The organism is Streptomyces sp. TRM68367 (assembly GCF_014495685.1).
GTDB lineage: Bacteria > Actinomycetota > Actinomycetes > Streptomycetales > Streptomycetaceae > Streptomyces.
On the sequence record NZ_JACTVI010000004.1, the window covers coordinates 1 to 228093 of the forward strand.

Annotated in this window: 198 protein-coding genes, 1 tRNA gene, 21 pseudogenes and 1 riboswitch (1 of these 221 only partly in view); of the genes and pseudogenes, 87 read left to right on the plus strand and 133 right to left on the minus strand. The window is 71.9% G+C overall.

Features of this window, described 5'->3' with window-relative positions:
• The first annotated feature begins 111 nt into the window (after window positions 1-111).
• The gene (locus tag H8R17_RS04045) at window positions 112-330 is read left to right on the plus strand and encodes a hypothetical protein (protein ID WP_187821731.1); all 219 of its coding nucleotides are present in this window, start codon (window positions 112-114) and stop codon (window positions 328-330) included.
• A 94-nt stretch (window positions 331-424) separates the two neighbouring features.
• Here the strand turns inward: H8R17_RS04045 and H8R17_RS04050 are convergent, their stop codons facing one another.
• The 11 genes from H8R17_RS04050 to H8R17_RS04100 all read right to left on the minus strand — a co-directional run bounded on the left by H8R17_RS04050 (window position 425) and on the right by H8R17_RS04100 (window position 10921).
• The gene (locus H8R17_RS04050) at window positions 425-811 is read right to left on the minus strand and encodes an IS3 family transposase (protein ID WP_187821732.1); all 387 of its coding nucleotides are present in this window, start codon (window positions 809-811) and stop codon (window positions 425-427) included.
• Window positions 808-1524: a gamma-glutamyl-gamma-aminobutyrate hydrolase family protein gene (locus H8R17_RS04055; protein WP_316959304.1), complete on the minus strand. Its 717-nt coding sequence runs from the start codon at window positions 1522-1524 to the stop codon at window positions 808-810. The genes H8R17_RS04050 and H8R17_RS04055 overlap by 4 nt, the downstream gene beginning before the upstream one ends.
• Window positions 1521-3005 carry an aldehyde dehydrogenase gene (locus H8R17_RS04060; RefSeq protein ID WP_187821733.1) on the minus strand — a complete coding sequence of 495 codons (1485 nt, stop codon included), beginning with the start codon at window positions 3003-3005 and terminating at the stop codon, window positions 1521-1523. Before H8R17_RS04060 ends, H8R17_RS04055 begins: the two co-directional genes overlap by 4 nt.
• A 69-nt stretch (window positions 3006-3074) precedes the next feature.
• A complete protein-coding gene (locus H8R17_RS04065) occupies window positions 3075-4532 on the minus strand; it encodes an APC family permease (RefSeq protein WP_187821734.1) in 1458 nt (485 codons plus the stop codon).
• A gap of 151 nt (window positions 4533-4683) precedes the next feature.
• On the minus strand, window positions 4684-5301 hold the full coding sequence (locus H8R17_RS04070; protein ID WP_187821735.1) for a TetR/AcrR family transcriptional regulator: 618 nt from the start codon (window positions 5299-5301) through the stop codon (window positions 4684-4686).
• Window positions 5302-5349: 48 nt separating this feature from the next.
• Entirely contained in the window at window positions 5350-6195 is an 846-nt protein-coding gene (locus H8R17_RS04075) for a fumarylacetoacetate hydrolase family protein (protein WP_187821736.1), read from the minus strand.
• On the minus strand, window positions 6188-7120 hold the full coding sequence (locus H8R17_RS04080) for a 3,4-dihydroxyphenylacetate 2,3-dioxygenase (RefSeq protein ID WP_187821737.1): 933 nt from the start codon (window positions 7118-7120) through the stop codon (window positions 6188-6190). The genes H8R17_RS04075 and H8R17_RS04080 overlap by 8 nt, the downstream gene beginning before the upstream one ends.
• Window positions 7113-8573, minus strand: a complete 1461-nt coding sequence (locus tag H8R17_RS04085) for an aldehyde dehydrogenase (RefSeq protein ID WP_187821738.1) — start codon at window positions 8571-8573, stop codon at window positions 7113-7115. Before H8R17_RS04085 ends, H8R17_RS04080 begins: the two co-directional genes overlap by 8 nt.
• 124 nt (window positions 8574-8697) lie before the next feature.
• Entirely contained in the window at window positions 8698-9510 is an 813-nt protein-coding gene (locus H8R17_RS04090) for an acetoacetate decarboxylase family protein (protein WP_187821739.1), read from the minus strand.
• A gap of 11 nt (window positions 9511-9521) precedes the next feature.
• Entirely contained in the window at window positions 9522-10730 is a 1209-nt protein-coding gene (locus tag H8R17_RS04095; protein ID WP_187821740.1) for an FAD-dependent oxidoreductase, read from the minus strand.
• Between the two features lie 2 nt (window positions 10731-10732).
• Window positions 10733-10921 carry a ferredoxin gene (locus H8R17_RS04100; RefSeq protein WP_187821741.1) on the minus strand — a complete coding sequence of 63 codons (189 nt, stop codon included), beginning with the start codon at window positions 10919-10921 and terminating at the stop codon, window positions 10733-10735.
• Between the two features lie 169 nt (window positions 10922-11090).
• Between H8R17_RS04100 and H8R17_RS04105 the strand changes: the two genes are divergently transcribed.
• Both H8R17_RS04105 and H8R17_RS04110 read left to right on the plus strand, forming a co-directional pair.
• Window positions 11091-12464, plus strand: coding sequence for a glutamine synthetase family protein (locus H8R17_RS04105; RefSeq protein WP_187821742.1), 1374 nt, complete (start codon window positions 11091-11093; stop codon window positions 12462-12464).
• Between the two features lie 16 nt (window positions 12465-12480).
• The gene (locus tag H8R17_RS04110) at window positions 12481-13767 is read left to right on the plus strand and encodes a cytochrome P450 (protein ID WP_187821743.1); all 1287 of its coding nucleotides are present in this window, start codon (window positions 12481-12483) and stop codon (window positions 13765-13767) included.
• A gap of 113 nt (window positions 13768-13880) precedes the next feature.
• On the opposite strand, the pseudogene H8R17_RS04115 reads toward H8R17_RS04110, so the two are convergent.
• Together H8R17_RS04115 and H8R17_RS04120 are read right to left on the minus strand one after the other, a co-directional pair.
• A pseudogene (locus H8R17_RS04115) lies at window positions 13881-14886 on the minus strand (Rieske 2Fe-2S domain-containing protein).
• A gap of 49 nt (window positions 14887-14935) precedes the next feature.
• Entirely contained in the window at window positions 14936-15745 is an 810-nt protein-coding gene (locus tag H8R17_RS04120) for an alpha/beta fold hydrolase (RefSeq protein ID WP_187821935.1), read from the minus strand.
• A 215-nt stretch (window positions 15746-15960) separates the two neighbouring features.
• Here H8R17_RS04120 and H8R17_RS04125 point away from each other — a divergent pair, with 215 nt between their 5' ends.
• Window positions 15961-16398 (plus strand): Fur family transcriptional regulator, encoded by a 438-nt coding sequence (locus tag H8R17_RS04125; protein WP_187821744.1) that lies wholly within the window; start codon window positions 15961-15963, stop codon window positions 16396-16398.
• Between the two features lie 32 nt (window positions 16399-16430).
• Window positions 16431-18653, plus strand: a complete 2223-nt coding sequence (gene katG / locus H8R17_RS04130) for a catalase/peroxidase HPI (protein WP_187821745.1) — start codon at window positions 16431-16433, stop codon at window positions 18651-18653.
• Window positions 18654-18775: 122 nt separating this feature from the next.
• Here katG and H8R17_RS04135 read toward each other — a convergent pair.
• From H8R17_RS04135 to H8R17_RS04155, 5 genes and pseudogenes are all read right to left on the minus strand, one after another.
• Window positions 18776-19313 (minus strand): annotated as a pseudogene (locus tag H8R17_RS04135) (glycosyltransferase family 2 protein); the annotation flags it as partial.
• 73 nt (window positions 19314-19386) lie between these two features.
• Window positions 19387-20406 carry a glycosyltransferase gene (locus H8R17_RS04140; RefSeq protein ID WP_187821746.1) on the minus strand — a complete coding sequence of 340 codons (1020 nt, stop codon included), beginning with the start codon at window positions 20404-20406 and terminating at the stop codon, window positions 19387-19389.
• The gene (locus tag H8R17_RS04145) at window positions 20403-20882 is read right to left on the minus strand and encodes a carbamoyltransferase C-terminal domain-containing protein (RefSeq protein ID WP_399476235.1); all 480 of its coding nucleotides are present in this window, start codon (window positions 20880-20882) and stop codon (window positions 20403-20405) included. Before H8R17_RS04145 ends, H8R17_RS04140 begins: the two co-directional genes overlap by 4 nt.
• 65 nt (window positions 20883-20947) lie before the next feature.
• Complete coding sequence (locus H8R17_RS04150) at window positions 20948-21343, minus strand: SseB family protein (RefSeq protein WP_187821747.1); 396 nt, start codon at window positions 21341-21343, stop codon at window positions 20948-20950.
• Between the two features lie 155 nt (window positions 21344-21498).
• Window positions 21499-21762 carry a GlsB/YeaQ/YmgE family stress response membrane protein gene (locus H8R17_RS04155; RefSeq protein ID WP_187821748.1) on the minus strand — a complete coding sequence of 88 codons (264 nt, stop codon included), beginning with the start codon at window positions 21760-21762 and terminating at the stop codon, window positions 21499-21501.
• Between the two features lie 352 nt (window positions 21763-22114).
• Between H8R17_RS04155 and H8R17_RS04160 the strand changes: the two genes are divergently transcribed.
• On the plus strand, window positions 22115-23827 hold the full coding sequence (locus tag H8R17_RS04160; protein ID WP_187821749.1) for a SpoIIE family protein phosphatase: 1713 nt from the start codon (window positions 22115-22117) through the stop codon (window positions 23825-23827).
• Between the two features lie 229 nt (window positions 23828-24056).
• Complete coding sequence (locus H8R17_RS04165; protein WP_262505011.1) at window positions 24057-24719, plus strand: EamA family transporter; 663 nt, start codon at window positions 24057-24059, stop codon at window positions 24717-24719.
• A 62-nt stretch (window positions 24720-24781) separates the two neighbouring features.
• Here H8R17_RS04165 and H8R17_RS04170 read toward each other — a convergent pair whose 3' ends face one another.
• Both H8R17_RS04170 and H8R17_RS04175 read right to left on the minus strand, forming a co-directional pair.
• Window positions 24782-25783: a sigma-70 family RNA polymerase sigma factor gene (locus H8R17_RS04170; protein ID WP_187821750.1), complete on the minus strand. Its 1002-nt coding sequence runs from the start codon at window positions 25781-25783 to the stop codon at window positions 24782-24784.
• Between the two features lie 102 nt (window positions 25784-25885).
• Window positions 25886-26272, minus strand: coding sequence for a DUF2267 domain-containing protein (locus H8R17_RS04175; protein ID WP_187821751.1), 387 nt, complete (start codon window positions 26270-26272; stop codon window positions 25886-25888).
• Window positions 26273-26426: 154 nt separating this feature from the next.
• Between H8R17_RS04175 and H8R17_RS04180 the strand changes: the two genes are divergently transcribed.
• Both H8R17_RS04180 and H8R17_RS04185 read left to right on the plus strand, forming a co-directional pair.
• Window positions 26427-26987, plus strand: coding sequence for a hemerythrin domain-containing protein (locus H8R17_RS04180; RefSeq protein ID WP_187821752.1), 561 nt, complete (start codon window positions 26427-26429; stop codon window positions 26985-26987).
• Between the two features lie 96 nt (window positions 26988-27083).
• The gene (locus H8R17_RS04185) at window positions 27084-27509 is read left to right on the plus strand and encodes a hypothetical protein (protein ID WP_262505012.1); all 426 of its coding nucleotides are present in this window, start codon (window positions 27084-27086) and stop codon (window positions 27507-27509) included.
• A gap of 192 nt (window positions 27510-27701) precedes the next feature.
• Here H8R17_RS04185 and H8R17_RS04190 read toward each other — a convergent pair whose 3' ends face one another.
• The 10 genes from H8R17_RS04190 to H8R17_RS04235 form a co-directional block, all read right to left on the minus strand.
• Complete coding sequence (locus H8R17_RS04190; protein ID WP_187821754.1) at window positions 27702-28742, minus strand: acyl-CoA dehydrogenase family protein; 1041 nt, start codon at window positions 28740-28742, stop codon at window positions 27702-27704.
• The gene (locus H8R17_RS04195; RefSeq protein WP_187821755.1) at window positions 28742-29911 is read right to left on the minus strand and encodes an acyl-CoA dehydrogenase family protein; all 1170 of its coding nucleotides are present in this window, start codon (window positions 29909-29911) and stop codon (window positions 28742-28744) included. Before H8R17_RS04195 ends, H8R17_RS04190 begins: the two co-directional genes overlap by 1 nt.
• A gap of 16 nt (window positions 29912-29927) precedes the next feature.
• A complete protein-coding gene (locus H8R17_RS04200; protein WP_187821756.1) occupies window positions 29928-30098 on the minus strand; it encodes a hypothetical protein in 171 nt (56 codons plus the stop codon).
• 380 nt (window positions 30099-30478) lie between these two features.
• Entirely contained in the window at window positions 30479-31081 is a 603-nt protein-coding gene (locus H8R17_RS04205) for an ATP/GTP-binding protein (protein ID WP_187821757.1), read from the minus strand.
• Window positions 31062-31436 (minus strand): DUF742 domain-containing protein, encoded by a 375-nt coding sequence (locus tag H8R17_RS04210; RefSeq protein WP_187821758.1) that lies wholly within the window; start codon window positions 31434-31436, stop codon window positions 31062-31064. Before H8R17_RS04210 ends, H8R17_RS04205 begins: the two co-directional genes overlap by 20 nt.
• A complete protein-coding gene (locus H8R17_RS04215) occupies window positions 31429-31860 on the minus strand; it encodes a roadblock/LC7 domain-containing protein (RefSeq protein ID WP_187821759.1) in 432 nt (143 codons plus the stop codon). The genes H8R17_RS04210 and H8R17_RS04215 overlap by 8 nt, the downstream gene beginning before the upstream one ends.
• Before the next feature lie 14 nt (window positions 31861-31874).
• Window positions 31875-34541, minus strand: a complete 2667-nt coding sequence (locus H8R17_RS04220) for an ATP-binding protein (protein WP_187821760.1) — start codon at window positions 34539-34541, stop codon at window positions 31875-31877.
• A 238-nt stretch (window positions 34542-34779) separates the two neighbouring features.
• Window positions 34780-35964, minus strand: a complete 1185-nt coding sequence (locus H8R17_RS04225; RefSeq protein ID WP_187821761.1) for an NAD(P)/FAD-dependent oxidoreductase — start codon at window positions 35962-35964, stop codon at window positions 34780-34782.
• 53 nt (window positions 35965-36017) lie between these two features.
• Window positions 36018-37562, minus strand: a complete 1545-nt coding sequence (locus H8R17_RS04230; RefSeq protein WP_187821762.1) for an amino acid adenylation domain-containing protein — start codon at window positions 37560-37562, stop codon at window positions 36018-36020.
• Window positions 37559-39496: a type I polyketide synthase gene (locus tag H8R17_RS04235; protein ID WP_187821763.1), complete on the minus strand. Its 1938-nt coding sequence runs from the start codon at window positions 39494-39496 to the stop codon at window positions 37559-37561. The genes H8R17_RS04230 and H8R17_RS04235 overlap by 4 nt, the downstream gene beginning before the upstream one ends.
• A gap of 624 nt (window positions 39497-40120) precedes the next feature.
• On the opposite strand from H8R17_RS04235, the gene H8R17_RS04240 reads away from it, so the two are divergent.
• Both H8R17_RS04240 and H8R17_RS04245 read left to right on the plus strand, forming a co-directional pair.
• Window positions 40121-41134 (plus strand): GAF domain-containing protein, encoded by a 1014-nt coding sequence (locus H8R17_RS04240; RefSeq protein ID WP_187821764.1) that lies wholly within the window; start codon window positions 40121-40123, stop codon window positions 41132-41134.
• Between the two features lie 376 nt (window positions 41135-41510).
• Window positions 41511-42320 (plus strand): tetratricopeptide repeat protein, encoded by an 810-nt coding sequence (locus H8R17_RS04245; protein WP_187821765.1) that lies wholly within the window; start codon window positions 41511-41513, stop codon window positions 42318-42320.
• Between the two features lie 383 nt (window positions 42321-42703).
• Here H8R17_RS04245 and H8R17_RS04250 read toward each other — a convergent pair.
• Window positions 42704-42780, minus strand: a tRNA-Pro gene (locus H8R17_RS04250).
• Window positions 42781-42941: 161 nt separating this feature from the next.
• On the opposite strand from H8R17_RS04250, the gene H8R17_RS04255 reads away from it, so the two are divergent.
• Window positions 42942-43649 (plus strand): transketolase, encoded by a 708-nt coding sequence (locus H8R17_RS04255; RefSeq protein WP_187821766.1) that lies wholly within the window; start codon window positions 42942-42944, stop codon window positions 43647-43649.
• A gap of 53 nt (window positions 43650-43702) precedes the next feature.
• A pseudogene (locus H8R17_RS46330) lies at window positions 43703-43824 on the plus strand (transketolase); the annotation flags it as partial.
• A 138-nt stretch (window positions 43825-43962) separates the two neighbouring features.
• On the opposite strand, the gene H8R17_RS04260 reads toward H8R17_RS46330, so the two are convergent.
• The 15 genes from H8R17_RS04260 to H8R17_RS04330 all read right to left on the minus strand — a co-directional run bounded on the left by H8R17_RS04260 (window position 43963) and on the right by H8R17_RS04330 (window position 59313).
• On the minus strand, window positions 43963-44322 hold the full coding sequence (locus H8R17_RS04260; RefSeq protein ID WP_187821767.1) for an MmcQ/YjbR family DNA-binding protein: 360 nt from the start codon (window positions 44320-44322) through the stop codon (window positions 43963-43965).
• Window positions 44323-44352: 30 nt separating this feature from the next.
• On the minus strand, window positions 44353-44886 hold the full coding sequence (locus H8R17_RS04265; RefSeq protein ID WP_187821768.1) for a GNAT family N-acetyltransferase: 534 nt from the start codon (window positions 44884-44886) through the stop codon (window positions 44353-44355).
• Window positions 44883-45461 carry a helix-turn-helix domain-containing protein gene (locus tag H8R17_RS04270; RefSeq protein WP_187821769.1) on the minus strand — a complete coding sequence of 193 codons (579 nt, stop codon included), beginning with the start codon at window positions 45459-45461 and terminating at the stop codon, window positions 44883-44885. The genes H8R17_RS04265 and H8R17_RS04270 overlap by 4 nt, the downstream gene beginning before the upstream one ends.
• A gap of 58 nt (window positions 45462-45519) precedes the next feature.
• Complete coding sequence (locus H8R17_RS04275; RefSeq protein WP_187821770.1) at window positions 45520-46422, minus strand: LysR family transcriptional regulator; 903 nt, start codon at window positions 46420-46422, stop codon at window positions 45520-45522.
• Between the two features lie 29 nt (window positions 46423-46451).
• Window positions 46452-47645 (minus strand): glycine C-acetyltransferase, encoded by a 1194-nt coding sequence (locus H8R17_RS04280; RefSeq protein WP_187821937.1) that lies wholly within the window; start codon window positions 47643-47645, stop codon window positions 46452-46454.
• Between the two features lie 73 nt (window positions 47646-47718).
• Window positions 47719-48747 (minus strand): L-threonine 3-dehydrogenase, encoded by a 1029-nt coding sequence (tdh, locus tag H8R17_RS04285; RefSeq protein WP_187821771.1) that lies wholly within the window; start codon window positions 48745-48747, stop codon window positions 47719-47721.
• Between the two features lie 164 nt (window positions 48748-48911).
• Window positions 48912-49481 carry a GAF domain-containing protein gene (locus tag H8R17_RS04290; RefSeq protein ID WP_187821772.1) on the minus strand — a complete coding sequence of 190 codons (570 nt, stop codon included), beginning with the start codon at window positions 49479-49481 and terminating at the stop codon, window positions 48912-48914.
• A gap of 58 nt (window positions 49482-49539) precedes the next feature.
• Window positions 49540-50157, minus strand: a complete 618-nt coding sequence (locus H8R17_RS04295) for an ATP/GTP-binding protein (RefSeq protein ID WP_187821773.1) — start codon at window positions 50155-50157, stop codon at window positions 49540-49542.
• Window positions 50135-50506 (minus strand): DUF742 domain-containing protein, encoded by a 372-nt coding sequence (locus tag H8R17_RS04300; protein ID WP_187821938.1) that lies wholly within the window; start codon window positions 50504-50506, stop codon window positions 50135-50137. Before H8R17_RS04300 ends, H8R17_RS04295 begins: the two co-directional genes overlap by 23 nt.
• A gap of 2 nt (window positions 50507-50508) precedes the next feature.
• Window positions 50509-50940 (minus strand): roadblock/LC7 domain-containing protein, encoded by a 432-nt coding sequence (locus H8R17_RS04305; RefSeq protein ID WP_187821774.1) that lies wholly within the window; start codon window positions 50938-50940, stop codon window positions 50509-50511.
• 68 nt (window positions 50941-51008) lie between these two features.
• The gene (locus tag H8R17_RS04310; protein WP_187821775.1) at window positions 51009-53306 is read right to left on the minus strand and encodes an ATP-binding protein; all 2298 of its coding nucleotides are present in this window, start codon (window positions 53304-53306) and stop codon (window positions 51009-51011) included.
• Between the two features lie 482 nt (window positions 53307-53788).
• Window positions 53789-55054, minus strand: a complete 1266-nt coding sequence (locus tag H8R17_RS04315) for an MBL fold metallo-hydrolase (protein WP_187821776.1) — start codon at window positions 55052-55054, stop codon at window positions 53789-53791.
• A 99-nt stretch (window positions 55055-55153) separates the two neighbouring features.
• On the minus strand, window positions 55154-56683 hold the full coding sequence (locus H8R17_RS04320) for an aldehyde dehydrogenase family protein (RefSeq protein ID WP_187821777.1): 1530 nt from the start codon (window positions 56681-56683) through the stop codon (window positions 55154-55156).
• Between the two features lie 46 nt (window positions 56684-56729).
• A complete protein-coding gene (locus H8R17_RS04325) occupies window positions 56730-58115 on the minus strand; it encodes a VOC family protein (protein ID WP_187821778.1) in 1386 nt (461 codons plus the stop codon).
• Between the two features lie 28 nt (window positions 58116-58143).
• Window positions 58144-59313: an FAD-binding oxidoreductase gene (locus H8R17_RS04330; protein ID WP_187821779.1), complete on the minus strand. Its 1170-nt coding sequence runs from the start codon at window positions 59311-59313 to the stop codon at window positions 58144-58146.
• A gap of 168 nt (window positions 59314-59481) precedes the next feature.
• Between H8R17_RS04330 and H8R17_RS04335 the strand changes: the two genes are divergently transcribed.
• Window positions 59482-60408, plus strand: a complete 927-nt coding sequence (locus H8R17_RS04335) for a LysR family transcriptional regulator (RefSeq protein ID WP_187821780.1) — start codon at window positions 59482-59484, stop codon at window positions 60406-60408.
• A gap of 263 nt (window positions 60409-60671) precedes the next feature.
• Here H8R17_RS04335 and H8R17_RS04340 read toward each other — a convergent pair whose 3' ends face one another.
• A complete protein-coding gene (locus tag H8R17_RS04340; protein WP_187821781.1) occupies window positions 60672-61580 on the minus strand; it encodes a LysR family transcriptional regulator in 909 nt (302 codons plus the stop codon).
• 235 nt (window positions 61581-61815) lie between these two features.
• Here H8R17_RS04340 and H8R17_RS04345 point away from each other — a divergent pair, with 235 nt between their 5' ends.
• Window positions 61816-64758: an FAD-binding and (Fe-S)-binding domain-containing protein gene (locus tag H8R17_RS04345; protein WP_187821782.1), complete on the plus strand. Its 2943-nt coding sequence runs from the start codon at window positions 61816-61818 to the stop codon at window positions 64756-64758.
• Window positions 64755-66044: a Glu/Leu/Phe/Val dehydrogenase gene (locus H8R17_RS04350; RefSeq protein WP_187821783.1), complete on the plus strand. Its 1290-nt coding sequence runs from the start codon at window positions 64755-64757 to the stop codon at window positions 66042-66044. The genes H8R17_RS04345 and H8R17_RS04350 overlap by 4 nt, the downstream gene beginning before the upstream one ends.
• A gap of 220 nt (window positions 66045-66264) precedes the next feature.
• On the opposite strand, the gene H8R17_RS04355 is transcribed toward H8R17_RS04350, so the two are convergent.
• The 4 genes from H8R17_RS04355 to H8R17_RS04370 all read right to left on the minus strand — a co-directional run bounded on the left by H8R17_RS04355 (window position 66265) and on the right by H8R17_RS04370 (window position 71500).
• Window positions 66265-67050 (minus strand): SGNH/GDSL hydrolase family protein, encoded by a 786-nt coding sequence (locus tag H8R17_RS04355; protein ID WP_187821939.1) that lies wholly within the window; start codon window positions 67048-67050, stop codon window positions 66265-66267.
• A gap of 145 nt (window positions 67051-67195) precedes the next feature.
• Complete coding sequence (locus H8R17_RS04360) at window positions 67196-67909, minus strand: DUF6250 domain-containing protein (protein ID WP_187821784.1); 714 nt, start codon at window positions 67907-67909, stop codon at window positions 67196-67198.
• 156 nt (window positions 67910-68065) lie between these two features.
• Complete coding sequence (locus H8R17_RS04365) at window positions 68066-68956, minus strand: LysM peptidoglycan-binding domain-containing M23 family metallopeptidase (RefSeq protein ID WP_187821785.1); 891 nt, start codon at window positions 68954-68956, stop codon at window positions 68066-68068.
• 4 nt (window positions 68957-68960) lie between these two features.
• A riboswitch (cyclic di-AMP (ydaO/yuaA leader) is annotated at window positions 68961-69132 on the minus strand.
• 298 nt (window positions 69133-69430) lie between these two features.
• The gene (locus H8R17_RS04370; protein WP_187821786.1) at window positions 69431-71500 is read right to left on the minus strand and encodes an alpha-galactosidase; all 2070 of its coding nucleotides are present in this window, start codon (window positions 71498-71500) and stop codon (window positions 69431-69433) included.
• A gap of 169 nt (window positions 71501-71669) precedes the next feature.
• Between H8R17_RS04370 and H8R17_RS04375 the strand changes: the two genes are divergently transcribed.
• Window positions 71670-72464 (plus strand): tyrosine-protein phosphatase, encoded by a 795-nt coding sequence (locus H8R17_RS04375; RefSeq protein ID WP_187821787.1) that lies wholly within the window; start codon window positions 71670-71672, stop codon window positions 72462-72464.
• Window positions 72465-72566: 102 nt separating this feature from the next.
• Here the strand turns inward: H8R17_RS04375 and H8R17_RS04380 are convergent, their stop codons facing one another.
• From H8R17_RS04380 to H8R17_RS04465, 19 genes are all read right to left on the minus strand, one after another.
• Window positions 72567-72743: a hypothetical protein gene (locus H8R17_RS04380; protein WP_187821788.1), complete on the minus strand. Its 177-nt coding sequence runs from the start codon at window positions 72741-72743 to the stop codon at window positions 72567-72569.
• Window positions 72744-72804: 61 nt separating this feature from the next.
• Window positions 72805-74220 carry an aspartate aminotransferase family protein gene (locus H8R17_RS04385; RefSeq protein ID WP_187821789.1) on the minus strand — a complete coding sequence of 472 codons (1416 nt, stop codon included), beginning with the start codon at window positions 74218-74220 and terminating at the stop codon, window positions 72805-72807.
• A complete protein-coding gene (gene dxs, locus H8R17_RS04390; RefSeq protein ID WP_316959305.1) occupies window positions 74217-76187 on the minus strand; it encodes a 1-deoxy-D-xylulose-5-phosphate synthase in 1971 nt (656 codons plus the stop codon). Before dxs ends, H8R17_RS04385 begins: the two co-directional genes overlap by 4 nt.
• A gap of 30 nt (window positions 76188-76217) precedes the next feature.
• Window positions 76218-77381 carry a flavodoxin-dependent (E)-4-hydroxy-3-methylbut-2-enyl-diphosphate synthase gene (gene ispG / locus H8R17_RS04395; protein WP_187821790.1) on the minus strand — a complete coding sequence of 388 codons (1164 nt, stop codon included), beginning with the start codon at window positions 77379-77381 and terminating at the stop codon, window positions 76218-76220.
• 4 nt (window positions 77382-77385) lie between these two features.
• Window positions 77386-78408 carry an adenosyl-hopene transferase HpnH gene (gene hpnH, locus H8R17_RS04400; RefSeq protein WP_187821791.1) on the minus strand — a complete coding sequence of 341 codons (1023 nt, stop codon included), beginning with the start codon at window positions 78406-78408 and terminating at the stop codon, window positions 77386-77388.
• A gap of 5 nt (window positions 78409-78413) precedes the next feature.
• The gene (locus H8R17_RS04405; RefSeq protein ID WP_399476251.1) at window positions 78414-79217 is read right to left on the minus strand and encodes a 1-hydroxy-2-methyl-2-butenyl 4-diphosphate reductase; all 804 of its coding nucleotides are present in this window, start codon (window positions 79215-79217) and stop codon (window positions 78414-78416) included.
• Window positions 79217-81316 (minus strand): squalene--hopene cyclase, encoded by a 2100-nt coding sequence (gene shc / locus H8R17_RS04410; RefSeq protein WP_262505013.1) that lies wholly within the window; start codon window positions 81314-81316, stop codon window positions 79217-79219. The genes H8R17_RS04405 and shc overlap by 1 nt, the downstream gene beginning before the upstream one ends.
• A 121-nt stretch (window positions 81317-81437) precedes the next feature.
• Window positions 81438-82598, minus strand: a complete 1161-nt coding sequence (locus H8R17_RS04415; RefSeq protein ID WP_187821792.1) for a polyprenyl synthetase family protein — start codon at window positions 82596-82598, stop codon at window positions 81438-81440.
• A complete protein-coding gene (gene hpnE / locus H8R17_RS04420) occupies window positions 82595-83989 on the minus strand; it encodes a hydroxysqualene dehydroxylase HpnE (RefSeq protein WP_187821793.1) in 1395 nt (464 codons plus the stop codon). Before hpnE ends, H8R17_RS04415 begins: the two co-directional genes overlap by 4 nt.
• Window positions 83986-84126 carry a DUF6380 family protein gene (locus H8R17_RS45570; protein ID WP_223124629.1) on the minus strand — a complete coding sequence of 47 codons (141 nt, stop codon included), beginning with the start codon at window positions 84124-84126 and terminating at the stop codon, window positions 83986-83988. Before H8R17_RS45570 ends, hpnE begins: the two co-directional genes overlap by 4 nt.
• A complete protein-coding gene (hpnD, locus tag H8R17_RS04425; RefSeq protein ID WP_187821794.1) occupies window positions 84126-85076 on the minus strand; it encodes a presqualene diphosphate synthase HpnD in 951 nt (316 codons plus the stop codon). The genes H8R17_RS45570 and hpnD overlap by 1 nt, the downstream gene beginning before the upstream one ends.
• Window positions 85073-85981, minus strand: a complete 909-nt coding sequence (gene hpnC, locus H8R17_RS04430; RefSeq protein ID WP_187821795.1) for a squalene synthase HpnC — start codon at window positions 85979-85981, stop codon at window positions 85073-85075. Before hpnC ends, hpnD begins: the two co-directional genes overlap by 4 nt.
• A gap of 360 nt (window positions 85982-86341) precedes the next feature.
• Window positions 86342-87130 (minus strand): ABC transporter ATP-binding protein, encoded by a 789-nt coding sequence (locus H8R17_RS04435; protein ID WP_187821796.1) that lies wholly within the window; start codon window positions 87128-87130, stop codon window positions 86342-86344.
• Complete coding sequence (locus tag H8R17_RS04440; protein ID WP_187821797.1) at window positions 87123-88052, minus strand: ABC transporter permease; 930 nt, start codon at window positions 88050-88052, stop codon at window positions 87123-87125. Before H8R17_RS04440 ends, H8R17_RS04435 begins: the two co-directional genes overlap by 8 nt.
• A 93-nt stretch (window positions 88053-88145) precedes the next feature.
• The gene (locus H8R17_RS04445) at window positions 88146-88991 is read right to left on the minus strand and encodes a glycosyltransferase (RefSeq protein WP_223124651.1); all 846 of its coding nucleotides are present in this window, start codon (window positions 88989-88991) and stop codon (window positions 88146-88148) included.
• A 35-nt stretch (window positions 88992-89026) separates the two neighbouring features.
• Entirely contained in the window at window positions 89027-89806 is a 780-nt protein-coding gene (locus H8R17_RS04450; protein WP_187821799.1) for a CDP-alcohol phosphatidyltransferase family protein, read from the minus strand.
• Window positions 89784-90845, minus strand: coding sequence for an iron-containing alcohol dehydrogenase family protein (locus H8R17_RS04455; RefSeq protein ID WP_187821800.1), 1062 nt, complete (start codon window positions 90843-90845; stop codon window positions 89784-89786). The genes H8R17_RS04450 and H8R17_RS04455 overlap by 23 nt, the downstream gene beginning before the upstream one ends.
• The gene (locus H8R17_RS04460) at window positions 90833-91594 is read right to left on the minus strand and encodes a sugar phosphate nucleotidyltransferase (protein ID WP_187821801.1); all 762 of its coding nucleotides are present in this window, start codon (window positions 91592-91594) and stop codon (window positions 90833-90835) included. The genes H8R17_RS04455 and H8R17_RS04460 overlap by 13 nt, the downstream gene beginning before the upstream one ends.
• Window positions 91591-93408 carry a DUF5941 domain-containing protein gene (locus H8R17_RS04465; protein WP_187821802.1) on the minus strand — a complete coding sequence of 606 codons (1818 nt, stop codon included), beginning with the start codon at window positions 93406-93408 and terminating at the stop codon, window positions 91591-91593. The genes H8R17_RS04460 and H8R17_RS04465 overlap by 4 nt, the downstream gene beginning before the upstream one ends.
• Before the next feature lie 693 nt (window positions 93409-94101).
• Here H8R17_RS04465 and H8R17_RS04470 point away from each other — a divergent pair.
• Complete coding sequence (locus tag H8R17_RS04470) at window positions 94102-95034, plus strand: cation diffusion facilitator family transporter (protein ID WP_187821803.1); 933 nt, start codon at window positions 94102-94104, stop codon at window positions 95032-95034.
• Between the two features lie 340 nt (window positions 95035-95374).
• Window positions 95375-95968 (plus strand): isopentenyl-diphosphate Delta-isomerase, encoded by a 594-nt coding sequence (gene idi / locus H8R17_RS04475; protein WP_187821804.1) that lies wholly within the window; start codon window positions 95375-95377, stop codon window positions 95966-95968.
• A gap of 12 nt (window positions 95969-95980) precedes the next feature.
• On the opposite strand, the gene H8R17_RS04480 is transcribed toward idi, so the two are convergent.
• Window positions 95981-96490, minus strand: a complete 510-nt coding sequence (locus H8R17_RS04480) for an ATP-binding protein (RefSeq protein ID WP_187821940.1) — start codon at window positions 96488-96490, stop codon at window positions 95981-95983.
• A 291-nt stretch (window positions 96491-96781) separates the two neighbouring features.
• Here H8R17_RS04480 and H8R17_RS04485 point away from each other — a divergent pair, with 291 nt between their 5' ends.
• Window positions 96782-97537 (plus strand): enoyl-CoA hydratase/isomerase family protein, encoded by a 756-nt coding sequence (locus H8R17_RS04485; protein WP_187821805.1) that lies wholly within the window; start codon window positions 96782-96784, stop codon window positions 97535-97537.
• Here the strand turns inward: H8R17_RS04485 and H8R17_RS04490 are convergent.
• Both H8R17_RS04490 and H8R17_RS04495 read right to left on the minus strand, forming a co-directional pair.
• Window positions 97524-98159, minus strand: a complete 636-nt coding sequence (locus H8R17_RS04490) for a DJ-1/PfpI family protein (protein WP_187821806.1) — start codon at window positions 98157-98159, stop codon at window positions 97524-97526. The two genes, H8R17_RS04485 and H8R17_RS04490, sit on opposite strands and share 14 nt — an antisense overlap.
• 48 nt (window positions 98160-98207) lie before the next feature.
• Window positions 98208-99167 (minus strand): GlxA family transcriptional regulator, encoded by a 960-nt coding sequence (locus H8R17_RS04495; protein WP_187821807.1) that lies wholly within the window; start codon window positions 99165-99167, stop codon window positions 98208-98210.
• A 113-nt stretch (window positions 99168-99280) separates the two neighbouring features.
• Here H8R17_RS04495 and H8R17_RS04500 point away from each other — a divergent pair, with 113 nt between their 5' ends.
• The 4 genes from H8R17_RS04500 to H8R17_RS04515 all read left to right on the plus strand — a co-directional run bounded on the left by H8R17_RS04500 (window position 99281) and on the right by H8R17_RS04515 (window position 103462).
• Entirely contained in the window at window positions 99281-100150 is an 870-nt protein-coding gene (locus H8R17_RS04500) for an SCO6745 family protein (protein ID WP_187821808.1), read from the plus strand.
• A gap of 89 nt (window positions 100151-100239) precedes the next feature.
• A complete protein-coding gene (locus H8R17_RS04505) occupies window positions 100240-100377 on the plus strand; it encodes an LPFR motif small protein (RefSeq protein ID WP_187821809.1) in 138 nt (45 codons plus the stop codon).
• Between the two features lie 96 nt (window positions 100378-100473).
• Window positions 100474-102837 carry a Tex family protein gene (locus H8R17_RS04510; protein WP_187821810.1) on the plus strand — a complete coding sequence of 788 codons (2364 nt, stop codon included), beginning with the start codon at window positions 100474-100476 and terminating at the stop codon, window positions 102835-102837.
• Between the two features lie 67 nt (window positions 102838-102904).
• The gene (locus H8R17_RS04515; RefSeq protein ID WP_187821811.1) at window positions 102905-103462 is read left to right on the plus strand and encodes a putative glycolipid-binding domain-containing protein; all 558 of its coding nucleotides are present in this window, start codon (window positions 102905-102907) and stop codon (window positions 103460-103462) included.
• Here the strand turns inward: H8R17_RS04515 and H8R17_RS04520 are convergent.
• Complete coding sequence (locus H8R17_RS04520) at window positions 103459-105099, minus strand: ABC-F family ATP-binding cassette domain-containing protein (RefSeq protein ID WP_187821812.1); 1641 nt, start codon at window positions 105097-105099, stop codon at window positions 103459-103461. The two genes, H8R17_RS04515 and H8R17_RS04520, sit on opposite strands and share 4 nt — an antisense overlap.
• A gap of 196 nt (window positions 105100-105295) precedes the next feature.
• Between H8R17_RS04520 and H8R17_RS04525 the strand changes: the two genes are divergently transcribed.
• The 3 genes from H8R17_RS04525 (at window position 105296) to H8R17_RS04535 (ending at window position 110326) form a co-directional block, all read left to right on the plus strand.
• Window positions 105296-107254: a Xaa-Pro dipeptidyl-peptidase gene (locus H8R17_RS04525; protein ID WP_187821813.1), complete on the plus strand. Its 1959-nt coding sequence runs from the start codon at window positions 105296-105298 to the stop codon at window positions 107252-107254.
• Entirely contained in the window at window positions 107254-108519 is a 1266-nt protein-coding gene (locus H8R17_RS04530) for a M14 family metallocarboxypeptidase (protein ID WP_399476290.1), read from the plus strand. The genes H8R17_RS04525 and H8R17_RS04530 overlap by 1 nt, the downstream gene beginning before the upstream one ends.
• A gap of 82 nt (window positions 108520-108601) precedes the next feature.
• The gene (locus H8R17_RS04535; protein WP_187821815.1) at window positions 108602-110326 is read left to right on the plus strand and encodes a BCCT family transporter; all 1725 of its coding nucleotides are present in this window, start codon (window positions 108602-108604) and stop codon (window positions 110324-110326) included.
• A gap of 27 nt (window positions 110327-110353) precedes the next feature.
• Here H8R17_RS04535 and H8R17_RS04540 read toward each other — a convergent pair.
• Window positions 110354-111079, minus strand: a pseudogene (locus H8R17_RS04540) (FAD-dependent oxidoreductase); the annotation flags it as partial.
• Window positions 111080-111234: 155 nt separating this feature from the next.
• Here H8R17_RS04540 and H8R17_RS04545 point away from each other — a divergent pair.
• Window positions 111235-112428, plus strand: a complete 1194-nt coding sequence (locus H8R17_RS04545) for a glycosyltransferase family 87 protein (protein ID WP_316959306.1) — start codon at window positions 111235-111237, stop codon at window positions 112426-112428.
• Window positions 112429-112453: 25 nt separating this feature from the next.
• Here H8R17_RS04545 and H8R17_RS04550 read toward each other — a convergent pair whose 3' ends face one another.
• A complete protein-coding gene (locus tag H8R17_RS04550; protein ID WP_187821816.1) occupies window positions 112454-112933 on the minus strand; it encodes a hypothetical protein in 480 nt (159 codons plus the stop codon).
• 28 nt (window positions 112934-112961) lie between these two features.
• Window positions 112962-113171: a hypothetical protein gene (locus tag H8R17_RS04555; protein WP_187821817.1), complete on the minus strand. Its 210-nt coding sequence runs from the start codon at window positions 113169-113171 to the stop codon at window positions 112962-112964.
• Between the two features lie 184 nt (window positions 113172-113355).
• On the opposite strand from H8R17_RS04555, the gene H8R17_RS04560 reads away from it, so the two are divergent.
• Entirely contained in the window at window positions 113356-114060 is a 705-nt protein-coding gene (locus H8R17_RS04560; RefSeq protein WP_187821818.1) for a MerR family transcriptional regulator, read from the plus strand.
• Here H8R17_RS04560 and H8R17_RS04565 read toward each other — a convergent pair.
• The 4 genes from H8R17_RS04565 to H8R17_RS04580 all read right to left on the minus strand — a co-directional run bounded on the left by H8R17_RS04565 (window position 114046) and on the right by H8R17_RS04580 (window position 119176).
• Window positions 114046-116247: a 3-hydroxyacyl-CoA dehydrogenase NAD-binding domain-containing protein gene (locus H8R17_RS04565; protein ID WP_187821819.1), complete on the minus strand. Its 2202-nt coding sequence runs from the start codon at window positions 116245-116247 to the stop codon at window positions 114046-114048. The genes H8R17_RS04560 and H8R17_RS04565 overlap by 15 nt on opposite strands.
• Before the next feature lie 41 nt (window positions 116248-116288).
• Window positions 116289-117503: an acetyl-CoA C-acetyltransferase gene (locus tag H8R17_RS04570; protein ID WP_187821820.1), complete on the minus strand. Its 1215-nt coding sequence runs from the start codon at window positions 117501-117503 to the stop codon at window positions 116289-116291.
• An 11-nt stretch (window positions 117504-117514) separates the two neighbouring features.
• A complete protein-coding gene (locus H8R17_RS04575) occupies window positions 117515-118681 on the minus strand; it encodes a CaiB/BaiF CoA-transferase family protein (protein WP_187821821.1) in 1167 nt (388 codons plus the stop codon).
• Between the two features lie 114 nt (window positions 118682-118795).
• Window positions 118796-119176 carry an MmcQ/YjbR family DNA-binding protein gene (locus H8R17_RS04580; protein ID WP_187821822.1) on the minus strand — a complete coding sequence of 127 codons (381 nt, stop codon included), beginning with the start codon at window positions 119174-119176 and terminating at the stop codon, window positions 118796-118798.
• Between the two features lie 102 nt (window positions 119177-119278).
• Between H8R17_RS04580 and H8R17_RS04585 the strand changes: the two genes are divergently transcribed.
• Entirely contained in the window at window positions 119279-120457 is a 1179-nt protein-coding gene (locus H8R17_RS04585) for a trans-acting enoyl reductase family protein (RefSeq protein ID WP_187821823.1), read from the plus strand.
• 20 nt (window positions 120458-120477) lie between these two features.
• Here H8R17_RS04585 and mmpA read toward each other — a convergent pair whose 3' ends face one another.
• Window positions 120478-120624 carry a morphogenic membrane protein MmpA gene (mmpA, locus tag H8R17_RS04590; RefSeq protein ID WP_187821824.1) on the minus strand — a complete coding sequence of 49 codons (147 nt, stop codon included), beginning with the start codon at window positions 120622-120624 and terminating at the stop codon, window positions 120478-120480.
• Between the two features lie 188 nt (window positions 120625-120812).
• On the opposite strand from mmpA, the gene H8R17_RS04595 reads away from it, so the two are divergent.
• Window positions 120813-121007, plus strand: coding sequence for a hypothetical protein (locus H8R17_RS04595; RefSeq protein ID WP_187821825.1), 195 nt, complete (start codon window positions 120813-120815; stop codon window positions 121005-121007).
• Here the strand turns inward: H8R17_RS04595 and H8R17_RS04600 are convergent.
• On the minus strand, window positions 120995-121690 hold the full coding sequence (locus tag H8R17_RS04600) for an endonuclease V (protein WP_187821826.1): 696 nt from the start codon (window positions 121688-121690) through the stop codon (window positions 120995-120997). The two genes, H8R17_RS04595 and H8R17_RS04600, sit on opposite strands and share 13 nt — an antisense overlap.
• Window positions 121691-121752: 62 nt before the next feature.
• Here H8R17_RS04600 and H8R17_RS04605 point away from each other — a divergent pair, with 62 nt between their 5' ends.
• Entirely contained in the window at window positions 121753-122049 is a 297-nt protein-coding gene (locus H8R17_RS04605; protein WP_187821827.1) for a YciI family protein, read from the plus strand.
• Window positions 122050-122058: 9 nt separating this feature from the next.
• On the opposite strand, the gene H8R17_RS04610 is transcribed toward H8R17_RS04605, so the two are convergent.
• Window positions 122059-122382 carry a plasmid stabilization protein gene (locus H8R17_RS04610; RefSeq protein WP_187821828.1) on the minus strand — a complete coding sequence of 108 codons (324 nt, stop codon included), beginning with the start codon at window positions 122380-122382 and terminating at the stop codon, window positions 122059-122061.
• A gap of 81 nt (window positions 122383-122463) precedes the next feature.
• Window positions 122464-122760, minus strand: a pseudogene (locus H8R17_RS49075) (oxidoreductase); the annotation flags it as partial.
• A 251-nt stretch (window positions 122761-123011) separates the two neighbouring features.
• Here H8R17_RS49075 and H8R17_RS04615 point away from each other — a divergent pair.
• The 5 genes and pseudogenes from H8R17_RS04615 to H8R17_RS04635 all read left to right on the plus strand — a co-directional run bounded on the left by H8R17_RS04615 (window position 123012) and on the right by H8R17_RS04635 (window position 128502).
• On the plus strand, window positions 123012-123428 hold the full coding sequence (locus tag H8R17_RS04615) for an SsgA family sporulation/cell division regulator (RefSeq protein ID WP_187821829.1): 417 nt from the start codon (window positions 123012-123014) through the stop codon (window positions 123426-123428).
• A gap of 387 nt (window positions 123429-123815) precedes the next feature.
• Complete coding sequence (locus tag H8R17_RS04620; RefSeq protein WP_187821830.1) at window positions 123816-125417, plus strand: ABC-F family ATP-binding cassette domain-containing protein; 1602 nt, start codon at window positions 123816-123818, stop codon at window positions 125415-125417.
• A pseudogene (locus tag H8R17_RS04625) lies at window positions 125390-126438 on the plus strand (excinuclease ABC subunit UvrA); the annotation flags it as partial. The gene H8R17_RS04620 and the pseudogene H8R17_RS04625, both read left to right, overlap by 28 nt.
• 106 nt (window positions 126439-126544) lie before the next feature.
• Window positions 126545-127321, plus strand: coding sequence for a dimethylargininase (ddaH, locus tag H8R17_RS04630; RefSeq protein WP_187821831.1), 777 nt, complete (start codon window positions 126545-126547; stop codon window positions 127319-127321).
• Between the two features lie 206 nt (window positions 127322-127527).
• Complete coding sequence (locus tag H8R17_RS04635) at window positions 127528-128502, plus strand: acyl-ACP desaturase (RefSeq protein ID WP_187821832.1); 975 nt, start codon at window positions 127528-127530, stop codon at window positions 128500-128502.
• Window positions 128503-128576: 74 nt separating this feature from the next.
• Here H8R17_RS04635 and H8R17_RS04640 read toward each other — a convergent pair whose 3' ends face one another.
• Window positions 128577-128822, minus strand: coding sequence for a WhiB family transcriptional regulator (locus H8R17_RS04640; protein WP_187821833.1), 246 nt, complete (start codon window positions 128820-128822; stop codon window positions 128577-128579).
• 242 nt (window positions 128823-129064) lie between these two features.
• Between H8R17_RS04640 and H8R17_RS04645 the strand changes: the two are divergent.
• Window positions 129065-129297, plus strand: a pseudogene (locus tag H8R17_RS04645) (VOC family protein); the annotation flags it as partial.
• 203 nt (window positions 129298-129500) lie between these two features.
• Here H8R17_RS04645 and H8R17_RS04650 read toward each other — a convergent pair.
• The 3 genes and pseudogenes from H8R17_RS04650 to ligD all read right to left on the minus strand — a co-directional run bounded on the left by H8R17_RS04650 (window position 129501) and on the right by ligD (window position 132047).
• Window positions 129501-130538, minus strand: a complete 1038-nt coding sequence (locus H8R17_RS04650; protein ID WP_187821834.1) for a LacI family DNA-binding transcriptional regulator — start codon at window positions 130536-130538, stop codon at window positions 129501-129503.
• A 158-nt stretch (window positions 130539-130696) separates the two neighbouring features.
• Window positions 130697-130963: pseudogene (locus tag H8R17_RS46340) on the minus strand (hypothetical protein); the annotation flags it as partial.
• 58 nt (window positions 130964-131021) lie between these two features.
• Window positions 131022-132047, minus strand: coding sequence for a non-homologous end-joining DNA ligase (ligD, locus tag H8R17_RS04660; protein WP_187821836.1), 1026 nt, complete (start codon window positions 132045-132047; stop codon window positions 131022-131024).
• Window positions 132048-132133: 86 nt separating this feature from the next.
• Between ligD and H8R17_RS04665 the strand changes: the two genes are divergently transcribed.
• Window positions 132134-133198 (plus strand): ATP-dependent DNA ligase, encoded by a 1065-nt coding sequence (locus tag H8R17_RS04665; protein ID WP_187821837.1) that lies wholly within the window; start codon window positions 132134-132136, stop codon window positions 133196-133198.
• A 14-nt stretch (window positions 133199-133212) separates the two neighbouring features.
• Here the strand turns inward: H8R17_RS04665 and H8R17_RS04670 are convergent, their stop codons facing one another.
• A complete protein-coding gene (locus H8R17_RS04670) occupies window positions 133213-134403 on the minus strand; it encodes a zinc-dependent alcohol dehydrogenase (protein ID WP_187821838.1) in 1191 nt (396 codons plus the stop codon).
• A gap of 195 nt (window positions 134404-134598) precedes the next feature.
• On the opposite strand from H8R17_RS04670, the gene H8R17_RS04675 reads away from it, so the two are divergent.
• Complete coding sequence (locus H8R17_RS04675; RefSeq protein ID WP_187821942.1) at window positions 134599-135585, plus strand: DUF3048 domain-containing protein; 987 nt, start codon at window positions 134599-134601, stop codon at window positions 135583-135585.
• A gap of 10 nt (window positions 135586-135595) precedes the next feature.
• On the opposite strand, the gene H8R17_RS04680 is transcribed toward H8R17_RS04675, so the two are convergent.
• Entirely contained in the window at window positions 135596-136057 is a 462-nt protein-coding gene (locus H8R17_RS04680; RefSeq protein ID WP_187821839.1) for a MarR family winged helix-turn-helix transcriptional regulator, read from the minus strand.
• Window positions 136058-136280: 223 nt separating this feature from the next.
• Here H8R17_RS04680 and H8R17_RS04685 point away from each other — a divergent pair, with 223 nt between their 5' ends.
• The 8 genes from H8R17_RS04685 (at window position 136281) to H8R17_RS04720 (ending at window position 143577) form a co-directional block, all read left to right on the plus strand.
• On the plus strand, window positions 136281-137036 hold the full coding sequence (locus H8R17_RS04685) for a CoA transferase subunit A (RefSeq protein WP_187821840.1): 756 nt from the start codon (window positions 136281-136283) through the stop codon (window positions 137034-137036).
• Window positions 137036-137683: a CoA transferase subunit B gene (locus tag H8R17_RS04690; RefSeq protein ID WP_187821841.1), complete on the plus strand. Its 648-nt coding sequence runs from the start codon at window positions 137036-137038 to the stop codon at window positions 137681-137683. Before H8R17_RS04685 ends, H8R17_RS04690 begins: the two co-directional genes overlap by 1 nt.
• Window positions 137680-138882, plus strand: coding sequence for a thiolase family protein (locus H8R17_RS04695; RefSeq protein ID WP_187821842.1), 1203 nt, complete (start codon window positions 137680-137682; stop codon window positions 138880-138882). Before H8R17_RS04690 ends, H8R17_RS04695 begins: the two co-directional genes overlap by 4 nt.
• A gap of 19 nt (window positions 138883-138901) precedes the next feature.
• The gene (gene pcaH / locus H8R17_RS04700; protein WP_187821843.1) at window positions 138902-139675 is read left to right on the plus strand and encodes a protocatechuate 3,4-dioxygenase subunit beta; all 774 of its coding nucleotides are present in this window, start codon (window positions 138902-138904) and stop codon (window positions 139673-139675) included.
• Between the two features lie 6 nt (window positions 139676-139681).
• Window positions 139682-140287, plus strand: coding sequence for a protocatechuate 3,4-dioxygenase subunit alpha (gene pcaG / locus H8R17_RS04705; RefSeq protein ID WP_187821844.1), 606 nt, complete (start codon window positions 139682-139684; stop codon window positions 140285-140287).
• Window positions 140284-141600, plus strand: a complete 1317-nt coding sequence (pcaB, locus tag H8R17_RS04710) for a 3-carboxy-cis,cis-muconate cycloisomerase (RefSeq protein ID WP_187821845.1) — start codon at window positions 140284-140286, stop codon at window positions 141598-141600. Before pcaG ends, pcaB begins: the two co-directional genes overlap by 4 nt.
• Window positions 141597-142715, plus strand: coding sequence for a 3-oxoadipate enol-lactonase (pcaD, locus tag H8R17_RS04715; RefSeq protein WP_187821846.1), 1119 nt, complete (start codon window positions 141597-141599; stop codon window positions 142713-142715). Before pcaB ends, pcaD begins: the two co-directional genes overlap by 4 nt.
• Before the next feature lie 70 nt (window positions 142716-142785).
• A complete protein-coding gene (locus H8R17_RS04720) occupies window positions 142786-143577 on the plus strand; it encodes an SDR family NAD(P)-dependent oxidoreductase (protein ID WP_187821847.1) in 792 nt (263 codons plus the stop codon).
• Between the two features lie 17 nt (window positions 143578-143594).
• Here the strand turns inward: H8R17_RS04720 and H8R17_RS04725 are convergent, their stop codons facing one another.
• The gene (locus tag H8R17_RS04725; RefSeq protein ID WP_187821848.1) at window positions 143595-146291 is read right to left on the minus strand and encodes an AAA family ATPase; all 2697 of its coding nucleotides are present in this window, start codon (window positions 146289-146291) and stop codon (window positions 143595-143597) included.
• 374 nt (window positions 146292-146665) lie between these two features.
• Between H8R17_RS04725 and H8R17_RS04730 the strand changes: the two are divergent.
• Both H8R17_RS04730 and H8R17_RS04735 read left to right on the plus strand, forming a co-directional pair.
• Window positions 146666-146782: pseudogene (locus H8R17_RS04730) on the plus strand (DUF2510 domain-containing protein); the annotation flags it as partial.
• Between the two features lie 339 nt (window positions 146783-147121).
• A pseudogene (locus tag H8R17_RS04735) lies at window positions 147122-148120 on the plus strand (hypothetical protein); the annotation flags it as partial.
• 115 nt (window positions 148121-148235) lie between these two features.
• Here H8R17_RS04735 and H8R17_RS04740 read toward each other — a convergent pair.
• On the minus strand, window positions 148236-148850 hold the full coding sequence (locus H8R17_RS04740) for a TetR/AcrR family transcriptional regulator (protein WP_187821849.1): 615 nt from the start codon (window positions 148848-148850) through the stop codon (window positions 148236-148238).
• 176 nt (window positions 148851-149026) lie between these two features.
• Between H8R17_RS04740 and H8R17_RS46345 the strand changes: the two genes are divergently transcribed.
• Together H8R17_RS46345 and H8R17_RS04750 are read left to right on the plus strand one after the other, a co-directional pair.
• Entirely contained in the window at window positions 149027-149605 is a 579-nt protein-coding gene (locus H8R17_RS46345) for an inositol phosphorylceramide synthase (protein WP_262505019.1), read from the plus strand.
• A complete protein-coding gene (locus tag H8R17_RS04750) occupies window positions 149602-150582 on the plus strand; it encodes a hypothetical protein (RefSeq protein ID WP_187821850.1) in 981 nt (326 codons plus the stop codon). The genes H8R17_RS46345 and H8R17_RS04750 overlap by 4 nt, the downstream gene beginning before the upstream one ends.
• A 29-nt stretch (window positions 150583-150611) precedes the next feature.
• Here H8R17_RS04750 and H8R17_RS04755 read toward each other — a convergent pair whose 3' ends face one another.
• Entirely contained in the window at window positions 150612-152666 is a 2055-nt protein-coding gene (locus H8R17_RS04755; RefSeq protein ID WP_187821851.1) for a phosphocholine-specific phospholipase C, read from the minus strand.
• 154 nt (window positions 152667-152820) lie between these two features.
• Here H8R17_RS04755 and H8R17_RS04760 point away from each other — a divergent pair, with 154 nt between their 5' ends.
• From H8R17_RS04760 to H8R17_RS04775, 4 genes are all read left to right on the plus strand, one after another.
• The gene (locus tag H8R17_RS04760) at window positions 152821-154116 is read left to right on the plus strand and encodes an MFS transporter (protein WP_187821852.1); all 1296 of its coding nucleotides are present in this window, start codon (window positions 152821-152823) and stop codon (window positions 154114-154116) included.
• 209 nt (window positions 154117-154325) lie between these two features.
• On the plus strand, window positions 154326-155396 hold the full coding sequence (locus tag H8R17_RS04765) for an aromatic ring-hydroxylating dioxygenase subunit alpha (RefSeq protein ID WP_187821853.1): 1071 nt from the start codon (window positions 154326-154328) through the stop codon (window positions 155394-155396).
• The gene (locus H8R17_RS04770) at window positions 155393-155587 is read left to right on the plus strand and encodes a hypothetical protein (RefSeq protein ID WP_223124679.1); all 195 of its coding nucleotides are present in this window, start codon (window positions 155393-155395) and stop codon (window positions 155585-155587) included. The genes H8R17_RS04765 and H8R17_RS04770 overlap by 4 nt, the downstream gene beginning before the upstream one ends.
• Window positions 155584-156522: a PDR/VanB family oxidoreductase gene (locus H8R17_RS04775; RefSeq protein WP_187821854.1), complete on the plus strand. Its 939-nt coding sequence runs from the start codon at window positions 155584-155586 to the stop codon at window positions 156520-156522. Before H8R17_RS04770 ends, H8R17_RS04775 begins: the two co-directional genes overlap by 4 nt.
• Here H8R17_RS04775 and H8R17_RS04780 read toward each other — a convergent pair.
• Window positions 156473-156829 (minus strand): annotated as a pseudogene (locus H8R17_RS04780) (IclR family transcriptional regulator C-terminal domain-containing protein); the annotation flags it as partial. The gene H8R17_RS04775 and the pseudogene H8R17_RS04780 overlap by 50 nt on opposite strands.
• A 261-nt stretch (window positions 156830-157090) precedes the next feature.
• Here H8R17_RS04780 and H8R17_RS04785 point away from each other — a divergent pair.
• Window positions 157091-157330 (plus strand): annotated as a pseudogene (locus H8R17_RS04785) (ABC transporter ATP-binding protein); the annotation flags it as partial.
• Here the strand turns inward: H8R17_RS04785 and H8R17_RS04790 are convergent.
• The 7 genes from H8R17_RS04790 to H8R17_RS04820 all read right to left on the minus strand — a co-directional run bounded on the left by H8R17_RS04790 (window position 157327) and on the right by H8R17_RS04820 (window position 163449).
• On the minus strand, window positions 157327-157995 hold the full coding sequence (locus tag H8R17_RS04790; protein WP_187821855.1) for a GntR family transcriptional regulator: 669 nt from the start codon (window positions 157993-157995) through the stop codon (window positions 157327-157329). The pseudogene H8R17_RS04785 and the gene H8R17_RS04790 overlap by 4 nt on opposite strands.
• Entirely contained in the window at window positions 157992-158993 is a 1002-nt protein-coding gene (locus H8R17_RS04795) for a proline racemase family protein (protein ID WP_187821856.1), read from the minus strand. The genes H8R17_RS04790 and H8R17_RS04795 overlap by 4 nt, the downstream gene beginning before the upstream one ends.
• A 14-nt stretch (window positions 158994-159007) precedes the next feature.
• Window positions 159008-159898, minus strand: a complete 891-nt coding sequence (locus H8R17_RS04800) for a dihydrodipicolinate synthase family protein (protein ID WP_187821857.1) — start codon at window positions 159896-159898, stop codon at window positions 159008-159010.
• The gene (locus tag H8R17_RS04805) at window positions 159895-161259 is read right to left on the minus strand and encodes an NAD(P)/FAD-dependent oxidoreductase (protein WP_187821858.1); all 1365 of its coding nucleotides are present in this window, start codon (window positions 161257-161259) and stop codon (window positions 159895-159897) included. Before H8R17_RS04805 ends, H8R17_RS04800 begins: the two co-directional genes overlap by 4 nt.
• Window positions 161249-161548, minus strand: a complete 300-nt coding sequence (locus H8R17_RS04810; protein WP_187821859.1) for a (2Fe-2S)-binding protein — start codon at window positions 161546-161548, stop codon at window positions 161249-161251. The genes H8R17_RS04805 and H8R17_RS04810 overlap by 11 nt, the downstream gene beginning before the upstream one ends.
• Window positions 161545-162738: an FAD-binding oxidoreductase gene (locus tag H8R17_RS04815; protein WP_187821860.1), complete on the minus strand. Its 1194-nt coding sequence runs from the start codon at window positions 162736-162738 to the stop codon at window positions 161545-161547. The genes H8R17_RS04810 and H8R17_RS04815 overlap by 4 nt, the downstream gene beginning before the upstream one ends.
• A gap of 63 nt (window positions 162739-162801) precedes the next feature.
• Window positions 162802-163449, minus strand: coding sequence for a hypothetical protein (locus H8R17_RS04820; protein WP_187821861.1), 648 nt, complete (start codon window positions 163447-163449; stop codon window positions 162802-162804).
• Between the two features lie 237 nt (window positions 163450-163686).
• Here H8R17_RS04820 and H8R17_RS04825 point away from each other — a divergent pair, with 237 nt between their 5' ends.
• Together H8R17_RS04825 and H8R17_RS04830 are read left to right on the plus strand one after the other, a co-directional pair.
• Window positions 163687-164343, plus strand: a complete 657-nt coding sequence (locus tag H8R17_RS04825; protein ID WP_187821862.1) for a helix-turn-helix transcriptional regulator — start codon at window positions 163687-163689, stop codon at window positions 164341-164343.
• A gap of 33 nt (window positions 164344-164376) precedes the next feature.
• Window positions 164377-164912: pseudogene (locus H8R17_RS04830) on the plus strand (toxin-antitoxin system, toxin component).
• Here H8R17_RS04830 and H8R17_RS46350 read toward each other — a convergent pair.
• Window positions 164869-165030: pseudogene (locus H8R17_RS46350) on the minus strand (alpha/beta fold hydrolase); the annotation flags it as partial. The pseudogenes H8R17_RS04830 and H8R17_RS46350 sit on opposite strands and share 44 nt — an antisense overlap.
• Window positions 165031-165350: 320 nt before the next feature.
• Between H8R17_RS46350 and H8R17_RS04840 the strand changes: the two are divergent.
• Complete coding sequence (locus tag H8R17_RS04840; RefSeq protein ID WP_187821863.1) at window positions 165351-165581, plus strand: hypothetical protein; 231 nt, start codon at window positions 165351-165353, stop codon at window positions 165579-165581.
• A 58-nt stretch (window positions 165582-165639) separates the two neighbouring features.
• Here H8R17_RS04840 and H8R17_RS04845 read toward each other — a convergent pair whose 3' ends face one another.
• Both H8R17_RS04845 and H8R17_RS04850 read right to left on the minus strand, forming a co-directional pair.
• A complete protein-coding gene (locus tag H8R17_RS04845; protein WP_187821864.1) occupies window positions 165640-166317 on the minus strand; it encodes a 4'-phosphopantetheinyl transferase superfamily protein in 678 nt (225 codons plus the stop codon).
• Window positions 166314-167192 carry a metallophosphoesterase gene (locus tag H8R17_RS04850; RefSeq protein WP_187821865.1) on the minus strand — a complete coding sequence of 293 codons (879 nt, stop codon included), beginning with the start codon at window positions 167190-167192 and terminating at the stop codon, window positions 166314-166316. The genes H8R17_RS04845 and H8R17_RS04850 overlap by 4 nt, the downstream gene beginning before the upstream one ends.
• A 325-nt stretch (window positions 167193-167517) precedes the next feature.
• Here H8R17_RS04850 and H8R17_RS04855 point away from each other — a divergent pair, with 325 nt between their 5' ends.
• Entirely contained in the window at window positions 167518-168648 is a 1131-nt protein-coding gene (locus tag H8R17_RS04855; RefSeq protein ID WP_187821866.1) for an ATP-grasp domain-containing protein, read from the plus strand.
• 46 nt (window positions 168649-168694) lie between these two features.
• Here the strand turns inward: H8R17_RS04855 and H8R17_RS04860 are convergent, their stop codons facing one another.
• From H8R17_RS04860 to H8R17_RS04880, 5 genes are all read right to left on the minus strand, one after another.
• The gene (locus H8R17_RS04860; protein ID WP_316959307.1) at window positions 168695-169567 is read right to left on the minus strand and encodes a sulfotransferase; all 873 of its coding nucleotides are present in this window, start codon (window positions 169565-169567) and stop codon (window positions 168695-168697) included.
• Between the two features lie 169 nt (window positions 169568-169736).
• Window positions 169737-170987, minus strand: a complete 1251-nt coding sequence (locus H8R17_RS04865) for an alpha-L-fucosidase (RefSeq protein WP_187821867.1) — start codon at window positions 170985-170987, stop codon at window positions 169737-169739.
• Window positions 170988-170990: 3 nt separating this feature from the next.
• Window positions 170991-174038: a glycoside hydrolase family 38 C-terminal domain-containing protein gene (locus tag H8R17_RS04870; RefSeq protein WP_187821868.1), complete on the minus strand. Its 3048-nt coding sequence runs from the start codon at window positions 174036-174038 to the stop codon at window positions 170991-170993.
• Between the two features lie 58 nt (window positions 174039-174096).
• Window positions 174097-175437 carry a 6-phospho-beta-glucosidase gene (locus H8R17_RS04875; protein ID WP_187821869.1) on the minus strand — a complete coding sequence of 447 codons (1341 nt, stop codon included), beginning with the start codon at window positions 175435-175437 and terminating at the stop codon, window positions 174097-174099.
• Entirely contained in the window at window positions 175434-176198 is a 765-nt protein-coding gene (locus tag H8R17_RS04880; protein ID WP_187821946.1) for a DeoR/GlpR family DNA-binding transcription regulator, read from the minus strand. Before H8R17_RS04880 ends, H8R17_RS04875 begins: the two co-directional genes overlap by 4 nt.
• Window positions 176199-176353: 155 nt before the next feature.
• Between H8R17_RS04880 and H8R17_RS04885 the strand changes: the two genes are divergently transcribed.
• From H8R17_RS04885 to H8R17_RS04915, 7 genes and pseudogenes are all read left to right on the plus strand, one after another.
• The gene (locus tag H8R17_RS04885; RefSeq protein WP_187821870.1) at window positions 176354-177370 is read left to right on the plus strand and encodes a carbohydrate kinase family protein; all 1017 of its coding nucleotides are present in this window, start codon (window positions 176354-176356) and stop codon (window positions 177368-177370) included.
• Window positions 177371-177530: 160 nt separating this feature from the next.
• Window positions 177531-178808, plus strand: a complete 1278-nt coding sequence (locus H8R17_RS04890; protein WP_187821871.1) for an ABC transporter substrate-binding protein — start codon at window positions 177531-177533, stop codon at window positions 178806-178808.
• Between the two features lie 124 nt (window positions 178809-178932).
• Entirely contained in the window at window positions 178933-179817 is an 885-nt protein-coding gene (locus H8R17_RS04895; RefSeq protein ID WP_187821947.1) for a carbohydrate ABC transporter permease, read from the plus strand.
• Window positions 179814-180662, plus strand: a complete 849-nt coding sequence (locus H8R17_RS04900; RefSeq protein ID WP_187821872.1) for a carbohydrate ABC transporter permease — start codon at window positions 179814-179816, stop codon at window positions 180660-180662. The genes H8R17_RS04895 and H8R17_RS04900 overlap by 4 nt, the downstream gene beginning before the upstream one ends.
• A 193-nt stretch (window positions 180663-180855) precedes the next feature.
• A pseudogene (locus H8R17_RS04905) lies at window positions 180856-181324 on the plus strand (alkaline phosphatase family protein).
• Entirely contained in the window at window positions 181321-184269 is a 2949-nt protein-coding gene (locus H8R17_RS04910; protein WP_187821873.1) for a glycoside hydrolase family 2 TIM barrel-domain containing protein, read from the plus strand. Before H8R17_RS04905 ends, H8R17_RS04910 begins: the two are co-directional and overlap by 4 nt.
• A gap of 41 nt (window positions 184270-184310) precedes the next feature.
• Window positions 184311-184731 (plus strand): annotated as a pseudogene (locus H8R17_RS04915) (PaaX family transcriptional regulator C-terminal domain-containing protein); the annotation flags it as partial.
• 6 nt (window positions 184732-184737) lie between these two features.
• Here H8R17_RS04915 and H8R17_RS04920 read toward each other — a convergent pair.
• Genes H8R17_RS04920 through H8R17_RS04935 form a run of 4 tightly spaced genes read right to left on the minus strand, consistent with a single transcriptional unit; the run spans window position 184738 to window position 188529 of the window.
• The gene (locus H8R17_RS04920; RefSeq protein ID WP_187821874.1) at window positions 184738-185193 is read right to left on the minus strand and encodes a MaoC family dehydratase; all 456 of its coding nucleotides are present in this window, start codon (window positions 185191-185193) and stop codon (window positions 184738-184740) included.
• A gap of 10 nt (window positions 185194-185203) precedes the next feature.
• Window positions 185204-186712 carry a long-chain fatty acid--CoA ligase gene (locus H8R17_RS04925; RefSeq protein ID WP_187821875.1) on the minus strand — a complete coding sequence of 503 codons (1509 nt, stop codon included), beginning with the start codon at window positions 186710-186712 and terminating at the stop codon, window positions 185204-185206.
• A gap of 12 nt (window positions 186713-186724) precedes the next feature.
• Window positions 186725-187600: an amidohydrolase family protein gene (locus tag H8R17_RS04930; RefSeq protein ID WP_187821876.1), complete on the minus strand. Its 876-nt coding sequence runs from the start codon at window positions 187598-187600 to the stop codon at window positions 186725-186727.
• 11 nt (window positions 187601-187611) lie between these two features.
• Entirely contained in the window at window positions 187612-188529 is a 918-nt protein-coding gene (locus tag H8R17_RS04935) for an SDR family oxidoreductase (RefSeq protein WP_316959308.1), read from the minus strand.
• Window positions 188530-188738: 209 nt separating this feature from the next.
• On the opposite strand from H8R17_RS04935, the gene H8R17_RS04940 reads away from it, so the two are divergent.
• The 7 genes and pseudogenes from H8R17_RS04940 (at window position 188739) to H8R17_RS04965 (ending at window position 195454) form a co-directional block, all read left to right on the plus strand.
• Window positions 188739-189164 carry a MarR family winged helix-turn-helix transcriptional regulator gene (locus H8R17_RS04940; RefSeq protein ID WP_187821877.1) on the plus strand — a complete coding sequence of 142 codons (426 nt, stop codon included), beginning with the start codon at window positions 188739-188741 and terminating at the stop codon, window positions 189162-189164.
• A gap of 115 nt (window positions 189165-189279) precedes the next feature.
• Window positions 189280-189773, plus strand: a pseudogene (locus H8R17_RS46355) (hypothetical protein); the annotation flags it as partial.
• A gap of 41 nt (window positions 189774-189814) precedes the next feature.
• Window positions 189815-190615, plus strand: a complete 801-nt coding sequence (locus H8R17_RS04945) for an IclR family transcriptional regulator (protein ID WP_187821878.1) — start codon at window positions 189815-189817, stop codon at window positions 190613-190615.
• 182 nt (window positions 190616-190797) lie between these two features.
• The gene (locus H8R17_RS04950) at window positions 190798-191151 is read left to right on the plus strand and encodes a hypothetical protein (RefSeq protein WP_187821879.1); all 354 of its coding nucleotides are present in this window, start codon (window positions 190798-190800) and stop codon (window positions 191149-191151) included.
• A gap of 855 nt (window positions 191152-192006) precedes the next feature.
• A pseudogene (locus H8R17_RS04955) lies at window positions 192007-192966 on the plus strand (glycoside hydrolase family 16 protein); the annotation flags it as partial.
• A 233-nt stretch (window positions 192967-193199) separates the two neighbouring features.
• Window positions 193200-194597: a glycoside hydrolase family 16 protein gene (locus H8R17_RS04960; RefSeq protein ID WP_187821881.1), complete on the plus strand. Its 1398-nt coding sequence runs from the start codon at window positions 193200-193202 to the stop codon at window positions 194595-194597.
• A 119-nt stretch (window positions 194598-194716) separates the two neighbouring features.
• Complete coding sequence (locus H8R17_RS04965) at window positions 194717-195454, plus strand: cyclopropane-fatty-acyl-phospholipid synthase family protein (protein WP_187821882.1); 738 nt, start codon at window positions 194717-194719, stop codon at window positions 195452-195454.
• A gap of 48 nt (window positions 195455-195502) precedes the next feature.
• Here H8R17_RS04965 and H8R17_RS04970 read toward each other — a convergent pair whose 3' ends face one another.
• Window positions 195503-197764: a glycosyltransferase family 39 protein gene (locus H8R17_RS04970; RefSeq protein WP_187821883.1), complete on the minus strand. Its 2262-nt coding sequence runs from the start codon at window positions 197762-197764 to the stop codon at window positions 195503-195505.
• A 120-nt stretch (window positions 197765-197884) separates the two neighbouring features.
• Complete coding sequence (locus H8R17_RS04975; protein ID WP_187821884.1) at window positions 197885-198790, minus strand: AraC family transcriptional regulator; 906 nt, start codon at window positions 198788-198790, stop codon at window positions 197885-197887.
• A gap of 156 nt (window positions 198791-198946) precedes the next feature.
• On the opposite strand from H8R17_RS04975, the gene tkt reads away from it, so the two are divergent.
• The 8 genes from tkt to H8R17_RS05015 all read left to right on the plus strand — a co-directional run bounded on the left by tkt (window position 198947) and on the right by H8R17_RS05015 (window position 208834).
• A complete protein-coding gene (gene tkt, locus H8R17_RS04980; RefSeq protein WP_187821885.1) occupies window positions 198947-201022 on the plus strand; it encodes a transketolase in 2076 nt (691 codons plus the stop codon).
• A 19-nt stretch (window positions 201023-201041) separates the two neighbouring features.
• Complete coding sequence (gene tal / locus H8R17_RS04985; RefSeq protein WP_187821886.1) at window positions 201042-202250, plus strand: transaldolase; 1209 nt, start codon at window positions 201042-201044, stop codon at window positions 202248-202250.
• On the plus strand, window positions 202247-203809 hold the full coding sequence (gene zwf, locus H8R17_RS04990) for a glucose-6-phosphate dehydrogenase (RefSeq protein WP_187821887.1): 1563 nt from the start codon (window positions 202247-202249) through the stop codon (window positions 203807-203809). Before tal ends, zwf begins: the two co-directional genes overlap by 4 nt.
• Window positions 203806-204753: a glucose-6-phosphate dehydrogenase assembly protein OpcA gene (gene opcA / locus H8R17_RS04995; protein WP_187821888.1), complete on the plus strand. Its 948-nt coding sequence runs from the start codon at window positions 203806-203808 to the stop codon at window positions 204751-204753. The genes zwf and opcA overlap by 4 nt, the downstream gene beginning before the upstream one ends.
• The gene (gene pgi, locus H8R17_RS05000) at window positions 204746-206410 is read left to right on the plus strand and encodes a glucose-6-phosphate isomerase (protein ID WP_187821889.1); all 1665 of its coding nucleotides are present in this window, start codon (window positions 204746-204748) and stop codon (window positions 206408-206410) included. Before opcA ends, pgi begins: the two co-directional genes overlap by 8 nt.
• A gap of 1 nt (window position 206411) precedes the next feature.
• The gene (gnd, locus tag H8R17_RS05005; RefSeq protein WP_187821890.1) at window positions 206412-207293 is read left to right on the plus strand and encodes a phosphogluconate dehydrogenase (NAD(+)-dependent, decarboxylating); all 882 of its coding nucleotides are present in this window, start codon (window positions 206412-206414) and stop codon (window positions 207291-207293) included.
• 6 nt (window positions 207294-207299) lie between these two features.
• The gene (locus H8R17_RS05010; RefSeq protein ID WP_187821891.1) at window positions 207300-207887 is read left to right on the plus strand and encodes a histidine phosphatase family protein; all 588 of its coding nucleotides are present in this window, start codon (window positions 207300-207302) and stop codon (window positions 207885-207887) included.
• A gap of 167 nt (window positions 207888-208054) precedes the next feature.
• Window positions 208055-208834: a hypothetical protein gene (locus H8R17_RS05015; RefSeq protein WP_187821892.1), complete on the plus strand. Its 780-nt coding sequence runs from the start codon at window positions 208055-208057 to the stop codon at window positions 208832-208834.
• Here the strand turns inward: H8R17_RS05015 and H8R17_RS46360 are convergent.
• Window positions 208794-209117, minus strand: a pseudogene (locus H8R17_RS46360) (sugar phosphate isomerase/epimerase and 4-hydroxyphenylpyruvate domain-containing protein); the annotation flags it as partial. The gene H8R17_RS05015 and the pseudogene H8R17_RS46360 sit on opposite strands and share 41 nt — an antisense overlap.
• Window positions 209113-209221: pseudogene (locus H8R17_RS05020) on the minus strand (shikimate dehydrogenase); the annotation flags it as partial. The pseudogenes H8R17_RS46360 and H8R17_RS05020, both read right to left, overlap by 5 nt.
• Window positions 209222-209323: 102 nt before the next feature.
• Here H8R17_RS05020 and H8R17_RS05025 point away from each other — a divergent pair.
• Complete coding sequence (locus H8R17_RS05025; protein ID WP_187821893.1) at window positions 209324-209989, plus strand: TetR family transcriptional regulator; 666 nt, start codon at window positions 209324-209326, stop codon at window positions 209987-209989.
• Between the two features lie 258 nt (window positions 209990-210247).
• On the opposite strand, the gene H8R17_RS05030 is transcribed toward H8R17_RS05025, so the two are convergent.
• Window positions 210248-210685 (minus strand): PPOX class F420-dependent oxidoreductase, encoded by a 438-nt coding sequence (locus H8R17_RS05030; RefSeq protein WP_187821894.1) that lies wholly within the window; start codon window positions 210683-210685, stop codon window positions 210248-210250.
• Between the two features lie 136 nt (window positions 210686-210821).
• Here H8R17_RS05030 and H8R17_RS05035 point away from each other — a divergent pair, with 136 nt between their 5' ends.
• A complete protein-coding gene (locus tag H8R17_RS05035) occupies window positions 210822-212054 on the plus strand; it encodes a serine hydrolase (RefSeq protein ID WP_187821895.1) in 1233 nt (410 codons plus the stop codon).
• Between the two features lie 61 nt (window positions 212055-212115).
• Here the strand turns inward: H8R17_RS05035 and ribA are convergent, their stop codons facing one another.
• Window positions 212116-212775, minus strand: a complete 660-nt coding sequence (gene ribA, locus H8R17_RS05040) for a GTP cyclohydrolase II (protein WP_187821896.1) — start codon at window positions 212773-212775, stop codon at window positions 212116-212118.
• Window positions 212776-212817: 42 nt separating this feature from the next.
• Here ribA and H8R17_RS05045 point away from each other — a divergent pair.
• Window positions 212818-213564, plus strand: a pseudogene (locus H8R17_RS05045) (creatininase family protein); the annotation flags it as partial.
• Here H8R17_RS05045 and H8R17_RS46365 read toward each other — a convergent pair.
• From H8R17_RS46365 to H8R17_RS05085, 9 genes are all read right to left on the minus strand, one after another.
• A complete protein-coding gene (locus H8R17_RS46365; protein ID WP_262505020.1) occupies window positions 213450-214886 on the minus strand; it encodes a lysylphosphatidylglycerol synthase domain-containing protein in 1437 nt (478 codons plus the stop codon). The pseudogene H8R17_RS05045 and the gene H8R17_RS46365 overlap by 115 nt on opposite strands.
• Window positions 214883-215881, minus strand: a complete 999-nt coding sequence (locus tag H8R17_RS05050) for a trans-aconitate methyltransferase (RefSeq protein ID WP_399476292.1) — start codon at window positions 215879-215881, stop codon at window positions 214883-214885. Before H8R17_RS05050 ends, H8R17_RS46365 begins: the two co-directional genes overlap by 4 nt.
• Window positions 215882-215955: 74 nt before the next feature.
• A complete protein-coding gene (locus H8R17_RS05055; protein ID WP_187821899.1) occupies window positions 215956-217167 on the minus strand; it encodes a glycosyltransferase family 4 protein in 1212 nt (403 codons plus the stop codon).
• Entirely contained in the window at window positions 217164-217562 is a 399-nt protein-coding gene (locus H8R17_RS05060; protein WP_187821900.1) for a 6-carboxytetrahydropterin synthase, read from the minus strand. The genes H8R17_RS05055 and H8R17_RS05060 overlap by 4 nt, the downstream gene beginning before the upstream one ends.
• 137 nt (window positions 217563-217699) lie before the next feature.
• The gene (locus H8R17_RS05065; protein WP_223124637.1) at window positions 217700-217960 is read right to left on the minus strand and encodes a hypothetical protein; all 261 of its coding nucleotides are present in this window, start codon (window positions 217958-217960) and stop codon (window positions 217700-217702) included.
• A gap of 274 nt (window positions 217961-218234) precedes the next feature.
• Window positions 218235-220421: a SpoIIE family protein phosphatase gene (locus H8R17_RS05070; protein WP_316959310.1), complete on the minus strand. Its 2187-nt coding sequence runs from the start codon at window positions 220419-220421 to the stop codon at window positions 218235-218237.
• Between the two features lie 346 nt (window positions 220422-220767).
• Window positions 220768-220920 carry a hypothetical protein gene (locus H8R17_RS05075; protein ID WP_187821901.1) on the minus strand — a complete coding sequence of 51 codons (153 nt, stop codon included), beginning with the start codon at window positions 220918-220920 and terminating at the stop codon, window positions 220768-220770.
• 223 nt (window positions 220921-221143) lie between these two features.
• Window positions 221144-221281 (minus strand): hypothetical protein, encoded by a 138-nt coding sequence (locus H8R17_RS05080; protein ID WP_187821902.1) that lies wholly within the window; start codon window positions 221279-221281, stop codon window positions 221144-221146.
• A gap of 89 nt (window positions 221282-221370) precedes the next feature.
• Window positions 221371-222354 carry a zinc-binding alcohol dehydrogenase gene (locus tag H8R17_RS05085; RefSeq protein ID WP_187821903.1) on the minus strand — a complete coding sequence of 328 codons (984 nt, stop codon included), beginning with the start codon at window positions 222352-222354 and terminating at the stop codon, window positions 221371-221373.
• 108 nt (window positions 222355-222462) lie between these two features.
• Between H8R17_RS05085 and H8R17_RS05090 the strand changes: the two genes are divergently transcribed.
• The gene (locus H8R17_RS05090; RefSeq protein WP_187821904.1) at window positions 222463-223221 is read left to right on the plus strand and encodes a CDP-alcohol phosphatidyltransferase family protein; all 759 of its coding nucleotides are present in this window, start codon (window positions 222463-222465) and stop codon (window positions 223219-223221) included.
• A gap of 352 nt (window positions 223222-223573) precedes the next feature.
• On the opposite strand, the gene H8R17_RS05095 is transcribed toward H8R17_RS05090, so the two are convergent.
• The 4 genes in view from H8R17_RS05095 to H8R17_RS05110 are tightly spaced (at most 3 nt apart) and all read right to left on the minus strand, a layout consistent with a single transcriptional unit that may run on beyond the window.
• On the minus strand, window positions 223574-224803 hold the full coding sequence (locus tag H8R17_RS05095) for an MFS transporter (protein WP_187821905.1): 1230 nt from the start codon (window positions 224801-224803) through the stop codon (window positions 223574-223576).
• Window positions 224800-226575: an ABC transporter permease subunit gene (locus H8R17_RS05100; protein ID WP_187821906.1), complete on the minus strand. Its 1776-nt coding sequence runs from the start codon at window positions 226573-226575 to the stop codon at window positions 224800-224802. The genes H8R17_RS05095 and H8R17_RS05100 overlap by 4 nt, the downstream gene beginning before the upstream one ends.
• A gap of 3 nt (window positions 226576-226578) precedes the next feature.
• On the minus strand, window positions 226579-228075 hold the full coding sequence (locus H8R17_RS05105; RefSeq protein WP_187821907.1) for an ABC transporter substrate-binding protein: 1497 nt from the start codon (window positions 228073-228075) through the stop codon (window positions 226579-226581).
• 3 nt (window positions 228076-228078) lie between these two features.
• A protein-coding gene (locus H8R17_RS05110; RefSeq protein ID WP_187821908.1) for a GNAT family N-acetyltransferase crosses the window boundary here: on the minus strand, window positions 228079-228093 show its final stretch. The gene runs 522 nt beyond the window's last position; the window shows 15 of its 537 coding nt (coding positions 523-537); its start codon lies beyond the right edge, outside the window; it ends in the stop codon at window positions 228079-228081.

Below are 228093 nucleotides of genomic sequence, written 5' to 3' on the forward strand. Positions count from 1 at the left end.
TCCATCTCCTCAGGTGTCACGCCCGAAAGAAGATCACACCCTACCCACGCACGAACAACCGGGGTACCTAACAAAGCCCTACTAGTGGAATGCGCGTGGCGGTGGGACTGGATGGTGCCGGTTCTGGCCGAGCAGCAGTTGCTCGCCGGAAAGGCGGAAACAGAAGCCTGGCGCACGGCTTCGGGGCCTGAGGCCCGGGCCGCGCTGCCGGACTTCTACGCCGACTGCCGGAAACTCGGCGAGCTGGGCCTCACCGGCTTGGCAAGGTTGGATCCGGACGTCGTCGGTACCGAGGAATCCTTCTGGGCCGGGGCCGTCCTGGATCTCTGATCCTGTTCGGATGCCAAACGGAGGCCCGGCAGGTTCCCGAACCTGCCGGGCCTTGTACTACTGAAGTGTCCCCGTGATCTTGGACACTCAATGTCTACGCCGCGAGGGCGTGCTGCTGCCGCTGCCTGGTCTCGGCTGGGGTGAGGTAGCCGAAGACCTTGTGCTTGCGCAGGCGGCGGCGGTAGTAGAAGGTCTCGATGAAGTTGAAGACCTCGGCGCGGGCGGTGGCCCGGTCGGGCCAGAGGCGGGTGCCGATCTCGTCTTTGAGTAGCGCCCAGAAGCTTTCTGCGGCAGCGCCCGCCCGTGTCAGCGAGCGCCGCTTGCGGCGGGTGACACCGCGGATGTCGCGGTCCCGCATCACTCGGGCGATGCGCTTGCGGTTCACACGCCGCCCCAGACGCCGCAGTTCGGCGTGGATCCCCGGGACGCCGTAGGTCCTGCAGGAGGCGATGTGCAGCACAATGTGGACGACAATCCTCAACTGTCCAGTGTCACACGCCTGTTGATTGCGGCCTGCTGCACGAGGGCGTTGAACAGGCCCTGCTGAGCGGGATCTCCGTGCGCGGTGTCCTCGGGGTGCCACTGGACGGCGGTGAACCAGGCCCGGTGCCCGGTGAGTTCGAGGCCTTCCACGGTGCCGTCGGCGGCCCGTGCGGTGACCGCGAGTCCGGTGCCGAGCCGGTCCACCCGCTGGTGGTGGTAGCAGGAGACCTCGGCCTTCCCGGTGCCTACGGCCCCTTCGAGCAGGGTGCCGCGCTCGACGGTCACCGGGTGGACGACGTGCCGGTGGTCGCGTTCCGGGCCGCCCATGTCCTGTTCGAGGGTGCCGCCGAGGGCGACGTTGACGACCTGGAGGCCGCGGCAGACCGCCAGCAGCGGCAGGCCCAACTCCAGTGCGTACCGGGCGACTTCGAGGTCGAAGGTGTCCTGGAGATCGTCCACGTCGTAGACGGTGGAGTGGGTGCCCGGGGCGCCGTAGCGGTGCGGGGCGAGGTCGCCGCCGCCGGGGAGGAGGACGCCGTCGAAGCGGGCGAGGCGGGCCGCGACGTCTCCGGCTGCGGGGTGCATGCCCGCCGGTTCGCCGCCCGCGCGCCAGACAGCCTCGATCAGGCCGCGGGCGTTGACCTCGGCGGCGTACCGGAGCGCGGACGTGGTCGCCGAGAAGCGGGCCGGGACGGCGACGAGCGGTCTCACAGCTGGATCCAGGTGGTCTTGAGCTCGGTGTACTTCTCCAGCGCGTGCACGGACTTGTCGCGCCCGTTGCCGGACTGCTTCCAGCCGCCGAAGGGGACGGTGAGGTCGCCCTCCTCGTAGCAGTTGACCCAGACGGTGCCGGCCTTGAGCGCGCGGGAGACCTGGTGTGCGGTGGACAGGTCGGAGGTCCACAGTCCGGCGGCGAGGCCGTACTCGGTCGCGTTGGCGAGCCGGACCGCCTCGTCGAGGTCGTCGAAGGTGAGCACGGACAGGACGGGGCCGAAGATCTCCTCGCGGGCCAGGCGCATGCCGGAGCGGACCCGGTCGAAGACGGTGGGTTCCAGGAAGGTGCCGCCGGACCCGGCGAGGGCGCGGTCGCCGCCGGTGCGCAGCCGGGCGCCTTCGCCGGTGCCGGCGCGGATATGGTCCAGGACGCGGTCCAGGTGGCTCTCGCCGACCAGAGCGCCCATCTCGGTGGCCGGGTCGAGCGGGTCGCCGACGCGCAGGTCGCGGGCCCGCCGTACGACGGCGTCGGTGACCTGGTCGGCGACGGAGGAGTGCACGAGCAGCCGGGAGGGGGCGGTGCACATCTCGCCCTGGTTGAAGAAGATGCCCCAGGCCGCGGTGGCGGCGGCCTGCTCCAGGTCGGGGGCGTCGGGCAGGACGATGTTCGGTGACTTGCCGCCGAGTTCGAGCCAGACACGCTTGAGGTTGGAGTCGGCGGCGTAGTGCAGGAAGTGGCGGCCTACGGCGGTGGAGCCGGTGAAGGCGAGGACGTCGACGTCGGGGTGGCGGCCGAGCGCCCGCCCGGCCACGGGTCCGTTGCCGTTGACGACGTTGAGCACACCGGGCGGCAGTCCGGCCTCGGTGGTGAGGCGGCCGAGCAGCAGGGCGGACAGCGGGGAGTTCTCGGACGGTTTCAGTACGACCGTGCAGCCGGCCGCCAGCGCGGGGGCCACTTTCCAGCCGGCCAGTGTCAGCGGGAAGTTCCAGGGGACGACCGCGCCGACGACTCCGGCCGGTTCCCGGGTGACCAGAGCGAGGGAGCCGGCTGCGGTGTGCGGGGACTCGTCGGTGAGCTTGTCGGCCAGTTGCCCGTACCAGCGGAAGGTGTTGATCGCGGCGCGCAGTTCGATGTCGTACGCGTCCGCGATCGGCTTGCCCATCTCCAGGGTGACCGTCAGCGCAAGCTCCTCGCGGCGCTCCTGAAGGAGGTCGGCCAGGCGCAGCAGGACCCGGCCGCGCTCGGCGGGCGCGAGCCGTGGCCACGGCCCGGTGTCGAAGGCCCGCCGGGCGGCGGCCACGGCGGCGTCCACCTCGGCGGGGCCTGCGTCGGCGACGTGGGCGATCACCCGGCCGTCACGGGGCGAGACGACCGGGAAGCTCGCTCCCGCGCCCGGTTCGTCGGTGCCGTCGATGTGGTGGGCGCCGGAGAGGTCGAGGGCCTTGGCGCGGCGCAGCCATTCCTCGTGTTCCAGCATGACGGGAGGGCCTCCATTTGATCTCAAACAATACGGGCGGTCGACTGCCCCGTGAGGGCCGGGCGTGTGTCAGCTCTCCCCCGCCGCCCTGCCGCGGGTCAGCCGGGCCGCCCCGACACCGAGGAGCAGGACCGCCGGGACGGTGAGCTGGAGCAAGAGGGCGGTGGCCGGGTCGCCGCCGATGAGCGTGGTGAAGTTCTCGACGATCAGCCAGATGGCGCCGGCGATACCGAGTGCGCCCAGCACCGGGGCGATCAGCGTGTTCCAGAGCCGGGTGTCGGCGCGCGAGCGGCGGAAGAAGACGATCACGGACACCGAGGTGAGGAGGTACAGGAGCATCATCCCGAGCACCGCGACGCCGCTGAACCAGGAGAACAGCGTCAGCACCGGGTCCTTGCCCAGCACCGCGAACGGCATGACCAGCAGGATCGCGAGCACGGTCTGCGCGACTCCGGCCGCCCAGGGCGACCTGCGCCCGTTGAGCGCGGTCAGGCGGCGCGGCAGCAGCCCGTCGCGGCCGAGCGAGAACAGGTAGCGGTTGGCGGAGTTGTGGAACGCCAGGATGCCGGCGAACAGGGAGGTGGCCAGCAGGACGGGCAGTACGTCACCGGTCCAGGCGCCGAGCCGGTCGACGACGGGCCCGAAGACGAAGGCCGCGCCGTCCCCGCCCTTCAGGGCCCGGCCGGCGTCGGCCGTGGCGTGGGACGCGCCGTGCGCGGAGACGAGCATCCAGCTGGTGAAGGCGAAGAAGCCGGTGACCACGGCGACCGCCAGGTAGGTGGCCCGGGGCACGGTCCGGCGCGGCTCGCGGGCCTCCTCGCCGTAGATGGCGGTGGCCTCGAAGCCGAGCATCGACGCGACGGCGAACATCAGGGCGACCCCCGGAGCACCCTGGAGCGCCGCGCCGGGCGAGAAGCTGCCGCCGAAGCCGAGGCCCTCGGGCCCGCCGCCGGCGAAGAAGGTCGCCAGGGCGAAGGCGATCAGAATGCCGAACTCCGCGAGCACGAACACGGCCAGCACCCGGGCGCCCATCTCGATGCCGGCCGCCCCGAGGATCTGCACGACGACCATGGTGGCCAGCGCCCAGACCCACCAGGCGATGTGCACGCCGGTGTGCTGGGCGACCAGGCCGCTCACCGTCGCGCCGTACAGCCCGTACATGGCGGCCTGAACGGTGCAGTACGCGAACAGCGCGACGCCCGCGCTGCCGGTGCCCGCCGGGCGGCCCAGCCCTTTGCCGATGTAGGTGTAGAAGGCGCCGGCGTCCACCACATGGCGCCCCATGGCGACGAAGCCGACGGAGAACAGCAGGACGACCGCGCCCGCCGCGAGGTACGCGGCGGGAACACCGGGCCCGTTGCCGATGGAGACGGCGACGGGCACGGCACCGGCGATACCGGTCAGCGGCGCCTGTGCGGACAGGACGAAGAAGAGGATGCCCAGGACGCCGAGGGAGTCGGGCTTGAGCCCGCCGGCCTGGGAGGAATCTTGTGCGGTCCGTGGGGCGACCGCCGTCTGGCTGTCCACTCGAAATCACCTGCCGGGGACGGGAAGGGCGGGGAGAAGAGGGCCGGATAGGGGACGGATGGTCATCGTTTCGGCCCAAACGATTCGCCTCATAGTGGTCCGGAAACTATCCGTTTGACAAGAGGTCCGTGGACCCGGACTTCTTCTGGATCTACGACGTGTGCGGCCGGTCCCCGCCCTGCCGGGCGCGCTCGGTCAGCAGGGTGCGCAGCTCGTCCAGGGCGGCCTCGGTGACGTCCGGTTCCCCCAGGACCAGCTGGTGCAGGACGAGCCCCTCCAGCGACGCGAAGACGAGCCGGGTCAGGGCGGGGCTCGTGCCGTCCGGCAGGATGCGGTCCAGTTCCCTGCCCGTGGCCGCGAAGTACTCCTCGTACAGCGTGCGGATCTGCGGCAGCAGCTCGGGCCTGCGCCGGGATTCGAGCATCAGCTCGTACTGGAAGCTCTGCAGCGCCGGGACACCGGTGACCATGTCCGCAAGGCCCGCCGCGAAGTCCTCGACCTTGCCCGTGCCCGGCTCCAGCGCGCTGGTGCTCGTGCTGGTGCGGACCGCGTGGGCCAGCGCCGCCTCGATCAGCGCGTCGCGCGAGCCGAAGTGGTGCACGACCAGACCGTGGGTGACGCCGGCCTCCTCCGCGACGGCACGGTAGGTGAGCTTGCGCAGCCCGCCGCGGGCCACCACGCGCACGGCCGCGTCGAGCAGCGCCGTACGGCCGGTGCCGTAGTGCACCCGCTTGCGGGCCCGGGCGGCGGGCGTCTCGGCGTCGCTCATGGGCGCGACCCTACCCGCACGTCGGACACCGCCCGGCCCGTGCCGCCGTCAGCGCCGGGGCGGGCGGATGCCGCGGAACTCCCAGTCGCCGCCGAGCGCGGTGGACAGCACCTCCTCGGACTCGGTGGGCTGGGCGCCCACGTCGGCGCGGACCGCGGTCGGCCCGGTGACGATGTGGTTGGTGAGCCGCCCGAGGCCCTCGACCTCCACCTCGACGACGTCCCCCGGCTGGACGGGCCGGGAGTTGGCCGGGGTGCCGGACAGCAGCACGTCCCCGGGGTACAGGGTGATCGTGCGGGCGATGTCGGCGACGAGGTAGTGCATGTCCCACTTCATCTCGTCGGTCGACCCGTCCTGTACGACGGTGCCGTTGACGTACGTCCGCAGCCGCCTGCCGCGGAAGTCCCAGTCGGTGACCAGGCCGGGGCCGAGCGGGCACAGGGTGTCGGAGCCCTTCACCCGGAGCATGGAGCCGGCGTCGGTGTCGCGGAAGTCGTGCAGGCCGTAGTCGTTGGCGACGGTGTAGCCCGCGATGTACTCCCCCGCCTCGGCCGGGGAGACGTTGCGGGCGGTCTTCCCGATGACGATGGCGACCTCGCCCTCGTAGTTGAGCCACTTGCAGCCCTCGGGGCGGACGATCGCGCCCTTGTGGGCGTTGAGCGCGGAGGTCGGCTTGTGGAAGTAGGTGGGCGTGTCGGGCAGCCCGATCTGGAACTCGTCCACCCGGCTGCGGTGGTTGAGATGGACGGCGATCACCTTGGAGGGGACGACCGGCGGCAGATGGTGGGCGTCGTCGGCCTTGACGCGGCGGCCGTCCCCGGCGACGAGTTCGGCGCCGTCGACGGTGACCTGGACGGCGGCGCCGTCGAGGAGGATGCGGCGGTACTCAGGCATGGGCGGGCTCCTGTGCGGTGGTGGTACGGGACGCGGTCCAGCCGCCGGCCGGGCGGTCGAACCAGAGGTGGGCCTGGCCGGTGCCGACGGAGTTCTCGTACGCGCCGTACTGGCGGGCTCTGGCCGTGCAGGCCCGCTCGCCGAGGGCGCCGGCCAGCATCAGGTAGTGGAAGAACTTCGCCTCGGGCCTGAACTTCCAGAACTCGTCCATGGTGTCGAGGACCTTGTCGTGGCGGCCCTCCTTGAACCAGGCGATGCGCTCCTCGTCGGCGGCCCGCGCCTCGGGCGTGAAGATGTGCACCGGGTCGCTGGCCTCGTGGTCGCGCAGCTCCCGCAGCGGCCAGAAGGTGTGCGACAGCGCACCGGAGGCGATCAGCAGCACACGCCGGCCGGGGGTGGCGGCGATACCGTCGGCCAGCGCCCGCCCGAGCCGCAGGTGGTCCTCCATGTCCCCGGTCTGGCAGACGCCGATGCTCACCCACCGCTTGTCGGGCAGGCCCTCGCCGAGGTGCTTCCAGAGGTTGATGGTGGCGTAGTAGATCGGCAGGTAGTCGTCGTCGATCGCGGTGATCCAGGTGCCGTGCTTGTCCGCGAACTTCTCGATGCTGCGGGCGAGTTCGGGGTCGCCGGGGAAGTCGTACGGCATCCGGCACATGCCGCGCGGCAGCTCCTCGGAGGTGAACAGGCCGGCGCGCCGCTGCTGGGCGGTGACGACGAACTCGACGGTGGTGGCCCAGTGCGAGTCCAGGACGACGACGGTGTCGTAATCGTGGGCGGCATCACGCTCGAACACATCCGTGCGCAGCTCGCGGAGCCCGGTGACGAGGGTGATCTCCTTGCCTTCGTTGAGTTCGCGGCGTTCGGACTCGGGCAGCACGATGGTGGGGACGTGGGCGAGGAGCCCGGCACCGACGATCTCACCCATGGTGCGTCCATCCCTTCGGGGCGGTGACGGTGTTCTTCAGGTCGCAGTAGAAGTCGAAGCTCCAGGTGCCGCCCTCGCGGCCGACGCCGGAGAGGCGGGAGCCGCCGAAGGGTGCCTGGAGGTCGCGTACGAAGAAGCAGTTGACCCAGACGGTCCCGGCGACGAGCTGTGCGGTGACGCGTTCGGCCCGCCCGGGATCACCGGTGACGAGGGTGGCGGCGAGGCCGAACCGGGTGTCGTTGGCAAGGCGTACGGCCTCGTCCTCGTCGCCGAAGGTCTGCAGGGTCAGCACCGGACCGAACACCTCCTCCTGCACGATCTCCGCGTCCTGGGCGACATCGGTGAGGAGCGTCGGCGCGTAGTACAGCCCGTCCTTGCGGTGCCCGCCGATCACCGGCCGCGCCCCCGCCGCCAGCGCCCGCTGCACGAAGCCGTCGATCTTCTCCACCTGCCGGGGGTGGACGTTCGGCCCGATGTCGGTGGCCTCGTCGCGCGGGTCGCCCTGCGAGAGCCGGGTCGCCTTGTCGACAAACCGTCGCGTGAACTCCTCGGCGACGGACTCCTCGACGAGCAGCCGCGTGCCCGCCAGACACACCTGCCCGGCGTTGTCGTACTGCTCCACCGCGAGGTCCACGGCGAGATCCAGGTCGGCGTCGGTGAACACCAACAGCGGTGATTTGCCGCCGAGTTCGAGACTGAGCGGAGTGAGGTTACCGGCGGCCGACGCGGCGATGCGCTTGGCCGTGGGGACCGACCCGGTGAAGCTGATCCGGCGCACGTCCGGGTGTGCGGTGAGGGCGTCGCCGATCTCGGCGCCGTAGCCCTGGACGACATTGAGGACCCCCGCCGGAAGCCCTGCCGCGGCGGCGATGTCGGCCAGCAGCGAGGCGGTCAGCGGCGACCACTCGGCCGGCTTGAGCACCACGGTGTTCCCGGCGGCGAGCGCCGGGGCGACCTTCCAGGTGGCCAGCATCAGCGGGGCGTTCCACGGGGTGATCAGCACGCAGGGTCCCGCCGGGTCCCAGCTGACATGGTTGCGGTGACCCCGGGTCTCGAAGTCCTCGTGGTCCAGCGCCAGCAGCCAGTCGGCGAAGAACCGGAGGTTGTGCGCGACCCTCGGCATCACACCGCGCCGGTGCGAACGCAACAGGGCCCCGTTGTCCATGGTCTCGACGATCGCCAGCTCTTCGAGCCGCTCCTCCACGCCGTCGGCGATGGCATGCAGAATCCGGGCCCGCTCTTTCCGCGAGGTAGCAGCCCACCCGGGAAACGCTTCCCGAGCAGCGCCAACGGCGGCTTCGGCCTCGCCGGGCCCACCACGGGCGATCTCCCCGAGCACGCTTCCGTCAATCGGCGAGAGGTCGGTAAAGGTTTCGGCAGAGGCGACACGCGCGCCCCCAATCCATTGCCGAGTGTCGATCGATACACCGGCCACAGTGATCTTGTCAGGCATGAGAAGGGCTCCTTTGAACGAGGGGAAGTGAACGCGCCCCAAAGGGGCGCGGGGCTGTGCTCGATACGCGGCTCCGCCGAGTGGGCGCGACAAGCCACAACAAACCCGCAGCCGACCACGAACCTCACCCGGCAGACGCCCCCGACGTCCCGCTCTCCAACAGCCGCCCCCCATCCCACACAACCCCGACTTGCCGGTAGTACGCAGCGATCGGCTCCCGAATCTCCAACCGGCCCAATTCCTCCGTAGGCGCCTCGAACAACTCCAACTCCGCGTCCCCGCACCACGCCTGCCCCGCCTCGAACGAAGCGGCGCCCGACTCGATCAGCTCATCCAACGCCACTCCCCCGCCCTTCTCGATGGACGGCAACCAGCGATGGTGCGCCATGGGATGCCCATTGACGAACCCGCTGGTCTGCGACGGCCCGCGCAGGGTGACAACCACCTGCGCGAGACGCCGGTCCGCGGCGGCGAGCGTCGCCCCGAACCGCGCCCCCGCCTCGATCCGCGGAGCGGGCCCGTACGGATGCGGCCGCGTCTGATGAATGGACCCGAGCTTCTTCGGATACCCCTGGTGCAGCCCCCGGGCGATCGCGAAGTCCTTGTCGACCCAGATGTAGACACACCGGGAGTACGTCCGCCCCTGATACCGGCAGCGAACGACCGCGAAGGCCTCCTTGTACTGCGCCCGCACCGGATCGAGCAACTCCTCCCCCGACGCCGAGCAGGACTGCCAGTCGGCCCAGATCAACGCCACCGCACCGGGATCCTCCTCGGCCAATTCCAGCGGCTCCGGCAACAGTTCCCGCACCCGCGAGGGATCCGTGCGGTACTCGACGGTCAGCAGATCACCCGAGTACCGCCACGGCGGCGCCGGGATCAGCGACGACGCACCACTGGCCGTCTTGGGATGAAAGTAACCACGGACACTGGCCACTTGGGGACTCCTTACACGGTGAGGGCAGGCTGCTTCATGAGCTCGGCGCGGTAACCGGCGGCCCGCGCGACCACGGCCGGACCGCCGAGCGCGACGACACCGACCAGCTGGCCGCCGGCGTGGTAGCCGGCCAGCACGTCACCGTCCGGGTAGCCGTCCATGACCCGGACGTCGGCGAGCCCCAGACCGGGCGCGCCGAAGGACTGGAGCCGGAAGTCGTGCTGGTCGCTCCAGAAGGTGGGCAACGGGGCAAACGGCGCCAACTCCGGCCCCGCACCGGCGAGGTGGCCGACGAGCACCTTCGCGGCGTGCTTGGCGGTGTCGGCCGGGATGGACCAGTGCTCGACGCGGCGGGGCACACCGTCGTAGCGGGCGTTGGGAAAGCGCGCCACGTCCCCGACCGCGACCACGTCCGGGCGGCCGCCGGCCCGCAGCTGTTCGTCGGTGCGGACACCGTCGGTCAGGTCGAGGCCGTTGCCGTCCAGCCACTCGGTGTTGGCGACCGAGCCGACCGACTCCACGACCACGTCGGCGGCCAGCACCCGGCCGTCGTCGAGCACGACGCCGGTGACGTGGTCCCCGCCCTCGAACCCGGCGACGCCCGTGCCGAGCGCGAAGCGCACCCCGCGCTGCTCGTGCCGCCTGAGCAGGGCGCTCCCGAGCAGCTCACCGAGCGGGCCGGCCAGGGGCAGCGGCAGCGGGTCGACGACGGTGACCTCAGCGACGCCGAGCGCCACGGCCGTCGCGGCGACCTCGCAGCCGATGAACCCGGCGCCGACCACGACGACCCGCGCCCCGGGCCGGGTCAGCGCGCCGCGCAGGGCCTGCGCGTCGTCGAGGGTGCGGACCGTGTGGCGGCCGGCGAGCGGGCCGGGGCAGCGCAGCCGGCGGGGCCGCATGCCGGTGGCGACGACCAGACCGTCGTACGGCAGCGCCGAGCCGTCGTCGAGTTCGACGGTCCGCTCCGCGAGCCGGGCGGCGGCGACCCTCGTACCGAGCCGCCACTCGACGTCGGCGACGCTCGCGCGGCGGCGCAGCGCCAGCGACTCGAAGGGGGCCTTGCCGGCCAGGACCTCCTTGGAGAGCGGGGGCCGGTTGTACGGCATGTGCGGCTCGTCGCCGATCACGGTGATCGCGCCGGTCCAGCCGGCCGCACGCAGCTGCTCGGCGGCGCGCAGGCCGGCCATGGAGGCGCCGGCCACGACGATGCGGGCGCCCACGCTCAGTCCTCGATCCGGATGGCCTGGAGCGGGCAGACGTCCGCGGCCTCCTCGACCTCGTCGCGCAGCGCGTCGTCCGGGGCGGAGTCGTGGACCAGGTGGCCGTCGCCACCCATCCGGAAGACGTCGGGGGCCGCGAAGACGCACTGGCCGTGGTCCTGGCACCTGTTCATGTCGACGACGACCCTCATGGCCGGTCCTCCCTGACTCGTTTGGCTTCAAACAAGATAGGGAGGCGCTCACCCCTGGTCAATGCTTGTCCAGATGGATAATTTCCTGGAACCCACCCCTTGCGGGCAGCAGAACCCACCCATACCGTTTGGCACCAAATAATTTCGTCCAGCGCCCGAGGAGACTTCGGTGAGCGCATCCCCCGTACCCGGCCTGCGGCATCACCTGGAGCGGCTTGCCGCCGACGGCGTCGACGTGGTCCGGGTGACCTATCCCGATCTCATCGGCACCGACCGTGCCCGCGACGTGCTGCTGGACCACCTGCCCGCGGCCTGCGAGCACGGCCTGGCCTTCTGCCGCGCCGTCTACCACACCAGCCCGCAGGGCGACGTCGTCCCCGTCTCCGGCGGCCTCGACGCCGGTCTGCCCGACATCACCGTGCGCCCGGACCTCGACACGCTCGCCGTCCTGCCGTGGGAGTCCGGCGTCGCCACCTGCCTCGGTGACGTCACCGACCCGGCGACCGGGCTGCCCGCGCCCGAGTCGCCCCGCGATCTGCTGCGCGCAGTCCTCGACCGGTGTGCCGGGCACGGGCTGCGCCCGGTGGTCGGCCCCGAGCTGGAGTACTACCTGTGTGACGCCGATCCGGCCGGTCCCACCGGCTGGCGCCGTTACGCGCCGGCCCCCGGTGTCGTCTACACGGCGGGCCTGCGCGCCGACGGCGACAACCACCTGCTGCGCACCCTGCGCCTGCTGCGGGACATGAACATCGGCGTGATCAGCGGCAACCACGAGTTCGACGGCGGCCAGTTCGAGATCAACCTCTCCCACTCCGGCGCGCTGTCGGCCGCCGACCGGGCCTTCCGCTTCAAGGCGTCGGTCAAGGAGCTGGCCCGCCGGGAGGGCAGGCTCGCCACGTTCATGGCCAAGCCGTTCAACGACGCCGGCGGCTCCGGCTTCCACCTGCACCTGTCCTGCGACACCGCCGCAGGCGAGGGCGGCGACGGAGGCGGCAATGCCTTCGACGACCCGTCGGCCCCGTACGGCCTGTCCGCCACCGCCCGGCACGCCGTGGCCGGAGTCCTCGCGCACGCGCCCGCCCTGGCCGCGCTGGCCAACCCGACGGTCAACTCGTACAAGCGGTTCGGGCCGGACACCCTCGCCCCCTGGCTGATCGACTGGGGCCTGGACAACCGAAGCGCCATGGTCCGCGTCCCGCCCGAGCGCGGGTCCGGTGCCCGCCTCGAACTGCGCCTGGGCGACGCCAGCGCCAACCCGTACCTGCTGATCGCCGGCACGATCGCCGCGGCCCTGCTGGGCATCCTGGCCGGCGAGGAGCCGCCCGCCCCGCTGGAGGGCTACGGCTACGACACCGCGCGGGCGGCCGTGCTGCCGACGACGCTGGCCGCAGCCCTGGACGCGCTGGAGGCGGACACCGCCCTGACAGACGCGCTCGGCAAGGACTTCACCTCCTCCTACCTCTCCTACAAGCGCGACGAGGTCGAACGCTTCGGGCGGCACGTCACCGACTGGGAGTTCACCGAGTACGCCTACCACCTGTGACGACTGGGAGCCACCGATGACGACCGAGACCCCGGCTGCCGCCGTGCACGAACCGATGCCCCTGGCGGACGTCGACCTCACCGACCTGGACCACTTCACCGACGGGGTCACGCCCTGGCGGATGTTCCACACGCTGCGCCACGAGGACCCCGTGCACTGGCAGCCGGAGCCGGCGCCCAACTCCGGTTTCTGGGCGCTGACCCGGCACGCGGACATCGCCCGCGTCGACCGTGACCCGGAGACGTTCACCTCCACGAGGTTCGTCAACCTCGAAGAGGTCGACGACGACCAGATCAAGAAACGCGCCTCGATCCTGGAGCTGGACGGAGTCCGTCACCGCGCCCTGCGCAGCCTGCTGCAGCGGCAGTTCGGCGCTAGCGTGATCAACAGCTACGCCGACTTCCTGCGCGGCCTGACCGCGACGACCCTGGACGCGGCCCTGGCCAAGGGCACGTTCGACTTCGTCCAGGAGGTCTCGGCGGACTTCCCGATCAACGTCCTGGCCCGGCTGCTGGACGTGCCGCCAGAGGACAACCGGCAGCTCATCGACTGGGGCAACCGGATCATCGGCCACACCGACCCCGACTACGCGGACGTGCTGCTGCACAGCGAGGAGAGCGAGCAGTACCGCGACCTGCCGTTCCGCTCCCCCGCCTCACTCGAAGTCTTCGCCTACGGCCGGGAGCTGGCGCGGCAGCGGCGCGGCGGCGACGGCACCGACCTGGTGTCCCGGCTGGTCAACACCACCCCGCGCGACGGCGTCCCGCTCTCCCCGCAGGACTTCGACAACTACTTCCTCCTGCTGGTCGTGGCCGGCAACGAGACCACCCGGCACACCATCACCCACTCCATGCTGGCCCTCATCGAGCACCCCGAGCAGCTGGCCCGCCTGCGGGAGGATCCCTCGCTCATCCCCACGGCCGTGGAGGAGTTCCTGCGCTGGGCCTCCCCCGTCTACCACTTCCGGCGCACCGCCACCCGGGACGTCGAACTCGGCGGCAAGCACATCAGGGAGGGCGACAAGGTCGTCATGTGGTTCGCGTCCGGCAACCGCGACGAGGAGGTCTTCGGCAGCCCGTACGACTTCGACGTCGCCCGCGCCGGCAACGACCACGTCACCTTCGGCAAGGGCAGCCCTCACCTGTGCCTGGGTAACCTGCTCGCCCGCACCGAGATCCGCATCATGTTCGAGGAGCTGATCCCGCGCCTGGCCGGCATCCGCCTCGCCGGTGACGTGCCCCGCGTCCGCTCCAACTTCGTCAACGGCATCAAGAAGCTGCCCGTGGAGGTCACCCTCGCCTGAGCCCAGCACGTCCTTGCGCGCGGCCGGCCACGCCTCGCCCGATGCCACCCGGGGCAGGTCTCCCTCCTCGGTCGTCCCGGCTCTTTCCACTGTCGTCGTGCCGGTCCTGCTCCTCATGCTTCTGCGTTCGCGCCTGCGTGGCCAGGCGTGACGGTCAGCCGGAGGCGGTCGGCCGCTCCGCTTCCGGACCCGGAGTGTGCGGTGTGGCCGCCGGGCTGCCCCGCCGCCGGGGTCTCGGGCGGATAGAACTGGGCGTACCAGCGGCGCAAGGCCTTGATCCCCTTCTCGTGCGGGAGCAGCACGGGGCGCGGCTGGTGGATCTTGTGGTCCCAGATCCGGACCTCCTCGCGGACCTCGCCCAGGGCCTCCGCGCGGAAGACGAGCTTGAGGGCGGGCGTCAGGAACGGCAGCCGGGACGGCTTGCGGACGTAGTAGAGCATCCGCATCTCGCTGGTGCGGTCGTCGACCGGGGTGGTGAGGGCGACGGCGGTCACCGAGATGACGGGGCCGTGGGAGCGGACCACCATGACGCCCGGGCCGTACATGAACGCGTCGAAGGTGTTGTCGATGTCCCAGCCGAGGACGCGCCGCCGGATCCGGCCGCGGACCTCGGCGAAGGGGCCGTCCGTCCGCCAGTCCTGGACGGGGGGGCTCGCTCTGGCCGTGGATGAAGTGGAAGTACGACTCGTCGACGATGTTCTCGCGCATCTCCTGGACGTGGACACGCGCCCGGCAGGTGTCGTCGACCGGCCGGGCGAAGCCCCTCGATCCCGCGTCCGGGGTCTCCGGCACCTCCTAGGACGGCTCACCCGGCCCGGTGTGGAGGAAGATCAGCCCGCTGTGCTCACGGACCGGGAAGCCGCCGAGGGACACCTTCGGGGCCCGGACCGCGAACGGCGCCTGGACGCACCGGCCGTCCGCGCCGAACCGCCACCCGTGGAAGGGGCACTCCACGGCGCCGTCCACGACCTTGCCTCCGACGCCGAGGTGCGCGCCGTAGTGCGGGCAGTGCACGTCCCGCACGGCGGGCCGGCCGTCCGCTCCCCGGAAGGCGATCAGGGCCCGCCCGAAGTAGTGCAGGCTGAGCAGCCCGGCGTCCGGGAATATCGCATCCGGCACTGCATGCCGGTCGGCCGCGCCCGGCCTCGTCGGCCGGGTACGGTGGCGGTCACGCCGGACCGCTGCCGGTGGCGGCTGCCGCTGGGGCCCGTCGCAGGGGAAGCAGCGTCTGGACGGGCTCGTTGGCAAGGAAGTCGAGAATGATGCGGTTGACCTCCGCGGGCTTCTCCATGAGCAGCGCATGAGAGGTTCCGGGGACGACGGCCAGTTCGGAGCCGGGGATCGCGCGATAGAGGGCGACCGTGTGCTCGAGCGTGATCAGGTCGTCGTCTCCGACGAGGACGAGGGTGGGCGCTCCGATACGGGCCAGGTCCTCCTCGGGGATGGTCGGCTGGGTGCGGAACATGTCGGTCAGCTTGCCCATGACGACCGGCCAGTGGTCGGCACCGTCGGGCGACGTGGCTTCGTACGCCTGACGGAACATCGCCAGGTCGGGGGCATCGGGCGTCACGTGATCGAGCATCTCCGGCGCCGCACCGCTCTGCGGACCCGGGAGGAAGCTGGCACCCATGGCCACGACCTTGCGGACCAGGTCGGGGCGGGCGATGGCGACGAGCAGGGCGACGACCCCGCCGTCGCTCCATCCGACGAGATGGGCAGGACCGCCGACGACCGACTCGATGAAGGCGACGGTGTCGTCGGCCATGTCCTGATAGGAGAGCGGTCCCTCGACGTCGGGCGTGTGCCCGTGCCCGCGGCGCTCCGGAAGGAAGACGCGGTACCTCGCCGCGAAGTCGGTTCGCTGGGCCGCCCACGTCTCGTTCGTGCAGAGGCCGCCGTGCAGGAGGAGCAACGGGTCACCGGCGCCTTCGGCCTCGTACCACATCCTGACCCAGCGGAGTTCCACGTAGTCGCCCATGATCCAGCCTTTCCGGAACGCCCCCTTCACGGTCAGTCTCCGCCGCCGACTGAATGACCTGCGATGTGAGAGAGCACTGCTGTCGAATGAGTGAGCTATGACCTGGCTCGCGTTTCACCCTTGAACATGACAAAGCACCCCTCCATCGTGACACAAAAAACTTTGGCCGTTCGTTTTATTGAACCGTTCGTGTTTGTGCGGGTAGGTTGTGCGCCATGACCGCATCCCCGACTCCGACCACCGCCGAGGAGCTGCGCGGTGCCGGCCTGCGGGTGACGGCCGCTCGCGTCGCGCTGCTCGAAACCGTCCGAGCCGGTGACCACCTCGGGGTCGAGGCGATCGCCTCCGGGGTTCGCGATCGCGTGGGTCACATCTCCGTACAAGCCGTGTACGAGGCGTTGCACGCCCTCACGGCGGCGGGACTCATACGCCGTATCGAACCGCCCGGCAGCCCGGCCCGGTTCGAGGGACGCGTCGGCGACAACCACCACCACATCGTGTGCCGGTCGTGCGGTGTCGTCGCCGATGTCGACTGCGCGGTCGGGGACGCCCCGTGCCTGACCGCGTCCGACGACCACGGCTTCTCGATCGACGAGGCCGAGGTCATCTACTGGGGCCTGTGCCTCGCCTGTTCACCCGCCCGCAGTTCCTGAGCACCGATATCCCACAGTTCGGAAGGACTCTCATGGCCGAGAACCCTGATGCAATCGTCACCGACCCCAAGATGGAGGGAACCGGTGGCTGCCCGGTCGCGCACGGGCGCGCCCTGCACCCCACTCAGGGTGGCGGAAACCGCCAGTGGTGGCCGGAGCGGCTCAACCTGAAGATCCTTGCCAAGAACCCCGCCGTGGCCAACCCGCTCGGCGAGGAGTTCGACTACGCCGAGGCGTTCAAGTCCCTCGACCTCGCCGCCGTGAAACGGGACATCGCGGAGGTGCTGACCACCTCGCAGGACTGGTGGCCCGCCGACTTCGGCAACTACGGCCCGCTGATGATCCGTATGGCCTGGCACAGCGCGGGCACCTACCGCATCAGCGACGGCCGCGGCGGCGCCGGCGCCGGCCAGCAGCGCTTCGCCCCGCTGAACAGCTGGCCGGACAACGGCAACCTCGACAAGGCCCGCCGTCTGCTGTGGCCGGTCAAGAAGAAGTACGGCCAGAGCATCTCCTGGGCCGACCTCATGATCCTCACCGGCAACGTCGCGCTGGAGCAGATGGGCTTCGAGACCTTCGGCTTCGGCGGCGGCCGTGAGGACGTCTGGGAGCCGGAGGAGGACGTCTACTGGGGTCCCGAGACCACCTGGCTGGACGACCGGCGCTACTCCGGCGACCGCGAGCTGGAGAACCCGCTCGGCGCGGTCCAGATGGGCCTGATCTACGTCAACCCGGAAGGCCCGAACGGCAACCCGGACCCGATCGCCGCGGCCCGCGACATCCGTGAGACGTTCCGCCGGATGGCGATGAACGACGAGGAGACGGTGGCCCTGATCGCGGGCGGTCACACCTTCGGCAAGACCCACGGCGCCGGCCCGGCGGACGCCGTCGGGGCCGACCCCGAGGCCGCCTCGATGGAGGAGCAGGGCCTGGGCTGGCGCAGCACCCACGGCACCGGCAAGGCCGGGGACGCCATCACGTCCGGCCTGGAGGTCACCTGGACCACCAAGCCGACCCGGTGGAGCAACGACTTCTTCGAGATCCTCTTCGGCTACGAGTGGGAGCTGACCGAGTCCCCGGCCGGCGCCAAGCAGTGGGTGGCCAAGGACGCCGAGGCGATCATCCCCGACGCGCACGACCCGTCGAAGAAGCGCCTCCCGACGATGCTCACCACCGACCTGTCGCTGCGCTTCGACCCGATCTACGAGCCGATCTCCCGCCGGTTCAAGGACAACCCCGCCGAGTTCGCGGACGCCTTCGCCCGCGCCTGGTACAAGCTGACCCACCGCGACATGGGCCCGAAGTCGCTGTACCTCGGCCCGGAGGTCCCGGAGGAGACCCTGCTGTGGCAGGACCCGCTGCCCGAGGCCGAGGGTGAGGCCATCGACGCCGCCGACGTCGCGGCGCTCAAGGCCAAGCTCCTCGACTCCGGCCTGACCGTCTCGCAGCTGGTCTCCACCGCGTGGGCGTCGGCCTCGACGTACCGCGGCAGCGACAAGCGCGGCGGCGCCAACGGCGCCCGCATCCGCCTGGAGCCGCAGCGCGGCTGGGAGGTCAACAACCCCGACCAGCTGGCGCTGGTGCTGCGCACCCTGGAGAACATCCAGCAGGAGTTCAACGCGAACTCCGGTGCCAAGAAGGTCTCCCTGGCCGACCTGATCGTCCTCGGCGGCTCCGCTGCCGTGGAGAAGGCCGCCAAGGACGCCGGCGTCGAGGTCGAGGTGCCGTTCGTCCCGGGCCGGGTCGACGCGGCCGAGGAGCACACCGACGCGGAGTCCTTCCAGGCGCTGGAGCCCACGTCCGACGGATTCCGCAACTACGTGGGCAAGGGCAACCGGCTGCCGGCCGAGTACCTGCTGCTCGACCGGGCGAACCTGCTGACCCTGAGCGCGCCCGAGATGACGGCCCTCGTCGGCGGCCTGCGCGTGCTGGACGCCAACCACGACGGCTCGAAGTACGGCGTGCTCACCGAGACCCCAGGCAAGCTGACGAACGACTTCTTCGTCAACCTGCTCGACATGGGGACGACGTGGAAGGGCACGTCCGAGGACCAGACCACGTTCGAGGGCCGCGACGCGGCCACCGGCGAGGTCAAGTGGACCGGCACCCGGGCCGACCTGGTCTTCGGCTCGAACTCCGAGCTGCGTGCGCTCGCCGAGGTCTACGCGAGCGACGACGCGAAGGAGAAGTTCGTGAAGGACTTCGTCGACGCGTGGGTCAAGGTCATGAACCTGGACCGCTTCGACCTGGTCTGATCACGTAGAGCCCGGACGTCCCGGCCGGCCCGAAGGGGCTGGCCGGGACGTTGCCGTTTCCTGAGCCCGTCGGCCGTCAGCCGTCCACGCGGGCGGCGAGCAGGGCGCGGACCGCCTCGACGGCGGGGCCAGGTCGTAGGCGAGGAGGGTCTCCTCGGCGCCGAAGAACGGCAGCCGGTGGTAGCCGCCCGCGTCGAGGTAGGCGGTGCGGCGGGCGACGGCGGCGCAGCCGAGGAAGCCGAGGACCGAGGTACCGGGCAGGTCGTCGGCCCCTCCCAAGGGCGAGGCGGCGAGGACGTCGTTGAGCGGGTCCGGGGTGTTGCCGGGGCCGACGAGCGTGCGGGCGGCGAGCAGGCCGAGCCGCGGGTGGGCATCCAGCAGTCGTGCCGCGGTGTCCAGGGCGCCCGGCTCCCACCAGGAGTCGTCGTCGCTGAACGCCACGTACGGGGTGGACAGGGCGCGTACGCCGGCGTTGCGGGCGAGGGCTCCGCGGCTGGCGGGCAGGGCGAGCACGCGGACGTCGGGGTAGCGGCGAGCCAGCAGGGTGCGGGTGCCGTCGGTGGACGCGTTGTCGGCCACGAGGACGGGCGGGCGCTCCGGCAGGGCGAGCAGGTGGTCGAGGGTGGCGGCGAGGGTGGCGGCGCGGTTCCGGGTGGCGATGACGACGCCGTCGTCGGCTGCGCTCGGTGGGGGTAGGCGGCTGTCATCCGCTCGCGGACGACGGGCTTGCCGGTCACGGGGACACCTCCTGCCAGGGCCGGGCGGCGCGGTGTTGCCACCGGCCCGTCAGCCAGTGCCAGGTCGCCGCGGGCGGGATCAGCAGGCTCGTGACGAGCATCGTGTCGACCTCGTACCGGGTGCGCGGGCCGGGCACGATCCGGGCCCAGGCGAACTCGGCGGTGCCCGCCGCCCAGCACAGCGCCGTGAGCAGCGCCCCGTCGCGCCGGCCGGCGGCCGCGAGGGCGCAGGCGGCGCCGGCGGCCGCGGTGATCGCGAGGTGGCGGCGGATCCGGCCGCGGGGCGCGGCCGCCATCTGCCACCAGTCAGGGCCGTGCAGGCGCAGCATCAGGGCGTCGTCGGCGTTGCCCCGCTGGGCCCGCACCGACACCCAGCGGTCGGCGGGGCGCACGGGGTGGCGGGTCGTGCGCTGCCCGCGGTGGATGCGCCAGCCGGCGTCGAGGACCCGCAGCGCGATGTCGGCGTCCTCCCGGAAGGCGCGCCGGAAGCGCTCGTCGAAGCCGCCGACCTGCTTCAGTGCCTCGGTGCGGTAGGCCATGTCGGCGGTGATCCACCGCGAGCCGGCCAGGGCAGCGGTGCAGCGCTCCCAGTCGGTGGGGCGGCGCCCGTGGGGCAGCGGTACCGTGATCACGCCCTGGATGGCGGCCGTGTCCGGCCGCGCCTCGGCCAGGTCGCGGGCGGCCTGCTCGCACCAGTGCGGTCCGACCTGGACGTCGTCGTCGAGGAAGACCACCCAGGGCGAGCGGACGGCCCGCAGGCCGGTGTTGCGCGCCGCGGTGGGTCCCCGGCCCCCGCTCTGCAGGACCGTGGTGCGGCTCCGCAGATCGCCGAGGACGGACAGCGGGTGCTCCAGCGGTGCGGGCTCGGGGTCCGGCCGGTCGTCGACGAGGACGATCTCCTCGGGCTGCGGCCCGGTCGCGGCGGCGAGCGCCGCCAGGCAGTCGGCGAGCGTGTCCCGCACCAGCGTCGGTACGACGACGGCGTAGGCGGACGGCTTCGGCGCGGACTCGGTCATGTGAACGCCCTCCCCCTGCGCACCGCGTACGGCCCGATCGCGAGCAGGTCGACGGGCGCGGAGCCGAAGCACTCCAGCGCGTCGCGGGGCGTGTCGACCATGGGCCGCCCGGCGGTGTTGAGGCTGGTGTTGACGACGGGCAGGCCGGTGCGCCGTTCGAAGGCGTCCAGCATGCGGGCCACGAGCGGCTCCCGGCGCTCGTCGACGGTCTGGATGTGGGCGGTGCCGTCGACGTGCACGACGGCGGGGATCCGGTCACGCCAGCTGGCTGCGACATCGTGCACGAACAGCATGTACGGGCTGGGCAGCACACCGGCTTCCGCGCCGTCCTCGAGCAGGCGTCCGCACATGTGGGACCCCACGAATCCGGCTCCTCCGGTCACCAGCGCCCGTCGCCACCCGTGTCCGTTCACGAGGCCCTCCACGCATCGCCGTCGGTCGGATGTCAGCGAGCGAGTACCCCACCGCTCGGCCACCTTTCATGATTTGGAGGGTATTGACGCATTAGCCGGTGATAGCCGATTTCGTCATAATTGGGTGTTCAGCGGTCGCGGTCGAGGAGTTCCTTGACGCCATGGGCGGTGAGCCTCAGCTCCTCCGGCGCACCGGCGTCGATCACCATCGAGAGCCGCTCGGAGGGCCAGCCGCGGGCGAGCGCGCCGAGCACCACGCTGCGGTGCCGCGTGATGTGCGGCATCGCATGTTCCAGGCGCGCCTGTGTGGTGAAGACGGGCACCAGCTCGGTGCCGTCGCGTTGTTCGTACACGGGCAGACTCAGAGCCTTGGGATCCGGGCCTTCCGCGTTGACGCCGGCCGGCACCAGGACCTCGCTCATGGCGAGCGTGTCCAGTGTCTCCTCATCGGCGCCGTCCGAGATGACGGCCCGCAGGGCCTGCTGAACGGCGGAGGCGGAGCTCCCGGGGTGCGAGTCAGTCATGGTTCGTCCCATCGCCAGGTCGGACGTGCTCCACTTCGTGTGGAGCCGGTCTCGGTTATGCAGTGCAGACAAGCTGTCGGACGAGGAGCGGACGCGAGCCGCGCAGGAAGGCGAGAAGTAAAGTGCTCCTCCACTCACCGGGGGCGGTCCGCAGGTCAGCGGCGCAGCTTCACCCGGCTCAGCGCCGCGACGCCGAAGGCGGCCAGAGCGATCTGGAAGATCCATTCGACCCAGTCGACGCCCTTGGTGTCGGCGACACCGAAGGCCGCGGCGATGGCCGAGCCCACCAGGGCCGCCACGATGCCGACCAGGACCGTCCGCAGCATGCCGATCCGCTGGCGTCCCGGCACGACCAGCCTGCCGAGCACGCCGATCACGATGCCGACCACGATCGCGCTGATGATGCCCGAGATCTCCATGACTCCTCACTTCATCCCGTTGTGTGTCGGGCTCCGGGTGCCCGCGACGGGCAGGACCAGTCGCATGACCAGTCAAGGGAGTTGTTGACCATGGACAACGACAAGCGCAGGAATGCCTATCTCCGCCAGTCCGGCCGCAAGGACGTGACACCCCGGCAGCGACGCCGTCTCGCCAAGAAGGCCGGACAGGGCAAGGGAAAGGGATGAGATCCCCGGCCACCACGTCCGTCAGCGTCTGAGGGCCGGTGAAACGCCGCTGCCCCTGCTGGCGTCGGCTCCGCTCGTCGGGGAACTCCGTAACGTGGCAGGAAGGGACGGGCCGACCGCCCTCCGGTTCGCGGGAGGCCGACACATGACGGACGCCGAGGCAGCGGGCACGGCCGGCGCGCGGCCCGGCGGCCATGGCCGGGAGGCGCTCGCCGGGGCCCTCGACGCCCTGGGCTGCGGCGCCATTCTGGCGGACGACCGGGGCCACATCGTCGGCGTCAACGCGCGGGCCGAACAGCTGCTGGACCGCACCGCCGCGGACCTGGTGGGCCAGGACGCCCACGAGCTGCTGCACCGCAACCGCCACGGCGAGCCCATGCCGCGGGCCCAGTGCCGGATCCGGGAGACACTCCTGGCCGAACGCACGGCACAGGGCGCCGGCGAGTGGCTGGAACGCGGCGACGGCTCCTTGCTGGCGGTGTCGTGGCTGGCCACTGCCTGCTCCCTCGGCGACCGGCCCACCACCCTGGTGCTCTTCCACCCCGCTGACGGCGCCGAGCCGCCCGCCGAGCGGCGGGAGCAGCCCACCGGCACGCTCTCGGAGCTGGAGCGCCTCGCCCTGCTCGCCGAGACGACCACGCTGTTGACGTCCACCCTCGACGTCGACGAGGCGCTGCGCAGACTGACAAGCCTGGTGGTGCCGCGCCTGGCGGACTGGGCCGTCATCGATCTGATCAACGAGCAGGACGAGGTGTGGCGCCTGACCGTCGCGCACGCGGAGAGCGGCGGGCTCGTACACCGGGACGACCTCCAGGGGCCGATGCCGCCGGTGCCCGAGGAGTCCCCGATGCCCCTGTCCCGGGCCCTGCGCGGCGTCGCGTCCTCCCTGGCCGGACCGGAGACCTACCAGGGCCCGCCGGACTCGGGCATCGCGGAGGAGCAGCGCCGCCTGTTCGACGCGACCGGCATGCACTCGACCGTCACCGCCCCGATCCACAGTCTGCGGGAGGTCATGGGAGCGCTGACCCTGGGCCGCTCCGAGCGGCCCGAGCCGTTCACCGCGGCCGACATCGCGCTGCTGGAGGACATCACCCGCCGGGCCGGTCTCGCCCTGGACAACGCGCGGCTGTACGAGCGGCAGCGCAAGGTCGCCGAGACCATGCAGCGCCATCTGCTGCCCCAGCTGCCGCGCGTGCCGGAACTGCGGATGACCGCCCGCTACCTGCCCGCGCCCGACTCCTCACAGGTCGGCGGCGACTGGTACGACGCCTTCACCCTGACGGACGGCGCCACGGCCCTGGCGATCGGGGACGTCGTCGGCCACGACCTGGACGCGGCGGCCGGCATGGCCCAGCTGCGCAACATGCTGCGCGCCTACGCCTGGTCGCAGCAGGAGCCGCCGAGCCGGATCGTCCAGCGGCTGGACCTCGCGGCCCTGCACATCGCCGAGGTCTCCATGGCCACCATGATCTTCGCCCGGCTGACCGTGTCCGACGACGGGCGGTGCACGCTGTGCTGGACCAACGCCGGCCACCCGCCGCCGCTGCTGGTCACCCGTGACGGTGCGGCCCGCTACCTCACCGAGGGCCACGGGGTGCTGCTGGGCATCGCGGCCGACCAGGACCGGGCCGACGCGACGGCGGACCTGCCGCCCGGATCCACCCTGCTGCTGTACACCGACGGTCTGGTGGAGTCCCCGGGCGACTCCATCGACGACGGTCTGCACCGGCTGCGGCGGCACGCCGCGTCCCTGGCCCGCCGCCCCCTGGAGTCCTTCACCGACCGCCTGCTGGAGCGGGCCCGCCCGCCCCACAACGAGGACGACGTCGCCCTGCTGGTGGTGCGCATCCCCCGCTGACCCCGGCCCGTCCGCTCCGGCGTACGAGAGGAACCCGCATGGGCGAACTGCTCGCGTGAGCCTCCGCGTCGTGCTTCGGCATCACCCACTTCGTCAACGGGCTGGTCTCCTACCGCACCGGCGGAGTGACGGTGGCGCTGCACGCCTACCTGGGCGGCACCGCGCTGAGTGTCGCCGCGGTGCCCTCGCCGGACACGGCAGCCCGTCCGCCGCGGACCTGGGCTGGGGTGTGCTGTCCGGAGCCGGTACCGGGATCGGGGTCGCCTTCCTCTACCGCGCGCTGGCGAAAGGCGCGATGAGCATCGTCGTACCGGTGAGCGACGTGACGACGGTGGCGCTGCCGGTGCTGGCCGGGCTCGCGCTGCTCGGCGAGCGGCCGACGGCCCTCGCCCTGGTCGGCATCGCCGCCGCGTTCCCCGCGCTGTGGCTGGTCTCCCGCGGCCCGGAGTCCGTACGGCCGCCCGGTCCGGCGGGCGGCCGGCGCAGCTCGGCGGTGGCCGACGCCCTGGTCGCGGGCGTCGGCTTCGCGGTGCAGTTCCTCGCGATGGCCCGGGTCCCGGAGGGTACCGGGCTGTGGCCGGTGGCGGCGAGCCGGGTGGCGTCGGTCGTCCTCATCAGCGGCCTGCTCGCCGGCCAGGGAGCGCCCTGGGGGCTGCGGTCGCGGCAGGCCGCCGCGGCTGCCGGAGCGGGGGCGCTCGGGACCCTCGCCATCCTGCTCTACCTCGCGGCGACCCGGCAGCAGCTGGTGGCCGTGGCCAACGTCCTGGCCGCGCTCTACCCGGCCGTACCGGTCCTGCTCGCCATGGTCTTCCTGCGCGAGCGCACGACCGCGGCCCGGACGCTCGGTCTGCTGCGCGCCGCGGCGGCCATCGCACTCATCGCCCTCGCCTGAAGCTCGCCCTCGCCTGAAGCGCTGGGCCGGCCAGGCGCGGGTTTCGGGCGTTCGGGGCGCGGTCAGCTCGCCCACTCCCGCAACCGCTGCCCTGTCTCGGCCCGCAGCCGGCCGAGGGACTGCTTCTCCAGCTGACGCACGCGTTCACGCGTGAGGCCCACGCGTTTCGCCACCTGTTCGAGGGTGCGCTGCTGCCCGTCGTGCAGGCCGTAACGCAGGCTGAGGATCATGGCCTCGCGGGGTGCGAGCGTGCCGACGGCCTCCCGCAGGTCGGCCGCGAGCGCCCGGTACTCGGCGACGTCCGCGGCCTGGAGCACCTCCGTGTCGGGGATGAGGTCGCCGACCACGGTCTGGCCGGTCTCGTCCACGGGCGTGTCCAGGCTGACGGCGTCCCGTCCGACGCGGCGCATCCAGCTGACCCGGTCCTCGGCGAACCCGCTGTCCCGGCCGACCTCCTCGGCGGTGGGCTCGCGGCCGAGGTGCAGTTGGAGGCGCCGTTCGACCTTGCCGAGCTTGTGCAGCTCCTCCACGACGTGCATGGGCAGCCGTACCGTACGGGCGTGCTGGGCCAGGCCCCGCTCGATCGCCTGCCGGATCCACCAGGTGGCGTAGGTGGAGAACTTGAAGCCCTTGGTGTGGTCGAACTTCTCCACTGCCCGGATCAGCCCCAGGTTTCCCTCCTGGATGACGTCAAGAAGCGGCATACCCCGGTGGGCGTGCCGCTTGGCCATCGCCACCACGAGGCGGAGGTTGGCCCGGATCATGTGGTCCTTGGCCGCCAGGCCGTCCCGTTCGACGGCCTCCAGTTGCCGGTGCCGCTCCGGCAGCAGGCCGGGTTCGCCGACGTCGGCCTGCTCCAGCTCCTCCATGGCGTGCACGCCGGCCTCGATCCGCCGGGCGAGGCGCGCCTCGTCCTCAGCGGTGAGCAGCGGGGTCGCGGCGATCTGGGCCAGGTACCGGCCGAGGAGATCCGGTTCCTCGCCGGGTTCGGGAACCCGGTTCCGCGACCGCGAGCGGGCGGAAGCGCGGCGGTCCGCCATGGGCATCTGTGCCGGGGCAGCCATCCGTACGACCCTCCGTCCCCTGTCGTTCCGGGGTGTTCCGGGTACCCGGCGCGTCCCGGGCGAACCGGACGCCGGCCCTGGCACCGCGCGCCGGGAGCCCGGTCAGGCGAGTTCGGCGTGCCCGAAGAGTTCGGCGTACCCGGCCGGGAGGGCGCTGATCAGCCTGTTCAGCTCCCCGCCCGACACGGTGTTGCCGAGCGTGCTGAGCACGGTCTCGGCGTGGCGGCGGGCGGTCTCCTCGTCGTCGTCGGCGGCGGTCGCCACCTGGTGGACGAACTCCTGGACACCCCAGGTCCGTCCCTCGGTGCCCACGCCGGTGATGAATTCGCCGATCTCCGTGGGCAGTTGGTCCGCCAGATGGTCCGCGACGGACGGTGGCAGGCGTTCACCGAGAGTGGCCAGTACGGCTTCGGTGACGCGCGCCGCCTCGTCGACGTTCTCGTACTCGCCCTGCTTGCGGACGTCGGCCAGGAATTCCCGATAGATCATGAGTCGCTCCATAGATCGGAAAGGCGTCCACGGCGGTCCCCGTGCGAACGGTCGGGTACCCATACCGGGCTATAACGTACTTTTCATGTATTTTTCGGGTGCGGACGGGGTGGGTACCCGGTGACCACCGCCCCCGCACAGCGGAGCGCCCGCCATGCAGGACCGAGCGAACATCATCACCGAACTGACTGCATCCCACCGGAGGGTGGAAGAGGCCCTCGCCCGGGTCCAGTCCCTGCCGGGCGACGATCCCCGGCGCAGGGACCGCCTCAAGGAGGCCACCCTGGCGCTGGTGTGCCAGGCTGTGGCGCAGGAGCGCCATCTGCACCCGGCGGTGCGACGGTACGTCCCAGAAGGCGAGCGCCTCGTACGGCAGGAGGTCACCGAAGAGCTGCGCATGGAAGAGGTGCTCAAGGACCTGGAGTTCACCGACACCGACAGCGGGGAGTTCGCTCCCCTGCTGCGGCGGCTGATCACGCGGGTCCACCGCCACGCCGTGTACGAGGAGACGGCCGTCTTCCCCGAGCTGCGCAGGGGCGCACGGCCCAAGGTGCTGGCAGCCCTCGGCAAGGAGGTCCGCCGGACCGAGGACAACGCCGCCGAGCTGCGGGAGCGGCTGAGCCACCCGCCCCGTCCGGATCTGGTCGACCGGGCCCGGGATGCCTTCGAACAGTCGCGTCCGCTTCCCGTTCCCGCGGAGGCGGGAGACCTGTAGGCCGTTGTGGTCACGGCGCGTCATCGGCGGTGACGCGTCCGCCCCGCGGACGAACCGGTCGGTGAAGTCACCGTGCCCATAGGGTAGTTGGAGCCGATGTCGGTCGCACTGTTGGCGGCGCTCGCCGGAGGAGCCGGCGGAGAGGCCGGCCGACAGGCGTGGGCAGGGCTGAGCTCCCTGGTGCGGCGCCCGTTCCGGCGGCAGGACGACAACTCCGATACTCCGGCCGTGAGTTCAGGAGAGGCCGAGCGGGCCCGGCTGACGGAGTCCCCGGGCGATACGGCGCGGGCCCAGGCGCTGAGCACGGCACTGGCGGTGCGGGCCGCCCTGGACGCGGAGTTCCACGCCGGTCTGCAGCGGTGGCGCGATATGGCCGAGCCGCTGGACACCGGGAACGTCCAGAACGTGATCACCGGAGGCTCCAAGGGCCCGGTGATCCAGGGCCGCGACTTCTCCGGAATCAACATCAACACGCCGCCACCGGGTGCGGCCAGTCCCGGTTCGCACCGCACGGAGCAGTGATCGTGACGCCGCCGCCCGTGTTCACGTTCTCCTCCGGACTTGGGGGGCGGACGGCAGGACGGTCAGACCGACACGGCGGGCTGCTGTCCGGCGAGCCGGATCATCTTTGGTGCAGGCGACCGTGAGCCCCAGGCAGCGCTCGGCGGCACCCTCTCGTGGCGTGTGAGCAACGACCGTACGGCGGCGCGCAGTTCACCGTGTTCCTCGGTCGGCCTCATCCGTCTGCTCCTCGCTCGGTGCGCGGTCAGCAGTGAGGACGCGGGCGCGGCAGGCGGCGGGGGTGCCCCAGGCGGTGCGCAGCGCGCGGGCCTTGCGGATCCACAGGGACAGGTCCAGTTCCTCGGTGTAGCCGACGGCACCGTGCAGGTGCAGGGCCGTACGGGCCGCGGCGTACGCCGCCTCGCCCGCCGACACCTTGGCCGCCGCGATGTCCCGGGCGCTGTCCGGCTGTCCGGCCGCCAGGGCCAAGGCCGCGGCATACACGAGCGGCTGCGCGAACTCCAGCGCGATCAGCACGTCCGCCAGCCGGTGTTTGACCGCCTGGAACGAACCGACGGGGACCCCGAACTGGGTGCGTTGCTTGACGTAGGCGACCGTGCGGTCGAGCAGGGCGCGGCCCAGTCCCAGGGCCTGGGCGGCGGTGACCAGGGCCGCCACGCCGGCGGCGTGCTCGGCCGCCTGCAGCACGTGCGAGCCCTGGGCCAGGACGGTTCCGCCGAGCGGCCGGGCCAGCCGGCGCGCCGGGTCGGCCGACGGCTGGACGGTGCCGTACGACTCCGTGACGCGCACAGTGTCCCCGGCCAGGACAAAGACGACGTCGCCGGCGTCCGCGTCCAGGGCGTACGGGCTGTCGGGCGTCAGCAAGCACAGCGAGGCGGCGGTCTCGCCGGAGGCGATGCCCGGCAGCCAGGCCATGGCGAGAGCCGTGTCGTCCAGGCGATCGAGGAGCGCGGCCACGGCCACCGTCTCCACCAGGGGGCCGGGTACCGCGTGTCGTCCCAACTCGATGAAGGCGACGACGAGTTCGACCGGGTGCATGCCCAGCCCGTCGTACTCCTCCGCAACGGCCAGGCCGAAGACCCCGGCCTGCGCCAGGCGGGCCCACAGCGCACGCCCCGGTCCGTGGTCCCCGGCCGCCCAGGCCCGTACGGCCGCGGGAGTTGCGGCCGCTTCCAGCATGCCGTCCAGCGAGCGGGCGAACTCCCGCTGTTCGTCGTCGAGGAGGAACCGCATCACCGGCGTCCCTTCGGCAGGCCGAGCAGCCGCTCGGCGATGATGTCGCGCTGGATCTCGTTGGTGCCGGCGTAGACCGGGCCTGCCAGGGAGAAGGTGTAGCCCTCGGCCCAGCTGCCGTGCGCGGGCGACTCGCCGGCGTCGTCGGCGAGTTCACCGTACGGGCCGAGGAGGTCGAGGGCGGTCTCGTGCAGGGCGATGTCCAGCTCGGACCAGAAGACCTTGTTCAGGCTCGACTCCGCGCCGATCGCCTCTCCCGCGGCAAGGCGGGAGGCGCCCGCGTACGTGAACAGTCGATAGGCGCGAGCCCCGGTGACCGCGTCGGCGACCCGGTCGCGCAGCGCCGTGTCGGACGCATCCGCGGTGGTGCGCCACAGCGCGGTCAGCCGGTCCGCGGCAGCCGTGAAACGGCCGGGGCTGCGCAGGGTGAGGCCGCGCTCGTTGCCGGCCGTGCTCATCGCCACCCGCCAGCCCTGTCCCACGTCACCGATGACATCCTCGTCGGGCACGAACACGTCGTCGAGGAAGAGTTCGGCGAAGGCGGGCTTGCCGTCCAGGCGCCCGATGGGACGTACCGTCACGCCGTCCGCGTCCAGCGGGAACATCACATACGTCAGGCCCTGGTGGGGCTTGCCGGTGTGCGGGTCGCTGCGGAACAGGCCGAAGGCACGGTCGGCGAACGCCGCCCGCGAGGACCAGGTCTTCTGACCCGACAGCAGCCAGCCGCCCTCGGTCCGACGGGCCGTCGACCGCAGGGAGGCGAGATCCGAACCGGCCTCCGGTTCCGACCAGGCCTGCGCCCAGATCACCGCACCGCTCGCCATCGGCGGCAGGACACGTGCGCACTGCTCGGGCGTGCCGTACTCGAAGAGGGTCGGGGCCAGCAGGTTGATCCCGTTCTGGCTGACCCTGCCGGGCGCACCGGCCGCGTAGTACTCCTCCTCGAAGACCAGCCACTCGATGATCGACGCCCCCCGGCCGCCGTACTCCTCCGGCCAGGACACCACCGACCAGCGGTCCTCGAACAACGTGCGCTCCCACTCCCGGTGCGCGGCGAACCCCTCCGCCGTCTCCAGGGAGGGCAGCGGGCGGCCGGGCACTTGGGCGGCGAGCCAGGCCCGCGCCCCGGCCCGGAATTCCTCCTCCGCCGGTGAGAAGGAGAGATCCATCAGGCACCCGCCTCCTTCATCGCGCGGACGTACTCGACACCCGGGATGCCCATGCGGACCCCCGGGTCGGCGAAGAAGGGGTGCCGATGTCGTGCCCGGACTCCGGGCGGTTCATCGTGGCCGCGGCGACGGGACCTCGGCGTTCGTAGCGCACCGGCTCCTCGGGCGTCGTGCGGGCAGTGGACATCACCCTCCTCCCCTAACAAGTGTTCGGTAGATTAACGTGCCGGGCGTCAGCCGTCGAGAGTCGCCCGGACCCGCCATGAGCAGCGTCGAGGAGTTTCGCGCCGAGATCCGCGGGGCGCTGCGCGCGGACGTCACCGGTCAGGTTCGCCGGTCTGCGGGGCCGTGGCGGACGGACCTGTCCAGAACGCCTCGCCCGGGAACGACACTTGGCCGCCCGGGCTGGACCTGTGAGGGGTGGCCGAAGGAGTACGGCGGCGCAGCGCGAGCGTTTCCTGCCGCCGATCATGGCGGTCGAGGAACTGTCGGGTCAGTAGCGACCGACGCAACGCATGGTCGGTTTGCTCTTGACCAGGCCGTCGCGGACTCATCCCAGGAGGGTGATCACGGGATCAGCCGACCCACAGGAGTGCGGCGGGTGGCCGCGCGGGCGCGTGCCGCCTGCAGCGCGGCGAGGAGGACCTGCTTGCTGGAGTTCCGGTCGCGCACATCGCACAGGATGACCGGTGTGGCCGGATCGAGGGCCAGTGCCGTTCGTACTTGTTCGGCCGTGCAGTCGCACCGTCCGTGGAAGCAGTTGATGCCCACGGCGAACGGGACGTCGCGCTCCTCGAAGAAGTCGATCGAGGCGAACGACGCCTCCAGCCGCCGGGTGTCCGCGAGAACGACCGCGCCGAGTGCTCCCGTCGCCAGGTCGTCCCACATGAACCAGAAACGGTCCTGGCCGGGCGTGCCGAACAGGTACACCACCAGTTCCGGCGCGATGGTGATGCGACCGAAGTCCATCGCCACCGTCGTCGACGCCTTGCCTTCCACACCGGACAGGTCGTCTATGCCGTAACTCGCCTCGGTCATGCGCTCCTCCGTCTCCAGCGGGGGAACCTCGCTCACCGATCCAACCATGGTGGTCTTGCCGACTCCGAAGCCGCCCGCGATAAGGATCTTCAGTGCGGTCGGCATGACCGGCTCAGAGCTGACGGATACCATCCATCACCCTTTCGATGAGTTCCACGCTCGGCTGGCTCTCCCGCCCAGGCGGCGACTGGACCAGAACCAGCGAGGCGTCGAGCAGATCCCCGCACAGGACCTTCACCACGCTCACGGGCAGGTCCAGGAGAGCGGCGACCTCGGCGAGCGCCATCGCGCGGTCCCGGCACAGGTCGAGGATCTGGGCCGCTTCAGGCTCCAGATGGCCGGGGTCGGTTTCGTACTCGGACCGCGCGACGACCAGCGTGATGAGTGTGAACGTGTGCTGACTGTGGCGGGTACGCCCGCCTGTGATGGCGTACGGCCGTAGGTAGCGCCCGGCCTCCGGGCCGTCGCGCCATCGTGGTTCACGCATTCTGCACGGGACCGCCGGACGGGGACTCCGCGCGAGGTGCCGCCGTCAGGTACTGACCCACCTGTTTGACGAGCGTGCCCATCTCGTACGCCATCATCCCGACATCCACTTCCTCCGAGGCAAACGCGGCCAGTCGCGCGCCTTTGCCCGCTGCCGTGACGAAAAGGAACGCCTTGTCCATCTGGATGACCGTCTGCTGGACCTGCCCGCTGTGGAAGTGGCGCGCGGCGCCGCGGGCGAGGCTGTGCACACCCGAGGCCACCGCGGACAGGTGCTCGGCGTCGTCGCGGAGCATGTCCTTTGACTTGCCGATGAGGAGGCCGTCTCCGGAGAGCACGATGGCGCAACGGATCTCCGGAATCCGGTCCACCAGGGCGTCAAGGAGCCAGTCCAGTTGACGTCCGTTGTGTACCTGCTCAGTCATTGCGAAAGCATTCCTCACAGTTCAGGGGCACTGGGGCCTGCTGAATCGTCCTGCCGCCCGTGCACACCGCGCGGCTCACCGTCCTGGGGCGCCCAGGCCCGCTTCAGCCCTTGGTGAATGGCGTTCATCGCGCGGGCCGACGCTTCCGGGGAGATGGTGTCGTTGTCGTCCTCGTGCTGGTCATCGGCCTGCGCCGCCTCTTTCCGTAGCTGCTGTGCCAGGTTGGCTCCCTTGACTCGCTGCGGCAGTACCGAGGGAGTGGTCAGTGGACCGGAGGTGTCCCGTACGGGAGCCTGTCCGGATGGTGCGGAACCCTGTCCGGATGGTGCGGGACCCTGTCCCGAAGGCGCTGGACGCCCAGGCCGCTTGTCGCGGCGCGGCAGATCCGGCTGTCCGCCCCGAGAAGTGGTGCGTCCCGCGGACGACGCCGACCGCTCCGCCCGTGAAGCGTGGCGGGTGGGGGCGGAGTCCCTCACCGGGCGGGGCGCCGGCTCGGCCGGTTCGGGAGTCGCGGGTACAGGATGATCCGCTGCAGGGGGCAATAGGCCAGCACCTCCGTACTCGGGAAAGCCGCTGTTCTCCGACAGCCGTGTGTGGGTGACGACGTCGCCCACGGCGACGGCCCGGGCGCCCGCGCCCGCCAGAGCCTCCTGGGGCACGACGGTCGAGTCGTCGGTGCCCGTCAGCGGGGTACCGGCCCGGTCGCCGAGGGCTCCGCCGACGGCGACGGTCGACTCGAGCTGGTCCAGAACGGGCGAGGAGACCTCCTCCAGCAGGTCGGAGGGCAGGACCACTACGGCGAGCGTTCCGCCGTAGTCGGACTCACGCAGCACCACCTTGATGCCGTGCCGCTCGGCGAGCCGCGCCACCACGAAGTGTCCGAGGCGCGGATCCTCGCCCAGAGCCGTCATGTCGACCTTCGGCGGATGGGCGAGCAGTTCGTTCGCGCCGTCCCGCTGGTCCGGTGGCATGCCGAGGCCCTGATCCTCGACGTGTACGGCCAAGCCCTTCCCGACCCGCTGCGCCCTGACGGTGACCCGGGTGTCCGGCGGGGAGAAGCTGGTGCCGTTCTCGACGAGTTCCGCGAGCAGGTGCGTGACGTCGGCGACGGCCCGGCCGATGACGGCAAGCCGCCGGTCTGCCGGCGTGTTCTTGACCCTGACCCGGGTGTACTGCTCGGTCTCCGCCACCGCGCTGCGCAGCACGTCGGTGATCGAGACGGGTGGGGTCGTGCGGCGGCCTGGCGTGGCGCCGCTGAGGATCATCAGGTTCTCCGCGTGCCGGCGCACACGGGTGGCCAAGTGGTCGACCCGGAAGATGTCCTTCAACAGGTCCGAGTCCTCATGCTTGCGCTCGAGGTCGTCCAGCAGCGAGATCAGACGGTGGATCAGGATCTGTGCCCGGCGGACAAGCTGGGCGACGACCTTCTCCGTGCCTTCGCGGCCCTGAGACTGCCGCAGCGTGGAGGCCGCGGCGAGGTGCACCAGCTGGTCGATCGCTGCGGAGAGCCGCCCAAACTCGTCGGTTGCCGGTTGTCGGTCCGAGGCGAGCATAGTGGGGTCCACCGGCTCGCCCCGCTCTATTCGGGCCAGGATGTCGGGAAGCCAGAATGTCGCCAACTGCTGGGTGCGCGACCTGAGTTCGGAAAGTCGGCCGAGCGTCGAGCGTCGGACGCGCAGGGCCAGCACGGCACCACCGGCCAGGGCCGCGAGCGTGGCCGCCGTGCCCAGGAGCGTGGCCAGCATCAGCTCGTCGGCCTGGTCCGTGGCGTGGCCGGCCAGGGCGTCCAGGGAGTCGGTGCCCAGTGCCTGAAGATCGCCGACAACACTGTCGGCGGCCGTCGGCCACGACGCGGCCCGCTGCGGCAAGGAGGTGCCCTCACCGCCGCTCACGGCCTGCTCCACCGAGCCCACCTGGGTCCACTGCGGGCTGCCGGTGATCTGACTGTACGTCGCGGCAGCGCGCCCGGGAAGATCCTTGGTGGTCAGGCCTGCCCGGGCCGCCCGCTGGACCGCCAGGTACTGGACGAACCGGGCGCGGTCCGCAGGGGAGATCCGGCGGGTGGGCAGGGCGCCGGAGACGAGGGTGTCCTCACGCGCGAGCATTTCTGTGATCTGTGCCAGGACCACCGTGGCGGAGCCCCCGCGCTCCAGTTCCCCGTCGTCGCTGCGTACGGCCGCGGTGAGAAGGGCGAGGCTTTGGGAGACGGCGCCGGTGAAGTATTCGAAGGCGTCGGCGGCCGACAGGGTCCGTGCGTCGATTGCGCTGCGGCGCTCCGCCAGCGATTCCAGCGCGCCGTCGAGCGCCCGGGTCCGGGCCCGTAGCGTCACCGTGTCCAGCCCGGACGAACGGCCGCGCAACTCTGCGATGGCGGCGTCGGTCTTCTTGCGGGCGGCGTCGAGGTCCTCGCGGGCGGAGGCCGTGCGGTCGGCCTGCCAGAGTGCGGTGAGCCGACGCTCGTCCTGCAGCCGCGACACTACCTCATGGGCGGGGCGAGCTGCCGATATGTGGTCTGCGTCGGTGTGCAACTGGGTCTGCTCGTCGACGAGTCCGGCCGCCGTGTGGCCCCACAGTCCGGTCAGGCAGATCGCGGGGACCAGGAAGGGTACGGCGAACGAAGATCGAAGAGTTCTGCGAGCAGTGGAGCGATGACGTGGCCGCCGGTCGCGGGTACCTGGCATCTGATTCCTCGTGCAGCAGCGATACAACCGGTGTCGGGATGGGTGCGCAACGCCCGGCCTTCCCCGCGCAGTGGCCTGGTGGCTCACCGTGATCGAGAGTCGCGCGACCTGCACGGTATCAGGAGCGCCGCGCAGCGCCACACTCGGCGAGGACAACCCGCGGGGATCTTCACAGGAGTTGAAGGAACTCGAAACCCTGCCGAGGCTGTTGTCCGGCCGTGGCCGGTGGTGCAGTGGATCAGAGGAGGGCGAGCAGCCTGGGTGTGTAGAGGGCGTCGGCTGAGGCGATTCCGGCCACCATGTCGAGGTAGATCGCGGTGAGTTCTGGATCCGACTGCACGGCGCGCAGCAGGGACAGGCGCTGCTCGTGCGGGGCCAGTCGGGCAACGGCCAGCGTGGACTCGTAGCCCGGTGTGAGATGCCTGTCCCGGTCTTTGGCGAATCGGCCGAGAGCCGCGTCCAGCTGAGCGGGATCGCCGCCCAGCGTGCCCTCCACCGCCCGCACCAGGTTCTCCGTCTGCTGGAAGGCGTCACTGATCCCGCGTGCCGTGATGGAGTCCTTGTGGTGCCCGGCGTCGCCCACCAGGACCCAGCCGGGTCCGGTCGCCTGCCGGAAGAAGTTCTGCTGATCGCCGCTGCCGCGCAGGCGCTCCACGGGCTCCTTGTGGAGTAGCCGGTCGTGGAGGGTCGGCGCGGTGGTCCGGATCTGCTCCTGGTAGGCGCGGTGCGCGTCGGTGCGGACCTCCTCGAAGCGGGACTGCGGGAAGTAGGCAAGGACGAGAGTGGCCCCGTCGTTGGTGGGCACGGCGGCCACCCAGCCGCCGGGCCGTTCGTACAGCTCCAGGTCGGCGGGCACCTCCTGCCAGTACGCGTAGTAGGCACAGCTCAGCCGCTTGTCCTGCACGGTGTACGGCGCCGCCACCAGGCGGGCGACGCTGGAGCGCATGCCGTCCGCGCCGATCACCAGATGTGCGCGTTCGGTGAAACTTCGGCCGCCGTGCCGGCCCTCGACGCCGACGACACGTCCCACTTCGTCTCGCAGCAGGCCGGTCACCCGGCTGCGGTCGCGGAACTCGGCGCCCGCTCCGGCTGCCGCGTCGACCAGGAGGGCGTCCAGGACGCGGCGACGTGGGGCGATACCCGCGCGCTGGCCTTCAACTCCCCGGGCGCACCCCTCGATGCGGATGTCGGCGACCTCGTAGACCGTGCGCTCCAGCGGTGGGCATCCCGAGGCGCGGACCTGTTCCAGCAGGCCCCAGCGCGCGAGTGCCGCGACGCCGGGCTGGTGGATGAGATGCGTGGAGAGGGTGTCGGAGCCGTACGGCTCCTTGTCGAGCAGGAGTATCCGGTATCCCGCGCGGGCCAGCAGCAGAGCGGCGGACGCGCCGGCACAGCGCGCTCCCACCACAATGGCGTCGTACATGCGGATGCCTCACAACGAACGGGGACAGGGACCAGACCAGCGGACTCGAACCGTCAGCGTGCGCGGCAGAGTTCGGCGATCAGTGCACGACGGTCGATCTTGCCATTGGGGTTGAGCGGCAGCTGATCCAGGACGGCGATCCGGCGGGGCATCATGTACGGCGGCAATCGTTCGCCCATTGCTGCGTAAAGCCGGTCGGGGTCGCATCCGGAGCCGCTGACGGCGGCCCGAAGCTCCGGTTCGCCGTCCGAGGCGGGAAGGGTGACGACGATCGCGTCACGCACCCCGGGCTGCTGCCGCAGCGTGGCCTCGATTTCCCCGAGTTCGATCCGGTGACCGCGGATCTTGACCTGGTGGTCGGTCCGGCCCAGATGGACAAGCTGACCGTCTTGCATGGTGACCCGGTCTCCCGTTCGGTACCAGCGCCGCTCCGAGGGCGGGTTGTCGTCGGCCGGCCGCAGGTCGCCGGTGAGGAAGCGGCCCGTGTTGTGCGCCGGATCCAGGTAGCCGGGGAAGCGCAACGGGCCGCGTACGCAGAGCTCGCCGCTGTCGCCCGGCCGGCCCTCCTCGTCCAGCAGCAGCACGTCGAGGACCGGGTAGGCGGCCCCGATCGGCGCCGTGCCGTTGGGCGTGCGCGGCCAGTCGGCCACGCCGTCGGAAAACCGGTAGGCGGTGCAGGAGATGGTCAGTTCCGTGGGCCCGTAGAGGACTTCCAGGCGGCTGTTCGCAGCGGCCTCCCGCCATTCCCGAGCCGCCTGAAGACTGAGCGGCTCACCGCCGAAGACGCTCCACCGCAACGTCGGCATGCTGCCCGGGGTGAGAGTGCCCAGGCGGGAGGCGAAGGAGATCAGCGACGGCACCGAGAACCAGTGCGTCAGCCGCAGGTTGTTGACGGTCTTCACCGGGGACAGCAACTGACCGCGCTCCGGGACGACGAGCGTGCCGCCGCCCGCCCAGGCGACGAACAGGTCGTGCACGGACCCGTCGAAGGTCAGCTCGAACGTCTGCGACAGACGGCTGCCCGGCCCGATGCCGTACCGGCCGGCGACCTGGTCCAGATAGGCACAGATGTTGCGGTGCCGGATCGGCACGCCCTTGGGGGCGCCGGTCGAACCAGACGTGAAGATGATGTACGCGACATCGTCCGGACCGGCCTGCGGATACGGCACATCGGGCACGGGCCCGCCGGTGAGAGCTGCCAGTTCCCCGGGCCCGGCCACGTGGACGGGCACGCCGAGGTCCGCTCCAGTGCAGGGACTCTCGGCCAGGACCAGGTCGAGGCCCGCCGCCGCTGCGATCTCGGCGGTCCGCGTGGCCGGGTGCTCGGGGTTGAGCGGCACGACGGCCGCACCGGCCCTCAGGATGGCGAGATAACCCGCATACGCGGTCACCGAACGGGCCGCGAGCAGCCCCACCTGGCGCGGCGGGGTGTCGCCGGCCTTCCCGACCAGGCGGGCGGCCAGCCGCTCCGCGACGTCCTGCAATTCCCCGTAGGTCAGCTCTGCCCCGGCGACCTCAAGAGCCGTCTCATCGGGGTACGCGGCGGCCGAGCGGGCGAACCAGTCGTACGCGGTGCGAGGGGCGCGCGGATCGCTCATCGGAGCGCCGCCTGCAAAGTCCGCGTCCACTGCCGCAGTTCGGCGACCGTGCGCAGCCGGCCGAACTCCTCCGGGTCGACCTCCTGGCTGCACCGCTTGGCCAGATCAACGACGATCCGCAGCTTCGCCAGCGAGTCGATGCCGATATCGGTGAGGGTGGAGCTGTCGTCGAAGCCGGTGCGCGCGTGCTCGCGCAGGACCCAGGCCGCCAGGTCGCCGTCGTCATGCTGCTCACCGGGCCAGTACCGCCTGGTCTGCCAGGGATAGACGGGCAGCGGCACGTAGCAGCCGGGTTCGGAGAACACGGCTGCCCAGTTCACCTCTTCACCCCTGCGGTAGCGGTCGGCGACGGTGGACAGAGGCCGCCCGTCCAGTGACGGTGCTCCGGTGAGGGCCGCCGCCATCTCTTCGTGGCTGCTGCCGACGACGGCCATCCGGTGCTCGTGGTGCTGCCGCCGGGTGACTGCGCTGTAGCAGATGTCGCGCAGCGCGTACGACGCTCCGGCGCCGCCGGGACGGAGGTAGCCGGCATACGATCGGGCCAGCGCCTCCAGGGCCGCGTCGCTGTGCGCGGATATGACCAGGATGTACGGCCTGCCGTCCGCCGTGGGGTCGGCCGACGGTCCCTCGGCCTCGGCCTGCCGGAGCACCACGTGGGCATTGAGGGCCGAGGAGCCCTGCCCGCTGACACCGGCGACGGCAGGTCGGCCCACATCGGGCAGTTGCCGGAGCTCGCGCGGCACGACCAGCGGCAACCTGTCCCAGTCGACGCGCGGATGGGGGGCGCTCAGATGCAGGCTGGCCGGCACCTGGCCGTGCTCAAGGCACAGCACCGCCTTGATCAGACCGGCCATGCCGCCGCCGGCCTCGGCGTGACCGATGTTGGTCTTCACCGAGCCGACGAGCAGCGGCCGGTCCGCGGGGCGCCCCGCACCGAGCACCTTGCCCAGCGCGGTCAGCTCGAGCGGGTCGAGCAGGGGCGAACCAGAGCCGTGCGCCTCAACGTAGTCGACGTCGGCCGGGTCCATCCCGGCGTCCTCGTATGCCCAGCGGAGCACCTCCACCTGGCCCTGAACCGACGGGCTGAGGACCGTGTCACTGGTACGGCCGTCATTGCCCACCGCGCTGCCCTGAATGACGGCACGGATGCGGTCGCCATCGGCCAGCGCATCCGCCAGGCGCTTCAGCACCACGACCGCCACCGCGTCGCTGGGGGCGTACCCGTCCGCGCCCGCGTCACCGAACTTACTGCGCCCGTCGCGCGCCATCCCGCCGGCGTGAGTGAGCACGAGACCCTCGTCCGGACGGAGCGCGATACTCACCCCGGCGGCCAGTGCCAGCGGGCTCTCCCCGGCGCGCAGGCTGTGCACGGCCTGGTGTACGGCCACCAGCGACGACGAGCAGGCCGAGTCCACGACGACACTGGGTCCGCGGAAGTCGAAGAAGTGGGACAACCGGGCGGGCAGCAGCGACCGGAAGTTGTTCAACTGGGCGGCCGACACGGACTCCGGGCCCCGCCGCAGGGCGAGTTCCAGGTAGTCGGCCCGAGCGTTGCCGACGAAAACCGCAGTCCGAGTACCCGCCAGCAGGTCAGGGCGCTGGCCGGCATCCTCCAGCGCGTCCCAGGCCGCCATCAGCAACAGCCGCTGCTGCGGGTCGAGTTCGACGGCCTCGGAGGCGGACATCCCGAAAAACTCGGCGTCGAACTCGGCAACCTGTTCGACATAGCCCGCGCGGCGGCTGGCCATCCGCCCGTGTCTGGGTTCGGGGTCATGAAGGGCGTCCACGTCGTACCGTTCACGAGGCATCTCGCTGGTGACGTCCACACCCTCCCGCAGCAGAGCCCACAATTCGTCGGGGCCTGTCGCACCGGGCAACCGGCAGGCCATGCCGATCACCGCCACCGACCGAGCGTCCACGTCGGACCTGTTCATGAGAGAACTCCGTTCCAATACATCGCCACTGTCCGTACGTTATGGCGCAGTTGACTGCACCCACGCACGACCCCCTGCGTGGCCGGTTGACAGTGGTGGCCACGGCGCCGGGAGCCAGGCGGCTGGCGCCGCGCCCCTCGCAAGGCTGTTGCTGCATTCAGGCCGACGAGAGGCCGCCTTGCAGCAGCCAGCCGATCACGACAGACAGCATGAACCTGCATAACACCCAGCACTGGAGCCGGATCCAGCGGCCTCGACGCTTCCGCGCACACCACCCCAGATTCGAAAGCAAATTCGAGCACTTCACGTCAGGCCGAGCAGGGCGCTTCAGCTTCATGAACAAGTCCACCGCATGATTGTCAGATGCAAAATCGTTTCGTTTCGATGGGCTACCGGAGATTGACGGGAAGTGATCGCCGTTGGTTCAAACATCGAAAAATTTGGACAGAATCCATGGCTGGGCACCTGGCGACCGCGCCGGAGGCCGCTGGGCGGGGGCCGCCGGGACCGCGCCGCAGACCAAGTCGCGCGGCCTCCTCGGCGTTCACTGCGGGACAGGTGAGATGGGATTGACCTCGAGGGGGGGTGATCCAGACAGGCCGGATCTCTGCTTTGATCTGATACATGGAATCCCTGTCATCCGAACACCATCGTCTCGCCAGCGAGCAGCGGACGCTGCGGCTGAGGATTCTCGGCCTGAACACCGTTGAGGCGGAAGCCACGTTCGACCGCGTTGCGCGACTCGCGGCCAGTTTCACCCAGTCTCCGTTGGCCATGGTCAACTTCATCAACGACGAGCAGCAGATGTTCCGAGGCATGTACATGCCCAGCGCCTCCCCTGAGGACGCCGGGGCCCAAGGCAGCGGAATCTCGTTCGATTTCAGCCACCTCGCCCGCGAGGCACCAGGCGACTACGGCTTCTGCCCCCACGTGGTCGCCCAGCAGTCCCAGCTTGCCCTGGACGACGTCTTCGACTACCCGCGTTTCAAGGGGAACGCCCTGGTAAACGACCTGGGCGTGCGGTCCTACCTGGGTACTCCGCTGCGCGACAACACGGGCATAGTCCTCGGCACCGTGTGTGTCGCCGACGTCAAGCCCCGCACCTGGGACCGCCAGCTCAGGCAGGCCATGCAGGAACTCACGGAGACCCTGCTGTCCGAATTCCGACTGCGTGACAGCCTGCTCGCCCAGCAGCAGGAACTGTTCGCGGTCTTCGACGGGGCTCCGTTTCCCATCATGCTCACCGAAGGCCCCGACCACCTGCTACGTTACGCCAACGGGAGACAGGGCCAGCTCTTCGGTATGGTGCAGCAGTTCAGTCCCGGCCGGCAGGCACTCCCCAGCCTCGACAGGAGCGGCGTCTTCAACGCGATGGACGACGCCCTCCGCACGGGGCATCCCACCACGCTGCCGTGGGCGTCGCTCAGGACGTACGACTCGCCGGCGCCGCAGGACTTCAGTTTCCTGTGCACACCGGTGCGTACTTCCCCGGGCGCGCCGTTCAAGGGCGTCCTCACAGTGGCGATGAACACCGCGGGGCAGGGCTACGCCGACGCCGAGCCGCAGGCATTCGCTGCCAACGTCCAGCAACGGTTCGAACGGTTGGGTGAAGGTGCACTGTCCAACAGAATGCCCTGACAGTGGGGGGAACGCTCCCCGCAACCGCTGAGCCCTCGGCACGCCGCACTGCCGGCCCGAATACGGATCGTTCCCTCTCCCGGGCGCGGGACGAAGGGGAGCCGCCCAGCGTCCTTCCGCGCGACGACGCGCGGAAGGACGCTGGGCGTCGGGGACGTCAGTGCGGTGGCCGGCCTCACCGGAGGGGATCGAGGAGACGACTGTACTGAGCAACACCTCCGACGCTGTCGCGTCACCGTCTGATGGGATATTGCCTGGAAGCGGCGTGCCGCCATCCCCTCGGTGCGCCCGACAGGGTTTGCCCCGGCCAATGTCCGCACCGTGGCGGGGAGATTCACGCCAGAGTCCACCGTTCACACGTGGAGGATCAGCCGCGATGGCCGCGCCCAGCCTTGACGACAACTTACGACGGCAGGCCCACCGCGCCTTGAGGCAAGGCGACTTTGTCTCCTCGGTACATCTGTACGCCCAGATCCTGGACCGCCCACCCACTGGGCCGGACGTCGAGGATTCCGACACCCTGCAGGCTCGTGCCGACTACGCGCTCGCGCTGAACGGACTGGCCCACTACACGCGTGGCGAGGTCCAGCTGCAACACGCCCTCCAGGGGCAGAAGTGCCTTCTTGGCCCCGACCATCCAGCCACCCTGACGACGATGGCTCGACTGGCCGACAACCTCGGTGAACAGCGCCGGCGGGCGCAAGCATACGAACTTGCCCACACCACCGTCGACCGCGCCCTCCGCACGCTCGGCGCCGACCACCCTGTGGCTCTCACCGCCCGCCTCAGCCTGGCCCGCGCGATGCTCCGTACCAGGCCATACGAGGCCGAACCCGTCGCCCGCGCCGCCCTGCGGGACATCGACAAGGCACTCGGCGATCAGCACTGTGACAGCTGGGCCGCACGCCACCTCCTGGTGGGGATTCTGCGCGCGGTGGGCAAACTGGAAGAGGCAGAGGCCGTCGCCCGTGACGTGATCACAACTCGGCGGCGCTACCAGGGCGCCACGCATCCGCATACTCTCCAGGCCCAAGCCGACCTGGCCCTGATCCTGCGTGCCGTCGGCCGCACAGACCAAGCCGAGGCGGTGATCCGCGCGGTATTGGCTGTCAGCACATGGGCCCTGGGGACGGAGCACCCATGCACAATCCGCTTCCGCATCGCAGGTGAAGCAATCACCAAGTAGCGCATCCGGCTCGACCAGAGGCGCCACGATCGGACGGGCAGCGGGATCAGCGCCCAGGGCGGAGGGCAGCGCGCCGAGCAGAGCGCACAGGATGTCGCCTGCGTGGCGATCGGGCCGCCGTGCAGCCGGTACAGCGAACTGCGGAACCTGGGCAGCCCAGCCGCGGTGGTAAGGAAATGTGCTGGTCACGACAGGTATGACGAGACACTCACCGCGCCGGCTCCGAGCACGCTGCCCCCGCCTGATCACCGACAGTCACCACGGGGCGTGGGCCTTCGCCGCCTGCTCCGCTCCCCCACCCCGCAGTGCGACCACCACGCTCCAAGAACGCGAAAGCCGCCCTCCCTTAAGCGAGAGAACGGCCTCCGACCTGCAAACAAAGCTGGTCGGGACGACAGGATTTGAACCTGCGACCCCTTGACCCCCAGTCAAGTGCGCTACCAAGCTGCGCCACGTCCCGTTGCCCGTCTGACCTGGAGTTTCCCCCGGTCGGGCGTGCATGGAAACAATACCGTACTCGAGGCGGTGATCGCGCACCCGTTTTCCGCGGGGAGCGCGGTGACGTGCGTCGATGCCCTGACACTTGACCTGAAGTTTGGTTGAGCTTGCACGATCGCCGGCATGACGATGACCGAGGAACGCGGGCGTACGTACGAGTACGCCGACCTGTCGGGGCTCATGGGCCTGATGACCGGCGACGAGAAGCACGGACCGGCGGCGACGTCCACGCTGGACGTGCTGTGGGTGCTCTACGACCGGGTGCTGCGGGTGGGCCCCGAGCGGATGGACGACCCGGAGCGGGACCGGTTCCTGCTGTCGAAGGGGCACGGCCCGATGGCGTACTACGCCGTGCTGGCCGCCAAGGGCTTCCTGCCCGTGGACTGGCTGCCGCACTTTGGGGAGTACGACTCCCCGCTCGGGCACCATCCCGACCGGACGCTGGTGCCGGGGGCCGAGATCGGCAGCGGCTCGCTGGGGCACGGGCTGCCGATCGCCGTCGGTACGGCGCTGGGACTGCGCGCCCAGGGGCTGCACGAGCCGCGGGTGTGGGTGCTGATCGGGGACGCCGAACTGGACGAGGGCAGCAACCACGAGGCGATCGCCTTCGCCGGGCCCGCCGGGCTCGACAAGCTGCACACCGTCGTCGTCGACAACTCCTCCGCGAGCCACGCCCGGCCCGGCGGCATCGCCGCCCGCTTCGAGGCGGCGGGCTGGTCCGTCCGCACCGTCGACGGCCGGGACCACGACGCACTGTACGCGGCCTTCACCGCGCCGCATCCGGGCCGCCCGCACGTGGTCGTAACCCGCGTCGAGCCGAAGTCCGGATGAAACCCGCAGACCCCGCCCCCTCACCTGTCGGCCGCATCAGCAAAGGAACTCCCATGGACACCATGCGTGACCGTTTGCCCCTGTCGTCTCCCGGCTGCTCGACGAGGATCCCCGGGTCGCGATCGTCCTCGCCGAGATCGGCGCGGACGGTTTCGCCGAGGCCGGCCGTCGGAACGTACGGCCACGGCACCAGGACGCGCGTCGCCCCGTACAGCCGCGGCACCGGGCCGTGGCAGCCGGAGTCCCCTCCTGCCCCGGCTGCCACGCGTGTCCCCGGATCATCCCATGACCCACTGACATTGGCGCCGGTCCGTCAGTCACCGGTCGGCAGCCCGAGCCGGGGATACGACTCCAGGAGTCCCGTCGGGGCCGCCTGGCGCCAGGAGTCGGCGAGGATGTCGCGCAGTTCACCCTCGCCCTCCAGCGCGGCGAGGCGCACCCGCACCCAGGCGAACTGCGCCTCGTGATCGGCGATCCAGAACTTCTCCGGCTCCGCCAGGACCAGTTCGTCGCGCTCCTCCCTGGGGCAGCGCACGGCGATGGACGTCTCGTCCTCGGGCAGGGTGGCGAACATCTTCCCCGCGACCCGGAACGTGGGCATGCTCCAGGCGGTCTTCTCCGTCGTATCCGGCAGGGACAGGGCGATACGGCGTACGTCTTCGGCATCCGGCATGGCAGGCACCGTAGCGGCTGCCACTGACAATCACCTGGTGGGAGCATCCGCGCCCAGCTGCTTGTAGTAGATCGTCGTCGGCTTCAGGACTCCGGCCGGGTCCGCCGCGTAGTCGGGGATCGCGCCTATGGGCGTCCACCCTGCGGAGCGGTACAGGTGCTCGGCGGGGCTGTCGGTCTCGGTGTCGAGGTGCAGCAGGGTGATGCCGGCCGCGAGGGCCGCCTGTTCGACCGCGGCCAGCATGCGCCGGCCGAGACCGCGGCCTCGGGCATCCCGGTGCACCATGAGTTTCACCAGCTCGGCGCGGTGGCGGCTGTTGGGCTTGTCGGGGAGGGCGAGGCTCACGGTGCCCCGTACGCGGTCCCGTTCGCGGGCCACCCATACGGCGAGCCGCCCGGCGGCCACGGCCTCCGCCCGCCCCCTCCACCAGGCGGCGGCCTCGGCGGGGTCCAGCGGGGCGAGGAAGCCGACGGCGGCTCCGCCGTCCACGGTGTCGGTCAGCAGGTCGGCCAACTCCCCTGCACGGTCGAGCAGTTGGGCTTCGTCCAGACGGCTGACGATCACGGCCGCACCACCGCCAGCACATACCGCGCGTCATCGGTGCCGGGGCAGTGGAACCGGGTCGGCCCCCACACCCGCAGTCGCAGGCAGTCGCCGGTGCCGAGATGGTGCTCGACGTCCTGTGCCCTCACCTCCAACTCCCCTTCCAGGACCCAGATGTGCTGTTCGAGGCCGGACACGGGCGGCCGGTCGTAGGCGATGTCGGCGCCCGCGGCGAGCCGTCCCTCGACGAGTTCGCCGCGCAGCCCGGCGTGCGGCGGCGACACGGAGCGCCGCACGAAGCCCGCGGTCCTGTCCTCCCAGACCGGCTGCTCGGCGGCCCGCAGGAGCGGGGCGGGCTCGGCCTCGACCTCGCTGAGCAGCTGGGACATGGTCCGGCCGTAGACGGCGCACAGGCGGTTCAGGAGTGAGGCGGTCGGGCTGGTCTCCGCCCGCTCCGCGCGGGACAGGGTCGACCGGCTCACGCCGCTGCGGTCCGCCAACTCCCCCAGGGACCAGCCTTGTTCGGCGCGCAGCGCGGCCAGGCGTGCGCCGAGCCGGGCGTCGACCGGGTCAGGGTCGTCAGGATCGCTTCTCATATGCGGGATACTATCCCAGATATGGAACGGGGAGAATACGCGGGCTTCACGGCGTGCGCTATGCCTGGGCCGCCTCACCCAGCGCGTCCAGCACCGGGCGGATCAGCGGGTGTTCCTCGGCACCGCGGCGTACGGCGGCGAAGACCCGGCGGGTCGGGGCGACGCCGTCGACGGGGCGTACGACGACACCCGCGAGGTCCATGCCGCGCAGCGCCGAGCGCGGCACGAGCGCCACGCCCGCGCCGGCGGAGGCCAGGGCGACGACCGCGCGGAAGTCGTCCGAGGAGTGCTCCAGGCGGGGCTGGAAGCCGGCGTTCTCACAGGCCAAAACCACCACGTCGTGGCAGGGGTTGCCGGGGTACGGCCCGATCCACGCGTCCTTGGCCAGCTCGGCGAGCGGCACCTCGACCGCGTCCGCCAGCCGGTGACTCACCGGGACGACCGCGTCGAAGGGCTCGGCGTAGAGCGGGACGTGGGCCAGGCGCGGGTCGTCGGCGGGCGGCGCCCCGCGGTACTCGACCGCGACTGCCACGTCCACCTGCCGGTCCAGGACCATCGGCAGGCTGGCGTCGCCCTCGGCGTCCTGGACGCGGATGCGGATACCGGGCACGGAGTCGGCGAGACGGGCCACCGCGGGCGCGACGACCAGCGCGATGCCGGTCGCGAAGGAGGCGACGGTGACCGTGCCCGCCTCGCCCGAGCTGTACGCCGCCAGCTCGGCCTCGGCGCGTTCCAGCTGGGCGAGGACGGCGTTGGTGTGGCTGAGCAGGATCTCGCCGGCCGGGGTCAGCCGTACGCCCTTGGCGCTGCGCTCGACCAGCCGGTGCCCCGTCTCCTGCTCCAGCGCCGCGAGCTGCTGGGAGACGGCCGACGGGGTCAGGTACAGCGCGGCGGCAGCCGCCGTCACCGTGCGGTGGTCGGCCACCGCACGGAGGATGTGAAGCCGCCGCGCCTCGATCATGTGAACGATTCTCAGGTCACCGGCGCTTTTCAGCCATTCAGCTCCGCCCGCGCCGCCATGAAGGCGTCCACCGCGCGGTGCACGTCCTGCGTGGAGTGCGCGGCGGACAGCTGCACGCGGATGCGGGCCTGGCCCTGCGGTACGACCGGGTACGAGAAGCCGATCACGTACACGCCGCGCTCCAGCAGCAGTTCCGCCATGCGCCCGGCCACGCTCGCGTCGCCGATCATCACCGGCGCGATGGGGTGGTCGCCGGGGAGGATGTCGAAGCTCTCCTCGGTCATCCGGCGGCGGAACAGCGCGGTGTTCTCGGCGAGCCGCACGCGCAGGTCGTCGGCCGACTCCAGCAGGTCGAGGACCTTGAGCGAGGCCGCGGCGATCACCGGGGCCAGGGTGTTCGAGAACAGGTACGGCCGTGAACGCTGGCGCAGCAGCGCGACGATCTCTGCGCGGGCGGCGACGTAGCCGCCGCAGGCGCCGCCGAGCGCCTTGCCGAGGGTGCCGGTGACGATGTCGACGCGGTCCATGACGCCGTGCAGTTCGGGGGTGCCGCGCCCGCCGGGGCCGACGAAGCCGACGGCGTGCGAGTCGTCGACCATGACCATGGCGTCGTAGCGGTCGGCGAGGTCGCAGATCTCGCGCAGCGGGGCCACGTAACCGTCCATGGAGAACACGCCGTCGGTGACGACCAGCTTCCTCCGCGCCGCGGACGCCTCCTTCAACTGCCGTTCCAGATCGGCCAGATCACGGTTGGCGTAGCGGAAGCGGCGGGCCTTGGACAGGCGGATGCCGTCGATGATCGACGCGTGGTTCAGCGCGTCGGAGATCACCGCGTCCTCGGGACCGAGCAGCGTTTCGAACACGCCGCCGTTGGCGTCGAAGCAGGAGGAGTACAGGATCGTGTCCTGCTGGCCGAGGAAGGCCGACAGCCGGGCCTCCAGGTCCTTGTGCACCTCCTGCGTGCCGCAGATGAAGCGCACGGACGCCATGCCGTAGCCCCAGCGGTCCAGGGCCTGGTGGGCGGCGGCGACGACCTCGGGGTGGTCGGCGAGGCCAAGGTAGTTGTTGGCGCAGAAGTTGAGGACCTCGCCGGGACGGCCGCCCGCGGTGACGCTCACGGTCGCGGACTGCGGGGTGCCGATCACGCGCTCGGGCTTGTGCAGTCCGGCGGTGCGGATCTCGTCGAGGGTGGCGCGCAGGTCGTCGCGCACGGAGTCGAACATCATCAGTCCTTGGAAATCTCGGAAGTCCGGCGATTCTCAGAAGTCCTGGGGAGTCTCAGAAGTCAGGGGAGTCTCAGAGGGTCCAGTCGAGGATGACCTTGCCGCCGCGGCCGCTCGCCGCGTCGGCGAACGCCGCCTCGAAGTCGCGGTAGCCGTACCGGCCGGTGATCACGGGGGCGAGATCGAGCCCGCCTTCGAGCAGCACCGTCATCGCGTACCAGGTCTCGAACATCTCCCGGCCGTAGATGCCCTTGAGGGTGATCATGGAGGTGACGATCCGGGACCAGTCGACCGGGAACTCCTGCGCGGGCAGCCCGAGCATGGCGATGCGTCCGCCGTGGGTCATGTTGGCGATCATGTCGCGCAGCGCATCGGGGCGGCCGGACATCTCCAGGCCGATGTCGAAGCCCTCGCGCAGCCCCAACTCCCGCTGCCCGTCGGCGATCGTCGCCTGCGAGACGTTCAGCGCGAGGTCGGCTCCGACCTTGCGCGCGAGCTCCAGCCGCTCCTCGCTGACGTCCGTGACGGCGACGTTGCGGGCACCCGCGTGCCGGGCCACGGCCGCCGCCATCAGGCCGATCGGGCCGGCGCCGGTGATCAGCACGTCCTCGCCGACCAGCGGGAACGAGAGCGCGGTGTGCACCGCGTTGCCGAACGGGTCGAAGATCGCGGCCACGTCGAGGTCCACCGGAGCCCGGTGCACCCACACGTTGGCCGCGGGCAGGGCGACGTACTCGGCGAAGGTGCCGTCCCGGCCGACGCCGAGCCCGACCGTGGCCCGGCACAGGTGGCGGCGCCCGGCCAGGCAGTTGCGGCACCTGCCGCACACCAGGTGGCCCTCGCCGCTGACCCGGTCGCCGACGGCGATGTCACTGACGTCCCGGCCGGTCCCGACGACCTCGCCGACGAACTCGTGCCCGACCACGAGCGGGGTGCGGATCGCCTGCCGCGCCCAACCGTCCCAGGAGCGGATGTGCAGGTCGGTGCCGCAGATCCCGGTGCGCAGCACCTTGATCAGCACGTCGCCGGGTCCGACGGCGGGCTCGGGCACGTCCGCGAGCCACAGTCCGGGCTCCGCCCTCTCCTTGACCAGCGCCTTCACTGCGGCTCCCGGGGGTGAGATCCCGGCCGCGGGCATGCCGAAGGAGCCCGCCGACGGGGAGAGAAGTGGATTCGCCCAGCAATCTGCCGTACGGCGCCGCCGGCGTCCATCGAGCTTTTCTTAACCGCCGTCACAGCTCCGCTTCACGCCCCGCCCCACCCGGGTCAGATCAGGAGCCCGTCGCCCCGCTCCAGGCGTACGGAGAGCTCGGCGGCCTGTGCCTTGATGGTCTCCAGACCGGCCCTCCCCCAGGGCCGGGGTCCGACGTCGCAGGCGCTGACCGTGCCGAGCACCATGCCGGTGCTGTCGATGAGTGGGGCGCCCAGGTAGGAGTGGATGCCGAACTCGTCGACGACGGGATTGCCCGCGAACCGCGGGTAGTCGCGCACGTCCTCCAGGACGAGGGCCTTGTGCCGGACCACCACATGGGGGCAGAAGCCGTGGTCGCGCGGGAGTTCGCGGCCCGGCCGGGGCCGGCGGCCGCCGCCCGGCGCGACGGGCGCGGGGTCCGGGATGTGCAGGCCCGCGAAGAACTGCCCGTGCTCGCCGACGAAGTTGACCATGGCGTACGGCGCTCCGGTCAGCTCGGCGAGGCGGTCCGCGAAGGTGTCGAGCGCGGGCTCCGGGCGGTGTCCCAGACCGAGGTCGCGCAGCCGCAGGGTGCGGGCGGGCGCCTCCTTGTCCTCGGGGGTGAGCAGCAGACGACCGGCCGGGCGCGGCGGGTCGTAGCTCATGGGCGGGCTCCGGGGTGGGGGTGTGTCATGTGCGGCTCCGTGGCGGGTGTGCGGGGATTCACCTGTGGGCGCCGTAGCCGGTCGTGGCGGCCGGCGCGTGGGTGATGAGGTGGCGGACGAGGGTGAGCAGGGTCTGGATGCCGGAGGCGGAGATGCGGGCGTCGCAGCTCACGATCGGGATCGCGGGGTCGAGGTCGATGGCGGCGCGTACCTCCTCGGGGTCGTAGTGGAAGGCTCCGTCGAACTCGTTGACGGCGACGATGAATCCGAGGCCGCGCTCCTCGAAGAAGTCGACGGCCGCGAAGCAGTCCTCCAGTCGGCGGGTGTCGGCGAGGATGACGGCGCCGAGCGCGCCCTCGCACAGTTCGTCCCACATGAACCAGAACCGTTCCTGGCCGGGCGTGCCGAACAGGTACAGGACGTGGTCCGGGTCGAGGGTGATGCGGCCGAAGTCCATCGCCACGGTCGTTTCGAGCTTGTTCTCGACGCCGTCGAGGTTGTCGGTCCCGACACTGACCGTGGTGAGCAGTTCCTCGGTGCTGAGCGGGGCGATCTCGCTGACCGCGCCGACGAAGGTCGTCTTGCCCACGCCGAACCCGCCCGCCACGAGGATCTTGAGCGCGGTGGGGAAGGGGTCGGTGCCGTCGTCGTAGTCAGAGCTGTCGTCGTAGTCCATCGAGCACTGCCTCCAGAAGGGCCCGGTCCGTGGGGTTGTGGTGGAACGCTGGGGACTTGGTGGTGAGCGCCCCGCAGTCGAGGAGGTCCGCCAGCAGCACCTTGGTGACGGCTGCCGGCAGCTTCAGATGGGCGGCGACCTCGGCGACCGGGACGGGCGCGCGGCACAGGTCGAGCACCTGCGCGTGTTCCGGGCCGAGATAGCCGACGGGGGTGAATCCGGTGGCCATCACCTGTGACATGAGGTCGAGAACGACGGTGGGGCGGGTGCGGCCGTTGCTGATCGTGAAGGGGCGCACCAGCCGTCCGGCCGCGTCGTCGAGCCATGGCCCGTCGCCGACCGCCGCCACGCTCAAGGCCTCATCGCCGGGGATTCGACGGCGTGCTGCCGGGGCGCGGTGACCAGGTACGGGCGGACGCTCTTGACCAGCATCGCCATCTCGTAGCCGAGCACCGCCGCGTCGGCCTCGCGGCCGGCCAGCACGGCGAGGCAGGTGCCGGAGCCGGCTGTGGTCACGAACAGCAGGGTCGAGTCGAGTTCGACGACGACCTGCCGTACGTCGCCGCCGCCGAAGCGGACGCCGGCGCTGCGGCCGAGGGAGTACAGGCCGGAGGCCAGGGCGGCCATGTGGTCGGCGCTGTCCGGGTCGAGACCGTGCACGGACTTCACCAGCCCGTCGCAGGACAGCAGCACGGCGCTGGAGGTGTGCGGTACGCGCTGTACGAGGCCGCTCATCAGCCAGTCGAGATCGGAAACATGGCCGGTCGGCGCGTCGCTCGCCATGGTGGATCGACTCCTAGAGGTGCGAAGGTCAGCGGGAGCGCTGGGGGTGGGGGTGGGAACGGGGGTGGTCATCCGGCCGGTGCGCTCCCGTCGTGCCGGGCGGTGTGGTCGGGGCGGCGCGCGAACACGTCGGCACGCGCGCCGTGCGGCTCGTGGGACGCGGGGGTGTGCGCGGGGCGCACGTCCGTCGTGCGGGGGGTGTCGAGGGGGGTGAGGGGTGGGGGCGCGTCCAGGTGGTCCAGGTCCATGTGCCGCGGGTCCATGTGCGCAGGGTCCGTCTGCCCTGGCTCCATCTGCTGTTGGGCCTCGGCCAGGCTGATTCCGCGTTGGAAGGCGGCCATCAGGCCCGGGTCGTGTGCGGGGACGTGCTCGGGGTCCTGGCGGGGCGTGGGTCCGCCGCGCAGCTGCGGTGCGATGTGCTCCTGGGCGCGGCGGCGGGGCAGTTGGGGCTTGTCCATCGTGCCGCGCACGGCGCCGCTCAGGGGGGCGGGCGGCGCGCCCGTGTTCCCGTCGAGGACGCGCCGGTCGTCGGGGCGGATGCCGGGCACGGCCTCGGCCGGGTTGGCGCGTTCCTCGTGCACGCCGCGCACGGGCAGCGGTGTCGGCCCGGCACCGTTGTGCGCCGCGGCCCGCGCGGCCTCCCGCCGCTCCCGCCGCGTTCCGCCGGACGGGACCGCCGTACCCGCGACGTGCGGCGCGCTCTCGGTCACCGCGCGCCCGAGCCCGGCTCCGGGAGCGGACGAGGTCCCGGGACCCGACGCTGCCTCGGACACGGGCGAGGAGCCGGTCGTCGGCGCTCTCCCGGACACGGGCGTGGAGTCCGTCGCCGGCAATCCGCCGGCAGCGAACGAGGACCCCGGCGCCGGTACTTCCCCGGCAGGGAGCGAGGACCCCGGCGCCGACAGTGCCTCGTGCCCGGCTTCTGTCCCGTGCCCTGCCGGGGACGCGGCCCCTGTCTCATGCCCGGCCCCGGACGCGGCCCTCTGCCCGGAGCCGGGCTCCTGCGTGGCCGCCGTCCCAGTAGTGGCCGAAGCCCCAGTAGCGGCCGAAGTCCCAGCAGCCGACCTCGGCTGTGGATGCCGATGTGCTGGTGCGGCCGCCCTGTTGGCGCCCGCGTCGGAGCCGGCGCGCGGTTGCGGGACCGATCCGGCGGGGGCGCCCGTCGGTGACCCGAGCAGGGCCTGCGGTACGACGAGGACGGCTTGTACGCCGCCGTAGATGTTGGTCTGGAGGCGGACGGTGATGCCGTGCCGCCGGGCGAGCTGCGAGACCACGAACAGCCCGATGCGGCCGTCCGCCAGCAGGCTGGCGACGTTGACCTGGTCGGGGTCGGCGAGCAGGGCGTTCATCTTGTTCTGCTCGGCCGCTGGCATGCCGAGCCCGCGGTCCTCGACCTCGACGGCGAGCCCGGAGGTCACGAGGCCCGCGCGCAGCAGCACCTGGGTGTGCGGGGCGGAGAACACCGTGGCGTTCTCGACGAGTTCGGCGAGCAGATGGATGACGTCGGCGACGGCGTGCCCGCGCAGCCGCCCGTCGATCGGCGGCACGAGCTTGACCCGCGAGTACTGCTCGACCTCGGCGATGGCGGAGCGCAGCACCTCGGTCATGGAGACGGGGTTGCTCCACTGCCGGCGGGAGACGGCGCCGCCGAGCACGGCGAGGTTCTCGGCGTGGCGGCGGATGCGGGTGGCGAGGTGGTCGACGTGGAAGAGACCTTTGAGCAGGTCCGGATCCTCGATCTCGTTCTCCAGGTCGTCGAGGATCGAGATCTCGCGGTGCACCAGGGACTGCAGCCGCCGGGCGAGGTTGACGAAGACCTCCAGCTTCTGCTCGCTGCCGGCCTGGCTGGACAGCTGCGAGGCCTGCACGACGGCGGTGACGGCGCCGTCGTGCGCGCGGGCCAGATCGGCGGCGAGCAGTTCGAAGTCGCCGGCGCCCCCGGCCGGACCGCCGCGCGACTGCCGGGCGGGCGCGCCGTCGCCCCGGCGCAGCGCCTCGACCATGGCGCGCAGATCGGCCTCGCGGCGTGCGGTGGCGCGGCGCAGGGAACCGACGCGGTCGTGCACGGACCGGGCGGCGCGGCCCGCGGCCACGGCGGCGACAACGATGCCGACGAGGGTCACGAAGACAGCGCCGGCCAGCACGCCCCACAGGGTGAGGCTGGGCCGTACGCCGGTGGAGCGCACGGTGAACAGGACGGCCGCACAGCCGCTGAGGGCGACCGTGACGGGCGGCAGCACGGCCAGACGCAGCAGCTGGGGCCGTATGCGGGCCTCGGGCAGTGCGGGAGCGGTGCGGGCGGCCGGCCGGCCGTGACGCCCGCCTTCTCTGCGGTCGCGGGCGGCCGGGGCGCGGAGGTGAGACATCGGTGTCCTCGTACTGGTCCGTCGGTCCTGGGTGCCGGAGGGGCTGGTGGGGGCGCGGGCGGGTTCGCGGGGCCGGGTGCGCGCCGCTCGGGTCGCGCTCCGGGCGTTCCCGTCGCGTCGGCTCCCTCGTCCGCGTTGCGCCTGCACGTACCGGACCCCGCTCCCTGATTCGCTCCGACCCCGCACGACACCCACGCACGGCCCGCGCCCGGGCATGCGCCGTCGCGGCCTCGTTGTGGCGTGGTGGACACTCACAGTAGTCGCCAGCGCATCATGCGCGATGGGCAGTTGACAAACTCGTACGCTGAGCGTCCCGCTCTGGTATGAGGCCCCGTACGGCAGTCCGATAAACCGCCCCGACGATCGGTCACGAGCGGGAATATTCCGATCCGACCTGGTCAGAAGCGGTAACACGCAAAGGCGAGGGCCGGGGAGTCCTCCGCTCCCCGGCCCTCGCCGTCCGTCCTCCGTGCCGCTCCCGGTCAGCCCGCCGGGAGAGTCTCGGTGTCCTCGGCGCCCTTGGCGGCACCCTTCGCATCGTCACGCACCGTGTCGGCCTGGGCCACGGCTGCGGTGTCGATCGCGGTCTTGACCGCGGCGCCGGTGAGTGCCTCGGACACGGGCCAGCCACCCGCCGGGGCGACCGCCACCCCGCGCCACCACGGCTCGGACGGCACGGTCTCGGCGGTGGGCTCGAAGGGCTCGCCGGGCCGGGGCAGGGCGACCCGGGCGCCGGCCGCGCGGGCGGCCTCGACGGTGCCCTCGCCGGGCTCCGCCCACGGGTGCTGGGCGAGGTTGAAGGTGGCCCAGTGGATCGGCAGCATCAAGCCGGGCTCGGGGCCGCCCTGAAGGTCGAGGTGGGCGCGGATGCCCTCCTCGGGGGTCATGTGGATGTCCGGCCAGAACTCGGAGTACGCGCCGATCTGGATCATGGTGGCGTCGAACGGGCCGTGCTCGGCACCGATGTCCCTGAATCCGTCGAAGTAGCCGGTGTCGCCGCTGTGGTAGACCCGGTGCTCCTCGCCGGCGACCGCCCAGGAGGCCCACAGGGTGTGCTGGGTGTTGCGCAGGCCCCGGCCGCAGAAGTGGCGGGCGGGGGTGGCGGTCAGGGTGAGCCCGCCGGCCTTCGCCGACTCGTGCCAGTCCAGCTCGCGCAGCCGGCCCGCGGACACGCCCCAGTGCTCCAGGTGGGCGCCGACGCCGAGCGGCACCGCGAACAGGGTGTCGGTGCCGGCCAGCGCCTTGATCGTGGGCATGTCCAGGTGGTCGTAGTGGTCGTGCGAGATGACCACCACGTCGACCGGGCCGAGCGCGGCGAGCGGCAGCGGCACCGGGTGCAGCCGCTTGGGTCCGGCGAAGGGGAACGGGGAGCAGCGCTCGCCCCACACCGGGTCGAACAGCACCCGGTGGCCGTCGATCTCGGCGAGCACGCTGGAGTGCCCCATCCAGGTCAGCCGCAGTCCGGTCGCGGGCGGCCGGGCTGTGTCGGCGAGCGTGGTGGCGTGCACCGGGACCGTGCCCTGCGGGGCGCGGCGGGGGCGGGCGTCCCGGTCGAAGTAGTTCTTCGCGAAGTCGAGGGCGGATCCGGAGGGCCCGAGCCGGACTGTGCCGCCGGGGTTCTGGAAGACCCCGTCCTTGAAGTGGGGCGATCTGCGGATGCGCGCCATGCGCTCACCGCTCGGGTCCGCGCCGAAGGCTGCGGGCTGCAGGGCGCGGAGCCCGGAGCTCGGGGAACGGAAGCCGGCCACGGTACCTCCAGATGGAGTCGGTGAGGCCTCCCATTATGGTCTGCCCCACCGACACCACCCGATCGGCCGGTCACGCCGCAGCTGAAGCTGTGCACAGCTTCAGAGGAAGCTGACGTTCTGGGCGAGCGAGAGCCTGCTGGAGTAGTTGACGGTGTTGGTGGCCCGCCGCATGTAGGCGCGCCATGCGTCGGAGCCGGACTCGCGGCCCCCGCCGGTCTCCTTCTCGCCGCCGAACGCGCCGCCGATCTCGGCTCCTGAGGTGCCGATGTTGACGTTGGCGATGCCGCAGTCGGAGCCCTCGGCGGAGAGGAAGACCTCGGCCTCTTGCTGGTCGCGGGTGAAGATGCTGGACGACAGACCCTGCGGGACGTCGTTGTGCAGGGCGATCGCCTCGTCGAGGGTGTCGTAGGTCAGCACGTACAGGATCGGCGCGAAGGTCTCCTGCCGTACGACGTCGGTCTGTTCCTCGACGCGGACGACGGCCGGTTCGACGTACGCGGCGTTCGGTGCGGCCTCGGTCAGGCGGCGGTTGCCGCCCGCCAGGACCTTGCCGCCCCGGGCCTGGGCGCGGGCGAGGGCGTCCTGCATGCCGTCGAGGGCCCTGGCGGTGACGAGCGGGCCGACGAGGGTGGTCTCGTCGAAGGGGTCGCCGATCGGGAGCCTGCCGTACGCGGCGGTGAGGCGGGCGACGAGGGTGTCGGCGATGTCGCGGTGCACGATGAGGCGGCGCAGGGTGGTGCAGCGCTGGCCCGCGGTGCCGGCCGCGGCGAAGACGATGCCCTGGACGGCGAGGTCGAGGTCGGCGCTGGGCGCGACGACGGCCGCGTTGTTGCCGCCCAGCTCCAGCAGGCTGCGCCCGAAGCGGGCCGCGACGCGCGGACCGACCTCGCGGCCCATGCGGGTGGAGCCGGTGGCGCTGACCAGCGCGACCCGGGGGTCGTCGACCAGCTGCTCGCCGACGGCACGGTCACCGAGAAGCAGCCGGTGCACGTCGCGGGGCGCGCCCACGTCCTCGGCGGCCCGCTTCAGCAGCCGGTCGCAGGCCAGCGAGATCAGCGGGGTCAGCTCGGACGGCTTCCAGATCACCGTGTCACCGCACACCAGGGCGACGGCGGTGTTCCACGACCACACGGCGGCGGGGAAGTTGAACGCCGAGATCACGCCGACGACGCCGAGCGGGTGCCAGGTCTCGGCGAGACGGTGGCCCGGCCGCTCGGAGGCGATAGTACGGCCGCACAGCTGGCGGGAGAGGCCGACCGCGAACTCGCAGATGTCGATCATCTCCTGGACCTCGCCGAGCGCCTCGGAGCGGATCTTGCCCGCCTCGATGGTCACCAGCTCCGCCAGGTCGCTCTGGTGTTCGCGCAGCAACTCGCCCAGGCGGCGCACCAGTTCGCCGCGCCGGGGCGCGGGCGTGGTGCGCCAGGTCAGGAACGCCTCGCGGGCGGCCCGCAGGGCCTGCTCGGTGTCGTCCGCGCTGGCGGCTTCCAGGCCGAAGAGGTCCTCGCCGGTGATCGGCGAGCGGGCCTGGAGGCCGGCGCCCTCGGGGAGGGTGACCCCGACGCGGTCCAGGGCCGTGCGGGCACGGGCGCGCAGGTCGTCGGTGGTGGGCAGTGCGGTGCTGGTCATGGGGCTCCTTGTCGGACGAGAGGTCAGAGGAGGTGTCATAGGGGTGTCATACGAGGCGCAGGCCGAGCTGCTCGGACACGCGGGCGAGGGAGGCGTCCTGCTGCCGTGCGTAGAGGGTGAAGGGGTCCTGGACCTCGCGGCCGATGGCGCCGGAGAGCCACTCGGCGTCGTAGGCGGTGCCCTGCTGGTCGTGGTGGCGGGAGCCCTCGCCGCTGAGGTTGGACTGGAAGATGCCGGCGGCGGAGCGGGGCAGGAAGTCCTCGTACACGACCGGCTCCGCGCGCACCCAGCCCTGTGCCACCAGCTCGTCGAGGCGGGCGGGCGGCGCACCGCCGTCGCGCGGGCGGTCCGGCGCCACGTGGTACGTGAAGTACGCCAGCCCCTGTGCGGCCAGCTCCTGTTCCGTGCCGGGCAGGTGCTCCTCCCACACGCTCCGGGCGATCTCCTGCCGGTCGGCCGGCGGCCGTCCGGTGGCCCGCTGGTCGACGAGGGTGAGGAGTCGGTCGTAGCGGGCGCGGCCCTCCCGGGTGAGGGCGATGCCGCGGGCCTCGACCTCGCCGAAGCGCACCCGCAGGGCTCCGCTGACGACCGAGCCGTCGGGCTCGCGCATCGCGCGCGGCTCGGCCAGGGCGCGGAAGGAGGTCTGGCGCAGCAGGACGTCGGGGCCCTTCCAGGCGGGCGGGCCCTGGATGGTGTCGATCATCTCGATGCCGCGGTCCGTCATACGGCGGTACAGCTCGTCGATGTCGAGGACGCGCGGGGTGAGGTGGTTGATGTGGGTGCTGCGGACACCGCCGATGTCGGCGGCGACGGCGGAGATCCGCTCCAGGGTCTCGTACCAGGCCCGGTCGACCGGTTCGCCCGACAACTCGAAGGCGGCGACGGCGAGTTGGAGGAACCGTTCGGCGTCCTCGTCCGGCAGTTCCCGCTCGGCCTCGGCGCGGTCGGCCAGGGCGAGCAGTTGCGGCGGGAAGAGCTGACGGCTCGCCAGGAACGTCTCCAGGCGGGAGCGCAGGCCGTCGTCGAAGAAGCGCGGGTCGGCGGGGGTGAGCAGGGAGGTGAAGACGCGGAACGGGTTACGGGCCAGCTCCTCGCCGTCGACGGGCCGGAAGGCGGTGGAGACCACCGGGACCGCGCTGGCGGCGGCCTCGCGCAGGTCGTAGAAGCCCACCGGACGCATGCCCAGGGCGCCGAAGACCCGGGCGACCTGCGCCAGTTCGCCCGGGGTGCCGACGCGGATGGCGCCGTGGCGTTCGGCGGTCACGCGGCCGATGGAGCCCAGGCGTTCGGCGTCGGCGCCCCGGGCGCGCAGCACGTCCTCGTTGACCTCGCGCGAGACGTCCACGAGCGTGGTGTAGGCGGGGACTTCACGGCCGTACATCTCGGAGAGCCGCGCGGCGAAGGCGGCCCGCAGTTGCCACTGACTGATCATCGGCGGTTCTGCCTTTCTGTCACGGTGTTCACACGACGTGGGCTTCGGGGCGGATCCCGGCGCCGGCCCGGAAGCGGTCGGCGCTGAGCGGGGTGACGTCGACGCACGGGGTGCGGTCCAGGTACAGGTCCCGCATGATCTCGCCGACCGCCGGCGCCTGGAGGAAGCCGTGGCCGGAGAACCCGGTGGCGTAGAGGAAGTTGGCGAGTTCACCCGAGCGGCCGATGAGCGCGTTGTGGTCCGGGGTGACCTCGTACAGCCCGGCCCAGCCGCCCACGGTCTCCATGCCGGCCAGGGCGGGGGCGCGGTGGGCTACGACGCCCCGGAACAGGTCGAGCCACTCCGGGGTCCACGTGGTGTCGAAGCCGTCCGGCTGGTCGGGGTCGGCCAGGCCGAACAGGAGTCCGTCGTCGCTGTTGTGGAAGTACGCCGAGGACGCGAAGTCGATGGTGAAGGGGATGCGCGGGGCGGCGGGCGTGAGCGGGGCGGTGAAGGCGAGCTGGCGCCGTACGGGGCGTACCGGGAGGTGGACGCCGGCCATGGTGCCGATCCGCTCCGACCAGGCGCCCGCCACGCAGATCACCGTGCCGCAGGTGAGGGAACCGTGGTCGGTGTGCACGGTCGTCACGCGGTCGCCGGTGGTGTCGAGGCCGGTGACGGTGGTGTGCGTGGCGATGGTGACGCCGGCGCGGGCCGCGGCGCGCGCGTATCCGTGGACGACCAGGGCGGGGCGGGCGTGTCCGTCGCTGGGCGAGTGGGCGGCGGCCACGAGGCCGTCGGTGCTGAGGTAGGGGCATAGCCGCTGTGCCTCGGCGGGACCGATCATGCGGCTGGGGACGCCGAGGCTGTTCTGGAGGCGGACGCTGCCTTCGAAGGCGTCCGCCTGCTCGGGGCTGGTGAGCAGGAAGAGGTAGCCGACGGTGTCGAGGTGGATGTGGGCGCCGGGGCGGTCGGGGAAGTCGCGGTAGGCGCGCAGGCTGCGGTGCCCCAGTTCGATGTTGAGCGGGTCGGAGAACTGGGCGCGTACACCGCCGATCGGCTTGCCGGAGCTGCCGCGGCCGAGGTCGCCGCGCTCGACGACGACGATGTCGCGCACCCCGGCCTCGGCCAGGTGGAACGCGATGCTCGCGCCCATCACGCCACCGCCGACGATCACGACATCGGCGGTGGCAGGAACAGTACGAAAGGTGGAGGACAACGGGCCGATCCCTTCCAGAGGCCGGCGCCCGCGGGGAGGTGCGTCCGGGGCGTGGCATGGGCTGTCACTGCGGGGCGGTGCTGATCAGCTGTCTGCGCAGCATCGTGCAGCAGACGAACCGTTGACGTCCATGGACACTTCGTGCGCCTGATCATTTAGGGTCTCTATATGGACTGGACGAGTGCCCAGCTGCGCTCTCTCGTGGAACTGACCAGGCGCGGCACCATCACGGCGGTGGCCGAGGCCCTGGGCTACACACCGGGCGGGGTCTCGCAGCAGATCGCCGGGCTGGAGCGGGCCACGGGCATGGAGTTGTTGCGCAAGGTCGGGCGGCGGGTGGAACTGACCGACGCCGGGCTGGCGCTGGCCCGGCACGCCGAGCGGATCCTGGCCACGGAGGCGGAGGCCGTGCAGGCGCTGGAGCGGACCCGGGGCGAGGTGTCCGGGAGCCTGCTGGTCGGCCTGTTCGCCACGGCCGCCGCCGAGATCCTGCCGCCGGCCCTGCGCACGGTGCGCGAGGTCCATCCGGGGCTGACGGTGCGCAGCCGCGACATGGACGTGGACGAGGTCTACGACGCCGTCGCCACCGGAGCGGTCGACCTCGCGCTCGGCCTGGACTACCCGGACGTGCCGATCCCGCGCGACCCGGCCCTGCGCGTGACGCAGCTGTACGGGGAGCGTTTCGCCCTGGCGGTGCCCTCGGGCTCGATGGACGGCCGGCGGACGATCTCGCTGACGGACACCCGCGACCTGGGCTGGATCATGCCGGCGGCTGCCAGCTACTACGGCCGTGCCGTGCGCACCGCCTGCCGCCGGGCGGGCGTGGAGCCGCGGGTGGAACACGAGGTGACGGACACCGCGGCCACGCTCGCGCTGGTCGAGGCGGGCGTGGGGGTGAGCACGGTGACGGAACTGATGCTCCGGCTGCGAGCCTCGCACTTCGACGTGGTGCAGCTGCGCGAGAGCATCGAGCGGCACATCGTCGTGGTGTTCCGCTCCTCCGCCGAGCACCGGCCCACGGTGGCGGCGCTGGTGGACGTCCTGCGCACGGTGGCGGGGACGCGGGGCGGTGGGGAAGCCGACGGGGTTTCCTGAGCCTGTTCAGCGTTGCCTGGTCTCAGGGCGTTTCAGAGAGCCGGGCGAATCCGGCGAATCCGCGGCCGGGCGGTTACCAACCTCTCCGGACAACACACCTTGTGCCCCGACAGGCAACGTTTGCCCGTCAAGGAGCGGCGTCCGGTGCGTGCTCTCGGCGTGCCGGCCGGAAGCCCTCGTACTGGACGTACTTGCGCTTTCGGCCGGTGCGGCGAGAGGGCGTGCCGGGCGTCGCGACGGGGCGAACGTCGCCTGCCAGGACACTAGTCGGCCGGATGCAGGTACGGCTCGTCGACGGGCGCCGCGCGTCGCAGGGCGTCGAGCATGGTGCCCAGCAGGGGGTTGCTGTTCTCGCGGCGGTGCAGCGCCATCACCCGGCGGTGTGCGGACCGCTGGGTGACCCGGGTGGCCTCGATGGCCTCGCCGGGCACATGGCCCAGCGCCGGGACGATCGCCACGCCGAGCCCTGCGGAGACCAACTCCCGTACGACGTCGTAGTTGTTGGAGCGGAAGGCAACCGCGGCGTCGAACCCGGCGGCCGCACACAGCCGTACGAGGGTCCGGGCCCCGGCCGTGCCCTCGCGGCTGGTGATCCAGCGGGCCTTCGACAGGTGCGCCAGCTGGGTACTCAGGCCGCTGCCGCGGGCCCGGAGCAGGACGAGCTCCTCGCGCAGCACGGGGTGGCGGGCCAGGTGGTGGGGCCACTGCCGGGGGCTGAGCCCGTACTCGTACACCAGCGCCACGTCCAGGTCGCCACCGTCGAGCGCGGCGAGGAGTTCGTCGGGTTCGCCCTCCTCCAGCTGGATGTGCGCGCGGGGGCGGGTCTCGGCGAGCGCGGACAGCGCCGGGGGCACCAGCCGGGCTCCGGCGGTGGGGAAGCTGCCCAGCCTCAGGCGGCCCGTGGCGCCGGTGGCGAGTTCGAGTACCTGCTGGTCGAGGTCGTCCAGGGCGGCGAGCACCCGGCTGCTCAGGTCGACCAGGCGGTGAGCCGCGGCGGTGGCGCGGATGCCGTGCGCCGACCGCTCGAAGAGGACCAGGCCGGTGTCCTTCTCCAGGGCCGAGATCTGCTGCGAGATCGCGGAGGCGGTGTAGCCGAGGTCGCGGGCCGCGAGGGCGAACGAGCCGCTGCGGACGGCGGCCTTCAGCGTGAGCAGGTGCTGGGGTTTGAGCAAGGCGGGCTCCCTTGAGCGGCGGGACGGGTTCCCGAGCGGTGAGACAGGCTCCCTTGAGCGGCAGGGCGGGCTCTCTTGGACGCGGCACGGCGGCGCTGGCGGCCGGGCGAGCTCAGCATAAGCATTTCTTGCTCTCGGGCAGCGTTTCTTTCGGCCTGCTGGGTCTTGTGGAGCCTCTCGCGCGCCATGGATCGTGGCAACGCCCGACCCGCCGAGCACAGGAGGAGTCCGCACGGTGACCACGACAGCGCACGGCATCGGCGCGCAGGACGTGGCCGAGGCTCTCGGCCGGGCCGACTGCGGCGAGGTCGCCGACGACGCCGGACGCCGGGCCCAGTACGCCTCCGACGCCTCCAACTACCGGCAGGTACCGCTGGCGGTGGTGTTCCCGCGCGAGCGGCGGCACGTCCTCAACGCGCTCGCGGTGTGCCGCCGGCTGGGCGTGCCGGTCACCTCGCGCGGGGCGGGCACCAGCACCTCCGGGCAGGCCGTCGGTTCCGGCGTGGTGCTGGACTTCTCCCGGTACTTCAACCGGCTGCTCGCCGTGGATCCGCACGCCCGCACGGCGACCGTGCAGCCGGGCATCGTCCTGGACGATCTGCAGTCGGCCGCCGCCGGGCACGGCCTGCGGTTCGGCGCGGACCCGTCCACGCACAGCCGCTGCACGCTCGGCGGCATGATCGGCAACAACGCCTGCGGCACCCACTCCGTGGCCTGGGGCCGTACGGCCGACAACGTGGTGGAACTCGACGTCGTCACCTACCGCGGCACGGTGCTCCGGCTCGGCGAGATGTCCGAGGCCGAGATCCACCGGGCCATGGCCGAGGGCGACGACCGCGCGCAGCTCATCGCGTCCCTGTACCGGCTGGCCCAGGACAATCTGGCGGTACTGCGCACCCGACTCGGCCGGTTTCCACGGCAGGTGTCGGGCTACTCGCTGGAACACCTGCTGCCGGAACGCCGCTTCGACCTCGCCCGTGCTCTCGTCGGCAGCGAGGGCACGCTGGCCGTCGTCCTCTCCGCCACCGTCCGCCTCATCTCGCCGCCTCCCGCGCGGGCGCTGGTCGTCCTCGGCTACCGTGACGCCTGCGCGGCGGCGGACGCGGTGCCCGCCCTCCTCAAGCACCGGCTCCTCGCACTGGAGGGGCTCGACCAGGCCCTGACCGACATCGTCACCCGGCCGGAGACCCGCGCGGCCATCGACACCCTGCCCGCCGCACAGGCCTGGCTGTTCGCCGAACTGGGCGGCGATGCGGAGGAGTTGCCGAAGAGCGCGGCCGACCTGGCCGAGGCCGCCCGGCGCACCGCGGGCTTCACCGGCGCCGAGATCGTCACCGACGCCGCACGGGCCGGGCGGCTGTGGCGGATCCGCGAGGACGGGGCGGGCCTGGCCACCCGTCTGCCTGGGGGCACCTCCCGGCCGAAGGCTGGGGGAGGGTCGGAGGCCTGGCCGGGCTGGGAGGACGCGGCGGTGCCGCCCGACCAACTCGGCTCCTACCTCAGGCAGTTCATGGACCTGCTGCGCCGCCACGGCCTCCAGGGCGCCGTCTACGGCCACTTCGGCGAGGGCTGCCTGCACGTGCGCATCGACTTCGACTTCACCACCGGGCACGGCGCCGCCGTCTTCCGCGCCTTCGTCACCGACGCCGCCGAACTGGTGGCCGCGCACGGCGGTTCGCTGTCCGGCGAGCACGGCGACGGGCAGGCCCGCTCCGAGCTGCTGCCGCTGATGTACGGGCCGGAGGTCATCGCCCTGTTCGAGGCGTTCAAGAGCATCTGGGATCCGGACAACGGCCTCAACCCCGGCATGATCGTGCGCCCGCTGCCCGTCGACGGCAACCTCCGGGTCGACCCGCGCCGCACCCCGCTCCCCCTCACCACCGTGCTCCCCTTCCACGCCGACGACGGCGACTTCGCCAAGGCCACCCGCCGCTGCGTCGGGGTCGGCAAGTGCCGTACCGCCGCCCACCGCGGCGAAGTGATGTGCCCCAGCTACCGGGTTACCCTCGACGAGAAGGACTCCACGCGCGGCCGGGCCCGCCTGCTGTACGAGATGACACAGGGCGAGGTGATCACCGACGGCTGGCGCTCCACGGAGGTCCGCGACGCCCTCGACCTGTGCCTGTCCTGCAAGGGGTGCAGCGTGGACTGCCCGGTCGGGGTGGACGTGGCCACGTACAAGTCGGAGTTCCTGTACCACCACTACAAGGGCCGTATCCGGCCCGCCTCGCACTACTGCATGGGCTGGCTGCCGCTGCTGTCCCGGGCGGTCGCCCGCAAGCCGCGGCTCGTCAACGCGGTGACGGCATCCCGGCTCGCCCCGCTCCTCAAGCGCCTGGGCGGCATCGCGCCGGAGCGCGAGGTGCCGCGCTTCTCGGACGAGACCTTCCTGGCCTGGTTCCGCAGACGCTCCCCGCAGGGCGACGGACATCGCGGCCCCATCATGTTGTGGGTCGACTCGTTCAACAATCACTTCAGTCCCGAGGTGCTGAAAGCCGGGGTGCGCGTCCTGGAGCACGCGGGATACCGGGTGCGGGTCCCCGACGGCACCCAGTGCTGCGGACTGACCTGGATCACCACCGGCCAGCTCGGCGTCGCCCGCCGCATCGCGGCGCGCACCGCCGCCGCCCTCGCACCGGCCGTCCGCGCGGGCCTGCCGGTCGTGGGCCTGGAACCCAGCTGCACCGCGGCCCTCAGGACCGACGTGCCCGAACTCCTCGACGGCGACGCGGACGCCCGCGCCCTGGCCGACGCCACCGTCACCCTCGCCGAGCTGCTCGTCCACCGCACGCCCGGCTGGCAGCCGCCACGCGTCGAGGCACGGTCGATCAGCCAGACGCACTGCCACCAGCACGCCACCTCCGGCTTCGGCGCCGACACCGCCCTGCTGCACGCCATGGGCGTCGACAACAACCGCCTGGAGTCGGGGTGTTGCGGCCTGGCCGGCAACTTCGGCTTCGAGCGCGGCCACTACGACGTGTCCGTGGCCGCCGGCGAACAAGTGCTGCTGCCCGCCGTACGGCAGGCAGCGCCCGGCACCGTCGTCCTCGCCGACGGCTTCAGCTGCCGCACCCAGATCGCCCAGCGCACCGACAGCCGCGGCACCCACCTCGCCGAGCTGATCGCCCGCGCCCTGCCCGGCACCCCGCCCCTTCGACGGACAAGGACCACACCGTGACCGACGCCCTCTCCCTGGTCGACGACTGGGGACCCGAGAAGATCGTCGTCGTCTCCCACCGGCGCACCGGCATGAAGGGCGTCCTGGTCATCGACAACACCGCCCGTGGCCTCGGCAAGGGCGGCACCCGCATGAGCCCGACCGTCTCCGTGGGGGAGATCGCCCGCCTCGCCCGCGTCATGACATGGAAGTGGGCGAGCGTCGACCTCTGCTACGGCGGCGCCAAGGCCGGCATCGTCGCCGACCCCCGCTCCCCCGACAAGGAGGCGATCCTGCGCGCCTTCGCCCGCGCCCTGTCCAACGAGGTGCCCCGCGAGTACGTGATGGGCCTGGACATGGGGCTGACCGAGGACGACGCGGCGATCATCCAGGACGAACTCGGCGACCGCGGCGCGGCCGTCGGCACCCCGGAACACCTCGGCGGCGTCGCCTACGACCGGCTCGGCGTCACCGGCTACGGCGTCGCCGAGGCCACCGACGCTGCCGCCCGCCACTTGGGGCTGCCGCTGGCCGACTCCCGCGTCGCCCTCCAGGGCTTCGGCGCCGTGGGCACCGCGGCGGCCGTACGCTTCGCCGAACTCGGCGCCACCGTCGTCGCCGTGTCCACGGCGACGGGCGCGCTCCACGACCCTGGCGGCCTGGACGTCCCCGCCCTCCTCGCCGCCCGCGAAGAGCACGGCGACGACTTCGTGCGCCACCACTCCGGCGGGACCGTCATCGCCCCCGGCCGCGAACTCACCGTCGACTGCGACATCCTGGTCCCGGCGGCCCTCCAGGACGTCATCGACGACGGCAACGCCCACGAGATCAAGGCCGGGCTGGTCGTGGAGGGCGCCAACCTGCCCACCTCCGCGCAGGCGCAGGAGATCCTCGCGCAACGCGGCATCACCGTGCTCCCCGACTTCGTCGCCAACGCGGGCGGTGTGGTCGCCGCCGCCTTCGCCATGGACGCCCGCCACTCCGGCTTCCGCCCCGGCACCGCCCGCATCTTCGACACCATCTCCGACCGTCTGCGCGCCAACGCCGTCACCGTCCTCGAAGAGGCGCGCCGCCGTGAGACCACCCCTCACCTCGCCGGTCGCAGCCTCGCCGAGGACCGCGTCCGCGCGGCCATGCTGAGCAAGGGACGCGTTCCCCGCGGGGCAAGACGAGGCCCTGGCCCACGAACTGGGCCTGAACCGGGACGCGCTGACAACACCCGACCGGTGACCTGCCCCCCTGCACGACACACCGAACACCGGTCCGGGCCACGGGGGACCGACGACGGCGCGCAACCGTGCCCGTAACCGCGGGCATGCGTGCCTCCCCCAGTGCCTTAAGGGCCTGGGAGGCACCCCCAGGGCGGCACGGCCGGGTGCGGTGGCACCCCGTCGGCGCCGGGTTGCGCACCCGCCCCGGCCAGCGGCAACACCGGGCAAGCGGCAAACGCGGTGCAGCCGACGCCGTCACCCCGCACCAGGCAACACGCAACCGGAGTTCAACCGGCACGCAACCGGCCCATACTCCTCAGGCCACCGACCCGATCCGCATCCTGATGTCCTCCGGCGACAACGCCCCCTTCGCGGTCACATGATCCCCGGACGACTCCCCACGCAGCCGCCGCCCGATCCACGGCACCAAGTACTCCCGAGCCCAGTGCACATCGTCCCGCCGCACCTCCAGCGTCCCGCGTGCCGGCAGCGGCGGCCACGGCTGCTCCGGATCGGCCGGAACCTCCAGACCGAGGACCTGCCCCGCGCGCAGCGCCACGCGCGTGTGCCCCTCCGGTGACAGATGGAGCCGGTCGGTGTCCCAGGCCTGCCGGTCCTGCACGCTCTTCAGCGACCACAGGTCGAGCACCGCACAGCCGTACCGGTCGGCGACGGCCCGCACATGCCCGTTGTACGTGGCGATCTTGCCGCGCAGATGCTTGAGCAGCGGCACACCACGGGTGTCGAACCCGGTCGTCACCAGCACCGTCCCGGCCACGGCCGTCAGCGCGGCCACCGCCCGCTCGAACCGCTCGGCCACCTCGTCCGGATCGGTGCCGGGCCGCAGGATGTCGTTGCCGCCGGCGCAGAACGACACCAGGTCCGGCGCGAGGCCGACGGCGCGCGGGACCTGGTCCGCCACGATCTGGTCGAGCAGCTTGCCGCGCACGGCGAGGTTCGTATAACTGAAGTCGCCTTCGGGCCGGCGGTCCGCGAGGAGTACGGCGAACCGGTCGGCCCATCCGACGAACGCCCCGTCGGGGCCGGGGTCGCCGAGGCCCTCGGTGAAGCTGTCCCCCACCGCCACGTACGACCCGATCACTGATCTGCTGTCATTCTTCGAATCGTCTGCCACATCCGCCCATGATTCACCGTCGAATGTGACCTACGCGACCGTAGGAAAGAGTTGACGGGCGGTGAGAAAAGCCACTCCCAAAGTGTTCCCCAACTCCGGAACAATCCCCTGGTCAGGACTGTTGGCGCGACAGCCGCCAGACCTGGAAGCCGGTGATCCGGAAATGGCTCCACACGGTCCGGAAGGCGAAGTGCCCGGCGGTGTACGGCTCCGGGTCGGCGTAGTCGAAGACCAGCCGCCCGTTGTTCCACCACTGGACCGTGGAGCCGTCGGAGACGATCCGGACGTGGTTCGGCTCGTTGGGCACGAGCAGCGGCTCGGTGTAGTCGTAGACGAGCGGGCGCACGCCCGCCTGGCCGACGTAACGGCGCAGCCGCGTCGTGGTGTTGTAGTTGGCGCCGTAGCCGGAGTAGTACGTCGTCAGGTGGTCGTACTCGTCGAGGGCGCCGCCGCGCGGGGTGGCGAAGAGGTCGTCCGGGGAGCGGACGTCGGTGGCGTTCCAGAAGTTGTTGAGGTCCGAGACGCGGTCGTTGACCCCGCCCTCTGACACCGGCGTAACGGTGTAGGCGAGGACGTACGGACCTTCGAGGCGTTTTCTGAACCAGATCGTCGCCCCGCTCGGCACGTCGATCTCCAGCACGCCGCGGGAGGCGGTGACGGTGCCACCGTCCTGGAGTTCGGTGGCCCACTGGCGCAGCCCGTGCCGGAAGTCGTCGTGGGCGATGAGGCGGCGGTGGCGGGGCACGGCGGTCGCGGTCGCGGGGGCGAGGGCCGCCAGGGCGGCTCCGGCGGCCAGGGCTCCGAAGGCTCTACGGGTGGTCGGCACGGGACAGGACTCCTTCTAGAAAGCGCTTGCACCAACCGGAGTCACTGTGCCCCAACCACCGCTCCATGTCGACAGGTTGGGCCGGACAACACCGAAGGCCGGACCCGGGGATCGGGGTCCGGCCTTCGGTGGCGTGTCAGGCAGGTCGTCGCTGGGTCAGCCGATGGCGACGCCCTTCGAGCGGAGGTAGGCGACCGGGTCCACGTCCGAGCCGTAGCCCGGCGCGGTGCGGATCTCGAAGTGCAGGTGCGGCCCGGTGACGTTGCCGGTCGCGCCGGAGAGGCCGACCTGCTGGCCCGCGCTCACGGCCTGGCCGGCGGAGACGGACAGCGAGGACAGATGGGCGTACTGCGCGTAGTGGCCGTCGTTCAGCTTGATGACGACCTGGTTGCCGTACGCGCCACCCCAGCCGGCGGAGACGACGGTGCCCGCACCGACGGCCTTGAGGGAGGTGCCGGTCGGGACGCTGAAGTCGACGCCGGTGTGGTAGCCGCTGGACCACATGCTGCCGGCCACACGGTAGGCGGTGCCGACGTTGGCGGAGGCGACCGGGGCGGTGAAGCCGGTGGCGGGCGCGGCCTTCGCGGCGGGCCGCTCGGCGGACCTCGACGCCTTCGCGGAGGACTTCTCGGCGGCGGGCTTCGACGCCTTCGGCGCGGCCTTCTCGGCGGCGGCCGGGGCCTTCTTGCCGATGGACAGCTTCAGGCCGGGGTGGATCAGCGCCGGGTCGTTGCCGACGGCCTCGCGGTTGTCCTCGTAGAGTTTCTTCCAGCCGCCGGCGACCTTCTGCTCCTCGGCGATCTTGGCGAGGTAGTCACCGGCCTTCACGGTGTACGTCCGCGCGTCCACGCTCTTCTCGACCGCCTTCTTCGCGGCGGCCGGAATCGACTGGACGGCCTTTTCCGAAACCGACTGCGGGGTGGCCGCGTGGGCGCCGGAAGCGCCCATCAGCGGAAGCGCGAGCGCGGCGCCGCCGGTTCCGGCGACGGCGATCGAGCGGACGAAGAACTGCGACTTGGGGCGGCGGTGCTTACCCTTCGCGGGCATGGCGAATTCCTCTCCGGCGCCTGCGAGGTGAGCTGTCGGGTGCGGGCTGGAGATGCCCGGCCGCGCCGAAGCACGGCTTTACCCCAAGCCTGTTTCCGGAAGACCGGAACAGGCGGTCATGCCTGTGGGTCCCCCGCTCCTGCCGTGTACGGGTGGGTGGGTGGCGGTTCTCCGGACGGCGGCAGGATTCGGCGTCCGTCCGGATCGGTGGTGAACGTAAGGGAGCAAGACGCACAGGGACAAGCGAGAGGTTCCCGGTGACCGTGTTTTGTGAGATCCCTTATGCGAATTCCCGGTCACACTCCGTCGATGACAAAAACGCGACTTTGCACAAAGACCCTTGAGTAGCACTTGAATTACGTGAACATGACGGGCGACAGACGGTCACGAATATGACGCTCCTCACGTGACGCCGCTCCAGACTCCTTGACGCCCGGGCGAGTTGGAATGAAGCCACCAATTCAGACAGAAGGGTCAGATACGACGCAGGCGGATAACCGTCGCATCGAGGTCACCGCGCAGCGCGGGCCGCAGCCCGTGGTGCAGCAGCACGGCACCCCGGTGAACTTCGCCCGTTTCACGGCATACGTACGACGCTGCCGGTTCGAGGCCGCGCAGCCGCAGCGGCGGCACGGGCTCGCCGTAGTGCTGCGCCTGGAGCCAGGCGAGGACCACGGTCTCGTCGCCGAGGACGTACTGCACGGCGCTCAGTCCGCCCGCCGGGGGCCGCAGCCGGTAGAGGTCGCCGCGCTGCACCAGTGGCCGGATCTCCTTGTAGAGGGCCACCCAGTCCCGCGCCTCGGCCAGCTCCTCCGCGCTCCAGCGCGTGAGGTCGCCGCCGACGCCGAGCACCCCGGCCATGGCGCTGACGAACCGGAAGCGCAGCGAGCTGACCCGGCCGTTGAGCATGACGTTCGGGCTGTCGGTGACCCAGGCCGCCATCACGCGCGCGGGGTGCAGCTGGCTGAAGCCGTGCTGGATGGCGAGCCGGTCGAGCGGGTCGGTGTTGTCCGAGGTCCACACCTGGTCGGTGCGGCTCAGCACCCCGAGGTCGATCCGGCCGCCGCCGCCCGAACAGGACTCGAAGGCGACGCCCGGATGGGCCGCGCGCAGCCGGTCCACCAGGGCGTAGAACGCGCGCACGTGGTCCACCCACAGCCGCTGCGGGTACGGGTCGCCCGGCCAGCCGGCGTCGGTGAAGCTGCGGTTGAAGTCCCACTTGACGTAGTCGATCGGGGCGCCGGAGAGCAGCGCGTCAAGCTGCCCGAAGAGGTACTCCTGGACATCGTCGCGGGCGAGGTTCAGTACGAGCTGATTGCGGAACTTCGTCCGCTTTCGTCCCGGTTGGTACTGGACCCAGTCCGGATGCGCGCGGTACAGGTCGCTGTCCGGGTTGACCATCTCGGGCTCGACCCAGATGCCGAACCGCATGCCGAGGTCGTGCACGTGGTCGGCGAGGGGCTTCAGGCCCTGCGGGAAGCGGTCGGGGTTGGGGGTCCAGTCGCCGAGCCCCGCCCGGTCGCTGGTGCGCGCCCCGAACCAGCCGTCGTCGACCACGAACAGCTCCACGCCCATCGCGGCTGCGCGCGCGGCGAGCGCCTGCTGCTGCTCCTCGGAGATGTCGAACTCCGTGGCCTCCCAGGAGTTGAACAGCACGAACCGGTCCCGGTCCGCGTCCGGGACGACGTACGCCCGCTGGTAGGCGTGCCAGGCGCGGCTGGCGCCGCCGAAGCCGCCGTCGCTCCACAGGCCCGCGAAGACGGGCGTGGTGAAGGACTCGCCGGTCGCGAGGCGCAGCAGGCCCGAGTCGTCGTGGCCGGCGCCGCCGGTGATCTGCACGCGCGCGTCCGGGAGCCCGGCCACGGCGATCCGCCAGGAACCGGACCAGCCCAGGGCGCAGCCGTAGACCTCGCCGCGCTCCTCGGTCGCGTCGGTGTCGAGGGCGACCCAGGGCAGGTGCTGGTGCCCGGTGTGGCCGCGGCGGCTGCCGATGACCTTCTCGCCGTAGGTGAGCTCCGAGCGGACCAGGCGGGACTCGGCGGCCCAGCGGCCGTGCAGCTGGGAGAGCCGCCAGCCGTCGCGGTCGGGCAGTGTCCAGGTGGCGGAGTCGGCGCGCAGCACCTCGACCGGCGGGCCCTGGTTCTCCAGGGTGACCCAGCGCTCGATCACGTCGTCGCGCGTCCGGTAGTGCAGGGTGACGGCGAGCCCGGCGTCCGTGAAGCGCAGCCGCAGCTCGCCGTCCTCGGCGTCGTACCGCTCGAAGGCCCACTCGGTGCCGCGCCGTTCCTCGGTGCGCACGGACAGAGCGGGCCGCACGAAGCGGGGGCCGCCCTCGACGGGGTACTCCTCGTGTCCGTCGAGCGCGGACTCGAAGCCCCGGACCTCGGGCAGCGGGCGGGCGGCGAGGGCCTCGGCGTCGGCCAGCGCGATCCGCGGGCCCCAGTGCAGGTGCACCAGTTCGTCGCGGCCGGTGACATGGACCGCGTAGCCGCTGGACGGCCCCGTCAGAAGCCACGTGCGACCGTCTCGGGAAATCTCCAGCATCAAGCCCTCACATATTCGAACAGGTGCAATCAAGCCGCAACATCATCAACGGTTGCGGGCCCCGCGAGCAACGCCTGTGGAAAACTCATTGGCCCTGGCGGGCGTGTCGTATCGTCGAGTGGTGCCCGTCGGCGAGCCGCGCCGGCGGGGCCGACCGGGAGGAGCCCTCGTGACGCAGCAGATCCCGTCGACCGAACCCGAGCTGGCCGGAGTGCGCAATTTCCGTGATGTGGGCGGACTCCCGACCGAGGACGGACGGCGGGTGCGGCACGGCGTGCTGTTCCGCAGCGGCCACCTCGCGCACGTGACCGGGGAGGACGCCGCGTTCCTCACTTCCCTGGGCCTGCACACGATCTTCGACTTCCGCAATGCGGCCGACCAGAAGCTCGAAGGTCCTGACGTCGAGCTGCCGGGCGTGCGCAATGTGAACCTGCCGCTGACGGACCCCGCGCACGGCGCCGAGTTCTGGAAGATGGTCCGCGACGGTGACCTCGACCAGCTGCGCGAAATCCTCGGCGACGGCAAGGCCGCTAGCCGGATGGTCACCTCGTACCGCACGATCATCAAGGAGCGCACCGCCGAGCACTCCCGCGTGCTGCACGCGCTCGCCGAGGACAGCGTCCCGGCCCTGATGCACTGCGCGGCGGGCAAGGACCGGGCGGGTCTGTCCATCGCGGTGACGCTGCTCGCGGTGGGCGTCGAGCGCGCGGCGATCCTCGACGACTACCTGAAGTCGGGCGCGAAGCACCGCCGCTACAAGGTGCACCGCGGCAGCGCGGCCTCGGCCTACTCCCCCGAGGTCATGGAGCTGCTCGACCCCCTGTTCGACGCCCGCGCCGAGTACCTGACGGCGGCCTTCGACACCATCGAGGACACCTGGGGCGGCGTCGACACGTACCTGGAGCAGGGGCTCGGGGTCGCTGCGCAGACGCGGGAGCGGCTGCGCGACCGGCTGCTGGACTGAGATGTCCTCCTCCATGTCGCTCATGGCGTCGGTGCGGGGTCAGCGAGCCGAAGTGGGCGCTGTCGTCGGCGGCGAGCCGGTGCGCGGTGTCCCCGAGGCGCCTTAAGGGTCGCAGACGGCGGCATGGGCCACAAGCCGCGCCCCGTTCTGGGAGACGCGGCGGCGCAGGGCGCGCAGCTGCGGCGCGACGGCGGGCAGGGCGTCTGGCCCCGGCCCGGCCGCCGGTGTTTCGGCCCGCCGCCCGGCCGCCGGTTCGGGCTCGGCATCGGGAGAGCTCATGGCTCCATTCAGCCGGAGCCCTGCCCGGCCGGCAGATTTCTTGCCTCCTGGGCAAAGGCCCTTACCGGTTGGCAACCGCCTGCTTGACCAGCGTCTTCCCGAAGTCCCAGATCAGACCGCCGTTGTGCGCGTCGTCCATGACGGCGGTGAAGGCGTCGACGAACCGGTCCACTTCCCGCTCCCCGATGACCAACGGCGGGATCAGCTTGATGACCTCCAGGTGGTCGCCCGAGACCTGCGTGAGGATCCGGTGCCGCTGGAGCAGCGGTACGACCACCATCTGCGCGAACAGGCCCTTGCGGGCGGCCTGCAGCATGCTCCAGCGGCCACGCAGCTTCAGCGACGTGGGCCGGCCGAACTCGATGCCGATCATCAGGCCCCGGCCGCGCACGTCGGCCAGCAGCTCGTACTTGTCGACGAGCGCCGCGAGCCGGGACCGCAGCTGCTCGCCCGTGGCCCGGACGCCCGCCACGATCTGCTCGTTCTCCATCACCGACAGCACCGCCAGGCCCGCTGCCATTGCCTGGGCGTTGGCCCCGAAGCTGGCCGAGTGGACCAGCACCCGGTCCATCGACGAGTAGACATTCTTGAAGATCCAGCCCTTGCCGAGGGTGGCGCCCACCGGCACATAGCCGCCGGAGAGCGCCTTGGCCACGCAGACCAGGTCCGGTTCGACGCCGTCCTCGTACTGGTAGGCGTAGAAGTCGCCGGTGCGGCCGAGGCCCGTCTGCACCTCGTCGGCGATGAGCAGCGCCTTGTGCTTGTGCAGCAGTTCCTGGGCGGCGCGCAGATAGCCGCGCGGGGACTCGTGTACGCCCTTGCCCTGGATCGGCTCGACGATCAGGGCGGCCACGTCGCCCTTCTTCAACTCCCGTGCCAGGGCGTCGAGATCGCCGAGGGGTACGGCCGTGTCGGGCAGCAGCGGGGCGAAGCCGTCCCGGAAGCCGGACTCGCCGTTCACCGACAGCGAACCGGTGGTCAGGCCGTGGAAGGCGTGCGCGCAGTACAGGACGCGCGGTTTGCCGGTCGCGTACCGGGCGAACTTCAGCGCGCCCTCGACCGCCTCCGTGCCGCTGTTGCCGAAGAACACCCGGTCCAGGTGCGGGCTGTGCGCGAGCAGCTTCTCGGCCAGCAGCCCGGGCAGCGGCTGGCAGTCGAAGCGGGTGAGGTCGGCCAGCTGGGCGTCCAGGACGTCGTGCAGCGCCTGCCGGACGACGGGGTGGTGGCGCCCCAGGCCCATCACCCCGAACCCGGCGAGCATGTCCAGGTAGTCGTTGCCGTCCGCGTCCCAGAAGTAGGCGCCCTCGGCGCGCTCGTAGACCTTGTCGAAGCCGATGGTGTGCAGCATGCGCGGGAGCTGATGGTTGAGGTGGCGGGTGTGCAGCTCGTAGCGCTCGGCTCCGCGCTCGGCCAGCAGCGCGCAGAGGTCGAACTCCCCGGCCTGCGAAGGCTCCGACGCGGCTTCCGCGGTGGTCATTCCTGGGGCTCCTTGGACACCTGTAGCTCCTGTCGCTCCTCGGACAGCCCATCCTGCACCGTGGCGGGCGCTGCCTCGGGCTCTTTGCACCGTTCTTTCCGGACGGCCAGGCTCGCGCTGATCCGTCCGGCGACCTCCACGGGCGTGAGCCCGATGTCGGCGAGCACCTCGGACCGCTTGGCGTGCGCGAGGAACTGCTCCGGGATCCCGAACCGCCGCACAGGCACATCCACGTCGTCGTCACCCAGCGCGAGCGCCACCGCGGCGCCCACCCCGCCCGCGCGGCTGTTGTCCTCGACGACCGCGACCAGGCGGTGCTGGGCGGCGAGGCCGGGCAGGTGCGGGTCGACGGGCTTGACCCACCGCGGGTCGACGACGGTGCAGCCGACGCCGCGGGCCTGAAGCAGCTCGGCCGCCTGGAGACAGACGGACGCCATCACACCGACGGCGACCAGCAGCACCTGCGCCTCGCCGGGCGAGCGGTGCAGGACGTCAAGACCGCCCACCCGGTCGACGGCCGGGATCTCCGGGCCCACCGACTCCTTCGGGAACCGCACCAGCGTCGGTGCGTCGTCGACGGCGACCGCCTCGCGCAGCTGGGCACGCAGCTGGTCGGCGTCGCGCGGCGCGGCGATCCTGAGGCCCGGCACGACCTGGAGGACGGACATGTCCCACATGCCGTTGTGGGAGGGCCCGTCGGCACCCGTGACGCCGGCCCGGTCCAGGACGAAGGTGACCCCGCAGCGGTGCAGGGCGACGTCCATCAGCAGCTGGTCGAAGGCGCGGTTGAGGAAGGTGGCGTAGACGGCGACGACCGGGTGCACTCCGCCGGTGGCCAGGCCCGCCGCGGACACGGCCGCGTGCTGCTCGGCGATGCCGACGTCCCACACCCGGTCCGGGAACCGCTCGGCGAACTTGGCGAGGCCCACCGGGTGCAGCATGGCCGCCGTGATGGCCACCACGTCGTCCCGCTCCTCGCCGATCCGCACGATCTCGTCGCCGAACACGGACGTCCAGGACGGTCCGCCCGAGGGCGCCAGCGGTTCGCAGGTCAGCGGGTCCATCACGCCGACGGTGTGGAAGTGGTCCTCCTCGTGGGCGAGGGCGGGTTCGTAGCCGCGGCCCTTCTCCGTCAGGCAGTGGATCAGCACCGGTCCATGGAAGCGTTTCGCGCGGCGCAGCGCAGACTCGACGGCCTTGATGTCGTGTCCGTCGATCGGGCCGACGTACTTCAGGCCCAGGTCCTCGAACAGGCCCTGCGGGGCGAACGCGTCCTTGAAGCCCTTCTTCGCGCCGTGCAGGGCCTCGTACACGGTGTTGCCTACGACGGGCGTGCGCTGGAGCACGTCCTTGCCCCAGGCGAGCACCTTCTCGTAGCCGTCCGTCGTCCGCAGGGTCGCGAGGTGGTTCGCGAGGCCGCCGATGGTCGGGGCGTACGAGCGCTCGTTGTCGTTGACGACGACGATCAGCGGCCGGTCCTTGGCCGCCGCGATGTTGTTCAGTGCCTCCCAGGCCATGCCGCCGGTCAGCGCTCCGTCGCCGATCACCGCCACGACATGCCCCTTCTCCCCCTGCACCTGGCGGGCCTTGGCGAGCCCGTCGGCCCAGCCGAGCGCGGTGGAGGCGTGGCTGTTCTCGACGATGTCGTGCTCGGACTCCTCGCGTGCGGGATAGCCCGACAGGCCGCCCTTGCCGCGCAGCTTGGAGAAGTCCTGACGGCCGGTCAGAAGTTTGTGTACGTAGCTCTGGTGGCCGGTGTCCCAGACGATGCGGTCGACCGGTGACTCGAAGACCCGGTGCAGGGCGATGGTGAGTTCCACCACCCCCAGGTTGGGTCCGAGGTGACCGCCGGTCCTGGCCACCATCTGCACCAGGAACTCCCTGATGTCGTCGGACAGTTCACCGAGTTCCGCCTCGGACAGCGCCTTCAGGTCGCGTGGTCCCCGGATGCTCTCCAGAATCGTCACGCTCGGCCCCCTCTCGGTCCGTGCCTCGCTTCAACTCACAGTCACTGCCGGTTTCCCTGTGCCGGTAGGAGCGCCGTTTTGCGCCATCCGCTCGGCGATCTTCATCGCCTCCTCGATCAGGGTCTCCACGATCTTCGACTCGGGCACGGTCTTGATGACCTCGCCCTTGACGAAGATCTGCCCCTTGCCGTTGCCGGAGGCTACGCCCAGGTCGGCCTCCCGCGCCTCGCCGGGGCCGTTCACCACACAGCCCATGACCGCGACGCGCAACGGCACGTCCATGCCCTCGAGCCCGGCCGTGACCTCGTCGGCCAGCCGGTAGACGTCGACCTGGGCGCGGCCGCACGACGGACAGGAGACGATCTCCAGCCGCCGCTCCCGCAGCCCGAGCGACTCCAGGATCTGGATGCCGACCTTGACCTCCTCGGCGGGAGGAGCGCTCAGCGACACCCGGATCGTGTCCCCGATGCCCTGCGACAGCAGCGCCCCGAAGGCGACCGCCGACTTGATCGTGCCCTGGAAGGCGGGACCGGCCTCCGTCACGCCGAGGTGCAGCGGGTAGTCGCACTGCGCCGCCAGCTGCCGGTAGGCCTCGATCATCACCACCGGGTCGTTGTGCTTCACCGAGATCTTGATGTCGCAAAAGCCGTGCTCCTCGAAGAGGGACGCCTCCCACAACGCCGACTCCGCCAGCGCCTCCGGAGTCGCCTTGCCGTACTTCTGCAGCAGGCGGTTGTCCAGGGAGCCCGCGTTCACGCCGATGCGGATCGGCGTGCCGTGGTCCTTCGCGGCCCGCGCGATCTCCTTGACCTGGTCGTCGAACTTCTTGATGTTGCCCGGGTTGACCCGCACCGCGGCACACCCGGCCTCGATCGCCGCGAACACGTACTTCGGCTGGAAGTGGATGTCCGCGATCACCGGGATCTGCGACTTGCGGGCGATCACGGACAGCGCGTCGGCGTCGTCCTGCGTCGGACAGGCGACCCGCACGATCTGGCAGCCGGACGCCGTCAGCTCGGCGATCTGCTGCAACGTGGCGCCGATGTCCGACGTGCGGGTCGTCGTCATCGACTGCACCGACACCGGGGCCCCGCCCCCGACCGCGACCGGCCCGACCTGGATCTGCCGCGACACACGCCGCTCGGCGATCGGGCGGGCCGGCACCTCGGGGACGCCCAGGGATACGACGGTCATGACATCACTCCCGGTTTCCGGAGACCGTCTCGCGCATGGCCCGCAGCGACTCCTTCAGCGAACCCATGGTGGCCAGGACGGCGGTGGGCTCGTAGCCGCAGTGCGCCATGCAGTTGGCGCAGCGCGGGTCCTTGCCGCGGCCGTACTTGTCCCAGTCGGTCTCCTCGATCAGCTCGCGGTACGTCGGCACGTACCCGTCGCTCATCAGGTAGCAGGGGCGCTGCCAGCCGAACAGCGAGTAGTTCGGGATCGCCCACGCGGTACAGGGGAAGTCGACCTTGCCTTCGAGGAAGTCGAGGAACAGCGGCGAGTGGTTGAGCCGCCAGCGTCGCCGGTTGCCGCCCGAGAAGGCCTTCTTGAACAGCTCGCGGGTCTGCTCCACACCCAGGAAGTGCTCCTGGTCGGGGGCCTTCTCGTAGGCATAGGCGGGAGAGATCATCATCTCGTCGACCTGGAGGTCGTCGTTGAGGTAGTTGAGCACCTCGATGATGGTCTGCGGGGTGTCGGTATTGAAGAAGGTCGAGTTGGTGGTGACCCGGAAGCCGCGCCGCTTGGCCTCCTTGATCGCCTCCACCGCCTCGTCGAAAACACCTTCCTTCGCCACGGACTCGTCGTGCCGCTCGCGCAGCCCGTCGATGTGCACGGCGAAGGCGAAGTAGGGGGAGGGCTTGAACTCGTCCATCTTCTTGCGCAGCAGCATGGCATTGGTGCACAGGAAGACGTATTTCCGCTTGGCCACCAGTTGTCGCACGATCTCGTCGATCTGAGGGTGCATCAGGGGCTCGCCGCCGGCGATCGACACCATGGGCGCGCCGGATTCGAGCACCGCTCCCACGGCCTGCGCGACGGGCATGCGCTGCTTGAGCACACCGGCCGGATGCTGGATCTTGCCGCAGCCCTCACACTTCAGGTTGCAGGCGAAGAGCGGTTCCAGCTCGACGATGAGCGGAAACTTGTCCCGCCTGCGGAGCTTCTGTTCGGCCAGGTATGTAGCGACCTTGATGGACTGGCGCAGCGGCATGGCCATCTGGCTCACCTCCAGGGGAGCAGCAAAGAACGGTGCCATTCGTAGTAAGCGGGAAGGACGGAGCGAAGAACATGGAAAGCCGATATTCCACCCCGCACCGTGCCGATCCGGACCAGTTCATGTTCTGGAGCGTCCACGACCACCCGGACGGCCGCAACCGGGCGCTCGCCCTGGCGTACGGCACTCAGAAGCGTGGCCGCCGACTCCATGTCGACCGCGATTGCGCCCGTCGCGAGCAGAGCGGACCGCTCGGGTCCGCGTACGACGTGATCGGAGCCGGTGAGCGGCCCGGTGTGGACGGTGCGGCCGGGGACGGCGCGCACGAGTTCCTTGACGAGCAGATCGGTCCCGGCGCACGGGGTGGTGCCACGCGGGTCCCGGGTCTCCTCGGCGACGACCAGGTCGCCGGGGTGCATGCCGGGGGCGAGCCCGGCGCAGAAGCCGGTGGCCAGGACCGCGGCACCGGCGAGCGCGGGGTCGGCAAGGGCCCGGACGACGGCGCGCTCGGCCGCCCCGGGCCCCATGCCCGTGCGCAGGATGGTCACCGGCGCGCCGGCGCCCTTTTTGTTCGGTTCGGCTCCGGGGCGCTGAAAGCCGGTGTCGAGAGGCCGACCGTGCTCGACCCCTCCTCCGTCGGGGCCTCCGCGCTCCCCCACGCTCGAATGCGCTCGCGCGGGGGGACCCCCATGGCCTCTCGACGCGGGCGCGCCCCTCCGCCTCACGCTCCGGTCGCCGGTGCGCAGGGCGAGGTGCTCGATGCCGAGCGCGCAGGCGATCAGCAACGGAGCCGGGGCGGGATGCGGGTTCATCAGCTCCCCTCGGCCTCGGCACGAGGCCGGTCGGTGCGGGTCCGCTCGGCGGGCGTCTCGTCGGCGGGCGGCTTCTCGGGTACCGCCCTCCCCTCGCAGGACACTCCGGCGGCGGGGGCCTTCGCGGCGAAGGGCTCTCCGTGCACGTACCGGCCGAGCGCGGTGAGCGGGAAGACCTGCCGGTAGAGGTGGTAGTTGATGGAGAAGTCCCAGGGGAAGCCGGTGCCGGTGAAGTACGGCTCGTCCCAGGAGCCGTCCTCGCGCTGGGTGGCCGCGAGCCACTCGATGCCGCGCTCGACGGCCCTGGAGTCCCGCTCCCCCGCAGCCAGCAGCGCGAGCAGCGCCCACGCCGTCTGCGATGCGGTGGAGGCGCCGCGGCCGCTCCACTCCTTGACGTACTTGTAGGAGCGCAGGTCCTCGCCCCAGCCGCCGTCGTCGTTCTGCACGGACTCCAGCCAGGCCACCGCCCGCCGGATCGCCGGGTGCGAGCCGGGGAATCCGGCCGCGACCAGGGCGGGTACGACGGATCCAGTGCCGTAGACGTAGTTGACGCCCCAGCGTCCGAACCACGAGCCGTCCGGCTCCTGTTCGGCGAGCAGCCAGTCGATGCCGCGCCGGGTGCGCGGGTCGTGGGCGAGGCCCTCGACGGCGAGCATCTCGACGACGTGCGCGGTGACGTCGGCGGACGGCGGGTCGATGACCTCGCCGAAGTCGCAGAACGGCAGCCGGTTGGGGAAGGGGCTGGTGTTGTCGACGTCGAAGGCGCCCCAGGCGCCGTTCTTCGACTGCATGCCGAGGTTCCAGCGCACCCCGCGCCCGATGGCCTTCTCCACGCGCTCCGGGTCGTGGTGCTTCACCCGGCGCAGGGCGAGGACCACCTCGGCGGTGTCGTCGATGTCGGGGTAGTTGTCGTTGTGGAACTCGAACGCCCAGCCGCCCGGCGGGAGTCCGGGCCGCCGCACCGACCAGTCGCCGGGCCGCACGATCTGCTCGCCGAGCATCCAGTCCGCGGCCTTCACCAACTGCGGGTGGTCCGCGGGCACTCCGGCGTCGACGAGCGCGATGGTCGCCAGGCACGTGTCCCACACCGGTGACTGGCAGGCCTCGATCATCCGGGCGCCGTCCTCGCGCCACATGGCGAACCGGTCCAGCGACGCCAGTCCCTCGCGCATCACGGGGTGTTCGAGGTCGTAGCCGAGCAGGTGCAGGGCGATGACCGAGTACACGGCCGGCGGCTGGATGCCGCCCCAGCAGCCGTCGTTCTCCTGCCGCTCGATGATCCAGCGGGCGGCGGTGTTCATGGCGTTTCTGCGCAGTCGGCGCGGGATGACCTTGCGCAGGGCGTGCAGGCCCTTGTCGAGCCGCTGGAAGGCGCCGTCCCAACTGGCCGCCGGGGCAAGGGGCCCCGGCGGGTTGGGGTTGTGCGGATCGGTGTGCAGTTCGTCGAGCGGGAAGGGCGCGGGCCTGACCGGGCGCTTCGCGGAGACGATCGTCAGCGGCACTATCGTCTGCCGGGCCCAGCAGCCGAAGTCGTAGATGTTGAGCGGCACCCAGGTCGGGAAGTAGATGAGCTCGGGCGGGAGTTCGGGCAGCTCCTCCCACTTCCACCAGCCGAACAGGGCGAGCCAGATCCGGGTGAAGACGCGCGAGCGGGCGATGCCGCCCTGCCCGCGGATCCACGCGGAGGCCCGGGCCATGTGCGGGGCGTCGGGGGCGTCCCCGGCCAGCCGGAGGGCGACGTACGCCTCGATGGTGGTGGAGAGTTCGCCAGGACCGCCGTAGAAGGTGGCCCAGGTGCCGTCCTCGCGCTGCTCGCCGCGGATGAACAGGGCGGCGGCGCGCGTGATCTGCTCGTCGCGAATGCCCAGGAACTGACGGAGCAGCAGGTCCTCGGCGTCCATGGTGACGTTGGTCTCCAGGTCACCCTTCCACCAGCCCTGGGCGTCCTGCCGGGCGAGCAGGAAGTCGGTGGCGCGCTGGGCCGCGCGGGCGGCGGCTTGGTGGACCCCGGCCGCCACGGGGGTGTCGATGTCGGTTTCGCTGGCCGCGGCAGCGCGGGGCGGCAACGCCCCGGTGCTTCCGTCGGTCGTCGCTGTCATGGCTTCCCCTTCGTGCAGTGTGCAAGTGATGTGCTGTCTGCTGTGGGTCCGCCGTCGGCCGGTGCGCATCTGCCCGCGGCACCGGCCGGCGACTACGCGAGGTCTATGAGGTCGATAGTGATCATCTCTTTCGTACGACGACGAAGTCGGCGAGCGCCGTGAACTGCGCCCGTACCCGGTCGGGCATGTCGATGGCGTCGAGGGCCTCGATGGCGACGGTGTGCTGGCGGCGCGCCTCGTCGGCGGTCCACTCGCGTCCGCCCGCCTCCTCGATGAGGGCGGCGCGGGCCGCGAACTCCTCCTCGGAGAAGTTCTCGAAGTCGGTGATCTTCGCGTCGGCGGCGAGGATCTCGCCGAGCCGCTCGGAGGCCTGTCCGTCCGCCGCGAGGGCGGCCACGACCGGCAGGGACTTCTTGCGCTGGCGCAGGTCGCTCCAGGTCTGCTTGCCGGTGGCCTCCGGGTCGCCCCAGATGCCGAGCAGGTCGTCGACGGCCTGGAAGGCCAGGCCCAGGTGGTAGCCGTACTTCTCCAGGGTGTCGGCGGTGCGGTCGTCCGCGCCGCCGAGCACCGCGCCGATGGAGCAGGCGCAGGCGAGCAGGGCGCCGGTCTTGTTGCCCTCCATCTCCAGGCACTCCTCGACGCTGACCCGGTCGCGGTGCTCGTAGGAGATGTCCTGCGCCTGGCCGTCGATCAGGGCCCGGGTGGCGGCGGTCAGCCGGCGGGTGGCGCGGCCGGCCTCGACGGTGCCGAGTTCCAGCAGCACCTCGTTGCCGAGGGCCAGCAGGGCGTCGCCGACGAGGATGGCCTGGGAGGGGCCGTGCACCTTCCAGACGGTGTCGCGGTGGCGGCGCTGTTCGTCGCCGTCCATCAGGTCGTCGTGCAGGAGGGAGAAGTTGTGGACGAGTTCGACGGCGACCGCGCCGGGGATGCCGGTCTCGGGTGCGGCGCCGGGGACCTCGGCGGACAACACCGCGAGGGCGGGGCGGACGGCCTTGCCGCCGTCGCCCGCCGCGGGCCTGCCCTGTGCGTCGATCCAGCCGAAGTGGTAGGCGGCAACAGTGTCCATGGGAGGTGCCAGGCGGCCGATCGCCGCCCGCAGTACCGGTGTGGCCAGGGTCCGGCCGCGCTCCAGGAGCGCGGTCACGTCCACCGCGGTCTCTCGAGCGGCCGTCGAGGCCGGGGGCACAGTGGGCACATTCTCTCCTCTTGTTGCGGTACCGGGGGTGCGGGTTGTTGCGGTACCGGGGGTGCGGGGGCCAGTGCCACGCAAATCGGTTTTCATGCCGCCTCTCCGAAGAATTCGGGGAGGCGATCGCGGGGCCGGCCCAGTGCGCCCAGCGCGGCGTCCGCCGCACCGACACCGCTGCGGACCGCACTCTCCATGGTCGCGGGCCACCCAGTGGCGGTCCACGCTCCGGCCAGGTACAGGCCGGATGCCTTGGTGGGGGCGCCGGGCCTGAGCCGTCCGACGCCGGGGGTGGGAGCGAAGGTCGCGGTGCGCTCCCTGGTGACGAAGAAGTCCCTCACTTCGGCGCCGCGGGTGCGCGGCAGCAGCCGTTCCAGCTCCGGCAGATAGCGCTCGCGCAGCTCGGCCACGGGCGCGTCGATCTCGTCCTGCGCGGCCGACTGGGACAGCGCCAGGTACTGGCCCGAGGTCAGCCCGGACGCGTCGGTGCGGTCGAAGACCCACTGCACCGGGGTGCCGAGGGCCGCGAAGAACGGGCGGCCGAGCACCTTGCGGTCGTAGACGACATGGATGTTGAGGATCGGCGCGGTGCCGATCCGCAGCAGCCGGCCGGGCTCGTCCAGCGCCCCCGCGGGCAGCAGGCCGTGCGCCTCGCGCTGCGGTACGGCGAGGACGACCGCGTCGGCCGGGATCATCTCGCCGGGAACCTGAACGCCCCACCCTCCGTTCACGCTTGTAGAGACGGAGGTGACGCGTGTACGGACCTCGGTACGGACGCCCGCGGAGTCGAGCGCCTTGCGGGCCAGCCGGTCGTGCAGTTCGCCCAGCGGGACGCGGGCCCAGCCGATGTCGGCCGCGCCCGGGTCGGACAGCAGACCGGTCTTGAACACCATCGCGGCGAGCCCCAGGGAGGCGTCGCCCGCGACCGCGTTGAGGGTGGCGACCCCGACCAGGTCCCACAGGGCCTCGACGGCACGCGCCGACTGGCCGTGTGCGGCCAGCCAGCTGCCGAAGTCCTGGGTGTCCAGGGTCGGATCGGCGAGGTCGAGCCCCTTGAGCGCGAGCGCGGCACGCCCGACCCTGGCGCGGTCGGCGAGCGAGAGGTGCGGATAGGTGGCAAGGCTGCGCCCCAGGTGCAGGGGCACGGGCAGCGTGTCGCGCCGCAGCCTGCCGAGCCGCCGCCCCTCGGGCCGCGCGACGTCGAGGACGGGGACGTCGAGACGGTCCTGCAGCGGCGCCAGCGACGAGGCCTCGATCCGGTCGAGGAACCAGCGGTAGGCGGTGCAGCAGCGCAGGTACACGTGCTGTCCGTTGTCGACGGTCAGGTCGCCGCGCTGGAAGGAGAAGGCGAGCCCGCCCAGGCGGGGCCGGCCTTCGAGCAGGGTGACGCGTACGCCCGCGTCGGCGAGCGTGAGTGCGGCGGTGATGCCGGCAAGCCCTCCGCCGATCACGACGGCGTGCCGGCCGGATGGCATGTCGTGGGTCATCGTGCACCCTCCCCTGCGCGGCCGCCGTGCTGCTCGAACGGTGCACGACCGACCGTCTCAGTCAGGGACGTCGCCCGCCACCGGAGGGTTGCCCGCCACTTTTCACCCACAGCATCACCTTGGACCGTTTTGTCCATCAAACGCGCCTCCTGACGGTACGCCGTGCCACATGCCGCGCGTCGAGGCCGGACAGCCCGCGCACGGCGACGTACGCCTTCTCCCGGCCGGGCAGCGAGACCCGGCCGCGCAGCACGGCCTCGGGGTCGCGCTCGATGCGGTCCAGGAGGCGGCGGTAGATGCCGGCCATGGCGGCGACGCACGCGCCGCTGCGCCGGTCGAGCATGGGCAGCAGCCGGTAGCCCTCGGCGAAAAGGGCGCGGGCCCGGCGCACTTCGAAGTGCACGAGGCCCACGAAGTCGCTGCCCTCCGGCGGCGTCGGCCCCCTGAACCCGGCCGAACCCCCGAACTTGGCCAGATCGTCGGCGGGCAGGTAGGTGCGTCCGCCCTGGGCGTCCTCGCGGACATCCCGGAGGATGTTGGTGAGTTGGAGGGCGAGCCCGAGCGTGTCGGCGTACTCGGGCGCGCGCTCGGCGCCGCGCGCCCCCGGTTCCGTGCCGAACACACCGAGCGAGAGCCGCCCGATGGCGCCCGCCACGCAGCGGCAGTACACCTTCAGGTCGTCCCAGGTCTCGTAGGTCTCGCCGCGGACGTCCATCAGGACACCGTCGATCAGCTCGTCCAGGCCGCCCAGCGGGATCGGGAAGTGGTCGGCGGCGTGCGCGAGGGCGACCGCGACCGGGTCGATGTCGTCCTCGTCGACCTCGCCCGCGCGGACCCGGGTGAGCAGCGCCCGGGTGTCCTCGAGTCTGGCGGTCTTGGCCTCCTCGGTCAGGGCGCCGTCGCCGATGTCGTCGACGCGGCGCGAGAACGCGTACAGCGCCGACATCGCGCGGCGCTTGGGCGGCGGCAGCAGCCTGATGCCGTAGGCGAAGTTACGGGCCTGCTGTCCGGTGACGGCCTCGCAGTAGCTGTAGGCGGCGAGTACCGGTGCGGACGCGTGTGGTTCCGACTCCACGGTCCGGATCACCCCTCTCCTCGCAGAGTCACGCCCACCTCACGCAGCAACTGGATCTTGCCGGGCCGGGGCGGGCCGGGAAGTGCGTCGTAGTCGGCGGCGGCGATCGCGTGGATCGCCGCCCTTCCCCCCGCCACGAACCCTGCGAGCAGCAGCTTCAACCTGCCGTGGACGCTACCCACCAGGGGGGCGCCTTCATTCAGGAGATCGCGGGCACGTTCCGCTTCGTACGCAACCAGGGCGCGTACCGATGCGCCAGCGGTTTTCGTGGCGAGATCCGCCTCCTGGACGTGGAAACGTTTCATGTCCGTGGCGGGCAGGTAGATGCGGTCGCGGGCCAGGTCCTCGGCGACGTCCTGAAGATGTTCGACGATCTGCAGGGCCGTGCAGATCATGTCGGAGCGGCGGATCCGCTCCGGGGTCGCGGCGCCGGTGACGGCGAGGACGAGGCGGCCGACGGGGTTGGCGGACAGCTCGCAGTAGGCGAGCAGGTCGTCGTAGGTCTCGTAGCGCCGCACGAGCTGGTCCTGGCGGTTGGCGGCGATCAGGCCGAGGAACGGCTCGGGGGACAGCGCGCGGCGGCGGACCGTGGGCCGCAGGCGGCGCAGCAGGGGGTGGCGTGGTCCCGGACCCGTTTCGAACACTCTGTGCAGGTCCGCCTCGAAGGCGTCCAGCAGGATCAGCCGGTCCTCGGCCTCGCGGGGGGAGACTCCGAGGAGGCGGGCGTCGGCGCCGCCGGGGGCCAGGTCGCCGTCGCCGATGTCGTCGACGAGGCGGGCGAAGCCGTACACGGCCATGAGGTCGGCGCGCCAGGTGCGGGGCAGGAAGAACGGGGCCACGGGGAAGTTCTCACCCGCGGCCTTGTCGAGCGTGGCCCGCTCCGGTTCAGAGGTGCGTGCCGTGCCGGTTCCCGTCACCGCTGACTGCCCGGGGCGGGGACGGCACATGCTGCGTGGAGCTGGGGAGTTTCCGTAGCCATTGCCGTCACATCTCCCGTTCTACACTGCCGACCCAATACACACTATTTCGGACACGCCGCCCAGCCGTCCGCGCGGTGGTCCTGGCGGACGGTGTCGCGCATTATGGCCCTACTTGCCGCGTTTCGGCACCGGTACAGCTTACGTTGTACAACGCAGCGAGCCTCGTCGGGGTGTCCTGCGCATCAAAACAACACACCGATTGGCCCCAAGGTTCCCAAGGCCGACCGGAGTTGACGCTTCCTTTGCAGACGCGGGGCCCCGCCGGAAGGGTTCCGGCGGGGCCCCGGACAGAACGGGCTACTTGCCCGTGAACTTCTCGTACTCCTTGAGCACCTCGTCGGTCGGCCCGTCCATGCGCAGCTCGCCGCGTTCCAGCCACAGGACGCGGTTGCAGGTGTCACGGATGGACTTGTTGTTGTGACTGACCAGAAACACGGTGCCGGCCTCCTTGCGCAGCTCCCGGATGCGCTCCTCGGAGCGCTTCTGGAACTTGCGGTCGCCGGTGGCCAGGGCCTCGTCGATCATGAGGACGTCGTGGTCCTTGGCGGCGGCGATGGAGAAACGGAGGCGGGCCGCCATGCCGGAGGAGTAGGTGCGCATCGGCAGCGTGATGAAGTCACCCTTCTCGTTGATGCCGGAGAAGTCGACGATCTCCTGGTAGCGCTCCCTGATCTGCTCGCGGGACATGCCCATGGCGAGCCCGCCCAATATGACGTTGCGCTCACCGGTCAGATCGTTCATCAGGGCCGCGTTGACGCCGAGCAGCGAGGGCTGGCCGTGGGTGTAGACCCTGCCCTGCTCGGCGGGCAGCAGACCGGCGATGGCCCGCAGCAGCGTGGACTTGCCGGAGCCGTTGGAGCCGATCAGGCCGATGGCCTCGCCCCGGTAGGCGACGAAGGAGACGCCGCGTACGGCGTGCACCTTGCGCACGCCGCGCGCCTCGTCGTCGGAGCCCCGCTTGAGGATCCGGCTCAGGGCGGCCGTCGCGCTGCCCTTGCCGGTCTTGGCGCCGTTGACGCGGTAGACGATGTGCAGGTCGTCCGCGACGACGGTGGGGATGTGCGCGTCGCTCCTGCGCTCAGCCACGGCCGTACCTCTCCTCGGCCTTCCAGAAGTACACGAAGCCGCCGAGGGCGAACAGCAGGGCCCAGCCGCCGGCGGCCTCCCACGCGTGGTCCGGGAGTTTCTCCCAGCCGTAGTCGTCGATCAGGGCGAACCGCATCAGGTCCATGTAGATCGCGGCCGGGTTCCACTGCAGCACGGTGGCGATCCAGTCCGGCTTGTCCTTCAGCATGATCGGGATGGAGAACATCACGCCGGACGCGTACATCCACGTCCGCATCACGAACGGCATGAGCTGGGCCAGGTCCGGCGTATGGGCGCCGGCCCGGGCCATGATCAGCGCGAGGCCGGTGTTGAAGCAGAACTGCAGGGCCAGCACCGGGACGATCAGCACCCAGGACAGGTCCGGGTAGCTGCCGAAGCCGATCGACACGGTGAACAGCACGATCATCGAGAACAGCAGCTGCTGGAGCTGCTGCAGCGCGAAGGAGATCGGCAGCGAGGCGCGCGGGAAGTGCAGGGCGCGCACCAGGCCGAGGTTGCCGGAGATCGCGCGCACGCCCGCCATCACCGAGCTCTGCGTGAAGGTGAACACGAAGACACCCGTGACGAGGAACGGGATGTACACCTCGCGGGACATCCCGCGGTCGGCCTCCAGGATCAGGCCGAAGATGAAGAAGTACACGGCCGCGTTCAGCAGGGGCGTGACCACCTGCCACAGCTGTCCGAGCTTGGCCTGGCTGTACTGGGCGGTGAGCTTCGCCTGGGAGAAGGCGAGGATGAAGTGCCGCCGCCCCCAGAGCTGACGGACGTACTCGATGAGGGACGGCCGGGCACCGCTCACCGACAGCCCGTACTTGGCGGCCAGCTCGGCCGCCGTGAATCCCTCGTCGGGCGACGCGGGCGCGCTCACCGCGACCGTGCCGTCGTGCGTTGTCTCACTCACTAGTGGAAACTTTCGTCTTCGTGATGCGCGGCCTGTGCGGGCCTGGCCTGAGCCGGGGTCCGGAGTACGACCGGGGGCCCGGGTACGAGCTTGTCAGATCACCGGGGGCCGGCCCAGTCGGGTCAGCCGCCACACGGTACGCCACTTGATGGGCTTGCGGGGGCCGCACGGTGTGATCCAGCCTTCCCGGAATCCGCCGAACCAGGCCCTGAGGGCGGCGCGGGAGGGACGGCGGACAAGCGTGAGCAGCAGCCACACGCCGAGGTAGACGGGCAGGAGCGGCGCGGGCAGGTTGCGGCGGGCGAGCCAGACGCGGTTGCGGGCGACCATACGGTGGTAGACCGCGTGCCGCGAGGGCGCGGTCGTCGGGTGGTACAGCACCATGTCGGACCGGTAGTCGATCATCCAGCCCGCATCCAGGGCCCGCCATGCCAGGTCGGTTTCCTCGTGGGCGTAGAAGAACGCGTCCGGAAGTACGCCCGCGTCGGCGAAGACCCGGGTGCGGACGGCGTTGGCGCCGCCGAGGAAGGTGGTCACCCGGGAGGAGCGCATCGGGTCGGAGGCGCGCAGCCGGGGCACGTGGCGGCGCTGCGTGACGCCGGTGTCGGGGTCGGCGATGCGGAAGCTGATGATGCCGAGCTTCGGGTCGGCCTCGAAGGCCTTGCGGCACAGCTCGGCGGTGTCGTGGCCGGCCAGCAGGCCGTCGTCGTCGAGGAACAGCAGGATGTCGACGTCCCGGCCGCCGGGGCCGAAGGCCTCGATGCCGACGTTGCGGCCGCCGGGGATGCCGAGGTTCTCGGGCAGCTCGATCGTGCGGACGCCTTCGGGGACGTCCGGCACGGGTGAGCCGTTGCCGACGACCACGACCTCGACTCGGTCGCCGTCCTGCTTGGCGACCGAGTCGAGCAGGGCGCGCAGCTCGTCGGGGCGGTTGCCCATGGTGATGACGACCGCGCCGACCTTCACGCCGGGACTCACCGCAGCCTGCTGGAGGCTAGGACGGACACCAGGTGCAACAGGGTCTGCAGCAGCGCGATCCCGGCGAGGACGGCGGTGCCGAGGCGGGTGAAGAACAGGTCGCCGCGGCTCGCGTCCAGGATCGCGAGGGCCAGGATCAGCAGGGACGCCTCGATGCCGAGGATGAGGCGGTGGAACTTGAGCGCGGCGGCGGCCCGGCGGGCCAGCGCCACGCCGGAGGAGCGCGGCTCGGCCGCCGCCTCCCTGACCGGCGGCAGTCCGCCCTGGTGGCGGGCGACGCCGACGAGGTCGGTCTCGGCCTTGATCAGCACCGCGCCGAGCGCGGCGAGGGTGCCGAGGAAGGCCCACAGCCAGTCGGTGCGGCCGCCGCCCCACAGGTCGGCGGCGCGCAGGCCGAGGCCGACCAGGACGGCGGCGTCGCACAGGTACGCGCCGACCCGGTCCAGGTAGACGCCGGAGAGCGAGTACTGCTTCTTCCAGCGGGCGATCTCGCCGTCGACGCAGTCCAGCAGCAGGTACAGCTGGACCATGAGCACGCCGAGCACGGCGCCCGCGATCCCCGGCACCAGCAGGGCCGGGGCCGCGAGGACGCCGAAGACGGTCATCAGGTAGGTGAGCTGGTTGGGCGTCACCCTGGTGTTCACCAGGTAGCGGTCGATCCGCAGGGACACCTCACGCATGTAGAGGCGTCCCGCCCAGTGCTCGCCGCTGCGCCGGTCCTTCACCCCTTCGGGGTGAACGACGGGGCGGAGTTCAGCTACCGATGGCCTTGACATAGTCGGCGTAGATGTCCTTGATCTGCTCGGTGTTCAGGTCGAGGTGTTCGAGGATGGTGTAGCGGCCGGGCCGGGTCTCCGGAGCGAACTCCACGACCTTGACGAACTCGTCCGTCGTGAAGCCGATCTCGTCCGGCCGGACCGGCAGCCCGTGCCGGCGCAGCACCTCGGCCATGTACGCCGACTCCTCGTGCGCCCCCCGCAGCCACATCGCGAAGGCCGCGCCCAGGCCGCACTGCTCGCCGTGGGCGGCCGCCCGCTTCGGGAACAGCAGGTCGAAGGCGTGGTTGATCTCGTGGCAGGCCCCGGAGGACGGCCGTGAGTCGCCCGACACCGACATGGCGATACCGCTGAGGACGAGCGCCTCGGCCAGCACCTGGAGGAAGTCGTTGTCCCCGATGCCACCCGGGTGCCGCAGCACCGCCTCACCGGCCTGCCGGGCCATGGCGGCGGCAAGACCGTCGATCCGCTCGCCCTTGACGCGGCCCGCCAGCTCCCAGTCCGCGATCGCGGAGATGTTGGAGACGGCGTCACCGATGCCCGCCCGGACGAATCGGACCGGGGCCTCGCGGATGACGTCGAGGTCGATGACGACGGCGATCGGGTTCGGCACGCCGTACGAGCCGCGCCCGGCGTCGTTGTCGAGGGTGGCGACGGGCGAGCACAATCCGTCGTGCGCGAGGTTCGTCGGTACGGCGACCAGGGGCAGGCCGACGCGCGCCGCGGCGAACTTGGCGCAGTCGATGATCTTGCCGCCGCCGAGGCCGACGACCGCGTCGTAGTGGCCGGCCTTTATGTCGCTGGCCAGCCGGACCGCGTCGTCGAGGGTGCCGCCGCCGACCTCGTACCAGGTGGCGCCGGGCATCCCCGGCGAGATGCGCTCGCGCAGCTTGGCGCCGGACCCGCCGCTGACGGCGACGGCCAGGCGGCCGGAGTGGGAGATGCGCTCGTCGGCGAGGACGCACGCCAGGTCGTCGAGGGCACCCGGGCGGATGTCCACGACGAGCGGCGAGGGGATGAGCCGGGTCAGTACTGGCACGCGATCTCCCGTCCCTTGGCGAGATCGTCGTGGTTGTCGATCTCGACCCACTTGACGTCGCCGATCGGCGCTGCGTGGATGTGGAAACCGCCGTTCACGAGCTCCTGGTAGCCGTGCTCGTAGAACTGCTGCGGGTCGGTCTGCCACACGGTCTTGAGGGCGTCGGCCAGCTCCGGTGCGGCGTCGCCCTCGATGAGGGTGACGCCGATGTACTCGCCGGTGGCCTCGGCCGGGTCCATCAGCTTGGTGATCCGCTGGACGCCCATGTCGGGGTCCACGACGACCTTCATCTCCTCGTCCGCGAGGGACTTCACGGTGTCGATGGCCAGGATGATCTGCTTGCCGTCGCCGCGGGCGGCGAGCAGCGTCTGCTCGACGGAGACCGGGTGCACGGTGTCGCCGTTGGCGAGGATCACGCCGTCCTTGAGGGCGTCACGGCCGCACCACAGGGAGTAGGCGTTGTTCCACTCCTCGGCCTTGTCGTTGTCGATGAGGGTGAGCTTGAGGCCGTACTTCCTCTCCAGCGCTTCCTTGCGCTCGTACACGGCCTCCTTGCGGTAGCCGACGATGACCGCGACCTCGGTCAGGCCGACCTCGGCGAAGTTGCCGAGAGTCAGGTCCAGGACTGTGATCCCGTCGGGGTCGCCCGCTATGCCCGCGGGCCCCACCGGCACCAGCGCCTTGGGCAGGCTGTCGGTGTAGGGGCGCAGACGCCGTCCGGCGCCGGCCGCCAGCACGAGGCCGATCATGCGGGTTCTCCTTCATCGTGTACGGCGGGCGCGCCTCCCACATGAGAGGCCACCCAGAAGCGGATGCTCTCGACGAGCACCAGCAGGGCCACGGCCACGGCGAGGGCCGTGAGCGCAACCGTGAACTGCGAGGCGGTGAGCAGCGCGGCGAGGACGGTGACGACCAGCGTCCGCCCTTCCTGCCCCCCTGTGGCGCGCACCAGCCAGGCCGGGGGCGCGCCGGCATTGCCGCGGATGCGGTACACCGTGTCGTAGTGATGGTAGGCGACCGCCGCCACCAGCCCGAAAGCCGCGGGAAGCGCCCCGTTCACGTCCGCTTTGGCCGCCAGCACGAGGACGGTGCTGTATTCGGCCGCGCGGAAGAACGGTGGGACCAGCCAGTCGAGGGCGCCCTTGAGGGGGCGGGCGACGGCCAGTCCGGACGCGGCGGCGTAGCCGAAGGCGGCGACGACCGGCCAGGGCCCGCCGAAGCCGGTGAGCGCGGCGGCGGCGACGAGCGCGAGGCCGCCGAGCAGGGCGAGGGCGGGGACCGCGATGCCGGGCAGCCTGCGCGCGGGCTTCTTGAACGCCTCCGCGAAACCCTGTGCGAGCGGCCCGGAGTCCGCGAGGTCCGCCAGCGCCTGTGCGGCCCGGTCCGTCCCCTTGGCCTTGCGCGTCAGCGACCGCAGCACGCGCCCCGCCGTGGTGTACGTCGCCGCGAACGCGCAGCCGATGAGTAGCGCGTAGAAGGTGATACGGGGAGTCGTGGCCGCCGTCAGCACGGCGATCATCGCCCAGCGCTCGCCGATCGGCAGGACTATCATCCGCCGCACCCACACGGTCCAGCCGACGCTGTCCAGCTTGTCCGAAAGGGCCGCGGTAGGGCTGGTGTTGGCGGTGGGATCTCCCGCGTGGGCCTCGTTGAAGGAGAAGTCCACGACGTGCCGGCCGGTCTGGAGCACCATCGCGCCGAGGGCCAGGGCCCATACGTCGTCGCCGCCGCGGGCCGCGCCGAGCGCGAGGCCGGCGTAGTACGCGTACTCCTTGGCCCGGTCGAAGGTGGCGTCCAGCCAGGCGCCGAGCGTGGAGTACTGCAGGGAGTAGCGGGCGAGCTGGCCGTCGGTGCAGTCCAGGACGAAGGACGCGATCAGCAGGACGCCGGCGGCTATGAAGCCGCCCCGGGTGCCCGTGGCCGCGCAGCCCGCCGCGATCAGCGCGGTGAGCAGGGAGGCGGTGGTGACCTGGTTCGGGGTCAGGCCCCGGCGGGCGCACCAGCGGGCGATGTAGCGCGAGTAGGGGCTGATGCAGAACGTGGTGAAGAAGCCGTCACGGGCCTTCACGGCCGACTTCAGGCGTACGGCCTCGTCGTCGACGGCGGCCAGGGCCTGCCGTGCCTCGCCCAGGGCCTGCGGGTCGGCGGGTACGGCGGCGACGAGGCTGCCCAGCTCGGGGCGGTGCACGTCGGTGCCGTCGGCGTCGAGGGCGGTGACGATGCGGTCGGCGAGGCTGCCGACCAGGGTGGTGCCGGTGCCGGCGGAGTTCTCGCGGGCCATCGCGCGGGTCAGGGCCTGGCGCCCGGCGGGCTGAGCCGTGACGGCACCGGGGATCGCGGCGAGGAGGAAGCGGGGGTCGGTGAGGCCGAGGCGCAGCGCGTGCAGGTGGCCGACGAACCGGGCGTCGACCACGGCGACCCGCTCCGCGCCCGGCACCGCGGCGAGCAGGGTCTCTGCCTCGGCGGCGTCTGAGGCGATCCGCACGTCGAAGCCCAGAGACCGCAGATCGCCCTCGATCGACGAACCGGGGACCGGCTGACCGGTGAGGATGGCGGTCGACAACCGAACTCACTCCCTGGGTGCCGGCGTGTCCGCGCCGGTCATGTGCATGGTGGGGGCGCCCGTGCCGAGGTCACCCGGGCGGCATGTCGGCAGAGGCTATCGGATGCCGGGAAGCCCGCGTTCACTGCCCGTTTCACAGCCCGTCAGCAGGCCGTGCCCACGCCTTTGCCGCGATCATCATCGAGGATCGGGGGCCCGCCCCACAAACCGCGCCGTCCCGTACCGGGCATCGGGGACATTACGTCTCGCCTGGTCGCGTCCGCACAGTCCCATGGGCGAGGGCGGCGTGCGGGGGGGGGATCTGACGGTGAAACATCGGCCGCGGCGAGGGCGTCTCGGTGCGCGAGCTGATCATCGTCATCGGCGAGGTGACCGGCGCCCGCCGGTGGTCGAGGGGCGCCGCCCCCGGGGACGCGCCGCGAGCCGTCGCCTCGGCCGCGCGGTCCGCCACGGAACTCGGCTGCACCGCCCGGCGCGGGGTACCCGAGATGATCGCCTCGGCGTGGCGGGGTGGCTGCGGCAGCACGGCGGCTGAGCCTAACGGGCGGGGCGCCCGCGCTCTGACCTGCGTATCGTTTCCGCAGGTCAGAGCAGATGACAACGGTGTTCAATGCCGCGTTGCCCGATACCCCCCACCCGTAGTTCACTGTGACCCCGGGAGCGATCCCGGGCCGACACAGGAGGGCGGATTCCATGGGGGCTGGGCACGACCACGGGCACGCGCACGCGCCGGCCGGTACGGCGACCGCGGCGTACCGCGGCCGGCTGCGGGTGGCGCTGGCGATCACGCTCGGCGTCATGGTGGTGGAGATCGTCGGCGGCGTGCTCGCGGACTCGCTGGCGTTGATCGCGGACGCGGCCCACATGGCGACGGACGCGCTGGGCCTGGGCATGGCCCTGCTGGCGGTCCACTTCGCGAGCCGCCCGGCGAGCGGGCGGCGCACCTTCGGCTACGCCCGCGCCGAGATCCTCGCCGCCCTCGCCAACTGCCTGCTGCTGTTCGGGGTCGGTGGCTACGTCCTGTACGAGGCGATCCAGCGGTTCGTCACGCCGGCCGGCACCGAGGGCGGGCTGACCGTGGTGTTCGGCGCGGTCGGCCTGGTGGCGAACACGGTGTCGCTGACACTGCTGATGCGCGGCCAGCGGGAGAGCCTGAATGTGCGGGGCGCGTTCCTCGAGGTGCTGGCGGACGCGCTCGGCTCGGTCGCGGTGATCGTCTCGGCGGTGGTGATCCTGGCCACCGGCTGGCAGGCGGCCGACCCGATCGCCTCCCTCGTCATCGGCCTGATGATCGTGCCGCGGACGTGGAAGCTGCTGCGGGAGACCCTGGACGTGCTGCTGGAGGCGGCGCCCAGGGATGTCGACATGGCCGAGGTGCGGGCGCACATCCTGGCGCTGGACGGCGTCGAGGACGTGCACGACCTGCACGCCTGGACGATCACCTCGGGCCTGCCGGTGCTGTCCGTGCACGTGGTGGTCAGCTCGGAGATGCTGAACGCGATCGGCCACGAGAAGATGCTGCACGAGCTCCAGGGGTGCCTGGGCGACCACTTCGACGTGGAGCACTGCACGTTCCAGCTGGAGCCCGGCGGGCACGCGGAGCACGAGGCTCGGCTGTGCCACTGAGGCGGGCCGAGGTGTACCGCTGAGCGCGTGGTGAGGAATCCACGCCGGGGGGACCCGACATGAGGGTTCCCGCCAGAGGGCGGCGCCGGTTGCACAGGCGGAGCGCATCCGTCCCGGCGTGCGCCCGTGTCCCGGCTCTCACGCCCTCACGCCCCGTCCCGGACGATTTCCGGTGCGTGGCGCCGGGCACGATCACCTACCGGGCCCCTGCTTCCCGTGCCGGACCGGTGGCGGCCGCGGCCCGCGCCGCCGCGCGGGACATGCGGGCGCGCCGCGAAGTGTCGGGAGTGCCGGTTTCGTACGGCAGACTTGGGCGCGAGGACCGATGCGAAGGATGGGTATGCCGATCACACCTGCCACCGCGACGCACAGCCCGTCGAACGGCACCGCGGACGCGATCCTGCTGGAACTGGTCGACGAGAACGGCGTGACGATCGGCACCGCGGAGAAGCTCGCCGCCCACCAGCCGCCGGGACGGCTGCACCGGGCGTTCTCCGTGTTTCTGTTCGACGACTACGGCCGGCTGCTGCTCCAGCAGCGGGCGCTGGGCAAGTACCACTCCCCCGGCGTCTGGTCCAACACCTGTTGCGGCCACCCCTACCCCGGCGAGGCGCCGTTCGCCGCGGCGGCCCGGCGGACGTACGAGGAGCTGGGCGTGTCCCCGTCACTGCTGGCCGAGGCCGGCACGGTCCGCTACAACCACCCCGACCCGGCCTCGGGCCTGGTCGAGCAGGAGTACAACCACCTCTTCGTCGGCCTGGTGCAGTCCCCGCTGCGGCCGGACCCCGAGGAGGTGGCGGCGACGGCGTTCGTGACCCCCGACGAGCTGGCGGAGCGGCATGCGCGGGACACCTTCTCGTCCTGGTTCATGACCGTCCTGGACGCCGCCCGCCCGGCGATCCGTGAGCTGACGGGCGCCGCGGACGGCTGGTGATCCGGCAGGGCCCTAGGGCATCCGCGCGGGTTTGAGCGGCAGGGCGGCCCAGATCACCTTGCCGCCGCTCGCCGTGTGCTCGACGTCGCACACCCCGCCGCCTTCCCGGGTGATCTCGCGCACCAGGAGCAGTCCCCGGCCGCCGGTCTGTCCGTGGTCAGCCTCCAGGGCGGTCGGCCGGTAGGGGTGGTTGTCCTCCACGGAGACGCGGATCCACTCGGCGCCGACGGCGACCTCCACGGCGATCATCGGCGACAGCAGGGCGGCGTGTTTGACGGCGTTCGTGACCAGCTCCGAGACGATCAGCAGCAGTCCCTGCACCAGTTCGTCGGAGACCGGCACGCCCTGGCGCCGCAGCAGGTCCCGTACGGCGTGCCGCGCCTGCGGGACCGAGGCGTCGACGGTGGCGGCGGTGAACCGCCAGACGCCCTCGTACGGCAGGGAGCCCGGCGACGGCCGCTCCGGAGGTCTGCAGGTGCCGCCCTCGGGGCGTGGGCCGGGCCCGCACCCGTCGTTGTCCATCGTCGGGTCGCCGCCCTCGCGCTCGATTGTCACCACACGTCGAGTGTTGGGAACGAACAGCGGGACACCGGAGAACTGAACAGAAGTCAGCAACTATCGAGCGCTTCTGATCGTTGGCGTATGGCACGGTCAGTTGTAGGACGGTTCCTGTCCCGGTTGTGCCGACTCGGCGAACTATTCGGGTTGTACGGGTTTGGCCGTGCCGTCCGTTTTCCTGGTGTTCCCGGTGCTTCCGGTGTTCGCGGCTCCTGCTCGACCGGGCTTCCGGCGGGGCCGGATAGCATCCGGCGCATGGAGCCGCAGCTGATGCACCGTGTCGCCGACGCGGTCGCCACCGTCGTGATCCGCCAACCGGCCAAGCGCAACGTCATGACGGCCGCGATGTGGCGGGCGCTGCCGCCGCTGCTGGACGCGCTGGCGGGCGATCCGGCGGTGCGAGTGCTGGTGCTCACGGGCGAGGGCGGGACGTTCTGCGCCGGTGCCGACATCTCGACGCTTCAGGGCTCCGCGCAGGAGGCGCAGCGGCTCGCCGTGTCCGCCGAAGAGGCGCTGGCCGCGTTCCCGAAGCCGACGCTGGCGGCGGTGCGCGGGCACTGCGTGGGCGGCGGGGCGCAGCTGGCGGCGGCCTGCGATCTGCGGTTCGCCGAGGAGGGCGCGCTGTTCGGGGTGACGCCGGCGAAGCTCGGGATCGTGTATCCGGCGTCCTCCACGCGGCGGCTGGTGTCGCTGGTGGGGCCGGCGACCGCCAAGTACCTGTTGTTCTCCGGTGAGTTGGTCGACGCGGGGCGGGCGCTGCGCACAGGGCTGGTCGACGAGGTGCTGCCCGAGGGCGAACTCGGCAAACGGGTCGCGGAGTTCACCCGGATCCTGGCGTCCCGCTCGCAGCTGACGCAGGCCGCGGCGAAGGAGTTCGCGGGCGGGCGCACCGACCGGGACGCCCACTGGGCCGAGCAGGCGCGGGGCAGCGGCGACACCGCGGAGGGGGTCGCCGCGTTCCTGGAGCGCAGGCAGCCGTGCTTCACGTGGAGCGTGTCTACGTCAGGATGAACCGGCTGCGGGCGCGGAGCCGGTCGACGATGTGCGCGGGGGCCTTGTCCGGGGCGCCCGCGTCGTAGGGCGGCCGCGGGTCGTACTCGGTGGCCAGCTGGACGGCCTGGGCGTGGTCATCGCCGGCGATCCGGCCGAGCAGGGTGAGGCCCATGTCGATGCCGGAGGAGACGCCGGCCGCGGTGACGTACTTGCCCTCGAAGACGACCCGCTCTCCCGTCGGCTCGGCGCCGAACGGCTTCAGGTGGTCCAGGGCCAGCCAGTGCGAGGTGGCCCGGCGGCCCTTGAGGAGTCCGGCGGCGGCGAGGAGCAGGGAGCCGGTGCACACGGAGGTCGTCCAGGTGCTGGTGGCGTCGGCGGCGCGCAGCCAGTCCAGGAGCGCCCCGTTCTCCATCTGCGGCGTCTGACCCGGGCCGCCCGGCACGACGACGATGTCGGGACTCGGCACGTCCGCCAGCGTCTTGTCGGCGGTGATCGCGAGACTCCCGGTGTCGGTACGGAACGGACCGGTCCGCTCACCGACGAAGACGGTCTCCGCGTCCGGGAGGCGGCCGAGGGTATCGTACGGGCCCACGGCGTCGAGGGCGGTGAAGCGGTCGAACAGGACGATGGCGATCTGCATGGGGTTCCCGTCGGGTGGGGGCGGACCGGTGCGTGCATCAGGGGTACGTCAGGAGACGGGCGCCGGACGGAAGCGGCGGCGGTACTCGGCAGGGGCCGTGCCGAGGGACCTCACGAAGGCGCGGCGCATGGCCTCGGAGGTGCCGTAGCCGCTGGCGCGGGAGATCTGTTCCACGCCCTCGGCCGTGTCCTCCAGGAGGCGGCGGGCGTGTTCCAGGCGGACACGGTCGACGTAGCGGCCGGGCGTCATGCCGGTCTCGGCCTGGAAGGCGCGGGCGAAGTGGCGCGGCGAGAGGCGGGCGCGGTCGGCCAGGGACTCGACGGTCAGGTCGGCGGCCGGGTGCTCGGTGATCCACTGCTGTACCTCGCGCAGCGGCTCCCGCTGCGCCGTCTGCGCGGCAAGCTGGGCGCTGAACTGGGCCTGGTTCCCGGGCCGGCGCAGAAAGACCACGAGGTGCCGGGCGACGGTGAGGGCGACGTCCCGGCCGAGGTCCTCCTCGACCAGGGCGAGCGCGAGGTCGATGCCCGAGGTGACGCCGGCGGAGGTGGCCACGGGTCCGTCACGTATGTAGATGGGGTCGGGGTCAACCTCGACGGCGGGGTGATCGCGGGCCAGCTTGTCGGAGTACGCCCAGTGGGTGGTGACCCGGCGGCCGTCCAGCAGGCCCGCCCTGGCCAGCAGGACCGCGCCGGTGCAGACCGACACCAGGCGCTCGGCGCGCGGTCCGTGCGTGCGCACCCAGTCGGTCAGGCGCGGGTCGGGGGCGCGGGTGCCGTGGCCGCCGGGGACGAGGAGGGTGTGCGGGTCGGGCACGGCGGCGAGGGCCAGGTCCGGTACGACGGTCAGGCCGCTGGAGGTGCGCACGGGGGTGCCGTCCAGGGCGGCCGTCCGGAGGTCGTACGTCCCGGGGGCGAGCTTCTCGGCGCCCGTGAAGACCTCAAGGGGACCGGTGACATCGAGGCTCTGCACGCCGTCGAAGAGGACGGTCAGAACGGTTCGCTGCGCCATGAGATCGATTCTTGGCGGGCGGGGCGATGGCCGCAATGACGAGTTCCCCACCTTTTCTGCCATCGCACGGGCACGCATGGAGCACTGACTAAGCGGTTGGTAACCTGCCCGCCATGACTACTGCCGCCCTCGACCACCGTGCCGGCCGCCGCTGCCACAACGCGCTCAACTCACTGCACTCGACGCACTACTTCTCCCCCGACCTGGGCCGGGAGGTGGGCGCTGCGGGGATCACGAATCCGCGGGCCGTGAACTTCGCGGTGCGGGCGGCAGCGCTGGGGCCGGTCGGCGCCGGTGCGGTGACGGCGGCGTTCTACAACTACAAGCACGAACTCGTGGCCGAGCACGTACCGGCCGTCTGGCAGACCGCGTCTCCCGAGCAGGTCCTCGCAGCACGCGCGCGTGCGGTGGACGCGACGCTGCGTCGCCTGCTGGGCGAGGATGCGGTGGCTTCGGCGGAGATGGGCGAGGCGGCGCGGCTGGCGCTGCGGGCCGCCGAGGCGTGCGGGCGCGGCGCCCGGCCGCTGTACTCCGCGCACGCCGACCTGGCGGTCCCCGAGGAGCCGCACCTGGCGTTCTGGCACGCGGCGACGCTGCTGCGCGAGCACCGGGGCGACGGGCACCTCGCGGTGCTGATGTCCGCGGGTCTTGACGGTCTGGAGGCGCTGGTGACGCACACCGCGACCGGCAAGGGCCTGGCGCCGAAGTGGGTGTTCACCACGCGCGGCTGGAGCCCCGAGGACTGGGACGCGACCGTGGCCCGGCTGCGGGACCGCGGACTACTGGATGCTGCGGGCGAGCTGACCGAGCAGGGTGTGGCGCTGCGCGAGGAGATCGAGCGGGAGACGGACCGGCTGGACCGGGCGCCGTACGAGCTTCTGGGCGTCGAAGGGGTCGCCCGGCTGACCGAGCTGGGGTCGGGGTTCGCGCGCACGGCACTGGCGGCGGGAGCGTTCCCGGCGGATCTGATCGGCAAGCGTTGAGCATGCCGGGCCGGCCTTGAGGTACTCGGACCTCACCCGGTCGTGGTGGCCGGGAGAAGGAACGGGGCGGCCGGTGGAAGGGGAATGTCATGATCCGTGCGATCGCAGATGTGCTGCGCCAGATCGGCGGGGCGGTGGCCACAGTGGTGACGCTGCCGTTCCGTGCGCTGGCCCGTTTGCTGGGCGGGGCGTCGTCCTCCGGGCGGCGTGGGGGGCGCCGGGTCTGACGGACCCGCCACCCCGTCTCCGCGCCCTGAGCCACGATTGTCGGTGCCGCCTGCCACAATTGCCGCGCAACCTCAGTGAGAAGGCGGTACGGGATCGTGACGACACCCGGATCCATGGCAGCAGGGTCCATCGAAGGCAGGATCGCCGAGGAGCTCGGCGTACGGGAGCGGCAGGTCAAGGCTGCCGTGGAGCTGCTCGACGGCGGTTCGACGGTGCCCTTCATCGCCCGCTACCGCAAGGAAGCGACCGAGATGCTCGACGATGCGCAGCTGCGCACGATCGAGGAGCGGCTGCGCTATCTGCGGGAGCTGGAGGAGCGTCGGACGGCGATCCTGGAGTCGGTGCGCGAGCAGGGCAAGCTCACCGACGAACTTCAGGCGCGGATCCGCGGCGCGGAGACGAAGGCGCGCCTGGAGGACATCTATCTGCCCTACAAGCCGAAGCGGCGGACCAAGGCGCAGATCGCGCGCGAGGCCGGTCTCGAGCCGCTCGCCGAGGGACTGCTCGGGGACCCGGGCGTGGAACCGCTGGCCGCGGCTGCCGCGTTCGTCGACGCCGGCAAGGGCGTGGCCGACCCGCAGACCGCCCTCGACGGGGCCCGGGCGATCCTCACCGAGCGGTTCTCGGAGGACGCCGACCTGATCGGCGAGCTGCGCGAGCGCATGTGGGTGCGCGGGCGGCTGGCCGCCAAGGTACGGGAGGGCAAGGAGGAGGCGGGCGCCAAGTTCGCCGACTACTTCGACTTCGCCGAGCCGTTCACGGAGCTGCCCTCCCACCGCATCCTGGCGATGCTGCGCGGCGAGAAGGAGGAGGCCCTCGACCTCGTCCTGGAGCCCGAGGAGCCCACGGACGGGCCGTCGTCGTACGAGGGGATCGTCGCGCACCGCTTCGGGATCGCCGACCGCGGCCGCCCCGCCGACAAGTGGCTGACCGACACGGTCCGCTGGGCCTGGCGCACTCGCATCCTGGTGCACCTCGGCATCGACCTGAGGCTGTGGCTGCGCACGGCCGCCGAGGACGAGGCGGTGAACGTGTTCGCGGCGAACCTGCGGGACCTGCTGCTCGCCGCCCCGGCCGGCACGCGCGCGACGCTCGGCCTCGACCCCGGCTTCCGTACGGGCGTGAAGGTCGCCGTGGTCGACGCGACCGGCAAGGTCGTGGCGACGGACGTGATTCACCCGCACGTCCCGGCGAACCGGTGGGACGAGGCGATCGCCAAGCTGGCCCGGCTGGCGAAGGAGCACGCGGTCGAGCTGATCGCGATCGGCAACGGCACGGCGTCCCGCGAGACCGACAAGCTCGCCGCTGAACTCATCGCCAGGCACCCGGAGTTGAGGCTCACCAAGGTGATGGTGTCCGAGGCGGGCGCCTCCGTGTACTCGGCCTCCGCGTTCGCCTCTCAGGAGCTGCCGGACATGGACGTGTCGCTGCGCGGCGCGGTCTCCATCGCCCGCCGCCTCCAGGACCCGCTGGCCGAGCTGGTGAAGATCGACCCGAAGTCGATCGGCGTCGGCCAGTACCAGCACGACCTGTCCGAGGTGAAGCTGTCCCGCTCCCTGGACGCGGTGGTCGAGGACTGCGTGAACGGCGTGGGCGTGGACGTCAACACCGCGTCGGCGCCGCTGCTCTCCCGGGTCTCCGGCATCACCTCCGGGCTCGCCGAGAACATCGTGGCGCACCGGGACGCCCACGGCCCGTTCAAGTCCCGCTCCGGGCTGAAGGACGTGGCGCGGCTCGGCCCGAAGGCGTACGAGCAGTGCGCGGGCTTCCTCCGGATCCGCGGCGGCACCGACCCGCTGGACGCCTCCAGCGTGCACCCCGAGGCGTATCCGGTGGTGCGGCGCATGGTGAAGACCACCGGCCAGGAGGTCGCCGGCCTGATCGGCAACACGGCCGTGCTGCGCTCTCTGAAGCCGCAGGAGTTCGTGGACGAGACGTTCGGTCTGCCGACGGTCTCCGACATCCTCAAGGAACTGGAGAAGCCGGGACGCGACCCACGGCCCGCCTTCAAGACCGCCAGCTTCAAGGAGGGCGTGGAGAAGATCTCCGACCTGTCCTCCGGGATGGTCCTGGAGGGCGTGGTGACGAACGTGGCGGCCTTCGGGGCGTTCGTGGACGTCGGCGTCCACCAGGACGGTCTGGTGCACGTCTCCGCGATGTCGAAGACGTTCGTCAAGGACCCGCGGGATGTGGTGAAGCCGGGTGACATCGTCAAGGTGAAGGTGCTCGACGTCGACATTCCGCGCAAGCGGATCTCGCTGACGCTGCGCCTGGACGACGAGGCGGCCCCGAAGCAGGGGCAGCCCTCCGGCGAACGCCGCCAGCGGGGCGGTCGCCCGCCGCAGCAGCGCCAGGGCCGCGGTGGCGGTGGCGGCTCGCGCCAGGCGCCCCCGCCCGCCAACAGCGCGATGGCCGACGCCCTGCGCCGCGCCGGTCTGGTCGACCCCAAGAAACGCTGACTCATCCGGCCCGGACTCTCCGGTAGGGCGGGAGGGTCCGGGCCCGGTCCGCGCATAAGGTGACGGCATGTCGACCTCACGCGTCATCACCTGGGACGTCACGGCGAGCCGGGGGTACGAGACCTCCTGGGCGGAGCTCGGCGAGGGGGTGCTGCGGGCGCGCGGCCGGGCGGTCGGGACCGTGCCGGAGCCGTACTGGATCTCGTACGAGCTCGACACGGCCGGGGACTGGGTGACCCGGCGGCTGTATGTGACGGCCGAGAGCGCCTCGGGGACCCGGACGCTCGACCTGCGGCACGACGGCAGCGGCGGCTGGACCGCCGACGGCGAGCCGCTGGCCGAGGTGCGGGGCGCGCTCGACTGCGACCTGGGGCTGTGCCCGCTCACCAACACGATGCCGGTGCTCCGGCACGGGTTACACCGGGCGCCCGGCGAGCGGGAGTTCCTGATGGCGTGGGTGTCCGTGCCCGACCTGACCGTACGGCCGTCGCGGCAGACGTACACCCACCTCGGGCCCGGGCGGGTCCGTTACGCCTCCGGGGACTTCCGCAGCGACCTGGAGTTCGACGAGGACGGCTGCGTGGTCGACTACCCGCATCTGGCCATGCGGCTGACGCCCCGTTAGCGCTCGGTCACCTTGCCCTCGGCGACCTCCAGGCGGCGCGTCACGTGGACCGCGTCCAGCATGCGCCGGTCGTGGGTGACCAGGAGCAGGGTGCCCTCGTAGGCGTCCAGGGCCGACTCCAGCTGTTCGATTGCGGGCAGGTCGAGGTGGTTGGTCGGCTCGTCGAGGACCAGCAGGTTGACGCCCCGGCCCTGGAGGAGGGCCAGCGCGGCGCGGGTGCGTTCGCCCGGGGAGAGGGTCGCGGCCGGGCGCAGGACGTGCTCGGACTTCAGGCCGAACTTGGCCAGGAGGGTGCGGACTTCGACGGGTTCGGTGTCGGGTACGGCGGCGCGGAACGCGTCGAGCAGGGGCTCCGGGCCGTGGAACAGCCTCCGGGCCTGGTCGACCTCGCCGAGCAGGACGCCCGAGCCCAGGGCGGCGTGCCCGGCGTCCAGCGGGACGCGGCCCAGCAGCGCGCCGAGCAGAGTCGACTTGCCCGCGCCGTTCGCGCCGGTCACCGCGACCCGGTCCGCCCAGTCGATCTGCACGGACACCGGGCCGAGCACGAAGCCGCCGCGCCGTACCTCGGCGTCCCGCAGGGTCGCGACGACCGCGCCCGAGCGCGGTGCCGCCGCGATCTCCATGCGCAGCTCCCACTCCCTGCGCGGCTCCTCGACCACCTCCAGGCGCTCGATCATGCGCTGTGTCTGGCGGGCCTTGGCGGCCTGTTTCTCGCTGGCCTCGCTGCGGAACTTGCGGCCGGTCTTGTCGTTGTCGCCGCCCGCCTTGCGGCGCGCGTTCTTCACGCCCTTGTCCATCCAGGCGCGCTGCATCTGGGCGCGGTCCTGGAGGGCGGCCTTCTTGTCGGCGAACTCCTCGTACTCCTCCCGGGCGTGCCGCCGGGCCGTGTCCCGCTCCTCCAGATAGGCGTCGTAGCCGCCGCCGTAGAGGTTGGTCTGCCGCTGGGCGAGGTCGAGTTCGAGGACCTTGGTGACGGTGCGGGCGAGGAACTCGCGGTCGTGGCTGACGACGACCGTGCCGGCGCGCAGGCCGCCGACGAAGTGTTCCAGGCGCTCCAGGCCGTCCAGGTCGAGGTCGTTGGTCGGCTCGTCCAGCAGGAACACGTCGTAGCGGGAGAGCAGGAGGGAGGCGAGGCCGGCGCGGGCCGCCTGGCCGCCGGACAGGGAGGTCATCGGCTGGTCCAGGTCCACGGCCAGGCCCAGGGAGTCGCCGACCTCGTCGGCGCGCTCGTCGAGGTCGGCGCCGCCGAGGGCGAGCCAGCGCTCCAGGCTCGTCGCGTACGCGTCGTCGGCGCCGGGCGCCCCGTCGACCAGGGCCTGCGTCGCCTCGTCCATCGCGGTCTGGGCCTCGGCGACGCCTGTGCGCCGGGCCAGGAACGCCCGTACGGTCTCGCCGGGCCGCCGCTCCGGCTCCTGCGGCAGGTGGCCGACGGTCGCGGCGGGCGGGGACAGCCTGAGCTCGCCCTGCTCGGGGGCGGTCAGTCCGGCGAGCATCCGCAGCAGCGTGGACTTGCCCGCGCCGTTGGCCCCGACAAGCCCGATCACATCGCCGGGCGCGACGACGAGGTCGAGCCCGGTGAACAGGGAGCGGTCGCCGTGGCCGGCGGCGAGGTTCTTGGCGACGAGGGTGGCAGTCATCAGGGCGTGATCCTAACGACCCGCGCCACCCGCCGTCCGCTCCGTTTCCGCAGCCTGCCACGGCACCGCCCGCGACGCGCCACGGCCGCCGACGGCGTGACGCTGGAGATCTTCACCCTCCGCCGCCACCCCCGCCACCCCCCGCCGCCTCGACTACCCCCTTTTTCCTGGGAGTTGATCGTTGTACCGTCCGCCCATGCCGAAACGCATGCACGTCACGACCTGGAGACCCCTGGCCGCGGCGGCCACCGCCGCCCTGCTGGCCGGCCTGCTCACGCCCGCCGCGGCCACCGCCGCCACGCCGCGCAAGAGTGAGCCCGTCCACTCGTACGACAAGGCGGTCCGCGAGGCCGTCTGGGTGGACACCGGACTCGACGGGGACGGCGACGGAAAGCGCGACCGCGTCGCCGTGGACATCGTCCGCCCGAGCGAACCCGGCCGGCAGGGCCGGAAGGTGCCCGTCATCATGGACGCCAGCCCGTACTACTCCTGCTGCGGGCGCGGCAACGAGAGCCAGCGGAAGACGTACGACGCGAACGGCAACGTCGTGCAGATGCCGCTGTTCTACGACAACTACTTCGTGCCGCGCGGCTACGCCGTCGTCGGCGTCGACCTCGCCGGCACCAACCGTTCCGACGGCTGCGTCGACGTCGGCGGCCGGTCCGACGTCCGGTCCGCGAAGGCGGTCGTCGACTGGCTGAACGGCCGCGCGAAGGCGTACACCACCCGCACCGGCACCACCCCCGCCAAGGCCACCTGGACCAACGGCAAGACGGGCATGATCGGCAAGAGCTACGACGGCACGGTCGCCAACGGCGTTGCCGCCACCGGAGTCGAGGGCCTGCGGACCATCGTGCCGATCAGCGCCATCTCCTCCTGGTACGACTACTACTTCCAGCAGGGCGCCCCGCTGTACGACTCCGGCCCCGACTGGCTGTCCAACTACGTCAACAGCCCGGACGCCCGCGCCAGGTGCGCCGCCGTGCAGCGGGGGCTCGTCGAGGGTGCCCCGCGCACCGGCGACTGGACCCCGCTGTGGTCCGAGCGCGACTACGTGAAGGCCGCGAAGAGGGTCAAGGCCAGCGTGTTCCTGATCCACGGCATGCAGGACCTCAACGTGCGGATGAAGCACGTCGGCCAGTGGTGGGACGCCCTCGCGAAGAGCGGCGTGGAGCGCAAGATCTGGCTGTCGCAGACCGGTCACGTCGACCCGTTCGACTTCCGGCGGGCCGAGTGGGTCGACACCCTGCACCGCTGGTTCGACCATGAACTCCTCGGTTACGACAACGGCATCGACCGCGAGCCGGTGGCCGACATCGAACGCCACCCCGACCAGTGGGTCACCTCCCCGGCGTGGCCGGCGCGCGGCACCACCCCCACGACCCTGCGCCCGGCCGAGGGCACGCAGGACGGCGTCGGCTCCCTCGGCCTGCGCAGGGGCACCGGCACCGAGACCTTCACCGACAACCCGCAGCTGAGCGAGACCGACTGGGCCGCGAAGGCCGACACGCCCACGCCCGAGAAGGCGGGCTTCGTCACCGGGCCGCTCACCCGCGACCTGCGCCTGTCCGGCTCCTCCGAGGTGACCGTCACCGCGACACCGAGCACGCCGACGGCCCACCTGAGCGCCGTCCTCGTGGACCTCGGCCGCGACACGATCCGCGACTACGCCGACGCCGCCGAGGGCATCACCACGCTCACCGACCGCAGTTGCTGGGGTCCGAGCACGGCGGGCGACAGCTCCTGTTACAAGGAGACCCGGGCCAAGACCGCCGACGTCGACTACACGATCGTCAGCCGCGGCTGGGCGGACCTGGGCACCTATGCCGCCGCCGGCAAGGGCGTCCCGCTCACCCCGGGGAAGCCGTACACGCTCACCCTCGACCTGGCCGCCACCGACCACGTCGTCCCGAAGGGCCACCGCCTCGCCCTGATCGTCGCGGGCACCGACAAGGGCCTCATCGATCCGCCCGCCGACAAGCCGACGCTCACCGTGGACCTGTCCCGCACCTCGGCGCGCGTCCCGTTCGTCGGCGGCGCCGACGCGTTCGCCCGGGCCACCGCCGGCGCGGCACACGCCGCCCCGCAGGGCACGGTCCTGGACGGCGTACGCGATCCGCGCACCACGCAGCGGGTCCCGGGGGGAGACCGGTGATCCGCGTCCTGACCGTCACCGGCGCCGTCCTCGCCGCGTCCCTCGTCACGGTCCCGGCGGCGCGGGCGACCGACGGCCCGCCGCGCACCGGCTTCGAGCGGACGAACGGCGCCCGCTGGACCACCCAGCCCGAGGAGCAGGATTTCCTGGCGGCCGTCGACCGGGCGAGCGGCCGCGTGTCCGTCTCCCGCATCGGTACGGCCCAGCAGGGCCGCCCGCTCCAACTGGTCCGGATCGGCACGCGTCCGGCCCCGAACAAGGTGCTCCTCGTGTGCGGCCAGCACGGCGACGAACCGGCCGGCCGCGAGGCCTGCCTGAGCACGGTCCGCGACCTGGCCCACGCGCGGGACCCGGGCACCCGGCGCTTCCTGGAGCGCACCACGGTCCTCGTCGTGCCCACCGCCAACCCCGACGGCCGGGCCGCGAACACCCGCGGCAACAGCGACGGCGTCGACATCAACCGCGACCACGTCGCCCTGCGGACCGCCGAGGGCCGCGCCCTGGCCGCCCTCGTGCGCGACCAACGCCCCGACGTGGTCTACGACCTGCACGAGTACGGGGCGAGACCGCCGTACTACGACAAGGACCTGTTCGATCTGTGGCCGCGCAACCTCAACACGGCCCCGGCCGTGCACGACGTGGCCGAGACCCTGTCCGGGGCGCATGTACGGCCCGCCGCGCAGGCCGCCGGGTACTCGACGGGCACGTACGGCATCTGGACCGACCCCGTGACGGGCGAGCCGATCCGGCAGGTGGCCGGGGACGGGCAGGAGCGCATCCTGCGGAACATGTCCGGCGTCAAGCACGCGGTGGGCCTGCTCATCGAGAGCCGTACGGACCCGCTCACGGAGGCCGAACAGCGGGACGAGGCACTCAACAACCGGCGCCGGCTGACCTCCCAACTCGCCGCACTGAAGGGCCTGTTCGGGTTCGTGGACGCGCGGCGCGGCCAGGTCGAGCGGGCCACGGGCGCCGCCCGGCTCGCGGGCCTGTCCGACACCGGCCCCGTCTACCTCGGCGGCGCCGACAACGACCCGCCCGAACCGTCCGAGGTGATCCAGGACCCGCCCTGCGGCTACCGGCTCACCGGCGCCCAGTACACGCAGGTGCGGGACGAGCTCGCCCTGCACGGCGTGCACGTGCGCAGGGACGGCGAGGGCGCCCTCGTCCCGCTGCGGCAGTCGCTGCGCGCCCTCGTGCCGCTGCTGCTCGACGAGCGGGCCGCATACCACCTCACGGCGGCCGAACCCGATATCGACTGCTGAAGAGGTGAGATCGGCGGCACTTGTGGTAGGTGCCGTACCGGAGAAACATGATCCGCCAACTCCTTGGTGAAAGGTGCCGTCTGTGACGCACGACCGACAAAGCGACCAACACACTCATGAGGGAGGCTCGCTGCCAGGCTCGGAAGCGGGCATCCCCCGTCAGGAACCGCCCCGGACCGACCGGGTAGTGTTCGGCGCCACCGCCGTGCTCACCCTGGGGTTCGTCATCTGGGGCGCCTCCGCGACGGACTCGCTCGAAGACGTCTCCAGCAGCATGCTCGAAGGGCTGATCCACAACGGCGGCTGGGCGTTCATGCTGGCCGCCTCCGGGTTCGTCGTCTTCGCCCTGTGGCTCGCCGCCAGCCGCTACGGCCGGATCCACCTCGGCACCGAGGGCGAGGAACCGGAGTTCCGCACGGTGTCGTGGGTCGCCATGATGTTCAGTGCCGGCATGGGCATCGGCCTGATGTTCTGGGGCGTGAGCGAGCCGCTGGCGCACTACGGCTCGCCCCCGCCGGGCACCGCCCCCGCCGACTCCGGGGAGCGTATGTCGACGGCGATGGCGACCACCCTGTTCCACTGGACGCTGCACCCCTGGGCGATCTACGCCGTGGTCGGCCTCGCCATCGCCTACAGCACCTTCCGCAGGCGGCGCCGCCAGACCATCAGTGCCGTCTTCACGCCGCTCATCGGCGAGAAGAACGCCAACGGTGTCGGCGGCCGGGTCATCGACATCCTGGCCATCGTCGCGACCGTGTTCGGCTCCGCGGCCTCGCTGGGGCTCGGCGCGCTGCAGATCGGTTCCGGCGTGGAGGAACTGGGCTGGATGGGCAAGGTGAGCACCGGGCTGCTCGTCACGATCATCGCGGTGCTGACCGTGGCGTTCGTCGCGTCCGCGGTCTCGGGTGTGGAGCGGGGCATCCAGTGGCTGTCCAACATCAACATGGTGCTGGCGCTGCTGCTCGCCGTGTTCGTGTTCGCCGTCGGGCCCACCATCGTCGTGCTGGATCTGCTGCCCACCTCGCTGTTCTCCTACCTCGGCGACCTGCCGGAACTCGCCGCCCGCACCGAGGCCAGCGGCGGCAAGGGCGTCGCGGACTGGCTGGGCAGCTGGACCGTCTTCTACTGGGCGTGGTGGATCTCCTGGACGCCGTTCGTCGGCATGTTCATCGCGCGCATCAGCCGGGGCCGGACGATCCGGCAGTTCGTCGGCGGCGTCATCCTCGTGCCCAGCACGGTCAGCCTGATCTGGTTCGCGATCTTCGGCGGCTCGGCGATGAAGCAGCAGGAGCAGGGCCGGCTCGGTGCGGAGGACACTCCCGAGGGCCAGCTCTTCGCGCTGCTGCGGGACTACCCCCTCGCCACCGTCACCAGCCTGCTGGTGATGATCCTCGTCGGCATCTTCTTCGTCTCGGGCGCCGACGCCGCCTCCATCGTGATGGGCACCCTGTCGCAGAAGGGCGCGCTCGAACCGAGCCGCCTGATGGTGGTGTTCTGGGGCGTGGTCACCGGGGCGGTGGCGGCCATCATGCTGCTGGTCGGCAGCGGCGACGGCGACGCGCTCAACGGCCTGCAGAACCTGACGATCCTCGCGGCGGCGCCGTTCGTCGTCGTGATGATCTTCATGTGTGTGGCTCTGATGCGCGATCTGCGCCGGGACCCGGTCATCGTGCGCGGCGAGATGGGCACCGAGGCCGTCGAAATGGCCGTGGTCGAGGGTCATCGCAAGTACGACGGCGACTTCGAGTTCCGCGTCGGTCCGGGCCGCGGCCCGGATGTGGAGGGCGACCCCATCGGCAAGCACTGACCACGGACCACCGCCGGACAGGCGCGGTCAGGGGGCGGCGGCCAGCTCCGCCGCCTCCTGAGCGCAGCCCCAGGCCACGGTGACGCCCCCGCCGCCATGGCCGTAGTTGTGCACCAGCACTCGCCCGTCCGGCAGCGTTTCGCGCTCCAGCCGGACCCCGGGCCGCGCGGGCCTGAGCCCCACCCGGTGGCCGGGAACCCGCGCCCCGGCGATCTCCGGCCGGAGCGCCGCGCACCGCCGTACGATCGCCTCGGCCACGGCCGGATCCGGCTCCGTGTACCACACGTCCTCCTCCGCGGTGCCGCCGAGCACGAGGCCGTCCGGCTGCGGAAAGAAGTACGCCGGCTCGCCGGCGGCGTCGGTGGAGACGAGCCAGGTGTCGATCCCCGGGTTCTCCACGACGACCAGTTGCCCGCGCACGGGCCGTACGGACGGATCCGGGACGAGCTCGCGGGCGGCGAGCCCGGTGCAGTTGACCACGACCGGCGCGCCGGCCTCGGCGAAGGAGGACACCGTACGGTCCTCGACCAGCCCGCCCGCCTTGACGAACCGCTCCCGCAGCCAGCGCAGGTGAGTCGACATGTCGATGAGCGGCAGCCGCGCCCGGATCGCCGTCCCCGCGTACTCCGCGGCCGTCGCCGCCCGCAGTCCCGGCACCCGGCCGGCCAGCCATGCGTCCGCCCCGTCCAGGTCGGCGCCGCCCAGTACCCCTTCGACCATGCGTACGCCGGTCGCCTCGGGGCGCATCGCCATGCAGGAGACGGGCACCTCCGGGAGCCGCGGGGGCGGTCGGCATCACGCCGTACCACGACATCGCCGGCACCACGCGGCCTCGCTCGCGCGGCCGGCGCTCACCCTTGCCGCGCGGCGCGCCGGATGTGACGGTCCGTCACCTTTAGGATGCGGGCGTGGACCCCACGCCTCCCCCGACCGTCACCCCCTGGCTGCACCGACCCGCCTCGGTCCCGGCCCGGCTGGCCGCCGTGGCTCTGCTGGCGGTCATGGTCCACCGGGCCACCACCGTTGTGCGCCCCGGTCTGGACAACACCTTCGTGGTGGCCGCGACCCGCACGTTCCTCGACGGGGGATCTCCCTACGCCGACCCCCGCTTCCTCTATCTGCCAAGTGCCGTGCTCGCCGCCGTGCCCGAGGCCCTGCTCGACGACCGGCTGCTGCGCGTGGCCGCCCCCTGCATCGCCGGCGCCCTGGTTCTCACCGGCTGGCTCCTCGCCCTGCGGATCTTCGGCGTGTCCGCGAACAGCCGGCTGGCGGTGCTCGTCGCGGGCGGACTCGCCTACTTCATGCCGTTCTGGAGCGTGGTCGTCCTCGCCAACTGGACCGCCTCCTCGGTGGCACTGATGCCACTCGCGCTGCTGTGCGCGGCCCGCGGCCGCTGGACGGCCGCGGGCCTGGTGACCGGGCTCGCCGTCGCGCTGAAACCCATGCTCGCCCCGCTGCTCCTGCTCTTCCTCTTCGCGCGGGCCTGGCGAGGGGCCGCCGCCGTCGTCCTGGTCCCGCTCGCGGCCTCCGCCACGGCGGCGCTGGCCATGCCCCGGCCCGGTCTCTTCTTCACCCGCGTCCTGCCCTTCCTGCTGCGCGGGCAGGACGACCTCGCGCGCCCCTACGACGCCTCGCTGGTCACCGTCCTGCCCCGGCTGTCCGTCACCGCCTGGATCGCCACGCCGGCAGCGCTCGCCCTGGCGGGGGCGGGACTGCTGCTGGCCTGGCGGCGCTGGCAGGGAGGCGGGGATCCTCGTCTGCGGCTGGTGGAGACCTCCGCCATGCTGATGCTCGCCGCCTTCCTCGTCTCCCGGCCCGCGTTCCTGCACTACGCCCTGGTGCCGCTGCTGCCGCTGCTGGCCTCGGCGGGTGTGCCGGGGAGCGCGCCCCGCTCGCCCTGGTTCTGGATCGCCCTGCTGCCCCAGGTCCCGGCGTTCGCCTGGCCGTTGCTGGAGGCGCCCGAACGCCGGGCGTTCAAGGACGCCGCGATGTTCTGCCTGCTCGCGGTCGCGGTCGGCGCGCGCTGCCTGCGCCCGGCCGGCACCGGGCGGCCAGAGGCGCCCGCCGCGCACCGAGTGAGCTTCCGGAGTCGTACGCCGTGACCGCGAGGGTGGCGCAGTCGCCGGCTCAGCTCGTGTCCGCCGCCGGCGCGGGCGCGACCGGCTCGCCCAGGACGCGGCTCGCCAGTTCGGTGGCGAGGTCGGCGGCGTGGACGCGCAGGGCGGCCTCCGCCGCCGTTCGCTCGGCCTCGATGCGGGCCGTGGCGTCGGCGAGCAGGCCGTCGCGTTCGCGCACGCCGTCCGCACGCGCGGCGGTGATGAGCGCGGCGCCCTCCTCCTGGGCCCGCTGCCGGATGCGCGCGGCGTCATGGCGAGCGCCGGCGAGCAGGGCGCGCACCTCCTCCCGCGTGGCCTCGGCCTCGGCGCGGAGATCCTCGGCCCGCTTGCCGACGCCCTCGGTCGCCTCCTCGCGGGCCTCCAGGACGTGGTTGATCCGCCGGAGCAGACGGGTCATGGCGAGGTAGCACAGAGCGAACAGGACGGCACCGGCCACCAGTTCCGGGACCGGTGGGTTCAACGGGCCGATGTCCATGGGAAGCAGCTCCATGCCGGAGCTTTACCCGCTCATCCCCACTTCACTTCGTGAACCGGGGCAGTTCCTCGTCGGCCGCCCTCGACACCCGGCGCCGGATCGCGAACCATCCGCCGACGAGGATGACCGCGATCAGGGGGATCAGCAGCAGCGTCTTGCGGCCGACCGCGGCGTACGCGAAGATCACGCCCTGCACGACGAGGACGACGGGCATCAGGCCGTGCGGGAAGACGCCGCCGTGGTCCGTGACCACACTCAGGCCCGGGGTCCGGCCGCCGACCTCGTGCTGGTGGCGAGAAGGACCAAGGCGTCACCTTTCCCCGGAAACCGCTTCATACGCGGTGGCCCATTCACAGAGCGGCTCATCTCACTGGAGCGGGAAAGGTGATCGCCGCAGGAGGTTTCACAGCACTTGTGAGACAGCGATACTGCTGCACATGACCACCGAAGCCGAGGAGCCGACCCTCACGATCGACGAGCTGGCCGCGCGGGCGGGCCTCACGGTGCGCACGGTCCGCTTCTACGGCACCCGGGGTCTGCTGCCGCCGCCGGTGATCGGTCCGCGGCGCGTGGGCCACTACGGGCGGGAGCACCTGGCCCGGCTGGCGCTCATCGAGGAGTTGCAGCACCAGGGGATGACGCTGGCCGCGATCGAGCGCTATCTGGACCGGCTGCCGGAGGGCCTGAGCCCGCACGATCTCGCGATACACGGGGCGGTGGTGGCCTCCTGGGCGCCGGACGCGGTGGAGACGGTGACCCGGGAGGAGCTTCAGCGGCGGGCGGGGCGGCCGCTGGGCGACGACGACGTCGAGCGGCTGGCCGCGATGGACGTGGTGCGGCCCGGGGACGGCGGGTACGACGTCGACCTGGGCATGCTCCGGCTCGGCGTCGAGCTGCTGGACGTACCGCTGTCGCAGGAGGCGATCCTCGCAGCGCGCGAGGTCCTCGTGGATCACACGCGCGCCGCGGCTCACGAGCTCTACCGGCTCTTCCGGGGCGAGGTGTCGGAGCGTGCCGCGCGGGACGTGAAGTCCCTGTCGGCCCACATGCACCCCTTGGTGGTGCAGGCGCTGCTGACGGCCTTCCAGCGCTCACTGAAGGAAGAGCTGGGCGAGTGGCTCACCCGGTCAGGCCCGGACTGAGTCGCCGAACACCTCCCCCTTGTCCGCCTTCTCCACCAGCAGCGTGGGCGGCGTGAAGCGGTCGCCGTAGCGTTCGGCGAGCTCACGCGCGCGTGCCACGAAGCCGGGCAGTCCGGCACCTACCCGGGCGCCGCCCTCGTAGCCGTTGATGTACTGCAGGACGCCGCCGGTCCAGCCAGGGAAGCCGATGCCGAAGACGGAGCCGATGTTGGCGTCGGCGACGGAGGTCAGGACGCCTTCCTCCAGCAGCCGGACCGTGTCGAGGGCCTCGGCGAAGAGCATGCGTTCCTGCATGTCCCGGAAGGGGATCCGCGCGCCGTCCCGCGTGAAGTGCTCGCGCAGGCCCGGCCAGAGGCCCACGCGGTTGCCGCTGTCGTCGTAGTCGTAGAAGCCGGCGCCGCCGCTGCGGCCGGTGCGGCCGAACTCGTCGATCATGCGGTCGACGACCGTGTCGGCGGGGTGCGGCGTCCAGGTGCCGCTCGCCTCTTCCACGGCCCGCCTGGTCTCGTCCCGGATCTTGCGGGGCAAGGTGAGCGTCAGCTCGTCCATCAGGGACAGCACCTTGGCCGGGTAGCCCGCCTGGGCCGCCGCCTGCTCGACGGAGGCGGGTTCGATGCCCTCACCGACCATCGCCACGCCCTCGTTGATGAAGTGCCCGATGACGCGCGAGGTGAAGAAGCCGCGCGAGTCGTTCACCACGATCGGCGTCTTCCTGATCTGCCGGACCAGGTCGAAGGCGCGGGCCAGCGTCTGCTCGCCGGTGCGCTCGCCCTTGATGATCTCGACGAGGGGCATCTTGTCGACGGGTGAGAAGAAATGCAGGCCGATGAAGTCTGCGGGCCGCTCGACGCCCTCCGCCAGCAGCGTGATGGGCAGCGTGGAGGTGTTGGAGCACAGCAGGGCGTCCGGCGCGACGACCGACTGCACCTCCTGGAACACCTTGTGCTTGAGCGCCGGATCCTCGAAGACGGCCTCGATGACGGCGTCACAGCCCGCCAGGTCCCGCGCCTCGGCGGCCGGGGTGATGCGGGCGAGCAGCGCGTCCGCCTTCTCCTGTGTCGTACGGCCCTTGGCGACGGCCTTGGCGCACAGCTTCTCGGAGTAGCTCTTGCCCTTCCGCGCGGCGTCCAGGGACACGTCCTTCAGGACGACGTCGATGCCCGCTCGGGCACAGGAGTAGGCGATGCCGGCGCCCATCATCCCGGCGCCGAGGACGGCGACCTTGCCGACCTGGCGCGACTCGACTCCCTGGGGGCGGCTGGCGCCGGAGTTGACGGCCTGGAGGTCGAAGAAGAACGCCTGGATCATGTTCTTCGAGGTCTGGCCCGCGGCGAGGTCCACGAAGTAGCGGGCCTCGATGACCTGGGCGGTCTCGAAGTCGACCTGGGAGCCCTCGACGGCCGCGGCGAGGATGTTGCGCGGTGCCGGGTAGGGGGCGCCGTTGGTCTGCTTGCGCAGGGTGGCCGGGAACGCGGGCAGGTTGGCCGCGAACTTGGGGTTGGCCGGCGTCCCGCCCGGGATGCGGTAGCCGGGCCGGTCCCAGGGCTGCTGCGACTCCGGGTGGGCCTCGATGAAGGCGCGCGCCTTGGCGAGCAGTTCCTCCCGGGTCTCGGCCACGTCGTGGATGAGGCCGTTCTCCAGAGCGCGCCACGGGCTGTACTGGGTGCCCTGGAGCAGCACCTTCAGCAGCGCGTCGGCGATGCCGAGCAGGCGTACGGTGCGCACGACGCCACCGCCCCCGGGGAGCAGGCCGAGGGTGACCTCGGGGCAGCCGATCTTCGCGCCGGGCGCGTCCAGGACGACGCGGTGGTGGCAGGCCAGGGCGATCTCGTAACCGCCCCCCAGGGCCGCGCCGTTGATGGCCGCGACGACGGGCTTGCCGAGGGTCTCGATGCGGCGCAGGTGGCGCTTGACGGACATGGTCGCCTCGTAGGCCTCCTGGGCCGTCTGCGGCGTCACGCGGATCAGGTCGTGCAGGTCGCCGCCCGCGAAGAAGGTCTTCTTGGCGGAGGTGATGACGACCCCGCGGACGGTGTCCTGCTCGGCCTCCAGGCGATCGGTGACCATGGCGAGGGAGTCGCGGAACGCCTGGTTCATGGTGTTCGCGGACTGGTCGGGGTCGTCGAGGACGAGGGTGACGACGCCGGTGCGGTCCTGTTCCCAGCGGATGGTGGTGCTCTCGGTCATGACAAGATCTCCGTAGAAGTCTGGTGGTTACGCCGGGGAGTTCAGAGGCGTTCGACGATCGTCGCGACACCCATGCCGCCGCCCACGCACAGCGTGGCGAGGCCGTAGCGCTTGTCCTGGCGCTCCAGTTCGTCGACGAGCGTGCCGAGGATCATCGCGCCGGTCGCGCCCAGGGGGTGGCCCAGGGCGATCGCGCCGCCGTTGACGTTGACCTTGTCCAGCGGCAGGTCCATGTCCTTCACAAAGCGCAGCACGACCGCCGCGAAGGCCTCGTTGATCTCGACGAGGTCGATGTCGTCGATGGTCAGCCCGGCCTTGGCGAGCGCCTTGCGGGTGGCGGGCGCCGGGCCGGTGAGCATGATGGTCGGCTCGGAGCCGGACACGGCGGCGGACACGATCCGCGCGCGCGGGGTGAGGCCGTGGCGCTCGCCGACCGCCTTGGAGCCGATGGCGACGAGCGCGGCGCCGTCCACGATGCCGGAGGAGTTGCCCGCGTGGTGGACGTGGTCGATCTTCTCGACCCAGTGGTACTGCTGGAGGGCGACCGCGTCGAAGCCGCCCAGGTCGCCGATGTCCGCGAAGGACGGCTTGAGGCCCGCCAGGGAGTCGGCGGTGGTGCCGGGGCGCAGGTGCTCGTCGTGGTCGAGGACGACCAGGCCGCTGCGGTCCTGCACCGGCACGACGGAGAGCGCGAAGCGGCCCTCCTTCCAGGCCGTGGCCGCCCGCTCCTGCGACAGGGCGGCGTACTCGTCGACGTCCCGGCGGGTGAAGCCCTCGATGGTGGCGATCAGGTCCGCGCCGATGCCCTGCGGCACGAAGTTGACGGTGAGGTTCGTCATCGGGTCGTTGAACCAGGCTCCGCCGTCCGACGCCATCGGCACCCGGGACATCGACTCGACGCCGCCCGCGAGGACGAGGTCCTCCCAGCCCGAACGGACCTTGGCCGCGGCCAGGTTGACGGCCTCCAGGCCCGAGGCACAGAAGCGGTTCTCCTGCACCCCCGCGACCGTGTCGGGCAGGCCTGCGGCGATGGCGGCGATCCGGGCGATGTCGGAGCCCTGGTCGCCGACCGGGCCGACGACGCCGAGGACGATGTCGTCGACGGCGGCCGGGTCCAGGCCCGGGAAGCGGGCGCGGATCTCCTGGATGAGGCCGACGACCAGGTCGATGGGCTTCGTGCCGTGCAGGGCGCCGCTGGCCTTGCCGCGCCCGCGCGGGGTGCGGATCGCGTCGTACACGTACGCTTCGGTGGTCACGGGGAGGCCTTTCACTGAGGGTTTCCGGGGCTGTGCGGGTCTTCTTGAGGTGCGGGCAGGAGTCCGGGTACGTCCCAGTCGTGGGCCACGTCCGCCGTGTGGGCGCCCGGCTGTGCGGGCCCGGTGCGGACGGTGGCGGGTGTCTGGGAGAAGCGGGGGGCCGGGGCGGGCTGGGTGATGCCGCCGTGGTCGGTGAACGTGCCGCGGGCGGCGAGGTGCGGGTGATGCGGGGCCTCGCGCAGGGTCAGGACGGGCGCCACGCACGCGTCGGTGCCGTCGAAGACGGCCGTCCACTCGTCCCTCGTACGGGTCTTGAAGCGGGCCGCGATCTGTTCGCGCAGTTCGCCCCATCGGGTGACGTCCTTGCGGGCCGCGGCCTGGTCCTCGACGCCGAGGAGGCGGAGGAACTCGTCGTAGAACTGCCGCTCCAGGGCGCCCACCGCCATGTACTTCCCGTCGGCCGTCTCGTACGTCCCGTAGTAGGGGCAGCCGCCGTCGAGGAGGTTGGCGGCGCGGCGGTCCTGCCAGCCGCCGGCGGCCAGCATGCCGTGGATCATCGCTCCGAGGTGGGCGGCGCCGTCGACGATGGCAGCGTCGACGACCTGGCCGGTGCCGGTCGCGCGCGCGTGGTGCAGGGCGGCGAGGATGCCGACGACGAGGTAGAGGGAGCCGCCCGCGTAGTCGCCGAGGAGGTTGGCGGGAGGCGGGGGCGGCTGGTCCGGCGTGCCGATCATGCCGAGGGTGCCGGTGAGGGCGAGGTAGGCGATGTCGTGGCCGGCCCGGTGGGCGAGCGGGCCCTGCTGGCCCCAGCCGGTCATCCGGCCGTAGACCAGCCCCGGGTTGCGGGCGTGGCACTCCGCGGGGCCGACGCCCAGGCGCTCGGCGACGCCGGGGCGGTAGCCCTCGATCAGGATGCCGGCGCGTTCTACGAGGTCGAGGACGCGGGCGGGGCCGTGCGGGGACTTCAGGTCGACGACCACCGAGCGCTTGCCGCGGTTGGTGACGTCGCACGCGGGGTCGATCGCCAGGCCCGCGCCGCCGGGGCGGTCCACGCGGACGACGTCGGCGCCCAGGTCGGCGAGGAGCATGGCGGCGAACGGGCCGGGCCCGATCCCGGCCAGCTCGACCACACGCACCCCGGTGAGCGGGCCGTTCCCCGCCGCCCTTGCCATTGTCATCCGAGCCCCAGTCTGTGACATGACCGATGTAACACCAATGACGCCAAGAACACGTTTCACCCGGAACAAGGCCTCGGCAAGCAAGCGCTTAGCCAAGTGCCGGCGACCGTCGCCTCAGCGACCGTCCAGTTCCGCCGTCAGCCGCTTCGGCGCGATCGTGCGGTAGCTCTCCTCCACCCAGTCGCACAGCAGCTCCGCGGCCGGGGCGCCCTTCTCCCCAAGGGGAATGCTCACCCAGCCGGATCTGCCCAGTCCGTACCCCGCGGGTTCGGCGCCGGGTACGGACAGGGCGTGGGCGTGGGCCGCCTCGTCCTTGAGCTTCACCGTCATCCCCAGCGGATAGCTGCCGTCGTCGACGCCGAGGAAGACGAACACCTTCTTGTTGACCTTCGCGACGGACTCGCCCCACGGGAACTCCTCGACGGCGCCGGGCAGCCCGAGGGCGAACTCGCGCACTTTCTCCCATTTCCTCAGGGCATTCCTGGGCACGGCCACCTGCAACCTCCGGGCTCGTCGTCGGGCTCCGCACTCCTCACGCTAGCCTCGGCCACCGACAGCGGCGCGTGCGGCGAGGATACGGCGAGACCAAGGGGTGTCATGAGCAGGCTGAACAGGACGGACCGGCCGTACGACATCGTGCTCTTCGGGGCCACGGGGTTCGTCGGCACCCTCATCGCGGAGTACCTCGCCGCACACGCGCCCGGGGAACTGCGCTGGGCGATCGCCGGGCGCAGCGAGGCGAAGCTGGAGCGGCTGCGGGACCGGCTGCCGGGGGACGCGCGGCCGGGGGTGCTGCGGGCGGACGTGTCCGATCCGGCGTCGGTGCGGGAACTCGCCGCACACGCGCGCGTGGTGGCCACGACGGTGGGCCCCTATGTGACGTACGGGGAGGAGCTCGTCGCCGCCTGCGCGGAGGCCGGCACCGACTACCTCGACCTCTGCGGCGAGTCCGAGTTCGTGGACCTGATGTACGTACGGCACGACGCACGCGCGCGGGAGACCGGTGCCCGGCTGGTGCCCGCCTGCGGCTTCGACTCCGTGCCGCACGACCTGGGCGCCTACTTCACCGTGCAGCAGCTGCCGGAGGGCGTGCCGCTGACGGTGGACGGGTTCGTGACCGTCGACGCGTCCCCCTCGGGCGGCACGTTCGCCTCGACGCTGGGCCAGATGGCGCGCATGCGGCAGATGGCGGCGGCAGCGCGGGACCGGGCGCGGCACGAGCCGCGAATGGTGGGCCGCCGGGCCGTGGCGCCGACGGGCGCGCCGCGGTTCGCCCGGGAGGTCGGCGCGTGGGCGCTGCCGATGCCGACCATCGACCCGCAGATCGTGCGGCGCTCAGCGCGGGCCCTGGAGCGCTACGGTCCCGACTTCCGCTACCGGCAGTACGCGGCGGTACGGCGGCTGCCCGTCGCGGTGGGCGGGGTCGCGGCGTTCGGCACACTGGTCGCCGCGGCCCAAGTGCCTCCCGCCCGGCGCTGGTTGTCCGCCCGGCTCAAGCCCGGCGAGGGGCCCGGCCCCGAGAAGCGGGCGAAGAGTTCGTTCTCCCTCCGCTTCGTCGGCGAGGGCGGCGGGCGTCGCGTGTTCACCGAGGTCTCGGGCGGCGATCCCGGGTACGGCGAGACGGCGAAGATCGTCGCCGAGTCGGCGATGTCGCTGACCTTCGACGACCTGCCGCCGACGGCCGGGCAGGTGACGCCGGCGGTGGCGATGGGCGACGCGCTGATCGGACGGCTGCGCGCGGCGGGGATCCGGTTCCGGGTGGCCGCCGCGCGCTGAGCCACGGTTGCGGGCGACCGTTACAGCGGCCACGCGGCGAGCGTGTAGATCATCCCGGCTATCCAGCCGAGCCCGGCCAGCACGGCGAGGATCAGGCCGATGGTCACGGCGCGCTCGACGGGCCGGCTGGGGTGATCCATGGGCTTGGGGGCGCGGTGCGTCGTCATGGCACCCAGCCTGCCGGTCGCGACGGCGCCCCACATCCGTACAAGTACTCAGGCCCCGTACTCAGACCGCCCGCCGGACGGCCCCCTCCCCTCATCCCCGGTTTGAGACTTTTCCGTTGCTCTCGGCAAGCCACGAGCGGCAACGGCGGCAAAGTACCAAGAAACAGTGCAATGAAACACTTGAAGGTATGAAATTCCTTCTCGAAGTCACCATGGACGACGGCGCGTTGACCCAGAACCCCGAAGGCGAGCTGGGCCGGATCCTCCGCTACTGGGGCGGCAACCTGAAGCACTACGCCCTGCGGCCCGGCGACGGGTCGGAGATCTACGACTCGGAGTACCGCGAGGTCGGCAGCTGGCGCATCGAGGGTCAGGCCGGGTAGGCGGCCGCCCGCAGCGCCCTGCGGCACAGGGCGTCCGCGCGGCGGGTGGTCTCCGGCAGACGGTAGGCGGGGGTCAGCGCCAGCGTGTGGGCGCAGGCGCCCGCCAGGCTCACCCGGTGGCCGACGGAGACGAAGACCGGTTTGACGCCGTCCCGGGTGCGCAGCGCGCGGCCGACCTCCTCGGCGCCGGCGAGCAGCGGGGACGTACCGCCGCGCGGCGCGCCCGGCTCGTCGTACGTGAAGGTGAACGGGTTCTTGGCGACGCCGATCGTGGGCAGGCCGGTGAGGACGCCGAGGTGGCTGGCGAGGCCGAAGCGGCGGGGATGGGCGAGGCCGTAGCCGTCGCAGACGACGAGGCCCGGCGGGCAGGGCAGGGCCTCGAGAGCGGCGAGCGCGGTGGGGATCTCGCGGAAGGCGAGCAGCCCGGGCACGTACGGGAAGCTGACCTGCCCGACGGCCGTGGCCTCGGCGACGACGTCGAGGGTGGCCGCGTCCAGGACGACTGCGGCGGCCGCGACGACGTCCCGCTCGTCGTCGTAGGCCACGTCGACACCGGTCACGTGCCCGGTGCCGGGCGGCGGCCCCGGCTCGTCGCGCACCACGCGGGCGCGCAGCTCGTCCTGCACGGCCCGGGCCTGCTCCTCGGTCACGGGCCAGCCCGCGGGAATGCGTACCGTCGTCATGGTGGTGCCGAGCGTACGGGCCCCGAAATGGCTGCCGGGGCGGCGGGGGTAGGCTCGCGGCCATGTTCGTCCTGGAGCTCACCTACACCGCCCCGCTCGCCGCCGTCGACGCCGCGCTTCAGGCGCATGTGGCGTGGCTCGACGAGCAGTACGCCAAGGGGGTGTTCCTGGCCTCGGGGCGCAAGAACCCCCGCGACGGCGGCGTGATCATCGCCGTCGCCGAGGACCGCGCGCGGATCGAGGCGATCACGGCGGGGGACCCGTTCGTCACCGCGGGCGTGTGCGCGTACCGGATCGTCGAGTTCGAGGCGACGAAGACGGCGCCCGCCCTGAAGGCGTACCGGGAGACATCCGACTGAGGCCGGGCCTCACTTGCCCAGCGCCCGGCGCAGTTCACTCTTGTTCATGTCCGAACGGCCATGGATGTTGCGGCGCTTGGCCTCCTCGTACAGCTGGTCGTAGGTCGGGCCCTGAGAGCCCTGGCCGGACCGCTGGCCGCCCCGCTTGCCGGACGACATGTCCTGCTTCGACGTGCGGCTGGCGGTCTTGGACTCGCCGGACCGGGCGCGTTCCTTGTTCACCGTCCGGGACGCGATCTCCTTGGCGCGCCCGGTGCTCTCGCCGCGCTCCTCTGCGCCCTTCTTGATGTGCTCGTACTGCCGTTCCCGCTTCGAGCTCGAACCGCGTGGCATGTCCGCTCACTTCCTCTCAGGTTCGGTGACCGAGTACCCACATTGCCGACAAAAGCAGCAAGTCGCACGGTGTCGGTAGGCCATTCGGGTCACGCGGCCGTTCTCCCCGGCGGCCCAGCAGCCGAGGTCGGGGGCGCAGTCCACGATGTCGTACGAGCCCGTGTCGACCGTCCGCCAGGGGCGGCCGGCGTACGTGGTGAGGTCGGTGCCGGTGGGGCCGACGGGCGAGGGCGGCGGTGCGGCTGTACGGGAGCCAGTTGACGCCGGTGCGGATGGGGCGCCTGCCGGCATGCCCGCGCTCGGCGGCACCGTCCAGCTGCGGACGCCGTCGCTCGCCGCAGGATGCGGAACCTGCCGTCCACCGGGTCGCTCGTCGCCAGGCCGTGGCGGCGGTAGAAGGCGCGGCAGTGTCCCGGAACTGGCGTGACAGAAGAGGCCACAAGTGCCTTTCGGGACACGCGAGAAGAGACCCTCCCCTTCTGTGCATGAACGCGGTGACGGAGGTCACTCGGAATTCGTGTGCACGAAGCGGGCCGTTCCGTCGTCTCTTCCGGTGTGCGGTCTCGTCCGCCCGGAAGTTCGTCCGGCCGTCACAGAAGTCCGTCCAGACGTCACAAGGGAGCAAGGCGTTGTCCACCCTCATCGAGCAGCCCGTGGAGGCCCGCCTCGTGGCCGCCGCGCCACGCATGCCGAGCATTCCCGCCACACTGCACTACGACCGGCGTGATCCGTTCGCCGTCCGCATGACCTTCCCGGCCCCGGCCACCCTGGAGGGCGTCGAGGTCTGCTGGACCTTCGCCCGCGACCTGCTCGCCGCCGGCCTGAAGGGCCCCGAGGGCCACGGCGACGTGCGGGTCAGGCCGTACGGGTACGGCCGGACCGTCCTGGAGTTCCACGCCCCCGAGGGCACCGCCGTCGTGCACGTCCGTTCCTCGGAGGTGCGCCGGTTCCTCGAGTCCACCAGCGAGCTGGTGCCGGCCGGTCTGGAGCACCTCCAGCTGGACCTGGACCACGGCCTGGCGGAGCTGATGCGCGACGCCTGCTGACGCCTCCCCCGTCGGCGGCCGGCCGACGCCCCCCGCTCCCCGTAGGCGGCCGGCCCGCACCACCTCAGCTCCCCCAACGGCCGGCCGGCACCCCACGTGATCACGCCATTGCGCCCTGGGATCACGGTAATGCGTTGACAGCCGTACCACCCCCTCCTACGGTGTACAGCGGTCCTGTTGCCGCCGATTGGAGAAGGACGTTGTTCGTCTGAGGTCCTGAGACACCGCGTCACACACGTGGAGTGTGTGCGTTGCGTGCGACCTCGGCGTTCGAGCCGTCCTCCGGAAACAGGGCTCTTCTCATGCCCCCTGAGGCCTCCCCGTCGGTCGCCGGTGTCTCGAAACGCGTTTGCCCTTGACTCGCTTCGAGCAACCGCGGAGGCCCGCATGCCCACTTCCCTCACCTGTACCTCCCTTTCCTTCACCTGGCCCGACGGCACCGCCGTCTTCGAGGGCCTCGACGTGTCCTTCGGTCCCGGCCGGACCGGACTCGTCGGCGTCAACGGGTCGGGAAAGTCCACCCTGTTGAAGCTCATCGCCGGTGAGCTCACCCCAGCCGACGGCGCAGTGCGCGTTGCGGGCGAGGTCGGCTATCTTCCGCAGAACGTCACCCTCGACACCGCACTCCGCGTCGACGAAGCCCTCGGCATCGCCGCACAGCGGACAGCGCTGCACGCCATCGAGGCCGGTGACGTGACCGAGGAACACTTCGAGACCGTCGGCGACGACTGGGACGTGGAGGAGCGCGCCCTGGCCAACCTCGGCGAACTCGGCCTCGGCCACGTCGAACTGGACCTCACGATCGGCGAGGTCTCGGGCGGCGAGTCGGTGCTGCTGCGGCTGGCCGCCCTGCTGCTGCGCCGGCCGGAGGTGCTGCTGCTGGACGAGCCCACCAACAACCTCGACCTGTACGCGCGCAGGCGGCTGTACACGGCCGTGGAGTCCTGGCCGGGTGTGCTGGTCGTGGTCAGCCACGACCGCGAACTCCTCGAACGCGTCGACCAGATCGCCGATCTGCGGTCCGGGCAGATCACCTGGTACGGCGGCAACTTCTCGGCGTACGAGGAGGTCCTCGCGATCGAACAGGAGGCGGCCGAGCGGATGGTGCGGGTCGCCGAGTCCGACCTGCGCAAGCAGCAGCGCGAACTGACCGACGCCCAGGTCAAGCTGGCCCGCCGCAAGCGGTACGGGCAGAAGATGTGGGATCAGAAACGCGAGCCGAAGATCGTCATGGGGGCGCGCAAGCGCGCGGCACAGGAGTCCGCGGGCAAGCACCGCATCCTGCACGAGGAGAAGCTCGCCGAGGCCAGGGAGCGGCTCGACGAGGCGGCAGAGGCCGTGCGGAGCGACGACGAGATCCGCGTCGACCTGCCGTACACCGCCGTACCGCAGGGTCGTGCCGTCCTCACCCTCCGGGAACTGGAACTGGCCTACGGCGCGCGCGTCGAGGGCGGTTTCGACCTGCACGGTCCCGAGCGCATCGCGCTGATCGGGCGCAACGGCGCGGGCAAGACCACGCTGCTGCGGACGATCGCCGGGGAGCTCGCGCCGGTGTCCGGTGAGGCGATGGCCCATGTCCCGCTGCGGTTCCTGCCGCAGCGCCTGGACGTTCTCGACGGTGAGCTGAGCGTCGCGGACAACGTGGCCCGGTTCGCGCCGGGCGCCACCAACAACCGGATCCGGGCCCGGCTCGCCCGCTTCCTGTTCCGGGGCGCCCGCGCCGACCAGAAGGCGGTGACCCTGTCCGGCGGCGAGCGCTTCCGGGCGGCGCTGGCCGCGCTGATGCTGGCGGAGCCCGCGCCGCAGCTGCTCATGCTGGACGAGCCGACGAACAACCTCGACATGTCCAGCGTGCGGCAGCTGACGACGGCCCTGGAGTCCTACGAGGGGGCGCTGATCGTGGCCAGTCACGACCTGCCGTTCCTGGAGTCGGCCGGCATCACCCGCTGGCTGCTGCTGGAGGAAGGAGAACTGAAGGAAATGCGGTGATCCGGGTGCTGTTCTCCCGGCACGGACGCCGAGCGCCGGTCCGGCGACGGCGTACTCGTTCAACGACCCGTCCGGCATGTGCCCGGAGTGCGACGGGCTCGGGCGGACGGTACGGCCCGACTGGGGCCGCATCCCGGACCCGGACCGCTCCCTGGCCGGCGGGGCGGTCCGGTTCCCGCCGTTCGCCGCGGGCACCTGGCAGGGGCAGGCGTACACGAACAGCGCCCACCTCCACCCGCACAAGCCGGTGCGTGACCTCACCGCCGCCGAGCGGGAGTTCCTCATGCGCGGGCGGCCCGGCAGCAAGGTCACCGTGAACGGCAGCGGCGGCACCTGGACCACCGAGTACGAGGGGCTCGCCGACCGGTTCGAGCGGCTGTACCTGAAGCGGGACCTGTCCGCGATGAGCCAGAAGACCCGGGATCTCGTGCGGGAGTTTTTGCGGGAGGGCACCTGCCCAGCCTGCGGGGGTGCCCGGCTCAACGCGGCGGCGCTGGCCACCCGGATCGGCGGCCTGAGCATCGCGGACTGGCCCGCATGCAGATCACCGACCTCATCGCCGTACTGAGGGGATCGACGAACCGGTGGCCGCGCCGATCGCCTCGGCCGCCGTGGCGGCGCTCGAACGCGTCGACGCCATCGGCCTCGGCTACCTCAGCCTCGACCGGGAGACGTCCACCCTCTCGGACGGCGAGGGGCGGCGGCTGAAGACCATGCGGCACCTCGGCTCCAGCCTGACCGGGATGACGTACATCTTCGACGAGCCCAGCGTCGGCCTGCACCCGCGCGACGTCGGGCGCCTCGGCGACCTGCTGCCGCGGCTGCGCGACAAGGGCAACACGGTGCTGGTCGTCGAGCACGCCCCGGACGTCATCGCGCAACGTGGTGGCGCACGCCGACTGGGTCGTCGACCTCGGCCCGGACGGAGGCCGGGACGGAGGCCGGGTGCTTCGAGGGGACCCCGCGGGACATGCTCGCGGCCCGGGGCTGCACCCCGGAGCATCTCAGGAGGGCCACAGCCTGACAATGAGGGTTTTCCCCGCGCCGGGCGGCGCTGCATGATGGCCAACTGGTGCCCCATACACGAGGGGCGCCGAGTTCCGCCCCGCCGATACGGAGTCCCTCTCGTGCCCAGCCAGAAGGCCCTCGTCCGCCGCCCCAGCCCGCGCCTCGCCGAAGGCCTGGTGACGCACATCGAGCGGGAGAAGGTCGACGTTGATCTCGCGGTCGAGCAGTGGGAGGAGTACACCGAGGCCCTGCTGGCCCACGGCTGGGAGACCATCGAGGTGGACCGGGCCGACGACTGCCCCGACTCGGTGTTCGTCGAGGACGCGGTGGTCGTGTACAAGAACGTGGCCCTGATAACCCGGCCCGGCGCCCCGTCCCGGCGCGACGAGACCGCCGGGGTCGAGGAGGCCGTGGCGCGCCTGGGCTGCTCGGTGAACTGGATCTGGGAGCCGGGCACGCTGGAGGGCGGCGACGTGCTGAAGATCGGCGACACGGTCTACGTCGGCCGCGGCGGGCGGACCAACGCGGCCGGCATCCAGCAGCTGCGTGCCGTCTTCGAACCGCTGGGCGCGCGGGTCGTCGCCGTGCCCGTGAGCAAGGTCCTGCACCTGAAGTCGGCCGTGACGGCGCTGCCGGACGGTACGGTCGTCGGGCACATCCCGAAGACGGACGCGCCCTCGCTGTTCCCCCGCTTTCTGCCGGTGCCGGAGGAGTCCGGGGCACACGTGGTGCTGCTGGGCGGCGGCAAGCTGCTGATGGCGGCGAGCGCGTCGAAGACCGCGGAGTTGCTCGCCGACCTCGGCCACGAGCCGGTGCTCGTCGACATCAGCGAGTTCGAGAAGCTCGAAGGGTGTGTGACGTGCCTCTCGGTCCGGCTGCGGGAGCTGTACGCCTGAGGGCGTGAGCGGCGCTCACGTTCGGTCCCCGACCTGCGGGTCCGGGGCCGATTCGTACAGGGACGCGAACCCGCTGATCAGCGGGCTTTACGACACGCTTAACCTACGGACTCGTAACCTACGGACTCGTAGCCTACGATTCCGTAGGTTGCCGGCGCCGCCCGCCGGGTCACCTTGCCCGTGTTCCACGTCCCCCTGGAGTTCCCGTGACGATCGCTTCCCCTCACCTCGGTAGCCCTGCCGTCTGGACCGACGCCCGGTTGCTGTATGCGCTGGAGGAAGTGGTCGAGCAGGAGCTGAACCGGCATCTGAAGGTCGCCAGGGACTGGATGCCGCACGAGTATGTGCCGTGGAGCGACGGCCGCAACTTCCCCGGCATCTTCGAGGACGGCGAGGCCTGGGACAAGGAGCAGTCCAAGGTCACCGAGATCGGCCGGATCGCGCTGGTGGTGAACCTGCTCACCGAGGACAACCTCCCCAGCTACCACCACGAGATCGCCAGCCTGTTCGGCCGCGACGGCGCCTGGGGGACCTGGGTGCACCGCTGGACCGCCGAGGAGGGCCGGCACGGCATCGTGATGCGGGACTATCTGCTCACCTCGCGCGCAGTGGACCCGGACAAGCTGGAGCAGTTCCGCATGGCCCACATGAGCGAGGGCTTCGAGTCGGACAACCGGCACTCGATGCTGCACTCGGTGGCCTACGTCGCCTTCCAGGAGCTGGCCACCCGGATCTCGCACCGCAACACCGGCCACCAGTCCGGTGACCCGGTCTGCGACCGCATGCTGGCGCGCATCGCGACCGACGAGAACCTGCACATGGTCTTCTACCGCAACCTGCTCAAGGCGGCCTTCGAACTCGCCCCCGACCTGACGATGCAGGCCGTGCGGGACGTCGTGGTCAACTTCCGGATGCCCGGGCACGGCATGCCCGGCTTCGAGCGGGCTGCCGCGCAGATGGCCATCGGCGAGGTCTACAACCTGCGCATCCACCACGACGACGTGCTCCAGCCCGTGCTGCGCTTCCTGAAGGTGCTGGAGATCGACGGCCTGGGCCCCGAGGGCCTCAAGGCGCAGGAGGAGCTGGGCCTGTACATGGGCGGGCTGGACAGCGAGGCGGCCAAGTTCGACGAGAAGCTGGCGGCGCGCAAGGCGCGGATGGCCGCGCGCGCGGCCGGCTGACGTTCCGGGCGGCCGAGGCCGGTGCCCGGGCACGGCAGGCCTTCCCGGACGGCCCGAGGCGAGCGGTCGGGCGGCTAATGAGTCGTGCGCCGCAGGTGCAGCCGTTCCTTCTCCGACAGGCCGCCCCAGACGCCGAAGCGCTCGTCGTGGTCGAGGGCGTACTCAAGGCAGGCGGAGCGGATCGGGCACAGCCCGCAGATCCGCTTCGCCTCGCGTACGGAACTGCCGGGCTCGGGGAAGAAGAAGTCTCCCCCGGTCTGCGCGCACAGCGCCTCCTCCTGCCAGGCCAGGTCCGGCGTCGTGATCGTCTCGAAGTGCATGGCCACAGCGTGCCGGGCGGCGAAAAACGTTCGATCAACGCCGCATCAACGCCGGTTCCCAGGCCTCCGGCCGCCCCGATGGTCCCGCGCCCGGCGGCCCGGCGCACGGCGGCGCGCGGAGCCGGGCGCAGACGCGTGGCGGGGATTCGGGCCCCGTCGGCCGCCGGTGCGGCGGCGCTTCCGGGGGCGAGTGGCAGTAGGCGGTGCAAGACTCGGCAGAGGAGACAGCGGGACCCTTCTGAGGCCCCGAGGCCGGCGGCTACGGCTTCTTCCAGCTCGACGGCAGGACGGTCGCCGGCGGCATGCAGAACCCTCCGGAGCAGGCCCGCCACCCTGGACCGTGTACCTCCAGAGCCCCGACGCCGACGTCACGGCCAAGGCCGCCGAGCAGGCGCACGGCAGCGTCATGATGCAGCCCATGGACGTGATCGGCCCGGGCCGCAGGGCGATCCTCGGCGACCCGGCGGGTGTGCCGCAGGAACTGGGCGGCACGGTCCGCATGCCCGCGACGGACGTGCCTGACGTCGGCCGCATCTCAAAAACCGCCGACCGGACGGGGCGCGGTTCGGGGTGATCAGAAGCGCGCAGCCGGGCTGAGGCGCGCAGCGTCGGTGGGGGCTACGCCGCGCGAACGGCCCGCTGCTCGACCCGGCCGCGAGGCGCGCCCGCCGACGGGAGCTATGCCGAGGCCCGCCGTATCAGCGTGGTCGGCAGGACCACCCCGGACGGTGCGGCCGACGGCGTCTCGGCGGCGGTGCTGCCGTCGAGGCCGCGCAGCAGGAGGCGGGCCATCAGGCGGCCCGCCTCCTCGATGTCCTGCCGGACCGTCGTCAGGGGCGGGTCGGTCTGTTCGGCGACGGGCAGCATGTCGTCGAAGCCGGCCACGGCGACGTCGTCGGGCACACGCCGGCCGTGTTCGCGCAGGACCCGAAGGGCGCCCGCGGCCATGAGGTCGTTGCCGGCGAACACGGCGTCCAGGCAGGGGCGGCGGCCGAGGAGCTCCCGCATCGCCCGCTCGCCGCCGGCCGGGGTGAAGTCGCCCTCCGCGACCAGGTGCGGGTCGGCGTCCGCCATGACGTCCCGGAAGCCGTCGAGCCGGTCCGCCGCCGAGGTCTGGTCGAGGGGGCCGGTGATGTGCGCGATGCGGGTGCGGCCGAGGCCGAGGAGGTGGCGTACGGCCTCGCGGGCGCCGCCGCGGTTGTCGCTGTCGACGTACACCACACCGCTCGTGCCGTCGCTCCAGCCGGGCCGCCCGCCGAACACGGTCGGCACGCCGGCCCGCTGGATCAGACCGGGCAGCGGGTCGTCGAGGTGCAGCGAGAACACCAGGGCGCCGTCGACGTGGCCGCCGGCGAGATAGCGGCCGACGCGGGCGTGGTCGGCGCGGCCCTCGGTGAGCAGCAGCACGAGCTGGTTGTCGTGGGCCGTCAACTCCTTGCTGATGCCGCGCAGTTGCCGGGCGAAGAAGGGGTCGGCGAAGACCCGGGTCTCCGGTTCGGCGATCACCACGGCGACGGCGTCGTGCCGCCTGGTCACCAGACTGCGGGCCGCCTGGTTGGGGACGTACCCGAGTTCCTCCACCGCCCTGCGGACCCGCTCGACGAGGGCTTCGCGCACCCCGTCGCCCCCGTTGACCACACGCGACACGGTGGCCCGCGACACGCCCGCCCGCGCGGCCACGGCCTCCAGCGTGGGACGCGGCACTGTCTCGCTCACTTCGGGCTCCTCACCAGGCACCTCACAGCCGTTGCGGATCAGGATAGCCCCGGCCGCGCGGGCGGTGAGAGCGCTCTCGGATCATGGAAGCCCGGGGCTGCGGCAGCCCTCTGGAGCACGAGAACTCCTGGGCCGGAGCGGCCCTTTGGACTTCCGCCTCAGGCCAGCAGATCGATCCGCCGTCCGCCCCCGCCGCGCTCCGCTGCCCGGTAGGCGGCCCAGGCCAGCGCGAGGTCCTGCCAGGGCAGTCCGACGGGCGCGGTCTTGGCAAGGAGCTCCGGTTCGAAGTCCCAGACGGCCAGGGCGTCGTGGTCGCGGACGACGGACCCGGCCCACTTGCGGGCCGTGTCCTGGCGCTGCCGGGCGACCTTCTGGTGCGCCTCGGCCGGGAGTTTCTTCGCTGTGCGGTACGCCTTCGACCCGGTCTTCCTCGCAAGGGGCCAGGTGAGCTCCTACCGGGACATCCGGATCGAGGAGTTGTAGTCACTCGGCCGCCGGTTTCGGCTTCTTCGCGCGGCTCGGCTGTACCCGCCTGGGTTCTCCCGGCATCTTCGGATACTCGGGCGGGTACGGCAGGTCGCCGAGTCCGTGGTCGTGTTCGTCCCGGCGGGCGAGTTCGAGCAGGGCGTCGAGGGAGAAGCGGTGCTTGTCCATGTCCGCGTGCACGTCGCCGGCCTCGGCGAAGCGCGCGGGCATGGTCGCGAGGTCGAAGTCGCGGGGGTGCGCGTCGCCCACCTCCGCCCAGCGCAGGGGCGCCGAGACGGGGGCGTGCGGCCGGGGTCGTACGGAGTAGGCGGAGGCGACGGTGCGGTCCCGCGCGGTCTGGTTGTAGTCGAGGAAGATCCGCCTGCCGCGCTCCTCCTTCCACCACTTGATGGTCACGAGATCCGGCATGCGCCGCTCCATCTCGCGCCCGACGGCGATGGCGGCGCGCCGGACCTGGGTGAAGGTCCAGCTGGGCTCGATCGGCACGAAGACGTGCAGGCCGCGCCCGCCGGAGGTCTTGGGCCAGCCGCGCAGCCCGCCGAACTCGTCGAGCACCGCGCGCAGTTCGCCCGCGGCGCGCACGGCGTCGGCGTAGTCGGTGCCGGGCTGCGGGTCGAGGTCGATGCGCAGTTCGTCGGGGCGGTCGACGTCGGTGCGGCGCACCGGCCAGGGGTGGAAGGTGAGCGTGCCGTACTGCGCGGCCCACACCACGGCGGCGACCTCCGTCGGGCACATCTCGTCGGCGCTGCGGCCGCTGGGGAAGGTGATGTGCGCGGTCGGGATCCAGTCGGGCATGTTCTTCGGCGCCCGCTTCTGGAAGAAGGACTCGCCGGTGACGCCCTCGGGGTAGCGCTGGAGGGTCGTGGGGCGGTCGCGCAGGGCGCGCAGGATGCCGGGGCCGACGGCGAGGTAGTACCGGGCGAGGTCCAGCTTGGTGAAGCCGCGCTCCGGGAAGAAGATCTTGTCCGGGCTGGACAGCCGTACGGTCCGGCCGCCCGCCTCCAGTTCCACCGCGTCACCCATGGGGCCACGGTAGGCGTATCCCCCAGACCTCGCATACCGGGCGATATGCCAGGCAATATGCAGAAAAACCGAGCAGAATCGGGAGCATGGATCTGCCGGTGATGCCTCCCGTTAAGCCGATGCTCGCCAAGCTGGTGGCGAAGATCCCGCCGGGCATGCAGTACGAAGCCAAGTGGGACGGGTTCCGGGCGATCGTGTTCCGGGACCGGACCGAGGTCGAGCTCGGCAGCCGTACCGGAAAGCCTCTGACCAGGTACTTTCCCGAGCTGGTGACGGCGGTGCGGGAGTGGCTGCCGCGGCGCTGCGTGGTGGACGGCGAGATCGTGATCGCGCGGGAGGGGCACCTGGACTTCGACGCGCTCACCGAGCGCATCCACCCGGCCGACTCCCGCGTGCGGACGCTGGCAGAGCGCACGCCGGCCTCCCTGGTGGTCTTCGACCTGCTGGCCCTGGACGACGAGTCCCTGATGGACGTGGAGCTGACCGACCGGCGGGCGCTGCTCACCCGGGCGCTGTCCGGGGTGCGGGCGCCGGTGCACCTGGCGCCGGCAACGACCGACATCGAGGTGGCCGGGCAGTGGTTCGAGCAGTACGAGGGGGCGGGCCTGGACGGCGTGATCGCCAAGCCGCTCACGCTCCGCTACCTGCCCGATGAGCGGGCCATGTACAAGATCAAGCACGAGCGCACGGCGGACGTGGTCGTCGCGGGCTACCGCTTCCACAAGAGCGGGCCGGTCGTGGGGTCCCTGCTGCTCGGCCTGTATGACGACCGGGGCACCCTCCAGCACGTGGGCGTGTCCGCCGCCTTCCCGATGAAGCGGCGGGCCGAGCTGGTGCGGGAGCTGGAGGCGCTGCGCATGGACGACGTCCGGGGCCACCCCTGGGCGGCCTGGGCGGACGAGGTCGCACACGAGAGCGCCCGGCTGCCGGGGGCGCCCAGCCGCTGGTCGGGCAAGAAGGACCTGTCCTGGGTGCCGCTCAGGCCGGAGCGGGTCGCCGAGGTGGCGTACGACCACATGGAGAACGGCGTGCGCTTCCGGCACACGGCCCGCTTCCGCCGCTGGCGCCCGGACCGGACGCCGCAGAGCTGCACCTACGCGCAGCTCGAGGAGCCGGTCCGCTACGACCTCGCGGAGATCTTCGGGCCGTAGGCCGCCCGGGCCCGTCAGGGCTTCATCAGCACCTTGACCGCGCCGTCCTGCTTGCGCTGGAACATCTCGTACGCGTGCGGCGCCTCGTCCAGCGGAATCCGGTGGGTGGCGAAGTCGTCGACGCCGAGCGGGTCCTCCTCCGTCAGATAGGGCAGGATGTCGCCGCTCCAGCGGCGCACGTTGGCCTGACCCATCCGGATCTGGAGCTGCTTGTCGAACAGGGTGAGCATCGGCATCGGGTCGGCGGTGCCGCCGTAGACGCCGACGAGGGAGAGGGTGCCGCCGCGCCGCACCAGGTCGATCGCGGTGTGCAGGGCGGCGAGCCGGTCGACGCTGAAGCGTTCCGCGAGAGGGCCGCTCAGCCTGCGCGGCAGCATCGTGGAGGCCTGCTGGGTCAGGCGGGCGGCCAGGCTGCCGTGGGCCTCGGTGCCGACCGCGTCGATCACGGCGTCGGGGCCGCGGCCGTCGGTCTCGTCGCGGATCGCGGCGACGAGTTCCTTCTCGTCGTGGAAGGCCCTCAGGTCGTACGTCTCCACGCCCCGAGCGCGGGCCCGGCGCAGCCGCTCCGACACCAGGTCCACGCCGAACACCCGCCCGGCGCCCTGCAGCTGGGCGATCCGGCAGGCCATGTCGCCGATCGGCCCGAGGCCGAGCACGGCGATGGTGCCGCCGTGCGGGACGTCCGCGTAGGCCACCGCCTGCCAGGCGGTGGGCAGCACGTCGGACAGGTAGAGGAAGCGGTCGTCGGGCGGGCCTTCGGGAACCTTGATCGGGCCGTAGTGCGCCTGCGGCACGCGCAGGTACTGGGCCTGGGCGCCCGGCACCGCGCCGTACAGCCGGGTGTAGCCGAACAGGGCGGCGCCCATGCCCTCGCCGGTGACCTGGGTGGTCTCGCACTGGGTCGGCAGGCCGCCCGAGCACATGAAGCAGTGGCCGCAGGCGATCTGGAACGGCACCACCACCCGGTCTCCCGGGCTGAGCCCGGGCACCTCGGAGCCGACCTCCTCGACGACGCCGATCGGCTCGTGGCCGAGGATGTCGCCCGGGGTCATGAACGGTGTGAGCACCTCGTACAGGTGCAGGTCCGAGCCGCACAGTCCGCTGGAGGTGATCCGGACGACCGCGTCCGTCGGCTCCTGGATCTTCGGATCGGGCACGTCCTCCACCCGCACGTCCCGTTTGCCCTGCCAGGTCACTGCCCGCATCGCCGTGCGCCTCCCTCCATGACGTGTGCGCGTCCCGCCGTACGGTTCGGCCCGGGTACCCGGGTCACCCGCACCGAACCGCGGGGTGGGCCGATCGGCCCAGTCGCCGGGCGGGACCGGAACCACATGGGTATGGCCACCGGCGAACCGATAAGCGCACAATCAACAAAACCGATAAAGGTGGCCAACGTGGACATGGGACGAGGAGTGCGCCCACCGCGCGCCGCGACGGCAGCGGCGCTGCTGGCCGCCGCGCTGACGGCTTCCCTGGCGGCGGGCTGCACGACGACCGCTGGCCCGCCGGCCGACGACGGGCGCGGCCGGGATCAGTCGTCACCCGCCCTGGAAAAGAGACCAAAGGGCGGCCCGTCGTCGGCGCTCGCCGTGAAGCTCGACAACGTCCGAGCGGCCCGGCCGCACACCGGTCTGGACGCCGCGGACATCGTGTACGTCGAGCAGGTCGAGGGCGGGCTGAGCCGGCTGATGGCGGTGTACGCGACCCAGCTGCCGAAGACCGTCGGGCCGGTGCGCAGCGCCCGGGAGTCCGACCTGGAGCTGTTGCGCCAGTTCGACCGGCCGACGCTGGCCTTCTCCGGGGCGCAGCGCAAGCTGCTGCCGCTGATCGACAGGGCGCCGCTGCACGCGGTGCCGCCGGGCAAGGCGCCCGACGCGTACTACCGCAGCACCGACCGGTCCTCCCCGCACAACCTCTACCTCCGCCCGCGCCGGCTGCTCGATTCCGCGCCGGGGCCGGCCGCCCTGACGACCGGCTTCCGCTTCGGCGCGGCGCCCGAGGGCGGCACGGCCGTGAGCTCGCGCACGGTGCGCTATCCGGCGGCCCGCACGACGTTCACCTGGTCCGAGAGCCGGGACCGCTGGCTGGTGTCGATGGACGGCCGGCCGGCGGTGACGTCCGACGGGAAGCGGCTGGCGCCCGCGACGGTCGTGGTGCAGCACGTGAAGGTGCGCGAGTCCGCCTTCCGCGACTTCCTGGGCAACAACACGCCATACACCGAGACGGTGGGCTCGGGGAAGGCGACGGTGCTGCGCGACGGACGCGCCCACGCCGTCACCTGGAAGCGGGCGAAGGCCGCGGACGGTACGGACTTCACGGCGAAGAACGGGACGCCGGTGAACTTCGCGGAGGGCCAGGTGTGGGTGGTGTTCGCGACGGCCTCCTGACCGGACGGCGTCACACGGGCGCCAGGGGTTCCGCCGGATTGCGGAGCCCCTCGGCCGCGTCCGCGACGCGCCGGATGAGGTCGAAGAAGACGGTCTGCTCCTCGGGCGACAGCGGCGCCAGGAAGACCTGGTTCATCCTGGCCGTGCGCACGGTCAGCTTGCGGTGCGTGCGCAGTCCCTCGTCGGTCGGGCGCAGCACGAAGCGGCGGCCGTCCTGCGGGTCGCGGACCTTGTCCAGCAGCCCGCGCCGGCCGAGCCTGCTGATCACCTCGGCGACGGTGGACCGGTCGAGCCCCACCCGCTCCCCCACCGTGCGCTGGTCCAGGCCGGGCTCGGCGACGAGCGCGTTGAGGACCGCGAACTGCGGTGAGGTGATCTCCTCGGAGACCATCGTGGTCCACAGCAGGTAGTGCGCCTGCTGCAGCCGCCGGGCGAGGTGCCCGGGGTGGGTGGCGAGGTCCACGGCGGCCATGCGCGCTCCCCTGGTCGAAATCGTCGGTGCACTGAACGATACCCGACGCCGAGGTGACTGTCGCGGGGGCGGGCGGCTACCGAAAGGCTGTATTCACCAAAGTCTTGACGGTTTCCGCGGTCGGTGGCAGCGTGAGGAAAACCTCACAGGATTACCTCGCACAAATACTCAGTGCCCTGACTAATCGAGGTTCGGGGCGCTCGGAAGAGATGGGGTCGCCGGGATGGACAAGGTGGTCGCCACGGCCGGTGAGGCGGTGGCCGATGTGGGCGACGGCGCGTCGCTCGCGGTGGGCGGTTTCGGGCTGAGCGGTGTGCCGAACGTGCTCATCCAGGCGCTGTACGAGCGGGGAGTCGGCGGGCTGTCGATCGTCTCCAACAACTGCGGGGCCATGGACTCCGGGCTGGCGGTGCTGCTGGCGGCCGGGCGGATCGCCCGGGTGACCGGCTCCTACATCGGCGCCAACAAGGAGTTCGCCCGCCAGTACCTGGCCGGGGAGCTGGAGGTGGAACTGATCCCGCAGGGCACGCTGGCCGAACGGCTGCGCGCCGGCGGGGCCGGGATCCCCGCCTTCTACACCCCGGCCGGGGTGGGCACGCTGGTCGCCGAGGGCGGGCTGCCGTGGCGCTACGACGGCTCCGGCGGGGTCGCTGTGGCGTCGCCGGCGAAGGAGGTGCGGGAGTTCGACGGCGAGGAGTATGTGCTGGAGCACGGGATCCGTACCGACTTCGCGCTGGTGCGGGCGGCGAAGGGGGACCGGCACGGGAACCTGGTGTTCAACAAGTCCTCCAGGAACTTCAACCCGCTCGCGGCGATGGCCGGGCGCGTCACGATCGCCGAGGTGGAAGAGCTCGTGGAACCCGGTGAGATCGACCCGGACGCGGTGCACCTGCCGGGCATCTTCGTGCAGCGGGTGGTGGCGCTGGCCCCGGAGCAGGCGGCCGACAAGAAGATCGAGCAGCGGACGGTGAGCGGCTGATGGCCTGGACACGCGAACAGATGGCCGCGCGGGCGGCCCGCGAACTGGAGGACGGCCAGTACGTCAACCTCGGCATCGGCCTGCCCACGCTGATCCCCAACTACCTGCCCGAGGGCGTGGAGGTGATCCTGGAGTCGGAGAACGGCATCCTGGGCACCGGCCCCTACCCCACGGAGGACCAGGTGGACCCGGATCTGATCAACGCGGGGAAGGAGACCGTGACGGTCCTGCCGGGCGCGTCCTTCTTCGACTCGGCGCTGTCCTTCTCGATGATCCGCGGTGCGCACATCGATGTCGCCGTGCTGGGCGCCATGCAGGTCTCCGAGACCGGCGACCTTGCCAACTGGGCGATTCCGGGCAAGCTGATCACCGGGATCGGCGGGGCGATGGACCTCGTTCACGGCGCCCGCCAGGTCATCGTCGTCATGACGCACACCGCCAAGGACGGCTCCCCGAAGATCCTCGCCGAGTGCGCGCTGCCGCTGACCGGCAAGGGATGCGTGAACCGGATCGTCACCGACCTCGGTGTCCTGGACGTCACCGACGACGGACTGCTGCTCGTCGAGACCGCGCCGGGTGTCGCGGCCGAGGACATCATCGAGAAGACAGCCGCGAAGGTGCGCGTGGCCGAAGGGATCCAGTCATGAGGGACGTCTACCTCGTCGATGCCGTACGGACCCCGATCGGTCGCTACAACGGCGGCCTCGCGAGCGTCCGCCCCGACGACCTGGCCGCTCATGCCATCCATGAACTCCTCCGCCATACCCCCGAGTTGGACCCGGCCCGGATCGAGGACGTCTACCTCGGCAACGCCAACGGCGCCGGCGAGGAGAACCGCAACGTCGCCCGCATGGCCGCCCTGCTGGCCGGGCTGCCCACCTCTGTGCCGGGCGTGACCGTCAACCGGCTGTGCGCCTCCGGCCTGGAGGCCGTGATCCAGGCGGCCCGCGCGATCGCGGTCGGGGACGCCTCCATCGCCGTGGCCGGCGGCGTGGAGTCGATGACCCGCGCCCCCTACGTCCTGCCCAAGAGCGACAAGCCGTTCCCGGCCGGGCACACCGAGCTGTACTCCACCACCCTCGGCTGGCGCATGGTCAACCCGAAGATGGACCCGCAGTGGACCGTCCCCCTCGGCGAGAGCGCGGAACTCATCGCCGACAAGCACAAGATCACGCGTGAACGGCAGGACGAGTTCGCGCTCGCCTCCCACCAGAAGGCCGCCCGGGCGCGGGCGAAGGGCCTGTTCGACGCCGAGCTCGCGCCGGTGACCATCCCGCAGCGCAAGGGCGACCCGGTCGTCTTCGCCGCCGACGAATGCGTACGGCCGGACGCCTCCCTGGCCGCGATGGCCAGGCTCAAGCCCGCCTTCCGACCCGAGAATGGCACCGTCACCGCGGGCAACGCCTCGCCCCTGAACGACGGCGCCGCCGCCCTCCTCCTCGTCGACGAGGAGGGACTGCGCGCCACCGGCCGCGAACCCCTCGCCCGCATCCGCGCCACCGGCGTCAACGCCGTCGACCCGCACTACTTCGGGCTCGCCCCCGTCGAAGCCGTCAACCGGGCCCTGGCCAAGACGGGCAGGACCTTCGCCGACCTCGACGTCCTGGAACTCAACGAGGCCTTCGCCGCCCAGGTCCTGGGCTGTGTGGCCGAGTGGCCCGAGTTCGACCCGGCGATCCTCAACCCGCAGGGCGGCGCCATCGCCCTCGGGCATCCGCTCGGCGCGTCCGGCGCCCGCCTCGCCGGCACCGTCGCCCACCAACTCGCCCGCAAGGGCGGCGGCATCGGCGTCGCCACCCTGTGCATCGGCGTCGGCCAGGGCCTCGCCCTCGTCCTCGAACGCTAACGACCTCCGGGGAACCCCCATGACTCTCACCCAGCACGACATCGACCAGGAGATCGCGGCCGAGCACGCCGCGTACGAGAAGCGCCTCGCCGACGGCGCCCCCGTCGAGCACCACCCGCGCCGCGGCTACGCGCCGTACCGCTCGTCGGTGCTGCGCCACCCGAAGCAGCCGCCGGTCACCATCGACGTCTCCAAGGACCCGGAGTTGGTGGAGCTGTCCTCCCCCGCCTTCGGGGAGCGCGACATCACCGAGATCGACAACGACCTGACCCGGCAGCACCACGGCGAGCCGATCGGCGAGCGGATCACCGTCTCCGGCCGGCTGCTGGACCGCGACGGGCGCCCGGTGCGCGGTCAGCTGGTGGAGATCTGGCAGGCGAACTCGGCTGGCCGGTACGCCCACCAGCGCGAGCAGCACGACGCCCCGTTGGACCCGAACTTCACCGGCGTCGGCCGCACGCTCAGCGACGACGACGGCTTCTACCGGTTCACGACGATCCAACCGGGCCCGTACCCGTGGCGCAACCACGTGGGCGCCTGGCGCCCGGCGCACATCCACTTCTCGGTCTTCGGTTCGGCGTTCACGCAGCGACTCGTGACGCAGATGTACTTCCCGAACGACCCGCTCTTCGGGTACGACCCGATCCTGCAGTCCGTCACGGACGACGCCGCCCGGCAGCGGTTGGTCGCGACGTACGACCACAGCCTGTCGGTGCCGGAGTTCTCGCTCGGCTACCACTGGGACATCGTGCTGGACGGCCCGCACGCCACCTGGATCGAAGAAGGACGCTGACCCGCCATGACGAAGATCGACACGAGCAGGCCGGAGAGCGTGCTGCCCACCCCTTCGCACACCGTGGGCCCGTTCTACGGGTACGCGCTGCCGTTCCGCGGCGGCGAGGACATCGCGCCGCTCGGGCACCCGGACACGGTCACCGTGCACGGGTACGTGTCCGACGGCGAGGGCAACCCGCTGCCGGACGCGCTGCTGGAGCTGTGGGGGCCGGACCCCGACGGCAACGTGCCGACGGCCGACGGGTCGATGCGGCGCGACCCGGCGTCGGGTGACTTCCTCGGTCGCAACGGCGTGGAGTTCACCGGGTTCGGACGCGTCCAGACCGACACCAACGGCCACTGGTACGCGCGCACGCTGCAGCCCGGCGCGCGCGGGCGCAGTGCGCCGTACCTCAGCCTGTGCGTCTTCGCGCGCGGGCTGCTGGTGCACCTGTACACGCGGATCTACCTGCCGGGCGACGCCACGGCCCTGGCGGCCGACCCGCTGCTGGCGCAGGTGCCGCAGGAGCGGCGCGACACGCTGATCGCGGTGGAGGAGGGCGACGGCACGTACCGTTTCGACATCCGCCTTCAGGGCGAAGGCGAGACGGTCTTCCTGGAGTTCCAGTGACATCAGCCGATTCCCTGCTCGACCCGGGGTGGACCGGCTCGCCGGCCGCGTCAGCGACCGACGACACCGCCTACCTGCGGGCGCTGCTCGACGCGGAGGCCGGGCTGACGCGCGCCCAGGCCGCGCTCGGGCTCGTGCCCGCCGAGGCCGCTGCCGCCGTGACGGAGGCGGCCGACCCGGAGCGGTTCGACGTGCGCTCCCTCGCGGAGCGCGCCCGCGGCGGCGGCAACCCGGTCATTCCGCTCGTCGCGGACCTGACCGGGGCAGTCGGTGCGGACTACGGCCCGTACGTCCACCGGGGCGCGACCAGCCAGGACATCCTGGACACGGCGACGATGCTGGTGGCCGCGCGTACCCTGGACCCGCTCCTGGCCGACCTGGCCCGTACCGAACGGGCGCTGGCCGGGCTGGCGGCCGGACACCGGGACACGGCGATGCCGGGACGGACGCTCACCCAGCACGCCGTGCCGACCACGTTCGGGCTGAAGGCGGCGGGGTGGCGGTCGCTGGTGCTCGACGCGCGCGACCGCGTGACGGCCGTACGCGGCTCACTGCCCGCCCAGCTCGGGGGCGCCGCCGGGACGCTGGCCGCCTTCACCGCGTACGGCGCGGCCGACGCCGCCGCGCTGCCCGCCGCCTACGCACGCGAACTCGGCCTCCAGGCACCGCTGTTGCCGTGGCACACCCTGCGCACTCCGATCGCCGACCTCGCCGGCTGCCTCGCCTTCACGGCCGGGGCGCTGGGCAAGGTGGCCGCCGATGTGCTGGTGCTGTCCCGGACGGAGATCGGCGAGGTTGCCGAGGGCAGCGGCGGCGGCTCGTCGGCGATGCCGCACAAGGCGAACCCCGTGCGCGCGACGCTGATCGCGGCGGCGGCCCGGCGCGCGCCGCAGCTCGCGGCCACGCTCTACGGGTCGCTGGCGGCGGAGGACGAGCGTCCGGCCGGTGCCTGGCACGCGGAGTGGGAGCCGCTGCGGGAGCTGCTGCGGCTGGCCGGAGGTGCCGCGCGGGACGCCGCTGAGCTGGCCGAGGGGCTGCGGGTGCGGCCGGACGTCATGCGCGAACACCTCGGTCTCACCCACGGACTGATCGTGTCCGAACGGCTGTCCGCGGAGCTGGCGCCGGTGCTCGGCCGGGCGCGGGCCAAGGCCCTGCTCACCGAGCTGGCCGGGCGGACGTATGCCGAGGGACGCGTCTTGGGCGAACTCCTCGCAGCGGAGCACGAGTTGAAGGACACGCCACTCGACACCGACCCTGCCCACTACACCGGCTCCGCCGGAGCCCTCACCGACCGTGCTCTGGAGCGACATTGAAAGAGGAGCTGCTCAACCACCGCACTGAGGGCCCCGTTTCGGCGCCCCCGCTGCTGCTCGGCCCGTCGCTGGGCACGTCGTACGCCCTGTGGGACAAGGTGGCGCCCGAGCTGTCCGTCACCCACCGGGTGGTCCGCTGGGACCTGCCGGGGCACGGAGGGTCGGCGCCCGGGCTGATCGGACCCGGCGCGACGGTCGCGGATATCGCCGGGCTGGTCCTGGCGCTCGCCGACGCGCTCGGAATCGAGCGGTTCGCCTACGCGGGCGTGTCGCTGGGCGGCGCGGTCGGGCTGCATCTCGCCGCGCATCATCCCGAGCGGGTGTCGTCGCTCGCCGTGATCTGTTCGTCGGCGCACTTCAACGGGTCGAAGCCGTGGGAGGAGCGGGCCGCGCTGGTGCGCCGCGAGGGGCTGGCCGGGCTGGCCGAGAGCGCGAACGCCCGCTGGTTCACGCCTGGTTTCACCGTGCCGGAGCTGGTCGCCGACCACCGCGACGCCGACCCGGCGGCGTACGCCGCCTGCTGTGACGCGCTGGCCGCGTTCGACCTGCGGGACCGGCTGGCCTCGGTCACCGCGCCGACCCTGCTCGTCGCCGGCCGCGAGGACCCGGCGACCCCGCCCGCGCACCTGCGGGAGATCGCCGACGCGGTGCCGGGCGCGGCGCTCGTGGAGATCCCGGGTGCCTCCCATCTGGCGCCCGCGCAGTGCCCTCAGGCCGTGCTGGCGGCACTGCGGGCACACTTCGGCGGGGGCGCCGGGCGCGGCATGGAGGTACGGCGGGAGGTGCTGGGCGACGCGCACGTGGACCGTGCGCAGGCCCGGCAGACCCCCTTCACCGCCCGCTTCCAGGACTTCATCTCCCGCTACGCCTGGGGCGAGATCTGGACCGACCCGACGCTCACGCGCCGCGAACGCAGCATGATCACTCTGACCGTTCTGGTGGCGCACGGTCATTACGACGAGCTGGCCATGCATGTGCGGGCGGCGCGGCGGGGCGGGCTGACGCCCGAGGAGATCGGCGCGGTGCTGCTGCAGACCGCCGTGTACTGCGGGGTCCCGGCGGCGAACTCGGCGTTCGCGGTGGCCCAGCGGGTGCTGGAGGAGGACGACAGCTGAGGGTGCCCCTGACGGTCGTACCCTCAGTGGCGTCACGCAGTTGTCCTCGCCCTGTGCCTACGGTGGGGGCATGTCCACCATCCTGATCACCGGTGCCACCTCCGGCCTCGGCCGGTACGTCGCCCTCGAGCTGGTCCGCTCGGGGCATCGCGTCCTCGCGCACGGGCGCGATCCGGGCCGGACGGAGCGCCTGGCCGGGGAGTTGCGCACCGAGGGCGAGGCCGACTGGTTCGTCGCCGACCTGGCCTCGCTGGCGCAGGTGCGCGAGCTGGGCGCGACGGTCGCCGAGGCGCATCCCGAACTGGACGTGCTGATCAACAACGCGGGCATCGGCTTCGGCGCGCAGGGCTCCGGGCGGGAGCTGAGCGCCGACGGGCACGAGCTGCGGCTCGCGGTCAACTACCTGGCGCCGGTCCTGCTCACCCGGGCCCTGCTGCCGGTGCTGCGCGCGAACGCCCCCGCGCGGATCGTCAACGTCGGCTCCGCCGGCCAGGAGCCCCTCGACTTCGACGACCCGGAACTCACCCACGGCTACAGCGGCGTCTCGGCGTACTGCCGCAGCAAGTTCGCGCTCGCCGCGCACACGTTCACGCTCGCCGAGGAGCTGGCCGGCACCGGCGTCTCGGTGAACGTGCTGCACCCCGCGACCTACATGGACACCACGATGGTCCGCGAGGGCGGCATCACCCCGTGGAACACGGTCGCCGACGGCGCCCCGGGCGTACTGTCCCTGGCCACCGAGGAGCGCGGCTCGGGCGGCTACTTCGACGGCACACGTCCGGCGCGGGCACACGAGGCGACGTACGACGCGGACGTACGGCGGCGGCTGTCGGCGGTCACGGAGCAGTTGCTGACCGTGTGAGCGCCGCCCAGGCCTGGCTAGCGCAGCCCGTGTCCCGCCTCCAGCGTCCGCAGTTCCGCCTGGGCCAGGGCGACCAGGCCGTCCGCGCCGCACGAACGGGCCAGGGCCAGGCCCCGGTCCAGCTCGGCCGCCGAACGGGCGGCGATGCCGTGTTCGACGCGGGCCGCCGCGTGCTCGTACTGGCAGGGCGAGGCCTCCAGGCAGGCGACCGCGCGGGCGGCGAGCCGCACCTTGCGCTGGCCGGTCTCCAGCGCGGCGGCACAGCGCAGGGCCTCGCCCCTGGCCGAGTCGGTGCCGAAGCGCTCGGCCTGTCGGCGGATGTCGACGGCGAGCCGGGCGGCGCGGTCCGGGTCCTCGGCGGCGAGGGCCCGGGCGAGGTCGGCCGCCCAGGGCACCAGCACCGGGTTGTGATGGCCGCGGGCGGCCGCGGCCTTCTCGGCCGCCTCCAGTTCGTTGATGCCGTCCTTGGTGCGGCCGACGGCGAGCAGCAGTCGGCCGCGCACCGCCCGCGGGTACGGAAGCACTATGGTCGACGGGTAGGGCGGGGCGAAGTCGTGCCGCTCGGCAACGTCCCAGGCCTCGTCGACGTGGCCGCGGGCGAGCAGCGTGTCCACGAGATTGCAGGTCACGGTCCAGTACACGGGCAGTCCGCGACCGACGCGCTCGGCGAGGGGCAGCGCCTGGCGCAGGGACCGTTCCGCGTCCTGGAGACGGCCGCGTCTGCGATGCCCGACGCCGACGTAGGCGTGCGCCAGAGCCAGGTGTCCGCCGGTCCAGCCGGCGATCTCGTAGGCGCGCACGGCCTCGTTGTAGAGGCTTTCTGCGCGGTCGAGGCGGTCGGTGTAGGCGTACGCGTTGGCCAGCATCAGAAGCAGTTCGATGCCCCACTCGGAGCCGGTCCAGCCGAGTCCGGGAGCCAGGCGGCCGTTGACGAGGGCGCGGTCGCACAGTTCGACGACCTCCTCGGCGTTCTCCCCGTGCAGCAGGGCGTCGAAGCCGCGCAGGATGAACAGCACGCGTTCGGAGTTGTCCCGTCCGGTGCAGGTCCGCGCGAGCTCGGCCAGGCGCTCGGAGCGGCCCGGTGAGGTGACCTCGCCGCCGTGGATCCCCTCCCACATGATGTGCACGGCCTCCAGCCGCATCCGGGCGGGCCCGGGTTCCAGCCGGGCCGCCTCCGCCTCGACCATCCCGACCGCCTCCTCCAGCTGGTCGTTGTGGACCAGTGCCTGGGACAAGCGGACGACGGCGTCCACCCGGTCGTCGCCGTCGAGACCGGGCATGCCGAGCGCGGTCCGCAGTTGGCCGATCGTCCTGACGGGCACGATCAGGATGGTGGCGCAGCCGAGTTCGTACAGCACGCGCGCGTGCACCTCGGGCCGGGGCGGCTCCTCCAGGGCGCGTTCCAGGCAGCGGCGGGCGGCATCGGGCGCGCCGACGGCGAGGTGCTCGCGGGCGGCCTCGCGCAGCTGCTCGACCAGTTCCTCGTCGTCGTCCGGGTGGACCTCCAGCAGGTGGCGGGCGGCGGCCGCGGCGCCGCGTCCGGAGTCGGTGACGATCCGGGCGGCGATGCCGTGCATGGCGGTGCGCAGGGCGTCGGGGATGGAGTTGTAGACAGCGGTGGCGATCAGCGGGTGGACGAACTCCAGGTCGCCGCCGTCGGCCCGGCCGCCGGACTGGGGGCCGGGTTCGGTGAGGATGCGGGCGCTGCGCAGCAGGGCGGCGCAGCGGACGGCGTCCTCGCGGCTCATGGTGGAGAGCCTGGCCACCAGCTCCACGGAGATGCCGGTGCCCAGGATGGCGGCGGCCCAGGCGAACCGCGTCGCGTCTATGCCGAGTTCCTCCAGGCGGGCGACGAGTCCGCCGCCGCGGGCGGAGCGGTTCAGGGCGCGCAGTTCGGCGGCCCGGGCCTCGACCGGTTCCAGCTCGCTGTCGCGCACCTTGGCGAGGAGTTCGACGGTCTCGTACGGGTTTCCGCCGGTGACGGCCCACACCTCGCGGCAGAACGGGGCGTCGGCGTGCTCGCCCAGGGTGGCGCGGGTGAGCCCGGCCGTGGCCTGCGGGGTCAGCGCGCTGAGGGTGGCGACGGAGCGGTCCGCCGTAGCGGCCACCGCGTCCAGGTGGCTCGTGCCGGAGCCGCTGATGTCGCCGGGGCGGCGGGCCACCACGAGCAGCACCGACATCTCGTCGACGCGTTCGGCGAGGGCGGCGAGCCACCTCAGGGTCTCCTGGTCGGCCCAGTGGGCGTCGTCGACCATCAGCACCAGGGGCCACTCGCGGCGGGCGAGCCGGCGTACGGCGGCGACCAGGCCGTCGCACACGCCCTGCGGGTCGGCCTGCCGCTCGCCGGGGTCCGCGATGCCGAGGGCGGGGCCGGCGATGTCGTACCAGTCGCCGAGGTACTCGCGCGCCTCATCCGGCAGCATCGACACGAGCGCGGGCTGTAACAACTGCCGTACGACGTTGAAGGGGACGGAGCGCAGGGTCTCGCCGCCGCGTGCGGACCAGACGGTGCAGCCGCGGGCCTCGGCGATCCGGCGGGTCTCGGCCAGCAGCGCGGTCTTGCCGAGGCCGGCCTCGCCGCGGAACACCAGCAGGCCGCCGGACGACGCGTGGTCGGCGCACAGGGTGTCGACCGCCGCCGTGACTGCGGCGACCTCGGCGTCGCGCTCCCACAGGGAAGCCGAGGCGGCGGCCGGGGGCCGTACCTCCGTCATCCCGTTCCCCTCCCCAAGTCGCCGTACGACGTTCAGACCTCGAGCGTAGCCGTCCTGCCGCCGCCGCGGAGGACGCTCCGCGGAGCTCTTGCTGCGACGGAGTGACATCGGGTAAAGGCGGACGACGTGCCCGGGGGTGCGACCAAGAGGTGGGGAGGTCAGCGGTGTTGGTGTGGGCCGGGGTGAGTCGCGCAGCCCGGCGCTGACGGAGTGCCGCCCGCGCCCACCCGTGCCGCCCTGGGGGGACCTCCCAGGCCTTGAGGCACTGGGGGAGGCACGCATGCCCGCGGATCAGGGGTGTCGCCGTCGTCGGGGTGCGGCTGCGGCGCGGATCCTCTCATCCGGCTTTCACCGAGGCCTCATACGGTGAGCACATGACGCAGGCGACTCCTCCCGGGTGGTACCCGGACCCCGGACAGAAGAGTGACGGTCCCGCCACCGAGCGCTGGTGGGACGGCAAGGCATGGACGGCCCAGGTCCGCCCCGCACAGCCACCCACAGCGGGGAGTCCCCCGCCGCGGACGGCGGACACCGCGGACCAGGCGCCGGACGCGGGGGCACAGGCATCGGCGGGCGAGGACCGAGCCCCCGCGGGCGAAACGCAGTCGGCGGGCGCCGGGGAACAGGCGCCCGAAGCCGGGGCACAGCCGTCGGCCGCCGCGGACCAGGCGCCCGCAGCGGAGGGGCGACCGTCAGTTACCGCAGGCCAGCCAGCCGAAGCCGGGGCCCAACCGTCAGCTGTCGCAAGCCAGGCACCCGAAGCAGGCGCGCAACCGTCAGCTGCCGCAAGCCAGGCACCCGAAGCAGGCGCGCAACCGTCAGCTGCCGCGGGCCGGCCGGCCGAAGCCGGGACGCACCCACAAGCCGCTGGGGATCAGGCGCCCGTAGCCGGGGCGCAGCCGCCTTCCGCCGGGGCCCAGCCACCGGTCGCCGGGGCGCTTCCGGCATACCCGGGCCACGCGTACCGGGCGGCTCCGGGCTACCCCGCCCCTCCCGGCTATCCGGCCTACCCCGCGCCGCCCGCCGCCCGCCCGCGTAACCGGCTGCGGACCGGGATAGCCGTGGCCGCGGCGGTCGCGGTGCTCGCCAGTATCGGTGTCGGCGTGTACGCGCTGTCCAACGGTGACAGCGGCAGCAACTCCGCCACCTCGCAGGGGCCGGACGGCCAGGGCGGACCGGGCGGTTCCGGTGGGCAGGGCGGGCCGTTCGGCGACTCGGGGGGTTCCGGTGGCGGGTCCGGCGGATCTGGTGGTTCCGGTGGGCAGCAGCCGGGGCCCGGGCAGTCCGAGCCGCCGAAGGTCGACAGCGGGTCGGTGACCGACGCCTTCAGCGGGATCAGCCTGCCCATCCCGGACGGCTGGTACGGCCAGGAGCTCCAGGTCGGCGCGCAGGTGTCGGCGGACGGGACGTACAAGTGCCCCGGGGACCCCTCCGCGGACTGCAGCAAGGGCGGGGCGTACTCGGCGCCCGCGCTGGCGCTCGGCACCCGGGGCGGCACCGCCGAGGAGGTCGCCAAGGCGGACATCGCCAAGAACGCGGAGCAGTCCTACGGCGGCAAGAGCTACGGCGGCATCACCTCGCACGAGGTGCTGGCGTCGAAGGCGGTGACCGTGGCTGGGCAGAAGGGCTATCTCGTCCGCTGGAAGGCGGTCACGAACAAGGGCGCCGACGGCTACGTCGAGTCGCTCGCCTTCCCCTCCCCCACCACCGCGCAGGCGATGATCGTCGTCCGCTTCGGCGTCGACGTCGGCGAGACGCAGTCCGTCATCGACGAGATCACCCAGGGCATCAAGGCGGCGAAGGGCGGTGGCAGCGGCCAGAACGTCTGAATCATCGCCGGGTCGGCTGATCACCGACAGGACGGCCGATCACGCCGGCAGGCGTCCCGCTGCCTGGTCGGCCGGGTGGAACGCCCCTCCGCTTCAACGGGCGCCCCACCCGGCCTCAGGTCAGCCCGAGCGCCGGCAGCACGGCGGCGTCCACGAACCGGACGAGGTAGTCGGGGTCGGCGTACTCGCCCTCGAGGATGGGCCGCACGCGAAGCACGCCGAACACCTGGGCCGGGATGTATTCCAGCGCCGGATGACCGGCGGGCACCTCACCGCGCTCGATCCCGCGCCGCAGGATCTCCCGCAGCGCGGCGAGCTCCGGCTCGACGAGGGCCTCGCGCAGCGCCTTCTGGAGCTCGGGGTCCTGCAGGATCGCGTGGCCGAGCGCCTGGTGCAGCCTGGTGTCGTTGCCCGACAGCTCCCCCGCGGTCCGCGCCACCTCGCGCAGGTCCCCGGCGAGCGAACCGGTGTCGATGCCGCCGAGGCGCGCCCGGCGGCTGGCGCGCAGGGCCGCCGCCACGAACTGGGGCTTCGTCTTCCACTGCCGGTAGAGCGTGGACTTGCTGCACCGCGTGCTGGCGGCCACGCCCTCCATGCTCACGGCGTCGTAGCCGCACTCGCGGATCTGTTCGAGCACGGCGTCGAAGAACTCCCGCTCACGCTCGGGCGTGATCTTGGAGCGGCGCGAGGCGGCGACCGTCTCCGGTCCGTCCGCGGCCTGCGACGTCATCGGCTCTGCTCTCCCTCGCTCAACCGGGCCTGGGGTGGCTGCGTCCAGTGTGTCGTACGTCTATCGATACGGAAGTGTACCGGTACCGGGTCGTATCGGTACAATGCCGTATCGGTACGCTCGCGTATCGATGTGTTCCGCACGCCACGCACCACCGTCAGCGAAGGGGCCGGGGGATGAATGCCCGCACCGTGCCTGCAGAGGCGGAGCCCGACGCCGTAGCGCGTCTGCCGCTCGTCCGTGAGCTCCTGCTCGTCGCAGCGCTCTTCCTCGTCCACAAACTGGGCCGGGAGCCGGCGACGGGCCACACCGGCGAGGCCTTCCCCAACGCGCACCGCGTGTGGGACCTGGAACGAGCCCTCCGGCTGCCCGGCGAGGGCGCGGTGCAGTCCCCCCTGCTGCACGGCGACACGCTGATCCACATCGCGAACACCTACTACGCGACCGTCCACTTCCCCGCCGCACTGGTGCCGCACCCGCCGTTCCCGCTCGCCCCGCCGCGCATGCCGGCGGCGGCGGGCCTGGTGGACACCGGGCAGGCGGTGACGGCATCGCCGCGAACTGGTTCGACAGCTGGTCGGTCTGCGGCGGGCCTCGACTCGATCGTGGCAGCGGCCCTGTTTGGTACGGCACTTGCGGCGATCCGCCTGCCGCTGTGGATGCCGGGCGCGCGCGGGACCCTCGTGGTGGCCCAGAGGCCGGGAGGAAAGCGGGTGCCCGACGACGAGCAGGTGCTCGTGGGTGCGGGCCGATGAGCGCCGCCCTCGTCGCCGTCGCCCTGTCCCTGGTCTCCGCCGTCGCCTACGCGGCCGCCGCCGTCGCCCAGGAGCGGCTGGCCTCCCGCAGCCCCGGCACGGGCGCACTGCGGCTGCTCGGCAGCGGGGCGTGGTGGTGGTCGGTCGCGCTGAACGCCTCCGCCGCGCTGCTGCACGTCGTGGCCCTCAAGTACGGCCCGCTCACCGTGGTCCAGCCGCTCGGCGCGCTGACGCTGGTCGCGGCGGTGCCGATGGGGGCGCGGCTCGCCGGGCGGCGGGTGAGCGCGGTCGAGTGGCGGGGTACGGCGTTCACGCTGCTCGGGCTGGCCGCGATCCTGGTCACCGCGTCCGGGCCGGAGCCCAGCGACGTGCTGAGCGCGCCCGAGGCGCTGGCGGTCGCGGGCGCGACGACTGCGCTGATCGGCCTGCTGGCGCGGCCGGGCGCACGGCCCGGGCTGCGGCACGCCGGCGCGTCCGGCATCGCTTCCGGGGTCGCCTCGGCGCTCACCCAGACTGTGACGGTGGCCGTGACGGACCGCTCCGGACCGCTGCTGAGCCTCCAGGTGATCGGAGTGGCGGTGCTGGTGGCGGCGTTCGCGGCCGGCGGGCTGCTGCTGGCGCAGACCGCCTACCGGGGCGGGCTCGGCGCCCCGCTCGCCGTGGTGACCCTGGCCAACCCGGTGGCCGCCGCGGTGATCGGGCTGACGCTGCTCGGCGAACGCCTCCAGGGCGGCCCGGCGGGCGTCCTGCTCGCCCTCGCCGGGGCCGGACTGGCGTCCTGGGGCGTGGTGCTGCTGAGCCACGCGGCACCCCACCACGGCGACGAGCCCGCCCGGGACGAGGTGCACGACGACCATCCGGTCGCCGCCGTCATGGCCCTGGAGCCCGGAACGGCGACGCCCGAACCGGCGTTGGTGCCCCGGCAGCCGAAACCGGCACACCGCCGGTCCGAACCGGGACACCTCACGCCCCTCTAGTACCGCAGCAGACACTGATCCCCCGGTGATCACTCGGTGATGATCGCCGGATCGCTCACCCCGGGCCGCCCGTTCTCCACGTGCCCCGCGAAGCGCCGCAGGAACGCCGGGTCGGCCTCGGCGGTGACGGTCAGGTCGTACCAGCGCCGGCTCACCGTGAGGTCGACGGTGTGCTTGACGGTGGCACCGGCGCGCACGGTGACGGTCGTGGCCCGGCCGCCGTACCCGTTCGCGATCTGCAGCCGTGCCGTGCCGGAGCCCTGGTGGGTGAAGGTCAGCTCGACGTCGTCGCCGGTGTGCCGGGCGGTGACCTCGGGACCGGCGGCCTTGTTCGCGCCCTTGAAGACGCGCAGGAAGCCGTTCGGGCCGTGCACGGTCAGGTCGTACGTGCCCTGGGAGTACGCCGGATTCCAGGTGTCGGAGACGGTCTTGCCGGCCTCGGTGGTGTAGCTCCAGGGGCCGTCGGTGCGGTTGCCGGAGGTCCCCAGGAAGGCGGCGCCCGCGTGTGCGCCGGAGGCGAACGTGAGCGTGAGCTTCCCGGCCGCCGCGTCGATGGAACCGTCCACGTACGGGGCGTACTTGAGCGGGCGGGCGGGCCGCAGGCCGCGCTCCTGCCTCGGCAGGACGCCGTGGGCGGGCGGGGTCGGCACGTAGTCGGGGTGGCGCTCGCGGTCCGGGGGCTCGTAGCCGTCGGTGTCCGGCAGCGCGACCGGCCGGGTGTCCGTGCGGGAGAAGTCGAACGCGGCGGTCAGGTCGCCGCAGATCGCGCGCCGCCAGGGCGAGATGTTCGGCTCCTGCACGCCGAAACGGCGCTCCATGAACCGGAGGATCGAGGTGTGGTCGAGCGTCTCGGAGCAGACGTGGCCGCCCTTGCTCCACGGCGAGACGACGAGCATCGGCACGCGCTGGCCGAGCCCGTAGGGGCCGGCGACGTCCTTGCCGTCGCCCTTGAACAGGTCCGGGCCGACGTCGACCGTGGACTTGCCCTGCGCGCCGGAAGCGGGCGGGAGCGGCGGGATCAGGTGGTCGAAGAAGCCGTCGTTCTCGTCGTAGGTGATGAACAGCGCCGTCTTCGCCCACACCTCGGGGTTGGCGGTGAGCGCGTCGAGGACCTGGGCGATGTACCAGGCGCCGTAGTTCGCGGGCCAGTTGGGGTGCTCGGTGAAGGCCTCGGGGGCGACGATCCAGGAGATCTGCGGCAGCCTGCCGCTCTTCACGTCGGCCCTGAGCTGGTCGAAGTAGCCCTCGCCCTTGGTGTGGTCGGTGCCGGTGCGGGCCTTGTCGTAGAGCGGGTCGCCGGGCTCGGCGTTCCGGTACTGGTTGAAGTAGAGCAGCGAGTTGTCGCCGTAGTTGCCGCGGTAGGCGTCCTCGATCCAGCCCCAACTGCCCTTGGCGTCCAGGCCGTCGCCGATGTCCTGGTAGAGCTTCCAGGAGATCCCTGCCTTCTCCAGGCGCTCCGGGTACGTCGTCCAGCCGTAGCCCTTCTCGTCGTTGCCGAGGACCGGGCCGCCGCCGGTGCCGTCGTTGCCGGTGTAGCCCGACCACATGTAGTAGCGGTTCGGGTCGGTGGAGCCGATGAACGAGCAGTGGTAGGCGTCGCAGACGGTGAAGGCGTCGGCGAGCGCGTAGTGGAACGGGATGTCCTCGCGGTTCAGGTACGCCATGGTCGTGGAGCCCTTGGCCGGGACCCACTTGTCGTACTTGCCGCCGTTCACGGCGTCGTGTCCGTCGTTCCAGCCGTGCGGGAGGTCCTGGATGAAGGCCATGCCCAGGTCGTCGGCGTCGGGGTGGAAGGGCAGGACGTCCCTGCCGCCGCCGTCCGCCTGGTGCCAGACCGACCTGCCGTTCGCCAGGGTGACCGGATGCGGGTCGCCGAAGCCGCGGACGCCGCGCAGCGAGCCGAAGTAATGGTCGAAGGAACGGTTCTCCTGCATGAGGACGACGATGTGCTCGACATCCTCGATCGACCCCGTGCGGTGGTTGGCCGGGAGGGCGGCGGCACGCTGGATGCTGGCCGACAGCGCGGTGAACGCCGTGGTGGCACCCGCGAGCTGGAGAAAGCGGCGCCGGTTGGCTTCGGGCATGAGTGAGGGACCTCTATCCTGCGCACGAATGGCCGGAACGTGACGAAGGTGCGCGGAGCGAGTGTTCCAAGGGCACCAAACGTCAGGGAAGGGTCTGATGGCGCGCATGTGAAAGTCGTCGGTACGTGAGGTGTGCCGGGGCGGCCACCAGGGGATGGTCGCGATCATGACAGACACGCACAGGGCCACCGCACCGACGAAACGGCCCGTACGCCAGCTCCTCGCCGCCTCCGTGGGCAATGCCGTGGAGTGGTACGACTGGTACGCCTACACGTTTCTGGCCACCTACATCGCCGCCGAGGTCTTCCCCAAGGGCGCGGGCAACTCCCTGGTGCCGCTGCTGTCGACCTTCGCGGTGTTCGCGGTGGGCTTCTTCATGCGTCCCGTCGGCGGCCTGCTCATGGGCGCGATAGCCGACCGGCACGGGCGGCGCACCGCGCTGACGGTGACCATCCTGCTGATGGGCGGCAGCAGCCTGCTGGTCGGGATGACGCCGACGTACGCGGCGGCCGGCGTGCTGGCGCCGGTGGTCCTGGTCCTCGCGCGGCTGCTGCAAGGGCTGTCCGTGGGAGGCGAGTTCGCGGCCTCGACGACCTTCCTGGTGGAGTCGGCCGGGCCGGGGCGGCGCGGGCTGTTCTCCAGCTTCCAGTACGTGTCGACGACCGCCGGGCAGCTCGTCGCGTCCGGCATCGCGACGCTGCTCGTCGACACGCTCTCCGAACGGTCGATGAACGGCTGGGGCTGGCGTGTCCCGTTCGTCCTCGGGGCGCTGCTCAGCCTGGTCGGCTTCTGGATCCGGCAGGGCGCCCAGGAGACCCGCAGCGCCGAGCAGCAACGGTCCCCGCGCCCCGGCCTGCTGGAGGCGCTGCGCCGCCATCCGCGCGAGTCCCTGCTGATCGGCGGCATCACCGTGGGCGGCACCATCGCCTACTACACCTGGACGTCCTACCTGCCGACGTACGCCGAACTCAACGCGGGCATCGACAAGTCGGACGCCCTGCTCGCCGGCACGATCTCACTGGCCTTCTTCGGCCTGCTCCAGCCGCTCGGCGGCCTCCTCTCCGACCGGTACGGCCGCCGGCCCCTGCTCCTCTTCTTCGGCCTGGGCTTCGCCCTGCTGACCGTGCCCCTGCTGCACGCCCTGCGCGACTCCTTCGCCGTGCTGCTGCTCGTGCAGTGCGCGGGCATGGTCCTGCTGACCGGGTTCACCTCGATCAGCGCGGCCGTGAACGCCGAGATCTTCCCGCCCCGGGTGCGCGCGGCCGGGATCGGCTTCCCCTACTCGCTGACGGTGGCACTCTTCGGCGGCACGGCCCCCTACATCGGCACCCTGTTCAAGGACCTCGGGCACGCCGGGCTCTTCCCGTGGTACGTCGCCGTGCTGTGCCTGCTGTCCTCGCTGGTGTACCTGCGGCTTCCGGAGACGGCCCACCGGGAGTTGCGCCGCTGACGCCGGGCGGCCTGTATCGGCGGGTTCCACCGCCGCCTGCCCTCCGGCAAACCATCGCTTCTTGGCTTCACATGGCCCTGACCAGCGTTTTTTGGAACGTCTTCCGCCTGACAGAAGCCCCCTTGCCGAGCCACCGCAACCATCACGACCCTGATTCCAACCACGGCTCGCGGGGCGAAGGTGCCCCGCGCTTCAGGGACGGGAACCCCATGCCTCACATGACCGCATTCGCCAGGAACCAGTGGTACGTCGCCGCCTACAGCCAGGAAGTCGGACGCGAGTTGCTGGGGCGGACCATCCTCGGTGAGCCGCTCGTGCTGTACCGGACCGAGCAGGAGGGGACGCCGGTCGTCCTCAACGACCGGTGTGTGCACCGGCGTTACCCGCTGTCCGAGGCCCCGACCCGGCTCGACGGGGACCGGATCGTGTGCGGTTACCACGGGTTCACCTACGACACGACCGGGACGTGTGTGTACGTGCCGGGGCAGAAACGCGTCCCGCGCACCGCGCGCGTCGCGTCGTATCCCGTCGTCGAGCAGGACTCCCTGATCTGGGTGTGGATCGGCGACCCGGACCTCGCCGACCCGCAGACCATCCCGCGGGCCAGTCACCTCGACTCCCCCGGCTGGACCACCGTACGCGGCATGGAGCCCATCGACTGCGACTACGGCCTGCTCGTCGACAACCTCCTCGACCTGTCTCACGAGACGTATCTGCACGGCGGCTACATCGGCACCCCCGAGGTCGCCGAGACGCCGATCACGACGGAGGTCGACGAGGGCGCCGGGATCGTACGGGTGAGCCGGCACATGGACGACGCGGAGTGCCCGCCGTTCTACGCCAAGTCGACCGGTATCAGCGGCCGGATCATGCGCTGGCAGGACATCGAGTACCACGCCCCCTGCCTGTACCTGCTGCACAGCCGCGTCGCCCCCGTGGGCGTGGTGCCGGAGGCGGACGGCAGCGACCCGGGCGGCTTCCACACCGAGATCACGTACTGCATCACGCCGTTGGGCGACGGCAAGGTGTACGACTTCTGGGCGGTCTCGCGGGACTGGGCCACGGACGACGCCGAGGTCACCGAGTTCCTGCGGGGCAACAACCACACGGTCGTCATGCAGGACGTCACCGCGCTCAACCTGCTGCAGAAGACGCTCGGCACCGAGCGCACCGGCTACCAGGAGCTGAGCATCAACATCGACACCGGCGGCCTGGCCGCCCGCCGCATCCTCGCCCGGCTCGTCGAGGAGGGCGAGAAGCCCATGGAGAAGGTGCAGTGACCAGGCTCATTTCTGACGGGCCGCGCGAGATCTACCGTATCGACTGGCTGCCGGGCACCGACATCCTGCACGGCACCTGTCACTGCGGCCGCCAGCACACCGCCCAGGATCCGGTCGAGATGTGGGAGTGGATGCTCGCCCATCCGCAGGGGCACGAGCCGCGACCCGAGCCGCGAGGAAACAGCTCATGAGTCTGTACGAAGCCGAACTCGTCGTCGACCGTGCGCAGTCGGCGGCCGACGGCGTCCGCGCCCTCACCCTGCGCCACCCATTGGGCGAGGAGCTTCCCGCCTGGGAGCCGGGCGCCCACATCGACGTCGTCCTCGGCCCGGACCTGGAGCGGCAGTACTCGCTGTGCGGCGATCCGGCGGACCGCTCCGCCTGGCGGATCGCGGTGCTGCGGGAGCCGGACGGGCGGGGCGGCTCCGCCCATGTGCACGACCATCTGGGCGAGGGCGACAAGGTGCGGGTACGCGGCCCCCGCAACCACTTCCGTCTGGAGCCCGCCCCCCGCTACCGGTTCGTCGCGGGCGGCATCGGCATCACGCCGGTCCTGCCCATGCTCGCCGCGGCCGAGGCGGCGGGCGCCGAGTGGACCCTGCTGTACGGCGGACGCACCCGCACCTCGATGGCGTTCACCGAGGAACTGGGCCGCTACGGGGACCGGGTGACGATCGCGCCCCAGGACGAGCGGGGGCTGCTGGACCTGGCCTCCGTGCTGGACAGGCCGCCCGACGGCACGCTCGTCTACTGCTGCGGGCCCGGACCGCTGCTGGACGCGGTCGAGGAGCGGTGCCCGGCCGGGATTCTGCACGTGGAGCGGTTCCAGCCGAAGGAGCGGCAACAGACCGGCGACGACACGGAGTTCGAGGTCGAGCTCGCGCAGAGCGGCAAAACGCTCACCGTTCCGGCGGACGTCTCCGTGCTGGACGCCGTACGCGGCGCCGGCGTCGAGGTGCTGTACTCCTGCACCGAGGGCACCTGCGGCACCTGTGAGACCGACGTCCTCGAAGGCGAGCCGGACCACCGGGACTCGGTGCTCACCGACGAGGAGCGCGCGGCCGGCGAGACCATGCTCATCTGTGTGTCGCGCTGCCGGGGGAAGCGGCTCGTCCTGGATCTGTGACCAGGGCGCTGATCCTCACGTCCGCCTCGATCCGCGCCACGGTCGCCAGCAGGTGCGGCAGCAGATCGCGGCGGACCGCCTCCACGGAGTGCCGGCCGGCGTGCACCGCGATGTTCACCCCGGCCACCACCGCGCCGTCCCGGTCCCGCACCGGGGCGGCGACCGACCTGAGCCCCTCCTCCAGCTCCTGGTCGACCAGGGCGTGGCCCTGCCGGCGCACCCGGCGCAGTTCGGCCCGCAGGGCGCGGGCCGTGACGATCGTGCGCCCGGTCATCGGGCGCAGCTCGGTGCGGGCGAGCCGGGCGTCCAGCTGATGCGTCGTCGTCTGCTCGTCGGCCTCACGGCCGCGTCCGTCCGCGGGGTCAGGGTGGCGGGACCTCCCGGCGGAAGGCGACACCGGTCGGGTCGGGCGTCGAGGCGAGATAGCCGGGGCCGACCGCCCAAGGTCGCCGTCTCGAAGCTGGTCAACAGCCTCAAGAGCGTCTCCGCTCGCCGGATACGGCTGGGGGCACCTCCCGGCCGAAGGCTGGGGGAGAGTTCACCGGCCGGATCAACCGCGCCATCATGCCTGTTCGTCACCCATGACATCGATGAGGCCGTGTACCTCGGGGAGCGGGTGATCGTCCTGTCGGCCTCCCCCACGGTCGTGAAGGAACAGCTGAAGGTCGACCTCCTGGCCGAACGGGACCAGCTGCACACCCGCGTGGCCCCGCGCTTCGCCGAGCTGCGGACGCATGTGTACGAGCAGATCCAGGCGGCGAAGCGCGGAACGCCGACTGACAAGGTGAACATGCCCCCGCCGGACTAAGAAGCCCACAGCCCCCGTACGTGCCCGAGGTGACGGGTCATCACCTCGTGGACCTGTTCCGGGTCGCGGGCCAGTAGGGCGTCGAGGAGTTCCAGGTGCTCCTTGGCCGAGGCCTCCAGGCGACCCGACTCGGCCAAGGTCGCCAGGCCGTACAGGCGGGAGCGGCGGCGTAGGTCTCGTACGACCTCGACCAGGTGGTCGTTGCCCGCGAGGGTCAGCAGGCCCAGGTGGAAGCGCAGGTCTGCCTCGATGTAGGCGATGAGGTCGCCGGTCGCGGCGGCCGTGACGATGTCCTGGGCGACCGGGCGCAGGGCCTCCAGGGCTGCGGGGTCGGCGGTGGTGGTGAGGGCGGTGGTGGTGGGGATCTCGATCAGGGAGCGGATGTGGGTGTACTCGTCCAGCTGTTTCTCGGAGACGGCGGTGACCCGGAAGCCCTTGTTGGGGACGGTGTCGACCAGGCCCTCCTTGGCAAGGTCGAGCATGGCCTCGCGGACCGGGGTGGCGGAGACGCCGAAGCGGGCGGCGAGGGCGGGGGCCGAGTAGATCTCGCCGGGGCGGAGTTCGCCGGCGATCAGCGCGGCCCGCAGCGCGTCCGCGACCCGCTCGCGGTGGCTGGGCTTTCGGGCGCCCAGCACGGGGAGGTCGGGGGTGTGGCCGGGACTCACAGCACGAACCCCGCCGGGAAGGGGTCCTCCGGGTCCAGCAGGTACTGGGCCGTGCCGGTGAGCCACGCGCGGCCGGTGAAGCTGGGCAGTACGGCCGGGCGGCCCGCGACCTCGGTCGTGCCGAGGAGGCGGCCGGTGAACCGGGTGCCGATGAAGGACTCGTTCACGAACTCGGTGTGCAGCGGGAGTTCACCGCGGGCGTGCAGCTGCGCCATGCGGGCGCTGGTGCCGGTGCCGCAGGGCGAGCGGTCGAACCAGCCGGGGTGGATCGCCATCGCATGCCGTGAGTGGCGGGCGGTCGAGCCGGGCGCGGCCAGGTAGACGTGGTGGCAGCCGTGGATGGAGGTGTCCTCCGGGTGGACGGGTTCGTCGTCCGCGTTGATCGCGTCCATCAGGGCCAGGCCGGCCTTGAGGATGTCGTCTTTACGGGAGCGGTCGAAGGGCAGTCCGAGCTGCTCCAGCGGCAGGATGGCGTAGAAGTTGCCGCCGAAGGCGAGATCGTACGTCACCGTGCGGCCGTCGGGGAGCGTGGTCTTGCGGTCGAGGGCGACGGAGAAGGCCGGGACGTTCTGGAGGGTGACGGCCTTGGCGGCGCCGTTCTCCACCGCGACCTCGGCGTTCACCGGGCCCGCCGGGGTGTCGAGGCGGATGGTGGTGACCGGCTCGGTGACCTCGACCATGCCGGTCTCCACGAGGACGGTCGCGACGCCGATCGTGCCGTGTCCGCACATCGGCAGATAGCCGGACACCTCGATGTAGACGACGCCCCAGTCGCAGTCGGGGCGGGCCGGCGGCTGGAGGATCGCGCCGCTCATGGCGGAGTGGCCGCGCGGCTCGTTCATCAGCAACTGCTTGATGTCGTCGCGGTGTTCACGGAAGTACAGCCGCCGCTCGTTCATGGTCGCGCCGGGGATGGTGCCGATGCCGCCGGTGATGACGCGGGTCGGCATGCCCTCGGTGTGCGAGTCGACGGCGTGCAGGACGAGTTTGCTGCGCATGTTCCGGCCTCCGTTCAGGCGAGTCCCGCCGCCGCGGCCTTTTCCGTGGCCGCGCGGACCGCGGTCTCCTGCTCGGGCAGCAGCGGCATGCGGGGCGGACGGCAGGCGCCGCCGTGGCGACCGACGAGGTCCATGGACAGCTTGATGGCCTGCACGAACTCCACCCGTGAGTCCCAGCGCAGCAGCGGGTGCAGCTGACGGTACAGCGGCAGCGCGGTGTCGAGGTCGCCGCCGACCGCGGCGCGGTACAGCTCCACGGACGCCCTGGGCAGTGCGTTCGGGTAGCCCGCGACCCAGCCCTTGGCGCCGGCGACCGCGAGTTCCAGCAGGACGTCGTCGGCGCCGATCAACAGGTCGAGTTCCGGGGCGAGTTCGGCGAGCCGGTAGGCGCGGCGGACGTCGCCGGAGAACTCCTTGACGCCCTGGATGGACCCCTGCGCGTGCAGTTCGGCGAGGAGTTCGGGTACGAGGTCGACCTTGGTGTCGATGGGGTTGTTGTAGGCGACGACCGGTAGCCCGGCCTTGGCCACCTCGGCGTAGTGGGCGAGGACGGACCGTTCGTCGGCGCGGTAGGCGTTGGGCGGCAGCAGCATCACCGCGCCGCAGCCCGCCTCGCGCGCCTGCTCGGCCCAGCGCCGTGACTCGGCGGAGCCGTAGGCGGCGACGCCGGGCATGACGCGCTGACCGCCGATCGCGGCGACGGCCGTCTCGACGACCTTGGCGCGCTCCTCGGGGGTGAGTACCTGGTACTCGCCGAGGGAGCCGTTCGGCACGACGCCGTCGCAGCCGTTCTCGACCAGCCAGGCGCAGTGCTCGGCGTACCGGTCGTAGTTGACGGAGAGGTCGTCGTTCAGCGGGAGGGCGGTGGCGACGAGGACGCCGCGCCAGGGGCGGTGGTCGGTCATGGGGGTCCTTCCTCGGTGGTCGGGCGGGCGAGGACGCCGAGCGGCACGGGGCGGGCGAAGGGACGGCGCGACGGGCCGGGTGCGCACCCGGCCAGCCCGGCGACGGCGGATCCGCACACCCGGCCCTGGCACCAGCCCATTCCGGCCCGGGTGAGCAGTTTCACGGTGCGGACGTCGCCCGCTCCGAGGTCGACGGCCGCACGGACGTCACCGGCGGTGACCTCCTCGCAGCGGCAGACGACGGTGTCGTCGGTGACCTGGTCCGTCCAGTGCGCGGGCGGGGCGTAGGCGGCGTCGAGGGCGGCGGCGAACTGCCGTAGACTCGTACGGGACTTGACGGCCGCGGGCGCGGGGGCGCAGGCGGTGTTCTCCAGGCGGGCGGCGATCGAGCAGCCCGCGATGTGTCCCTCGGCGAGGGCGAGGGCCGCGCCGCCGATGCCGGTGGCCTCGCCCGCCGCCCAGACGCCGGGTACGTCCGTGCGCTGCTCGTCGTCGACGGCGACGGCCGGCCCGTCGGTGCGGCAGCCGAGGCTCTCGGCGAGGTCGGTGTGCGGGAGCATGCCGTGGCCGACGGCGAGGGTGTCGCAGGCGATGTGCCGTTCGGTGCCGGGGCGGAGGCGTCCGGTGGCGTCGAGGGCGGCGAGGGTGACGCCGGTGAGCCGGTCGACGCCGTGCGCGCGGACGATCGTATGGCGGGACAGGAGGCGTACGCGGTGGCGCAGGAGCCGGGCGGCGTATCCGGCGCCCTCGGGGAGCTTGGCGGCCAGTGCGCGGGCGTGGCGCGTCAGGCGCGCCGGGTCGGCGGACTCGACGAGCGCGGCGACCTCGACGCCCGCCGCCGCGAGCCCGGTGGCCACCGGCAGCAGCAGCGGCCCGGTCCCGGCGACGACGGCCCGGCGGCCCGGCGCGGCGAGTCCGCCCTTGAGCATGGCCTGCGCGCCGCCGGCGGTGACGACACCGGGGAGGGTCCAGCCGGGGAACGGCAGCACCTGCTCGTAGCCGCCGGTGGCCAGCAGTACGGCGGCGGCGCGCACCTCGGCCGGTTCCTCCTGCTCGGGCCCTAGCAGCGCGTGCATGGTGAAGCCGCCGGACCCCGGCTCGATGAACCACACATGATGGTCTGTCAGCACTTCCACGGCGCTGGTGGCGAGCCCGTCCCGCAGCCGCTCCCAGGTACGCCACTGGTGGTGCAGCGCCTCGGGCCGCCCGGCCCGCAGCGCGGCGGCGGGCTGCCGGTAGAACTGGCCGCCCGGCCCGGGCGCCGCGTCGACGAGCGCGACCCGTACGCCTCGTGCGGCGGCCGCCAGTGCCGCGGCGAGCCCGGCCGGTCCGGCGCCGATCACCGCGAGGTCAGTCCGCATGGCCCGTCCCCTCCTGGCTGCGGATCACGTCGCCGGGCTGTACGGGGACGAGGCAGGCCCGCCGGTTCGGCCGCCCGTTGACCGTGACCAGGCAGTCGAAGCAGACGCCGATCCCGCAGAAGATCCCGCGCGGGCGGCCCGAGCCCCGGGTGGTGCGCCAGGCCGTGACGCCGGCCGCCCACAGCGCGGCGGCGACGGTCTGGCCGGGCAGCGCCCGGATCTCCCGGCCGTCGAAGGTGACCGTGAAGGCGGGGCCGGGCCGCGCCCCGGCCAGCTCCAGGGGGTTCACTCGGCCTCCTCGGGAAGGCGGTCGGGCTCCTCGGCGACATGGCCGGGCTCCCCGGGAAAGCGGTCGGGCCGGAACGGCGTGAGGTCGATGTCCGGTGGGCGGCCGGCCAGCGACTGTGCGATCAGGTGCCCGGTGCCGGTGGCCAGCCCGATGCCCGCGCCCTCGTGTCCGCAGGCGTGGTGCAGGCCGGGCACCCGGGGGTCGGGGCCGATCGCGGGCAGGTGGTCGGGCAGATACGGCCGGAAGCCGACGTAGGTGCGCAGGGCGCGGACCCGCTCCAGGAAGGGGAACAGCCGGGTCGCGCCCGCCGCGAGGGCCCGGAGCGCGGGGAGCGAGAGGGAGCGGTCGAAGCCGACGCGTTCCCGGCTGGCGCCGATCAGGACCGGTCCGGCGGCCGTGCCCTCGACCACCAGGGAGGTCTGCAGCGCCGCCGAGTCGCTGGCGACGTCCGCCACGTAGTCCGCCGCGTACACCTTGTGCCGGACGCGGGGCGGCAACGGCTCGGTGACCAGGACGAAGCCGCGCCGGGGCAGTACCGGCAGCCGGACTCCGGCGCGGTCGGCCAGCTCGCCGCCCCAGGTGCCGGCCGCGTTGACGACCGCCGGGGCGTGCACGTCGCCCCGGTCCGTGCGCACCCCGCGCACCGCCCCGCCGGCGCCGCGCAGGACCTCGGTCACCGTCCGGCCGGTGATCAGCCGGGCGCCCGAGGCGCGCAGGACGTGCGCTGCGGCGAGCGCGGGCATCACCTGGGCGTCCTGCGGATAGTGGACACCTCCGGCGAGCCCTGGCGCCAAGTACGGCTCCAGCTCGTGGAGTTGGCCTTCCCCGACCGGCTCCACGTCGACTCCGGCCACCCGCTGTCCGGCGGCGAGCTCCGTCAGCCCGGTCAGCGCCTCGGGCGTCGCGGCGACGACGGCCCCGCCCTTGGCGTCGTACTCGACCGCCTTGCCCAGTTCCTCGGCCAGCTCGGCCCACAGCCGGCAGGACAACAGGGCCAGGTCGAGTTCCGGGCCCGGTTCCTTGTCGGAGACGAGGAGGTTCCCCTCCCCCGCACCGGTCGTGCCGCCGGCCACGTGGCCGCGGTCCACCACGACGACGTCCAGCCCCGCCCGGGCCGCGTACAGGGCGCAGGCGGCACCCACCATCCCGGCGCCGACAACCACGACATCGCAGGTCAGAGACTGACTCACAGTCAGTACTATGTCACATACCTCTGACGGCGAAAAGGGTGCGCGCAGGGCTTCCGGCGGCGGTCAGTCGGCGGCCGGGACGACTCTCAGGTGGGGGGCGGTACGGCGCCGGGCAGGGGCGCGGCGCGTCTCGCGCAGCACCAGGGTCAGCCGCGTGTATCCCAGGTCGTGCAGGGACGCGGGGGACTCGACGACGATGCGGCAGTCGGTGGCGCCCCAGCGCGGGTCGGGGTGCTGGATGGGCCGTACGGCGCCGTCGTGGCGTGCGGCCTCCGCGCCGACCGCGCGGATCCAGTACGGCAGGCCCTGCCGGTAGGCGGCCTCCATGATCGGGTCCTGGGCGATGTCGCGGCGGATGGCCTGCAGCACGTGGTCGTGGCCGCGGTGCTCCACAGCGGCGGCGAAGTCCGCGAGCATCGGCAGGCACCAGCTCGACTCGTGCTCGCCCAGCACCTCGCAGGCGTCCGGGTGGAACAGCACGAACCTGAGGAAGTTGTCGCCCGGCATGGCCGTCGGATGCGGGCCGACGCCGCGGAAAAGCGTCCGGAACGCGCTGTTGGCCAGGACCACGTCCCAGCAGTGGTCGACGACGAAGGAGGGGAAGGGGACGGCTTCCAGAAGCGTGGCGTAGTCCTGTACGTACGCCCGGGCCTCGGGAGTCCCGGGGACGGGCTGCGGTGCCGGCCGCTGCCCTCCTGCCTGATACGCCATCGGGAGGTCACCCCTTATGCCTCTGCGGCTTTCACGCGGCGCCCCGATCCTGCTGCTCGGACGCGAGGCATGTCAACTATCGTGGCATTTCATGACGGTTGACGGCTGAAATTGGCCACAGTTGTGGCGAGACCTGGATGTGAGTTCGAAACACCGGCTACTCTCCCGGAAGTTCACGCCGGGATACTGGTGGCATCCGTTTGTGAGAATCCCGTGAGAGATGTAGGAGATCTGTCGGTGACGGGTGGCTTCGAGAGTCCGGGTGCCGTGCCGACGTCCGCGCTGCCGGCCGTCGTCGCCCGCGTGACCGCACTCGCCGACCGGCTCGGCGTGCCGCACGCCGAGGTCTTCGACGTCGCCCGGCTGTCCGCCGCCTCCGGCGTCCCGGAGTCCGTGGTCAAGGCCCTGCTGAGCGGCTGGCCCGCGGGCGAGCCCGATGTGCAGGCCCGGTTCGTGCAGCGGCTGGACCTGCTGCGGCGCACCCGGCTGAAGCCGAACGGACGCAAGTACACCCAGCAGGAGATCGCCGACGGCGCGGGCATGTCGCGGCAGCAGGCGGGTGCCCTGATCAACGGCGACCGGCGGCCCACTATGGAGCACTGCGACGCCATCCAGCGCTTCTTCCGGGTGCACGCCGGATTCCTCACGGCCGAGGACCCCGAGGCGCTGGCGAGCGCCCTGCAGCACACCGAGCAGGAGCTGCTGCAGCAGCTCGCCGACCGGGAGCGGGCGGCCGCCGCCGCGGCCGACGACCCGCTGGAGCGGCTGTTGCAGGACCACGGCGTGCGCGGTATCGCCTGGCGGGCCGCGCAGCTGCCCACCGACCAGCACCGCGACAAGGTCGCGGAATGGCTGGACATGCTCCTGGAGAGCGTCAAGCGGCCCGAGTTCTGACTCAGGGGGAGAGCTGTGGGCATCGGCAGGGAAATGCGCCGCCTGTGCGGCGAGTTGGTCGCCGAGCTGACGCTGCCCGCCCCGGCGCGGCCCGCCGAGCTGTACGCGGCGCTGTGCGACGCGATGAGCAGACGCCGCGGCCGCCCGGTGCTCTTCCGTACGGCCGCCTTCCCGCCCGGGACCGCGAGCGGTCTGTGGCTCGACATGGACGGTCAGGCCTCGTCGTCGTCGAGGAACGCACCGCGCCCGACCACCAGTTGGTGATCCTCGGCCACGAGCTGTGGCACATGAAGGCCGGGCACTGCGCCCACCACGTCGAGGGCGCCGCGGTCGCCGCCCGGCTGCTCGACGACACCGCCGATCTCCACGCGACGGTCTCGCGTTCCGCGGCCCGGCTGCGGGCGCCGCCGGGGTGGCCTGCGGGGGTGCCGGGACGGCCCGTGCGCAGCAGGCCGGGCCAGTGCTCGCGGCTCCAGTCAGCCTGGGTCGTATCCGCGACGAAGTCCTCGACGAGGGCGAGCAGTTGGAGTGCCGGACGAGGGTCGCGGTCTCGATGCCGAGCGTGCTGAGCAGATCGCGCGCGCCGTTGGCGTACGCGGCCACGGAGTAGTCGGCGCGCGGCTTGTCGGAGGCGCCGTGGCCGAGCAGGTCGGGGGCGATCACGGTGTGGGTGCAGGCGAGGTCCGGGCGGGCCCCGTCGGCGGCGATGGGGGGCGCCCCCGCGCGAGCCGAGCGAAGCCGGTTCGAGCGACCACCGGCTCACCTCGCTTTTCCGTGGCCGCGCAAAGGCGGCCGAAAGCCTTCCCACCGGCGTAGAAGGCTGTTTCCCCGGGAGGTTCCGGTGAGGTTTCGGCCTCCGCTGAGCGGGCGAACGGACGCGTAGCAAAGCCCGATTGTCAGTGGTGGGCGGCAAGCTGGAGATGCGCCACCGCTGTGCGGGGCGTGCGCGCCGGACCGGCGCGGGAGCCATTGACAGACCTTGTCGACGACACGGGGAGAGCCGACCCATGCCGACCGCCGTACTGACCGACCGTGAGCGCACCGCCGTCCAGGCCTATCTGCGGCTGCTGCACACGGTCCGAGCCGCCTTCGACACCGCGGCCGGCCCGCCCGACGCCCACCACCCGCCCGTCGTCCCGCCCGCCGTGCTCGCCGAGGCGGAGCAGGCGCTGGCGCGGGCAGGCCTGACCGGCAACGAGGAGGCGTTCTTCCGGCTGCTGCACAGCTGGTGCCCGTAGCCCTGACGCCGCGGGGTGACCGCGGCGACCCCGGGTCGCGTCGCGCGGCGGCCCGGGGTCAGCGGTGGGGAACGGTCACCGCGGTCGCCACCAGCCCCCGCTGCACGGTCCAGCGGCCGTCGAAGTGGGTGACGCGCTCGCCGCCGACCTGCGGGCCCGGTACGAGGAGCGTGGCCCGGAAGACACCGCGCGCACGCTCGCCGGGGAGCACGGAGATCTCGACGTCGGCCTCCATGAAGTCCAGCCACTTCCCGGTGAGCGGGAACCACGCCTTGTAGACGGACTCCTTGGCGCTGAACAGGAGCCGGTCCCAGGCGACGCCGGGCAGGTGCGCGGTGAGCCGGCGCAGCCGCTCGGCCTCGGCCGGCAGGGACACCGAGGGCAGGACGCCGTCCGGCAGCGGCCCGTCGGGTTCGGCGTCGATGCCGAGCGAGGCGAGGTCGCCGGCCCGGACCAGCGCGGCGGCGCAGTAGCCGTCGCAGTGGGTCATGCTGCCGGCCAGCCCGGCGGGCCAGCGCGGGGCGCCGCGCTCGCCGGGCAGGATCGGCTGCGGCGGCACGCCGAGCTTCTCCATGGCGCGCCGGGCGCAGGAGCGTACGGCGGCGAACTCCCGGCGCCGCTTGGACACCGCGCGCGCCACCAGCTCCGCCTCCTCGGGGTGGAGCGGCGCGTCCGCGGCGTCCTGGCCGTACGCCTCGACGGTGACCACCGCGTCGGGCAGCAGTTCCTCGATCACCGGTCCTCGCCCTTCCTCGCCGCCGCCGGCTCCCCGGGCAGGATGCGGCGCAGCCGTCCCGGTGGCTGAGTTCGCCTGCGCCACTCGCGGGGATAGCCCACGGACACCTCCTCGAAGCGGACGCCTTCGTGCCAGGTGGTCCGCGGGATGTGGAGATGGCCGTAGACCATGATGTGGACGCGGAACCTGTGGTGCCAGTCCGCGGTGAGCCGGGTGCCGCACCACATGGCGAACTCGGGGTGCCACAGGACGTCCGTCGGGTGCCGGTCCAGCGGATAGTGGTTGACCAGGACCGTGGGCAGGCCGTCCGGGAGTGCGGCGAGTCTGCGCGCGGTCTCCTCGACCCGTGCCCGGCACCAGTCCTCGCGGCTCGGGTAGGGGTCGGGGTGCAGCAGGAACTCGTCGCTGCACACGATCCCGGTGCCGTGCGCGTACTCGAGGCCCTGCTCCTTGGTGGCGCACCCGGCCGGCAGCAACGAGTAGTCGTACAGCAGGAACAGCGGGGCGACGGCCACCGGTCCGCCGGGGCCGTCCCAGACGGGGTAGGGGTCCTCGGGCGTGGTCACGCCGAGTTCGCGGCACATCTCGACCAGGTGGTCGTAGCGGGCGACGCCGCGCAGGGTGACGGTGTCCCTCGGGTGGGTCCACAGCTCGTGGTTGCCGGGCGCCCAGACGACCTTGCGGAAGCGGCTCGCGAGCGTCTTGAGGGCCCGGCGGATGTCGGCCACGGTCTCCGCGACGTCCCCGGCCACGAGCAGCCAGTCGTCGTCCGACTCGGGGTGCATCCGCTCGACCAGCTCGCGGTTCTCGGCGTAGCCGATGTGCAGATCGCTGATCCCCCACAGCTGGGCGGCGCCACCGGCCGTCAACGTCACCTCACGCCCCCTTTGTGCACCCGAACGAAGGACCACGAGATCACATCCACGCCTGGCGGACAAGGCCGGACCGGCCGGTACGGTGATCGCGGGCCATGATCCGCACGGACCTGGTCCGGGTGGGGCACCGGCGGCAAACGGGGCGCATGATCGGAAAATCCGTAACACGCGTGTTGCACGCCGGAGCCCGCCGAGGCCCTATGATCGCCCCAAACACCACCGTCCCGAACGTCCCCTTCCGCGGGGCGCCGTGGTGTTCCTCCCTTCAACCCTGCCCGGGCACGGGCCGCTGAGCCCTGCCCGCGAACCGTGAAAGGCGGCCTGCATGGTCTCTCGCGTACGCGTCTGGCTCAACCGCACGTACGCGGAGAACGTGTTCTTCATGGATCAGCTGCGGAGAAATCCCAGCGACCGGGCCGTCGACATCCATGCCACGCACGGCGACCCCGACTCCCCCGTGCTGGCCGCCGCCGACACCGCCGAACTGGAGCCGGAGGGCCTGTCCCCGGCCGCGTACGTGGAGTACGCGCTGGACCAGTGCGCGCGGCGCGGCATCGACGTGTTCGTGCCCCGGCTGCACCAGGCGGCGATCGCAGCGCACCGCACCGAGTTCGAGGCGGCCGGCACGGCCCTGCTGGCGCCGCCGCCGGAGGCGGTGGCCGTCTTCCAGGACAAGGTGATCGCCTACGAGGCGGTCCGGGAGATCGGCGTACCCGTGCCGCCGTGGTGGCGGGTCCGCTCGGCCGACGAACTCCTCGCCGCCGTCGATGAGTTGGAGACGCACGGGCACAAGGCGTGCTTCAAGCCGTCGTCCGGCGCGGGCGGAGTGGGTTTCCGCGTGATCACGCGCTCCGCCTTCTCGCTCATGCAACTGAGCGGGTTCCCCAGCCCGTACGTGCCGCTCGATCTGGTGCTGGAGGCGGTGCGCGCGGCCGACGAGCCGGTCGACTGGCTGGTGATGCCGCGGCTGGAGCAGCCCGAGGTGTCGGTGGACTGTCTCACCGGCCCGGACAACCGGATCCGGATGGCCGTGGGGCGCACCAAGAACGGCCGCCGGCGGGGCTTCACCCTGCACGAGCAGTGGCTGGAGCCGGCCCGGCGGATCGCGGAGGGATTCGGCCTGCACCACCTGTCCAACATCCAGTTCCGCATGCTCGGTGACCGGCCGGTGCTGATGGACGTCAACACGCGCCCGGCGGGAGGGCTGCACCAGGTCTCCCTGTGCGGCGTCAACGCCCCTTGGGCCGCCGTTCAGTTGGCGCTGGGCGAGGACCCGGGCGAGGTGGCTCCGCCGTTCCTGGGGCAGGACTACACGGTGGTGTCCGGGCCGCGCCCGCTGCGGCCGGTGTCGCTGCTCCAGCGGCGGGCGCAGGCGGCGGAACCGTTGCGGCCGGCGGTGCGCACGCCCGCCACGCCGGCCGATTCGGTCGGGGCGGCCCAGGCGCTGCCGCTGTAGGAACTGTTGCGAAAGTGGCGTCGCGGCAGGCGCCGCTTTCGCAACCCTAACCGGCCGGGTAGCCCCAGGCCTCCGCCAACTCGGCGAGCCGCGGCGGGAGTTCAACCTCTGTGTCGGCCCCGCGGGCGCTCTGGATGCGGCCCGACCTGATGGTGCTGGACCAGTCGCCGAGCTGGGGGCGGAAGGCGCCGTGGTCCTTGCTGCCGTAGTCGAGCATGCCGGGCTCCCAGTCCACCCCGAGGTACGCGCAGATGCCCCGGGTGACCGTCTCCGGCTCGGCGGTGAGGTCCTCGTAGGTGATCACGTGGACGTCGAGGTTCTGCCGCGCCTCCTCCAGCTTCTCGCTGTAGTTCAGGACCTCGGCGCGGATCTCCTCCGGGTCGGGGTCCGTACGGCGCTGGGTGAGGGACGTGATGACCGCGCCCGGGTGGCGCAGCAGCAGGATATAGCGGGCGTCGGGCCAACACCGGTGCAGCCGGGGCCAGATGAGGGTGTTCGGCGGCGTCTTGTCAACGATGACGTCCTTGCCGCTGCGGCTGAGTTCGATGTGCAGCACCCGGTCCCACAGGACGTGCTCCAGCTCGTCCTTGTCGAGTTCGAGCGCCTTCATGGCCTCCGCGGTGAACTCGCGGGAAAGGTGGACGTGCAGCGTGCGCAGATGCATCTCGTGCGGGGCGCGGATCCGGCTGTGGCTGTTGAGCAGCACGCGCAGCAGGGTGGATCCGGAGCGCACCGACGACAGCACGAAGACCGGGGACTTGACCAGGCGCGGGGCGCGCGGGGCCACGTAGTCGTCCTGGGCCGGCCGCTGTGCGGGCATCGCGTTCAGGGTGCGCTTCGGCGGGCTCACCGCCTGGACCATCAGTCTGCCGCGGCGCTTCAGTCCCTTGCCGATCGCGGACATACGGGGGTCTCGCACGGTGGCACCTTTCTCTCGCCTTGCCCCTGGGATCACAGGGGTTCCGGGCGAACTTCAGGTGTCGCGGAGGAGACCGGCAAGGGTCACGACGGTGGAGAGACCCGCCGTGACCTGCCGACTTACCGTTTTCTTAATTGTTCGTCAGAATTCCTCCGGCAGAGTTACTCCGTCAGAAGCGGCCCGAGCCGCGGTACAGCTCCAGCTCGCCGTCCAGTTCGACGGCCAGCACGGTGGCGTGCGGGTCGAGTTCCGCCGCTGGGGGCGGTTCGATCCAGAGCACTCCAGGGGTTTCGTGCAGGCCGCCGGTGACCCGGTGAGCCAGCTCGCTCCCGCTGCCCAGCACCGAGACCCGGCGCACCGAGCCGAGCAGGCCCCGGACGTTGATCTCGGCGCGCGGGGCGTCGAAGAGCATCAGGTACAGGGTGCGCCGGTCCGCCGACAGGGTGCTCGGGCCGTAGTGGTGGCCGGCGGGCAGCCCGCGCACCGTCCCGTACACCGCCTCCGCGTGCTTGGCGATCCAGTCGCCGAGCCCTTCGAGCCGCGCGGCCTGCTCGGCCGGGATCGTGCCGTCCTCCCGCGGGCCGACGCTGAGCAGCAGGTTGCCTCCGCCGCCGATCGTCTCGGTGAAGTAGCGGACCAGTTGGTCGACCGACTTGTGGTTGCGGTCGTGGTGCTGGAAGCCCCAGGAGTCGTTGAGCGTCAGGCACAGCTCCCAGGGGCCCTCGGGCGGCACGACGGGAGCGCCCTGTTCGGGGGTGGCGTAGTCGCCCTCGCTGAGCATGCGGGCGTTGAGGACGACGTCCGGCACCTCGGAGCGGATCAGCGCGGCCAGCTCACGGATGCGCCACTGCTCCTCGCTGCGCTCCCATTCGCCGTCGAACCACATCAGGTCGGGCCGGTAGCGGCTGGTGAGTTCGCGGATCTGGCCGTCCCGGTAGGCGAGGAACCTCTCCCAGGCCGCCAGGTCCTCGTCCTCGGCCGCGACCTCGGAGTACCGGTTGTCCTCCTGCTCCGGTGGGCGTCCCGGCTTGCGCGTGGAGGCGTAGTCGGGGTGGCTCCAGTCCGAGTGGGAGTAGTACAGGCCGACCTTGAGGCCCTGCTCGCGCAGCGCGTCCGTGTAGCCCGCGATCAGGTCGCGGCCCATGTTCAGGTCGCCGTACGCGGTGTCCCACAGGGCGACACCGTCGTGGTGGCGGCTGGTCAGCACGGCGTACTTGGCGCCGGCCCGCGCGAAGAGCTTCGCCCAGGCGCGCGGGTCGTAGCGGGCGGCGGTGAAGCGGTCCAACTGGGACATGTACTGGTCGTAGGGGACGATGTCGTCGTAGAACGACCAGGACTCCTGGACGCCGTCGACGGCGTAGATGCCCCAGTGGATGAAGATCCCCAACTTGGCGTCGGTGAACCAGGGTTGGCTGGGCATGCGTCAGCCCCTCCGCAGGCGCAGCGTCAGGACCTGGAACGGCCGCAGCGCGACGGGGACCGCTGCCTCGCCGGTGAGCTGCACGTCTTCAAGCGGCCGTTCCAGCAGGTCGGTGGCCTGGGCACCGGCCAGCGGGAAGCCGGTGCGCAGCACGCCCCGCGCGCGGCCACCGCGGGACTCGTAGAGCCGTACGACGACATCGCCGGAGCCGTCGTCGGCGAGCTTGACCGCCTCGGCGGTCACGCCCTCGCCCTCGACGGAGACGACCGGTTCCGGGGCGCCCGCCGCGTCCGCCACCCGCAGCGGGAGGTTGAGCGCGTAGCCCTCGGCGACCGCGTCCGCGATACTCGCACCCGGCAGCAGCGCGTACGTGAAGCGGTGCCGCCCCTGGTCGGCCTCGGGGTCCGGGATGCGCGGGGCGCGGACCAGGCTGAGGCGGACCGTGGTGGTCGTGCCACCGTCCTCACGGACCGTGCGGCTCACGTCGTGGCCGTACGTCGAGTCGTTGATCACCGCGACGCCGTAGCCGGGTTCACCGATGTGCACCCAGCGGTGGCCGGCGACCTCGAAGCGGGCCGCCTCCCAGCTGGTGTTGGTGTGGGTGGGCCGCTGGATGTGGCCGAACTGGATCTCGGCGGAGGAGTGCGGCGCCCGGATGTCCACCGGGAAGGCCGCCTTGAGGATCTTCTCGGCCTCGTGCCAGTCGATGTCGGTCTCGATGTCGATGCGGGGGCTGCCGGCGCGCAGGGTGATCGTCTGGGTGATGCGCGAGCCCCTGCCGAAGGCCCGCTCGACCCTGATCGCCCCGACCAGCGGGTCTTCCTCGACGACCGTGACCGACTCGGCGTCCAGCAGGTCCGTGAAGCGGTTCTTGTAGTGCTTGTCGATGTCCCAGGCGTCCCAGTAGTTGGGCAGGTCCGTGTGCAGGCGGAGCAGGTTGCCCTGGCCGGCGAGGACTTCGCGGTCCGCGCGCAGGTCGCGGACGGACGACAGGGTGCCGTCCTCGGCGAGCTCGACCCGGACCAGCCCGTTGTCGAGGACACGGCCGGTGACGGTCACGGGGGCCGGTGCCTGCGCGGCGGCGGTCAGGGGCGCGCTGCCGCTCGCGGGCACCTCCACGTACACCGGTGCGCCCTCGGCCGTGCGGACCACCTCGGCACGGTCGTACGGGCTGGTGTTGAACACGCGGGCCGTGCCGCCGCCCAGTGCGGCGACCGCCTCGGCCGTCAGCTCCTCCAGTTCGCGGGCGACGCGGACGTACTCGGCTTCCGCCTCCCGGTGCACCCAGGCGATCGACGAGCCCGGCAGGATGTCGTGGAACTGGTGCAGGAGGACCGTCTTCCACAGGCGGTCGAGCTTCTCGTACGGGTAGGCGTAGCCCGGCGCGTGCAGCGCGGCCGTCGTCGCCCACAGCTCGGCCTCGCGCAGCCGGTGTTCGGAGCGGCGGTTGCCCTGCTTCGTGCGGGCCTGGGAGGTGTAGGTGGCGCGGTGCAGCTCCAGGTAGAGCTCGCCGTTCCAGACCGGGGCGTCCGGGTACTCCTCGCGGGCCTTGGCGAAGAACTCGTCGGGGTGCTCGACCACGACCTTGGGCGAGCCTTCCAGGTCGGCGAGCCTGCGGGCCCGCTCCATGATCTCGCGGGTGGGTCCGCCGCCGCCGTCGCCCCAGCCGAAGGGAGCGAGGGAGCGGGTACCGCCGCCCTTCTCCGAGTAGTTGCGCACGGCGCGGTCCATCTCCTCGCCGCTGAACCGGGCGTTGTAGGTGTCGACCGGCGGGAAGTGGGTGAAGATACGGGTGCCGTCGATGCCCTCCCACCAGAAGGTGTGGTGCGGGAACTTGTTCGTCTGGTTCCAGGAGATCTTCTGGGTCAGGAACCACTCGTTGCCGGCGAGCTTGGCCAGCTGCGGGTAGGCGGCGGTGTAGCCGAAGGAGTCCGGCAGCCACACGCCCTTGGTCTCGATGCCGAAGTGCTCGATGAAGAACCGCTTGCCGTGGATGAACTGGCGGGCCATCGCCTCGCCGCCGGGCAGGTTGCCGTCGGCCTCGACCCACATGCCGCCGACCGGCGCCCACTGACCCTTCTTCACCGACTCCTGGATGCGCGCCCACACGTGCGGGTAGTTGTCGCGCACCCACTCGTACTGCTGGGCCTGCGAGCAGGCGAAGATGAAGTCGTCGTACTCGTCGGCCAGGGACGTGACGTTGGAGAACGTCCGCGACGTCTTGCGCTTGGTCTCGCGGATCGGCCACAGCCAGGCGGAGTCGATGTGCGCGTGCCCGACGCCGGAGACGGTGTGGGCGCTGGCGTGGGCGGGCTTGGCCAGGACGGGCGCGAGCACCTCGCGGACGGCCGCGGCGCTGCCGGAGACGTCGTCGAGGTCCACGGTGTCCATGGCCCGGTCCAGGGCGTGCATGATCTCGTGGCGGCACGGCTCGTGCTCGCCGAGGTGGACCATGAGCTCGCGCAGCACCTGGAGGTCGAGGTCGAGGTGCCAGACCTGCTCGTCGAGGACGGCGAGATCGGCGCGGAGGAAGGTGTACAGCGGGCGGTCGCCGGCCGTCAGGACGTCGCCCATGAGCGTGGGGCCGGCGAAGTTGTTCGCCAGGATGTCCGGGTTGGAGGCAGCCTCGACCAGGTAGCGGATCTCCTCGCCGCCCGCGGCGGGGTGGGCGATCGGCACGTACTGGTTGAGCGGGTTCACGGCCTTCAGCGGCGTGCCGTCGGGCAGGTGGACGAGGGCCTCGGCCTGACTGCCGGGCCAGTCCCCGACGAAGCCGAGGTCGATGACGGCCTCGACGCGCCGGCCGGTCCAGTCGGCGGGCACCTGCCCGTGCATCCGGAACCAGGTGGTGCCCCAGGGCGGGCCCCACGGGGTGCCCGTCGCGAAGGGCTCGTACGGGGCCGCGGCCGCCTCCTCGAAGGGGACCGGCTCCCCCGGCGCCTGCCAGGCCTCGACAGTGAGGGGGACGGTGGCCGCGTAGATCGCGGGCTTGATGCGCTGGGTGTGGACGCGCTCGACGCGCTCCTCGATCCGGCGGCGTTCGTCGTGCATGAAGAGTCTCCAGGAATCCAGGGAGGCAGACAGCGGGGTGAAGCGCTTGCTACGGCGCTTACCTAAGGTAGGACAGGCCCGGGTGGACGGAGGTGTAGCCCTCGACGAGGCGGCGGGCCACGTTCACGGAGTCGACGAGCGGGTGCAGCGCGAACGCCTTCACCGCCGTCGTACGGGAGCCGGACTCGGCGGCGCCCAGCACCTCGCGCTCGACCGCCTTGACCGCGCACACCAGGCCGGTGGCGTGGCCGGGCAGCGGGTCCACGTCGACCGGGTGGGCGCCGTTGGCGTCGACGAGGCACGGGACCTCGATGACGGCCTCGGTGTCGAGGACCGACAGGGTGCTGCGGTTGCGGACGTTGAGGATCAGCGTCGTGCGCTCGTCGCGGGCGATGGCCCGCATCAGCGCGAGGGCCACCTTCTCGTAGCCGCCGGACAGGTCGTCCTCGTCGCGTTCGCCGGCGCCCGCCGTCTCGCGGTTCTCGGCCATGTAGGTGGCCTCGCGTTCGGCGCGGGTGCGGTCCCAGATCTCCAGGGCGGGGGCGTCCGGGTCCTTCATCCGCGCGTAGAAGCGGGCCTGCTGATCGTGCAGGAAGGCGCCGCGGGTCTTCTCGGCCTGCTGGTAGGCGCGGACGGCCTCGCGGTTGAAGTAGAAGTAGTGCAGGTACTCGTTGGGGATCGCGCCCAGGGACCGCAGCCAGTCGGTGCCGAAGAGCTTGCCCTCCTCGAAGGAGCCGAGCAGGTCGGGGTCGGCGAGCAGGCGCGGCAGCTCGTCGCGGCCGGCGACGCGCAGGCCGCGCACCCAGCCGAGGTGGTTGAGGCCGACGTAGTCGATCCAGGCCTCGCCCGGGTTCTTCACGCCGAGCACCCGGGCGATACGGCGGCCGAGGCCGACCGGCGAGTCGCAGATGCCGATGACTCGGTCGCCGAGGTGGCGGGACATGGCCTCGGTGACCAGGCCGGCCGGGTTGGTGAAGTTGATCACCCAGGCGTCGGGGGCGAGCCGGGCCACCCGCCGGGCGATGTCCACGGCGACCGGCACGGTCCGCAGGCCGTAGGCGATGCCGCCCGCCCCGACCGTCTCCTGGCCGAGGACGCCCTCGGCGAGCGCCACCCGCTCGTCGTGGGCGCGGCCTTCCAGGCCCCCGACGCGGATCGCGGAGAACACGAAGTCGGCGCCGCGCAGTGCCGCGTCGAGGTCGGTGGTGGCGGTGACCTCGGGGGCGTCGGGCACCCCGGCCGCCTGCTCCCGCAGGACACGGGTGACCGCATCCAGTCGCCCGGCGTCGAGGTCGTGCAGGACGACGTGCCTCACCCGGCCCTCGGCGCGGTCCCCGAGGAGCGCCCCGTACACGAGCGGCACCCGGAACCCGCCGCCGCCCAGAATCGTCAGCTTCACGCTTGCACCTCTCCTGCCACGATCACCTCGACGCCCGCCTCCTCCAGGGAGGACCGGGTCGCCGCGCCGACCGGCGCGTTCGTCACCACCACGTCCAGGTCCTCGGGACCGCAGACCTTCGCCATCCCCGTACCCGGGAACTTCGCCGAGTCGGCGAGCAGAACGACCTTCTCACCGGCCTTGATCATGGCCCGCTTGACCGGCACCTCCACAACCGTCGTGTCCATCACCTGCCCGCCCGGCCGCACCCCGCTGGTGCCGAGGAAGAGCCAGTCGGCGTGCAGCTGGCGCAGGTTGTCCTCGGTGAGGAAGCCGACCAGGGAGCGGTACTCGCGGCGGACCATGCCGCCGAGCAGCACCAACTCGATGCCCTCGTCGTCGGCCAGCTCCTCGTAGACCACCAGGTTGCTGGTGATCACTGTGAGCCGGCGGCCGTGCAGCTGGCGGGCCAGCCGGTAGGCGGTGGTGCCGATGTCGAGCAGCACGGACTGGCCGTCGGCGACCATCGCCGCGGCGTGCGCGGCTATGGCGTCCTTCTCGGGCACCCGCATCTCGGCCACCTCGGCGAAGGGCTGGTCGCCCTCGTCGACGACGGCGCCGCCGTGCACCCGGGTGAGCAGGCCCTCCTCCTCCAGTTTGACCAGGTCACGCCGGATCGTGGCAGGGCTCACACCCAGTTGCTCGGAGAGATCGGTCACGGCCGCGGGGCCGCCGGAGCGCAGGGCCCGGAGGATGAGTTGATGTCGTCGTTCTGCCAGCACGGCGTGCACACTACTCGTCATCTTCAATCATTTCCATGCTCGATTCTGCTCGGGTATTGACCAATCTCGCCGAGCAGCGCACGATTCCGCTCACCGTATTGAAGAGTTTTGACGAGCTCTCCCGAACGGGAGTCCCGAGACGAGAGGACGCATCCGTGGACGACGACCGGCCCGATGTGCTGCTGACCGGGCTGCTCTTCTACGACCTCGTCCTCACGGGGCTCGGGAAGCCGCCGACGCCCGGCGAGGAGGTCTGGACGGCGGGGATGGGCTGCGGCCCGGGCGGCATCGCCAACCTGGCGGTGGCCGCCGCCCGCTTCGGCCTGCGGACCTCCCTGGCCACGGTCTTCGGCGACGACTTCTACGGCGAGTACTGCCGGGACGTCCTCGACGACCAGGAGGGCGTCGACCTCTCCCTGTCCCGCACCGCGGACGGCTGGCCCACCCCGGTCACCGTCGCCATCGCCCACGCAGGCGACCGGGCCCTGGTGACCCACGGACAGGAGCCCCCGTACTCGCAGGACGCGCTGGTGGGCGACCCTCCCGAGGCGCGCACCGCCCTCGTGCACATCGAGGCCGAACCCCGCGCCTGGCTCGCCAAGGCGGCCGCGAACGGCACGCAGATCTACGCCGACGTCGGCTGGGACCCCACCCAGCAGTGGTCCACCGGCCTGCTGGACCAGCTCTCCCTGTGCCACGCCTTCCTCCCGAACGAGACCGAGGCGATGGCCTACACCCGCACCGACAGCGCGGTCGCGGCGCTCGGCACGCTCTCGGAGCTGGTGCCGGTCGTCGTGGTCACCCGCGGCGGCGCCGGCGCGGTCGCCGTCGACCAGACGACCGGCGAGTACGCGGACGTCCCCGCGCTGGACATCGATGTCGTGGACGCGACGGGCGCCGGGGACGTCTTCGGCGCGGGCTTCGTCGCGGCCTCGCTCGGCGGCTGGCCGCTGGCGGAGCGGCTACGGTTCGCGGCACTGGCCGCCGGTCTGTCCGTACGGCGCCACGGGGGCGCGCTGGCGGCCCCCGGCTGGTACGGCGTCGAGCGCTGGTGGCGGACGCTGAAGGACCCCGAACTGCGACGCGCGTACGGCTTTCTGGCCGACCGCATCCCGGCTTACGTCGGCCCGCCCGTGCACCACGCCCCGGTCACTCCGCCGGCCCGTCACTGACCCGTCGGCCCATGCGCCCCGGACGGGGCCGCTGACTCTCACAGCCCTCAGCGCATCTCACAGCCCTCGGCACCTCTCACCACCCCTCAGTACCCCGCACAACCCCGCAGTACCCCGCACAACCCCTCAGCACGTCGAACAGGAACAACAGGAGTGACCCGTGGACCTTTCCCGTAGAGGCTTCCTCCAGGCCGCCGCGCTCACCGCGGCCGCCTCCGGCCTGACCGTCGCATGCGGCGGCGGCTCAGGATCGGGCGGCACCAAGAACGGCAAGAACCTCACCCTGTGGTACTGGGGTGGCGCGCTCAGCGACAAGGTGGTCGCGGAGGCCAGGACGCACTTCAGCAGCCAGGTCAAGCTGACCGTCGCCTCCATCGGCGGCGACTTCAAGCAGAAGCTCACCACCACCCTCGCGGCGGGCAGCTCCGTGCCCGACATCACCGGCATCAAGGGCGAGGACATGGCGTCCTTCCTGCCCAACGCCGGCCGTTTCCTCGACCTGAACGACCTGGGCTTCAAGAAGATCTCGTCCCAGTACCTGGACTGGAAGACCAAGCTCGCGCAGACCGAGGACGGCAAGCAGATCGGTTTCCCGATCGACATCGGCCCCACCGCACTCTTCTACCGCGCGGACATGTTCGCCAAGGCCGGGCTGCCCACCGACCCGGCCAAGGTCGCCGCCGAGGCCAGGACCTGGGAGAACTACTTCGCGCTCGGCGCCGAGCTGAAGAAGGCGGTGCCCGGCACCCACCTGGTCAACAACATCAGCTCGGTGTTCAACATCGCGGTCGGCCAGGGCACCGAGCGGTTCATCGACAAGGACAACCACTTCATCGGCGACCAGGACCACATCCGCGCCGCGTGGAGCACCGCGCTCCGCCCCTACACCCTGGGCATCGACGCCAAGATCAACGACAACACCTGGAACGCCGCCATCGGCAAGAGCCTGAGCACCGAACTCGGCGCGGCCTGGCACGCGCTGGACATCGAGCAGGCGGCCCCGGACACCAAGGGCAAGTGGCGGGTCTGTGCGACGCCCGGCGGACCGGCCAACCAGGGCGGCTCCTACCTGGCCCTGCCGAAGCAGTGCCGGAACCCCGAAGAGGCCTTCAAGATCATCAGCTGGATTCTCAGCCCGGCCAACGACGCCCGCGGCTTCACCGACGCCGCCATCTTCCCCGCCGCTCCGGCGGCGTACTCCATGCCGGCGATGACGCAGCCCGACCCCTTCTTCGGCGGGCAGAAGGTCATCGAGGTGTTCGGCCCGGCCGCCAAGGCCATCCCCTCCAACTACGAGGCGCCCGCCGACGCCGCCGTCATGGCCCCCTACTTCACCGAGCTGAGCAGCATCGAGGCCAAGGGCAAGAAGCCCGAGGACGCCTGGAACGACGCGGTCAGCCAGGCCAAGCAGATCGCCCGGCGACAGGGGGTGAACTGAGGTGTCGTCACCTCCGGTCACCGGTTCCGCCGGGGTGCCCCAGCACCTCGGCGGGCCGGGCCGGGCCCGCTTCCGCCCGCGGCGCACGCCGCCCGCGGGCACCTTGCGGCCCAGGCGTCGCGGGGTGCTGTCCTACTGGCGGCAGTACCTGGCGATCTCGCCCTTCTTCCTGATCTTCATCGCCTTCTCGTTCTTCCCGGTCTTCTATTCGCTGTATCTGGCCTTCCAGCGCTGGGACGGCCTGGGCACCATGCAGTTCGTGGGCCTGGAGCAGTTCCGGTTCCTGTGGTCGGACCCGGTCTTCTGGCTGTCGATCCGCAACACGCTGGTGATCTGGGTGCTGTCCACCGTTCCCACGCTGTTCGGCGCCCTGGTGCTGGCGGCGCTGCTGCATTCGGTGCGCCGCTTCAAGGGCTTCTACCGCATCGCCCTCTACCTGCCGAACGTCACCTCGATCGTCGCCGTGTCGATCTTCTTCGGCGCGGTGTTCAGCAACAACTTCGGCCTGGTCAACGCGATCCTGGGCACGGTCGGCATCGGTCCCGTCCCGTGGCTGAGCAATCCGTGGCTGATCAAACTGGTCATCGCGCTGCTGATGACCTGGATGTGGACCGGCTACAACATGATCATCTACCTGGCCGGTCTCCAGGCCATCCCGAAGTCGATCTACGAGGCGGCCCGGATGGACGGCGCGGGGCCCGTCCGTACCTTCTTCCAGATCACCATGCCGATCATGCGGCCCATCATCCTGTTCACCGTCATCATCTCGACCATCAACGGCCTGCAGAGCTTCAGCGAACCCCAGGTCCTGTTCGCCAACAACGCCGCGAACCAGAACCTCGGCGGCCCCGGTCAGGCGGGCTTGACCACGCTGCTGTACTTCTACCAGTCGGCTTTCCTCAGCAACGACTACGGCTACGGCGCAGCCATCGTGTGGGCCTTCTTCGTGCTGATCCTGGTGCTGGTCGTCGTCAACTGGCGCATCGTGCAGCGCGGGAGGAAGTCATGACCGCAGCGGTCACGAGGCGGTCCCGGCGCCCCAAGGGCCTGACCGCACACATCGTCCTCGTCCTGGCCGTCCTGATCTCGGTCTTCCCGTTCGTGTGGACGATCGTCATGGCGACGAACACCACCCAGGACATCTACAAGAGCCCGCCGAAGCTGACCTTCGGTTCCCACCTGCTGGAGAACGTCCGGCACGTGCTCGACACCATCGACTTCTTCGGCTCGATGCTGAACACGGTCGTCGTCGCGTCCGTCACCACGGTCCTGGTCCTGTTCATCGACTCCCTGGCGGCCTTCGCCTTCGCCAAGTTCGACTTTCCCGGACGCCGGGTGCTGTTCGCCACGCTGGTGGGGTTCATGATGCTGCCGCTCCAGCTGGCCGTCCTTCCGCAGTTCATCCTCATGTCCGACATAGGCTGGGTCGGCACGCTCAAGGCGCTGATCCCGCCCGCCCTCGCCAACGCCTTCGGCATCTTCTGGCTGCGCCAGTACGTGGAGAACGGCGTGCCGGACGAACTCCTCGACGCCGCGCGCATCGACGGCGCCGGGTTCTTCCGCCAGTACCGGAACGTCGTGCTGCCGATGATCAAGCCCGCGCTGTCGTTCCTCGCCATCTACGCCTTCGTCGGTGCCTGGAACGACTACATCTGGCCGCTCGTCGTGCTCACCGACCCCAGCCACGTCACTCTCCAGGTGCAGCTCGCCCAGCTCCATGTCGGCCACACCACCGACTACAGCATGGTCATGGCCGGCGTGCTCATGGCGTCCATCCCGCTGATCGTGGTCTTCACCATCTTCGCCCGCGGTTTCATCGCGGGCGCCACCGAGGGAGCAGTGCAGGGCAGCTGACCCGAAGAGACGCGCCCCGAAAGGGCGCGGGGACCTGCACGACCAGCCACAGCGGGCCCGCAGCCAAGAACCGGCGGTCGGTCCCGAGCTCTTGGTACTGGGCCGGTGCAGCAGGCACGAGCAACGAGAGAGGCAACCAGTGGCGGACATCGACACCGAGAGCACCGCGCACGGCAAGGTGCTCGTGGTCGGCATGGACGGCCTGCGCTTCGACCTGCTCACCCGCGAGCCATCCACCGCACCCGTGCTGCACGGCCTGATGGCCGCGGGCGCCCACGGCACCAGCCTGCTGCCCTACGGCGAGGCGGACGGCCAGGCCGAGGACGGGCCGTCGACCAGCGTGGCCTACACCGACTCCGGGCCCGGCTGGTCGAGCGTGCTGACCGGGGTGTGGCCCGACCGTCACGGGGTGACCGGCACGTCACCTGGACACCGGCGGCCACGGCGGCGACACCCGTGTCGAGCGGGAGGTCTTCGTCATCCTCGCCGAGCCCGGCAGGCCTGACGGCACCCGGCTCGACACGCCCCGCCTCATCGACATCGCCCCCACCGTCCTGGACCGCCTCGGCATCCCCGTCGACCCCGGCTGGGGCCTGCAGGGCCGCGCCCTGGGGCACAGCTCAACGTCCCCCACGTCACCACCGACTCCGGAACGGTCATGACCGACGCACTCCGCAGCCCTCACCCCGCCGATCCCCTGATCGCCCTGCGCCCCTGGGAGGCACCCGAGGTCACCTCCTGGGGGCGGCTGCCGATGAACGCCGTCGACCGGCGCGCTGGAGCGCTCTCCCTGGACGGCGACTGGTGCTTCCAGTTGCTGTCCGCTCCGGACGCGCCGGTCGGCAGTGCATGGTCGTCGGCTCACGTGCCGGGCGTATGGACCATGCAGGACACGGACGACCTGCCGCAGTACACCAACGTGCGTATGCCGTTCCCCGAGTTCCCGCCCGCGTCGCCACCCGCCAACCCGACGGGCGTCTACGAGCGCGCGGTCGACGTCCCCGCCGAGTGGTCCGGCCGCCGTGTCGTGCTTCAGGTCGGCGCCGCCGAGAGCGTGCTGCTGGTGCACGTGGACGGGCGGCCGGCCGGAATCTCCAAGGACTCCCACCTGGCCGCCGAGTTCGACCTCACCGGGCTGGTGACGCCGGGCGAGCGGGCCGTCGTACGGCTGACGGTCGTGAAGTGGTCGGACGCCTCGCACATCGAGGACCAGGACCAGTGGTGGCACGGGGGCGTGACGCGCTCGGTGCTGCTGTGTGCGACCGACCCGCTGCACCTGGCCGACGTGACCGTGCGGGCGCGGTACGACGGGGACCTGCGCGTCGACTGTCACGTGCGGGACACCCGCGGTGCCCTCCCCGAGGGCTGGTACGTCACCGGTGATCTGGACGGGCATCTGCTGGCGCAGGACGCGGAGTTCGACCGGATCAACGCCGAGGACGACCGTGTCTCCGACTTCCTCGGCGAGGCCCGGCTGCGGGCCACCGTCCCCGGCGTGCGCCCCTGGACCGCCGAGACGCCCGGCCTGTACGGCCTGACCGTCCGCCTGCACCACGCCGACGGCACCGTCGCCGACACCTCCAGGCACCGGATCGGCTTCCGCGACGTGGAGATCGTGGGCCGGGACCTGCTCGTCAACGGCGAGCGCGTGTTCATCCGTGGTGTGAACCACCACGACTTCCATCCGCTGACGGGACGGACCGTGTCGTACGACGACCTGCGCGCGGACCTGGTCCTGCTCAAGCGGTTCGGCTTCAACGCGATCCGCACCTCCCACTACCCGTCCGACCCGGCGCTGTACGACCTCGCCGACGAGCTCGGCTTCTACGTCGTCGACGAGGCGGACATCGAGTCCCACGACCACGCGCACGAGATCGCCGACGACCCGCGCTATCTGAACGCCTTCGTGGACCGGGTCGCGCGGATGGTGCTGCGGGACAAGAACCACCCGTCGGTCATCGTCTGGTCGCTGGGCAACGAGTCCGACTACGGCGCGAACCACGACGCGGCGGCGGGCTGGGTGCGCCGGCACGATCCGACCCGGCCCCTCCAGTACGAGGGCGCCGCCAAACGCGGCTGGGCGGACCCGGACGTCGCCTCCGACATCGCCTGCCCGATGTACGCGCCGATCGAGGACTGCGTCGCGCACGCGCTGTCCGGGAGCCAGACCAAGCCGCTCATCCAGTGCGAGTACTCGCACGCCATGGGCAACAGCAACGGCACCCTCGCCGACACCTGGGCGGCCATCGAGTCCACCCCGGGTCTTCAGGGCGGCTTCATCTGGGAGTTCTGGGACCACGGCATCCTCCAGCGTGTGAACGACGGAAGACCGGCCGGGCGTGGGGGCGCCGGGCTGTACCAGGGAGGGGTCGCCGCGCCGGGCCACCGGTGGGCGTACGGCGGCGACTTCGGGGAGACGGTCCACGACGGCGCGTTCATCGCCGACGGTGTGGTCTTCCCGGACCGCGCGCCCAAGCCGGTTCTGTTCGAGCACCGGGAGATCGCGGCTCCGGTGCGGATCGAGTGCTTCCGGCACGAGGGCATCGTGCTCGGCAACCACCAGCACTTCCGCGGTCTGGAGTGGCTGTCCGCCGAATGGGAGCTGGCGCTGGAGGACGGCCGGAGGCTGACCGCCCCGGCCGAACTGCCCACGCTGTGTCCGGGCGAGTCGGCGGCGGTGCCGCTGCCGTTCGAGCTGCCCCGGGACGGCGGCGAGGCCTGGCTGACGCTGCGGGTGACCACCGCGGCGGACGAGCCGTGGGCGCCGCGCGGCACGGTGGTGTGCCTGCCGCAGGTGCGGCTGCGGTCACCGGCCCGCAGGGACCCGGTACCGGTGCGGAACCGTTCCGTCGAGGTCGACACGGACGGGCTGCTGGTCCATCCGCTGCTGACGGCCGCCCCGACGCTGTCGCTGTGGCGGGCGCCCACCGACAACGACGAGCTGGGCGGCATGGCGGCACGCTGGCGGGAGTGGGGCCTGGACGCTCCCGAGCGCAAGATCGTCGACGTGCACCGCGCGGGCGGCCGGGTGACCGTCCTCGCCGACTACGTCTGCCCGGCCGGGACCGTCCGTCACGAGCAGGTGTTCACCGCGGTCGAGGGCGGCATCCTGGTCGAGGAGGGCGCCGACCTGCCCGAGGTGCTGAACGACGTGGCGCGGGTCGGCTCGGTGTTCGAGACGGTGGCCGGGCTGAACCTGCTGGAGTGGTTCGGGCAGGGCCCCTGGGAGTCGTATCCGGACCGCGCCGCGGGCGCGCCCGTCGGCCACCACTCGGTCCCCGTGGACGAGTTGTTCACCCCCTATCTGCGGCCGCAGGAGAGCGGCGGGCGGCACGGCGTACGGCACTTCACGCTGTCCGCGCCGGACGCCACCGGCCTGGCGGTACGCCTGGACGAGCCGCGGCAGGTGTCCGTCACCCGGCACCGGGCCGCCGGCCTCGCGGCGGCCGCCCACCACGACCAACTGGTGCCGCGCGCCGGGTGCGTGGTGCACCTCGACGCGGCGCACCGCGGGCTGGGCACGGCGTCGTGCGGGCCCGACACCTCCGCGTCGTACCTCGTCCCGCCCGGGGTCCACCGCTGGAGCTGGACGCTGCGCGTTCTCTGACACCCCCGCCGGCGCCCCTGCTGCCCCCGCTGACATCCCCCGCCTGGCAGCGCCAGCGCCACGACCTGCGCTCCCAGCTCACCTGGAGCGGCTTCGGCCCGCTGTTCAGCGGCCTGTGGATCGCGCCGGGCGAGGTGGACGTGTCGGCGCTGGTGGCCGAGCTGGGCCTCCCCGCGTAGCTGTCCGACCTGGCCGCGCGCTACGAGACGTTCGTACGGCCGCTGGCAGCCGTGGGAGCGGCGGCAGCCGGACAGCGACGAGGCTCTCGTCCTGCGGCTGCGGCTCCAGGCCGAGTGGCTCCAGATCATCCGGCGCGATCCGCGGCTGCCGGTCAAGCACCTCCCCGACGACTGGCCGGCCGAGCAGGCCGAGAAGACGTTCCGGGCGGTGTACGACCGGCTCGCGCCGCCTGCCCAGAACGCCTCGGAACGTCTGCTCGACCTCGTGCCCGTACGCGGCTGAGCGCTGTCAGGCGTAGAAGCGGGACAGGCTCTGCAGGACGGCGGCCGGCTTGGCGCCGCCCTCGATCTCGATCGTGCCGTCGACGGTGATCTGCACGCCGCCCGGCACATCCTCCACGTCCGCCAGCCTCCCGGCCAGCCTGATGCGGGAGCCGACCTTCACCGGCGAGGGGAACCGCACCTTGTTCAGGCCGTAGTTGACCTTGGTGGTGACGCCCTGGACGTCCAGCAGCTCGGTGAACAGCGGGATGAAGAGGGACAGCGTGAGATAGCCGTGTGCGATCGGGGCGCCGAACGGCCCTTCCTTGGCGCGCTCGGGGTCCACGTGGATCCACTGGTGGTCTCCGGTCGCGTCGGCGAAGGTGTCGATGCGCTCCTGGGTGACCTCGATCCACTCGCTCGTGCCGAGGTCGCTCCCGGCGAGCTTCTTGAGTTCGTCGAGGCCGTTGACGGTGATGCTCATGCAGATGTCCTTAGCTGGAGGGAGTGCCGTACCGGGAGCGGACCCGGGACTTCAGGAGCTTTCCGGAGGCGGTGCGCGGCAGTTCGTCCGCGACCACCACCGACTTGGGGATCTTGTACTTGGCGAGGTGTCCGGCCAGCGAGGCGAGCACCTCCCGGCAGTCGAGCTTCGCGCCCTCGCGGGGCACGACGACCGCGCGCGGCACCTCGCCCCACCGCTCGTCGGGCACGCCGATGACCGCGCACTCGACGATGTCCGGGTGGGCGAGGAGCTGGTCCTCGATCTCGGCGGGGTAGATGTTCTCGCCGCCGGAGATGATCATGTCCTTGATGCGGTCGACGATGTACACGTACCCGTCCTCGTCGACGCGGGCCGCGTCCCCGCTGCGGAACCAGCCGTCCGCGAAGGAGGCGGCCGTCTCCTCGGGCAGCCCCCAGTAGCCGGGCATGACGTGCGGCCCGCGCACCACGACCTCGCCGGTCTCACCGACGTCGACCGGTGCGAGGTCCGGCCGTACGACCCGTACGTCGCTGAAGAAGTGCGGTACGCCCGCCGAACCCGCCTTGTGCACGGCGTGCTCGGCGTCCAGGAACAGGGTGCCGGGCGCGGCCTCGGTCATGCCGTAGCCCTGCAGGAAGGTCAGGCCGCGTTCCTGGTAGGCGGCGATCAGCGGGGTCGGCACCGGGGAGCCGCCGCAGGTCAGGATGCGCAGGGACGACAGGTCCGCGTCCGGCCAGCGCGGATGCCGGGCGATCTGGTCGAACATCGTCGGCACCCCGAACATGAAGGTGATCCGGTGCCGTTCGATCAGGTCGAAGGTGGCGTCCGGGTCGAAGGCCTCGACCAGGAGGCAGGTGCCGCCCTTGAGCAGCACGGGCAGGGTGAGCATGTTCAGGCCGGCGGTGTGGAACAACGGCGCGGAGACCAGGGCGCGTTCGTCGGCGATCAGGTCGTGGTCGATCAGGACGTTGATCGCGTTCCAGGTGAGGTTGCCGTGGGTGAGCATCGCGCCCTTGGGGCGGCCGGTGGTCCCCGAGGTGTACATGATGATGCAGGTGTCGTCAGCGGTGACCGGCGCGTCGATCGGCTCCTCGGCGGCGTCGCCGAGCGCCGCCTCGTATTCGGCGCCCACTTCGATGTAGGTCCGGACGTCCGTGTCGCCCGGCAGTCCCGCGACGAGTCCGGCGTGCGAGGGACCGTAGACGAGTGCCTTGGCACCGGAGTCGGCGAGCTGGTAGGCGATCTCGGACCCGGCGAGGCGGATGTTGAGCGGCACGAAGACCGCGCCGAGCGTGCCCGCCGCGAACAGCGTCTCCAGGTAGGAGGGGTGGTTGGGCCCGAGGTAGGCGATCCGGTCGCCGCGCCGCACGCCCCGGGCGCGCAGGGCGTGGGCGAGGCCTGTCGTGCGGTCGTACAGCCGCGCGTACGTGTACGTGGTGTCGCCGTGGATCAGGGCGGTGCGGTGCGGGGTCTTGCGGGCCCGGCGTGCGGGCCACGACCCCAGTCCCTCATTGCGCATCTTCGCGCCCCTTTACGGTCTCGTCAGCCCAAGCAGGCGGGCGGCGTTCTCCTTGAGGATCTTCGGCTTGACCTCGTCCTTGATCGTCAGCTTCTCGAAGTCGGCGAGCCAGCGGTCGGGGGTGAGGACGGGGAAGTCGGAGCCGAAGAGGACCTTGTCCTTCAGCAGCGTGTTCGCGTACTGCACGAGCTGCGGCGGGAAGTACTTCGGCGACCAGCCGGACAGGTCGATGTGCACGCCCGGCTTGTGCGTGGCGACGGCGAGCGCCTCGTCCTGCCAGGGGAAGGACGGGTGCGCCAGGATGATCTTCAGGTGCGGGAAGTCCGCGGCGACGTCGTCCACGTGGAGGGGGTTGGAGTACTTGAGCCTGATCCCGCCCCCGCCGGGCACGCCGGCGCCGATGCCGGTCTGCCCGGTGTGGAACAGGGCGATGGTGCCGGTCTCCTCGATCACCTCGTACAGGTCGTACGCCACCGCGCGGTCGTTGGGGAAGAAGCTCTGGATGCTGGGGTGGAACTTGAAGCCCTTCACCCCGTACTCCTCGACCAGCCGCCGGGCCTGCCGCACCCCCGCCCTGCCCCGGAAGGGGTCGATGGAGGCGAAGGGGATCAGCACGTCCGGGTTGGCGGCGGCCGCCTCGGCGACCTCCTCGTTGGGGACGGGCTCGGTGCCGGTGGCGGACTCGGCGTCGACCGTGAAGATCACGGCGGCCATCTTCCGTTCGCGGTAGTACGCGGCGGTCTCCTCCAGGGTCGGCTTGCGCTTGCCCTCGACCTTGAAATACGCGGAGGAGGCGTCGTGCAGGTCGTCGTCCAGGGAGGAGTGACCCTTGGAGGACACCTCCGCGTGGGTGTGGACGTCGATCGCTACGAGGTCCTCGACGTTCATGGCGGGGTCCATCATGCCTCCGGGAACTTCGGCGCCGGGACGCCGACCGTCTGGAGTTCCGCGCCGACCGAGGTGGGGAAGGCGGCGGCCAGGGCGCCGGGGGTCCAGCCGCCGTCGGCGTACGCCGCCCTGATCTCCTGCGGATGCGACCAGAGTGCCACCTTGTCGCCGCCGATGCCGACGGCCTGGCCAGTGATGCCGCGCGCGGCCTTCGAGGCAAGGAAGGGGACGAGCGCGGCGCAGTCCTCGGGGGTGCCGAAGCCCTCGCCCTTGCGCAGGAAGTCCGGCAGCGGCTCGCCCTGCTTCATCGCCTCGATGTACGGGGCGAAGGCGGGGATCGTCTCGGTCATCGCGGTCGCGGCGACCGGCACGATCGCGTTGACGGTGATGTTCGCGCGGGCCAGCTCCATCGACCAGGTACGGGCCATCGCGGCGATGCCGGCCTTGGCGGCGGAGTAGTTGGTCTGGCCGAAGTTGCCGCGCTGCCCTGCCGGGGAGCCGACCAGGATCAGCGTGCCGCCCTCGCCCTGCTCGCGCATGCGGACGGCGGCGGCGCGGGCGCAGGTGAAGGTGCCCTTGAGGTGGGTGGTGATCACCGCGTCGAAGTCGTCGTCGGTCATCTTCCACAGCACCCTGTCGCGCAGGATGCCCGCGTTGGTGACCAGCACGTCGAGCCGCCCGAACTCGCTGACGGCCCGGTTCACCAGCCGGTCCGCAGCCTCGGAGGTGCCGACCGGGACGACCTCGGCGACGGCGGTGCCGCCCGCCTCGGTGATGGACTTCACGGCCGCCTCGGCCACGGCCTCGTCGACGTCGTTGACGACCACCGAGGCCCCGTGGGCGGCCAGGGCGTGGGCGTAGGCGAGGCCGAGGCCCCGGCCGCTGCCGGTGACGACGGCGGCCTTGCCGGTGAGATCGATGCTGGGCACGGGCGGATCCCTTCACATGCGGTGACGGCTTCGAGATCGAAGTTAAGAGCAATAATTGGTGACGTCAATAGTTGTTGCCAACCGGCCGGTGCGCCAGACTGAACCCAGCACGCACGGCCGCCCCTGACGGGGCCTCGACCAGGGAGCCCGCCATCGCCCGCCAGCCAGACGTCAAGAACCCCGCCCCGATCGACGCGCACGAGCCGTGGATGCGCGGGCTGCACGCGGACTCGGGCTATCTCCTCTACCGGCTCGGCCTGCGCTCCGGGCAGCTGTTCAACGCCTTCCTCCAGGAATCGGGCCTGCGCATGCGCCACTACGCGCTGCTCCGCTTCCTCGCCACCTCCCGGGGCGCGCTGCAACGTGAGCTGAGCACCTCCCTCGGCTACGACCCGAGCGCGATCGTCGGCCTGGTCGACGACCTGGAGAAGCTCGGCTTCGCCGAGCGCCGGCCCTCCCCGGACGACCGCCGCAGCCGGATCGTCGTCCTCACCGAGGCCGGCCGCGCCTTCCTGCGGGACAGCGACGAGGCCGGCCTGCGGGCGACCGACCAACTGCTGGGCCCGCTGAACCCCGCCGAACGGGAGACCCTGCACGCCCTGCTCCTGCGGATCGCAGAGGACGGCCTCACGTGATGTTGTGCAAATGACTGACGGCCACAGGGACATGCCTGACTTCACGGGACAACCGAACCCCCGCCCCCAGGGAGCTCCCCGTGCAGCCAAGCCCCTCCGCCGCTCAACCGTCCTCCGATCCCCGAGGAAGAAGGTCAGCGAGCTGTACCGCAAGGCGGGCCTGTCCCTGGGCGCCGACCTCACGGCCCTGAGCCGCGCGCCGCGTGTCGCCGCCGACCCCGCGGCCGTACGGTGGATGCGGCACACCAGCGTCCTGACCGGCCGGCTCGCCGACCCGCAGCTGAACATCCACACCACCGGCGACGCGCTGATCCCCGTGCAGGCCGAGAGCGCCCACCGGCGAGCGGCCACCGCGGCGGGGTCCGGGCCGCTGCCGCGCCAGGCGTACGTCGACGGACCGGGGCACTGCGCCTTCACCCCGGGCGAGATGCTCGCCGCCCTGCACACCGTGGAGCACCGCGTGGACACCGGCCGCTGGGACACCTCACCGGCTGCCCTCAACTCCCGCGCCGACAGGAGGATCCCGCGGCCGAGGTGCGGTACACCGCCTACCGGCCCGCCCCCTACCCCCGCCCCTACGACCTGCACCGTCACTTCCCGCCGACCTGATCCAGAAGACACCTCCCAGCCCACCCGGGAGACGCCCGGCCATGACCGCCCGTTCCGCGCCCGACCGGCTGCTGTCCGTGCTCGCGGCCTTCGACCACGAACACCCGGCCCTGTCCCTGACGGAGATCAGCCGCCGGGCCGGGCTCAGCCTGACCACCGCCCACCGGCTCGTGGGCGTCCTCACCGAGTGGGGCGCCCTGGAGCGGGACGAGGAGGGCGTGTACCACGTCGGGCTGCGGCTGTGGGAGGTCGCCGCGCTCGCACCGCGCGGCCTGCCGCTGCGTCAGGTCGCGCTGCCGTACCTGGAGGACCTGTACGAGGCCACGCATGAGAACGTGCAGATGGCCGTGCGGGACGGGCCGGAGGTGGTCTACATCGAGTGGCTGGCGGGCCGGTCGTCGGTCGGCGTGCACATCCGCGTCGGCGGGCGCTGGCCGCTGCACGCCACCGGGGTCGGTCTGGTGCTGCTGGCCCACAGCGACGCCGGTGTGCAGGAGGAGTACTGCGCCGGCCCGCTCGCCGCGTTCACGCCGTACACCCTCACCGATCCGGCGCGGCTGCGCCGGGTGCTGGCCGAGGTGCGGCGCAGCGGGGTCGCGGTGAGCGACCGTCAGGTGACCGACGACGCGCTGTCCGTGGCGGCGCCGGTGCGCGGGCCGGGCGGCGCGGTGGTCGCCGCGGTGTCGGTAGTGGTGCCCCAGGCCGGCGCCCAGGTGCCGGTGCTGGTCCCGGCGGTACGGCTCGCGGCACGCGGTATCTCGCGCGCGCTGGGGTGGCATCCGGAGCAGCCTGACGCCGGGGCGTCCGGTCCCGTAGCGCGTCGGGCGGCGCCGTCGTCGTAACGCCACCGGGCGGGCTTCAGTCGTGGCGTCATCGGTCGCTTTCACGGGAGGTCATCGGGTCGCTGCCGGGCGGTCCAAGGTCTGTCCAAGGTTCCGCCAGGGCCGGTCGGAGACCTTGGTTACCGGCAGACGAGAGGGCGCGGATGCGGGGCATCCGGGTCCTGGCTTCCCGAGCCGAGGAGTTGACCCATGCGTACACGTCGAATGCTGGTCGGTGCGGCCGGAGCCGCCGCCGTGATGCTCGGCACCCCGTCCTGCCGGCCGCCGCGGCGCCCTCCCCCGGCCAGTCCGGCACCACGGGGGTGGCGGTGCTGGACTGCCCCGCCGATGTGTGGCGGGACCCCGCCGGCAACACCTTCGGAGGCATGTGCACCGGCAACGGCAACTACAAGTTCCGTGCGACGGCCGTGTGCCGCAACGGGCAGACGGTGTACGGCACCACCAAGTGGGCGACCGGTGGCTGGTCCTACGCCTACTGCGCGGGCAAGGGCGGCCTGACCGGTGACGTCGGCTACGAGTACTGGCGAGGCCGCTGACGCACCGATCCGGCGGGGGTGCGGGGAGGGCCCTCACGGGGGAGCGGCCTCGCCCACTCCCGCCTCCGTGTCCAGTATTTGTGCCATCCGCTCGGCGCCGGCCGCGCGGTTCTGCCAGGTGGTGCCCGCCCGGCTGGAACGACATCAGCGTCCAGGCCAGCTGCCACACGGCGTCGTGCCGGCCCCGGGCCAGGGCGGTGCGCTGGGCGGCGAGCAGGCAGGCGTGTTCGGCGGCGAACCACTCCAGCGCGGCGCCGCCGCCCGCCTGGTCCATCGGGACACAGCCGGGAACCGGCGGGGCGAGGCGAGGGCGGAAGGGTGTGTCGGGGCCGTCGAGCGCGTGGTTCGCGGCGAAGGCGGTGTGTGAGTCGCGGAAGCTGGCGGGCAGCCGCTCTCCCCAGACGCGCTCGGCGAGCCGGTCCACCGGCACGGCGTGCGGGGCGTCGACGAGCAGCGCGGCCAGCACGGCTCGCTGCAGCGCCGGGCCGAGGTTCACCGGCCGTGTCCCCACCCGCATCGCGATCTCACCCAGCAGGGTGAAGGACGCGGTCACCTCGTCACCCGCAGCTTGAGTTCTGGCACGTACCGAGTGTGACGGGCCGTCCCGTGTTCATACCGGCATCGGCCGGAGTCGTCCGAAAACCAGCGGGTGGTACGGGACTGACGAGGACGTCCCGGCCGCATGCACCGGCCTTCACACGGTGAGCTCCGCGGCGCCGGAAGAGACTTTCACGGTTTCAGCTCTTGACGTCCGGAGTCCCTGAGAGCACATTGGGCGCACTTTGAGAGCGCTCTCAGGCCGTTCTCGAAGACCCCCGCACAGTCGATTCCGTACACCGAGAGGGCAACCCCCACATGAGCCGCACCTCCGGCACACACCGCAGCAGGAGCCGCCCCCGCCGACGGACACTCGTCGCCGTCGTCGGCGCCCTGGGCCTCGCGGCGGCGGCCGCCACGGTCGCCATCCCGTCCGCGAACGCCACCGCGCCGCCGCCCCCGTCGGGCTGGACGCAGGTCTTCCTCGACGACTTCGACGGCGCCGCGGGCTCCAAGGTCGACGCGGACAACTGGCAGTACGCAACCGGCACCGGCTACCCGGGCGGCCCCGCCAACTGGGGCACCGGCGAGATCGAGACGATGACGGACAGCACCAGCAACGTCTCCCTCGACGGCAACGGCAACCTCCGCATCACCCCGCGCCGCGACGCCTCCGGCAACTGGACCTCGGGCCGCATCGAGACCAACCGCACCGACTTCGAACCGCCGGCCGGCGGCAAACTCCGCGTCGAGGGACGGATCCAGACGCCGGACGTCACCGGCGCCGCCGCCAAGGGCTACTGGCCGGCGTTCTGGATGCTCGGCGGCCCCTACCGCGGCAACTACCAGAACTGGCCGGGCGTCGGCGAGATCGACATCATGGAGAACACCCAGGGCCAGAACACGGTGTTCGCCACGATGCACTGCGGCACCGCCCCGGGCGGGCCCTGCAACGAGAACAGCGGCATCGGCAGCTCGACCACCTGCCCCGGCGCGGCATGCCACGCCGGCTTCCACACCTACGCGGTCGAGTGGGACCGCTCGACGAGCCCCCAGGAGATCCGCTTCTACGTGGACGACACCCACTACCACACGGTGAAGGAGGACCAGGTCGACGCGGCGACCTGGAAGAACGCCACCGACCACGGCTTCTTCATCATCCTCAACGTCGCGATGGGCGGCGCGTTCCCGGACGCGCACGGCGGCGGCCCGGACGCCGGCACCGAGCCCGGCCACCCGCTGGTCGTCGACTACGTCCGGGTCCTCCAGGCGGCCGGCTAGGAAGCACTCGTGCCCACCCCCCACACGAGGGGGCGGGCCCACGGCCCGCCCCCTCTCCGCCCCTGTGTCCCCGGCTCGTTCAGCTTGTGCAGTCATCTGCGCCAGGGGACTTTTCTCGACTTTACCTCTTGACGGCGACAGTGACGTGGAGCACATTGACCGCACCCTTGAGAGCGCTCTCAGGCGTGCAGGGCACCCGCGCACCCCAACTCCGTACGAGAGGCCCCCACATGAGCGAAATCTCCGCCGCGCGCCACAGACGCAGGCCCCTGCGGCTCGCGTTCGTCGCCGTCGTCAGCACGCTCGGTCTCGCGGCAGTGGCCGCCACGGCCACCTCCTCGTCGGCGAGCGCCACCGCGCCGCCGCCCCCGTCCGGCTGGACGCAGGTCTTCCTCGACGACTTCGACGGCGCCGCGGGCTCCAAGGTCGACGCGGACAACTGGCAGTACGCAACCGGCACCGGCTACCCGGGCGGCCCCGCCAACTGGGGCACCGGCGAGATCGAGACGATGACGGACAGCACCAGCAACGTCTCCCTCGACGGCAACGGCAACCTCCGCATCACCCCGCGCCGCGACGCCTCCGGCAACTGGACCTCGGGCCGCATCGAGACCAACCGCACCGACTTCCAGCCCCCGGCCGGCGGCAAACTCCGCGTCGAGGCCCGCATCCAGGTGCCGGACGTCACCGGCGCCGCCGCCAAGGGCTACTGGCCGGCGTTCTGGATGCTGGGCTCGCCCTACCGCGGCAACTACTGGAACTGGCCCAGCGTCGGCGAGATCGACATCATGGAGAACACCCAGGGCCAGAACACGGTGTTCGCCACGATGCACTGCGGCACCGCCCCGGGCGGGCCCTGCAACGAGAACAGCGGCATCGGCAGCTCCACGACCTGTCCCGGCACCACGTGCCAGGCCGGCTTCCACACCTACCGGATGGAGTGGGACCGCTCGACCAGCCCGCAGGAGATCCGGTTCTACCTCGACGGCACCAACTTCCACACGGTGCGGGCGAACCAGGTCGACGCAACGACCTGGAAGAACGCCACGGACCACGGTTTCTTCATCATCCTGAACGTCGCGATGGGCGGCGGCTTCCCCGACGCGTTCGGCGGCGGCCCGGACGCCGGCACGCAGCCAGGCCATCCGATGGTCGTCGACTACGTCCAGGTGCTGTCGGCCGGTGGGAGCGGTACCACACCCCCACCGGCCGGCAACCGCGACGCCTACGGCACCATCCAGGCCGAGTCCTACGACGGCCAGTCCGGCGTGCGCACCGAGCCGACGGCGGACTCCGGCGGTGGCCAGAACGTCGGCTCGCTGGCGAACGGCGACTGGCTGCACTACAAGGGCGTCAACTTCGGCTCCACGCCGGCCAGGCAGTTCAACGCCCGGGTGGCGAGCGGCGCGGCGGGCGGCGTCAGCGGGCTCGTCGAGGTGCGGCTGGACAGCCGTACCAGCACGCCCGTCGGCAGTTTCTCGGTGGGCAACACGGGCGGCTGGCAGTCGTGGCGGACGATCCCGGCGAACATCAGCCAGGTGACCGGCACACACGATGTGTATCTCACCTTCACCAGCGGTCAGCCCGCTGACTTCGTGAACGTCAACTGGTTCAACTTCGGGCGCTGACCGGCGGCTTCGGTGGCGGGCCGCACGGGTTGCGCGGCCCGCCACCGAAACAGAACGCGTCGCTCTCACCGCCCGGGAAAACGGATGCGCACGGCCGCTGCCCGTGCCACGATCCGCCGGTGAATCGCGACCAGATCTCCCGCATCGCCCACACGCACCACCCGATCGCCGCCCCGCTCGAGGACAACTCGGTGCGAGTCCTGCTCGAGTACGCCCTGCCACGCCCCGAGTCACGTGTGCTCGACCTGGGCTGCGGCGGCGGTGAGTGGCTTCTGCGCGCCCTGGCCGCACGTCCCGGGCTGCTCGCCGAGGGCGTGGACACCTGCGAACTCGCCCTCGCGCACGCGGAGCAGGCCGCGCGGCAGCGCGGCGTCCACGACCGGCTCGTCCTGCACCACCGCAGCGCCGCCGGCTTTCCCGCCTCGCACGCCTACGACCTGGTCCTGTGCGTCGGGGCCACGCACGCCTTCGGTGGCCTCGTCGCCACCCTCGCCGCGGCGCGCGAGCACCTGGCTCCCGGCGGGCGCTTCCTGATCGGCGACGGCTACTGGGCCGCCGACCCCTCCCCTGAGGCCGCCGAGATGCTCGGGGACCTCGCCGACCTGCCCAGCACGCTGGACCGGGTCGCCGCTGGCGGGTGGACGCCGGTCCACGGGCACCTCAGCACCCGTCAGGAACTCGACGTCTACGAGTGGTCCTGGACGGGGTCGCTCGCCTCCTGGGCCCTGGACCATCCCGATGACCCGGACAGCGGGCAGGCGCTCGCCGCGGCCGACACCCACCGCACGCAGTGGCTGCGCGGCTACCGGGACTGCTTCGGCTTCGTCTGCCTCGTGCTGCGCCCAACGTCGGACTGAAGCGGCGGCGCCCCGGTGCCCGGACGGGAGACGCGCCGGACCGGTCCCTCACCGGCGGGGGGCGCACCGGTACAACGTCTGGGGGATGGTCCTGTTGCCGGTCGGACCGGCGAGGCCCTTGAGGCCGGAAGGGGCGGCGGAGGAGTCCCTGCCGCCGTGGGACGAGTCCGTGCCACCGTAGGCGGAGGCCGGGACGCGGGTGCAGGCGGACTCGACCCAGTCGGTGATCTGCACGGTGGCCGTCGCCCCGCCGCTGCCTCCGAACAGGGCGCCCGTGCCACGGCCACCGCCCAGCAGCACGTAGCGCAGCCTGCCGCTGTCGACCAGCTGACGGAACTGCGTCTGCGTCGGGAACGGCACCCTGCCGCTGAAGCCGCCGAGCGGGAGCACATGGGCGCCGGTGGCGAGGATGTACGGGGACGCGCTGTTCCAGCCGGTGGTGGCGAAGACGTAGGCGGCCGGGCCCTGGTGCGCGGTGGTGTAGTCGAGCAACTTCCGCTGCGTCGCAGTGAGTCGGCCGTCCTCGCTGTATCCGCCGAGGGCACCGAAGCCGCCTGTGCCGCCGTGGACCGCCCCGTTTCCGCGTGCCGTGCCGCCACCCCAGCGCACGCGTGCCGTCCGGGAACCCGCCGATGTGACCAGGCCGTGGCCGCGGTTCGCGCCGGACGGGCCGACCGCGCCCATGCCGGAACTGCGGTACGACGGGATGAAGACCTGCACCGCCCACGCGCTCGGCGCGACCAGCACCGCGGCCAGGGACGCGGCCAGCCCGGCGAGGGCGAGCCGGCCACCGGACGGTGCGCGACCGGTGCGGGCCAGTACGAGCAGGACGACGGCGGCGAGACCGAGCGCACCCACCACGGGTGCCAGCCACGGCAGGAACGACGGGAACTGCCCGGCGAGATACGCGCTCCACACCGCCGTCGCCGCCACCGCGCCCGGCAGCGCCCACGTGCGACGGCCGCCTGCCCGGTAGGCGCGCCACATCAGTGCGAGACCGCCACCGGTGAGCGCGGCGAGCGGCACCGCGATCACGCCCATGTAGTACGTGTGACCGCCGACGCTGCCCGCGCTGAACACCAGGAAGAACGTGGCCAGCCAGGTGCCCCACAGGACGAAGCCGGAACGGATCCGGTCGGTGCGTGGCCTGCCCCGGCGCCATACCAGGCCGCAGACGACGCAGACGGCGGCGAACGGGTAGAGCCAGCCGGTCTGCGAGGCGAGTGACGTGCCGAACATCTTCGACCAGCCGTTCTGGCCGCCGCCCCAGCCGCCACGCCCGTGGACCGCACCGGCCTGCCGCGCGGCACTCGTCCGGGTTCCGGGGGCGTGCGCGTGCCGGGGAGCGTGTGCGCGTGCCGCAACGCCCTGGCCCGGTCCGCCGGCGCCCGATGCCGGGTGCCGGCCGCCTCCGCCACCCTGCGTGGCGCTCACGCTGCCCGTATCGGCCGCGCTGACGCCGAGCGACGGGAAACGGTCGAGGAAGTTGTAGCCGACCACCATGCTGAACGCGGAGTTGTCGGTGGTGCCGTCGATATAGGGCCGGTCCCTGGCCGGGGTGAGGGTGGCGGCGAGCATCCAGGACGCCGACACGGCGGTCGTCACGACGGCGGCCGCCCCCAAGTGCGCCAGCCGTTTCCGCAGCGGGACCGGTGCCGAGATCAGGTAAACGAGGGCGAGCGCGGGAAGCACCGCCCAGGCCTCCAGCATCTTGGCCTGGAAGCCGAGGCCGACCCACACACCGGCGAGCAACAGCGGGCGCAGCCGGCCGTCCCGGGCGGCACGCTGGGTGGCCTCGGCCGCCAGCAGGAGACACAGCGTGAAGGCGGGGTCCTCGACCGCGGTGCGAAAGAGGCCCACGGCCACCGGGGTCACCAGGAACGCCGTGGCGGCGATCAGCGCCGCGCCGGCCCCGGCCCAGCGGCGCACCACCCGGTGCAGGACCAGCAGGCTCGCCACGCCCTCGAGCACCTGGGGCATCGTCACCGCCCACGGATGGAATCCGAAGACCCGGGCGGAAAGGGCCTGCGGCCACAGGAATCCCGGCAATTTGTCGAGCGTGATGGAATTTCCCGGGTCGAATGAGCCGTAGAAAAACGCCCTCCAGCTCTCCGTCATGCTGCGGACGGCGTTCGCGTAAAACGTGTGGTACTGGCTGTGGTTGATCCCCCAGGCATAGAGCACGGCGGCGAGCACGGTGAGGAACAGCAGTGCCGGGCGCGCGTACGCGGGCTGGTCCACCGGCGATCTCCAGGGTGCGCGACGGCCGGCACCGGAAGGGACGTTCGGGGCGGGGACTGTGGTAGCCATGCCCAGCAGTCTTCGACACCGCGCGGGCCGGTGACGCCGCTCGGACCGCTTTCGCGGAAATTCTCGCCGGACTCAGGGAAGTCCCTTGTACATGCACCGCACAGTGGGCGCACAGTTCCCTCAGCGCAGTTCCGCCCGGAACGCCGCCGGCGTCATGTCGGTGTGCTGATGGAAGAACTTGGAGAAGTTCGCCGCGTCCGGGAAGCCGACAGCCGCGCCGACCCGGCCGATCGGCAGATCGGTGTGGGCGAGGAGCCGTTTGGCCTCCAGGACGACGCGCTTGTCGATGAACGCCTTGGGCGTCTCGCCGGTGGCGGCGCGCACCGCGCGCACAAGGGTGCGGCGGGAGTAGCCGAGCGCGTCGGCGTAGGCGCTGACGCTGTGGTTGGTGGCGAATCCCTTCTCCACCGCGTCCCGGAAGAGGGTGAAAGTGGTGTCGGCCTGCCCGCGCGCCGCCTCCGACGAACTCGCCGCGAGATGGCCCAGGCGCAGCAGAAACGCCGTCAGGCTGTGCCGCAGCACGGCCGTGTGCAGGGTCAGCGGGAGCGTCGTGGTGTCCTCGTACTCACGCTGCAGCTGGGCGAGCGCCGCTCTGAGCGCGGCGAGCTGCGCCGTGTCCGGGTGCAGCAGCGGCGGCTGGTCGTAGCGGTACAGGCCGGTGGCCTCCACCGTGGCACGGGGCAGGAAGCCGGGCTGCATGGCCAGGACGGTTCCGCGGTACTCGCTCGTCCGCGAGAAGCGGTGCACCTGTCCGGGCCGGATCCACAACAGGTCGCCGGCCGTCGCCTCGTACTCGGCAAAATCGATCATGTGTCGTACGGGACCGTCGCTGAAGAGCATCACCACGTGGAAGTCGATGCGATGCACCCGCTCCAGCGGCGCGTCGGCGTGCCAGGTGCGGCCGGTGCCCATCGGGCCGACCTGCATGCCGACGCCGAGAACGCTCAGATCGACCGGAAAGGGAAAGGTTCTGATCCCGTCGCCGTCCCGGGATGCGTCGCCGGCCTGGGATGTACTGTCCGCCATGTCCTTCTCGTGCCGTCCCGCTCGCGCGCCCCGCCGACCGGGGTGTCCCACTTTCACCACAGACTGACACACCACGACCTTCCCTCGGAAAAGTCAGACTTTTACTTTTGAACGCGCCAGCCCTGATACTTCGCTCCCATCGAGGACTTCTTGAAGATGAGCACGCACACACCCGGCAGCTTCGAGTGGACCGAACTGGACCGGCGTGCCGTCGACACCGCCCGCCTCATGGCGGCCGATGCCGTACAGCGGGTCGGAAACGGGCACCCCGGCACCGCGATGAGCCTGGCCCCCGCCGCCTACACGATCTTTCAGAAGCTGATGCGGCACGACCCGGCCGACCCGGAGTGGACCGGCCGTGACCGCTTCGTCCTGTCCCCCGGCCACACCTCACTGACCCTCTACACGCAGCTGTTCCTCGCGGGCTACGAGCTGGAGCTGGACGACCTGAAGGCGTTCCGCACGCACGGCTCGAAGACGCCCGGCCACCCCGAGTACGGCCACACCGCGGGCGTGGAGACCACCACAGGCCCGCTCGGCCAGGGCGTCGCCAACGCGGTCGGCATGGCGATGGCCGCCCGCTACGAGCGCGGCCTGTTCGACCCGGACGCCCCGGCCGGTGCCTCGCCCTTCGACCACACCGTCTGGGCGATCGTCTCCGACGGCGACCTCCAGGAGGGCGTTTCCGCCGAGGCCTCCTCGCTCGCCGGCCACCAGAAGCTCGGCAACCTGGTCTTCCTCTACGACGACAACCACATCTCCATCGAGGGCGACACCGCGACCGCGTTCTCCGAGGACGTGCTGAAGCGGTACGAGGCGTACGGCTGGCACGTGCAGCGCGTCGAGCCGGAGGAGAACGGCGACGTCGACGTGCACGCCCTGTACGCGGCCCTGAAGGCGGCACAGGCCGAGACCGGGCGCCCCTCGATCATCGCGATGCGCACGATCATCGCCTGGCCCGCCCCGAACGCCCGGGACACCGAGGCCGCGCACGGCTCGGCGCTGGGCGAGGGCGAGGTCGCGGCCACCAAGCGCGTCCTCGGCTTCGATCCGGAGCAGAGCTTCGTCGTCGAGCCGGAGGTGCTGGCCCACACCCGCAGGGCCCTCGACCGGGGCGCCGAGGCGCACGCCGCCTGGGACAAGCGGATCGGCGCCTGGCGTGCCGACCACCCGGAGCGGGCGGCCACGTTCGAGCGCGTCAGCAAGGGCGAGCTGCCCGAGGGCTGGGAGGACACCGTGCCGGTGTTCGAGCCCGGCAGGGCGGTCGCCACGCGTGCCGCGTCCGGCAAGGTGCTCCAGGCGCTCGGCGCGGTGATCCCCGAGCTGTGGGGCGGCTCCGCCGACCTGGCCGGCTCGAACAACACCACCATCGACAAGACCAGCTCGTTTCTGCCGAAGGGCAACCCGCTGCCGGAGGCCGATCCGTACGGCCGGACGATCCACTTCGGCATCCGCGAGTTCTCGATGGCCGCCGAGATGAACGGCATCGCCCTGCACGGCAACACCCGCGTCTACGGCGGCACCTTCCTGGTGTTCTCCGACTACATGCGCAACGCCGTCCGTATGTCGGCGCTGATGCAGCTGCCGGTGACGTACGTGTGGACGCACGACTCGATCGGCCTGGGCGAGGACGGTCCCACCCACCAGCCGGTCGAGCACCTCGCCTGCCTGCGGGCGATCCCCGGCCTGAACGTCGTCCGCCCCGCGGATGCCAACGAGACCGCGATCGTCTGGGCCGAGATCCTGAAGCGGCACGCCAGCGACCCGGCTCCGCACGGCCTGGCGCTCACTCGTCAGGGCGTACCGACGTACGAGCCGAACCCCGACGCGGCGCGGGGCGGGTACGTCATGTCCGAGGCCGAGGGCGGCAAGCCGCAGGTCGTCCTCATCGCCACCGGCTCCGAGGTGCACATCGCCGTCGAGGCGCGCGAGCAGCTCCAGGCCGCTGGTGTGCCCACACGGGTGGTGTCCATGCCGTCCGTGGAGTGGTTCGAGGAGCAGCCGCGCGAGTACCGCGAGCGGGTCCTTCCGCCGTCCGTGCAGGCACGTGTCGCGGTCGAGGCCGGAGTGGGGCTGACGTGGTACCGGTTCGTGGGTGACGCAGGACGCATCGTCTCCCTCGAACACTTCGGCGCCTCTGCCGACGCGAAGACGCTGTTCGCCGAGTACGGCTTCACCCCCGAGAACGTCGTCGCCGCGGCCGGGGAATCCCTCGCCGCCGCGCGCGGTTGATCCGACCGCCAGAAAGAAGTTGATCACTGTGACCGAAGCAAGCGCGGCCGCTCAGCCGCTTGCCCGCCTGTCCGACGCGGGCGTGTCGATCTGGCTGGACGACCTGTCGCGCCGGCGGATCGAGTCCGGCAACCTCGCCGAGCTGATCGAGACCCGGCATGTCGTCGGCGTCACCACCAACCCGTCCATCTTCCAGGCCGCCATCGGCTCTGCGGCGTGGGGGTCCCCCCGCTCGAGCGAAGCCGAGAGTGGGGGAGGTTACGAGGAGCAGCTCGCCGATCTCGCGGTGCGGGGCGTCACGGTCGACGAGGCCGTGCGCATGATGACGAGCGCCGACGTGCGGGCCGCCGCCGACATTCTGGAACCCGTCCACAAGGCGACGGGCGGCCGGGACGGCCGGGTCTCCATCGAGGTCGACCCCCGCCTCGCGCACGACACCGCGGCCACCATCGCCGAGGCCAAGCAGCTGGCCTGGCTGGTCGACCGCCCCAACGTGATGATCAAGATCCCGGCGACGAAGGCCGGACTTCCGGCGATCACCGAGGTCATCGGCGCCGGCATCAGCGTCAACGTCACGCTGATCTTCTCGCTGGAGCGCTACCACGAGGTCATGGACGCCTACCTCGCGGGCCTGGAGATGGCCCGCGCCCGGGGCCTGGACCTGTCCCAGATCCACTCCGTGGCGTCCTTCTTCGTCTCCCGGGTCGACACCGAGATCGACAAGCGCCTGACGCTGCTCGGCACGGACGAGGCCCTGGCGCTCAAGGGAAGGGCCGCGCTGGCCAACGCACGGCTCGCCTACGCGGCGTACGAAGACGTGTTCGACTCTGCCGGAAGTCCGACACAGCGCGGCGACCGCTGGACCGCCCTGGCCGGGGCCAAGGCGAACAAGCAGCGTCCGCTGTGGGCCTCCACCGGCGTGAAGGATCCCGCATACAAGAGCACCCTGTACGTGGACGGACTGGTCGCGCCCGGCACGGTCAACACCATGCCGGAGGCCACCCTCGACGCCACCGCCGAACGCGGCGAGATCACCGGCGACACCGTCACCGGCGGCTACGCGCAGGCCCGCGCCGACCTGGCCGCCGTGGAACAGCTCGGCATCTCCTACGACGAGGTCGTCCGGCAGCTGGAGGACGAGGGTGTCGCCAAGTTCGCGACGGCCTGGCAGGACCTGCTGGACGCGGTGACGAAGTCCCTCAACAGCATGGGAGTTGACGCCGAATGACTGCGACCCCGCCCCTCGAACCGACGGCCCCCGCGTCCGGGTGGGACAACCCGCTGCGCGACGCGCGCGACCGCCGTCTGCCCCGTGTCGCGGGCCCGTCCGGGCTGGTCATCTTCGGTGTGACCGGCGACCTGTCCCGCAAGAAGCTGATGCCGGCCGTCTACGACCTGGCCAACCGCGGACTGCTGCCGCCGGGCTTCTCGCTCGTCGGTTTCGCCCGCCGGGAGTGGGAGGACCAGGACTTCGCGCAGGTCGTGCACGACGCCGTCCGCGAGCACGCGCGCACCCCGTTCCGCGAGGAGGTCTGGCACCAGCTCGCCGAGGGCATGCGGTTCATCCCCGGCGACTTCGACGACGACACGGCGTTCAAGCAGCTGCGCGAGACCGTCGACCAGCTCGACAAGGCCCGCGGCACCAGCGGCAACTACGCCTTCTACCTCTCCGTACCGCCGAAGTTCTTCCCGAAGGTCGTGCGGCAGCTGAAGAAGCACGGCCTGGCCCACGCGCCGGAGGGCTCCTGGCGGCGCGCGGTCATCGAGAAGCCGTTCGGGCGCGACCTGGCCGGCGCCCGCGAGCTGAACGCGATCGTGCACGACGTCTTCGACCCGGAGCAGGTCTTCCGCATCGACCACTACCTGGGCAAGGAGACCGTCCAGAACATCCTGGCGCTGCGCTTCGCCAACCAGATGTACGAGCCGATCTGGAACCGGTCGTACGTCGACCACGTGCAGATCACCATGGCCGAGGACATCGGCATCGGCGGCCGGGCCGGCTACTACGACGGCATCGGCGCCGCCCGCGACGTCATCCAGAACCACCTCCTGCAGCTGATGGCGCTCACCGCCATGGAGGAGCCCGCAGCGTTCGACGCCGAGTCGCTGCTCACCGAGAAGCTGAAGGTGTTCCGGGCCGTGAAGCTGCCGGAGGACCTGGGCCGGCACACCGTGCGCGGGCAGTACGCGGCGGCCTGGCAGGGCGGCGAGCAGGTGCGCGGCTACCTGGAGGAGGACGGCATCGACCCGGCCTCGACGACCGACACGTACGCCGCGATCAAGCTGGGGATCGACAACCGGCGCTGGGCGGGCGTGCCGTTCTACCTGCGCACCGGCAAGCGGCTCGGCCGCCGCGTCACCGAGATCGCGGTCGTCTTCCAGCGGGCCCCGCACTCCCCCTTCGACTCCACCGCCACCGAGGAGCTGGGCCAGAACGCGGTCGTCATCCGGGTCCAGCCCGACGAGGGCATGACGGTCCGGTTCGGCTCGAAGGTGCCCGGGACCTCGATGGAGCTCCGGGACGTGACGATGGACTTCGCCTACGGCGAGTCGTTCACCGAGTCCAGCCCGGAGGCGTACGAGCGGCTCATCCTGGACGTACTCCTCGGCGACGCCAATTTGTTCCCCCGTCACCAGGAAGTGGAAGAGTCCTGGAAGATCCTCGACCCGGTCGAGGAGCACTGGGCGAAGATCGGCAGGCCCGCGCAGTACGCCGCGGGCAGCTGGGGACCCGGGGAAGCCGACGAGATGCTCGCACGAGACGGACGGAGCTGGCGCAGGCCATGAAGATCGACCTGACCGACACCACGGCAAGCAAGATCAACAAGGCACTGGTGCAGGGCCGCCGCGCCATCGGCACGCCGGCCGTGGGGATGGTGCTGACGATGGTGATCGTCACGGACGAGGAGAACGCCTACGACTCGATCAGGGCGGCGGAGGAGGCCTCGCACGAGCACCCCTCGCGCACCCTGGTCGTCATCAAGCGGCACGCCCGCACCCCGCGCGAGCGCACCCGGTCCCGGCTGGACGCCGAGGTGCGGGTCGGCTCCGAGGCCGGCACCGGCGAGACGGTCGTACTGCGGACGCACGGCGAGGTGTCCGACCATGCCGACTCCGTGGTCCTGCCGCTGCTGCTGCCGGACGCGCCGGTCGTGGTGTGGTGGCCGGTGGACGCGCCCGAGGTACCCGCGAAGGACCCGCTCGGCGCGCTGGCGCAGCGCAGGATCACCGACCTGTACGCCGTCGAGGACCCCCTGGCGATGCTGGAGACCCGGGTCCGCTCGTACGCGCCCGGCGACACCGACCTCGCCTGGACCCGGCTCACGCCGTGGCGGTCGATGCTGGCGGCGGCCCTGGACCAGGCCCGCGTCGAGGTGATCTCGGCGGCCGTGGAGGCCGAGGCCGAGAACCCGGCCGCCGAGCTGCTGGCCCGCTGGCTGGAGGCCCGGCTGAAGGTCGCCGTCGACCGCGTGGTCACCGCCGGCCCGGTCGTCACGGCCGTGCGCCTGGGCACCGCGAACGGCGAGATCGTCATCGACCGCCCCGAGGGCCCGCTGGCCACGCTGTCCCTGCCGGGCCAGCCCTCGCGCACCCTCGCGCTGAAGGTGCGCCCCACCTCCGAACTCATCGCCGAGGAACTCAGGCGCCTCGACGCGGACGAGATGTACGCCATCGCCCTGCGCGGCGACGTCGCCCCCCTGAGCGACAAGGAGACCCCTGCCCATGTCTGACTCCCCCTCCGGCTCTGCCAGGCCGACCCGGCGCCCCGAGTGGACCGCCCTGGAGGACCACCGCGCCGAGACGCTGCTCCATCCGGACCTGCGTGAGCTGTTCGCGGCGGACCCGTCGCGCGCCGAGCGGTACGTCGCCCGCGTCGGCGACCTGCGCATCGACTACTCCAAGAACCTGGTCAACGACGAGACGCTCGCCCTGCTGCTCGAACTGGCCGCCGCCACCGACGTGTTCGCGCTGCGCGACGCGATGTTCCGCGGCGAGAAGATCAACGTCACCGAGCGGCGGGCGGTGCTGCACACCGCGCTGCGCGCCCCGCGGGACGCGGTGATCGAGGTCGACGGCGAGAACGTCGTGCCGGGTGTGCACGCGGTCCTGGACAAGATGACGGACTTCGCGAACCGGGTGCGCTCCGGCGAGTGGACCGGGCACACCGGCCGCCACATCCGCAACGTCGTCAACATCGGCATCGGCGGCTCGGACCTGGGCCCGGCGATGGCGTACGAGGCGCTGCGCCCCTACACGGCACGGGAGTTGACGTTCCGCTTCGTGTCGAACGTGGACGGCGCCGACCTGCACGAGGCGGTCCGGGACCTGGATCCGGCTCAGACGCTGTTCATCGTCGCGTCCAAGACGTTCACCACGATCGAGACGATCACCAACGCGACCTCGGCGCGCTCCTGGCTGCTCGCCGGTCTGGGGGGCGACGAGAAGGCGGTCGCGAAGCACTTCGTGGCCCTGTCGACGAATGCGGAGAAGGTCGCCTCCTTCGGCATCGACCCGGACAACATGTTCGAGTTCTGGGACTGGGTCGGCGGCCGATACTCGTACGACTCGGCGATCGGCCTGTCCCTGATGATCGCCATCGGCCCGGAACGGTTCCGGGAGATGCTCGACGGCTTCCGCATCGTCGACGAGCACTTCCGCTCCGCCCCCGCCGAGGCCAACACCCCGCTGATCCTGGGCCTGCTGGGCGTCTGGTACGGCAACTTCTTCGGCGCGCAGTCGCACGCGGTGCTGCCCTACAGCCACTACCTGTCGAAGTTCACCGCCTACCTCCAGCAGCTGGACATGGAGTCCAACGGCAAGTCGGTGGACCGCGACGGCCACCCCGTGGACTGGCAGACCGGGCCGGTGGTGTGGGGCACGCCCGGCACCAACGGGCAGCACGCCTACTACCAGCTCATCCACCAGGGAACCAAGTTGATCCCTGCGGACTTCATCGGCTTCGCCCGGCCCGTCGACGAGCTGAGCGAGCAGCTCGCCGCCCAGCACGACCTGCTGATGGCCAACTTCTTCGCCCAGACGCAGGCGCTGGCCTTCGGCAAGACGCCGCAGGAAGTACGCGCCGAAGGAGTGCCGGAGGAGCTGGTGCCGCACAAGACGTTCAAGGGCAACCACCCGACGACCACGATCCTCGCGCGCGAACTGACCCCGTCCGTGCTCGGCCAGCTCGTCGCCCTCTACGAACACAAGGTGTTCGTCCAGGGCGCGGTCTGGAACATCGACTCCTTCGACCAGTGGGGCGTGGAGCTCGGCAAGGTCCTCGCCAGGCGCGTCGAACCCGCCCTCACCGAGGGCGCGGACGTTCCCGGCCTCGATCCCTCCACCACCGCCCTCGTGGCCGCCTACCGCGAACTGAAGGAAGTGAACTGACATGCAGTTGGGACTCATCGGGCTCGGCAAGATGGGCGGCAACATGCGCGAGCGGATCCGCCGCGCGGGCCACACCGTCATCGGCTACGACCGCAACCCCGAGCTCTCCGACGTCAGCAGCCTCACCGAGCTGGTCGAGAAGCTCGAAGCCCCGCGCACGGTCTGGGTGATGGTCCCGGCCGGCGCCGCCACCCAGTCCGTCGTCGACGAACTGGCCACGCTGCTCCAGCCCGGCGACACCGTCGTCGACGGCGGCAACTCCCGCTGGAGCGACGACGAGAAGCACGCCGCCGAGCTCGGCACCAAGGGCATCGGCTTCGTCGACGCGGGCGTCTCCGGCGGCGTGTGGGGCCTGGAGAACGGCTACGCGCTGATGGTCGGCGGCGACAAGGAGCATGTGGAGCGGCTCCACCCGATCTTCGAGGCGCTCAAGCCGCAGGGGCCGTACGGCTATGTCCACGCGGGCAAGGTGGGCGCCGGGCACTTCGCGAAGATGGTCCACAACGGCATCGAGTACGCGATGATGCAGGCCTACGCCGAGGGCTGGGAGCTGCTGGAGAAGGTCGACTCGGTGGACAACGTCCGCGAGGTGTTCCGGTCCTGGCAGGAGGGCACGGTCATCCGCTCCTGGCTGCTGGACCTCGCGGTCGACGCCCTCGACGAGGACGAGCACCTGAAGCAGCTGCGCGGCTACGCCGAGGACTCGGGCGAGGGCCGCTGGACGGTCGAGGCAGCCATCGACAACGCGGTGCCGCTCCCGGCGATCACCGCCTCCCTGTTCGCGCGGTTCGCCTCCCGCCAGGAGGACTCCCCGCAGATGAAGATGGTCGCGGCCCTGCGCAACCAGTTCGGCGGGCACGCCATCGAGTCGGCGAAGGAGTAGCGGGCCGTGGGGGATCTCCTGCTGGTCCGCCACGGTGAGACCGAGTGGAGCAGATCGGGACAGCACACCAGCTTCACCGATCTGCCCCTGACCCCGCGGGGCGAGGAACAGGCCAAGTCCCTCGCCCCGCTCCTCACCGGCCGGACCCTCCGACGTACACTCACCAGCCCCCTCGCCCGCGCCATACGCACCGCCGAACTCGCGGGCCTGGCCGGTGCCGAGACCGACCCCGACCTGCACGAGTGGGACTATGGCGGCTACGAGGGCATCACCACCGCCGACATCCACCGCACCCGGCCCGGCTGGGACCTGTGGACCGACGGGGCGCCGCGCGGGGACGCCGGGCAGCCCGGCGAGTCGCCCGCGCAGATCGGCGAGCGCGCCGACCGGGTGCTGGCCCGCCTCGCCCCGGCGCTCGCCGAGGGTGACGTGATGCTCGTCGCCCACGGCCACTTCCTGCGCGTGCTGACGGCCCGCCGGCTGGGCCTGCCGCCGTCCGACGGGCGGCTGTTCCGGCTGGAGACGGGGACGCTGAGCCGGCTGTCGACCGAGCACGGGTGGCCGGTCATCGCGGAGTGGAACACCCGGCCGTAGGCGGCCAGCCGTCCGGCTCGCCGTTGACGGCGACACGCCCGGGGACACTCGGCCGTGGACGGCGAGCCGAGTGGCTCCCGCTCGAGGCCGACATGCGCCGGGGGGCGGCGAGGCTGCGCCCCACCCGCAGTTGTCACCCGCTGCCAGTCGCGTCAGAGTCCCCGCTGATGGAGATCGACAATCTGACCGCGGCCGAACTGCGGGTGTGGCGGGCCTACCCGCGCGGAGAGGCCGTGGACTTCCGCGCCGCGGGGGACGACGACCCCGCGGAGGGCACCGGCTGGGGACCGGAGCGGACGCTGCGCGCCGCGGTGCTCAGGGCGCTGCTCGTCGGCGCCCCGCAGGAGGACGGCGAGATACCCGTACTGAAGGTCGCCGGGGCCCGGATCGCCGGGTCGCTGAACCTGATGTACGCGGAGATCGACCATGCCGTCCGCCTGAGCCAGTGCCGCTTCGACGAGGCCCCGAAGCTGTACGGCTCCCGGCTGCGCCAGCTGAACCTGGCCGGCTCCGCGCTGCCCGGCGTGAGCCTCGGCAGCACCCGCGTGGACGGTGTGCTGCGGCTGACGGAATGCCGGTTCCAGGGGCCGGTGCGGCTGGGCGGAGCGCAGATCTCCGCGGCGCTGTTCATGGAGCGGGCGCGGATCGCCGCCCCGGACGCCCAGGAACCGGCGCTTCAGCTCAACCATGTGACCCTAGGCGACGACCTGTGGGCACCCGGGCTGCGCGTCCACGGCCTGACCCGGCTCAACGGCGCCACCGTGGCCGTCTCGGTGAACCTGGAGGACGCCGAGTTCGTCCGCCGCGGCGGGCACGTCATCGTCGCCGAGGCGCTCAACGTGGGCGCCAACGTGCTGGCGCGGCGGCTGCGTGCCGATGGCCGGGTCGGCCTGCGCGGCGCCCGCATGCGTGGACGGTGTCGTCCGTGGGGGCCGCCCCGACGGTGAGGGCGATCCGGACGCTGCCGTCGGCGTTGGGCTGGGTCAGGGCGAGGTGGTCGATGCGCCGCACGTCCGTGGCCGCAGCGGTGTGCTCGACGTCCGTGAAGTCCGCCCGCCAGCCGGGGAGTCCGGGCCGGTCCGCGGCATGTCCGGACCGGTCCGTGGCGCAGAAGAACAGCTCCGTGCCGTCGGGGGCGGCGACCGCCTCCAGCGGGGCGTCCTCGGGTGCGCGGCGGCGCGGCAGTACCGGTGCCAGCAGGGCCTCGGCGCGCCGGGCCGCGCCCGCCGGGGGGCGAGCGCGTCCAGGTGCTCGGTGACGAGCTGCTTGCACGGGTGCGTGATGTTGAGCCCGTCGAAACCGAGATCGCGCGCGGCGCGCACCAGGTCGCCCACTCAGCATCGCGGACCTACGGAAAAGACCGGGCCGGGACTCGCGGGCCTGCTTCTAGAATCACCGGCACCGGCACCGCGCCCGAAGGAACCCGAAGGAACCCGATGCCCAGCGTCGAAGAACCGGCACGCCCCGGCGAGCGCATCCGTGACGCCGCCCGCACCCGGGCCGAGATCCTCGACGCCGCGACACAGGAGTTCGCCCGGGCCGGCTACGACGGCGCCCGCGTGGACGAGATCGCCGCCCGCACCCGCACCACTAAGCGGATGATCTACTACTACTTCGGCGGCAAGGAGCAGCTGTTCACGGCCGTGCTGGAGCGGGCGTACGGCGTGATCCGCGAGGCCGAGCAGCGGCTCGACGTCGAGCACCTGGACCCGGTGGCGGCCATCCGGCGCCTGGCGGAGCTGACCTTCGACCACCACGAGCAGCACCCCGACTTCATCCGCCTGGTGAGCATCGAGAACATCCACGGCGCCCGGCACATCGCGGCCTCCGAGAAGCTCGGCCGGATCGGCTCGCCCGCGCTGGACGTGATCCGCCGCATCCTGGCGTCGGGACAGGAGTCGGGCCTGTTCACGGCCGGCGTCGACGCCGTCGACCTGCACGCGATGATCAGTTCCTTCTGCTTCTTCCGGGTCGCCAACCGGCACACCTTCGGCGCGCTGTTCGGCCGCGACCTGGTCGACCCGGCCCAGCGGGAGCGCTACCGCACCATGCTGGGCGACATGGTGATCGCCTACCTGACGGCGGAGCGGGCCGCGGACTGAGCGCCGCGGAAATCTTCGGCGCACCGCCTTGACGTCTGCCGAAACAGCGGCGCAACATCCCTGGCCAACCGCTCAAGAGCCAACCAGTGAGTTCATTAGTGCCCGTCCCCTGATCGGCGGCCCCCTTCCCGAGGATCCTGATGGGCCTGCCGACGTTCCTCATCGGCTGTCTGCCGACCCGCGCGCAGATCGGCACGCTCGCGCCGGTGCTGCTGGTGTCTCCGCGGACGGACGCCACGTACCGGTTTCCATGCGCCGCTAGCCCTTCGGAATCCCGTAGGCCCGCTCGACATGGAGCCGTAGCACGAGACGGCGGTCGCGGACCATGGCCACGCGGAAGTCGTCCCAGTCGGGGTGCTCGCCCTGGACGTCGCGGTAGAGGCGGATCAGTTCCTCGACCGTCTCGTCGTGCGGGTCCTCGGCGACGGGTGAGAGGTCGGCGGTGCCCTCGGCGACGGTGTAGGCCCATCGGTCGGGGGTGGTCACGTGGTAGGAGGCGCGGGGGTCCCGGCGCAGGTTGCGGGTCTTGGCGCGGTCGTCGGTGAGGGAGACGCGGATGACGCGCTCGTCGGGGTAGTAGGCGTGGCTGACGTTCGACAGCTGGGGGCGGCCGTCGCGCTTGAGGGTGACCAGTACCCCGCCGTGGCTCTCGGCGAGCAGGGTGAGCAGTGTGTCCCGGGTGGCGTCCTGAGTCATGCCTCGGTCAACCGGCGGGAGGAAGCGCTCATTCCCGAAGGCGGCCGTTCGCCTGTTCCCGCGCGACGATGAGGTCTGAGGCCCGCCGAGCGGGGTATGCCGGACGTCACCTCGACGAACGCGACGGAGGCACGCGATGGCACAGCTGCGGCAGGAGATCGACCCGGATGAGGCCGGGCTGGATCCGAAGGCGCTGGACCGACTGGACCAGCACCTCGCCCACCACGTCGACGACGGGCGCCTGCCCGGCTTCGTCGTGGCCGTGGCCCGCGGCGGACACGTCGCCCACCTCACCACGCACGGCCGGCGCGACATCGCGGCCGGCCTCCCCGTCGAGGCCGACACGCTGTGGCGGATCTACTCCATGACCAAGCCGGTCACGGCGGTCGCCGCGCTGATCCTGGTGGAGGAGGGCCGGCTCTCGCTCGACGACCCGGTCGCCCGCCACCTGCCCGCCTTCGCGGACCCGCGCGTGTACGTCAGCGGCTCGGGCGCCGATGACCTGACGACCCGTCCGGCCACCGGGCCGATACTCGTCCGGCACCTGATGACCCACACCGCGGGCCTGACCTTCGGCTTCTACCACACGCACCCGGTCGACGCCCTCTACCGCGCGGCCGGCCTGGAGTCGTCGGTGCCGCCGGGCGCGGACCTCGCCGAGACGATCGAGGTGTACGCGAGCCTGCCCCTGCAGTTCGAGCCGGGCACCCAGTGGAACTACTCCGTGGCGAGCAACGTCCTGGGCCGGGTCATCGAGGCGGTCTCCGGGCAGCCGCTCGACGTGTTCCTCGCCGAGCGGGTCTTCCGCCCGCTCGGCATGCCCGACGCCGGATTCCAGGTACCCGGCGAACAGGCGGTCCGGCTGGCCGAGTTGTACGGCGAGACCGGCGACGGCGGTATCGAGCCGATCCCGGGGCTGCCACTGCGGGGCCGGCCGCGGTTCCTGTCCGGCAGCGGCGGCATGGTGGCCTCGGCGTACGACATGCACCGCTTCATGGAGCTGCTGCGCCGCCGCGGGGAACTCGACGGCGTCCGCCTCCTCACCCCGCAGACGGTGGACCTGATGACCGCCAACCAGCTCCCCGGCGGCGCCGACCTGCGCGCCTACGGCAGCCGCCCCGCCCACGACGAGTCCGGCAACGACGGCGTCGGCTTCGGCCTCGGCGTGTCCGTGGTCATCGACCCGGCCCGCACCCTGGCCCCGTCCGGCCTCGGCACCTACGGCTGGAGCGGCGTGGCGACGACGACGTTCTGGGTCGACCCGAGCCGCGACCTGACGGTGCAGTTCATGACCCAGGTACGGCCCAGGACCTCGCACACGATCTTCCGGGACCTCAAGACGCTGGTCCACGAGGCCGTCACGGACTGACCGCGGGCCTCACGGCTGCGGCCCCGGCACGGATACCGGGGCCGCTCGCGACGTACCGCGTTCAGGACCCGTGTGCGACCGCGTCCAGGTGGGGCAGGTGGTGGTCGAGGCGCTCCCGCTTGGTGCGCAGATACGTGATGTTGTCGTCGCACGGCGGGATCAGCAGCGGCACCTGCTCGGCGACCTTGATGCCGTGGCTGAGCAACGCCTCCCGCTTGCGCGGGTTGTTGGACATCAGGCGTACGGACTTCACGCCCAGGTCGTCCAGGACGCGGGCGGCGACGCCGTAGTCGCGGGCGTCGACCGGCAGGCCGAGGGCGAGGTTCGCCTCGACGGTGTCCAGGCCCTCCGCCTGCAGGGCCATCGCGCGCAGCTTGGCGAGCAGGCCGATGCCACGGCCCTCGTGCCCTCTCAGGTAGACGACGACACCGGCGCCCTCGGCGGCGACGGCGCGCAGCGCGGAGGCCAGCTGGTCGCCGCACTCGCAGTGCTGCGAGCCGAACGCGTCGCCGGTCAGGCACTCCGAGTGCAGCCGGGTGAGCACGTCGTCGGTGCCGATCTCGCCGTAGACCAAGGCCACTTGTTCGTCGCCGCGGTCGTGATCGAGGTAGCCGACCGCCTGGAATTTCCCGTACATGGTGGGCAGCGGGGCATTCACAACGCGTTCCACACCGGTGCGCTGCGCGGACTTCGCGCCGAGTACGCCAATTTTTTCTGTCATCATTCTTTGAGTTCCTAAGCAGAGACGAAAGGCCGTGAGGAAATGAGTGGTTCGGGGACGCGGTCGGCGGCATACGGTCTGGTGCCGGCGGACACCACTGAAGACGTACGGACGCGGGGGGCGGGCGTCTCACGACAGGTCGCTGTTCTTCCGGTCGGGAGCTTCGAGCAGCACGGCCCGTACCTGCCGCTGGCGACCGACACGCTGATGGCGTGCGCGATCGCGCGGGAGGTCGCCGCGGCGTACCCGGTGCACCTCCTTCCTCCGGTGACCATCTCCTGCTCGCACGAGCATGCGGCCTGGCCGGGGACCGTCAGCATCTCGTCGGTGACCCTTCATGCGGTGATACGGGACATCACGGCTTCGCTCCGCCGGTCGGGCGTCGACGCGCTGGTGCTGGTCAACGGGCACGGCGGGAACTACGTCCTGGGCAACGTCGTTCAGGAATCCTCCGCCCGCGGCGAGCGGATGGCACTGTTCCCGGCCCCGGAGGACTGGGAGGCGGCCCGGGAGCGGGCGGGTGTGGTCACCTCGCTGCTCACCGACATGCACGCGGGGGAAATCGAGACCTCCGTCCTTCTGCACGCTCATCCCGAATTGGTCCGACCCGGTTATGAGACCTCCGATTTCGTCGCGGACGACCGGCGTCAACTGCTCGCCCTCGGTATGTCCGGCTATACCGATTCGGGTGTCATCGGCCGTCCCTCAAGGGCTTCCGTGGAAAAGGGGAAGGAACTGCTGGCGAGCCTGGCGGATTCCTTCGGTGCGTATTTCTCGGTGCTGACGTCCGCGGACGGTACGGCGGCGGCCGGGGACGAGCGCGGGTAGTGCCCGTCGGGCGCGTGATGGCGTTTCGGGCCGGGTGCAACGGTCCGGGACCCGGCGCGCAGGCCGGTGCACCAGCGGGCGGCCAGGACGAGGACACCTGGCAGACTGGCCACCAGGCTGAGCACGCCGTACACCACGGCGACCGCGAGCCCGCTGCTCGCGCCGAGTCCCGCGGCGCCGAACGCCCAGACGGTGACGCCCTCTCGGGGGCCCCAGCCGCCGACATTCAGCGGCAGGCCCATCGCGAGCAGCGCGAGCACGGCCAACGGCAGCAGCACGGCCACGGAGGCGGTGGCCCCGGCGACGCGGGCGGCGACCACGAACATGGTGATGTGCCCCGCCAGGACGACGACGGACGAGACGAGGATCCCCGGCCAGTTACGGCGGGACAGCAGCCCCTCCCGCGCCTCGCCGAACCTCGCCCGCAGGTCACGGCCCCGCCGCGCGGGCGCCCGGTTCATGCGCACGGCGACGACGACCGCGAGCGCGCCCAGCGTCGCGAGTGCGACGAGCGGGATCGCACCGCGGACCTCGGTCAGCACCGGTGACGGCATGGTCAGCAGCACCACGGCGCCGATGGCGACCAACGCGACCTGTCCGGCGGCCCGTTCGAACACCACCGCCTTCACGCCGCGGCCCATGTCCCCGGTGCTCTGCCCGTGCCGCACCGCCCGGTGCACGTCGCCGAGGACGCCGCCGGGCAGCGCCGCGTTCAGGAACAGAGCCCGGTAGTAGTCGGCCACGGCCGGCCCCAGCGGCAGCCGGATCCGCAGCCCCCGCGCCACCAGGGCCCACCGCCACGCGCTGAACACCGTGGTCACGATCCCGATCCCGACCGCCGCGAGCAGCGTCACTGCGTCGATCCGGCGCAGCCCGTCCCGCAACACACCGGTCCCCATGCGCCACACCAGCACGGCGAGGATGACGACACCGGCGACCGTACCGATGTGGGTACGGAGCTTGCGGTCCCCGAGCCGGGAGAACAGGCGGCGGGCGCGGCAGGGTGGTGTGGCGGGGGTGGACTGGGCAGGTGGATACGGGGTGTTGGAATCGGCCGGCGCGGAGAGGTGCGGGGCGCCGCGGTCGCTCACGCGGGGCTGCGTGGACGGGTCCTCAGTCGCCGAGGGGCCGGGTGCGCGGGCGGGCGGAGTGCCGGGGGCGTGGGGGTTCGGGGTGCCGGGTACGCGGGGCCGTGTGGTGGCGCGGCGTTTGCGGGTGCCCGCGCGGACGGTGGCCCGTACCGTGCGCGGTCGCGCCTCCGCTCCCACCGTCTGCGCGCTCATGCCGCCCCGCCCGTCGGGCGGCACAGGGCGAGCAGGTCGCTGTGGTGGACGACGGCGCTCAGCTCGCCGGCCGCGCAGGCGGCGAGGCGTTCCTCCAGGTAGCGGTCGGCGCGCTCGCGCAGGTCCGGGCGCTGTTCGACGGCGGCGCCGACCCAGCCGCGCAGCCACTGCGCGGTGAGCGCGGATTCGGCGGGCCCGAGCCGCCAGGAACTCGGATGCACCCGTACCGTCGCACCACGCTCCGAAAATGCCTCGCACGCCGCCGTGACCGCGTCCGGTCCGAGCAGGTCTCCCCGGCGCTGGTGGGCGTTGAAGGCCTCGGCGATCTCCGCGTCCAACGGGTGGGAGGGGGTGAGGTCCACGCGTCCGGCCACGGAGAGCGTCAGCAGGGCCGGGCAGCCGGCGCCCGCGCACGCCGCGGCGAGGGTGTCGATCTCCTCGCGGGTCAGCACGTCGAGCAGCGCCGAGGCGGTGACGAGGGACGCGCCGCGCAGGACGTCCGGGGTGAGCCGGGCGACGTCACCGCGCCGCGTCTCGACGGTGACCCGGCTGCCGTCGGCGGCCGAGCGCGGGGAGGCGACGGCGGCGAAGTGCAGCAGGTAGGGGTCGCGGTCGTGCAGGACCCATTGCTGGGCGCCGTCGAGCAGCGGCGCCAGCCAGCGGCCCATCGAACCGGTGCCGCAGCCCAGGTCGTGCACGACCAGCCCGTCGGCCCGGCCCGGCAGGTTGGCGAGCCGGATGCGCAGCGGGTCGAGCAGGTCGTGCGCCCGCGCGGCGGCGTCGGGGCCCTCCCGCAACTGCAGCCACTCGGGCGCGTACCGCGGCGGTTCCTCGCCCTCGGCCTCCCCCGTTTCCCCTGTTTCCCCGGTTTCCCGCAGCTTCAGCGTGGCCCACTCACCGGGACGCAGCGCGGGCCCGGCACCCGGGATGACCGACTGCGCGGCGGGGGTGGCAGCCGTAGCCACGGCCGTCGCGCTCCACTCCGCCGGCGGCATCGGCATGTCCGTGGTGTTCCGCGGACCGGGCTGCGCCGGAATGCGCCCGCCCTGCTGTGTCGTCGCCGTGTTCCTCATGCGGCCCTCCGGGGTTCGCTGGGCAGCCGGCGCAGTACTCCGGCCAGGCTCTGTGCTGTCGTCGCCCAGCCGTCCAGGGCGGCGCGGCGGCGGCGGGCGGCGGCCTTCAGTCGGCGCCGTACGTCCGCCTCGCCGAACCAGCCGCGCAGTTCGGCGGCCAGGGCGGCGGGGTCCTCCGGCGGGACGAGGATGCCGGGCACGCCGCCGTCGAGGGCGCGTCCGACCGCCTCCGGGAGGCCGCCGACGTCCGTCGCCAGCACCGGGATGCCGCGCGCCAGCGCCTCCGTCACCGCCATGCCGTAGGTCTCGGCGTAGGAGGTGAGGACCATGAGGTCGGCGGCGGCGTAACGGGCGTCGAGGTCGGCGCCGGCCTTGGGTCCGGCCAGCTCCAGCCGGTCCCGCAGGCCGTACTTCGCGATCAGTCGCCGCAGGTGCGCGACGTACTCGGGATCCTGTTCCAGCGAGCCGACGCACACACAGCTCCACGGCAGGTCGGTCACCGTGGCCAGCGCCTCCACCAGCCGGTGCTGCCCCTTGCGCGGGGTCACGGCGGCCACGCACAGCAGCCGGGACACGCCGTCGGTGCCGGGCGCGAGGGGCGCGATGTCGGCGCCGGGGGCGGCGATGTGGACGCGGTCGGGGGCGAGGCCGTGGTGGGCGACGAGGCGGCGGGCCGCCCAGGCACTGGTGGCGATCACCTCCGGGACCGCCCGCAGCACCGTGCGCTCCCGGGCGTCCAGGTCGGCGGCCACGGCGGGATCGAGCCCCGTCTCGTCGCCGAGCGGGAGGTGGACGAGGACGGCCATGCGCAGCCGTTCGGTCTCCGGCACGACGATCTCGGGGACGCCGCACGCCACCAGACCGTCCAGCAGGACGACCGTGCCGTCCGGCAACTCCCGCAGTTTGCGGGCGAGTTCCGTCCGGGCGTCCGCCTCCGGCCGGGGCCAGTCGCCGTCCACGAGCTGCTTGTGCACCTGCCAGCCGAAGCCGGGCAGGTGCAGGCTCACCCGCCGGTCGTAGGCGTTGCCGCCGCTCGGCGTGGCCAGGTCGTCGACGCCGGCCGGCATCACGAAGTGCACGGTACGCAGGGACCTGGGGATGATCTCGGCGTTCTTCAGGGCGGTGTGCTGCACGGGCACATAGCCCAGCGTCGCCCGCTCAGTCGTCGTCGGGGCCTGCCCGGCCCGTTCGATGGTCGTGTCGGTCACAGCGCACGCTCGTAACTCGCCCAGGCGATGTGCGACTCGTGCAGGGTGACCGTGAGCCCCGCGATGCCCTTGGCGCCCTCGCCCAGCGCGCCCTTGTGGATGCGCTCGGTGAGCCGGTCGGCGATGACCTTGGCGAGGAACTCCGTGGAGGTGTTCACACCGGCGAAGTCGGGCTCGTTGTCGAGGTTGCGGTAGTTCAGCTCGCTGACGACCGCACCGAGCTCCTGGGTCGCCAGACCGATGTCTACGACGATGTTGTCCTCGTCCAGCTGTTCGCGCCGGAAGGTCGCGTCCACCAGGAACGTGGCTCCGTGCAGGCGCTGCGCGGGTCCGAATACCTCGCCGCGGAAGCTGTGGGCGATCATGATGTGATCGCGGACGGTGATGCTGAACAACGGACGACCCTCCAGGTGCGGCGCGTCTGCTCCCCGCTGATCGCTGCCGGGGATGCCGTGTAGTACGGCTCTTTGCCTTCCCTTGTTCAGCCGCCGGTACCTCTTTTCTCAGGTCAGACACCCCGTGTCGTTTGAGGTCAAGCGGCATGGGGTGAGGGCTGGGCGTGGTGTGACCACGCGGTCGCTTCGTCGTAGAGGGTTCGGGTCTTGAGGCAGCCGTGGAGGATGCCGACGAGCCTGTTGCCGAGCTGACGCAGTGCGGGGTTGTAGTCGACGTCGCGGGCGCGTTGCTTGTCGTAGTAGCGGCGGGCTCCGGATGAGGCGTTCAGGGCGGAGAACGCCTGGGTCTGCAACGCGTCGAGGCGGTCCCACGGGCCGCGGTCGGTCTCGATGCTCACCACCACCTCGCCGGGGTCGAGGGAAGATGATGTACGACTGCCGCCGCGGCGAATGCGGCCTGTGCAGAGTTCTCGATACTCGACGTGGCCGGCAAGGTCGACCACCGGGACGTGTTCCTCTCGGAACGTCAACGCCGACGGCCGAACGATGTGCGCGTGCGCCTCCCGCGTCGCAGGAGCCTCCATCGCCATCGACTGCTGAACACACCAAGCAGCCCCGGGGCCCCGGCCGGGCGCCTGCCCGGATAACTGTTTCGAGGGACACTGACTGCCGCTACGCGAGAACGCTTGTGCGCCCAGGTTCCCCGGAGGCATGCGCAAGCGGGAGGTCCTGCTCCGTCCAGATGCACTTGCCGTCCTGGAGATAGCGGGCGCCCCAACGCCGGGAAAGGGCGGCAATGAGTTGCAGGCCGCGTCCGCCTTCGTCGGTGTAACTGGCGTGGCGGATGCGGGGGGTGGTGAGGCTGCCGTCGTAGACCTCGCATATCAGTGAGCGGCTGCGCAGCAGGCGCAGGCGGATGGGGCCCTTGGCGTGCCGGACGACGTTGCCGACCAGCTCGCTCACAAGTAGCTCCGTGGTCAGCGCGAGATCGCCCAGCCCCCATGTGTCGAGCTGTTTGCCGATGTATTCGCGGGCCTGTCCGGCTGCCCGGGGATCGTCGGGAAGGCTGCAGGAGGCGACATCACGGGCGGCGGCGCACCGGGTATGGACGACGAGGAGGCCGGCGTCGTCATTGGTCTGCCCCTGGTCGGGCAGCAGAGCCGAGACGACCCTATCGCACAGCTCCTCCAGGCATCGGACATCGTCGTCCTCGTCAGCGGCCTCGAAACAGGCGGTGTGGGCCGTGCCCTGGGAGAGGATCTGCCGCAGTTGAGCGAGTCCCTGGTCGACGTCGCGGGTGGCGGATTCGATGAGCCCGTCGGTGCACAGGACGACAAGGCTCTCCTCTGGCAAGTGCAGTTGGTGAGTGGCGAAGGGCGGGCTGGCGGCCCCCAGCGGAGGGTCGGGGGTCCAGTCGGGGCTGTGTACGGTGCCATCGGGGTGGACGACGACCGGCGGGGGGTGACCGGCCAGGGAGTACGTGCACGTGCGCGCGACGGGGTCGAAAATGGCGTACAAGCAGGTGGCGTAGAAGTCCTCGCCAAGCTCGGAGACCAGGTCGTTGAGACGGCTGAACAACTCGTCGGGGGGCATCTCCAGGTCGGCGAGGGTGCGTACGGCGGTACGCAGCCGACCCATGATGGCCGCCTCGGTGATGCCGTGCCCCATGACGTCGCCGATCACCATGGCGACCCGGTCGGCGGACAGCGGAATCACGTCGTACCAGTCGCCACCCACTTCCTCGCCCCGGCCCGCGGGCAGGTACCGGGCGGCGGCGCTGGCGGCGGGCAGGCGGGGCAGCGTCCTGGGCAGCAGTCCACGCTGCAGTTCCTGGGCCCGGGCGTGCTCCAGGTCATAGAGGCGGGCCCGCTCAACGGACTGACCGACCAGGCCGCTCAGAGCCGTCAGCAAGGTGCGCTCCTCGTCGCTGAAGGAACGCGGCTCACTGAAGGACACCACACACAAGCCGACGGCGCGTCCGGAGGCCATCATGGGCAGCAATGCCCACGCTTCCTTCGGTGACGCCTCGTGCAGATGCCTCAGCGTCGGATAGCGTCCGGAAGCCTCGGCCGTCGACTCGATGAACCGAGGAGTACGAGTTTCCACCACATCGTGGAAAGAGGCATGGGCGGCGAGCGGGATCCCGTCGACCAGTCTGAGGAATTCCTGCGGATATCCGGCGGCGCCGACGACATTCAGGCGGCCGCCTTCCAGCATCTGAAACACCAGCCCGTCGGCACCGAACGGGGGCAGGACGAACTCAGCCACTGCCTGCACAACGTCGTGGGAGGTTACGGCCTCAGCCAGCGCGGCGGTCAGCTCACCCATGCGTACAGATCGCTTGGCCCCGGCCACCGGACCAGGGCCGCGCGACGTGGCCGCCCCGCTGCTTAGGCGCGCACCGGCCCACGCCGCCAACGCATGCAGTAGGGACCGTTGCGCCTCATCTGGCTCACCGGGCCCTGCCGTGAGCACGGACAGCACACCGACCGGCCCATCGGCGCCGGGGAGAGGCATTGCCGCCGTGCCGGCCGCGCCGATCCCCAGGCTGTCCCCGGCAACGCAGACGAAGGCACCACGCCGCACGGCGTGCGCGGGCGCCACGTCCTGCTCGTCGGGCAGATCCGCCCACTTTCCCACGCCTGCCCGGGCAAGCCCACTGGCCGCGACCAGGCGCAGCCGACCGGCGGCAGGATCATGCCGGTGCACCAGGGCGCCCAGGCCGTCCAGGCATGTCGTCGCATGGTGGAGGACGAGGTCCAGCGTCTCCGTGACCGGCGCTCCTTCCCCCCAGGCGTCTTCGCCAGGGGCTGCCGGGGAGCCGAACAGCAGCAGCTCGGGCGGCTCTGCGTCGCTCACGGGGCCAGCCTTGTCAGCCGTCACCGCGCCTCCTGCTCACCCGCACACAGTGGGGGCGGTGAAGCCTCCACCGCTAAACAAATCGGTCATACCACCTATATTGGCAGTATTAGTGCTACTCAGCAGGCCGCCCCCCGTTGTGTTCGTCGCGTTCGGGGGGCTTTGTCGTGCCCAGATGCGTCTCCGGGCGTCCGGACGCGGATGCCCGGACGTCGGCGGATGTCCGGACGCGGACGCACGTCCGGATGCCGGGGTGTCCGGAGGCGGGTCACACGGATGTCCGGACACGGCGCCGGGTGGCTTTGGTGATCGGCTGGCCCCGCCGCAGGGCCCAATGGAGCTGCCGTCAGCCGAAGCGAACCAGGCTGGCGACGAGGAGGACCAGGGCGACGACGACGGTCGCGATCTTCTGCTCGCGCGGCAGGTCCACGAACCGCATCCGCCCCACCTCAACGATCTCGTCGGGCCCGTGGAACTCGTCGCGGTGCGCGGCGCGCACGGCCCGCGCCTCGGCCTTGGTAGCGGCGGGCTCGGTCGCCCCGCACAGTTTTGCACCGGTACTCGAACATGGCGGGCCCCCTCACTCGCGCATCGTTGTTGCTCATGATGCTCGACTCGGCGCGCGGCAGACCCATGATTGCCCTCTCTCACTATTCGAAATCTGGGGCGACTGGCGGGCGAGGCGTTGGACAAGCGGATCGAGAGTGAGCGTTCGCGTTCGATTACTCGTTGTCGAGGCGGTCGATGGACCATGCCGACGGGCCGCGCTTGACGTCGTTCACCCACCGGTAACCGCGCTCGACGTCCTCGCGCGTCCACCCCTCGGGGACCTTCCGGCCCCTCCATCCGCCACTCTTCACCCCCGGAGAATTACGGAGAGTGGGCGGAGAAACGCGCAGGTCAGGCGCTCTTGTCGTACCGGATTGAACGTACCGGATTGAGCGAATCGTCAACCGTTGCCCGGGTACCGCACCCGGTGGCACAGGGCGGGGATCTCGCCGGACGCCAGCTTGGGCAGCACGACCGGCAGGTCCTCGAACGCGCACTCTCCGGTGACGAGGGCGTCGAGGGCAGGGTCGGCGAGCAGGTCGAGGGCGAGCGCGAGCCGGTCGGCGTAGCCGCGACCGGGGCGGCCGGCCGGGGAGACGGTACCGACCTGGCTGCTGCGCACGGTCAGCCGCCGGGAGTGGAAGGCCTCGCCGAGCGGGAGGCTGACCCTGCGGTCGCCGTACCAGCTCAGTTCGACGACGGTGCCCTCAGCGGCCAGCAATTCGAGTGCCCTGCTCAGGCCCTGTTCGGTGGCGCTGGCGTGCACGACCAGGTCGCAGTCGCCGAGGGCGTCGGCGGGCACGGCGAAGTCGATGCCGAGGACCTTCGCGGTCTCGGCGCGGGCCGGGTCGGCGTCGACGAGCTGGAGGCGTACGCCGGGGAAACGGGCCAGCAGGGCGGCGACCGAGCAGCCGACCATGCCGCCGCCGACCACCGCGATCCGGTCGCCGACCAGGGGCGCGGCGTCCCACAGGGCGTTCACGGCGGTCTCCACGGTGCCGGCCAGCACGGCCCGCTCGGCGGGCACGCCGTCCGGCACCGGGGTGACGGCGCTCGCCGGGACGACATAGCGGGTCTGGTGCGGGTAGAGGCAGAAGACCGTACGGCCGAGCAGCGCCTCGGGGCCCTCTTCGACGACTCCGACGTTCAGGTAGCCGTATTTCACCGGGGCGGGGAACTCGCCCTCCTGGAAGGGTGCGCGCATGGCCGCGTGCTGGCTCTCGGGGACGCCGCCGCGGAAGACGAGCGTCTCCGTGCCGCGGCTCACGCCGGAGAACAGGGTGCGGACCAGCACCTCGTCCGGGCCGGGTCCGGGCAGGTCCGCGTCGCGGATCCCGCCTCGGCCAGGCGAGTATAGCCAGAACGCACGTGCGGTGCGCTTCATCGGAATCCTCCTGAACGATCGGGAAGCTGCACACGTACCGAGGGGTGCACAGGCCGCGCACAAGGTAGCGGCGTTGATCGACTCTGTCACACGGCCGGAGGATGTTCGGTGGCCCTGAACAGTACTTACGACGCAAGGCTCGTACAGCAGGAGACCGCCCTGGGGGCGGGCGTGCAGATCCTGTTGCTGGCCCTGCTCGGCACGGCGATCGGCATGGGGCCGGCGGGCTGGCTGTCCGGGCTCGCGTTCGCGATCGCCACCTGGGCGGTGCTCTCCCGGGCCCTGCACCGCTCCCGGCTGCGCTCCTTCGGCCCCGCCAACCGGGTCACCCTCGGCCGCGCCACCCTGGTGGGCGGCGTTACGGCGCTGGTCGCGGACTCCTTCCAGGACTCGCCGCCCGTCTCGCTCCTGGTCGGCCTGACGGCCGTGGCCCTGATCCTCGACGGCGTCGACGGCAAGGTCGCCCGCCGCACGGGGACGTCGACGCCGCTGGGGGCGCGCTTCGACATGGAGGTCGACGCGTTCCTGATCCTGGTGCTCAGCGTGTACGTGGCCACGCAGCTCGGCCCGTGGGTGCTGCTCATCGGCTCGATGCGGTACGTCTTCGTCGCCGCGGCCCGCGCGTGGCCGTGGCTCAACACCCCGCTGCCGCCCAGCACCGCCCGCAAGACGGTTGCCGCCCTCCAGGGCGTACTCCTGCTGCTGGCGGGCGCCCAGCTCCTGCCCCACGCGGCCAACTTCGCGGTGGCGGCCCTGGCCCTGGCCCTCCTGGTGTGGTCCTTCGGCCGCGACGTCCTGTGGCTGTGGCGCACGTCCCGAGTCCTGCGGGTACCCGCGGAGAAGGTACGCGAGCTGGTCGCCGGGTGACATCGGCTCGTACGCGAGCGAGTCGCCGGGAGATCCGAGTCGGCGCGCCAGCCGGCCGCCGTTGCCCCGCCAGTCGGCGATGGCGCGCAACGTTGCCGCAAGCCGCGGCACACCTACCGCAACCTGCGCGGGCCGCACCCGACGACAGCACACAACCACGTCCGCAACCGCAGGCACGCATACCCCACCCCACCCACCCGCACCCAACGACGGCGCGCAACCGTGTCCGTAACCGCGGGCGTGCGTGCCGCCTGGGGCGGCATGGTGGGCGCGGCGGCACCCCGTCAGCGCCGGGCTGCGCACCCAACCCCCGGCCCGCAGGAACACCGGGCACCCGGTGAACACCGCACTGTCATCGACCGCGCGGCAGCAGCACCACCGCCGCGGCAGGCACGGCAGCCAGGACCAGCCACGGCACGGCCGGCGGCAGCCCCGCGTCGAGCAGCGTGCCGCTCGCCGAGCTGCCGAGCAGCACGATCAGACCGGAGACCGAGGACAGCGCCCCGGTGTACAGCCCGAGCCGCCCCTCCTCGGCCAGATCGGGCACCCAGGCCCGGGCGACCGGCGCGACGAGCATCTGGCCGAAGGTGAGCAGGACGACGAACCCGGCCGCCGGCAGCAGCCCGGCCGTACCGGTCCAGCCCGCGGGGCGAGCCGCCGCGACGACCGCGAACCCGGCCGCGATGAGCAGCAGCCCCGCCACCATGGACCGGCGCAGCTCCAGCCGCTCCCCCACCCACCGCGTGACCGGCAGCTGCGCGGTCACCACCAGCAGCGAGGACAGCGCGAACAGCCAGGCCAGCGGCGCCTGCGAGCCCGCCGCACGCTCCACCTCGTCGGGCAGGGCCAGGTAGAGCTGGTTGTAGGCGAGCAGATAGGCACCGTAGGCGCAGCACAGCGCGAGGAAGCGGCGGTTGCGCAGCAGCAGCCGCAGCCCGCCCCCGGCCCTGGTGCGCGGCCGGCCGGGGATGTGCTGCGGCAGCAGCCAGACGTGTCCGGCGAGGACGAGCACGAAGATGCCGGCCCCGGCCAGGCACGCCACGCGGAAGTCGACCCCCAGCAGCAGCGCGCCGAGCAGCGGCCCGACGAACGCCCCCGCCTGCCCCGCGACCGTGAACAGCGCCAGCACCCGGGTACGGGAGCCGCCGCCGGCCTCCTCCCAGACCACGGCCTGCCGGGCGACCTCGGACTCGACGGCCGGGGAGAACAGCGCGGCGGCGAACCCGATCAGCAGCACCGCCCCGATGACCGACCAGGTCTCGTCGGCGTACCCGAGCCAGCCGAACCCGGCGATGCGCAGCACGCAGCCCGCGAGCACGACGGGCCGGATGCCGTACCGGTCGGCCAGCGCGCCGCCCACCACGAACAGACCCTGCTGGCTGAAGGTGCGCAGCCCGAGCACGAAGCCGACCAGCCAGCCCGCCATGCCGATGGCCTGACCGAGGTGTTCGGACAGGAAGGGCAGGACGGCGTAGAAGCCGACGTTGAAGGCGAGCTGGGTGAGGATCAGCAGCCGCAGCAGGGGTGACAGGCGACTCCGGCCGGGCGACTCCTTGCGCAGTCCGGTCGTCAGGGACGTCATCGGGCTCCCACCAATTTCCTTGCAGGTGACGGACCGTCGGACTCCGCCAGGGGCTTGGCGCGGCGGGCCCGCCGCGGCAGCCGTATCCCGCCTGCCGCCGTCACCGCGAGCGCGCCGAGCAGGGCGAGGACGGCGGCGGGGGCGAGCACGGACCAGGGGGCGCGCTCGGCGTAGGGCTGGTTCTCGGCGAGCAGCAGGCCCCACTCCGGGGACGGCGGCTGCGCGCCGAGGCCGAGGAAGCCCAGCGAGGCGAGGGCGAGGGCGACGCCGGGCACCCGCAGCAGGGCGTGGCGGGTGACCGGCGGCAGGACGGCGGGCAGCAGTTCGTGGCGCAGCAGGTACCAGCGGCCCGCGCCCAGGCCGCGGGTGACGGTGAGGTGCAGGGCGGCGCGTTCCTGGCGCAGCAGCGAGGACGTGTGCGCGGTGAGCGCGGCCCAGGAGACGGCGGTGACGGCGAGCGCGGGCGTGCCGGGTCCGCTGCCGGCGACCGCGGTGACCAGCAGCGCGACCAGGACCGGCGGTACGGCGTTGACGGTGTCGGCGAGCGGCCCGGACAGCCGGGGTACGAGCCCCAGCAGGACGCCGACGACCAGGGCCGCGGCGCTGGTCGCGAGGGCGAGCAGCAGGGTGTCGAGGGCGCCGTGGCCGACCCGGGCGAGCATGTCCCGGCCGAGCGCGTCGGTGCCGAAGGGGTGCTCCCAGGCGGGGGCTTCGAGGCGGGCGCCGGTGTTCAGCGTGTGCGGGTCGCGGGGCAGGCCGAGGGCGATGACGACGATGAGCAGTCCGCCGTAGACGAACGGCAGGATCCCGCGGGCCGGTGGCATGGGCCGGTGCAGGGTGGGCAGGGCGCCGTCGCGCAGGGCGGGGCCGATCAGCAGGCGGGCCGCGAGGCGTCTGAGCGCCGAGGTCCCGGCGGCGAGCAGGACCAGCAGGAGGGTGCCCGCCTGGAGCACGGGCAGGTCCTGGGCGAGGGCGGCCTGGAGGGTGGTGCGGCCGAGACCGGGGATGTCGAAGATCTGCTCCACCGCGACGGAACCGCCCGTCAGGCCGATGACGAACAGCCCGAAGTTGGGCAGCAGCGCGGGCACGCAGCGGCGCAGCGACTTTCGGGCGATGGCCCGGCCGGGCAGTCCGCGCGCGGCGGCGGCCGCCGCCCAGGGCTCGGCGAAGGCGCAGGGCAGCAGGTCGTCGAGGAGCCGCCCGAGCACGGCCCCGGCGGGCAGGCCGAGGGCGAGCGCGGGCAGCACCGTCCACTTCGGGCCGTACCAGCCGAGGGCGGGCAGCCAGCCGAGCTGGACGCCGACGACGGTGGCCAGCACGGAGGCGACGAGGAACTCCGGCAGTGCGGCGATGGCCGCGGAGCCGCTGCCGCTCCTGCGGGACTGTCCGCCCGTCCGGAGGGTGCGGGCGCACACGAGTCCGGCGGTGAGGACGGCGACCACGAGGGCCACCGCCATCAGCAGCAGCGAGACGCCCAGCGCCTGGAGCACCGCGGGCATGACCTCGCTGCCGGAGAGCCACGACCGTCCGGCGTCGCCGCGCGCCAGACCGGTCAGCCACTGCCCGAGCAGGTGCAACGGGCCGTCGTCCAGCCCCAGTCGGGCACGGATGTCGGCCAGGACCTCGGGCGTGGGATCGCGGTCGGCCGACCGGGCCTTGAGCACGGTCAGCGCCGGGTCCGTGTGCGTGAGCCACGGCAGCAAGCCGATCCCGCACACCAGGGCCGCCGCGAGCAGTGCACGCCACAGGACCGTGGCCGAGTGGTGCCGCATGGGTCAGCGTCGCGTTCCGGCGCCGACCAGGGCGCGCTCGTACGGGTCGAGGAGCACGCCCCGTACCCCGGTGGAGACGCCGACAATGATCCCCTGGTGGGCCAGCGGCACGACGGCGTCGGTGCCGAGGATCGCCGCCTCGGCGGCCATGGCGGCGTCCTGCCGCTTGCCGGTGTCGTCGGTGCCCTCGGCCTTCGTGACGGCCGAGTCGACCTTCCTGTCGCACAGCTGGGCCAGGTTGTAGCCGCCGTCGCAGGTGTAGTCGCCGGCGAGCACGCCGACCGGGTCGCCGGTGTCCACCAGGCTGTTGCGGGCCCCGATGAACGCGTCGAACCTGCCGTCCAGCGCGTCGTTCTCGAGCCGCGAGTACTCGCGCACCTCCAGCTCGACCTTGAAGCCGGCCTTCTGGAGCTGCTGTTGCACGACCTGGGCGACCTCGGGCAGTTCGGGCCGGTTGTCGTAGGTGGCGAGGGTGATCGTCGTGCCGGCGGGCCGGGCGGGCCGGGCGCGTCCGGCGGGCCGGGCGCGCTTGCCCTCGGCCCAGGTCACGGCGGGCCCGTAGATGCCGGCGCCGGGGTCGGCGTACCCCTCGAAGACGTCCTCGGCGATCGCGGACGTGTCGACGGCCGTACGCGCGGCGGCGCGCAATTTCGGGTCCTTGAAGGGGCCGGAGGCGGTGTTGAGCTGCAGGCTGGTGGTGCGGGTGGTGGCGGTCTCCTTCAGGGTGGACTTGTCGAGGGCGGCGGCCTGGGCGACGGGGATCGCCTCCGCGATGTCGACCTCGCCGGTGCGCAGGGCGTTGGCGCGGGCCGTGCCGTCCTTGATGAAGCGCGCGTCGATGCCGGGGGCCTGGGCACGGCCGCCCCAGTAGTCGTCGTAGCGGTCGAGGCCGGCGGACGTGGCGCCGTTCAACTCGGTCAGTTCGAAGGGTCCGGTGGCGGTGCCGGCGGGGTCGGCGTCGCCCTGCTTGTCGTAGGCCTTCGGCGCGAGAATCGCCAGGCTCGGGCTGGACAGGCGCATCGGCAGCACCGGGTCGGGTGCACCGGTGGTGATGCGTACGGCGCGGCTGCCGTCAGCCTTCGCGGTGAGGGTGACGCCCAAGAGCGCGGCGGGCACGGGCTTGGCCCGCGTGGCCCGGGCGAGGGAGTCGGACACAGCGGCCGGGGTGACGGCCGTGCCGTCCTGGAAGGTGGCCTCGCGCAGGGTGAACTCCCAGGTGCGGGCGTTCTCCCGGCGCCAGGACTCGGCGAGTGCGGGGGCGGCGGCGCCGTTGGCGTCCAGGGCGGTCAGACCCTCAGTGACGCCGAGGCGGCTCAGGAGCGTGGCGTCCGCGCCGTACGGCGAGAGCCCCTCGGCAGGCGGGAAGGCGAGGGCGACCCGCAGCCGGGAGCCGCCCTGGGCGCCGTCACCCGAGGACGCCTCGCCGCCGGAGGCAAAGCAGCCGGTGAGCAGCGGGGCGGCGGCGAGCGCGGCGAGTAGGCGGCGGCTGAGAGAGCGCATCGGTCACCGTTCCATCGG

Coding starts and splice junctions, on each gene's coding strand:
- H8R17_RS04045 (WP_187821731.1), top strand. CDS start 112: ATGGTGCCGGTTCTGGCCGAGCAGCAGTTGCTCGCCGGAAAGGCGGAA.
- H8R17_RS04060 (WP_187821733.1), bottom strand. CDS start 3,005: ATGCTGGAACACGAGGAATGGCTGCGCCGCGCCAAGGCCCTCGACCTC.
- H8R17_RS04070 (WP_187821735.1), bottom strand. CDS start 5,301: ATGAGCGACGCCGAGACGCCCGCCGCCCGGGCCCGCAAGCGGGTGCAC.
- H8R17_RS04075 (WP_187821736.1), bottom strand. CDS start 6,195: ATGCCTGAGTACCGCCGCATCCTCCTCGACGGCGCCGCCGTCCAGGTC.
- H8R17_RS04080 (WP_187821737.1), bottom strand. CDS start 7,120: ATGGGTGAGATCGTCGGTGCCGGGCTCCTCGCCCACGTCCCCACCATC.
- H8R17_RS04085 (WP_187821738.1), bottom strand. CDS start 8,573: ATGCCTGACAAGATCACTGTGGCCGGTGTATCGATCGACACTCGGCAA.
- H8R17_RS04100 (WP_187821741.1), bottom strand. CDS start 10,921: ATGAGGGTCGTCGTCGACATGAACAGGTGCCAGGACCACGGCCAGTGC.
- H8R17_RS04110 (WP_187821743.1), top strand. CDS start 12,481: ATGACGACCGAGACCCCGGCTGCCGCCGTGCACGAACCGATGCCCCTG.
- H8R17_RS04120 (WP_187821935.1), bottom strand. CDS start 15,745: ATGGGCGACTACGTGGAACTCCGCTGGGTCAGGATGTGGTACGAGGCC.
- H8R17_RS04125 (WP_187821744.1), top strand. CDS start 15,961: ATGACCGCATCCCCGACTCCGACCACCGCCGAGGAGCTGCGCGGTGCC.
- katG (WP_187821745.1), top strand. CDS start 16,431: ATGGCCGAGAACCCTGATGCAATCGTCACCGACCCCAAGATGGAGGGA.
- H8R17_RS04140 (WP_187821746.1), bottom strand. CDS start 20,406: ATGACCGAGTCCGCGCCGAAGCCGTCCGCCTACGCCGTCGTCGTACCG.
- H8R17_RS04150 (WP_187821747.1), bottom strand. CDS start 21,343: ATGACTGACTCGCACCCCGGGAGCTCCGCCTCCGCCGTTCAGCAGGCC.
- H8R17_RS04155 (WP_187821748.1), bottom strand. CDS start 21,762: ATGGAGATCTCGGGCATCATCAGCGCGATCGTGGTCGGCATCGTGATC.
- H8R17_RS04160 (WP_187821749.1), top strand. CDS start 22,115: ATGACGGACGCCGAGGCAGCGGGCACGGCCGGCGCGCGGCCCGGCGGC.
- H8R17_RS04170 (WP_187821750.1), bottom strand. CDS start 25,783: ATGGCTGCCCCGGCACAGATGCCCATGGCGGACCGCCGCGCTTCCGCC.
- H8R17_RS04175 (WP_187821751.1), bottom strand. CDS start 26,272: ATGATCTATCGGGAATTCCTGGCCGACGTCCGCAAGCAGGGCGAGTAC.
- H8R17_RS04180 (WP_187821752.1), top strand. CDS start 26,427: ATGCAGGACCGAGCGAACATCATCACCGAACTGACTGCATCCCACCGG.
- H8R17_RS04185 (WP_262505012.1), top strand. CDS start 27,084: ATGTCGGTCGCACTGTTGGCGGCGCTCGCCGGAGGAGCCGGCGGAGAG.
- H8R17_RS04190 (WP_187821754.1), bottom strand. CDS start 28,742: ATGCGGTTCCTCCTCGACGACGAACAGCGGGAGTTCGCCCGCTCGCTG.
- H8R17_RS04195 (WP_187821755.1), bottom strand. CDS start 29,911: ATGGATCTCTCCTTCTCACCGGCGGAGGAGGAATTCCGGGCCGGGGCG.
- H8R17_RS04200 (WP_187821756.1), bottom strand. CDS start 30,098: ATGTCCACTGCCCGCACGACGCCCGAGGAGCCGGTGCGCTACGAACGC.
- H8R17_RS04205 (WP_187821757.1), bottom strand. CDS start 31,081: ATGGTATCCGTCAGCTCTGAGCCGGTCATGCCGACCGCACTGAAGATC.
- H8R17_RS04210 (WP_187821758.1), bottom strand. CDS start 31,436: ATGCGTGAACCACGATGGCGCGACGGCCCGGAGGCCGGGCGCTACCTA.
- H8R17_RS04215 (WP_187821759.1), bottom strand. CDS start 31,860: ATGACTGAGCAGGTACACAACGGACGTCAACTGGACTGGCTCCTTGAC.
- H8R17_RS04220 (WP_187821760.1), bottom strand. CDS start 34,541: ATGCCAGGTACCCGCGACCGGCGGCCACGTCATCGCTCCACTGCTCGC.
- H8R17_RS04225 (WP_187821761.1), bottom strand. CDS start 35,964: ATGTACGACGCCATTGTGGTGGGAGCGCGCTGTGCCGGCGCGTCCGCC.
- H8R17_RS04230 (WP_187821762.1), bottom strand. CDS start 37,562: ATGAGCGATCCGCGCGCCCCTCGCACCGCGTACGACTGGTTCGCCCGC.
- H8R17_RS04235 (WP_187821763.1), bottom strand. CDS start 39,496: ATGAACAGGTCCGACGTGGACGCTCGGTCGGTGGCGGTGATCGGCATG.
- H8R17_RS04240 (WP_187821764.1), top strand. CDS start 40,121: ATGGAATCCCTGTCATCCGAACACCATCGTCTCGCCAGCGAGCAGCGG.
- H8R17_RS04245 (WP_187821765.1), top strand. CDS start 41,511: ATGGCCGCGCCCAGCCTTGACGACAACTTACGACGGCAGGCCCACCGC.
- H8R17_RS04255 (WP_187821766.1), top strand. CDS start 42,942: ATGACGATGACCGAGGAACGCGGGCGTACGTACGAGTACGCCGACCTG.
- H8R17_RS04260 (WP_187821767.1), bottom strand. CDS start 44,322: ATGCCGGATGCCGAAGACGTACGCCGTATCGCCCTGTCCCTGCCGGAT.
- H8R17_RS04270 (WP_187821769.1), bottom strand. CDS start 45,461: ATGAGAAGCGATCCTGACGACCCTGACCCGGTCGACGCCCGGCTCGGC.
- H8R17_RS04275 (WP_187821770.1), bottom strand. CDS start 46,422: ATGATCGAGGCGCGGCGGCTTCACATCCTCCGTGCGGTGGCCGACCAC.
- H8R17_RS04280 (WP_187821937.1), bottom strand. CDS start 47,645: ATGTTCGACTCCGTGCGCGACGACCTGCGCGCCACCCTCGACGAGATC.
- H8R17_RS04290 (WP_187821772.1), bottom strand. CDS start 49,481: ATGAGCTACGACCCGCCGCGCCCGGCCGGTCGTCTGCTGCTCACCCCC.
- H8R17_RS04295 (WP_187821773.1), bottom strand. CDS start 50,157: ATGGACTACGACGACAGCTCTGACTACGACGACGGCACCGACCCCTTC.
- H8R17_RS04305 (WP_187821774.1), bottom strand. CDS start 50,940: ATGGCGAGCGACGCGCCGACCGGCCATGTTTCCGATCTCGACTGGCTG.
- H8R17_RS04310 (WP_187821775.1), bottom strand. CDS start 53,306: ATGTCTCACCTCCGCGCCCCGGCCGCCCGCGACCGCAGAGAAGGCGGG.
- H8R17_RS04320 (WP_187821777.1), bottom strand. CDS start 56,683: ATGACCAGCACCGCACTGCCCACCACCGACGACCTGCGCGCCCGTGCC.
- H8R17_RS04325 (WP_187821778.1), bottom strand. CDS start 58,115: ATGATCAGTCAGTGGCAACTGCGGGCCGCCTTCGCCGCGCGGCTCTCC.
- H8R17_RS04335 (WP_187821780.1), top strand. CDS start 59,482: ATGGACTGGACGAGTGCCCAGCTGCGCTCTCTCGTGGAACTGACCAGG.
- H8R17_RS04365 (WP_187821785.1), bottom strand. CDS start 68,956: ATGCCCGCGAAGGGTAAGCACCGCCGCCCCAAGTCGCAGTTCTTCGTC.
- H8R17_RS04370 (WP_187821786.1), bottom strand. CDS start 71,500: ATGCTGGAGATTTCCCGAGACGGTCGCACGTGGCTTCTGACGGGGCCG.
- H8R17_RS04380 (WP_187821788.1), bottom strand. CDS start 72,743: ATGAGCTCTCCCGATGCCGAGCCCGAACCGGCGGCCGGGCGGCGGGCC.
- H8R17_RS04385 (WP_187821789.1), bottom strand. CDS start 74,220: ATGACCACCGCGGAAGCCGCGTCGGAGCCTTCGCAGGCCGGGGAGTTC.
- ispG (WP_187821790.1), bottom strand. CDS start 77,381: ATGACCGTCGTATCCCTGGGCGTCCCCGAGGTGCCGGCCCGCCCGATC.
- hpnH (WP_187821791.1), bottom strand. CDS start 78,408: ATGGCCATGCCGCTGCGCCAGTCCATCAAGGTCGCTACATACCTGGCC.
- H8R17_RS04405 (WP_399476251.1), bottom strand. CDS start 79,217: ATGAACCCGCATCCCGCCCCGGCTCCGTTGCTGATCGCCTGCGCGCTC.
- shc (WP_262505013.1), bottom strand. CDS start 81,316: ATGACAGCGACGACCGACGGAAGCACCGGGGCGTTGCCGCCCCGCGCT.
- H8R17_RS04415 (WP_187821792.1), bottom strand. CDS start 82,598: ATGAAAACCGATTTGCGTGGCACTGGCCCCCGCACCCCCGGTACCGCA.
- hpnE (WP_187821793.1), bottom strand. CDS start 83,989: ATGACCCACGACATGCCATCCGGCCGGCACGCCGTCGTGATCGGCGGA.
- H8R17_RS45570 (WP_223124629.1), bottom strand. CDS start 84,126: ATGGACAAAACGGTCCAAGGTGATGCTGTGGGTGAAAAGTGGCGGGCA.
- H8R17_RS04445 (WP_223124651.1), bottom strand. CDS start 88,991: ATGGGCAACCGCCCCGACGAGCTGCGCGCCCTGCTCGACTCGGTCGCC.
- H8R17_RS04450 (WP_187821799.1), bottom strand. CDS start 89,806: ATGTCAAGGCCATCGGTAGCTGAACTCCGCCCCGTCGTTCACCCCGAA.
- H8R17_RS04460 (WP_187821801.1), bottom strand. CDS start 91,594: ATGATCGGCCTCGTGCTGGCGGCCGGCGCCGGACGGCGTCTGCGCCCC.
- H8R17_RS04470 (WP_187821803.1), top strand. CDS start 94,102: ATGGGGGCTGGGCACGACCACGGGCACGCGCACGCGCCGGCCGGTACG.
- idi (WP_187821804.1), top strand. CDS start 95,375: ATGCCGATCACACCTGCCACCGCGACGCACAGCCCGTCGAACGGCACC.
- H8R17_RS04480 (WP_187821940.1), bottom strand. CDS start 96,490: ATGGACAACGACGGGTGCGGGCCCGGCCCACGCCCCGAGGGCGGCACC.
- H8R17_RS04485 (WP_187821805.1), top strand. CDS start 96,782: ATGGAGCCGCAGCTGATGCACCGTGTCGCCGACGCGGTCGCCACCGTC.
- H8R17_RS04490 (WP_187821806.1), bottom strand. CDS start 98,159: ATGCAGATCGCCATCGTCCTGTTCGACCGCTTCACCGCCCTCGACGCC.
- H8R17_RS04495 (WP_187821807.1), bottom strand. CDS start 99,167: ATGGCGCAGCGAACCGTTCTGACCGTCCTCTTCGACGGCGTGCAGAGC.
- H8R17_RS04500 (WP_187821808.1), top strand. CDS start 99,281: ATGACTACTGCCGCCCTCGACCACCGTGCCGGCCGCCGCTGCCACAAC.
- H8R17_RS04505 (WP_187821809.1), top strand. CDS start 100,240: ATGATCCGTGCGATCGCAGATGTGCTGCGCCAGATCGGCGGGGCGGTG.
- H8R17_RS04515 (WP_187821811.1), top strand. CDS start 102,905: ATGTCGACCTCACGCGTCATCACCTGGGACGTCACGGCGAGCCGGGGG.
- H8R17_RS04520 (WP_187821812.1), bottom strand. CDS start 105,099: ATGACTGCCACCCTCGTCGCCAAGAACCTCGCCGCCGGCCACGGCGAC.
- H8R17_RS04525 (WP_187821813.1), top strand. CDS start 105,296: ATGCCGAAACGCATGCACGTCACGACCTGGAGACCCCTGGCCGCGGCG.
- H8R17_RS04550 (WP_187821816.1), bottom strand. CDS start 112,933: ATGGAGCTGCTTCCCATGGACATCGGCCCGTTGAACCCACCGGTCCCG.
- H8R17_RS04560 (WP_187821818.1), top strand. CDS start 113,356: ATGACCACCGAAGCCGAGGAGCCGACCCTCACGATCGACGAGCTGGCC.
- H8R17_RS04565 (WP_187821819.1), bottom strand. CDS start 116,247: ATGACCGAGAGCACCACCATCCGCTGGGAACAGGACCGCACCGGCGTC.
- H8R17_RS04575 (WP_187821821.1), bottom strand. CDS start 118,681: ATGACAATGGCAAGGGCGGCGGGGAACGGCCCGCTCACCGGGGTGCGT.
- H8R17_RS04585 (WP_187821823.1), top strand. CDS start 119,279: ATGAGCAGGCTGAACAGGACGGACCGGCCGTACGACATCGTGCTCTTC.
- mmpA (WP_187821824.1), bottom strand. CDS start 120,624: ATGACGACGCACCGCGCCCCCAAGCCCATGGATCACCCCAGCCGGCCC.
- H8R17_RS04595 (WP_187821825.1), top strand. CDS start 120,813: ATGAAATTCCTTCTCGAAGTCACCATGGACGACGGCGCGTTGACCCAG.
- H8R17_RS04600 (WP_187821826.1), bottom strand. CDS start 121,690: ATGACGACGGTACGCATTCCCGCGGGCTGGCCCGTGACCGAGGAGCAG.
- H8R17_RS04605 (WP_187821827.1), top strand. CDS start 121,753: ATGTTCGTCCTGGAGCTCACCTACACCGCCCCGCTCGCCGCCGTCGAC.
- H8R17_RS04610 (WP_187821828.1), bottom strand. CDS start 122,382: ATGCCACGCGGTTCGAGCTCGAAGCGGGAACGGCAGTACGAGCACATC.
- H8R17_RS04620 (WP_187821830.1), top strand. CDS start 123,816: ATGCCCACTTCCCTCACCTGTACCTCCCTTTCCTTCACCTGGCCCGAC.
- H8R17_RS04640 (WP_187821833.1), bottom strand. CDS start 128,822: ATGCACTTCGAGACGATCACGACGCCGGACCTGGCCTGGCAGGAGGAG.
- ligD (WP_187821836.1), bottom strand. CDS start 132,047: ATGGGTGACGCGGTGGAACTGGAGGCGGGCGGCCGGACCGTACGGCTG.
- H8R17_RS04665 (WP_187821837.1), top strand. CDS start 132,134: ATGGATCTGCCGGTGATGCCTCCCGTTAAGCCGATGCTCGCCAAGCTG.
- H8R17_RS04670 (WP_187821838.1), bottom strand. CDS start 134,403: ATGCGGGCAGTGACCTGGCAGGGCAAACGGGACGTGCGGGTGGAGGAC.
- H8R17_RS04675 (WP_187821942.1), top strand. CDS start 134,599: ATGGGACGAGGAGTGCGCCCACCGCGCGCCGCGACGGCAGCGGCGCTG.
- H8R17_RS04680 (WP_187821839.1), bottom strand. CDS start 136,057: ATGGCCGCCGTGGACCTCGCCACCCACCCCGGGCACCTCGCCCGGCGG.
- H8R17_RS04685 (WP_187821840.1), top strand. CDS start 136,281: ATGGACAAGGTGGTCGCCACGGCCGGTGAGGCGGTGGCCGATGTGGGC.
- H8R17_RS04690 (WP_187821841.1), top strand. CDS start 137,036: ATGGCCTGGACACGCGAACAGATGGCCGCGCGGGCGGCCCGCGAACTG.
- H8R17_RS04695 (WP_187821842.1), top strand. CDS start 137,680: ATGAGGGACGTCTACCTCGTCGATGCCGTACGGACCCCGATCGGTCGC.
- pcaH (WP_187821843.1), top strand. CDS start 138,902: ATGACTCTCACCCAGCACGACATCGACCAGGAGATCGCGGCCGAGCAC.
- pcaG (WP_187821844.1), top strand. CDS start 139,682: ATGACGAAGATCGACACGAGCAGGCCGGAGAGCGTGCTGCCCACCCCT.
- H8R17_RS04720 (WP_187821847.1), top strand. CDS start 142,786: ATGTCCACCATCCTGATCACCGGTGCCACCTCCGGCCTCGGCCGGTAC.
- H8R17_RS04725 (WP_187821848.1), bottom strand. CDS start 146,291: ATGACGGAGGTACGGCCCCCGGCCGCCGCCTCGGCTTCCCTGTGGGAG.
- H8R17_RS04740 (WP_187821849.1), bottom strand. CDS start 148,850: ATGACGTCGCAGGCCGCGGACGGACCGGAGACGGTCGCCGCCTCGCGC.
- H8R17_RS46345 (WP_262505019.1), top strand. CDS start 149,027: ATGAATGCCCGCACCGTGCCTGCAGAGGCGGAGCCCGACGCCGTAGCG.
- H8R17_RS04750 (WP_187821850.1), top strand. CDS start 149,602: ATGAGCGCCGCCCTCGTCGCCGTCGCCCTGTCCCTGGTCTCCGCCGTC.
- H8R17_RS04755 (WP_187821851.1), bottom strand. CDS start 152,666: ATGCCCGAAGCCAACCGGCGCCGCTTTCTCCAGCTCGCGGGTGCCACC.
- H8R17_RS04760 (WP_187821852.1), top strand. CDS start 152,821: ATGGTCGCGATCATGACAGACACGCACAGGGCCACCGCACCGACGAAA.
- H8R17_RS04765 (WP_187821853.1), top strand. CDS start 154,326: ATGCCTCACATGACCGCATTCGCCAGGAACCAGTGGTACGTCGCCGCC.
- H8R17_RS04775 (WP_187821854.1), top strand. CDS start 155,584: ATGAGTCTGTACGAAGCCGAACTCGTCGTCGACCGTGCGCAGTCGGCG.
- H8R17_RS04795 (WP_187821856.1), bottom strand. CDS start 158,993: ATGCGCAGCAAACTCGTCCTGCACGCCGTCGACTCGCACACCGAGGGC.
- H8R17_RS04800 (WP_187821857.1), bottom strand. CDS start 159,898: ATGACCGACCACCGCCCCTGGCGCGGCGTCCTCGTCGCCACCGCCCTC.
- H8R17_RS04805 (WP_187821858.1), bottom strand. CDS start 161,259: ATGCGGACTGACCTCGCGGTGATCGGCGCCGGACCGGCCGGGCTCGCC.
- H8R17_RS04820 (WP_187821861.1), bottom strand. CDS start 163,449: ATGGCGTATCAGGCAGGAGGGCAGCGGCCGGCACCGCAGCCCGTCCCC.
- H8R17_RS04840 (WP_187821863.1), top strand. CDS start 165,351: ATGCCGACCGCCGTACTGACCGACCGTGAGCGCACCGCCGTCCAGGCC.
- H8R17_RS04855 (WP_187821866.1), top strand. CDS start 167,518: ATGGTCTCTCGCGTACGCGTCTGGCTCAACCGCACGTACGCGGAGAAC.
- H8R17_RS04865 (WP_187821867.1), bottom strand. CDS start 170,987: ATGCCCAGCCAACCCTGGTTCACCGACGCCAAGTTGGGGATCTTCATC.
- H8R17_RS04870 (WP_187821868.1), bottom strand. CDS start 174,038: ATGCACGACGAACGCCGCCGGATCGAGGAGCGCGTCGAGCGCGTCCAC.
- H8R17_RS04900 (WP_187821872.1), top strand. CDS start 179,814: ATGACCGCAGCGGTCACGAGGCGGTCCCGGCGCCCCAAGGGCCTGACC.
- H8R17_RS04910 (WP_187821873.1), top strand. CDS start 181,321: ATGACCGACGCACTCCGCAGCCCTCACCCCGCCGATCCCCTGATCGCC.
- H8R17_RS04920 (WP_187821874.1), bottom strand. CDS start 185,193: ATGAGCATCACCGTCAACGGCCTCGACGAACTCAAGAAGCTCGCCGGG.
- H8R17_RS04925 (WP_187821875.1), bottom strand. CDS start 186,712: ATGCGCAATGAGGGACTGGGGTCGTGGCCCGCACGCCGGGCCCGCAAG.
- H8R17_RS04930 (WP_187821876.1), bottom strand. CDS start 187,600: ATGAACGTCGAGGACCTCGTAGCGATCGACGTCCACACCCACGCGGAG.
- H8R17_RS04940 (WP_187821877.1), top strand. CDS start 188,739: ATGCGCGGGCTGCACGCGGACTCGGGCTATCTCCTCTACCGGCTCGGC.
- H8R17_RS04945 (WP_187821878.1), top strand. CDS start 189,815: ATGACCGCCCGTTCCGCGCCCGACCGGCTGCTGTCCGTGCTCGCGGCC.
- H8R17_RS04960 (WP_187821881.1), top strand. CDS start 193,200: ATGAGCGAAATCTCCGCCGCGCGCCACAGACGCAGGCCCCTGCGGCTC.
- H8R17_RS04970 (WP_187821883.1), bottom strand. CDS start 197,764: ATGGCTACCACAGTCCCCGCCCCGAACGTCCCTTCCGGTGCCGGCCGT.
- H8R17_RS04975 (WP_187821884.1), bottom strand. CDS start 198,790: ATGGCGGACAGTACATCCCAGGCCGGCGACGCATCCCGGGACGGCGAC.
- tkt (WP_187821885.1), top strand. CDS start 198,947: ATGAGCACGCACACACCCGGCAGCTTCGAGTGGACCGAACTGGACCGG.
- zwf (WP_187821887.1), top strand. CDS start 202,247: ATGACTGCGACCCCGCCCCTCGAACCGACGGCCCCCGCGTCCGGGTGG.
- opcA (WP_187821888.1), top strand. CDS start 203,806: ATGAAGATCGACCTGACCGACACCACGGCAAGCAAGATCAACAAGGCA.
- pgi (WP_187821889.1), top strand. CDS start 204,746: ATGTCTGACTCCCCCTCCGGCTCTGCCAGGCCGACCCGGCGCCCCGAG.
- gnd (WP_187821890.1), top strand. CDS start 206,412: ATGCAGTTGGGACTCATCGGGCTCGGCAAGATGGGCGGCAACATGCGC.
- H8R17_RS05015 (WP_187821892.1), top strand. CDS start 208,055: ATGGAGATCGACAATCTGACCGCGGCCGAACTGCGGGTGTGGCGGGCC.
- H8R17_RS05025 (WP_187821893.1), top strand. CDS start 209,324: ATGCCCAGCGTCGAAGAACCGGCACGCCCCGGCGAGCGCATCCGTGAC.
- H8R17_RS05030 (WP_187821894.1), bottom strand. CDS start 210,685: ATGACTCAGGACGCCACCCGGGACACACTGCTCACCCTGCTCGCCGAG.
- H8R17_RS05035 (WP_187821895.1), top strand. CDS start 210,822: ATGGCACAGCTGCGGCAGGAGATCGACCCGGATGAGGCCGGGCTGGAT.
- ribA (WP_187821896.1), bottom strand. CDS start 212,775: ATGACAGAAAAAATTGGCGTACTCGGCGCGAAGTCCGCGCAGCGCACC.
- H8R17_RS46365 (WP_262505020.1), bottom strand. CDS start 214,886: ATGAGCGCGCAGACGGTGGGAGCGGAGGCGCGACCGCGCACGGTACGG.
- H8R17_RS05050 (WP_399476292.1), bottom strand. CDS start 215,881: ATGCCGCCGGCGGAGTGGAGCGCGACGGCCGTGGCTACGGCTGCCACC.
- H8R17_RS05085 (WP_187821903.1), bottom strand. CDS start 222,354: ATGAAGCGCACCGCACGTGCGTTCTGGCTATACTCGCCTGGCCGAGGC.
- H8R17_RS05095 (WP_187821905.1), bottom strand. CDS start 224,803: ATGACGTCCCTGACGACCGGACTGCGCAAGGAGTCGCCCGGCCGGAGT.
- H8R17_RS05100 (WP_187821906.1), bottom strand. CDS start 226,575: ATGCGGCACCACTCGGCCACGGTCCTGTGGCGTGCACTGCTCGCGGCG.
- H8R17_RS05105 (WP_187821907.1), bottom strand. CDS start 228,075: ATGCGCTCTCTCAGCCGCCGCCTACTCGCCGCGCTCGCCGCCGCCCCG.